This window comes from Clostridium sp. Marseille-P3244, from assembly GCF_900120155.1.
GTDB lineage: Bacteria > Bacillota > Clostridia > Lachnospirales > Lachnospiraceae > Mediterraneibacter.
In genome coordinates, this window is record NZ_LT635549.1 from 2,101,729 (window position 1) to 2,332,414 (window position 230,686).

A 230,686-nucleotide genomic window follows, 5' to 3' on the forward strand; every position below is an offset into this window, starting at 1 on the left:
AGATAATACTTATGCGTTGATCTTGTCGATCTTAACAGCTGTATACTGCTGTCTGTGCCCGTTTTTCTTGTGGTATCCGGTTTTTCTCTTATACTTGTAAACAACAACTTTCTTCGCTTTCCCGTCACCGACTACAGAAGCGGTTACGGTTGCGCCTTCGACAGTCGGGGTTCCGACTACCAGCTTGTCATTGTTTACTGCAAGCACCTGGTCAAATGTATAAGTTGCTCCGGCCTCAGCACCAAGCTTTTCCACCTTGATGATATCGCCTTCTGCTACTTTGTACTGTTTACCACCTGTTGCAATAATCGCGTACATATGGCACCTCCTATTATCATTACTCGCCAATTACGGTGTCCATGTCGTATATGGAACTTAAAAACCTCATTGTGCGGCATACTGGTATAGTATAACATACTGCTTTTCATCAAGTCAATAGGAGCTGTCGCTTTTTTTCAGCTTTTCATAGCAATATTCGATGATACTCCTGCGTGTAATGATTCCGATGAACTTTTTCTGGTCGTCCACAACAGGGACAAAATTCTGGTTCATTGCTTTCTGGATCAGATCCTCCATATCTGAATCGGCAGATACCGCTTTATAATCTGCCTTCCTGGGAAAATCACGGATAAAAATAGTTTCCGCTTCCCGCAGGTTCAGATTGGTATATCGCTTGATTCCCCAGAGAAGATCTCCCTCTGTAATGGTTCCTACATATTCTCCGTTTTTATTCAGCATGGGGATGGAGGCATACTTATGATATTCCATTGTCTCCAGAACCTGCCGCAGAGTCCCGTGATCATAAACAAACGCGACTTCATTTTTTGGCTTTAAAAAAAATAAGATATTCATACAGCTCTTTCCTTAAATCTGTGTGAGGACAAAAATTTCATACAATGCCCGTATGGCATTTTTGAAATCTTCGTGCTTTACGCCCACAATGATATTCAGCTCACTGGAACCCTGATCGATCATCTTAACATTGATATGGGCATGGGCCAGTGCGGAAAAAATCCTGCCGGCAGTACCCCGGGTGGATTTCATGCCCCGCCCTACGACAGCGATCAGCGCCAGACCGGACTCCAGCTCCACATGATCCGGAGACACCGCTCTGTGGATGTCTGAAAGTATTTTCTGTTCTTTGTCCTCAAAACCTTCTTTATTTACAAAGATTGTCATTGTGTCAATGCCGGAAGGCATATGCTCGATGGACACTCCGTTGTCTTCGAAAACCTGCAGTACCTTGCGGCAGAATCCGATCTCAGAGTTCATCATGGCTTTTTCAATCGTGATAGAGACAAATCCGTCTGTTCCGGCAATCCCTGTAATGGTGTACCTGGGCTGACGGCAGGTTCCCTCTACGATCAAAGTTCCCTTGTCCTGGGGAGCGTTGGTGTTCCGGATATTGATGGGAATCCCGGCTTTCCGTACCGGGAAGATCGCGTCTTCATGAAGGACGCTGGCACCCATATAGGAAAGCTCTCGAAGTTCTTTGTATGTGATCGTTTCAATGGACTTCGGATTCTTCACGATCCTAGGATCTGCGATCAGAAATCCGGATACATCCGTCCAGTTTTCATACAGGTCCGCATGAATGGCCAGAGCTACGAGAGAACCTGTGATATCGGAGCCGCCCCGGGAAAATGTCACGATCGTCCCGTCTTCTTTTGCCCCGTAAAATCCAGGAATCACCGCATTTTCTTTCTCCTTCAGACATTCTCCCAGAAGCTGGTTGGTCACTTCGTCATTAAAGGTTCCGTCGTCGTTAAAACGGACCGCTTTCGCGGCATCAACAAATTCATAACCAAGATACGCGGCCATGATCTTGCTGTTTAAGAATTCTCCTCTGGAAGCAGCATAATCTCTTCCGCTTCCCGCGCGGAAATTCTCTGCGATATCCTCGAACTCACTGTCCAATGAAAAATCGAGGTTCAGTCCATTGATAATTTCCTGATATCTCTGATGTATTTCCTTTAGCTGTCCGGAAAAATCCTCACCTCTGACAGCTGTTTCGTAACAGGCATAAAGCATATCCGTCACTTTCGTGTCGTCTGGGCAGCGTTTTCCGGGCGCGGACGGGACCACATACAGTCTGCTGTCATCCTCATGGATAATGGACCCTACTTTTTTAAACTGTTCCGCGTTTGCCAGAGAGCTTCCCCCGAACTTCACTACTTTTTTCATTTTTATTTTTCCTCCAATCTGTGACACACTCTCGGTACAATATTATAACTCCGCTCCGGAGTCTTGTAAATGAAAATCTTCTTGTTCATAAAGAGATTTCCGTACTTTTTTCCGGGTAATCTCCACAAGTCCAAGCGCAGTCATGTCCACAAGTGAGGTCTGGATCGGATCCTTCCCGAGACAGGAACGGAATTCCTGTAAAAGCCGGCGGGTATTTTCTTCAGAGCTCAGATTGATGAAATCAACAAGAATGATCCCGGAAAGGTTGCGCAGACGGATCTGTCTGGCCGCTTCTCTTGCGGCTTCCAGATTGACTTTAAGCGCTCCTTCTTCACTGCCGGCCTTGGAAACCGTCTTTCCGGAATTCACGTCAATAACAGTCAGAGCCTCCGTGGGCTGGATGACAAGGTACCCTCCTGTTTTGAGCCACACCCGTTCTTTCAGTGCTCTTTCAAGGATGGTTTTTGTACTGTAGAGCTTATCCATCGGGTAAAAAGGATCGTCATACAGATTCAGAAATTGCAGTTTATCTTTTTGTTCTCTTTCAAAATAATCATGTATTCTTGTATACAATTCTCTGTCTTCTACCAGGATTTCCTTCATTCCTTCCATGTACACATTCCTCAGATCGGAAATATAAGAAGGGGGAGCTGATTTCAGACAGGAAAAGCAAGTGCGCAAGGGAGCTGTCTTTTTAAGAGATTCATATTCTGCCTTCAGACAGTTGATTTCATCCATCACTTCAGAAAGGGGAACGTCTTTTGCATTCGTACGGATAATAAGGCCGAAACAGTCATTTTTATAGCCACACAGCTTTTCTTTATATTCCTCCCGCAGGGATTTGGAAATCTTGGAGGATACACCGATCCTGGTATTTCCGTGAGTAAGCACAGCGTATCTTCCGGGAAAACTGATATTTCCCGTTACTGTGGGAGCCTTTGTCTTTACTGCTTCACGACTGATCTGTACTACCAGTTCGTCTCCGATGCAGAGAGGTTTTTTCCCTGATTTGTGTGTAAAGACCGCTTTCTCAGAATTTTTTATATCCAGATAGCAGGTTACTCCATTTCCGATGTCGATAAAGGCTGCTCCGATATTATGGACAATATTCTTTACTTTTCCGATATAGATATCTCCCAGCCTGCAGACTTCCGTGTTCCTCTCATCTGACGGTGCACTGTGGATCTCAACCACCTCTCCGTCTTCCAGGAAATATGTACGTATCCGGCCTTCTCTTTTTTCAATCAGGATCTTGCGCTCCATCTTCAGTACTCCTTTACCAGCACCATCTCTTCTCCTAAAGATTCCAGGGTGACAAGAGTTTTCTTATCCTCTTCCGATTTGCGGTACGCATACATTTCCAGCCTGTGACAGGCAAAAACAGCGGTATCTTCCGGAATGCCACATCGGGAAAGAAATGTGTCCATAACAAGCTCCGGTTTTAAATTTACTGAACTTCCGGCCGCCAGCTGAAGATAAATGTCATCTCCTTGGAATGCCCATTGAAAAATCTGCGGGCGAATATCTACTTCCCGTTCACTGCGCTTGGTCTGTTTCAGGACACGGATCTCCTGAGCGGACATAAAATCTTCAAATCTCTTTTTCCAGTCATCCGGCAGGGATCCGTTTTTTAAAGAAACGAGATAATCCGCGGCGGAAAGAATCGTCATCCCGGTCATTTTCTTTTCATCGGAAATCCGGCGCAGGCTGAGAACCTGAATTCCCTCCACACATTCTGCGTTCATCCGTTTAACCGCTTCCAGACTGTCCACAGGGGACGTCAGCTCAATATCCAGATATTCCCCGTCGCTGGATAAACCGATTCCCAGAGGACTGGCAAAGGACATAATCATATGGGGACTGTATCCGCCGGTGAATGCGATGGGAATGTCCGAACGCCGCATCAGTTTCTGGAAAAAGCGCATGACGTCCAGATGCCCGATGAAACGCAGCGGTCCGTATTTCCTGAACTTAATCCTAGCCTTCATAGCACACTCCTCCTCCGAATGAAACTGCGCCGCAGCCTGAACACTGCTCTCTGCAGTTGGGCGTGACTTCTCCCTTCATTGCTTTCTCCCACTCCCGGTACAGAAAGTTTCGGCTTACTCCGATATCGATAAAATCCCAGGGGAAAATCTCGTCTGGCTCTCTCTGCCTCTGATTATAAAATCCAATATCCACTCCGGTAGTTTCAAATGCCTTCATCCACAGATCATTGTCAAAGCACTCTGTCCATGAGTCAAACAGACAGCCCAGGCGATAGGCTTCCTCAATGACTCGTCCGACTCTCCGGTCTCCTCTGGCCATCACGCCTTCCAGAACCGTTGTCTGAGCATCATGCCAGTTATATCTGAGGCTCTTTCGGTTCAGCTGTTGCTGAAATTCATCCTTTACGATGGACGCCCTTCTGGTATATTCATCCGCCGGATACATGGTTGCCCATTGAAAAGGCGTGAACGGTTTCGGGACAAAGAAAGAAGAACTTGCCGTAATCTGGCATTTCCCGTTTCTCTGCTCTTTCGGGATTTCATAGTATTTTCGCGCCACCCGGTCAGACAGTCTGGCAATCTCACGCATATCGTCCTCTGTCTCTGTGGGAAGGCCCAGCATGAAATACAGCTTTACTTTGTTCCAGCCGCCTTCGAATGCCTGTCCCGCCCCTTCCAGGATATCATCCTCTGTCAGGCCCTTATTTATCACATTTCGCATCCTCTGGGAGCCGGCTTCCGGCGCAAAGGTCAGGCTGCTCTTCCGGATGTCCTGGACCCGGCTCATGACATCGAGAGAGAAGGCGTCAATGCGCAGGGATGGAAGGGAGATATTAATCCCTTTGTCTTTAAATTCATCAATAAGAAACGTGACCAGTTCTTTCAAAGAGGAGTAGTCACTGGAACTTAGAGAGCTTAGGGAAATCTCCTCATGTCCGGTAGTTTTCAACATGGTACGGGCATATTCTTTCAGTTTTTCCACATCCCGCTCTCTTGTGGGCCGGTAGATCATCCCCGCCTGACAGAAACGGCAGCCACGGATACACCCACGCTGAATTTCCAAGACCACACGATCCTGAGTTGCTTTAATAAATGGAACCACAGGCTTCATTGGATAGGGACTGTCCGTCACATCCATAACGACCTGCTTCTTTACCGTGTGGGGCGCTTTCTTATTGTTTGGCGTAAAGGCCTTAAGTGTGCCGTCTGCATGATAGGCCACGTCATAGAACCGGGGCACATAAAGCCCATCGATCTGTGCCGCGCTTTCCAGGAACTCGGTTCTGGTTTTTCCTGAACTTTTCCATTCTTTATAGACATCGAGAAGCTGATCATAGACAGTTTCTCCCTCGCCAATATAGAAAATATCGAAAAATGCCGCCAGCGGCTCCGGATTATAAGTACAGGGACCGCCTCCGATCACGATAGGGTCGTTTTCCGTACGTTGGGAAGCATAGAGAGGGATCTGGCTCAGATCCAGAATCTGAAGAATATTGGTATAACACATCTCAAACTGGATCGTAATGCCGAGGAAATCAAACTCCCGGACCGGATCCTGAGATTCCAGAGCAAACAGAGGAATCTTCTTCGTCCTCATTATCTGATCCAGATCCGTCCAAGGAGAATACACCCTCTCACACCATACATCCTCTCTGCGGTTGAACATATCATACAGAATCTGGATACCCAGATGGGACATGCCGATCTCATAGACATCCGGAAAGCACATGGCAAAACGGATATCCACTTTCCCTTTGCCTTTCATTACAGAGTTTACCTCTCCGCCGATATACCGGGCGGGCTTCTCGATATTCAATAAAATTTCATCGTTCAAAGCTAATTTTCTCATTTATAAGCACCTTATCATCGGAGACATTAAGTTTACAACTGTTAATGAATATAAAGCTTAAATGAGAAAAAGTCAACATTGGAATCAGCATAAGGTTCTATAGTTTTTTCCAAGCTTCAATGACTGTATCTATATCAAAATCTCTTTCTATCTGTTCTACAATGGACGTACTGTTTACCTTTGCCACACCTGCATTATTCTGATCCATATATACGAAACAGATAAAACACAGGATTCCAATCACCAGACGGAAATAAAAACTTCCTCCGTTTCGATCCGGCTCTTCGGCAGAGTCTTTATATAGATCGTGATAGATTCTGCCATACCTGGGATGTATGGCCGGAATCTCTCTTCGGTCGTCATACAGCTTACGGGTCTGTCTGAGGAGTTCCCTGCGGCGCATTTCCGAATCATTCATGGACATTTCTTCCTTTCCTCATATGACAATCAGCCTTTCCTCTGCTCCTGTCCGCTGGTTTACCAACTTTCACAGAAAGCGGAACAGGAACATAAGGTATTGTCAGTTACAATATCCTATGTCCCTGTCATATTTGTTAGAACCGTACTCCGTCCGGGTGCACATTTCCTTTTCTTTTGGATTTCTTTCCATTCTCTGTCATCTGTCAGCCAGTTCTTCCGTGATATCCTCCCACGTCACACCCCGCTCTACCATAAGGACCATGGCGTGATAGAGGAAATCCGCAATTTCATATTTTACTTCTTCCGGATTTGGATTTTTTGCCGCAATGACGATCTCCGTGGCTTCTTCTCCCACCTTTTTCAGGATCTTGTCCAGACCTTTGTCAAACAGATAATTGGTATAGGAACCTTCCTTCGGATTCTGCCTGCGGTCCAGGATGGTATCATATACGGACTCAAAAATCTGTAATGGGCTTTTTACATCATAATCTGTTCCTACGATCGTCGTATAGAAACAGGAACGGTTGCCTGTATGACACGCAGCGCCTACCTGTTCTACTTTGGCCAGGAGCGTGTCTCTGTCGCAGTCCGCGGAGAGGGACCTGACATACTGAAAATGCCCCGACGTCTCGCCTTTAACCCACAGACATTTCCTGCTCCTGCTGTAGTAGGTCATGCGGCCTGTTTTGACTGTATTTTCAAAGGCATCCTCATTCATATAAGCCATCATCAGCACTTCGCTTGTTTTATAGTCCTGCACGATGACCGGAATCAGACCGTTTTCGTTCAGTTTAAACTCTGAAAAATCCATCATACTCTCAAAGGAAGTCATCTGGATGCCCGCATCTGTACATACATTTTTAAAAGCATTGAAATCCATGTCCAGACTGCTGATGAACATACCGGACACTCCCTTAACGCCGTCTGATTTCAGGATACGAAGGATCTCACTTTGTTCCATTGTGTCCGTCAGGACAACACAGGGAACCTCGGTTACGTTCATTACGGAATTCAGATCCAGTCTGTGCATGAACACGATCTCTGTGCTGTACTCTTCGATCAGATGCTGCTGCTTGAAAAGCGCGTCAAAATCATTCAGCGAGACAGCGATACGCTGTTTCCCGAATCTTTTAGACACTTCCTCGATCAGGCTGATGGAAATCTGCTTTGAAAAATTAAGCATCGCCCGTTTTGCCCCGGCGTAGAGCAATTTTTTTACATCTTCGGCCCTTCGTATATTTCCGCCCGCGGTCATGGGAATGCTGATGACCCGGTTGATCTTTTTCATAAGTCCGATGGCTTCCTCATGATCTTCATCTGAACTGGAAAGATCAAAGACGATCAGTTCATCTGCTCCCCGCTCACTGTACTGTTTTGCCAGTGCGATGACATCTTCCGTGATAAGAGTTCTGTCATCGAACCATTTTACTGCCTTCCCGTGATCGATGAAAATGCACGGGGTCAGTCTTTTATAAGTCATATCCTTTCTCCTTTTTCTAGAGTGTACCTTTCGTAGACCATATCCCATTTATCCGGGGTTCTTTCGATACTGCCATATCAAGAGCTTTTCCAAATGCCTTGAACAGGGCTTCCGCCATATGGTGATTGTTCCCATTCTCCAGGATCTTCAGGTGCAGGTTCATTCCGGCGCTGTAGGAAACCGCGTAGAAAAATTCTCTCACCATCTCTGTATCCAGGCCTCCCAGGCTGGGGACCGTAAAATCTGCCTGATATTTCAGATAGGGGCGTCCGGAAAGATCGATGGCGCACAGAGCGAGGGCCTCGTCCATGGGCATGATAAAATAGCCGTACCGAGATATGCCTTCTTTGGCGCCCAGCGCGTCCGCGATAGCCTGGCCGAGGACAATCCCCGTATCTTCTATCGTATGGTGGCTGTCCACCTCTGTATCCCCTTTCACCCGGACATTCAGATCAAACAGTCCATGCCGGGCAAAGCCATCCAGCATATGGTCAAAAAACGGGATCCCGGTATCGATCTGGTTGTCCCCCTGTCCGTCCAGGTTGATCGTAAGGGCGATATCTGTTTCTTTTGTTTTCCTTTTACAAGTTCCGATCCTTTTGTCCATCTTCTGCACCTCCCTGCTATTTATCGTTTCCGTCAAACCGGACTTTGATGGAATTGGCGTGGGCAGTCAGATGTTCTGCCCTGGCAAATGTCTCGATATCCTCATGGATCTTCTCAAGCGCATCCCTGGAATATGAGATAATGCTCGACTTTTTGATAAAGTCATCCACAGACAGCGGGGAGAAGAACCGGGCCGTTCCATTTGTAGGAAGGACATGGTTTGGTCCTGCGAAATAATCTCCCAGCGGTTCACTCGAAGATTCACCGATAAAGATCGCGCCTGCGTTTCTGATTTTCGTCATGACTTCAAAAGGCGCCGCTGTCATAATTTCCAGATGTTCTGAAGCAATATCGTTTGCCGCTTCAATGGCCTCCTCCAGGCTGTCCGCAACCAGGATATGTCCGTAATTATCCAGAGACTTCTGTATGATCTCCCCTCTTGACAGCTCTTTTATGAACCGGTCTGTCCAGTCGGATACTTTCTCTGCCAGTTCCATGCAAGTTGTCACAAGGATGGCGCTGGCCAGTTCGTCATGCTCGGCCTGTGAGAGCAGATCCGCTGCCACATAGCGTGGATTTGCCGTCTCATCCGCAAGGACCAGGATCTCACTGGGGCCGGCAATGGAATCGATACTGACATGGCCGTATACAGCCTTTTTAGCCAGAGCCACATAAATATTCCCGGGCCCGACGATCTTATCCACTTTTGGGATACTTTCTGTCCCATAAGCCAGAGCAGCGATCGCCTGCGCTCCTCCCACTTTGTAAATTCTGTCCGCTCCCGCCTCATTTGCGGCGACCAGTGTTGTTGGGGTGACCTTTCCGTCTTTCCCGGGAGGAGTCACCATGATGATCTCGTCTACGCCAGCGACTTTCGCCGGCAGAATATTCATAAGGACAGAAGAAGGATATGCGGCTTTTCCTCCGGGGACATAGACACCCACCCTCTGAAGGGGTGTCACTTTCTGTCCCAGTATCGTGCCGTCTGATCGGCTGTCAAACCAGCTGTACTGCATCTGCTTCTGATGATAGTCCCTGATATTCACAAGTGCCTTTTTTATGACAGCAACAAGAGAAGAATCCACTGTCTCGTAGGCTTCCCTGATTTCCTCGCCGGTGACAAGGATATTTGAGGCGTCAATGACAGCTTTGTCAAATTTTTCTGTATATTCGAACAGGGCGGCGTCTCCCCGCTCCTTCACCGCGTCCAGTATATCCCGGACATCTGCCTCGTATGTTACATAACTGGCAGGACTGCGCCTGAGCAGAACCTCCAGCAGATTTTTTTTGGTATCCTGATCCAGTCTTTCAATCCGCATATTTCCCTCCTGTATTCTCTTGCTTTGAACTCTTCACTACTCTCCTGTGAGCAGCGTCCGCAGATCCGTAATCAGCTTCTTGATCCGTTCATTCTCCATTCGCATGCTGACCGGATTGACGATCATGCGGGCAGAAAGGGGACACACCTCTTCCAGGACAACAAGGCCGTTTTCTTTCAGCGTGGAGCCTGTCTCTACAATGTCCACGATCACCTCGGAAAGTCCTACGATGGGCGCAAGCTCGATCGAACCGTTCATCTTGATGATCTCCACTGTCTGGTGCCGCTTGTTATAAAAATAGTCTTTCGCGATCTTCGGATATTTTGTGGCAACGCGGATCAGCTCATGATGTTTCATAAGTTCTGCCGCGTCCTCATGTCCGCAGACACACATCCTGCATTTCCCGAAACCAAGATCCAGTACTTCATGTACTTTACGGCCCTCCTCGATAATCGTATCTCTTCCTGCAACACCGATATCGGCGGCTCCATATTCTACATAGGTGGGGACATCTGGTCCTTTTGCCAGGAAAAATTTCAGTTTTAACTCTTCGTTTACAAAGATCAGCTTCCTGGAATCCTTGTCTTTCATCTCCTCACAGGTGATGCCGATCTTTTCCAGCATTTCAATGGTGCTGCTGGCAAGCCGTCCCTTCGTGAGGGCAAATGTCAAATATCTCATATACCGTGCTCCTTTATCCCTGCATTTTTAAATCTACGAGTTTTTCCTCACCGGTGCGCAGATTCAGCATTTCGATTTTCTGATCATCCCTGAGATAGAGCATGGCCGCGGCCGACGTGCGCCGGGCATAGTCTTCATATCCGGACCGTTCCTCGTCGATCTCCCGTTTGATCAGTTCAATATTGCGGCCCTTTTCCCGGAAACTGCAGGCCAGGGAAAATGCCTGTTCTTCGGTGGACTCCGTATAAACGAGAAGATTTCGCTGAATCGTATCTACGGAAATCTTCTGGCGCCCGAGAGCACTCATCAGCTCGTCCAGGATGATGGCAAACCCGATAGAGGGCGTATTCTTTCCGAATTTTTCGAGCAGATGATCATATCTTCCGCCTCTGACAATGGCATCTCCTGTTCCGTATGTGTAGGCACGGAAGATAATACCGGTATAATACCCGTAATTACCGCTCATACTCAGGTCAAAGGTAATATGGTCATCCGCCTTGTACAGTTTGAGAAGCCGGAAAATATGCTGGAGCCTGCCAATGGCAAGACGGGCATTCAGATCAGGAGCCACTTTCAAGGCCTTCTCCAGGATCTCCGGTCCTCCCGTCAACTCCGGAAGGATACAAAATGCCTCTCTTACCGAAGACTTTATCCTGCGTCCGTCCAGCATTTCCTCCACTCCGAAAAAGTTCCTGTTCGTAATAAGAGCAAGAATCTCCCTGCTTTCTTCCTGAGTGAATTCTGCTGCTTTCAGAAGACTGCGGATAAATTCCACATGTCCAAGGCTGATCTGAAATTCTTCCAGTCCCACCTGTTTCAGACCGTGCGCCACCATTGCCAGCATCTCCGCATCTGCCTCAACAGAATCCGCGCCGATCAATTCGGCTCCCAGCTGAGTGTTTTCTTTGAGACGTCCCTGATAGCTGGTATGATTAATAAACGTATTACCGGCATAACAAAGCCGCACCGGAAAATCTTCCTCTTCGAAAAGAGTGGCGGCTGCCCTGGCCACAGAAGGCGTGATATCCGGCCTCAGAGCCAGGATATTTCCCTCCCGGTCAAAAAATTTATATAATTCCTGAGTCGAAGTAGACCCGATCTCCTCACGGAACACGTCATAATATTCGAAGGTAGGAGTCTGTATATCCTGATAACCATAAAGGTGAAGTACTCTGCTCAGTCTTTTCTGCAGCGTAAGCTTTGTCTCGCATTCTTTATTGTAAATGTCCCGGACACCTTCCGGGGTATGGAGTTTCTGTTCCATTTGGCCGTCCTTTCACTTTACTGTGCTACTACGTTAAAATCTCTTGTCATTATACGAAGTTTCCTGATATCTGTCAATCCCTGCATTCCAGATCCTTCTGGATAAAGTCCAGGTAGGGAACGAAATATCCATTGGAAAGTTTCATAAACCATGCAGGGTGCAGCTCTTCGAAACGGATGCTTTTCCTTCCCCCGTAAGCTGCTCTGTCCCAGAATTTTTTCAGCTGTTCAAATCTCATATAATAAAGTTCATCTCTTGTGCTGTAGTAGATGAGCAGGAAGGAGATTCCCCCCTGCCGCTCAAATTTTTCCATAAAGGCCACCTGATGTTCATGTACATTCTGAAGAGGGAATGTATCCACACGGCACTCTTTCGCGTCAAAACAGACCGGGATGCCCTGGACCGCGCCGATATAGTCCACCGTACTTACCTTGTCAAAATATGCCAGTGTGATATGCCTGCTGGCCTGATCGATCTTTACCGGAGTAATGGGGGTGGGAATCTTCTGGATGAGGGCAAGCCCCAGTTCTGAATAACGGTCATTTGTATGGTTGATAAATTCTTCCAGCGTAGAGCCTCTTAATCCTCTTGAATTCCATGTAGCCATGTCATAGTACTCCTTTGTCTTGGCATATATCCAGAAAAAGGCCTGGCAGAGGGGCTGTGATCTCTTTGCCTGAGAGCCGGGCCAAAGTGCCGGAACATTCGGGAATATACAGTCTTGCCGCATGGAGCATCTGAGAAGAAAGGCCATAGTCCCTGCGGTATCTGTCATTTACCGTCCGGTCTCCGTATTTATAATCTCCGATGAGCGGGTGCCCTGAAGACGCCAGATGAGCCCGTATCTGATGAGTCTTTCCTGTGATCAGATGAACCTCCAGCAGTGTGGTGTCTGATCCAGAACGAAGGGGCCGGTATTCGGTTTCGATCCGGGAAGCGTCTCTTACAGGTTCCCGGCTGATCCGCACGCGGTTCGTCTTTCTGTCCTTGACCAGATACCCGCTGATCCGATTGCCTTCTGTCAGGATCCCGCTGACCAGACACAGATAATATTTTTTTATGCTCCGATCCCGGAACATGGCGCTCAATTCCTGAAGCGCAGACAGGGTTTTCCCGGCTGCCACGATCCCGCTGGTATTCCGGTCCAGACGGTTGCATACCGAAGGACGGAAAGTCCGGAGTTCTTCTTCTGTGATCTGCCCGCTGTCAAGAAGATAAAGGATCAGATATTCCACAAGAGATCTGTCATCCGCACCGGCTTTCTGTGACAGCATTCCCACCGGTTTGTTTATAAAAACGGTATGTTCATCTTCGTATAATATGTCTAGTCTGACCGGTACTTCCCTGTCTGAAAGCTGGTAATCTGTCTTTTCTTTTCCCTCTGAGAACTTCTTGATGGTCTCGTCTGAGAGAAACAGTTTTACCTGGTCTTTCTCAGACAGGATCTCACTGCCCCGGGCTTTTTTCCCGTTCAGTGTGATATTCTTTTTCCTGAGCATTTTATAGAGAAAACTTCTGGGAGCCTTCCCCATATATTTCCCGAGAAATTTGTCCAGGCGCTGTCCCGCCTCATTGGGCCGGATCACGATCTCCTTCATCGATTTCTTCTCCTTTGCCTTTCTCCGCCAGCATTCTCTTTACATTGAGCTGCTCAGAATGATCCGGCGTATCTCTTCTTCCTTTTCCTTCCCGTCAGACTTTTCGACAGAGGCAATATTGTCAAGTCCTTCGGCCCTCGACAGGAATGGTTTATACTCCCGGAGAAACTTAACTGTGAGCCCTTTATAATTTCCTTCCGTAAGAAGAGATCGGATATGTTCCTCCAGCTTTTTCAGATCCGTTTTTTCATAATGTGTGTAACCGAAAACATGGTGTTCTGAGATCACGATACAGTCTGCAGGCATGACTTTTTCTCTGCTTGTAATTATCATGTCATAACAGACAGTCAGATGTCCGGTCCGCTCCGCGATCTCTTCTGCTTTCGCTTTGTCAATAGAACGGTACGGGAGTCGGGTGATCACGCCTACCAGTGCTTTGGAGGCGGGCAGACATCCAAGGACCGCCACTACAGTAAGTACATTGAGTCTGGTACCGGTCTGCGTATATCCAAGAATAAAGATCGCTGCTACGATGCCAAAATAAATGACTGTCTGGATGATCTCTACTTTCTTTTTATAATCCAGATAGCCCGGTGTACCTTTTACTTTCTTTTTCATCTCATGAACAACTCCTCCGCCCCGATGATCAGTCCATGGGGCAATAATTTTGCGCCAATTCGCGCCACGTTCATGCTGATCCCGTAGACAGATACCGGCCGTCTCTTCCGGCTGTCTTTTAATGCCTTATGGACTACCGCGGGAGCTTCTGCCAGGGACAGCTTTTTCAGAACGCCGGAAAGCTCTCCGCTTACTGTGAAAAATTCTGTCTTTACCGGGCCGGGACATACTGCGGTCACATAGATGCCGCCGGATTTCAGCTCAGCTCTCAGAGCCCGGGAAAAGCTCAGCACATAAGATTTTGTTGCGGCATACACGGCAAAATCCGGCTGCGGACAGAAGGCAGCGGCAGAAGCAAGATTAATAATACGGCTTCCCTGTTTCATATATGGAAGCGTCATCTGTGTCATCCGGGTCAGGGCCCGGCAGTTCAGATCGATCATATCTGTCTGGATCCGCTTCCCTTCTCCCGCGATCTCGGTAAAACTTCCGCTTTTCCCGAATCCCGCCGCATTCACCAGCATTCGGATATCCGGGACGTATTCCCTGAGAGCCCGGTGATAGTCTTTGTATACCTGTTTCTTCATAAGATCTCCCTCGAAGATCCTGAGTGGAACCCGGCTCTCTTTCCGGAGCTGTTCCATACGTTCCCGTCTTCTTGCAATGACCCAGATCTCATCCAGGTCTTTGTAAAAATATCCGAGCTGCCGGACAAATTCTCTCCCTATCCCGGAGGAAGCGCCGGTCACTACTGCTGCTTTCATTTCGTCACCTCATTTTTTTATGAATATTACGAATGGTTTTCTTTTTTCTCTGTCGTTTCTGTTCTGTTTTTTCGGTCGGGCAAGTCCGGTCCGGCCGGATCAGACATCTGGGACCGTACCCGATCAGATCCGTCCTTCCTGCCTTTTCCAGCGCCTCTTTTACCAGAGATCTAAGCCTGGGATCCCGATACTGGATGAGTGCCCTCTGCATTGCTTTTTCATGAGGGCTTTTCGGGACATAGACCGGTTTCATCGTCCGGGGATCCAGACCGGTATAATACATGCAGGTAGAAAGCGTGGACGGTGTCGGATAGAAATCCTGTACCTGCTCCGGCATATACCCCAGATCCCGGCAGAATTCAGCCAGTTTTACCGCCTCCTTCAAGGTAGATCCCGGATGAGAAGACATCAGATAAGGTACCAGGTACTGCTTTTTCTTAAGCTGTTCATTCATCCGGCGAAACCGGCGGGCAAACTCTTCGTAAACACTGTGCTCCGGCTTTCCCATCAGCTTCAGGACCGGTTCAGCCACATGCTCCGGCGCTACCTTAAGCTGCCCGCTTACATGATACTCGCACAGTTCTCTTAAGAATTCCTGTTTCTTGTCGGCCAGTACATAATCAAACCGTATTCCGGAACGGATAAAAACTTTTTTCACTCCCGGGATTTCTCTCAGTTTTCTGAGAAGCTGCACATAATCACTGTGATCCGCGTCCAGATTTGGACAGGGGCGGGGGAACAGACACTGGCGGTTTTGGCAGGCTCCATGGTCAAGCTGTCTGTCGCAGGCGGGATGCCTGAAATCCGCCGTAGGGCCTCCCACATCGTGGATATACCCTTTAAAATCCTTCTCCTTTGTTATCTGTTTTGCCTCCTGGATCAGCGAATCCTGGCTCCTGGTCTGAACGATACGTCCCTGATGAAACGTCAGCGCGCAGAAGCTGCATCCCCCGAAACAGCCTCTGTTGCTGATCAGACTGAACTGTACCTCTGATACCGCGGGAACTCCCCCTTTCTTTTCATAGGAAGGATGGTAGGTCCTGGCGTAGGGAAGGGCATAAATATCATCCATTTCTATCATGCTTAAGGGCTTTGCCGGCGGATTCTGCACGACCCAGAGATGATCGGAATAAGGTTCTGCCAGGCGCTTTCCGTTATAAGCGTCTGTATTCAGGTACTGCGTATAGAAACTGGCAGCATAATTTTTCTTATCTTTCTTTAGTTCATCAAAAGAAGGAAGGAATTTTGCGTCCTCGATCCGTTCTTTGTCTCTGACTTTCACCACAGTGCCGTCAATATAAGTCAGCTCCCGGATGGGCAGTCCCGCATCGAGAGCTTCCGCGATCTCCACGATGGACCGTTCTCCCATTCCATATGAAATAAGATCTGCGCCGGAATCCAGAAGGATTGAGCGTTTCAGCCGGTCCGACCAGTAGTCATAGTGAGCCAGTCTTCTCAGACTGGCCTCAATTCCTCCAAGGATAATGGGTTTATCTTTATAGGTCCGCCGGATTAAATTGGAATATACTACGCAGGCATAATCCGGACGCCGTCCCATCTCTCCTCCCGGGGTATAGGCGTCAGTTTTTCTTCGCTTTTTGGACACAGAATAATGATTCACCATAGAATCCATATTACCGGACGATACAAGAAATCCAAGTCTTGGCTCGCCGAAGACTGAGATACTTTCCGGATCTCTCCAGTCCGGCTGGGAGATGATTCCCACTCGAAAGCCACGGGACTCCAGTACCCTGGAAATGATCGCGTGTCCAAAGGAAGGATGGTCCACATACGCGTCGCCGATCACATAGGCAAAATCCACCTGGTCCCATCCTCTTTCTTCCATCTCTGATCTGTTTAACGGTAAAAATCTGCGTTCCATTCAGTGAAAACTCCCGCACTCTTCAAATGTCTGGTTCATGATATCATAAAAATCACGGATAAAATAATCTGCCAGACGCTTCTTTTCTTCTTCGATCGGTCTGGAAAACTCATCATCCACAGCGCATACTTCCATGCCGGCCGCCTTTCCCGCCAGTATACCGTTTGGTACATCTTCAAACACAAGACATTCCCGGGGATCCACTTTAAGATCTTCTGCCACTTTCAGATAGACATCCGGAGCAGGTTTTCCTGCTGATACCTCACACGAGGTACGGACAGAGTCAAAATATTTTCCAAGATTTCTGGCAGTAAGAGCTGCTTGAGCGATCTCCCGGTTATTGCTGGTGGCAATGCCAAGCTTCACGCCTTGCCGCTTCATTTCTTCCAAGAACTCCATCACTCCGGGTTTGGGGAACACCTTCGTGGCATAGAGACGGATGGTCATATCCCGCCATTCTTTCATTACCTGCTCTACTGTCTGTCCAAGACCGTCAAATGTGTCCACAAAATACTGTGCTGTCTCCGTATAGCTTTTCCCTTCAATATCCTTGTGAAATGTTTCCGGTGCTGTAAGATGATATTTGTCCATGTAAACGCGGTCTACTTCCGGCCAGATCCACATAGAATCCACAAGGGACCCGTCCATATCAAAAATAACCGCTTTTTTCCCTTTCAGCATAGCAAGTCTCCTTTTACACTGCCATTCTTTGCTGCGGCGTTTCCCTGCCGCAGCTCCTCTGTCTCTTTCTCCGTGAGCCTTCGGTATTCGCCCGGCCCAAGTGTCGCATCGAGAACCAGACTCCCCATGCGAAGCCGTTTCAAATAAAGAACATTTTTTCCGACAGAGTGAAACATGCGTTTGATCTGATGATATCTTCCTTCCCGGATCGTAACCTCTGCCTCAGATGTCTCGCCGGAAGTTATGATCTTTAATTCCGCCGGAAGTGTGTTGTTCTTATCTCCTATATCCAGTCCTCTGGCAAACATTTCTATATCATCTGAATCAAGCCGTCCCTGGACTCTGACAAAGTAGACCTTATCCACATGTTTCCCGGGAGACAAAAGACGATGTGCCAGATCTCCGTCGTTTGTGATCAGGAGCAGCCCTTCTGTGTCTTTGTCCAGTCTTCCTGTGGGAAACAGATCTTTCCTTCGATTGTCCGCCAGCAGTTCAAGTACGGTCCGTTCTTTTTTATCCTGTGTGGCGCAGACAACTCCCGCAGGTTTGTTCATCATATAATATTCGTAAGATCTGTATGCTGCCGGTTTCCCGGAAAAACATACGGTATCCACTTCTGTATCTACCTTTGTCTCAGGCCGTTTCACGATGGATCCATTTACAGTGACACTTCCTTCTGTAATGGCCTTTTTTATCTGACTTCTTGTCCCATATCCCATATTGGCCAGATATTTATCCAGTCGAATCTTCATAGTGACTGCCACCGCCATCCGGGAAGATATTTATTCTTCAGTGTCTGGCCGGACAGTTTGCCAAATCCCAGTGAATAACCGTCCACACAGACCAGATACCAGCCCTTTTCATCTGCAGATACCAGGTCCGATACATCCAGAGTTTCCCCTTTAAGATACCGGATCACCCGGTCGTCCTGTGAAGAAAAGTCAATGGTAAATGCATATTCTTCTTTCTTCAAGTTCATGGCCAGCGCCTGGCTCGGCTCAAATCGTTTCTTCTTCAGTTCTCCAAGAAGAAGGCCTGTCCTCAGGAACCGGATCCCTTTCAGATCGGGAAGGCGCTCCGGCATGTAATATACAGAGCTTCCACGAATCTTGATCCTTTCCGAATCTAAATTTCGGGTTAGTAAAGAGAGAAATTCCGTCAGTTCCGCGGGCAACTGTGACTTGCCTGATCTTCCTGGCTGATTCCAGACAGAACCTGCAGTTGTTTTCTCCTCAGAATTCCGGTCTGCCCTCTTTTTAAGCAAGGCCAGAAAATGCCCTTCTCCTTTCATTTTATGAGGGAATATACGCACTGTCTTTCTGAGTTCCTCTTTTAAAGCAAAATCCCCGGCAGCCATTTCAGGGATTCCCTGACAGAATCCTTCATATCCTTTCATCTCACAGACCTCAAACCTAGAATCCTTCTCTAAAAGATACTCTACTGTCTGTTCATTTTCTTCCGGAGAAAAGGTGCAGGTTGAATACAGAAGCATGCCTCCAGGCCGCAACATCTGGGCAGCCTGTGTGATAAGGCTTTTCTGGATTTTGGAAAAATAGTCCGGTCCATGTTCTTCCCACGCCCGGATCATCTTCCGATCCTTCCGGAACATTCCTTCACCGGAGCACGGCGCGTCGATCAGGATCTTATCAAAGTATTCGTAGAAATACGGGATCAGACGCCCTGGCTCCTCACACAGAAGGAGCAGATTCCCAACACCGAACAGTTCCAGATTTTTCAACAATCCTCTGGCCCTGGACGCACTCAGGTCATTGGCTGCCAGGAGTCCGTCTCCCATCAGTCTGGCGCCCAGTTCTGTGGCTTTTCCGCCCGGGGCCGCGCACAAATCCAGAACCCGGTCACCCGGTTCCACCGGCAGCCGGTCGGCAGGAGTCATGGCACTTGGCTCCTGAAGATAATACAGTCCCGCAAAGTAATAAGGATGCTTTGCAGGCTGATCTTTTTCTCCATCATAATAAAACCCGTTCCTGATCCATGGAACAGGCTCCAGATGCCACGGCGCGATTTTCAAAAAATCTTCCACAGAAATTTTAGATGTATTTACACGAAGGCCATAGTGACGCGGCTCGTTAAAACAGCTTAAATAGTTGTCATATTCCGGCCCCAGAAGGCGCTTCATCTTCTCTTCAAACAGTGCTGGCAGATCCATTTTTTCTCCTCCACAGTGGATAGTATATCATGTTTTATCACTGCATGAAACCCTGGATTTTCTTCTCCTCCACATATCTCAGCGGGGCGTAGGGATTCACACTGACTTCCTTTCCGTTATGGATCAGGTAGATTCCCAGATGAAGATGGACCGGAAATTTTCCTCTGGTCCCTTCTGTTGTTCCATATCCGGTATCTCCCATGAAGCCCAGAAGATCTCCGGCCTTCACCTGATCTCCCACTTCGATCTCTGCATAAGAATCCAGGTGCGCATAATAAAAGTAGGCTCCGTGGGGAGCGCGGATCCCCAGCCGCCAGCCGCCAAGTTCCAGCCATCCTTTATTTTCTATGACCCCGTCTGTCATACTGACGACAGGGAACACTCCGTTTTCATTCACAGAGGGCATGATATCCGTTCCCTCATGCGCCCTCTCCCCGCCATAGCTTCTCTCAAACATCCATGAATTCTCGAAAGAAACCCGAAGGCCGCTGCTGTCCGGAAATTCAGCAACAGGAAAATATACCAGATCGTCCCATACGGCCTGGCAGGCAAGCAGATATTCACTCCATCCATAGGCCCGTTCCCACCGCTTTCTGCGATCGGCCGCCTCTTTTAGAGAAAGGGGCCCTTTTTCCTGTCCGAATCCGCTTTCAAGCCAGTATATCCCAAGAAGTTCTCCCGGATTCTGCTTCCCTTTTATCTGATCCAGGATCTCTTCAGGCACAGGCTGGCTGCGGAATTTTTCTGAAAGGACAAGATCGTCCGACAGACGGCTGCTTTCACTGTGATATTCCAGTCGGGGGATCCAAAGACCTGCAGAAAAGACAAGAAGAAACAGGATCGCGAGATAATGCCGCAGTTGTTTCACCGGAAACTCCTTTCACTCAGATATATCTCTACTATATGATCTGCTCATAAAGATCATTCTTCTGTCATATAACTGAAGTGATCCTTAAAAGAAAGAAAGGCGGCGCTTATGAGACAATGGGGTCCCGGAGTTATTGTTGTCCTGCTGTTCGGATTTATGCTGTTCGCCCCGCAGGCGGTATTTTCAGGGGCTACCGACGGACTTCTCCTCTGGTTTCAGATCGTACTCCCCACATTATTCCCCTTCATGCTGATCTCAGGTCTGTTGCTTGAGACCGGCGGACTGCGCATCATTTCCAGGATATTCGGAAAACTTCTGGGAAAACTGTTCGCAGTCTCAGAAAATGGAGCGTTCGCCGTTCTGGCAGGATTCCTCTGTGGCTACCCGATGGGAGCAAAGGTAACAGCAGACCTGATCCGGTCCGGGCGTGTCACCAGGGAGGAAGGAGCTTACCTTCTCTCCTTCTGCAATAATACAAGCCCTGTATTTATCATGAATTTTCTCGTCTGGAAAACACTTGGACAGGAAGAATTAACCATTCCTTCTCTTACGATTCTGATGGTAGCACCGGCATTGTTAAGCATATTGTTCCGCAGATTTTATCTGAAAGGCCGGGAAAAGTTCCAGAGTCTTCGGCCTGAGGCAGAGAAGAAAAAAATGCGTCTTGATCTTACTGTATTTGATTCCTGTATGATGAACAGCTTTGAATCCATCGTAAAAGTAGGCGGATATATCATATTTTTTTCCATCCTGATCGCGCTTTTTGGAGAAATATCCGGGGATCTTCCGTTTCTGGCCGTAATTATGCCAACTCTGGAGGTAACCAACGGTATCATTATGATCAACAACGCCGTGACCGATCTTTCCCTGAGTTATCCCCTCATCCTTGGCCTGACCTCTTTCGGCGGGTTCTGTTCGGTGGCGCAGACAGACTGTATGATCCAGGGCACCGGACTCAGGCTCTTGCCCTACATCGCAGAAAAGCTGGCTGCCGCACTGGCAGCCAGCTTGCTGGCATATCTCTATCTTTCTGTGTTCTGAATACTTAGACAGTTCCTTCCGGGGAGTCGTATCCATCCGTATCCTCATCCGGGATCTCAAGCTCCGCACGGTTGGATCGTACGGTATCATAACACTCCTGGAGAGAATTGATCAATCCGTCATATTTTGTTGTATAACTGTCCAGCGTATGACCAATGATACTTTCCGCGTTGGCAAGCAGGTCATCCGTATACTGGATAGCTCCGATCCGTATCTCATTGGCATCACGCGTCGCATTGTCAACGATTTCCTGTGCCTGGGCTGTCGCCTGGGTCACGATCTCGTTTGCCTGAGCATAGGCCTGCTGCATGATCTCGTGCTCGCTGACCAGTTCTGTCGTCTGTACCTGAGCCTCTTCGATCATAGCATCCGCCTTTGCCTGGGCATCTGCCAGGATGGCGTCGCGGTTGGCGATAATCTTCTGGTAACGCTTGATCTCCTCCGGTGTCTTCATGCGGAGTTCCCGCAGGAGTTCGTCCAGATGCTCCTTGTTCACGATAATCTTCGTGGTGGACAGCGGCTGGAACTTACAATCTCTGTCAATGTACTCTTCGATCTCTTCGATGATCTGTTCGATACGGCTGCTCATTTCTTACACTCTCCTTTTGTATTCATCTTTTTCCTAAGTTCCACAGCGACTGCTTCCGGCACAAACTGTGACAGATCTCCCCCAAAAGCAGCGATTTCTTTCACTGTGGTGGAACTCAAATATGAATATTCAATGCTGGTCGTCAGAAACATAGTCTCAACATTTGGTTCCAGTTTATGATTGGTCTGTGACATCTGCAGTTCGTATTCAAAATCTGTGATCGCCCGAAGACCTCTGATGACAAGCCCCGCTCCCATCCGGGACGCAAAATCAACCAAAAGCCCGTGAAACGGGATGATCCTGACATTATCGAACTCTTTCGTCACTTCCTCTAACATTTTAACACGTTCTTCTACAGAAAACAACGGCATTTTCGCTTTATTGCTGAGCACTCCGACGATCAGTTCGTCCACGATCTTGCAGGATCTTTGTATGATATCGATGTGTCCATATGTAACCGGGTCAAAGCTGCCCGGATAAATCGCTCTTAACATATTTCTTCCTTTCCCGCGCGCTCCAGAAATACATGTTTGTTTGTCTTATATCGTTTCTCTCGGACCACGGTAAACCCAAGGTTCTCTACATAGGAGAAATCGGTATTTCGGGAAGCTTCGATAATGATAACTGTATCGTCATACACCTGTTCAGACGACGAGAGAAACGTAAGCGCTTCTCTCTCCAGCCCGTGGTTATAGGGCGGATCCATAAAAATAAAATCGAATATATTTTCTCCCTCCATCCGGCAGAGGGCGTCCATGTAATCCGCTGTCATTGTGACAGCTTTCGCGTCCAGTCTGGTAAATTTCAGATTGTCTTTGATGCATTGCATCGCCCGGGGATTTTTCTCCACAAAGACGGCTTCCTTTGCCCCCCTGCTGAGAGCTTCGATCCCGATCCCGCCGCTTCCTCCGAACAGGTCAAGAAAAACACAGTCATATATCGAAGGTCCGATTATATTGAACAGAGTCTCCTTGATCCTGTCAGTTGTAGGCCTTGTATCCATGCCATCCAGTGTCTTCAGCCTGAGACTCCTGGCACTTCCGGCGATTACTCTCATGAAACCACATCCTGTATCCTATGAACTTTAAGCAGAATTTTATCAGAAAAAAGCGCCCAGGTCAATCCCGGACGCTTTTCTCTTACTTTGCGGAAATCAATGGCTTATTTGCCTGCCATCTGCTTTTCCTGCTGCTCGATCATTTTCTTGACCATATATCCGCCTACAGATCCGTTCTGCTTGGAAGTGAGGTCACCGTTGTAACCGTCTGTTAACGGCACACCCAGTTCGTTGGCCACTTCGTACTTGAATTTGTCCAGAGCGCTCTTTGCCTCAGGCACTGCTGCTCTGTTAGATGAACGACTTGCCATGATCAATTTCCTCCTTTTGCATTTTCACACGGGAGTTTTACAGTTGAATAAATCAAAAATACCTTGCAGGCCGCATAAAGCCTGCATTTTTTTGTCAAATTTTATGTTTTTCTCTGTACTTGTTTGTAATAGTGTGTTATAATAAAAAGAAAAGAGAGGCGTTTTTTATCATGTATATCGCTATTACAGGCAGTAAAAATAATAAAGATGTATATATTTATCAATCGTTTCGGAAAGAGGATGGAAAATCATCTTCCCGTATCTATAAAAAACTCGGAAAATTTAACGATCTCATCGCTCAGTTTGACGGAGACAAAGATATGATGCTGGCATGGGCTAAAAACGAAGCACGAAAAGAAACAGAACTCTATAATCAGAAAAACGGGAAAGTTTCTATAGATTTTTCTCAGGGAGCACGTATCGCCCCAAATGAGCAGCGCCTTTTTAACATCGGATATCTCTTTCTCCAGTCCCTTGTTACCCAACTTCGCCTGGATAAGATCTGCCGTTCCATCAAAGGCCGCCATAAATATCTGTATGATCTCCACGCCATTTTAACAGACCTGATCTATGCCCGTATTCTCCATCCCTCCAGCAAGCGGGAAAGCTATGCGTACTGCAAGACCCTGCTGGAACCGCCAAAATACTCCTTACAGGATGTTTACCGTGCCCTTTCCGTCCTTGCTGAGGAATCCGATTTTATACAGAGTGAACTCTACCAGAATTCCAACTTTGTCCTTCCCAGGAACAAAAAAATCCTGTACTACGACTGCACAAACTTTTATTTTGAGATCGAACAGGAGGACGAACTGCGCAGATACGGCAAAAGCAAGGAACATCGTCCCAATCCGATCGTGACCATGGGTTTGTTCATGGATGCGGACGGGATCCCTTTGTCTTTCGATATTTTCCCCGGGAACCAGAATGAACAGACAACTTTGAAGCCATTAGAGCAGAAGATCATCCGGGATTTCAACTGCAGCGAATTTATTTTCTGTTCGGATAGCGGGCTGGGTTCTCTGAATAACCGCCGCTTCAACAGTTTCGCTAACAGAGCCTATGTGATCACACATTCTCTGAAAAAAATGAAAGAGGATGAACGGAGGATCGCGATGGATCCCACGCAGTTCCGCAAGATAGGTTCCAAAAAGTTTATTGACCTTCGCACACTGGATGAAACGGATGAAGAGACCTACAACTCTGTTTATTATAAGGAATACCCTCTTGTGACAGCAGATATGGATGAGACTCTGATCGTTACCTATTCCCCGAAATACGCCGCTTACCAAAGAAGGATCCGGGAAGGCCAGATTGAACGGGCGCAAAAACTTTTCTCCTCCGCGGGGAAGAAACGAAAGAGCAAAAACCCGAATGATCCTATGCGTTTTATAAAAGCCACTACGGTTACGGCGGATGGGGAGATCGCTGAAAAAACAATCTATGCCCTTGACCGGGAACAGATCGAGAAAGAAGCGATGTATGATGGGTTTTATGCCGTAGTGACCAATCTAGAGGGAGAGGTAAGTGAGATCATCCGGATCAACCGGCAGCGTTGGCAGATCGAAGAAAACTTCCGCATCATGAAAGAGGATCTCGGCTCCCGCCCAGCCTTTGTCCGTACAGAAGACCACATCAAAGCCCATTTCATGACCTGCTATCTCAGCCTGACCGTGTATCGGCTGTTGGAAAAGGCTGTTGGAGAGGACTATACGTGTAATCAACTCATCCAAACCCTGCGTTCCATGAAGATGACCCTTTTATCTTCTGCCGGCGGTTATATCCCCTCTTACACCCGTACAGAACTTACAGATACCCTGCACCAGGTTTTTGGTTTCCGTACGGATTATGAGATCATTACCAAAACCTCCATGCGCACTCTCATTAAAAATACAAAAGTTTTGGAAAGAGACAAAATATAGCACATATCGATGCAAGACCGAAAGAGGCTACAACGCCCATATTTACTGGGTTTGTAGCCTCTTTTTACTCTTTCAACTGTCAAAGATGGGATTTTATCAGAAAAAAGCGCCCAGGTCAATCCCGGACGCTTTTCTCTTACTTTGCGGAAATCAATGGCTTATTTGCCTGCCATCTGCTTTTCCTGCTGCTCGATCATTTTCTTGACCATATATCCGCCTACAGATCCGTTCTGCTTGGAAGTGAGGTCACCGTTGTAACCGTCTGTTAACGGCACACCCAGTTCGTTGGCCACTTCGTACTTGAATTTGTCCAGAGCGCTCTTTGCCTCAGGCACTGCTGCTCTGTTAGATGAACGACTTGCCATGATCAATTTCCTCCTTTTGCATTTTCACAGTATGAAACTGTGTCCTGTGTTCTGTAACATGACATCCGGCTGCATCCGTATGTAAACCGCCGTTTTGATGCAGCCGTTTCACATACATCCGCTTCCGTCTGTTTGTGTTACGCTGTTAGTATATGGAGGATTCTTTCTTTTAAACTGGAAATTCGTAACAGTTCATTTTTTACTTTTTCAAAAAAGACCACTTTTTCCGTTAAGGAAGGCTACAGTGTCGCCTCCAGCATGATCTCCCGGATCCTGTTGTCTATATGCCGTCTCAGGCCGGCATGGGATGGATCGCTGAGCTTGTGATCCTCTGCCAGGATCCCGGATGCCTCGTCGGAAGCCTTTTTGAGAAGGTCTGCATCCTGGAACACATCTGCCACCCGGAAATCCAGTATGCCGCTCTGCCGGATGCCGAACAGATCCCCGGGGCCCCGCAGACGGAGATCTTCCCCCGCGATAAAAAAGCCGTCATTCGAATGGTTTAAAATCTCCAGCCGTTCTTTCGTCTCGTCGGACTTAGAAGCCGTCATAAAAATGCAGTAGGACTGGTGCTTTCCTCTTCCTACGCGGCCCCGCAGCTGATGGAGCTGGGCCAGGCCGAAACGCTCGGCATTCTCGATCATGATAACAGTGGCGTTTGGCACATCGATCCCCACCTCCACAACTGTTGTGGATACGAGGATCTGGATCTGGTTCCGGCCGAATGCCTCCATGATCTCATCTTTTTCCTGCTGTTTCATTTTCCCGTGGAGACAGCCTACTCGGATTTTGCTTCCCATCTCCTGAGAGAGCATCTCGGAGTAGTCCATGACATTCTCCGCTTCCATGCTTTCACTTTCTTCGACCATTGGACAGATCACATAGCACTGATGTCCCAAAGAGACCTGCTTTTTCATAAACGCATATGCCTTTTCCCGGTATCCGGTATCTACCACACAATTTTTAATCGGAAGCCGGTCCTTGGGCATTTCATCTATCACGGAAATATCCAGATCCCCGTACAGAATGATCGCCAGTGTCCGTGGAATCGGGGTGGCGCTCATAACAAGGATATGCGGCAGGGATCCTTTCCCGGCCAGAGCCTCTCTCTGACGGACCCCGAACCGATGCTGCTCATCGGTCACCACAAGCGCCAGATCCCGGTAGATCACCTTCTCCTGGATCAGCGCGTGTGTCCCGATGATAATCTGTACTTCCCCGTCCTGTATCCGCCTGTACGCGTTTCTTTTCTGAGCCGCGGTCATTGACCCGGTAAGGAGTTCTGCGCAAAGCGGGATCTTATAGGTATCCAGCAGACCGGACAGATTCTCGTAATGCTGTCTCGCCAGGACTTCCGTGGGAGCCATAAGAGCGCCCTGATATCCGTTCAGTCCGGCCAGCATTAGGGAGAGAAACGCGACAATCGTCTTTCCGGATCCTACATCCCCCTGGACCAGCCGCGACATAACATGAGGCCCCTGCATATCTGACTTTATCTCTTGCCACACGTTCTCCTGGGCCCTGGTAAGCTGATAAGGAAGGGCATCCAGGAACTGACGGATTTCTTCCCGTTCAGAAAAAGTGAACCGGTTATCTGCCCGGCTGTCCGATTCTTTCAGCATCCGCAGGGAAAGAATAAATACAAGAAATTCTTCAAACACAAACCGTTCTCTGGCCCGGACGAAATGATCCTTGTCCTTTGGAAAATGCATGTCCCTGACGGCTTCTGTATAAGTCGGAAAATGATATCTTTTGCTCACTTCTTCCGGAAGGATATCCATACTGTCATCTGCCAGGTCCAAAGCCTGCTTTACTGCCCGAACCACCGCATTGTTGGTCAGCCCTGCCGTGAGGGGATAGACAGGCTGCATCGTATGGAGCTTTTCTTTATACTTTTCCGCCGGATAATAGATTTCCGGATGTTCCATCACAAGTTCTTTTCTCCGGCTGACTACCCTTCCACGCAGGATGATCGTCCCTCCCCTGCCTAACGTATTTCTGAGAAAAGGCATACGGAACCAGATGATCTTGAGTGTCCCGGACAGGTCCTTCAAATAAAGTGTGGTGACCTGCATGTTCCGGTTCCCGGACACCTGAATCCGGCCGGATACTGTTCCGGCCACTGTACATACTTTTCCCTCTTCTGCTTCACTGATCGGGACCGGATCGTCAAATATTTCAAAACTTCTTGGATAATACCGGATCAGATCTGAGATCTTCCGTATCCCCAGCCGCTGGAATAATTTTTCCGTTTTCTCACCGACCCCTTTCAAAGTCCCGATCTCCTGTTTCCCTTGCATAATATCCTCTCTTTCACTGTCCTCTTCCTCTGCCCGGATACAGGCAGGGCGCCCTTCCATCCGGAAGAGCGCCCGATCCTGCGCTAAAATTTTCTTTTTCTCCTGCAAAATTATTCTACAGACAGCACGTAATAGTAGATCGGCTGACCTCCCATATGCACGTCCACATCTACATCAGGATAAAGCTCCTCCACACTTGCGGCAAATGCCCGGGCATCTTCCGCAAGGATATCCTGCCCGTAATACAGGCTGATCAGTTCGGAATCTTCGTCCACCAACTGGGAGAGCATTTCTTTTGTCGTATCTTCTACTGACTGACCTACCGAAAGAATACCCTGATCTCCGATTCCCATGATATCTCCTTCATGGATCTCCTTGTCATCCACATGAGTATCCCGCACTGCGTAGGTTACCTGCCCGGTCTTAACATTCTTGATGCTTTCCTTCATGGCTTCCAGATTCGTGTCAACGTCCGCTTCCGGCATATAGCTGATGACCGCAGTGATACCCTGGGGAACCGTTTTTGTAGGAATTACAATGATATCTTTGTCTTTTGTCAGAGACTGAGCCTGATTCGCGGCAAGGATAATGTTTTTATTATTGGGCAGGATGAAAATATGGTCCGCGTTTACCTGATCGATAGCGGTAAGCATATCATCCGTGCTGGGGTTCATGGTCTGTCCGCCCTCAATAATATAATCTACACCCAGTTCACGGAAAATCTCATTCATGCCATCCCCGATGGATACCGCGATGAAACCTACCGGTTTTCTCGGCTCTTTTTTCTGCTTGGCAGAAGCCTGGGCCTGCTGTGCCGCGACCTTCTCCGCGTCGCGGATCAGTTTCTCCTGATGCTCTTCCCTCATATTATCAATCTTCATCCTGGAAAGCTGCCCGTAGGTTAGGGCTTTCTGGATCGCCAGGCCCGGATCATTCGTATGGACATGAATTTTTACAATATCGTCATCCGCCACACACACGATAGAATCACCGATGGACTCAAGATAACTTTTAAATTCGGTCTCATTCTTTTCTGTAAATGGCTTCTCAGTCATGATGATAAACTCTGTGCAGTAACCGAACTTGATCTCTGTTTCCGCCTGTTCTCCCGGTTTCACCATCCGTGTGCCTGAACCGGCTTCGATCGCTGAATAATCGATCTCTTTACCAAGGAAAGCGTCATATGCACCGCGAAGGACTTCCAGAAGTCCCTGGCCGCCGGAATCCACTACACCGGCCTCCTTCAGAACAGGCAGCATCTCCGGCGTCTGTTCCAGTACTTCTTCCGCATACCGGAGCACTTCCGGAATAAAGACTTCCAGATCTTCTGTTGTCTCTGCCATCTCTGCCGCCTTCTGGGCAACGCCCTTTGCTACGGTCAGGATCGTTCCTTCCTTCGGCTTCATAACAGCTTTATACGCTGTGGCAGTGGCACGGTCACATGCCTTCGCCAGGATGACCGCGTCGATCTCATCATGTTCCCGGATCTCCTTCGTGAATCCCCGAAGAAGCTGTGACAGGATAACGCCGGAATTCCCGCGGGCTCCCCGCAGAGAACCGGAAGAGATCGCTTTTGCCATAGAGACCATATCCGGATGATCAAGAGCCTGTACTTCCTTTGCCGCGGACATGATCGTAAGCGTCATATTCGTCCCAGTATCCCCGTCGGGCACAGGAAATACATTCAGTTCATTGATAAATTCTTTCTTTGCTTCCAGATTCGCGGCCCCGGCGAGGAACATCCTGCGGAGCAGCTCTGTGTCTATCGTTTTAACAGCCACGATAATATCCTCCTTAATCTATCACTCTCACACCTTCGACGAAGATGTTGATCTTTTCTACCGTCATGCCGGTAAATTCTTCAACCTTATATTTTACATTACTCATAAGATTGTCAGAAACAGAAAGGATATTCACGCCATAGGCAACAATGACATGAAAATTCAGGGTAAGGGCGTTATCATCCGAAATCTCAACCTGGATCCCATGCGTAAGGCTCTCTCTCTTTAAAAGGCGCACCAGTCCGTCTTTCATGTTCACTGCCGCCATTCCGACAATTCCGAAACATTCTACAGCGACGGAGCCGGCATATTTGGCGATCACCTCAGGACTGACCGTGATGATTCCAAGATCTGTGCTCATACTTCCCTTCATCATGTATACCTCCAGTTTTTAAAGGATTTTCTATCAAACAGTATGATTATTATACTATTACTTCCTTGATTTTACAATATACATTCGTTTTTTTTAAAAAATACTTGCAATAGAACAGGCTTTCTGCTAGAATATCAGTGTTATGAGTCTATACGACCAGTTCAGATTGTTAGGAGGTGCGGTCATGGCGAAATGTGCTATTTGTGAAAAGGGTGCTCATTTTGGAAACAATGTAAGCCACTCTCATAGAAAATCACCGAAAATGTGGAAATCAAACGTAAAATCTGTCAGAGTAAAGACAGAAGGCGGTTCCAGAAAGATGTATGTATGTACATCCTGCCTGAAGTCCGGACGCGTGGAGCGTGCATAGTCAGACAGTACATCGTAAAAAGAGACAATAAAAGGACCCGGATCCAAGTTATACAGATCCGGGTCCTTTTTGCGGTCTTTTCAGCAACAGAAAAGCCGGTACCCGAGAGCCAGGAAAATAATGATAAAAAGCACTCCCACCACCAGATTCGGGAGCAGCATCATGATAAACATTCCAATCGCCATCCAGAACAGCGCGAAGCCGCACACCTTTTTCATCTTTTTTCTCCCGGGAGAGGCTGTTATCTTATTATATGTCTACTGGAGCCAGTATATGACACTTGAGATTATTTCTCCTTTTCTTTGCCTTCGTTTTCTGAATCCAGAATATCCATTACATCTTTCTCTGACATCCGTTCTTCCTTTTTTGATGTAAAGCGGTCCACAACATCGGGGACAAGATCAAGGATCTTTGTGATCGTATCCTGATTCTTTATATTGACCAGCTTTGTCTTTCCATCCTGGATCACGATCACCGCGCTGGGAGACATTTTGCCTCCGATCCCTCCCATTCCTTTTTCTTTCTTGTCGCCGGAAAAAGCGCCCGCGCCGATACCGAACGACACATCCACCAGTGGAAGGATGATGGTTCCATTGATATGGATCGCATCCCCTACAACAGTCTTGGATGACACAACCCCATCCATTCCCTTGAACAGTGATTCCAGTGTTGTCTTAAAATTATTCTTTTCGTCAGCCATCTTACTTTCCTCCTCATGAGATCACCCTGCCGGGATAAACGTGCTCCGGACATATTCTGTGATCTGAAATTTTTATAATCTGAAATTTTTAATATCCCTGTATGTTGTACGTATATTTTTATCGAAAAGCAGATTCCATACAAGAACTGCCCCGCACAGGGCTCTCACTTTTCCCTCTATACTCGCGCTTCCTTTTAGCACTTTTTTTTCAAAATCAGGACAGATTTCACTGTACTCCCCGATCACAGGATAGATCATACTGACAGCCGCCAGCACATAGCCTGTCACTGATGGATCACTGAACCCGAATTCCACTTGGACAGATGCCCTGTCCGGACACAAAGAGCAAAGGAGCCGCTTCAGTTCTTTTATTGCTCTGGAAAAAGCGTTTCTGTGAATCTCACTGTCAACAAAAGCAGCCAGTTTCTCTTTCTTCTCTCTTAACGATCTTATCGTATCACAGATCTTATAAAATGTATATTTTATCTTTTCCCAAAACCGGATGAATTTTTCATAGAATTTTTTCTTTTTCTTTTTAGTATGGCGGAACGTCCTGTTCTTCCCCGTTTCCGGCACAGCTGTTTCTTTTTCCGGTCCCTTATCTTCCTTCACCTGAGAAACCGGGGCCTTTGGCACAGATGTGTCCTCCCGGACCGGATTATGTTCTGCTTTTTTGCTGTCAGCCTCTGTCATCTCACTGTCAAACTGTTTCCACAGAGCCCGCAGATGCCAGCTGAACTTGCCTTCTTCATAGTGGATCTTTCCGGACACAAGTCTCAGCAGCCAGTGAAATCGGATCTCCGCTTTCAGGGAGTCCGCTCTGCCGTCAGCAGAAGCATCTGCCCGGTACACCAACGGAGAAAATATGACCGCCGCTGTCAGCAGAAGGATCAGTGCCAGTATTGCCAGGACTGCCAGCCCCAGTATTTTTAAGATCAGAAGAATGATATGTAACATCTTTCCCTCTATACCGCCTTTTCATATTCTAACTGACGATTTACAATAAACTTCCGGATGTCGGCGTCCCCTGTTTCTCTGTAAACGGTTCCTGTGATTTTTCCCGTCAGATAAAGAGCTTCATCATATCCATCCGCGATCCCCACGACAAAAATCTCTGCGTTGTCAAAAACATGCTGTTTCAGAAGAGCGCTGGAGAAAAATTCCAGGTGGTTTTGTTCTCCCTGAGAGAGTGTGATCACCCATACCTGTGGCTGAAGTTCATTCTGCTTCAGCTTATTGACTAATTTTTCCCTTTTTTTCTCCCAGCATTCACTGACATACAGATCACAGTAAAATTTTACCCGCACTGCTGTTCCTCTCCTTCAGTCTTTCCGCATGGATCAGCCATATGATCAATTATAATAAGAATCCAGTATCGTTCCGGCAATGGACACTGCCCTGCCTCCCACGCTCCCATCAGAGCCTTCTGTAATGACGCTGATCACAAGCTCAGGGTTGTCTGTATTTGTAAATCCTGTAAACCAGGAATGGGTCTTCTCCCCATCGGTAAGACTGTACTCTGCAGTTCCGGTCTTTCCGGCTACCGTATACGATCTTCCCGCGAGCACAGAGCCCGTTCCTTCATTGACAACCGCCGTCATATATTCTTTCAGCTGTGCGGCTTCATCAGAAGTCATCAGTCTGGCATAACTTTTCGGCACATTCCGTCTTACTTCTGTGCCGGTATAGTTCGTAACCTGATCCACCAGATAAGGTTCCATGAGAGTTCCGCCGTTGGCAATCGCCTGGGTAATAAGAGCCATGTGGTACGGACTGACGGTTGTCTCTCCCTGCCCCATAGCAGTCATCATAATTTCCGCGCTGCCGGAGTCTTCATCCAGCGCAAAAGAACTCTTTGTATAGTCCAGAACACCGGGCAGCTCGGAATTAAAAAGCAGGTCTTCCGCTGTATCTCTGTAACCCTCTATATCCAGTGACAGCCCGATATTGGCAAAGGAAGCATTACAGGAGTTGGCGAAAGAGCTCCTGAGATCCTCCAGACCGTGCACCGTACTGTCAAAACAACGGATGACCGTATTGTCTACATCAATATAACCGGGACAGTCATATGTGTAAGCCCCATAATTACTGTCCTGACGCATGAATGCCAGAGCAGTGACGATCTTAAATACAGAACCCGGAGCATAAGACCCGCTTGTGGCCCGGTTTAAAAGAGGACTGTTCTCTTCGTCTGTATTCAAAGAGGACCAGTTCTCGCTGAGGCTGTTGGGGTCGAAATCCGGTTTTGATACCATTGCCAGTATTTTCCCGGTATCCGCTTCCATGACCACTACCGCTCCTCTGTAGTCTCCGAGGGCATCATAGGCTGCCTGCTGCAGATCCGCGTCCAGAGTGGTGACGACTGTGTCCCCGTAATTCTTCTGTCCATTGAACTCATTCCGGATTTTTTCGACAAAAAAAGCATTTGAAGTAAGGAGTTCAAAATTCTCCACTGACTCAAGCCCTGTCTTTCCCAGCTCCGGATCACTGTATCCCACAACATGTGAAAAAAGAGACCCATAGGGATAGTATCTGGTTTCTGTCCCATCTTCCGCAACTTCTGTCTGAGCCAGGACATTTCCATTACGGTCCGTGATATCCCCCCGGATAACTTTCTGTGCAAAAGCATCCTGACGCCCATTGTAAGGGCTGTTAACAAATGTGCTCGCGCGGACAACCGTAAAATAGACCAGATATCCCATAAGCGCGATAAAGAGGATCACAAAAAAGTAGGTGATCCGGGCAAATTCTTTATTTCGCGCGCGCTCTCTGTTTCCGGCGCGGCCTTTGTTTTGGGACCTCTTCGAAGTGCGGTCCGCTCTTCGCCGCCTTTCGGGGCGTTCTTCTTCCCAGGCCATCTCCTGACCCCCTTTCTTTTTCGAGCTTCTCTTCTTCATCTTCCCGGACAATATACAGCCCCTGGATGATCCCGAACATGATCATCGTACTCAGCATGGAGCTTCCTCCATAACTGACAAAAGGCAGGGTCATTCCTGTGGACGGGATAAATTTCGTTACGCCGCCGATCTGGAGGAACACCTGAAAAATATAGCATGTCCCAAGTCCAAGGGCGACAAGTTTATAAAATCGGTTGTGAAGTTCCATGGCAATGTTCAGGAACATAACATAGCAGCTTACACAGACCAGGATCAGACAGAGTGCATAGATAACTCCCATCTCCTCTGTAATGGCAGAAAATATGAAATCGGTTTCCGCCACAGGGATCGAATCCGGCTGTCCCTGAAACAGCCCGGTACCAAACCAGCTTCCCGTGCCGATGGCAAACAGGGACTGTGCCACCTGATATCCGCTTCCGCTGTAGGTAGCGATCGGATCCTGCCACGCTTCTACCCTGACTTTAATATGAGCGAAAAGGTGGTATCCTACTACTGCGGCCCCTGCGCCCGCAACCAGTCCGGCAGCCGCGTAGAGTGGCTGTCTGGTTGCCGTATACAGCATGACCAGATATACGACAAAGAAGATCAGTGCCGCTCCCAGATCAGTAGAAAGAACAAGAATGAGCACATGGGCTGCCGCCACAGCTGTAGTGATCACGATATTTTTAAATTCCCGAGATTTATTAAGGCTCGCCGCGACATAGAACACAAACAGGATCTTGACAAATTCTGAAGGCTGTATGCTTAAGCCTCCGATCGTAAATCCAAGATTTGCCCCGCCGGATTTAGGCGCGAACAAAGCTACCGCGAGAAGGGCCGCTCCTCCTACGGCCGCATAGATATACGTCCATTTGTCGAGAAAGGTCAGTTTCCGGATCAATACCGGGACGACCAGTCCGAACACGATCCCCAGTACGACAAAAATCAGCTGCTTTACCGCCATATTGTAAGGGGACGCATCATCATAGGAGAGCCTTGTGATCATGATCATCCCCGCGGTGATAAGCAGACACATATTGTTAATGACCAGTCTGGAAACCGTTGGATAGATCAGATTATACAGAAGGATGATCCCCAGTGTCACCACCGCAAGCGCCGCGTAAATAAAGAGAATGCGGATATCCTCAGCAGCCAGGAACATGGAGACAAAGGCACAGATCTGCAGAATAAAAAGGAGAACATCCTGCCGGACCAGCACCCGTTTTTCCTCGTCCTCATAACTGCGCGTAAAAATGGAAAAACAGGAAAAAGTATATGCCGCCATTACGACAATAATGATATATTTCAATACTTGTACAATAATATTTGCCATATTATCACCCGCTTATAATATTCCCCGTCTGAAATGTCCCTGTGTATATTGGAAATCAGGCTGCTCCGGCTCCTTCTCCCGAAACCGGAATTCGCTCTGTACTAACCTGAGTATATCCTTTGTCTGATCCCCTGATTCCACGCTGAACTGGATCCGGAGCGATTCCGGTGCCAGGTCCAGGATCTGCTCCCTCTGTAATCCGAGATACAGAGGCTTTGTATTATAGATCACATTGTAACAGGAATCACAGTATCGCTTTACCGGGAACTCATTGCCGTATCTGTCAGCGAGAAGTGACACTCCCGTTCTTCTTAAACATCTGTCTGCAGTTTTCTGTACGCACTGTGCAGATATCATAACCGGAAGACTTCCGTACACGATCATCTCCAGATCCTCCGCCCCCAGCATTTCAAGTTCTCTTTGGTTCAGCTCTACAGGGGCCGTGAAGTCAGATATTCCCAGTTTCTTCCAGAATTTTTTTCCATATCGGTTAAACACATATAGATTATGGTCCAGAATGATCTTTTTGTCAAATCTCTCTTTTTGCAGAAACTGAAATTCTTCACAATTCCGGATCAGAACCCCCGTGATTTCTTGTCTTGTCAGCATGAACTGATGTTTAAAATCTGAAGACTGATCTTTCCGGGCATCTTCCCGGAAAACGTGGGGCATGGCGACATAGAGTTCGGTTCCTGTCCTAGCCAGCTCTTTCAGGATCTTCTTAAGGTCCTCACTGTCCGCCTCTTCTGCCATCATGGCACTCTCAAGGTAGACTTTCCGGATATCTCCTTCGTCTCTTTGTATATGAGTCATGACAGCCTTCAGCTGTTCTTTCGTCTCCACAAGGACTGTGAATAACGGATCTTTTTTCTTACCGGAAGTTCTAACGGGAGCAGGGATCTTCTCCGGGATCGCTCCGCCAGCAGGAGCCTGCCGGCAAAAAGAAGCCAAAATTTCCCGCTTCAATCCGTCCAGAGCCGTCCTCTTCAGCAGATTCAGCTGATGGACCGGCAGAAACAAATTTTCCTCCATGTACAGGTCCAGCTCGCGGAAGTAGAAATCAAAGTCTCCGGTCTTCCGGATCTGGGCAAGGACACGTTCCTGCTCTGTAGGATGTGTTTTTGCCGGCTGAATAACCTCCTCTGTTAAAGCCGTAAAAGAATCCTCCTCGTACCACACTGTCAGAATCCCCGGTTCCATCGGGCGAAACGTCAGCATTCCCGATATCCCCAGCTGTAATTTTTTCCCGGCTGATTCTTCCCGGATCTTCTGCAGGAGTGATCCATTCCTTATCCGTTTCAGAACAGTTCCGGGCCGCAGCCGTATCTGCTTCTGTACGAGAAAAGAAAACGGTTCTCCTTTGCTCACATGGCCGCCTGTGGTATAGTTGCTTTTTCCCCCGGCAATCTCCAGTACATCTCCGGGATTCAGCTCTGTATCTGCCAAAGCCCGAACCTCCCTGCCTTTTTGCGACAGGACCTTTGCCGCAGGAACGCCCGAGTGGCCTGGCCTGTCAAGAGCCAGCATCCCACGGCTGTTATGGGTCCGGAAATATCCTTCTGAAAATCCGCCTCTGTTGTACAGATCCATCAGCAGTTCACGGTCTTCCGGCCGGACGTAAAATCCCTTCCTGCCCTGACTCAGATAAAGATCTGTATATTTACGGTACATAGATGCCACTCCGGCTACATATTCCGGCTTTTTCATTCTTCCTTCAATCTTGAAAGAATCGATTCCCGCCTCGATCATATCGGGAATGAGCTCCAGGGCACAGATATCTTTCAGGCTCAGATAATGCTGTTTCTTTCCGGCCACAGTATAAGGAAGCCTGCAGGGCTGCGCGCACTGCCCACGGTTCCCGCTCCTTCCTCCGATCAGACTGCTCATCAGACACTGGCCTGAATAACAGTAACAAAGTGCCCCGTGGACAAAACACTCGATCTCCAGGTTTGTTCTCCTGCGGATCTTCCGGATTTCCTCCAGGGACAGTTCCCTTGCGGGGACCACTCTCTTGATTCCCTGTGATTCCAGAAATTCTGCGCCATACGCTCCGGTAATCGTCATCTGTGTGCTGGCATGAATGTCCATGCCGGGGAAATATTTCCGGACAAACTCCACAACTCCCATATCCTGCACGATGACCGCGTCAAGTCCCCTCTCATAGAGTGGGGCCAGATAATCATACAGCTGCCCGATCTCTTCTTCCTTGAGCAGCGTATTAACGGTAAGATAGAATCTGCGGTTAAAGAGATGGGCCTCCTCAACCGCGCAGATCAATTCTTCATCTGTAAAATTTTCTGCATACGCTCTCGCTCCAAACCGGGAGCCGCCTGCGTATACCGCGTCCGCGCCGGCACGAAGCGCCGCGCGGAAAGAGTCATAGCTTCCTGCCGGGGCAAGGATCTCTGTACCGGTACCCGGCTTCTCTGCCTTTCTCCTGTCTGCCATATCTTCAACAGTCCTTTTCTGATATGAATGAAACGGGCTGTCTTTTCTGACAGCCCACTTATTATCCTTATCTTCTGCGGTTTTTCATCTCGGTCTCCAGCTTTACGATCTGCATCTGGAGATCATTGTTTTCTTCCTTCATCTTGGCAAGTTCTTTCTCTGCGTTCTCCAGCTTGATCTGGACGGAGATCAGCTCGTGCTTGAGGTCATACATCTCCTTGTCCTTCAGCTCAATATCACTTTCGAGAGAATCTCCCTGCTTTTTTGCCTTAAAATAATCATCCGCGATATTCAGGGCGAGAAGTACATTTCTTGTATCAGAGCTCTGCTTCCTGTATCCCTCGCTGTTCGCGCACTCGGTTATCTTGTGATTAAGATAGGAAGATACTTTCTGAAGATATTCTTCTCCTTCGAATCCACTCAGAGTATATACCTTGCCTCCGATCAGAACTTCTGTAAAATGCTTTGCTGAACTCATAACATCCTCCTCGCGTTTCTTATCTGTTATTATAAACGATTTACCAGCAAAAACCAACTGTTTTTTCGGCAAATTGTGACGCGGCGATCCACCGGTCCTCTATTCTTCCTTTTTCAGAACAGGGATCCCCAGATGACTGTAGGCAAGCTCCGTCACCACTCTGCCCCGCGGTGTCCGCTGGATAAATCCATTTTTCAGAAGATAGGGCTCGTATACATCTTCGAGGGTACCGGCGTCTTCAGAAAGAGCAGCGGCCAGTGTATCCAGGCCCACAGGACCGCCCTGAAACTTCTCTATCATCGTCAGAAGGAGCCCCCGGTCAATATGGTCCAGTCCGTGTTTATCCACGTCCAGCAGATCCAGAGCATAGTCTGCAACTTTTTTTGTGATTTTTCCGTCGTATTTGACCTGGGCGAAATCCCGAACACGCTTGAGCAGGCGGTTTGCCAGTCTGGGGGTTCCCCTGGAACGCCTGGCCAGCTCCAGAGCTCCCTCTTCTTCGATCTCCACTTCCAGCACTTTGGCCGAACGGAGGATGATGGTTTTCAGTTCTTCGTTGGTATAAAATTCCAGACGGTCCACCACGCCAAAACGGTCCCGCAGGGGAGCCGTCAGCATACCCACCCGGGTCGTTGCTCCCACAAGGGTAAAGCGTGGAAGATTCAGGCGGATCGACCGGGCTGTGGCTCCTTTTCCGATCATAATGTCAATGGCAAAATCCTCCATTGCAGGGTAAAGCACTTCCTCCACCTGCCGGTTCAGACGATGGATCTCATCCACAAAAAGTACATCATTTTCCTGAAGACTGTTTAAGATCGCCGCCATTTCTCCCGGTTTTTCGATAGCAGGTCCGGAAGTCACCTTCATATGGACTCCCATTTCATTGGCGATGATACCGGCAAGGGTCGTCTTGCCAAGTCCCGGAGGCCCGTAGAAAAGCACATGGTCCAGAGCCTCGTTCCGTGCTTTGGCGGCCTCAATATAGATCTTCAGCGTTTGTTTTGTCTTCTCCTGTCCGATATATTCATCCAGCAGCCGCGGGCGCAGTTCCCCCTCGATCTTAATATCTTCTTCCAGATTTTCTGTCGTAATAATTCGTCTTTCCATGATCTTTGTATCGATTCCCTTCAATTAAGGCTAAAATAAATATTTAAGGGCCTCCTTCAATATCTCCTCCACCGTCCGGCATTCCGGGGAGGTTTTCTTTACCGCCCGCATACTTTCCGTACTTGTATACCCAAGAGCCACAAGAGCCTGAACTGCTTCCGTCTGTATGTCGGCCTCACCGCCCTCTGTCTGAAAACGGTCTTTTTCTTCATGAGCCGCATGATCAAGCATGCTCTCTACATTGATTTTATCCTTCAGTTCCAGGATCAGTTTTTCTGCTGTCTTTTTCCCGATCCCGGGAGCGGACGAAATGGTCTTGGCATCTCCGGAGATGACGGCAAACCGCAGCTCGTCCGGCGACAGGCTGGAAAGGATATTAAGCCCACCCTTAGGTCCGATCCCGCTCACACCAATCACAAGTTTGAATATCTCAAGATCATCCCTGGTCAGAAATCCGAAAAGCTGCATGGCATCTTCTCTCACATTCAGATACGTATACAGTTTTACTTCATTTCCCGGTTCCGGAAGCAGAGAAAGCGCCTGACCGGACATATATACGCCGTATCCGACGCCTCCCACATCCACGACCGCTCTGTCTTCCTCTATCGCTGCAAGTTCTCCTCTTACATAAGTGATCATTTTTCCTTCCTTTTCTTTTCCTGTTATTCTATATTTTTTCTCTGTCCGTCATGAAATACCGATTTTCTGCACACGTTTCAGCACTTCTCCGGAAATCACCCCGATCACCAGTCCCGCGGCCGCTCCCGCAACCAGAAGGACCGGAAGATAATATCCCACCTGATAGGTCTCCACGACAATGACAGCCACAGCCAGCTGACCGATGTTGTGGCTTACTCCGCCAGCGATACTTACGCCTGCAACGCTGAACTTCCCGCTTTTTTTCAGCAGTGCCATAACGGCCAGACTAAAGATTCCCCCCGCCAGGCTGTACAGAATACTGAATAGATTTCCAAAGAAAAACCCCGCCAGTACTATGCGCACGACTGACAGGAGCAGTGCTTCTTTCCATCCTGAACTATACAGGATAATAACAATAAGCAGGTTCGCCAGACCAAGTTTGATCCCGGGAATGCCGATATTGAACGGTATCAGTGTCTCCACATAACTGAAAATGAGAGCAAGTGCCGTAAATAACCCGAAGTATGCTACTTTATTTTTCAATCAAGTTTCCTCTCTGTATCTGCTATTCTGTTTCTTTTCACGATCCGTCATCCTGTCTTACTGGGAAATGCCGTCCAATCCGCTTTTATCTGGACTTTCGACAGACACTACAACCTGATTGGGAAGGCAGATGATACTCTCCCCTTCCCGGCTGATTTCCCGGTGATACACACAGATCTGATCCGGACAGGAGGCCCATTCCATTCTGGCTGTTCTGTCCCGGATCACCAGTCTGTTCGTATCATTGACAGAGACCGTCTGATCCTGATCCAGCCTGTAAGTACCGAAGAGCTCTCCGTCTACAGTGACGGAAACAAAAGCTTCTTCTGACGTCCCCCGAAAAAGCTGAACACATAGTATAAGGACAGCAGCCACAGCGATCGCCGCAGCCAGCAGCCAGTCATTTCTCTTCATAGTCGTACCCCTTTACCTTCAATATCATAGCACACCGTTTTTTATTATGCAATCTTATGTTCGACTGTATGTTCGAGTGCGGTGATTTCTTCTGTTGTGCTTTCCTGTGAAACCGTTTATAATAGCTTCAGGATTTTTACACAGTTTTCCAACACACCCGGACGGAAAGGAATATCCAGAACAGATGAAACATACATTCACGAAACGAAACTCCCGCCTTGTCGCTCTATTGCTGCTTTTCTCTTTTTTATCTGTCATAACAGGCGGATGTACTCAATTGCAGGATACAGAATCTCTCGTCATGACAGGAATATATTTTGATACGGTCATTCAGGTGGAAGCCTGGGGAGCGGATCAGGAAATCATGGACCACTGTGAAGACATGTGTATCTATTATGAGGAACTTTTAAGTCCTACAATCGATACCAGTGAAGTATCAAAGATCAACCGTTCCCATGGAACCCCGGTAACTGTATCTGACGATACTGCGGACCTGATCCGCCTTGGCATAGAATACGGAGATCTTTCCGGAGGAAAATTCGATATCACGATCGCATCAGCCACTGACCTGTGGAATTTTAAAGACAACAGTGAAGGAATCCTTCCGGATGAAGAAACATTGGCAGAAGCAGTCCGCCATGTAGACTACCGATGTATAAAAACAGAGGGAAATACTATCACTCTCACCGATCCTGAAGCAAAAATCGATCTGGGAGGAATTGCAAAAGGGTATATCGCGGACCGTCTGAAAGAGTACCTGGAAAGCGAAGGGATCGAGCACGCCGTTATCAATCTGGGCGGAAATATGCTCGCCCTTGGCGGACGTTATGACGGGAGTGATTTCCGGATCGGGATCCAGAAACCTTTCGCCGAAAACGGCACTGTCATGGCCGCTGTCCGCGTTACCGACAAATCCGTTGTATCTTCCGGTGATTACGAGCGGTATTTTGAAAAAGACGGAGTAATTTACCACCACATCCTGGATCCTGATACCGGTTATCCCGTACAGAATGACCTGGATCAGGTGACCATTATCTCCGACAGCTCCGCGGACGGAGACGCGCTGAGCACTACATGCTTCGCTCTGGGACTGGAGGCAGGGATGGAATTAATCCGGAATACAGAAGATGTAGAAGCGATCTTCATAACAAAAGGCGGAGAAATGCACTTAAGCAGCGACGATATTCCCCTCACAGAAGTATAAATCTGAGTTTGTCGAGAGTGGATGTGGCCGCCGGGGTAAGGAAGAGGATATCCATCTCGGGCACGCTTTCGCTCGGGGCTGCAACGCAGCGGCACATAAGGGCGCAAAGAACGCGCCCTAAATGCCGGCGTTGCTGCACGGCCCTCGATGGACACCTCTTCCTTCCCCGGCTCCCTATCCTCTCCCCTCAACACTCTCGCGATTTAGAAGTGATTGTGAAAGTGGAACGTTATCGACTATACAGCCCGTCATCAAAAAGCCAGAAGACATATGCCAAAGATCCGTATATGTCTTTTTCTTCAATGATGTTCCATTTTCGTCTTACTTCATAATCGCGAGATTGACGGGGATGAATTGTGACGCCAAAGAGGAGATAAAGTATAGGGCAGGGAAAGAACATCGATCGGAAGGACCTTTCTGCGGCAGCAGATGGGTGGACCGGCGACTTTGGAGGAATCCGATGGAAAACTTAAGGGACTTAGGACCGCCGTTAAGCAATCCGATGAGATTGTCTGAGCGAACGCGAGTTGCTCATCGGATTGCTTTGTGTTTAGGCGAGTTCTAAGTCCCTTTATGTTTTCCCGGATTCCGGAACGGAGGTAGGTCCACCCATTCTGTTGCCGCAGAATACGTTTTTCCGATACCGGCTTTTTTCTATTCCCTAAGGTTTATCTATCCTCCCACGGCGTCCACATCCAGCCCCAACAAACTCAGATTTACATCTTTATGATCTTTCGCGGGCATTTTTCTGCGCACACTCCGCAGTTCGTACATTTTTCCGGATCTATATGAGCCAGGAAATTATTCACGGTGACAGCGCCCGCCTCACAACTCCTTTCGCAGAGACGGCAGCCGATACATCCGACCTGGCATGTATCCATAAGAACCTTTCCCTTTTCATTTGAATTACATTGTACGAAAGTACGCTGCTTATACGGGATCAGCTCGATCAAATGTTTTGGACAGACCTCCACGCACTTCCCGCAGGCTTTGCAGGCTTCTTTATCCACTACGGCGATCCCGTCCACGATATGGATGGCATCGAACATACAGGCATCCACACAGGATCCATATCCGAGGCATCCGTAAGCGCATCCTTTCGCCCCTCCGTCCTGCATCTGGCTGGCCATGATGCAGTCCTTGATTCCATAATATTCATATTCGGTCTTTGCCTTTTCACAGGTTCCACCGCATTTAACAAAAGCGGTCATTCTCTCCTGTGCCGACACGTCCACCCCCATGATCTGACCGATTTTTTCAGCCACCGGGGTGCCTCCTACCGGACAGCCTCCCGCTTCAGCTTCCCCGGCCACGATCGCGGCCGCCAGGCCGGAACAGCCCGCATACCCGCAGCCTCCACAGTTATTACCGGGAAGGACTTCCAGAATCGCTTCCTCTCGTTCATCCGTCTCGACAGCGAACTTTTTTCCGGAGATGCCAAGGAAGACACCTATGAACAGCCCTGTGCCGCCTACGATCACAGTTGCCAGGATAATACCAGTTATACTCATGTTATCTTCCCTCCTATATCAGCCCCGAGAATCCAATAAAGGCAATCGCCATCAGCCCGGCTGTTACCAGGACGATCGGTGTCCCCCGGAAGGATTCCGGCACGTCATTATATTCGATCTTTTCACGGATTCCGGCCATCAGTACGATTGATATGAGGAAGCCGGTGGCAGTGGCAAATCCGTTGACTACTCCTGTCAGCAGGCCGTATCCGTCTTCTACATTCGTCAGTGCCACTCCGAGAACCGCGCAGTTTGTTGTGATCAGCGGAAGATATACGCCGAGAGCATTGTAAAGCGGAGGCATAACCTTCTTTAAGAACATCTCTACAAACTGGACCAGTGCGGCAATGACAAGGATGAATACGATCGTATTCAGATATTCCAGCTCGCCTCCCATGATATTCTCATTTCCAAGAATAAATTTGTAGATCAGTCCGGTCACAAAGGACGCGATTGTAATGACAAACACGACTGCTCCGCCCATACCGGCGGCAGTCTTTACGTTTTTGGAGACTCCAAGGAAGGGACAGATTCCGAGGAACTGGCTGAGCACGACATTATTTACAAACGCAGAGCTGACTGCGATCAAGATTAATTCCTGCATTTAATTCTCCTCCTGTTCCATTTTCGTTTTTTCTGTCTCATTCTGGCCCTCTTCTGTCCGCACATCCGGGACAGTCCCTTTGCCGGAACTTTCCGGTTCGATTTCGATCAGATGTCCACCGCAGATCCCTTTGCTGGCGCAGGCCGCGCAGCCTTCACCGCATCCGGCAGATACGGGAACTTCTTTTCCTCGTTTCGCAAGATTTCTTTTGACCTTATTCTGAAGGGCCACAAGACACGACAGCACGAGGAAGGCTCCGGGAGCCATGATAAAGATTGTAAACGGCTCATAAGAATCCGGCATGATCTGAAAGCCGAAGATCTTTCCTTCTCCGATAACTTCCCTGACAATACCGATGGAAGTAAGACCGACGGTAAAACCGAGCCCCATGCCGATCCCGTCGAACATAGACGGCAGCGGCGGGTTTTTCGAGGCATAGCTTTCTGCTCTTCCGAGGATGATACAGTTGACTACGATCAGCGGTATATAAAGCCCGAGGGAAGAGTACAGGCTCGGGACAAATCCTTCCAGAAGAAAATCCACGATTGTGACAAAGGATGCCACGACCACGATAAACGCCGGCATTCTGACAGAATCCGGAATGATCTTCCTCAGCATGGAGATCAAAAGATTCGACATGACCAGAACCGCCGTTGTGGAAAGGCCCATGCCGATCCCGTTTATTGCGGATGTGGTAACCGCCAGTGTGGGACACATTCCAAGCATCAGTACAAAGGTGGGGTTCTCTTTGACAAGTCCGTTAAAAATACGTTCTGTGCATCTATTCATTGACACCGCCCCCTAACTCACTCTGGAAATACACAAGTGCAGAATCTACAGCGTTTGTGACGGCATTGGTCGTGATCGTCGCCCCACTGATGGCGTCGATCATGTCATCGCCGTCCTCTCCGGTCTTTGTATAAGTAAATTTCTCTACTTTCTTATCCCGGAATTGTTCTTTGAAATTTTCTTCGTCTGCTTTCATGCCCAGTCCGGCCGTTTCGGTGATGGAAAGCATCTCGATACCTTTCACCGTTCCGTCAGCGGCGATTCCCACAGAAATCTGAAGTTCCCCGTCATAAGCCTCGTGAGAAGTGACATTAATCACATAGCCGACGATCTCGCCGCCCTCGTCTTTTCCCACAGCCACTTCGGTGATATCATCAGAAGAATAACCGTTTTCACTCAACAGAGCCGCAGCGCTTTTGGTGTCAAGATCTGTATATGTATCAAATGAAGCCGCATCAGGAAGAACGGCCCGGAAAGCTTCCTGTTTTGTGTTCTCCTGGGCAATGGCGATCGGTTCTTTTGTAATATCGTACACGATTCCCAGCAGACAGCCGGAAACAACGGTAATGGCTGTAAGGATCAGTGTGTTTTTAATGATCTTATTCATGATTTCCAGCCTCCTTTGCCAAAAGGTTTTGGAAGGGTGACCTTCTCTATCAGCGGAACTAAAAGATTGCTTAAAATGATCGCGTAGGATACGCCTTCGGCTGATGGTCCGAAAAGACGGAACAGGCCCGTCAGCAATCCCATACACACACCATAAATAATCTTTCCACTGCTTGTGATGGGGGCCGTTACATAATCAGTAGCCATAAACCATGCTCCCAGCATGATTCCTCCGCCGCACAGATGAGCGGTTATGTACTGAGGATCAAATCCGTGTCCGCCAAAGATCACAATAAAAATCACAAATGAAACCAGATAAGATCCTGGTATACGCAGATCAATCACGCCCATCAGAAGGAGGAACATCGCTCCGATCATGATCGCGATCACGGATGTCTCTCCGATCGTGCCGCGGATATTTCCCAGCAGCATATCCATTGTATTTACAGCCTCGCCTGCTTTCAAATTGGCAAGAGGCGTAGGCCCTGTCACTCCGTCATATACGAAATATGTCATCCTGGCAGAAAAACAGATCAGGAGAAAACACCGGCCGGCCAGCGCGGGGTTCATAAAATTCTGCCCGAGACCTCCGAACAGCTGCTTTACGACCACGATGGCGAACACAGCTCCTACAACTCCCATCCACCAGGGCAGTGTGGGAGGAAGATTCAGTGCCAGAAGAAGTCCTGTGACAACTGCGCTGAAATCATTGATCGTCACCGGTTTGTGCATCAGTTTTTCGTAGATATATTCTGCCAAAACCGCTGATGCTGTCGTGACTGCGACCAGGATCCAGGCATTCTCATGACGGAAATTCCAGATTCCGAAGAGAGTGGCCGGAAGAAGCCCTATCACAACCATGAGCATGATATTGCTGCTCTTGATCCTGTCACGGATGTGCGGCGATGATGATACTTTATAATTCTCGTTCAATTTTCCGTCTCCTCTCTTACTTTTTTCTCTTATTCGCAAGAGCGATCTTGCGCATCGAGCCAATTGCCTGTTTCAATGGCCGTTTTGCCGGACATACATAACTGCAGGAGCCACATTCCACACACTCCAGCCCGTTCATCGCCACAAAACTTTCCTCGTCGTGCCTCCGGGCGTAATCTGCCAGTCTGGAAGGCAGGATCCGGCTGGGACAGACTTCAACACATCTGCCGCAGTTGATGCATGCCGTTTCCGGATTCTGAGACACCACATCTTTCCGGAACGCCAGAATGGCTGAAGAAGTCTTTGTCACCGGCGCTTCTGCTGTCACCATGGCAAATCCCATCATCGGTCCGCCTGAGATCAGCTTTTCCGGCTGTTCGATAAATCCGCCGGCCGCTTCGATCAATTCCTGATGACTGGTTCCCAGCAGGACTTTGAAATTTCCCGGTGCGGCAATATCGTCACCGCTGACTGTGACCACGCGTTCCATTAAAGGTTTTCCATCGATCACGGCATGATGGATCCCGATCAAAGTCTCCACATTATCGACGATGCATCCGGCGTCCGCGGGCAGCATGGAAGAATTGATAGCCCGTTTTGTCACTGCATAGATCAGCTGCCGCTCGGCGCCCTGTGGATATTTTGTCATCAGCACCCTGACATCCATTCTGGGCTCATCGGCCACCGCGGCTTTCAGCTTTTCAATACAGTCTTTTTTATTGTCCTCCACCGCGAAATATCCTTTTGCGTTGGGAAACAGCGATAACACCACCCGCATGCCGCTTACAAGTTCTTCCGTATTCTCCAGCATCCGGCGGTGATCCGCTGTAATATAAGGCTCGCATTCCGCGCCGTTGGCAATGATATACTCGATCTTTTCCGGTTCCTTCGGAGAAAGCTTTACCCTTGTCGGGAATCCGGCTCCTCCCATACCCACAATACCGGCTCTGCCGATCTTTTCGAGGATTTCCTCGCTTTTCATTTCCTTAAGAGGTCTGACAGGCTCATATTCTGCCTCCTGATATTCCCCGTCATTTTCGATCACGATACATTCTACTTTGCTGCCCGCGGGGCTGAAATGATATTCCAGGCCCTTGACTGTTCCGGACACAGAAGAATACACAGGAGCCGAGACGAAACCTCCCGCTTCCGCGATCATCTGTCCCCTGAGAACATGATCCCCTTTCTTTACGACCGGATTCGCCGGAGCGCCGATGTGCTGAGAAAGAGGATAGACCAGATCTCCTTTTGGTAAAAGAGCCTGGATCGCCTGATCTCTCGAGAAACGTTTCCCGTCATCCGGATGAATTCCGCCTTTAAACGTCAGAAGTCCCATTCTTCTCTTCCTTTCTCCACGGCACAGCTTCGGCAGACAGTCAGAATACCGGTCTGTGCCTTATTTTGCAGTAATATTATTGTACTAAAATGTAGATTCAAAATCCAGTCATTCCCCGACAAAAATTGTATATTTATGCGAACATCTTGTTGTTTTTTTAACATGACCTTGTGAATTTTATACAATATTGTAAAAAACACAAAAAATATCGGAACAATATCACAGACATACGATCGACTCTTTTGTCACTGTCATGTAATACTGTCCCGATATATATTATTTAAATAAATGACGGATTATTCTTCTGTGTCTTCTGTTTCCTCTGAAACATATTCCGCTGCCTCTACTTCAGATGTATATTCCGCTTCAAGAGCCTTCATACTCAGACTGATCTTCTTTTCTTCCTCATTCAGATCCACGATCTTGGCTGTGATCTCCTGCCCGATGGAAAGAACATCTGACGGCTTGTCGACATGTTCTCTGGATATCTGAGATACATGAAGGAGAGCGTCCACTCCCGGCGCCAGTTCTACGAATGCTCCAAAGTCTGTCATACGGGCTACCTTTCCCGTAATGATCTTGCCTACGGCAAAATCTTCCGCCGCGTTTGCCCACGGATTTGTCTCCGGGAATTTCAGGCTGAGAGCGATCTTCGTATCATGGATATCTTTGACCAGTACTGTCAGCTTGTCGCCAACATGAAATGCTTTCTTCGGATTTTCCACTCTGCCCCAGGACATCTCGGAAATATGAAGAAGTCCGTCAACTCCGCCAAGATCTACGAAAGCGCCGAAGTCCGTTACATTCTTAACAGTACCCTCGATTCTGTCGCCGATCTGAAGCCTTGCGAAGAGTTCTTTCTGGCGCTCGGCACGCTCCGCGACGAGCAGCTGTCTTCTGTCACCGATCACACGGTTTCTTCTGGGATTGAATTCGCTGATCACGAACTCGATCTCCTGGCCTTCGTACTTGCCAAGATCTTTTTCGTAAGAATCCGAGACAAGACTCGCGGGAATAAAGACTCTGACTTCATCAACTGTGGCGCAGATTCCGCCGCCGAGGATCTGGGTGACTGTAGCCTTGAGAACTTCCTTGTTTTCGTAAGCTTCGCGAAGTCTTTCATTCCCTTTCTCGGCAGCAAGCCTTTTATATGTAAGAAGGACCTGGCCTTCTCCATCATTCACTTTCAGGACTTTAACCGTCATTGTATCCCCGACAGAAACCACAGTCGTAAGGTCGATCGACTGATCATTGGAATACTCATTCTTAGTGATGATCCCATCGGCCTTATATCCGATGTTCAGAATGATTTCATCCGGTTTCACATCAATGACTGTACCTTCGACTACCTCTCCGTTGTGGATTGTTTTGAATGATTCGTCTAACATCTGTTCAAAAGATAATTCTGACATTATTTTGAACCTCCTCAATTATATTGTTGGGCGTGGATGCCCCTGCTGTAATACCTACTGTTTCCACTGACCCTAATTGATTCAAATCCAAATCGTCAAGTGTCTGAATATAGTACGTATTGTTACATGCCCTGTGGCAGATTTCAAATAACTTCTGGGTATTGGAACTATGTTTGTCACCAATCACTATCATAGCATCCACCGATTCTGCAATGCTTTTTGCCTCAGTCTGACGCTCTTTTGTCGCATTACAGATTGTATTTAAAACAATTGCATCATACCACTTTTTCCTGATAATTTCAACTAGATCTTGAAATTTATTGTAATTAAATGTCGTCTGGGACACGACACATATTTTCTCTTTTTTGTCGAAAACAAGTTCGTCTATTTCCTTACTGTTCTGCACCACCGCGGCACGGTCGCCCGCCCATCCCCGGATCCCCTTTACTTCCGGATGTTCCGGATCGCCGATTATGATAACACAGGCACCCTGTGAACTTTCTTTCTTGACAATGTTATGGATCTTTTTTACAAAAGGACAGGTGGCATCCACGATCCGGATTCCTTTTTCCTCCAGCTTATCATAGATCCGTTTTTCTACCCCGTGGGAACGGATAATAACTGTTCCTTCTGTCAGATCGTCCAGTTCTGCTTCTGTGCGAACTACGGACACTCCCCGGCTTTCCATATCCCTGACCACCTCTTCATTGTGGATGATCGGGCCATAAGTATAGATCGGGCTGGAAGATTTCTCCAGCTGTTCGTAGACAGTGTCCACCGCCCTTTTTACTCCAAAGCAGAAACCTGCCGTCTTTGCTCTGATCACCTGCATAATATCCGCCTCCTGTCCGGGGCTTTTCCCTGATTTCCATTCATCGGCAGTACCCGCATATAGTACGTACCACTTCTTCGATCGTCATGTCGGAGCTGTCTACAAGTATGGCGTCATCTGCCTGTTTCAGGGGAGCGATCTTTCGTGTCATATCCCTTTCGTCCCTCTCCCGGATGTCGTGCTCAATGGACTTAAGGTCGCAGGGTTCTCCCTTTTCCTTAAGTTCTTCATACCGGCGTTTTGCCCGTGTCTTTACACTGGCTGTCAGGTAGATCTTTACATCTGCGTCAGGCAGGATATTTGTACCGATATCTCTCCCGTCCATGATGACATCCTGCTCTCTGGCCAGGGACCGCTGCAGCTCCAGAAGCTTCTGGCGCACCGCAGGAATGGCAGAGGTCCTGGACGCCATATTCCCAACCTCTTCTGTACGGAGCATGGAAGTAATATTTTCTCCGTTTAAATACACCTGCTGTACTCCATCCTCATAGCCGATAGTCACCTCCGCGTCTTCGCAGGCTTTAGCCACAGCCTGCCTGTCATCAGGATCGATCCCTTTTTTCAGAAAATGGATCGCGAGCCCACGGTACATTGCGCCTGTATCCACATAAATATATCCCTTTTCCTTTGCCACCAGCTTCGCGATCGTACTTTTCCCCGCGCCAGCCGGCCCGTCCACCGCTACGTTATAACCCATTGTGTCTCCTCTCAAATCTTTTTTAACAGAATTCAGTATACCCGGATATGTATCTTCATACAAGACTTTTATCCGGATATGATTACGTATGTGTTTTTACAGAAATCTGTCTGCGGTCTCATTGACAGATTTCTGCAGATCTTCCAGGAACCGACATGCCTCCATGCCGTCCATCTGTACGTGATGGAACTGAAATGAAATCTGCAGCCGGACCGCGTCACGATCCTCCCGGTATCTTCCCCATATCAGAAATGGATTGTTGAAAATCCCACTGTACATATTGACAACACCATCGATATCATATTTTACCAGAGCTGACGTGCCGATTATCATATGGTCTTTGATCTCACGATCCCGGCAGGTAAGGTTCACCTCCCGGGTCAGGGTACTGTAGTTTCGTCTGAATTCCTCCAGTTCCGGAGTGAAAGGGATGTCGCAGGAATTGATTCCGCCATTCTGGTTTAAAACGATCACACTGATACCAAGCCGGTCAAACTCGAACATCTTTTTTCCTGCAGAAAGCAGATAAAGTTCTTCTGTCCCGGAAGCCGCAAGCCCGATACAATAGCACATCAGCATATTCAGCTGATATCCTGAATGTTTAAGTTTTACCAGATTTGTAATATCCAACGTTTTAAATATCGTCACCATAGGCATGGGTGCGTCAATATATAACTTTCAGCTGGCGGCTCGCTTCGTTTTCAGCGGATCAATCTCTCTCATCCGTTCTCCTTTCTATGACGATCTGTCGTCTCTTCGGACTCATTTTTCCGGCACCCTCATCCGTCGTTAAAATCTCCAGGTGCGCTGATCCCTGCCAGATATCCCGTGGACCACGAAATCTCAAGGTTATATCCTCCGGTGACGGCATCCAGATCAACCACCTCACCAACAAAATACAGGCTTTTTATCAATTTTGACTCCATCGTCCCGGGATCGATCTCCCTGACCGAAACCCCTCCTCTGGTGATAATCGCCTCGTTATACCCGCGCAGGCCTGTCAGTGTCATCCTGAAATCTTTGATCAGCTTTACAAAAGCCATACGTTCTTCTTTGGTGATATCGTGGACTTTCTTTTCCTCCGGAATACCGGACAGCTCGATCATCACCGGCCGCAATTTTGCAGGAAACAGACTGTCCACCGCATTCTTGAACTGCCGGTTATGATTTGCCTCAAACTCTCGCAGGACTCTCTTATCCAACTGTTCTTCGTCAAGAGCCGGCTTCAGATCGATATGGAGAGTCAGGGGCTTTTCTTTCAGGTATCTCCCGGCAATACTGCTGGCACTTAAAATCACAGGCCCCGTTACTCCATAGTGAGTAAACAACATCTCACCGAACTCTTCGTACAGCTTCTTTTTCCCGTCTGTCACACGGATCTTTATATTTCTGAGAGACAGTCCCATCAGCTCTCTGGCGTACCATTCTTTCACTTCCATCGGGACCAGAGCCGGCGACAGTTCTGTTACATGATGTCCGCAGTCTCTGGCGAACCGATATCCGTCCCCTGTAGAGCCTGTAGAGGGATAGGAAAGTCCGCCTGTGGCCACGATCACCGCGTCAGCATTTACAATTTCCCCGGAACGCAGCCGGACACCCACTGCACGTTTTTCTTCTTCGATTTTCTCTGTCATCAGCTCTTTTACTTCCGTTTCAAGACGAATCTTAACGCCCAGTCTTCGCATCTCCCGGTCCAGTGCCCGGATCACATCAGACGAATGATCTGACGCGGGGAACACTCTCCCGCCCCGTTCTGTTTTTGTCTTCACTCCCAGTTCTTCAAAAAAATCTATGATCTGCCAGTTGGTAAATGTATAAAAGCTGCTGTACAGGAATTTAGGGTTGCTGACGACCGCCGCAAAATGATCCTCTGTATCTGCCGCGTTTGCCAGATTGCATCTGCCTTTCCCTGTGATAAAAAGTTTCTTTCCCAGCTTTTCATTTTTTTCAAAAAGAATCACTTTCTTCCCGCTGCGGGCAGCGGATATGGCTGCCATCATTCCGGCCGCTCCGCCTCCGATGACCGCGATCCGGCTCATTCTTCTGCCTCCGTAAAGGAAGCGTCCGCCGGGGACAGCTCATCTCTGCTGTAGACTTTATATTCTCCCCAGATCCTCTCCAGCATTTCCAGTGTGGACACCACTTCTTTCTGCTTTTTCATACACAGAGCTACCACCAGTGCATTGATCACGCTGAGAGGAGCGGTCAGAGAATCCACGATGGATGCCATATCGCTGCGGGCGATCAGATTACATGACGAATACAGATTAATAGGTGAATGGACGCTGTCTGTCAAAGTGATGACCTTTGCCTGCCGGTTGCTGGCGAATTCCAGCGCTTTCAAGGTCCGCATGGAATACCGCGGGAAGCTGATACCGATGATCACATCTTTCTCACTGATCCGTATGAGCTGTTCAAAAATCTCACTGGAACTTGCCGTGTCCACCACACTCACATTCTCACAGATCAGATTCAGATAATATCCTAAAAATGACGCAAGAGGCGCGCAGCTTCTGATCCCCACAACATAGATCCTCCTGGAAGAAAGGATCGTCTCAACGGCAAGATTAAAAGCTTTATGATCAATATCTGAAAGCGTCTGTTTAATCTTATCGATATCCGACTGGAGGACACTCTCAAGGATCTCGCTCTGGCTGATCCGTCCATAGGTTACCTCCATCCGCTGGATCGAGTTCAGTTTGGTCCTGACCAGTTCTTCCAAAGCTTTCTGAAAGCCCGGATACCCTTTATAGCCCAGCTGGATGGCAAACCGGACTACAGTGGATTCACTGACACCGACGGTCTCTCCCAGTCTGGCCGCTGTAAGGAAAACGGCTTTGTCATAATTTTCCCGGATATAATCTGCCAGCTTCCGCTGTCCCTTGCTCATCTTTTCATATTTTTCTTCGATCCGTAGGATCAATTCATTGGTCGTGGTTTCTGTTACTTCCATCTTTCTATCCCCTGCTTGATTTGGTTTCTCCTTTTTTGATTTATCAAACCGGACGGGTATAACGCTTCAGCCATTCTTTTTCTTCTGCGTCCAGGAAGGACTCGGTTTTTCTGTACACCTCAGAATGGTAGTCATTAAGCATTTTCTTCTCTTCTGCCGACATTTTCTCAGGAACGATCGCATCCAGATCAATGGGCACAAACGTGAGCGGTTCAAATCTCATAAACTGTCCATATTCGTTTTTCTCATCCGCACAGACCAGAAGCTCATTTTCCAGACGGATGCCATGAGAGCCCTCCAGATAAATCCCCGGCTCGTCCGTGATCACCATGTTCCGCTCCAGGACGGGGGCCGGCTGACTGCCTTCTTTCCATCGGAAACTGATCGGAGCTTCGTGGACGTTCGTCAGATATCCCACTCCGTGTCCTGTCCCATGATTAAAATTCACTTTTTCCTTCCAGAAGACCTCTCTCGCGATACAGTCCAGATTTGCTCCGCTGCATCCGTAAAGGAATCGTGTATTCATCAAACGGAGCATGGCCCGGGCCACTAAAGTAAAATCTTCCTTCTGCTTTTTCGGGACTTCTCCCAGCGCGAAGGTCCGGGTAATATCCGTGGAACCTTCCAGATAATGACCGCCGGTGTCCATCAGCAGAAAGCTTCCTGTATCGAGCGGCGCGTTACTTTCCTCGGAAGCGCTGTAATGAACGATGGCTCCATGTTCCGCAAAAGCGCTGATCGGCTCAAAACTGGCTTCCAGATACCCCTCCTGGGCCCGCCGGAAATCTTCCAGTTTCTGCGACACAGAGCGTTCCGAAAGCGCGCGGATTTCTCCGCTTTCCGCCTTCTTCTTCAGCCAGCGCATAAATCGGATGCCGGCTACAGCATCCTTGAGATGAGCGTTCTTTATATTTTTCACCTCAATGTGATTTTTGACGCATTTCATCCGGATCTCCGGATTTTCCTGTTCGATCATTCTGACTTCCCCTGGGATCTTCTGATACAGGCTGTAATTCACCCGCCCGGGATCCAGCAGGATCCTGCTGTCCTTTGGAAGATTTTCAACGGCTTTATAAATCTGTTCATAATCATGGATGAAAATATTGTTTTTGTCAAATTCTTTTTGAATCTCTTCCGAAAATTTTCTCCCATCCGCATAAATTTCTGCGTGATCTTTATACAGCAGCAGGTATGACAGAATAAGGGGACAGTAGGCCACATCGTTTCCTCTCACGTTCAGGAGCCATGCGATATCATCCAGGCTGGACAGAAGATGAATATCTGCCCCCTTCTCGTCCATAAACGCTCTGACGCGTTCCAGTTTGGATGCCGTGCTTTCTCCTGTATATCTTTTGGCAAGAAGAAATGCCTTTTCAGCAGGAAGCGCCGGGCGAACCTTCCAGATCCTTCCTACAAGATCTGTCTGGAAGTGGACAGTTCCTGCTTTTTCTATCGCGATCTCTTCATATATTTTTCCTTCGGAAACGCCCATTGTCCTGCCATCGAAGCCGATCGTTCCTCCGGCGGGGAGTTCTTTTCTTAAAAACTGTTCGATAGTATCACAGTCCGGCTCACCTGATTTGCAGAGTGTGATGCCTGTTCCTGTCAGCTCCTGTTCTGCCTGTATGAAATACCGCCCGTCTGTCCAAAGCGCTGCCTTATCTTTCGTGAACACTGCTGTCCCCGCAGATCCGGTAAACCCTGTCATATGCTGACGGGCCTTAAAATATTCCCCTACATATTCACTGGAATGAGCGTCGGTTGACGGAATGATATAAATGTCAATCTTCTGCCGGTTCATTTCTGCGCGCAGGCCTCCGATACGTTCTCTGATCTTCATCTGTGTTCCTCCCTGACTGTCATTCTTATCTGGCAGACTGTTTTGATAAAACTGCCCAAAACAACACCGTCCCGGTCCCGGAGGGTATTTCTCCTCCGGGGCCGGGATGCGGTCATAGCCCTGACTGGCGCTATTTCATCTGACGGCGGCGATTATACCGGATACGCGCCATTTTCTGTGTCAGCCACAGTCTCGTCAATCTTTGTCTGCTGTGCCTGTCTGTATTTAAAGAAATCAACGGCAACCTGCGGGAAGAGCGCGTATGTCAGCACGTCTTCATCCTGCTGGATCCACTGCCCGCACTCATTGCGGAGCGTATCCAGTTCATTGGGGATCAGATCCGCCGGACGGCAGGTAATAATCTCCGCGTCCTCTCCAAGGATCTTTTTCTGAAGATCCGGATTCACAGGTTTTACCGTAGCTCCATATTTTCCTGCCAGGATATCCTTTGTCTCCTGAGTAGCCACTTTATAGCGCTCACCCATCAGTACATTGAGGACCGCCTGTGTTCCCACGATCTGTGAGGAAGGTGTTACCAGCGGCGGCTCTCCAAGGTCTTTCCGCACCCGTGGCACTTCTTCCAGCACTTCATAGAATTTATCTTCCGCCCCCTGCTCTTTCAGCTGAGACGTCAGGTTCGAAAGCATTCCTCCCGGTACCTGATAGAGGAGAGTCTTAATGTTAACTCCAAGATTGGTCGGATTTAACAGGCCGCTCTTAAGGGCTTCGTCTTTGATCGGACGGAAATAGTCGGCAATCTCTGCAAGCAGATTCTGATCCAGTCCGGTGTCGTACGGCGTTCCCCTGAAAGTTTCCACCATAACTTCTGTCGCCGGCTGGGATGTCCCGAGGGCGAAGGGAGAGATGGCGGTATCGATGATATCCGCACCAGCCTCCACGGATTTCAGATATGTCATGGCCGCCACACCGGATGTATAGTGTGTATGCATTTCAATCGGTATCTCCACCGCTTCTTTCAGTGCAGTGACAAGTTCTGTTGCCTGATAGGGGCAGAGCAGACCTGCCATATCCTTTACACAGATTGAATTTGCGCCCATATCCTCGATTCTCTTCGCAAGGTCCACCCAGTAGTCCAGCGTATATGCGTCACCCAGTGTATAGGACATGGCCACCTGCGCATGTGCTTTTTCTTTGTTTGCCGCTGTGACAGCTGTCTGAAGATTGCGGATATCATTGAGACAGTCGAAAATACGGATAATATCGATCCCGTTCGCCGCAGACTTCTGTACAAAATATTCCACCACATCGTCCGCGTATGGACGGTATCCGAGAATATTCTGTCCTCGGAACAGCATCTGCAGTTTCGTATTTTTGAATCCGTCACGGAACTTCCGGAGCCTCTCCCATGGGTCCTCTTTGAGAAAACGCAGAGACGCGTCAAAAGTAGCTCCTCCCCAGCACTCTACGGCATGGTAACCGACTTTATCCATTTTCTCAATAATGGGAAGCATTTGTTCTGTTGTCATTCTGGTAGCGATCAGAGACTGATGCGCGTCACGCAGAATGGTCTCTACTATTTTTACCGGTTTCTTTTCTATTTCTGCCATTTATTTGTCCTCCATATATTACTTAACGCCAAAGATCGCCATAAACGTTCCGGCCACCACCGCGGTACCAATGACACCCGCTACGTTCGGGCCCATTGCGTGCATCAAAAGGAAGTTCGTCGGATCAGCCTCAGAACCCACCTTCTGGGATACACGAGCTGCCATCGGGACAGCGGATACACCGGCGGAACCGATGAGCGGATTCACTTTTCCTTTCGTCACCCAGCACATAAGTTTACCGAACAGGACTCCGGCAGCTGTGCCGAACGCAAACGCGATCAGACCGAGGATAACGATCTTGATCGTATCCATATTCAGGAAAGCCTCCGCGCTTGTAGTTGCTCCCACAGATGTACCCAGCAGGATAACTACGATATACATAAGTGCATTGGAAGCCGTTTCCGTGAGCTGCCTTACCACTCCGGACTCCCGGAACAGATTGCCGAGCATCAGCATACCGACCAGCGGTGCCGTTGTCGGAAGGATCACGCAGACAACAATGGTGACAATGATCGGGAAGAGAATTCTTTCCAGTTTTGACACCGGACGGAGCTGTTCCATTTTGATCTTACGTTCCTTTTCCGTTGTAAGGAGTTTCATGATCGGCGGCTGAATGATCGGCACCAGTGACATATACGAATATGCGGCCACCGCGATCGGTCCCAGGATCGCCGTTTGCTGCAGCTTTCCGGCAAGGAAGATGGATGTCGGTCCGTCAGCGCCTCCGATAATAGAAATAGCTGCCGCTGCCTTGTCCGAGAATCCCATTGCCATTGCGCCCAGATATGCGGCAAAAATACCGAACTGTGCCGCCGCTCCAAGCAGAAAGCTCTTCGGATTCGCAATCAGAGGGCCAAAGTCTGTCATCGCTCCCACTCCAAGGAAAATCAGAGAGGGAAGGATAGACCATTCATCAAGTACATAGAAATAATACAGCAGTCCGCCTGTCCCGTTAGACGCGTCTTCCGGATGGATCATAATATCCGGATAAATATTGACAAGCAGCATGCCGAAAGCGATCGGGACAAGCAAGAGCGGCTCGAAGCCGTGTCTTATTGCCAGATAGAGAAAAATGCAGGCCACACCGATCATGATCAGGTTTCCCACTGTCAGGTTCATAAAAGCAGTCTGCTCTATGAGATTCCCCATCGTATTTGAAATATATTCCATTTGTCAAACCTCCTGGTCCAGTAAACTAATTTAACGTAGCCAGTACTGCTCCTGCCTCAACAGCATCGCCCACTGCCACATCAATGCTGGCGATCGTTCCTGCCTCAGGGGCCACAACGGGGATCTCCATTTTCATTGCCTCAATGACGACAACCGGATCTCCGGGCTCTACACTCTGTCCAACCGTTGTAGGGATCTGGAATACTTTTCCCGCAGCGCCTGCTTTTACCTGGATCTTGCCGGCGCCCACTGCCTTCGGCGCCGCCGCAGGTGCCGGAGCGGGAGCAGCCTTGGGAGCAGCCGGTCTTGCCGCCGGTGCCGGTGCCGCGCCGGCGCCTTTTTCTTCTACCGTTACATCATAAACATTTCCATTTACTGTGATCGTATAATTTTTCATTTTTGACCCTCCTGATTAATTCCATTTATTTGATCTTCTTCTTTTGATCGAACGAACGACAAAACTGTCCGCCGATGTACCTTCCGCCGCAGCTACAGCCGCCGCTATCACGGCCGCAAGCTCTGTATCATCTGTCTCATCTGTAACTGCCGCCGTTTCCAAAGCAGTAGCGTTTTCATCAGCAGCCGCTTCCTCAAGCGGATTTTTCCGGAGCTTCTTTTCAAGGACCGGTATCCATTTAAGCAGCGATATAATAAATGAGATAAAGATCAGTACGACAAACACGGTTCCCATACAGATGATCGTATTGAGTGCCGCTTTCTGCAGGATCTCGCCGGTTGAATATCGAGCGGCTACTGTCATGCTCTCCATATCGCCTTTTTCATCAAATACAAATTCGATGGTTCCGTCTCTGTCTTCAAAATCTGCGTTCGCTGTCAGCGTTGCGCTGTCACCCGTCGTTTCCATCTTATAGTCTTCCAGACCGACAAAAGCGCCGCATTCATCCTCTCCCGCTTTCCATGCGTCGATCATGCTCAGGAAGTTCTCTCCTGAAACCGGAATACCCGTGTTGAGCATATATATATCGAGCTCGAGATCAGACATTTCCGTAAAATAATCAAAATTTTCATCTTCCATCGCGCTGAAGCTCTGAATGATCGTGTCAGCGTACAGTTCAAGCTCTGTCTGATCATATTCTGTTGTGTCGGACTTGCTGCACCCCGTAAATCCAAGGACAAGGATGAGGGCAAGTCCCAATAAACTGATTTTCTTCTTCACTTCGCCTCACCTCACTAAACCGTACCGTGTTTCTTATCCGGCCGGTCCTCTCTTTTAGTGAACAGCATCTCAAAAGCGCCGATCACATATTTTCTTGTATCAGACGGCTCGATAATGGCATCCACATATCCCCTTGCAGCCGCTGACTGCGGGCTGGACTGCAGCTTTTCATACTCGGCTGCTTTCTCTTTCAGTGTATCCGCGTCCGCGTCCGCGTACATGATCTTTGCCGCCAGACAGGAATCCATCATCCCGATCTGAGCCTGAGGCCAGGCGTACACCATATCCGCTCCGATGGATTTGCTGTTCATTGCCACATAGGCGCTTCCGTAAGCTTTTCCAATAATAACATTTACTTTCGGAACTGTGGCGTTTGCGAAGGTATATGTCATCCGTGCCGCTGCTCTCGCCATATTTTTCTCAGACTCCACAGTAGCCGCGAATCCGGCAACATTCGTCATCGTCAGCACCGGAATGGAAAACGCGTCACAGAAATTCACGAAATCGATAGCTTTCTTACATCCGTCTACTGTAAGGGCGCAGTCGTAAGATTCTTCTACTGTTCCATCCGCGCCATACATTTTTGTACGGTTTGCCACAGCGCCCACTGTCATACCGTTGAGACGGATAAATCCGGTCACCATCTCCCGGGCATAGTCTTTCTTTAACTCAAAGAAAATCTGGTCGTCCGCGATCTGGGACAGGGCAATGGCAGCATCTTCTGCCGCGTCCGCGATTCCCGCACATACACGGTTCAGGTCATCTGTACACTCCTCGTAGGAGAGATCATCTTCATAATTTGCAGGGATCATACACACAAGCGAACGGATCTGTCCCAGGATCTCAGCCTCTGATCCGATCCCGTCCACAAGTCCTGCTGTAGCGCTCTGATACTGGGCGCTGGAAGTATCGCATCTGGAGATCTCATTACCTGCCAGTGCGTTTGGAGAATTTACGAAAAGTTTTCCTTCTTTTTCCTCCATAAAAGTAAAATCGGCCAGTCCCGGAACTACTGCAAGGCCGCCTCCGCACATGCCGAAAATAGCCGCGATCTGTGGCACCACTCCGGAAGCCATCGTCTGTTTGTAATACAGACTGCCAAACGCCTCCAGAGCGTCTGTCGCTTCCTGAAGCCTCAGACCCGCGCAGTCGATCAGTCCGATCACCGGCGCGCCCATCTTCATGGCCATGTCATAGATGTTCGCGATCTTCTTCGCGTGCATCTCTCCGATTGCCCCATTGAGAACTTCGGCATCCTGGCTGTATACATATACAAGGTTGCCGTCGATCACTCCGTATCCGGTAATAACACCGTCGGACGGAGTCTCTTTTTCCTGCATGTTGAAATCCGTACTTCTGGCAGTAACAGCACCGCCGATCTCAACAAAGCTGCCCTCATCAAGCAATGTGGCAATTCGTCTGCTTGCTGAGTTTCCTGTTGCATTGTAGCTCATATCCTAGCCCTCCATATTTAAAAATTTGTTGGAATTAAACAAAAATTTCTGCCAATTATAGTATAAACCAGTAATTTCAGAATTTCAATTCTAAAATATTTATAAATTACCTGGGTTACTGTCAAGTAATCGTTGGCAACTTCCTTTTCGATTTATCTTTTTTGTTCAAACAGTCCTTTTTCTGGTTTCTAATATCCAGCCATGTACAGCAGTCGCTTTCTCTCTCCCTGTATCTTTCCATCCAATCCAACTACATGTCCTACTGCTGGATATTGATAGCCCTTTCCGTCTTTCTTTGGTGCCTTCGCTGACATCAGGATCTCGCCGTATAACTCTTCTACTTTTTCTTCTTCAAATACCGGTTTTCTCAGACCTTCTGTCACTTCATGCAGCTTTCCGCTGCATTTTTTGGCCAGGATCTTCGCCAGATGGTTCCCGCCTTGCCGGCTCCAACTTCTGTGCCCGTGTTTCATCCGTTTCGCGATCACACTCCACACATGATTTTCCATTGTCCCCATGTTCCGGTATTCCAGCCCCTCCGGCGGATCTGGCAGCTCCAGATCCTGGGATTGGTAAGGCACAAGCCCTTCACGGTTGTTCTCATAATAACGGATCAGGTCTTCTACATCTTCAATCTCAGCTTCATCACTCAGGCTATTCCGATAGTTCTCCAGATACCGGAATACTTCTTCGATCTCTTCTTCTTTTATCAGTTCTAAAACAGCATCCCTCGCAGCCGGTTCATGAATTTTTTCTTTCACAGCTTTGTTCCGGTGAAACGGGTCTAACTGAAAACAGGTGCTTTTATCTTTCACTTTCTTGATCCAGGACGCTCCGTCCGCATTTAAGATCCTCTGGTCTACCTCATCCAGGTTAAACTCCTGTGCGATTGCCGCCTCCCGGTATTCCTGGAACTCTTTTGCTTTGGCAAATCCGGCAACTACCACTTTATTTTCCAGCGCATAACGATCCGGACCGGTTTTCCGCCACCCGGCATAAGCAATCCCGATCTTGATCTCTGATTTATCCTGTTTTTCCTCTTTTCTGTCCTTTCCCTGCAGTTTGATATAAACTCCGTCTGCTTCTTCAAACAGAACAGGAACCTCTCGTTTCCCTTTCACATGGCCTTTCTTATATGCTTCTGTCAACTCAGCTTCGTCCTCGCAGACCTTTTTCCCTAACGCCTGGATGACGTTCCATACCCCCATCGCACTGATGGTCTGTCCTGTCATTTCACTGACCTGTAAGGCGCACTCCCTGTAAGACAGTTCTGTGATCCCTTTTACCAGCAGTTCCGCCATGTTCGTTGAGATCAAGCCTACTTGATCCAACTCCAGTGTCTCGTCCAGCAGATATACAAAACGTCTGGTCCCGTCTTCTTCGGTCACTTCATAAACGGTCCTCTGATAGGTTACTTCCCCATACACGGTTTTTACGGTTGTCTGTCTGGCACCTTTATTTCTGTATTTCTTCTTGTCCCTGCCCTCCATCAGCATCCTGTCATACCGCTCCAGGAACTCTTTTGTGAACTCTCTTCCGATCTGGCAGATCCATGCATAAATATTTTTCTCCAACTCCTTGAATGTTACGCCGTTTTCCTTTATCATTAAACTCATCATACAGACTCCTTATGTTTTTTTTCGTCAATTAAACAATAAGATAAATCTGTATGATTGGGAAGAGGTTTCGATCTCTTCCCTTTATTTTTGCCAATGATAATTATACTCTAAGATTACCTGGATTTTTTCTGCTTTTCCAGACTGTGGCAAGAATATCTTTCAGGACCAGCATCGAATTCAGTTCATTATAACCATATTTCTTCTCCAGATCGATCAGAAGCCGGAGCAGTTTTTCTGCGTAATAAGATATATCTACCTCACTCTGATATTGTGCAAGAATGGGATATTTCCTGCTCCACGCCTTTGTCCAGTCAATTTTGGATGTCAGTTCCTCGCTGGTCTTCTCAATGATTTCCTGTATTTCCTGTACATCCATATCAAATTCGATCAGCTCGTCCAACGACAGGCCATACAGAACTGCCAGTCGTTTCGCCTGGCGGATATCCGGAATTGTTTCGTCCGTCTCCCATTTTGAGATGGTCTGTCGGGTCACGCCTAACTTTTCTGCGACCTCTTCCTGCGAAAGCCCTTTTTTCTTACGGGCCTGATATAAATTGTTGCCTAAATTCATTGTGATTCCTCCTCATTTTCCGGTATGTTAAAATCTGTCATAAAAATCAGTTGCCCGCTTATTATAAAAGTTCTGCAGCAAGAATACTACCAATCATAGTTTTCACTTCCGCACGTTTTATTGACATATATAAAAACAGCATTGACCACAACGATCAATGCCTTGAACCATTTGGAAGTCTTTCCCTGAAATTTCATCTTTCCCTCTTCCCCGGCTTTTCTGACAGATCTGATGTTGCAGATGGCTTTTGGTTTCTATCTTGCTTCCCAAATGTACAAAAAGGAGAGTGCCACCAAATTTTTCGGCGGCCCCTCTCCTGTCCCTGCTCGGATCTTATTTCCGGTTACGGTACTGTACAGGCGTGATATTATACATTTTTTTAAACACCCTGTTAAAATGTTCCACGTTCTGATATCCTACAGACTCCGCAATGCTTTCCACTGTGGCGGTACTGCTCTTCAACATGGCCCTTGCCTTCTTCATCCGGATTTTTTTCAGGATGTCTCCGAAAGTCATCCCCGACTTCTCTTTTATGTATTTCGAGAGGTACGGTTTGGAGAGAAAGAATTTTTCTGAAAGAGAATCCAGCGTCACGTCTTTATAATTGGCGTAGATATAATTGGTGATCTCCAGAAGCCGTTCATCCTTTCCTGCCTGTGAATGAGCGATCTCATCGATCTTGTTGACCGCTACTACCAGAGCCTCGATGGATGCCTTGATGATGTCGGCGTCGATCCCCACGCCCCAGTAGCGTTTCTTATTGCAGACAACGCCCACATAGGCAACCGCTCTGGAGGAAGATCCTTTGGTCAGAGAATGTTCCTCATAGAAAGCCAGTTCATAGCTCACGTCAAAGTAATGCTTGATGGCATTGCTCACTGCGTCCAGGCGGCCATTTCCGACCCCCATGATATTGCGGTTATTCCCGTTATGATGGATGGTTGCCTCCGCGATGATCCCGTCCTCCTGTTTGAAATGACATTCATCAACAGTAAATACCGGCTTCCGGTTGATATAATTGTCTTCGAAAATATGATATACCCAATCCGGACTGAGCTCTTTGTGCGCTTTGTCTGACACGTCCTTGACGAGATATCCTACCTCTTCCTTCATCTTCTCCGGCAGACTGATACCAAAGCTCTGCTTCAGGATATAGTTCACGCCGCCCTTTCCGGACTGGCTGTTGATCCGGATAACATCGGAATCGTATCTGCGTCCCACATCCTGGGGATCGATAGGAAGGTATGGTACTGTCCACTTGTCGCAGTTGTGCTCTTCTCTCCATGCCATTCCCTTCGCGATAGCATCCTGGTGGGAACCGGAGAAAGCAGTGAATACAAGTTCTCCCGCATAGGGCTGGCGGGGAGATACTTTCATGCGTGTCACCCGTTCATATACTTCGCAGATATCACTCATATCAGAAAAATCGAGCATCGGGTCAACGCCCTGCGAGAACATGTTCATCGCCAGAGTAATGATGTCCACGTTTCCGGTCCGTTCCCCGTTTCCGAAGAGAGTGCCCTCAATCCGGTCCGCTCCCGCAAGGATCCCCATCTCTGCGTCACTGACACCGGATCCCCGGTCATTATGAGGATGGAGTGACAGAATTACATTGTCTCGGTAAAGGAGATGCTTGTTAAAATATTCCACCTGGCTTGCAAAAACATGAGGCATGGCGTTTTCTACCGTGGTCGGAAGATTGATGACCGCCTTGTTTTTCTTCGTCGGCTTCCATACTTCCAGAACCGCGTTGCAGACTTCCAGGGCATAATCCACTTCGGTTCCCTGGAAACTTTCCGGACTGTACTCAAAAGTAAAGTTTCCGGAAGTTTCTTTGGCCAGACGTTTTAAGAGCTTTGCCCCGTCCACGGCGATCTTTTTAATTTCTTCTTTGTCCTTTTTAAATACCTGCTCTCTCTGAGCCACAGACGTGGAATTGTATACATGTATAATTGCGTGCGGAGCTCCTTTCACAGCTTCAAATGTCCGTTTGATGATATGTTCCCTCGCCTGTGTCAAAACCTGGATCGTCACATCATCCGGGATCATATTCTGTTCGATCAATGTCCGCAAAAACTGATACTCTGTCTCTGACGCAGCCGGGAACCCGACTTCGATCACCTTAAATCCCACATCCACCAGGAGCTGGAAGAACTCCAGTTTTTCATCCAGGCTCATGGGTTCGATCAATGCCTGATTTCCATCCCGCAGATCCACGCTGCACCAGACGGGCGCTTTGTCGATGGCGTCCTTCTTCACCCAGTCATAGCATGGCTCGGGAGGCATAAAATAAGTCTTTTGATATTTCTTCCAGTTTTCCATAATTGTACGTCTCCTTATAATTAATCAATTTGATTGTTTTATTTTATTCTCACCTATACTATCACAGGTATCAGAAATACACCAGTGGCAAAATTAATCATTTATATTGATCTATTTTAATCTATCTTATTTTATTATGACGCATTAATGAAAGAAAAACCGGCCTGCTGTATAAGAAATACAGTCATAAAAAGTTCTTTCTCCCACAGTCTTGCCGGACAGAACCGGATATTCTGCCAGTATTTTCCCTCCCACGCTATATGTTACTTTCCCCAGTTCCTCCCCCTTTTCCAAAGGTGCCTTCACGGTTTTTGGCACCTGCCATTCAACCTCCACTTCTTCCCCTTTCTTCAGCAGGACACTCCGGGTACCTCCTTCTGCGGTAACGGTGATTTCTTCCGGACCCTTCCCGGGAAACCCGCCGGAATATCCGTTTTCCACTGCCACAGATATCCCTTCCATATCCGGACCGATCTCCTGATAGAAATAATTCTCGATCCCGTAAGTCATCAGTTTTCGTGTATCTGACCATTTATACCCCTTATTGTTGGGCCATCCACAGGCCAGAAGCGCCACGATAAAAGTACGGCTGTCTCTTTTGAGAGCCCCCACATAACAATATCCGGCATCCGCTGTAAAACCGGTCTTTCCCGTGAGAGCGCCCTCCATCATCTTCAGAAATGTATTGTGGTTATTACAGGTATATGACCCGACGCCGTCACAATCAGAGAATGTATACGATCCGGTTCTTGTAATCTCCAGAAATTCCTCTTTCTTATCTGACGACATGATGCAGTATCGCATGATCTGAGCCAGGTCCCCGGCCGTCGTATGATGGATGCCGTTTTCATCTTCCGCATCCAGCCCGTTTGGAGTAATAAAATATGTAGAGGAGCATTTCAGCTCTTTTGCCTTCTGGTTCATCAGCCCGGAAAAGCCTTTTACACTGCCACCGATATGCTCCGCAATGGCAACAGCAGAGTCATTGTGCGATTCCAGCATCAGAGAGTAAAGAAGATCTTTCAGATAAAATTTTTGACCTGTCCTCATCCCAAGACTGACATCGGGCTGAGAGGCCGCTGTTTCACTTACCTCAACCTGGTCTGACAGATTTCCCAGTTCCAGTGCCAGGATACAGGTCATGATCTTCGTCGTACTGGCCATAGGCGCCTCATCCTGTCCGTTTTTCGCAAATAAAATACGCCCTGATTCCGCGTCCATAAGGACCGCTGACCGGGCGTACAGTTCGGATGGCTTTATCTCTGTGCTGTCTGCTTCTGCCGCAGTTTCCTCACTTAAGATCTGCTCCTTGGCTCTCACCGCAGGCGGCATGGAAAACAGTCCTGCCAGGCAAGCCGCGGAACAGAGAAGCGCAAGTACTCTCTTCCTCCATTTCATTCTTAAATCTGTCATTTTGCAGATCATCCCCTGCGTTTTTTGTCTCCTTCTTACTATATGCCTGTAAGCGCGGAAATAGAAACAGGATCAGATATCCAGTTTCAGCTGGACCTCATCTTCCGCTTCTTCCTTCAGATGGCGGATCTGCTCCTGGTCCAACACCGGCAGCTCGTCCAGAGAATGAACGCTGAACCGACGCAGAAATTCTTCCGTGGTCCCGAATAAGAGCGGTCTGCCGGGGGCATCCAGACGTCCTTTTTCCTCTACCAGCTCATACTCTACCAGCTTATTCACGGCATGATCTGATTTTACGCCGCGTATTTTCTCGATCTCAAGCCTGGTCACCGGCTGTCTGTAAGCAATAATGGACAGGGTCTCAAGAAGCACATCTGTCAGCACATACCTTCTGGGCTGCTTTGCCACCCGGATCAGATACTCATATAATTCTTTTTTTGTACAGAGCTGATACGCGCCGTCCAGCTCTATGATCCGGATCCCTCTGTCTTCTTCATCATAACGGTCCATCATGTCATGAATGATCTTTTTCGTCGTCTCTTCATCATGGCCGATAGCTCCGGCCAGCTTTTCAAGCTCTACAGAATCTCCCATTGTAAAAAGGATGGCCTCGACCGCGCCCTGAAGCTTCTCAATTTCCATCTGTATCTCCTGTCCTTTCAATCATGATCTCCCCGAATGTATCCTCCTGTGCCACATGGATCTCTCCCTGTTTCATCAATTCCAGTATGGCAAGGAATGTAACGACAACCTGCATCCTGCTGTGCTGTTCTTCGAGAAGCTGTCGGAACCGGAACTTTCGATGAGACTGCATGTAGTGATGGATATAGCTGAATTTGTCTGTAAGGGAGACTTCTTCCTTCTCAATCTTTCCGAACTTACTCCGGACCGGATCGATCTTGTCCGTCTGCCGCTTCATGACCTCCTGAAAGATCATGTTCAGACGTGACAACGTGAGATCCCCCAGCAGCCGGTCCAGATCCACCGGCTCTACATATTCCCGTACTTCTTCCGGAAGAGTCGGTTCTTTATACATGACCTGTTCAGAATCTGTCTGTCGTTCTTTCAGCTCAGATGCCATATATTTATACATCTTGTACTGCAAAAGCTGTTCTACCAGCTCCCGGCGGGGATCTTCTTCCTCTCCTTCTTCTGTCACCTCTTTCGGAAGGAGCATCCTGCATTTGATGTCAAGAAGCGTAGCCGCCATGACAAGGAATTCACTCATTACATTCATGTCTTCCCCGTGCATCGTCCTGATATAGTCCATATACTGATCCGTGATTTCGGCAATCGGTATATCATAAATGTCTATCTTATTTTTATCGATGAGATGAAGCAGAAGATCCAGCGGACCTTCAAATACTTCCAACTTAACTGGTATTCCCATTTGATCTCCCTGAAATTATCCGGCTGTGTCCGGCCTGTGTCTGACATCTGTCAGATGTACCAATATTAAATTATAAGGGAATCAGGGCCCTTTTACAATATTTTTTTCACAGGCTTCATTTGCCTTCCAGCTGGATAGAGATCAATTCCGGCGTATTAAAAAGCCGGATATTCAGGGTGTGGGTGCCCAGCCCCCGGCTGACGATCACCGTCTGGCCGCCCTCCTGAGTCATTTCTCCAGAATATTTAGGAAAAAGGAAACCCTGGGGAGTGACAATCCCGCCGATCCACGGGATCCGTACAAGCCCTCCGTGAAGATGTCCGGACAGGATCATATCTGCTCCCCATTCCAGATAGGCCTCCATATATGCCGGGTTATGGGCCAGCAGGATCGTATATGCCGGCTCTTTCCCATCGTCTGTCAAAGAAATACCGGTTCGCTCTTCCAGATCTTTTCCGGTTATAATATCCTTTTTAAACTTTCTGTATGTGGAAGAAGCCAGAGAAAGCCCGCATATGAGCACTTTTCTGGAACCAAATGTCAGCCGGCAGGTTTTATTTTCCAGAAAGATCACTCCACTCTCTTCCTGAGAGTGCTTATACTCCTGGTAAGCCGTACCATAATACTCCGTATTCTCCTGCATCCGCTGTTCATGGTTCCCGTTAGCATACAGAACGGTAGAGATCTCCGGGAGCTTTCTCACAAAATCCAGCGCTGTGTCAAAAGAGGCCTCCTTCCTTCCCACCAGCATGTCCCCGCCGATAAGGATCAGATCCGGCTCTTCTTTTTTTATTGCCTCCAGAAGTCTTTGGTTGTTCCTTCCGTACGTCCGGTTGTGAAGATCACTCAAGAACAGGATCTTGAGTGATCCCTCCGCTTTTTTGAATTTTTCAGTGGCCACCTGATACCGGGTGACACGGAAGGTGTGCAGTTCCCGGTATATTTCCGCTCCTGTCAGGGCGGCGGCAGCCAATAAAATCATGATCACAACAAACAGTATATTCATCGCCACCTTAAACCTCTATATCATTTGCATTAACTCATTATAAAGCATACCCCGGCAGCAGAACAACCCTGATTTCGAGATCTGTTGTTTCTGACAGCTGCAGACTACAGGCAGGCCGCAGATGCCACCCGTTTCAGATAGTCTGTAAATTTTGCCCGCTTTACGTCTTCTGCCGCTGTCAGATCGGACCGTCCGATCTCCTTTCCGTCAAGAGTATAGATGATCTGCCCAACCACGTCACCTTTTTTCACAGGCGCGTCAATTTTTCCTTTCATCTGCACAGACCGCTCAATGCCATTCAGATTGGCGCCCTGCGTATCCAGCCATGTAAAGGCATCCGCCCGCTCTACCGGTACAGTCTCCTCCACTCCGTTTTCCACGTTGGCGGGGGTGATCCCCTCCGTCCCCTCATCTGTATAGAGCTGGCATTTCCCAAATCCATGATTCAGAAGCTTTACCGCGTCTGCAAACCGTTGTTTGGAGTTTTCCGCCGCCATAACCACAGCGATCAGTTCGATCCCATTTTTTTCTCCTGTGGCAGAGACACAGAATTTAGCTTCCCCGGTGGAGCCAGTCTTAAGACCTGTGGCATACTCGTACTGTCTCACCAGTTTGTTGGTATTGGTCAGCCCGAACTCCGAGGTCCCTTTGCTCGTATTGTGGGTAATATTCTCCATCCAGATCATAGAATAGCCGTGGACCTGAGGATACTTCGTAATCAGTTCCCTTGACATAAGGGCAATATCCCTGGCGCTGGTCACATGTCCCTCCGCATCAAGGCCGTTGCAGTTGACAAAATTTGTATTTTCCATGCCCAGTCCAGCCGCCCGCTCATTCATTCTGCGGACAAATTCTTCCTCACTCCCGCATATGTACTCTGCCATTGCCACACAGGCGTCATTGGCGCTGGCTACAGCGATACATTTGAGCATGGTATCTACTGTCTGTGTCTCTCCGGGCTCCAGAAACACCTGGGACCCGCCCATAGATGCCGCATATTCTGAAGTAGTCACCTCATCTTCCAACTGAATGCTGCCCTCCTCCAAAGCGTCAAATATAAGCAGCATTGTCATGACTTTTGTCACGCTGGCCGGCGGGCGCGCTGTATCCGCGTCCTTTTCATAGATCACGGTGCCGGTGGACGCCTCCATCAGGATGGCTGACGGGGCCGTAATGTCAATTCCCGGCTGGGTTTCTGTTTCCGTATCTGTCTCTGTATCCTGCCGGGTTTCTGTCTGTTCCGGTTCTTCTTCTGCACTTACCGTAACAGGACCGTACAGGCTGGCAAAGAAAAGGGCCATTCCGATCATAAATGCTGAGATCCTTTTCATTCAAATTACACCTCTGCAGATTCGTCTGTTATCAATATAGTCACAGAGCCGGGAAATTATGCCCGTTTTACATAAGGTTTTCCGCGGGTTCTGCAGCAGAATGTGAATTGACTTTTCCACCTGTCTGACGTATATTATTCATGGGAGAATAAATGAAATTAATAAGGAGGGCGCAATGACAACTCATACATATTATGATGTTCTGGGTGTTTCCAGAGACGCGACTCTGGAAGAGATCACGACAGCAAAAAACGCGCTGGCGAAAGTATATCATCCCGACGCGAATATACATAAAGACATTGATACAACTGCTTTTATGCAGGAGATTTTGGAAGCGTACCGCGTACTCTCCAATCCTGAGAAACGGAAGGAATACAACCGTGAGATTTTCGGGGAGACCACGCGCGTATTTCGTACTTTCACTGTAGGGCCGGAGGACGGCCGCGATGAAAGCGGATCTTTTGTCACTTACTGGAATACCGCGAACCGGCTCAATGAGATCATTGGGAAAAGCGTCAGTCTGATCCGGCGGGAATCCCAGAAGAAAAGCCTTCCCCAGAGGATCTTCAAGAAGATCGGAAAAAGCCCGAAACAGGAAGAATCCTTCCGGAACCGGCAGATTTCCGAGCTTTCCATGCAGGCAGTCCAGTATATCGCTGTTCTCAAGATGGCCGGCATTCCCATGGAATACTGGAACCCTGACGCCATGAACTGGGTGCTTGTACGCTGGGGCCAGAAACAGTCCATCGATTATCATACGCTGTTTCCCCGGTACGACGCCTATATCGAAGAGACCAAATCCAGTTCAGAGAAACTGCGGCTTAGAAATCAGAACCGTCAGTATCAGAACAATCTTAAAAGGCTTCTGTCTTATGCTCTGATGTAAGTTTCCTAAGACATTCCGATAAGAGGGCTTCACAGCCCTCTTTTACGTCTGCGTAAGTAGCGTCAAAATTATCTGTATACCATGGATCCGCAATATCTTCCCCACATCTTTCTGTAAAATCAAGAAGCTTGTACACTTTTCCCTCCGGGTCGTTGTTCTTCAGGATCCGGTTCATGTTGCGTATATTCCACGAGTCCATCCCGATCAGATAATCAAACTGTTCGTACTCCTCCCTCCTCATCTGGCGGGCCCGATGATCTCCACAGGGGATCCCCATTTCTTTCAGCTTCCGGCGGGTGCCGGGATGAGGCGGATTCCCGATCTCCTCACGGCTGACAGCAGCAGAATCAATATAGAAAGAATCCGACAGACCCTCCCGGGCGACCAGGTATTTCATAACATATTCCGCCATCGTAGAACGGCAGATGTTGCCGTGGCAGATAAAGAGTATTTTTATCATATTTTAAAGTCCTCCTGATTTGCGTTAGTTTACCCCGTTTTGCTGCGATTTGCAGGATACGCAACTGAGAAAGTTCGGGGCAGATTGCCCGATGATAAAGATGATCTAACAACTCAGAATTTTTAAAGCCCTGCTCAAGATGATCGTTCAAATCTAAATTGGGAATGGATGTTCCTGCAACGGCAGCTTTCTGCTTCAATATTATTTTTTCTCTATCATATAAGACTGCAAACTCTTTTGGCAACCATTCTTTTCATAAAATGTTTCAATTCCCGGCTGTGAACCAAAATACAGCATAGTGGGTGTGTTCTCCTTGGCAAGTTGGAGAAGTCGGCTTCCAATCCCTTGCTTCTGATACTCTGGAAGGATAAGCAGCTCGGTAATCGTTCCGAAGAAATATCCGTCAGAAAGAATACGCAGGCAACCCACAAGTCTTTTTCCATCATAGGCAGTTATATTTAGCGTTTTAGATAAAGCATTTTTCGTCTTTTCAATGTCATAATCTCCCGGCCATACTTGGTTTACAAACGTAAGAAATACCGAAGTGTTAAGCATTTTATCATCAATTCTGTATTCCATTGTCCTTGTACCTCTCGAATTTCATAGGAGTGAATCTCATTCCATCAGCTAATTACTCACTATCCATATCAACAAAGCCCAATTTGTCGTTTTTACTCTATCGTTTCTATATTAAAACTTCCTTTATGGTGGTCTGCTTCTATGCGTACGGCAACGTTTCCCGGTACTTTCACATCAAAAGTGGTTGTAGCGATATCTTCTTCGTTAAAGATTACATTGCCTTCCGTATCTTCCATCTGGATAGATATTTGTCCATCTTCTGTCGCGACTTCAACCCGAACCGTATCTTGTGTATCTTTCAGATGAATGGTATGTTTTAATGTTCCATCAAGCATGGAGTAGCTTGCCGACCAGTTTCTCCATCCATCACTGCCGATATATCCGACACGGATCGCAGATCCCATCGTTCCTGTTCCCAGAACCTTTGCAGCTGCGATCAGTACGATAACTATAATCAATGTCCATACTGCTGACTTAAAACTTATGGTTTTCTTTTTCTTCATTCCCACTTGAACAAATTTCCTTTTTATTCTGAAATAAAGGGACTACAGTCCGTTTTTGTAGACATCATTCATCACTGCCTGTGCGTGTTCCATCTCTTTTTTCTGAATGATCTGATCTCTGTCGCTTAAAATTGCCAGCATTTCGTCCACCAGATCCTCGATCCTGGGATCGGTCACCCGGTAAAGATACCCCAGCATTCTGGTGGCAGTATAGTCTGTATTCATATTTTTGTAGGCTATCTCCGCACAGAATTCTTTCGGGTAGCCCTTTCCCAGCAAAAATTTGTACAGTTCTTTTGTCTTTTCTGACGCCACTCTTCTCACTCCTTTTGCTTTCATGCTTCCTCGGAGCCGAATTCCGGTTTTGATATTTCCCGGCTCATCTCAGAAATCATATCTGACCACTGCGCAGTTTTTCACGCCAAACGCCGCGTATTCTTCATTCGTCATATCTGTGAAATAGGATTGTACGACACGCGCGATGCCGTTATGGGCTACCAGGATACAGGTCTTTTTCTCTGATTCTGCCCTGATCTCATCCAGAAGATTATAGATTCTCTGGGCCAGACGCAGCGTGGACTCGCCGTTCCCGTGACTGCAGGCGAACATCTCTTTCGCTTTCTTAAAATCCGCGCCGTCCCTTGGGGTGGACTCCCATTTCCCGAAATTCTGCTCGGTCAGTCTTGGCTCAGGGCGCGCCGGTATCCCTGTAACCTCCGAGATATGCCTTGCCGTATCCGCCGCCCGGATCAGAGGGGAATACAGGATCTCATCCGCCCGGATCCCCTCTTCCAGGATCTTCTTTCCTGTTTCAATGGCCTGTTGATGGCCGAACTCTGTCAGAGGGATATCTGTTGCTCCGCAGATCTTGTTCTCCACATTCCATACGGTCTGTCCATGTCTAACAAAATAAAAATGTCCCATTTTCTTTTACTCCGTTTCCGAAATTTTTTTCTTCAGCAGTTCCCGGTATATACTATCGGAGATAGTTCCTTTTCCTGGCATTGGCATCCTCCTGAATAAATCTGTCAGTTTATTATCCATCTGACTCTGCTTCCTTCTTCATCTTTCTTCACGAGCAGCTGATCTTCGATCTCCTGCTTCAGCTCTGTCACATGGGATATAATCGCAATCAGTTTTGATCCGTCCGCCATATCCTTCAGCACCCGGACCGCCTTGTCTCTTGCCTGATCGTCCAGTGAGCCGAACCCTTCGTCAATGAACATCATATCCAGACTGACCGCCGCGGTGCTTTCCTGGATCTGGTCTGCCATTCCCAGTGCCAGAGACAGAGCGGCCATAAAGGATTCTCCTCCGGACAGTGTCCGGACTTCCCGCTCTTTTCCGGTGACCGCAGAGTATACCATCAGATCCAGTCCCCGGTTCTTCCCCGTTCCGGCACGCTCCATATCGCACAGACGCAGTTCAAACTGTCCCGCGGACATCTCCCGGAACCGCCGGTTCGCGGCGGACAGGATCCGCTCCAGATAGTACCGCTGAACATAGGTCTCAATATCCATCCGGGCGCCGGTCACCTTCCCGGCCAGAAGATTGTACAGGTCGTCCAGACGCCGGTATTCTTCCATAACTTTTGCCCGCTCTTCCATTACCGGAGCCAGCCGCCCGTAAGCTTCCTTGTTATTCCGGAGCAGTTCCCGCAGCTGATCACGCTGTCCCTGAACGCGATCGAAGATCTCCTTCGCAGTATTTCTGTCATGTTCCAGTGCGTCAGGATCCGGCCGCTGTCTGCCTCTGACCGCCTCTTTCGCAGCTTTCTGAAGGCTTTCGGCGGCTGCCTTTTTCTGGCTGTAGTCCTGAATCTGGTTCTGAAGGCGCTGGGGCTTTTCACGGTCATATTGCCCGGTCAGTGCTTTCCATTCTGTTTCCGGAAGATCTCGCTCCTCCATCAACTTTTCATAGAGTACCTTTCGTTCTTCTTTCTCCTTTTCCTGTTCCGGAAGTTCCGTCTGATACTGCCTGATCAGAGTCTCCGCTGATTCTTTCCCTGCCCGAGCCTTCCGCTCTGCCGTCACTGCCGCCTGATAGATGCGCTCCTTTTCTTCCATTCTCTGTGCCGCAGATGTCCGGGCGGCCACCGCCGCTTCTCTTGTATCATATTCTCCGGAAGACTCCAGGCTTTTCAGCCTTTCCTGCGCAACAGCAAACGCCGTCTCTGCTTCTCTCAGATCAGTCTCCGCCCGGTCAGCCGATTCTTTCAGAGAGCGTTTCTGATCCTCCGCTTTCGCCAGGAACTCCTTTCGTTCTTTTAGCGCACGGATATCTTTTTCTGCTTTTTCTCCTTCTTTCCGGATCTTTTCCTTCCATATGTCGAACCAAAGCTTTCTCTCTTCAAGAACCGTTTCTGCCATATGGATGGACGAAAACTCGGATCCGTGTTCCCCGTCCTCTCCCGGATCGTTATCTGAAAGATAAACTGCCGTTTTCTGACAGACCTTCGTCGTTTCTTCTTTTGCCCTTCTCTCTTTCTCCTCGGAAAGATCCGCGGCAGACCTGGAAGCGGCTGACGCCTGTTCCTGGACAGACCGCAGCGATTCTACTTCTTTAGCCAGTGTTTCGATGGTTTCCCGATCCAGCTGGCGATGCTCCCCTTCCAGCCTGCACGGACTGGGATGCTCCAGGGAGCCACAGACCGGGCAGGGCTCTCCCGGACGGAGCTGTTCCCGGGCGATGAATCCGGCCTGGATATTGAGGAACAGTGTCCGCAGTCTTTCGTATTCCCGGTTCTTCTCTTCAAAACAACGTCCTGCTCTGATATACTCCCGTGCAGCCTCTTCCGCCGCCTTCCGCTGAAGTTTTGCCTCCTTCAGAGCCTGTCCGGCCTTTGTGATATCCTCCTCGATTTCCCGGGCTTTGTCCCACATCACCTGCCAGCGTTCCAGACGGATCTCCGCGTCAGAGAGCCTCTCCGCCTCAGCCTTTTGTTTCTTCTCCTCTTCTTCCAACTCTCTCAGCCGTCGCTGAGAAGATTCGGCTATCGTCTTCGTCCGCTTTAAGCCTTCTTCCTGCTCTGAAATCTGCTTCTTTGCCGACTGGATTTTATCAAAAAGCTCCAGAGCCTTGTCCACACGGTCAGAGACCCTGGCGAATTCCTGCTGTTCCTGTTCCGAAATGCGTTTTGCCTTTTCTTCCTTTGTTTTCGCCTCTTCAAGCGCTTTGATGACTTCCGGCAGTCTTTCTGTCTGGACAGCCAGATTCTCCCGTGTTTTTCCGGTAGTCCGGGCCGCGTCTTCATATCTGAGCCAGCAGGCCTGGATCTCATAGGCTTTCCGGATCTGTCCGCCCAGTTTTATCATTTCAGAGATCCCGTTCTCTTTTTCCTTACATTCTTTCAGCTTGGCTTCTGCTTTCTCCAGTTCCTGATACCGCAGAAGCAGAGCGTTTCCCTGCTGAAATGCGTCTCTCTTCGCCAGATAATCTGCCTCAGCCTTCTGACAGACCTCCTCGGCGCGTCTGTTCTGTTTCTCCAGAAGGCTGCAGAGCGTGCCCAGCTCTTCCAGCATCTGTTCCATATCCACCACAGAAAGACGATCGGAAGATAGGATCCGCTCTTTCAGTTCCCGGATTTGCTCGCTGCCTTCATAATCCTGAGGGATCCGAACATGGGATACCTCATTCTGGCATACCGTGCGGATCTGCCCCATCGCCTGCTGTTTTTCTTTCCTCCGGCGTCCCAGCTCATCCACGATCCGTTCATATACTTCTGTATGGAAAAGCCTGCGGAAGATCACCTTCTTCTCATCGGATTTTGCCCGGAGAAGCTGCATAAACTCCCCCTGAGCGATCATGGCCACCTGCATAAACTGGCTTTTGGTCAGGCCCACGATCTCCTCCAGTTTCCGATCCGTCTCTTTCTGAGGGTACTCTGTTCCGTCCGGCATAGTCAAAGACACTGATCCGCTTTCTTCCTTTGATCCGGTTCCCCGTTTCAGCGGCCGAATATGCCTGGGCACCCGGCGGACGGTATATTCCTGTCTTACGTCCCCCGTCCCCTCTGCAAACGTCAGCTCCACAAAAGGCTCTGTATCGATTCCTGTAAACTGGCTCTGCAGTTCGACGCCGTCTTTTTTGTTTTCACCGGAGCTTGCTTCCCCGTAGAGTGCAAATACGATAGCGTCAAATATGGTCGTCTTTCCAGATCCGGTGTCTCCTGAGATCAGAAAAATATTTTGATTTGTAACTTCAAAATCAATGACTGTCCGCTTCCCGTAAGAACCGAACGCCTGCATTGTCAGCTTTAACGGTCTCATCTGCTTCTTTCTCCTCCTGCTCCTGCCGCCCCGGCTGTATGCTGCTTCATCCCTTTCCCTGGGTCATGCTGCTTTGAACTGTATTGATCACATCCCGGAGGATCTTCTTTTCCTCTACATCTGTCTCTTTCAGAAACTCGCAGCACAGTTGAAAGGGATCCCTCTCTTTTTCCGGTATAAATTCTTTCTCATAGTCTGCCTTTCGCAGTACTTCTCTGCGGATTTCCAGAAGATTGGGAAACGCGTGCCGGAGCCGGTCCTGCATGTCCAGTACATCCAGATCTGCTCTGTCTGTCAGGATAACGGTCACATAATCCTGACATCCCTGGGAGAGCACTTCCTCCAGTGTCCCCTGGATTACCCTGACCTGCCGGAGCGGCTTCAGCGGCAGTACGGAAGTATGTATTTCCCCTTTTTCCTTCAATTCCACCAGAATAATTCCCTTTTGTTGCCCGGCCTCGCTTACCGAACAGGCAAGGGGCGTGCCGCAGTATCGGAACCTTTCATTTCCTGCTTTCATAGGCTTATGTATGTGTCCGAGAGCCGCATAGTCAAAAGGTTCCAGCACATCGGCAGAAACCTGGTCGATATTTCCCACCGTACAGATCTCGGAATCCATCCGTTCAATATCCTCGGCTTTTGCACCGGCCGGAAGATAAAACTGATGGCTCACCAGAACATTTCTCCGGCTGCCATCTATCTTCTCCCGCCCCAGCAGTCTGTGCAGCGTCTCGTTGTAGGACAGATTGTTCCCGTTCTCATCCACGCCCGTGATCTGTTTTACCATGGACGGCTTCACAAAGGGCAGAAGATAAAAATCCACGCTGCCGTACTCATCCTCAAGCGTCACCTTCTCGATCTTCTCGTCCTCTGTCCTCGGCGACTGCCCGATCATGTACACATTCTGCCCGGAGAGCACGCTCCGGAAACAGTTGACCCGCGCCGCGCTGTCATGATTCCCGCTGATCATCATAATCACCGTCTCCGGAAGAGCGTTTGTCAGCCCGGTGATAAACTGATCGAACACTTCCACGGCCTCTGCCGGAGGAACTGCTTTATCGTAGATATCCCCGGCGATCACAACGGCATCCGGCCGTTCTTTTTTCGCCAGATCCGTGATCTGTCTGAAAATATATTCCTGATCTTCCCGCAGATCGCGGTTCATAAGTTTCAGTCCGATATGCAGATCGGAAAGATGAAAAAATTTCATAAAAGTCTCCTGTTCATTACCGGAAGAACTGATACTCGTTTATCCTGTCATTCCATTCCTTCCAGATTGGCTATAAACAATTCATAGAAATCATCTTCTCCTGACAGCTTCGGGGAATTCTCTCCTCCACCGTTGGTGCTCCGCTTCATTGCCGCATGAAATTCCTCTCCCGCACAGATCAGTTCCATCTCATAAATCTCATAGCCCAGATCGCGGCATGCTCTGCAGAACGCGCTGAGAGGGTCCTTTTCTTTTCTCGTATCCAGCAGCTTTTTCCGGACATCTTTCTCGCGCAGCGCCCGGTTCTGGAGTTCATCCAGCATTTCAATAATATTCCGCATTTGGCCCTCCTTTCCACTCTGACTGGTTCCACCACTATCCCCTGTTCCCGAAGCTCTGCCACACCCGCCTCAATATCTTCCGTGAAATCTCTGGAAACCTTATAATCCGAAACAATAGTGGCAATTTGGTGAATCGCAGACAATTTCATAGTTATACTTCTCCTTAGGGGCGGATATCTGGTTTTATTATACTCTATTTTGGATCTGAGTCAACGTATGGACAATTCCCCTTTAAGCCTTTTCCCTGCCGCCAGATAAACCACACCCACCATCGGTATTGTCGCCATCAGCACAGGATAAAACAGTCGAATATCCAGGTTTCCGTAAAGGACTCCGCCGATCATCGGACCGAAAGCCATTCCCAGATCGAGTCCGATATAGTACGTACTGTTGGCCAGTCCTCTTTTATCTTTCCCGGCCAGCAGGATCGCGGTGGACTGACACACGGAACTCATGATCCCGTACCCGCCGGCCATAAACACCGCCGCAAGCAGCATCATCCAGTCGTCTTTCATCAAAGCCAGACACAAGATTGACAAAAACGCGCAAAGGGAACCTGTCAGTAGAAATATCCGGAAAGGAAGTCTGTCGAATAAGCCGCGCAAGCTCAGTCTGAGGATGATCAGAACTGCCGCGTAAGAAGGGAAAAAGCTCCCTACATTGATATTGAGTTCCAGAGTCTTAGCATAAGTCACAAGAAAGGACTGTGTGGCGCAGTACGGAATCGCGAACAGCATGATGATCAGCGCGACGGGGATGACTCTGACATCCACCAGTTTCAGCCCTGTTTTCGCTCCATCTGGCTTCCCGCTGCTGTCTGTTTCTGCAGCGTTTTCTTCCTGTATCTCTTTTATCTCTTTCACCGGTTCTCCCCTGTCACCGATAAACTGGATCACCACGATAATGGCCACAGAAAATACCAGTGCGATCCCAAAGGATGCTCTGTACCCGATCGTCTGATAGACTCCGACCCCGATGGCCGGGGCCACAGCCATTGCCAGTGCATTCATCGTTCCATAAAGACCCATCCCGGAACCGATCCTGTTTTGGGGCAGCATATTTGACATCCAGGTGGCCATACAGACCGAGCAGCAGGAAAAACCGATACCGTTTACGATCCTTGACAGAATAATGACCGCGGGATATTTCGCTGTCATATATCCGATACAGGCCGCCGCCATCAACACGGCCCCGATCAGAGATACTCTGTACTTGCTGATTTTATCCGCCAGATTTCCCGCAAAGGGCCGGCACACAAGAGAGCACAGGTTCATCATTCCTCCCACGATCCCCATCAGGGCCGCGGAAGCTCCGATGCTCTCTGTAAAGCCTGTGATCAGTGGAGTTACCAGCATAGGACTGGCCATATAGAAAAAAGTAGCTGCCAGCACAAGCAGGATATCTTTCGAATAAATCCGGGTTTTCATCGTATTTCCTTCTTCCTTACTGTTCTGATATTATGTATATGCCCAGGGCGGGAAAGAGTCCTGCCTAAAATACAAGAAAGCACACGGTATCTCAATGATACAGCATGCTTTCTTTTTTATCAAAATATACCTTTTATTTTTCCCGGATTTTTTTCAGAGCAGCAGTAAATTTGATCGGGTTTCCGTACATCAGTGTACCAAACCGGAAAATTTTCGCCGCAAGCACACCGGCGATCACACAGGAAACCGCAAGCAGAATACCTGAAATCAGGATCTCCCACATCTCCACACTTCCCATGGCGATCCGAATCAGCATGCCGTTGCTGGATGTAAACGGTATAAAAGACGCTACCCGCATCAACATACCGTTGCTGTCATTCATCCCAAAGAGAGCGATAAAAAATGAAACAAGGTAGATCATCATTACGGGCATAGATGCTTTGCTGATGTCCTCGGTCTTTGAGACCAGAGCCCCCAGCATCCCGAAGCAGAACGCATAAAGCAGATAACCCATCATGCCGAATACCACAAAGGCTGCCCATACGGAACCCGGGATCTGGAACAACATATCAAGCATTCCTCCCCAGCTTTCCCGGAATATCTGATAGGCGCCCACGGCACTGCCAAGGATCAGGACGCACTGGATCAGGCCGGCGACAGCCCCGGCCAGCACTTTCCCGAAAATCAGGCCGTTACTGTCCACACTGGTAACCAGGATCTCGATCGCGCGGTTGCTTTTCTCTGAAGTTACAGAGGTGGCGATCATCTGCCCGTAAAAGATCAGCAGGAAATACAGGATCATGATCAACATATAGGTATAGGCATAGTTGCTCACACTGTCTTTCCCCAGGATCTGAGTCTCATATTCCGGCTGGATCTGATAAAGAGTCTCGATCTCTGCCGCGTCCAGGCCCTCTCCTTCAAGTACCTGCGCCCGGTAGGCAGCTGACGCCGCCTGTGAGAACGCTTCCTGAAGGGTATCCGACATGGACCGGTTTTCTACTACGTATGTATAGTGAAGAAGGTCTTCCACGATAAAGCCGGCCTCTGCCGTTCCGTCGTTTACCGCGTCCTCCACCTGTTTCTGATCGGAACACTCTGTCCAGTCGATCTGCATCCCCATGGCCGCGCCAAAAGAATTCAGATCCGCGATGCTTCCGTTTTCATCCAGAACTGCCACTGTCTTCTGTTCTGCTCCAGCGCTGTTCCCTCCTGTATTGCTGTCTCCTCCCGAACTGCTGTCTCTTCCCATAAGGAATCCCGGAACAGCGATGATCCCCACTGCCAGCACCATGAGCAGGACAGTCGTCACCACAAAACTTTTATTTTTAAAATAATTGCTCAGTTCAAATTTTAATACCGTCAGAAATTGTTTCATGCCTGATCACCTGCCCTTTCTACAAAGATTTCCGTCAGTGACGGCACATAATTGCCAAACTCTTCCGGCACCAGGTCTCTCTTAAGAAGTCCGGCAAGAAGCTGTTTCCTCGTACATCCTTCCTTCATCTCCACAATAATCTGCTCCTTCCGGCTGCCGACGATCCGGATCAGATCCCCCATGTACTCTTCAAGAAGCCGTTTAGGTTCTTCCTGGTCCGGCTCCAGCCCGATCACGAGACGGTTATGGCCGTACTCCCGTTTGATCTGATCCAGATTCCCGGACAGTACAATGTCCCCGTGATTGATCAGTACGATATCCTCACAGAATTCTTCTACATAACTCATCTGATGGCTGGAAAAGATGACGAGCTTTCCGCTCTCGATCTGCTCCTGGATCACATCTTTAAGGATCTGGGAGTTCACCGGATCCAGCCCGCTGAAAGGCTCATCCAGGATAACAAGATCCGGGTCACAGACAAGGGTCTGTGCCAGCTGTACTTTCTGTTGATTACCTTTGGACAATGTCTCCAGCTTCCGCTGAGCGTACTCTTCCACACCCAGGCGTTTCAGCCAGCGCATAGACTGCTCTCTGGCGTCTCCTCTTGTACTCCCCCGCAGCTGCGCCAGATACATCAGCTGCTCCAGCACACCCTTTTTCGGGTACAGCCCTCTTTCCTCCGGCAGATATCCGATCCGAAAGTCTTTCCGCAAAAACGGCTTCCCGTCTACAGTGACCGTCCCTGAACTGGCATGGAACACATCCATCAGAATACGGATGGTTGTGGTCTTTCCGGCTCCGTTTCTTCCGAGAAGTCCCAGTGCCTTTCCGCTTTCAATGGAAAAGGATATCCCGTGGAGCACTTCTTTGTCTCCAAAACTTTTTCTCAGGTCTTTTACCTCTAATTTCATGAGTATTCCCTTTCTCCTTTATTTTCATTTCATGCAGATACAGATACCAGCTGCGTATGTGTGTAATCATTTTACACAGATCTGAATCCACTGTACTAATACTATCATACAATCAGAAAAAAGAAAACAGGAAAATCATGTTTTTTTGATTTTCCTGTTTTTACAGTCTGAATAATAGTTAAGAAACTTCCGGGTCTCTCCCTCTCAGCCGCAGGTAATAAAACCTTATTTTTTCTACCAGAACCGTCAGATACCGAAGAACCGGCTCTGTCGCGATGGCAAACACAACAAAGAGCATCACACACTCTGCCGTCATTCCTGTAATGGCGAACAGATCCTTCAGAAAGATACTGCAGAATATAAGCCCGGCCACAGAAAACGTCAGGATCGCTATACGGATCTTGTTCATCGGAGCGCTGATCTTGTACAGGATCATAAATCCTACAATAGCCAGCAGCATGGTCGCCGCAGTCGAAATATCTGTCGAATCTACTCCGAACGTCCTTCCGAAGATGACCAGTGCCCCGACGGCCAGAGCATCTGTCAGAGCCGCCGGAAGCGCCTTCAGGAATACGTTGGTAAGGAAGTGTCCCCGAATGATATTTTTATTGGGCTCCAGCGCCAGAAAGAATGCCGGCACGCCGATGGTAAACATGCTGATCAGTGAGATCTGCGACGGTTCCAGAGGATATGTAAACATAAACACAAGCGAGATCAGACTCAGCAGGAAGGAAAAAATATTCTTTACAAGGAAGAGGCTGGCTGACCGCTGGATATTGTTGACGACTCTTCTGCCTTCCAGAACAACCTGGGGCATACAGGAAAAATCTGATTCCAGAAGCACCAGCTGAGATGCCTGAGCCGCGGCGTCACTCCCGGAAGCCATGGCAATGCTGCAGTCCGCGTCCTTGAGCGCCAGTACATCATTGACCCCATCCCCGGTCATGGCCACAGTATGTCCCGCTTCTTTTAAGATCCTTACAAATTTTCGTTTCTGGTTTGGAGTCACACGGCCAAATACTGTATTTTTCAGGACAGCCTGTCTGAGATCTTTCTCATCCTTGAGTTCGGAGGCATCCACGTATCGCTCCGCGTTTTTAATTCCGGCCTGTTTCGCCACATTGGACACTGTGACCGGATTGTCTCCGGAAATGACTTTTACTTCTACTCCCTGTTCCGCGAAATACGCGAAAGTCTCTTTTGCTGCCTCCCGGATGGGATTTGCCAGAAGAACAAATCCAAGAGGAGTGATCCCATGCTGCAGAGGCTTTCCGTCGATCACACCGTCATAACTCCCGAAAACAAGGACCCTGGCCCCCGTCGACGCATGCTCTGTGATCTCCTCTGCATAATCTCCATATCTCTCTTTCAGGACAAATTCCGGCGCCCCCAGAACGTACGCTCCTTCTTCAAATGTCACGCTGCTGTATTTTGTAGCCGAGGAAAAGCCTGTCTTTGACAGCGCCTTCCGGCCTGACGTCACTGTAAAATAGTCTTTGACGGCTGCCATCGTGATATTGTCTTTTGTCATGGCGGCCGCAAAGTCTCCGATCAGCGTCCGGAGCGGCTCCATCTTTTCACTGTCATATTCCTCCGTCTCGATGACGTCCTGAACCCCCATTGTATTTTCTGTAATGGTTCCGGTCTTGTCCACACAGAGGACATCCACGCGGGCCAGAGTCTCAATACATTTCATATCGTGCAGAAGTACCTTTTTCCGGGCCAGACGGACGGCGCTCACCGCCAGCGCCACGCTGGCCAGGAGATACAGCCCTTCAGGGATCATACCGATAACCGCCGCGATCATGGAGGTCACACTGTCCCGGAACCCGTCATGCTGGATGAAAAATGCCTGGGAAAACAGCACCAGCCCGATTGGAATGATAGCCACGCCCACCCATTTAACCAGTTTGTCCAGGGACCGGATCATCTCCGACTGCTCGCCCTCCTGCATCTCCTTCGCCTGAAGTGTCAGTCTGGAGATATAGGAGTCTTCTCCAACCTTTTCCAGTCTTGCGTGGCACTGTCCGGACACAATAAAGCTTCCGGACATCAGTTTATCCCCTCTCCGCTTTGTGATCTCATCAGCCTCACCGGTAAGCAGGGACTCATTAACCTGTACTTCACCAGCGGCCACCTCCGCGTCCGCGCAAACCTGATTCCCCGCTTTGAAGATCACAATATCATCCAGCACCAGGTCCTCTGCGTCGATCACGGAACGTTTTCCGTCCCGGACGACTGCAGCGTGAGGCGCATTCAGCATGGTCAGTTTATCCAGCACCTGCTTTGCCCGGATCTCCTGGATGATTCCGATCAAAGTGTTGGCAACAATAACCGGCAGAAATGTCAGATCCCGGAAAGAGCCTACCAGACAAAGCAGCACCGCAAGAATGATAAAGATCAGATTAAAGTATGTAAATACATTTTCATGGATGATCTCTTTTGTCGTCTTGGAAGGCGGCTCCACCGACCGGTTGACCCAGCCGTGCAGACGGTGTTCCTGTACCTGCTGGCTGGTCAGTCCTTTTTTATAATCGGGATTGTATCTTGTTGTGGGTATTCTTCTGTCTTTCTTCTGTTCTGTCTTCTGTACTTTTCTACTGGGCATATCTGTTATAATCCCTTTTCATCTCCATTTTCATCAGGCAGTTCTCTTCGGCTTAATATCTGCATAAATTCTTCTCCCGTTATGGTCTCTTTCTCGTACAGATATTTTGCCAGCTCGTGGAGTTTGCCCTGATTTTCTTTGAGCAGCTCCATTGCAGTATCATAGGCCTGTTTTACCGTATCTACCACCATATCATCGATGAGCGTCGCTGTCTCAGGAGAACAGCTTAGACTGCTGTCTCCGCCCAGATACGGATTGGCCTGGGTCTCAAGAGCCACCATGCCGAATTTTTCACTCATACCGTATCTTGTGATCATGGCTCTGGCCAGCTTCGTGGCCTGCTCGATATCATTGGAAGCTCCTGTTGTTACCGAACCGAAGACCAGTTCTTCCGCGCATCTTCCACCTGTCAGAGTGGCGATCTTATTTGCCAGCTCTTCCTTTGACATCAGATTACGTTCTTCCTCCTCCACCTGCATGGTGTAGCCAAGAGCTCCGGATGTTCTGGGTATAATTGTGATCTTTGTCACCGGCGCCGAGTTCGTCTGGAGAGCGGCCACCAGAGCATGCCCGATCTCATGATAGGACACGATCAGCTTTTCTTTCGTAGAAAGCACCCGGTTCTTTTTCTGATAACCGGCGATCACAGTCTCGATACTTTCTTCCAGATCTGCCTGTGTCACAAACTTCCGGTTTTCCCTGACAGCCCGGAGCGCCGCCTCATTGATCATATTAGCGAGCTCCGCTCCGGAGGCCCCGGACGCGGCTCTCGCGATAGCGTTAAAATCTACATTATCTCCCAGTCTGACCTTCTTGGCATGGACCTTTAAGATCTCCTCCCGGCCTTTTAAGTCAGGCAGCTCCACAGGAATCCTCCGGTCAAAACGTCCCGGGCGCAGAAGCGCCGGATCCAGACTGTCCGGCCGGTTTGTCGCGGCCAGGATGACCACACCCTTCGAAGCGTCAAATCCATCCATCTCTGTCAGCAGCTGGTTCAGCGTCTGTTCCCGTTCATCATTCCCGCTGAAGCCGTGACCGTCTCTTTTCTTTCCGATGGTATCGATCTCATCGATAAAAACGATACAGGGAGCTTTTTCATTGGCCTGCTTGAACAGATCCCGGACCTTGGACGCGCCCATGCCGACAAACATTTCCACAAACTCTGATCCTGAGATGGAAAAGAAGGGAACCTTTGCTTCTCCGGCGACCGCTTTCGCAAGAAGCGTCTTGCCGGTTCCAGGCGGGCCGACCAGCAGGGCTCCTTTCGGGCACACCGCCCCAATCTCCTGGTATTTCTGGGGATTGTGCAGAAAATCCACGATCTCCGTAAGAAGCTCTTTTGCCTCGTCCTCCCCGGCCACATCGTTGAAAGTCACGCCCCCGGTGGACTGTACATACATCTTCGCGTTGCTTTTTCCAAACTGCATAAATGGCGTATTTCCTCCGCCGCCTCCCATTTTTTTCATCATCCACCTGGACAAGAGCTGTCCCAGCACAATGAAGAGTACGATCGGGATGACAAATGAGATCAGCATACTGAGAAACGGATTCATCTCTTCCTCCGCCACTCTTCCGAACTCACACCCGGAATCCACCAGACGGTTTACAAGTTCCGGATCCTCAAATCGAGTGGTCTCGTACTGCTGTGGCGGATCATTTTTATCTGTAAAATAAATGCTCTCCCCCTCCAGCTGTACTTTCGATACTTCTTTTTCCTCCACCATTGTCAGAAAGGTTCCGTAATCCACCTGGTTTACATTGGAACTCATAAAACTCGGGAACACAAAAGCATTCAAAAGGATCAGTACACCGATCACGATCAGATAATATAAGATCAGAGGGCGCTTTGGTTTTTGTACTTGTTTCATAGGGATCTCTCCTTATTTTTTTCTGAGGGCAGATCTCACTGCTTTCATGATCTGGATGATCGGAATATTCAGGGCCGCAAGTCCATACACAGTAAACAGCTGGCCTACTGTCAGAGTCTGTACTTTAAAGATACTGTGAAGTCCCGGGATCATAACAACTCCCGTGATCAGAACGATCCCCAGCACAAATGCGCCGATCAGCCATTTATTGTTAATAACCTTCTTCGTAAATACCACCGGTCTGTCTGATTTACAGTTAAATCCATGGAACAGTCTTGCGGAACAGAGTGTCGCAAATGCCATCGTACTTCCCAGCAGCGCGTTTTCCCCATGGTAACCGATCAGGAACGCGATCATAGTTGTCACAGCAATGGAAAGACCTTCTGTACCGATCTTGAGCAGGAAATCTTTTGTCAGGATGGACTCGTTCATCGGTCTTGGCTTCTCCTTCATGACATCCTTGGAACCTGGTTCCAGCCCCAGCGCGATGGCCGGAAGGCTGTCTGTCAGCAGATTGATGAACAGCAGATGCACCGGCGCGAAAGGAACCGGAAGAGCTGTGATGGACGCATACAACACGGCAAGAATCGCGCCGAAATTACCGGACAGCAAAAACTGGATGGAACTCTTGATATTCCGGTAGATATTCCTTCCGTTTTCTACTGCCTTTACGATCGTCGCAAAATTGTCATCGGTCAGTACCATAGCCGCGGCGTCCTTGGACACCTCACTGCCTGTGATCCCCATGGCCACTCCGATATCCGCCTGTTTCAGCGCGGGGGCGTCATTGACCCCGTCACCGGTCATTGCCACGATATTCCCCTTGTTCTGCCATGCCCGGACGATCCGGATCTTATGTTCCGGGGATACACGGGCATATACGGAAATACCCTCTACGTAATCTTCCAGCTCTTCATCTGACATTTTATCAATAACCGCTCCTTCGCATGCTTCGGATTCATCCTCAAGGATACCGATCCGCTTCGCGATCGCGGCAGCGGTCACCTTATGATCTCCTGTGATCATGATCGGACGGATACCCGCGCTCTTACAGTCCGCGACAGCCATCTTTGATTCTTCTCTCGGCGGATCCATCATGGCGATAAGCCCCAGGAAGATCAATCCATATTCGTCTTCCAGCGTCAGCTCCAGTTCATCTGAGACAACCTTGTAAGCGAAAGCGAGAACTCTCAGCCCCTGCCTGGAGAAAGCCTGGTTCTGTTCTTCGATGTTCTTCCGATCCTGTTCGGTCATCGGGCGCACCTCAGAGCCGATCTGGATCTGGTCCATCCTCTCCAGCAGGACATCCACCGCGCCTTTTACTACCATGGTCGGAATTCCTTCCATGGTATGTTTGGTGGACATCAGTTTCCGGTCACTGTCAAAGGGGTTTTCACTCTCTCGCGGATATTTTGCCCGGACAGCTTCCGGATCCAGTCCCAGCCTGCTTCCCAGATTGATCAGGGCTGTCTCGGTGGGATCTCCGATCTCCACACCATCCGTGTTCTTGGAATCATTGCAGAGCATACTTCCAATAAGAAGACGACTCTGAGAAGGATCATTCAGATCGATATCCTCTGCCTTGATACAGACTTCATCTACATAATAATCTTCCACGGTCATTTTGTTCTGTGTCAGTGTTCCTGTCTTGTCAGAACAGATGACAGACACACTTCCCAGACCTTCCACAGCCTGCAGCTTTCTCATAATCGCATGTTCCCTGGCCATCTTCTGCGTGCCGAAAGACAGGACGATGGTCACAATAGAACTCAGAGCCTCCGGGATCGCCGCCACGGCAAGGGCAACCGCAAAGAGAAAAGCATCTCCGATATTATCACCGCGGAAGATGCTGACACCAAAAAGGATCGCGCAGAACACCAGAATCAAGATAGATAATTTCTGCCCGAACTGATCCAGATTTACCTGGAGCGGCGTCCGCTTCTCGGAAGTTGTCTTTAACAGACTGGCAATTTTCCCGACTTCCGTCTCCATTCCGATACCCGTTACAATGAAGGATCCTCTTCCGTATGTGACAAAGCTTCCGGAATAAACCATATTCAGCCGGTCGCCCAGAGGCACCTCTTCTTCCCGGATCACCTCTGTATTCTTCTCCACTCCAAGGCTCTCACCGGTCAGAGCGCTTTCATCTACTTTCAGGCTGGCACATTCGAGCAGACGACCGTCTGCGGGAATATAGTCTCCCGCGTCCAGCATCACAATATCTCCCACTGTCACTTCTGAAGAGGGAATCTGCACCACACTGCCGCCCCGCAGTACCTTTGCCTCGGGTCCGGACAGCTTTTTCAGGCTGGCCAGCGACTGTTCTGCTTTCACTGTCTGGACAGTTCCCAGGACCGCGTTCATCGTGATCACGATCAGAATTACGGCCGCGCTTTCGATATCTCCCATAAAACCGGAAGCGATCGCGGCTATGATCAGGATAATAACAAGAAAATCCTTGTACTGTTCCAGAAAGATCTGGAATACTGTTTTTTTCTTTCCTTCCACCAGCTCATTTGGGCCGTATTTTTCCTGATTTTTTCTGACCTGTTCTTCTGTCAGCGGCTCTGTTGAGCCGTTGATTTCCCTCATCGTCTCCTCGCCGGATAAATGATAATAAGTGTTCATATAGACCTCCTTTAGTTGCCGGTGCAATAAAAAATGAGACTTTATTGCACAACGTTGTTATGTAATGCAATAAAAGTCTCACTGTTTAATCACGATACGGATGGCTTTATAATACCATCGTACTGACGATATCGCAAACGCCTATGACAAGCGCCAGTTACTCCCTTTTACCTAAAATAATATAATGGAAATTACCGGCGCTGTCAACCGTTTTAACTCTTTTTTCACAAACTCCGGTATTTATACAATACCCTGAGCTGTCATAGCGTCAGCTACTTTCTCAAATCCGGCGATATTGGCGCCTACGACATAGTTCCCCTTGAAGCCGTACTTCTCAGCCGCGTTGATCATATTGTGGCAGATATTTACCATGATATCCTTAAGTTTCTTATCCACTTCATCAAATGTCCAGCTCAGGCGCTCGCTGTTCTGGGACATCTCCAGTGCGGATGTAGCGACACCACCGGCGTTCGCAGCCTTTCCGGGAGCAAAGAGAACGCCGTGCTCCTGCAGATATTCTGTTGCCTCCAGTGTGGTCGGCATGTTCGCGCCTTCTGCCACAGCGATGCATCCGTTCTCCACAAGCATTTTCGCGTCTTCAAGGTGCAGCTCGTTCTGTGTCGCGCACGGAATGGCAATATCCACCTTTACAGACCACACGCCTCTTCCCTCATGGTACTCAGAATTCGGACGATATTTCTTATACTCTGTCAGTCTTGCGCGGTTCACTTCTTTGATCTCTTTGAGTGCCGCGACATCGATTCCGTCCGGATCATATACCCAGCCGTTGGAATCGCTGACGGTTACGACCTTGGCGCCCAGCTGCTGTGCTTTCTCGGTAGCGTAGATTGCCACATTTCCGGATCCGGAGATTGCCACTGTCTTCCCTGCAAGCTCCTGTCCGTTCAGTTTAAGCATCTCTTCTGTCAGATAAAGCACGCCATAGCCTGTCGCCTCTGTACGAGCCAGAGAACCACCGTAGCTTAATCCCTTCCCTGTAAGTACGCCTTCATACAGTCCGGTCACTCTTTTATACTGACCGAACATGTAGCCGATCTCTCTTGCGCCTGTTCCGATATCACCTGCCGGGACATCAGTGTCCGCGCCGATATATTTGCAGAGTTCTGTCATAAAGCTCTGGCAGAATGCCATAACTTCCCTGTCGGATTTGCCCTTCGGGTCAAAGTCAGATCCGCCTTTTCCGCCGCCGATCGGAAGCCCGGTCAGAGAATTCTTAAAGATCTGCTCAAATCCAAGGAATTTGATGATACCGAGATTTACGGACGGGTGAAGACGAAGTCCTCCCTTGTACGGTCCGATCGCGCTGTTGAACTGTACGCGGTAACCTGTATTGACCTGTACCTGTCCCTTATCGTCAACCCACGGCACACGGAACTTAATCTGTCTCTCAGGCTCTACCAGTCTCTCAAGAAGCGCTTCTTTGCGGTACTTCTCTTCATTTGCCTCGATCACGACACGGAGAGATTCCAGCACTTCTTTAACTGCCTGATGAAATTCCGGCTCTGCCGGGTTCTTTTTCACAACTAAATCAATTACCTCATCAACGTATGACATCTCAAATACCTCCTGCAATAATAAATATGGCGGAGAATCTCCGCCTGCTTTTCAGGCCTCTTTGCCTACTCGTTTATTTTAAGGGGAAAATGAATTGTTGTCAATGAAAAGTTTCACTATTTTACAGTTTTAACGCTTTATTTTATTAAATTTGCAGGAAACCCGACAGACAGGTTGCAGAATTTGTTTCTGAGGGAAAAGAAATACAGGATGCCTTGCCGGCATCCTGCTCAAAGTGCACATATTAGTTATATTTACGTTTTCTTGCAGCTTCAGATTTCTTTTTACGTCTTACGCTTGGCTTTTCATAGTGCTCCCTTTTACGGATCTCCTGCTGAATGCCAGCTTTAGCACAGTTTCTTTTGAATCTGCGTAAAGCGCTATCCAACGTCTCGTTTTCTTTAACGATCACATTTGACATAGTCTCACACCTTACCTCCCCTCCAGCCTTGTATTGTGCATAATACGACTGATCGGGTATTTTTATTGCACTAACAAAGATTATAGCATATTTTTCCCTTCCGTCAACCATTTTCCTGCGAAAAACTTAAGAAAGATTAATTCAGCTGTCCCTCCAGGACTTCTTTTGCCTTTTTCAAAGCGTCCGGGATCCCTGCCGGATTCTTTCCTCCGGCCTGTGCCATATTCGGGCGGCCGCCTCCGCCGCCGCCTACGAGGCCCGCGATCCCTTTGACCAGATTCCCCGCATGGGCGCCTCGCTTCATGGCGTTCTCTGTGGCTGTTGCCATAAGACTGACCTTTCCGTTGTTTCCGGAAGCCAGCACAACGACACCTTCTCCCAGCTTCTCTTTCAGCTGATCGCCCATATCTCTCAGAGCGTTCATTTCCATGCCATCAATCTGAGCCGCCAGCAGTTTCAATCCTTTGACATCCTCCACCTGATCCATTAGATCGCCCGCGGCTTCCTTAGCCATTCTGCTCTTTAAGCTTTCCACCTCGCTGCTCAGTGTCTTGTTTTCTGTAAGCAGATGGCTGATCTTGTCCGCCAGATTATCCGGCGTTGCCTTCAGAAGCGCCGCCGCATGTTTCAGCTTTTCTTCTGTCTTTGCATAGTATCTCAGCAGGCCATCCGATGTCAGCGCCTCGATCCTGCGGACTCCGGCCGCCACACCTGTTTCTGAGATAATCTTGAACGCCATGATCTCCGAAGTATTCTTTACATGAGTACCGCCGCAGAATTCGATGGAAAATCCGCTCATGTCGACTACCCGCACGATCTCCCCGTATTTTTCGCCGAAAAGAGCCTGCGCGCCGGTCTTCTTCGCCTCTTCGATAGGCATATTCTTCACGGCTACATCCAGTCCTTTTGCAATCTGCTCGTTAACGATCTCCTCTACCTTTTCCAGCTCATCCTGGCTTAAAGCCGAGAAATGGGTAAAGTCAAATCGGAGTCTGTCCTCATTTACACTGGATCCCGCCTGTTCTACATGCGTGCCCAGCACGGTGCGCAGAGCCTTCTGGAGAAGATGAGTGGCGCTGTGGTTTCTCGCGGACAGTGCCCTCTTTTTCCCATTCACCTCCAGGGATACCGTGTCACTCTTCCGGATCATCCCTTTTGTCATTACTCCCACGTGACCGATTTTTCCTCCAAGGAGCTTCACAGTATCTTCTACCCGGAACTCCCCATTTTCAGAACGGATAAATCCGGTATCCGCTTCCTGTCCTCCGCTGGTGGCATAGAAAGGAGTTTCATCTACAAACACAGTTCCCCTCTGTCCTTCTGTAAGGGCATCCACGATCTCGCTCTCTGTCGTAAGGACAGACACTTCGGACTTCCAGGTCAGATTATCATAACCGACGAACTTGCTTGTCACTTCCGGATCGATGGATTCATAGACGGTTACATCCGCTCCCATGTAATTGGTCACTTCACGTGCTCCGCGGGCTTTCTGCCTCTGTACTTCCATGCAGGCCTGGAACCCTTCTTCATCTACCCGGATCCCCTTTTCTTCCAATATCTCCTTTGTCAGATCCAGCGGGAAACCATAGGTATCATAAAGGCGGAACGCGTCTTCCCCGCTCAGGATCTTATCTCCTTTTTTCTCCAGCTCCCCGGTCATTTCCGCAAGGATCCCCAGTCCCTGATCAATGGTCCTGTTGAACTGTTCCTCCTCCTTGGAGATCACCTCAAGGATAAACTCTTTCTTTTCTTCCAGTTCCGGATATCCATCCTTTGAACCGGCGATCACTGTCTGAGCAAGTTCCGGCAGAAATCCCTTCCGGATCCCCAGCAGTCTTCCATGCCTGCAGGCTCTTCTCAGCAGTCTCCGAAGAACATATCCTCTGCCCTCATTTGATGGCATGATCCCATCAGAAATCATAAAAGTCACAGAACGGATATGATCTGTGATCACGCGGATCGATACATCATCGTCATAAGTCTTTCCATATTCTTTTTCGGCCAGTTTGCAGACATGGTCGCGCAGGGCTTTGATGGTATCCACGTCAAAGATGGATTCTACGTCCTGTACGACAGATGCCAGACGCTCCAGGCCCATTCCGGTATCGATGTTTTTCTGTTCCAGTTCTGTATAATTGCCGTTGCCGTCATTGTCAAACTGAGTGAACACGTCATTCCAGATTTCCATATAGCGGTCGCAGTCACAGCCCACCGTACAGTCCGGTTTCCCGCAGCCGTATTTCTCCCCTCTGTCATAATAGACCTCTGAACAGGGGCCGCAGGGGCCTGAGCCGTGCTCCCAGAAATTATCCTCTTTCCCGAACTTAAAGATCCGATCTGCCGGGATGCCGATTTTCTTGTTCCAGATCTCAAACGCTTCATCATCATCTACATAAACAGACGGATAGAGCCGGTCCGGATCCAGTCCCACTACCTCAGTCAGAAATTCCCATGTCCACTGAATGGCTTCTTCCTTAAAATAGTCTCCGAAAGAAAAATTGCCCAGCATTTCAAAGAAAGTCCCATGGCGGGCTGTTTTTCCCACATTCTCAATATCCCCGGTACGGATGCACTTCTGGCAGGTCGTGACCCGCTTTCTCGGCGGGATCTCCTGACCGGTAAAATATGGTTTCAGCGGCGCCATTCCTGAATTGATAAGCAGAAGGCTCTTATCATTATGAGGCACCAGTGAAAAGCTCTTCATGGCAAGATGTCCCTTGCTTTCAAAGAACTCCAGAAACATTTTTCTCAACTCATTTACTCCATACGGCTGCATTCTGATAATCCTCCTCTTTCGCTCAAAAAGCCTGTTCTATAATATAGCATAGCAGGATATATTTGTAAAGCGGGCGCCCTTTTAAAGCGCCCGCTTTAACATCATCTTTGTAATCCTTTATTCCAGTTCGATCTCTTCTAATTCTTTCGGCGGGATCGCCTTGCTTGAGTTCTTGACAAAGGAGGCCAGGTTCTTCTTCGCCTTTGCTACCGGGATATTGGTTCCGGCTCCCGCGATACATCCTCCGGGACATCCCATACCCTCGATCAGGCAGCCGTTCATTCTTCCGGCTTTCGCCAGCGCCAGGATCTTCTTGCACTCGGTCAGTCCTTCCGCATGCTCGATATTCACCTGCACATCCGGGTAGTACTCATTGATACATTTCTCGATGGCCTCTGCCACACCGCCGGCGCAGCCGTAACCCCGGCCCGCTCCGGTCGCGTCATGGAAGGAAGACTCTGCTTCATATTCATTGAGATCGATCCCCTTGGCGTCAAACATGGCCTGCAGCTCCTCAAACGTTACGACAAAATCCACATCACTGCGGACAGACCTTCTGGAGGCTTCCAGCTTCTTTGACGCGCAGGGCCCGATAAACACGACTCTCGCATCCGGATGTTCCTGTTTGATGGTCCTTGCCGTGGCCACCATAGGAGTCAGCTCCTGTGAGATCTCATCGATCACGTCCGGGAAATATTTCTTCGCCAGCACTGCCCAGGAAGGACAGCAGGATGTAAGCAGGAAAGGAAGCTCTCCCGTCACGACCTTCTCCACATAATGATGAGCCTCTGCGATAGCGCCGATATCGGCTCCCAAAGCCACCTCGTATACCTCGGAGAATCCCAGTTCTCTCAGGGCAGCCTTGATATTCCTCGGGGTGATATTATCTCCGAACTGGCCCACAAATGCCGGAGCCACCTCGGCGATGATATTCTCCCCCTCTGACAAAGCTCTGGCCAGCTGAAAGATCTGCGATTTGTCCGAGATCGCCCCAAACGGACAGTTTACCATACACATTCCACAGGAAACACATTTATCATTGTCGATATAAGCCCGCCCGTATTTATCAGATGTAATGGCGTTCACCCCGCAGGCCTTCTGGCAGGGCCGCTCTTTTTTCGCGATCGCGTCATAAGGGCAGACAGATTTACACTTGCCACATTTAATACATTTATCCTGATCAATATAGGAGCGGCCGTCCACCATGGAAATCGCGCCTCTCGGACAGACTTCCTGACACGGATGCGCCAGACAGCCTTTACAGACATTGCTCACTTCGTATTTGTTTTCCTCGCATCGCTCACAGGCAGAAGGGATCACCTGCATGAGCGGCGGCTCATAGTATTTTTCGGAAATATTGCTGGCCTCAACTCCCGATGTCAGATGGACCGGCTTGTTCTCCGGACGAAGGGAAAGCCCCATTGCCAGACGGAGACGCTCTCTTACTATCGCCCGGGAACGATAGGTGCTTTCACGGTATTTCTCTGTATCATCATTTACAATATCATAGGGGATGGATTCCATATCATCCAGAAGAGTTTTGGCATCAGCCTTGAATCCCAGCTTTGCCACCTCTGTAAACACCCGTCTCCTGATCGCTCTCACCGGGGTCTGTAATCCTCTCATCATAATCTCATATCCTCCTGATCTTCTCATCGCCGGATCCTGTACCGGCCTGTATTTTTCTTCTCTTCCACTATATCGGTCTGATATTTTTTTGTCAATATTTGTATCAAATCTGATACAAGCTTCTGCTATTTTCCCATAGCTTTTTCTTTCCCGCAGCCGGTTTTCTGTCCTTCGCCGAACAGTTTCTGAGCATAATGGACGGACTGCATGGCGTCCTTCCCATAGAAATCGGCCCCGATCATATCCGCATACTCCTGATTCAGCACTGCTCCGCCTACCATTACCCGGCACCAGGGAGCCTTCTCCTTAAGCTGCCGGATCGTCTCCTCCATACTTACTACTGTTGTAGTCATAAGAGCGCTCAATCCTGCCAGCCGGACCTCTTTTTCCACCACCGTGTCCACGATCTTCTCCGGGGGCACATCTTTCCCAAGATCGATCACGTCAAAGCTGTAATTTTCCAGCAGTACCTTGACAATATTTTTCCCGATATCATGGATATCACCTTTCACTGTAGCCAGCACAACGGTTCCCAGTTTCTCCTGCGCCTCCCCGCTTCTGTCCATCTTCTCCTTCAAGACGGAGAAAGCGCTTTTGGCAGCCTCAGCGCTCATGAGAAGCTGTGGTAAAAAAACTGTTCCTTTTTCAAATCCATCTCCTACTCTGTTCAGCGCGGGAATCAGTTCCGTATTGATGATATCAAGGGGGGCTTCTGACTCCGACAGTTTTACGGTAATACTGCGTGAATCCTCTTTAAGCCCTTTCTCGATGGCTTCCGCCAGCGTGATCTCCGGCCCTGATCCTGTTCCATTTCCGGAAGACGCTCCCGATTGAGCTCCTGTCTGTCCTTTTTGCGTTTCTATGCTTCCATATTTTTCGATATACTGCTCACAATTGCTGTCCAGTGCCATCAGGGCATGATAAGCATACCAGGCGTTCATCATATCTTCCGATGAGGGGTTGATGATACCCGCGCTCAGCCCGTTCATCATCGCCATCGTATAAAAGGAAGAATTTATCACCGGTCTTCTGGGAAGCCCGAAAGAAATATTAGATACTCCCAGTACCGTCCCAACCTTTGTTTCATCCCGCAGACGTCTCAGTGTCTCCAGCGTGATTTTTGCTCCTTCTGCCTCGGAACTGATCGTCATGGCAAGAGCGTCGATCACAATGTCTTTCTTTTTAATTCCGTATTTTTCTGCCTCCCGGATGATCTTTTCCGCAATGCGCACGCGCCCCTCAGCGTCAGCGGGGATCCCCTTCTCATCCAGGGTCAGCCCGATCACGACGCCTCCATACTTCTGGATCAACGGAAAAACTTGATCCATCGACTCCTGTTTCCCGCTGACAGAGTTGACCATTGCTTTGCCATTGTATATACGCAGCGCGCTCTCCATGGCCTTGGGATTCACTGTATCGATCTGAAGCGGCAGATTTACCACGCTCTGGAGCTTTTGGACCACTTCTTTCATCAGAGCAGGCTCATCGATATCCGGAAGCCCCACATTTACATCCAGGATATGGGCTCCATTGTCCTGCTGTGTGATCCCTTCTCTCAGTATATAGTCCAGATCATGTTCTTTCAGCGCCTGTTTAAAGCGCTTTTTCCCCGTAGGATTGATCCGTTCGCCGATGATCTTTGACCCCGGCCCCAGAAAAACACTCTGTCCATAAGAGGAGACAACCGTAAACTCCTTCTCTTCCACAGGAAGCGGCTGCATCCCCTCACACTGTTTTATCATGGCTCTGATATGTTCCGGTGTAGTACCGCAGCACCCTCCGATCACACAGGCTCCCATTTTAACTGCCTTTTTCATCCACTCCGAGAATTCTCCCGGATCTACATCATAATATGTCTTTCCCTCCCGCTGTTTCGGCAGACCCGCGTTTGGCTTGACAATGACAGGCAGCGAAGAATAGGTCAGGAACTCTTTCAGGACCGGCAGCATCTGCTCAGGTCCCATACCGCAGTTGATCCCGATAGCGTCTGCCCTCAGTCCTTCCAATAGGGCCACCACAGAGTGGACATCCGCCCCTGTCAGAAGCTTGCCCCTCTCATCGAAAATAGCCGTGGCAAACACAGGAAGAGACGTATTCTCCTTCGCCGCCAGGACCGCCGCTTTCAGTTCGTAAGTGTCACTCATCGTCTCGATATGGATCAGATCCGCTCCGGCTGAAGCTCCCCAGAGGATCACCTCTCGAAAGGCTTCATACGCCGTCTCAAAATCCAGATCACCCATGGGTTTTAACAGCTTGCCGGTAGGCCCGATATCCAGGGCGGTCCAGACTTTTCTTCCCTGCGCTTCTGCCGCGTTTTTTACAATCTTCACCGCAGTCTTTACCACATTTTCCAGAGAGACTGTATCATCATGAAATTTCAGAGCGTTGGCGCCGAATGTATTGGTCAGCACGATATTGCTTCCCGCCTCGATGTATCTCTGATGGATCCCGGAGACAATATCCGGATGCGTCACATTCCATATTTCCGGCAGTTCTCCCGGCGCAAGCCCGTTTTCCTGAAGCAGCGTGCCCATTCCTCCGTCAAAATATAGCAGTTTTTTCCCCAGCTGTTCTCTGATCATAAATATTTCCTTTCACCTTCTGTACTCACAGTCCTGTTTGCCGCACGCCTCACACCCCGCGGCCGGGCACCGGTCTTTTACCGGACTTGCCCCGATCACCGCTGTCACCGATTTTGTCGGCGTCATCATAAAACCGTCCGTCATCGTAAGTCCGATCGTCTTCGCGCAGTCCAGTATCCGCATAAGAGGTTCCTGATAATGTATATCAAAATCTCCATAGCCCGGACTGAACCTGGGGCGCAGATACAGGCCTTCTTTTTCTAGTTCCAAACCGATCTTCTCCTGCGTCCTGTCACAGTATTCTTCAAGATATGCGGCAGCACAGGCCTGCAGGATCACCGCTTTTGCCATATCTGTCAGGGATGTCCGCGTGATAAGGCGGTCGATCCCGGCTCCCAGAGTGGCTCCGAAAAGTACCATTTTGGGACATCCTTTCAGATTACGGCTCAGGCTGCCGCTTGAGATCTGCAGAGTGCCCGCTTTGATTCTGCCGTCCTCCATCCATTCTATGTCAAAAACGCGCCAGATCGATCTGGGCCCTGCAGTTTTTTTTACCTCTTCAAAGGCTTTTTCTATCATACTGCCGGTCCTCTCATCTGCCGCGTTCCTGCCATAGCCCAGATATCGGATGGCTTCTTTCATCCATCTCTCCATCTCTGCCACCTATACCTTTATGATCTCAGACAGGTTTTTCATGATCGCCGCTGCCACATCCGGTTTATTCATAGAATAAATATGTATGTTTTTTATCCCGTTGGCCAGCAGATCAATGATCTGATCCGTCGCGTACGCGATACCGGCCTGTTTCATGGCCGCCGGGGAACCTCCGAACCGGTCCAGGATAGACAGAAATCTACGGGGAAATACGGTTCCCGACAGTTCCTGGCTTTTCTTCATCTGGGACGCACTTGTAATAGGCATGATCCCAGGCAGCACAGGGACTGTGATCCCCGCTTCCCGGATCCGGTACAGGAAATTATAGTGAATGTCATTGTCAAAAAACATCTGTGTAGTCAGGAAATCAACTCCACTGTCCACCTTCTGCTTCAGATATCGGATATCATCTTCTTTGTGTTCATTTTCCACATGCCCTTCCGGATAGCAAGCCGCGCCAATGCAGAAATCCCCATGTCTTCTGATCTCTTCTACCAGTTCATATGCATACCGGAACCGCCCCTCATCCGGGAAAGCCGTACCGGAAGGAATATCCCCCCGCAAGGCAAGAATATTCTCGATCTTCAGATCCTTTAGATTTTCGATCACATCTCTGACTTCTTCTTTCGTGGAAGAAGCACAGGTCAGATGGGCAAGGCTGAGCACGTGCAGATCATTTTTTATATGGGAGGCGATCCTGGCCGTATTCTTGCTCGTGCCTCCCCCCGCTCCGTATGTCACGCTGATAAACGCCGGATTAAGCTTCGCGATCTCGTCCGTGGCGGTGAGTACTTTTGTAAAATCTTCGTCCTTTTTAGGAGGGAATACCTCAAATGAAATGTGTATCCTGTCCTCATTCAATCTGTCTATTATTTTCATCTGGCTTCTATTCTCCTGTCATCTTCCTGTATTGTCTACTCGCCGATCAGGCTCTTATAAAGTTCCTCATAATGCCCTGCTGAATTTTTCCATGAAAAATCCTGGCTCATGGCACGTTCGACGATCTTGTTCCAGTCTCTTTTCTTATCGTAGTAGATCCTCTCGGCATATCGGACTGTGTTCAGCATCTCATGGGCATTATAGTTGCAGAAGCTGAATCCTGTACCGGTCTTTTCATATTCATTATAAGGCTGCACAGTATCTCTGAGGCCTCCTGTCTCACGCACGATCGGAATCGTTCCGTAGCGCAGGCTCATAAGCTGACTCAGGCCGCAGGGCTCAAACAGAGACGGCATCAGGAATGCATCGCAGGAAGCATAGATCCTGTGAGAAAGCTCGTCGGAATAATAGATATTTGCTGACACTCTTCCAGAGTATTTCCACGCAAAATGGCGGAACATATTTTCATACTTCACATCACCGGTTCCAAGCACAACGATCTGTACCGCATCCTGACACAGTTCATCCATCACATAATCCACAAGATCAAATCCCTTTTGATCCGTCAGACGGGACACCATGCCGATCATCATAACTTTCGGATCTTTATCCAGCCCCAGCTCCTCCTGAAGCGCTGTCTTATTCTGAGGCTTATTCTTTCTGAAATTATCGATCGTAAACTTTTTCGCGATCCGCGGGTCGGCAGCCGGATTCCAGTCATCATAATCCAGCCCGTTCACGATCCCCCACAGATCATTCGATCTGGCAGAAATCAGGCCATCCAGCCCTTCTCCATAAAACGGAGTCTTAATCTCATCCGCGTAACTGTTGCTCACTGTGGTTACTTTATCCGCGTACACAATTCCCCCCTTCAAGAGATTTGCGTCCTTGTATGCTTCCATCTTATCCGGAACAAAATAGTATTCCGGCAGACCCGTGATCCCCCTCACGGTTTTAGTATCCCATACGCCCTGGAATTTCAGGTTATGTATGGTCATTACGGTTTTGATTCCTCTGTAATATTCTCCGAGATATCGGAAATTATCCAGATATACCGGAATCAGGCCTGTCTGCCAGTCATGACAGTGAATAAGATCCGGCCGGAAACCGATCACGGGAAGAATGCTCAGGACCGCTTTTGAAAAAAAGGCAAACTTCTCGATGTTCCATTTAGGATCCCCATCGTATGGAGCAAAACCGCTGAAATAATGCTCATTGTCGATAAAATAGAATGTAATGTCATTCAGAACAGTTTTCATTACTCCTACATACTGATCCTGTCCTGCTATATCCATATAAAAATGAGTTACATACTCCAGTTTATCCTTCCATTCCTGCTTCATGCATGTATACTTCGGGATAACGACACGCACATCGTACTTTTCTCTGTTAAATTCTTTCGGAAGAGACCCCACTACGTCTGCAAGGCCGCCTGTCTTGATAAACGGCACACATTCTGAAGAAGCAAATAAAATATTTTTCATACTTATGATCCTCCATCTTCTGCATAATTAACGCAGGATATTTCATTAAAATATATTATACCTTATTTCCTGCATAATGCAAAGGATTTTATCGGACCTCCTCCTCAGTTTCCTTTGCCTCCATGTCTGTATTCCAGCTGGATCGTGTCTGCGATCAGCGCGATAAATTCAGAATTTGTCGGCTTGCCTTTCCCGGTGCTCACAGTATAACCGAAAAGTTCATCCAGAGTGTCCAGCTTGCCCCTGCTCCAGGCCACTTCAATGGCATGCCTGATCGCCCGTTCTACACGGCTGGAAGTTGTCTGATACTTCTTTGCCACCGTAGGATACAGGATCTTGGTTATGGCATTAAGTACATCCATATCGTTTACGGCCATCATGATCGCGTCCCTGAGATAGTGATACCCTTTGATATGTGCCGGTATACCGATCTCGTGGAGCATGTTTGTCACCCGGTTTTCCAGGTTATCCCCTCTTGCACTTGTCTCTTTCTTCTTTTCCTCTGTTTTTCTGTCATAATTTCGGAACATTTTTCTTACGGATTTTATCCGTTCCAGCAGCATATCGTTGTTGAACGGTTTCATAACGTAGTAATTTGCCCCTTTATCAAAGGCATCCTCGGTAATCCTTTCCTGACCCACCGCCGTGATCACGATAAAATATGGACGTTTGTTGACAAAATGGTCCTGATTCACCTGTTCCATTACTGTCAGTCCATCCATTTTCGGCATAATAAGATCCAGAAGAACAACATCTGGCTGTCGGTCTTTGATGATCTGGCATACTTCTTCGCCATTTTTTGCTTTTCCGACCAGATCCAGCTCTTTATCCGTGCTGATGATTTCATCCAGCATATCCAGGATCTTCTGGTTATCATCGGCGATGGCCACACTCAAATGCTCCATTCTCTTCTCTCCTTTAGATTTGAGAACCAGCCTTGAAACGCCACTTGCTTATTATATCCATGACAACTTGCAGAATCAAGGAGATTTTGTAGCACTAATTCGACATAAAATTCGACGTTTCAGATAATTCGACCTGATTCAGCATGTTCTCAATGAATATCCCATATCCCATTGTCGAATCTTGTACAAAAACATGGGTCACGGCACCGATCAGTTTCCCGTTCTGGATAATAGGACTTCCGCTCATACCCTGTATAATCCCGCCTGTTTTCTCCAGAAGCTCCGGATCTGTCACTTTGATGACCAGCCCTTTATTTATCTCTTCCGCAGACATGTCGATATCTGTCACTTCTATATCGTATTCTTTGAGTTCGCCGTCAATATAGCAGCGAATTGAAGCAGGTCCGGTGACAATTTCTTCTTTTTTCACGGTTTCAATAGGAATCTGCTCGGCAAACAGTTCATCGATCCGATCGATCGTTCCATAGATTCCGGCTTCCGTATTTTTATCAATAGTGCCGAGAATATTATAATTGTTATATACAATAATCCCTTCCATGCTCCCCGGCGCCCCGGTGGAACCTTTGGTAATATCCTGTATACTGGTCCGATATACTGTTCCGCTGGAAATAGACATAAGAACATTTGTGTCAGTGTCATGAATCCCGTGTCCCAGAGCGCCAAACCGGCTCATTTCCGTAAGAAAAGTAACAGTTCCAAGCCCCTGCACATTATCTCTGACCCAGATCCCAAGGCGGTACTTCAAAGGCTCATATTCTACCGGTCTGATTTTCACTTCCATATTTTCGTCTCCACGCCGCAGCGTCAGTATCACATTCTCGCCCTCAATCTCATCCACTGCTTTCAGAAGATCCGCTTTCCCGGAAATCTCCTGATGATTGACTGCCGTGATATAATCACCGGATCTGACCAGATCAGCGGCCGGTTCATATGACCTGCCGTCTATTCCTTCGATCTGTTCCGTATTCAGAACCATCACGCCGTCCGTTTCCATATAGATGCCCACAGGCATTCCTCCCAGAAGTACCGTTTCATTTCCCGCTGACGCCGTACTTGCCTCTGTCTGTTGTAACGCGTTTGGTCTGCTCTCTGTTCGGACATACTCATATCCAACAGTACCGATAAGCAGAAGAAAAACAAGCAAGATGATCAGACTGGCCCTGTATTTTCGATTTTCTGTCATACTTTCACATCCTTTCTGATTCGCTTTTGTGTAGGCTTTTATCATATAGGGCAGTCCGAAAATCATACAGGACCTTGCCAAAGGCTTTCTTGTATGACAAACAAAAAGAAACGGATACATGCCCTGTACCCGTTTCTAGTATGTGTGTCTTTTTCCCTTTTCACACTGGTATTATCTTTCACTCTTTGCCAATTCTTTCATCTCTCTGGCGCTTTCCATAATGTGGTCCGTAACTGCCGCCCCGCCAAGAATCCGCGCCAGTTCCCGGACAGAATCCTCCTGATCCAGACGACGGATCATTGTCCTTACGGAATTCTCCTTCGCTTCTTTTTCAATCAGGAAATGTACATCTGCCGCCGCCGCGATCTGAGGCAGATGAGTGATACATATGACTTGACGCCTTTTCGCGATGAGCCGGAGTTTCTCGCTGACTCTTCCCGCAGTGATTCCGGATATGCCGGCATCGATCTCATCAAAGATCAGGGTTGGCGTATCCTCTTCATCTGCCAGTACAGCTTTCACTGCCAGCATGATACGTGAGAGCTCGCCGCCGGAAGCGATATTGCCAAGAGATTTCATCGGTTCTCCCGGATTCACAGACAGATAGAATTCCGCCTCGTCGCTTCCTCCGGCACTGAATTTTCCCGTATCAGACAGCCGGATCTCAAATTTCGTGTCAAAAAAATTCAGCTCTGCCATCTGGCTACGGATCTCTTCTGCAAAGACAGCCGCATATTTTTCGCGTATTCTGTGCAGTTTACCGGCAATTTTTTCTGCTCTGTCAAATGCTTCATCTCTCTTTTGAAGCATCTCACTGCGAAACGCGTCATAATCATTCAGCTCTTCTATCCTTTTCTTTTTCTCGTTACAATATGCAAGGATATCGCTGACAGTTCTTCCATATTTTGCTTTTAAATGATTGAGCAGGTTCAGGCGCTCTTCTGTTTCCCTGAATTCTTCCTCTGAAAACTCAAACGTCTTTGTATACTCAGAAAGTTCCCGGTTAAAATCATTGAGCAGGCTGTCCACATCCAGAAGCTGGCTGTAAAGCTGTCCGCTCTTTTCATCAAACTCCGAAACTTCCTGAAATGAACGAACAGCCCGGCTTAAGCAGTCACTGGCATTCACTCCCGGATCCCCGCACGTGTACCGGTAGGTCTCACTTATAGCTTCTGTCAGATTTTTGCTCTCCGTCATCCGGCGGTACAGCTCTTCCAGCTCCTCGTCCTCTCCCGGAACAGGCGCAGCCTCCTCGATCTCTCTGACTTCAAATTCTGCTAGAGACAGTTCCCGTCTTTTGCTCTCTTCATCCAAAGCATCTTCATCCAGACGCCTGCATATCTCACGGTACGCCTCCCACGCTTCTGTCATCTGATCCCGAAGGGGACGCACTTCTTCTCTGGCGTACAGATCCAGCAGGGCCAGATGATTCTTCCGATGCAGCAAAGTCTGGCTGTCATGCTGTCCGTGGATGTCAATCAGAAGACTGGCCACATCTTTCAGAGCAGCTGTATTTACCGTCTCTCCGTTGATCCTGCAAAGACTTTTTCCTTCCATCAGTTTCCGGCTCAGGGTGATCATTCCCTCCTCCAAAATAATTCCCAGTTCTTCCAGTCTTTTTTGGATCTTCTTATCCTCTATAGAAAATGTAAGCTCAACAAGGCCCGAAGAGGCTCCGTTCCTGAGCATATCCGCAGTATATCTTCCACCCAGCGCAAGTCCCACAGAGCCGAGAAGAATTGACTTTCCCGCTCCTGTTTCCCCGGTAAGGATATTCAGTCCCGGCCCGAAATCCACTTCCGCCTCATCGATCAGCGCCAGGTTTTTTACATGAAGATTCTCTAACATAAAAGCACCATTATCCTTTTGAAACAACTCTCCGTATTTTCTCCATTACAGCTTTTGTATCCTCGACTGTACGTATAGCACACATAATCGTGTCATCTCCGGCAATACAGCCTACCACTTCATACCATTTCATAGCGTCGATCGCTGCGGCCACCGCCATAGCCATTCCGGACACCGTCTTAATAACCAAGATGTTCTGGGCCATATCCATTGACACATACCCGTCTCTGAGTACCCGTATATATTTCTCATTGATCCCGGCATCATCCTGACGGTGAAGAACGTACTTCTGCCTCCCGCCGCCAATGGATATTTTGGTCAGGTTCAGATCCCGGATATCCCTTGAGACCGTAGCCTGTGTAACTTTAAACCCTTCCTCATTCAGATATTCTGCCAGTTCTTCCTGGGTTTCGATGTCGTGCTGGCCGATAAGTTCAATGATCTTTGCATGCCGACTGACTTTCATATTCCTTAATTTCCTTTCATTTTCTCGCGCATCGTTTTCATAAAGCTTTCTTTGCTCAGTTTGATAAATCTGGCATTCTGGCGGGACTGACGGATGCATACCCGCTCTCCTGTGACAAGGCTCGTCTGTTCTGCTCCGTCAAAACACAGTATCGCCTGATCTTGCCGGTCATACCGGCCCTCGCACAGCTCGACTTCTATGGTATCTTCCGCGGAAAGGACAACGCTGCTGGTGTTCAGCGCATGGGAACAGATGGGCGTGATCACGATCATTTTTGCAGTAGGTTCCACTACAGGTCCTCCGGCAGAGAGATTATATCCCGTGCTTCCCGTAGGAGTGGAAAAAATCACTCCATCTGCCTGATATGTGTTCAGAAGTGTTCCGTTTACATAAATACGGAAGCTGACGATCCTGACCTTTCCCTCACGGGCAAGGACAATATCATTTACGGCAAGTTCTTTTCTCCCTCCATGAAAAGAGCCTTCCAGCATCATCCTGTCTTCAATGTCAGGCACACCGTCGAACAGACGGTCTAAAGCGCTCTCAAAATCCTTCAGCTCCACATCTGCCAGATAACCGACTGTTCCCAGATTGATCCCCAAAAGGGGCAGGCTGTTGTCTCCCAGGTCTCTTACAGCCCGGATCAGCGTTCCGTCACCTCCAAGCACAAGCCCGCACTGTGCCTCCCGGGGAACTGATCCCGGCACGATATGCCCTTTTTCATCTTTTTCAGAAAGAAAACATGTCTTCCCGTGCTTTTCAATATATTGACGGATCTTGTTAGTGATTGTATAATCTTCGTCTTTTCGTTTGTTTGTGATAATATAAAAACAATCCATGCGCTACCTCTTGTCATCCTGTCTGGTAAGTGTCTCAAAAGCCTGTCTCACCACTTCTTCAGGGGCCAGCCCGGTATCTTTTCCTGTCCCTTCCATGTTTTTCCGCAGATGAATCAGATATTCAATATTTCCTTCCGGTCCTTTGATCGGAGAAAAATCAAGACCGAGCAGGTCATATCCTGAGGATAAGGAGAAATCCATAACCTTTCGGATCACCTCCAGATGAGTGCTCTGCTCTCTGACAACGCCCTTTTTTCCTACTTTTTCCCGTCCTGCCTCAAACTGAGGTTTAATAAGCGCTGCCACATGTCCGTTTTCTTTCAGGTATTCCCGGATGGGCCCCAGTACCTTTGTAAGGGAGATAAAAGATACGTCAACAGAAGAAAAATCAATGGGCTCTCCGATATCTTCCGGTTTGACATAACGGATATTCGTCTTTTCCATACAGACGACCCGCGGGTCATTCCGCAGTTTCCAGTCCAGCTGTCCTCTTCCCACATCTATGGCGTATACCTTTGCCGCCCCGTTCTGCAGCATACAGTCTGTAAATCCTCCGGTAGACGCTCCTACATCCGTGCATACTTTTCCCGACACATCCACGCCAAAAACCAAAAGCGCTTTTTCCAGCTTCAGTCCTCCCCGGCTGACATATGGCAGGACATGTCCCCGCACTTCAATGCTCACATCCGGAGAAAATGTACTCCCGGCCTTGTCTTCTCTCTGTCCCTCTACGAAAACATTCCCGGCCATAATGACCGCTTTTGCCTTTTCTCTGGATTCTGCCAGATTCCGTTTTACAAGCAAAACATCCAAACGTTCTTTCATGCTGTTATTCCTCTATCATCAAATAGTCTGTCACAATCCGTTTTACGATCATATCCCTGTCCAGTCCTGTTTCCCTGCGCAGCATCTCTACATTTCCATGTTCCACATAATCATCGGAAATTCCAATGTTGCACACATGTACATCCAGCTTCGCCCTGCTGACATAGTCCAGTACCTGTTCTCCAAACCCGCCGGCAATAACATTTTCCTCAATTGTAACAAATATCCTGTGATCCTCTGCGAGTTCTTCCAGAAGAGCCCCATCCAGAGGCTTGACAAACCGTGCGTTGACAAGTGTACAGCTGTATCCTGTCTCTTTGAGTTTCCGGCGCACACTGTCTGCCAGCCGGGCCATATGGCCTACAAAAATAATCGCGATGTCCTCTTCCTCATACAGCACTTCGCTCTTCCCATATTCCACAGGAGTCCGGAACTGACGCATTCCCTCATAGGCTGTCCCTCTCGGATACCGCAGAGCGATGGGATACTGGAAGTCAACGGCAAACCGCAGCATATCTGCCATCTCCCAGCGGTTTTTCGGAGACATGATCGTCAGATTCGGAATCGTGGACAGAAAAGACAGATCAAAAACTCCCTGATGAGTCTCTCCGTCATTTCCTACAAGTCCGGCCCGGTCCACCGCGATCACAACAGGAAGATTCTGAAGACAGACATCGTGCAGAGTCTGATCATAGGCTCTCTGAAGGAAAGAAGAATACACCGCGAAAACAGGTTTCATTCCTCCGGCAGCCAGCCCCGCCGCAAATGTCATGGCATGTTCCTCCGCAATACCCACATCAAAGAAGCGTTGGGGAAACCGCCGGGAAAAAGCGGAAAGGCCCGTCCCGTCTGCCATGGCCGCGGTAATCGCCACGACTTTATCATCTCTTTTTGCAATATCGGTCAGTACTTTGGAAAATACGTCCGTATAAGTGTCTTTTCCGGTAATTTCTTTCGGTTCTCCTGTCTCAATATCAAAGGGACCCAGGCCGTGGAAACGGGCCGGATTTTCTTCAGCAGGCGCATATCCTTTTCCCTTTTTTGTGATTACATGTACTAAAACCGCATGGTCTACTCGTTTCGCTTCACTGAAGATCTTCACCAGTTTTTGGATATCGTGTCCGTCTACCGGGCCAAGATAGGTAATTCCCATGTTTTCAAACAACATTCCGGGGACAAAAAGCTGCTTGATCCCGCTTTTTGTCTTTTTAATCTGATTAACGATCCGTTCCCCGCCCCCGGGAAGCTTCTTCAGAGTGCCTTCCACGCCTTTTTTCAGCTCCGTGTATGCCTGCGCTGTCCGCAGACCGCTCAGGTATTTGGACATTCCTCCCACATTCTCGGATATGGACATATTATTGTCATTCAGAACGATAATAAAATTACTTTTCAGACGGGACGCGTTATTGAGCGCTTCATATGCCATTCCTCCGGTCAGAGATCCGTCACCGATGACAGACACCACGCTGTGTTTCTGCCCCAGAAGTTCTCTGGCCGCCACATAACCCAGTCCGGCTGATATGGAGGTGGAACTGTGCCCCGTGTCAAAAGCGTCGCAGTCGCTTTCCTTCCTCTTCGGGAATCCGCTCATTCCTCCGTATTTTCTCAGATCATCAAATCCGTCTTTCCTTCCCGTGAGCAATTTATGAGTATAGGACTGATGCCCCACGTCCCAGATCAACTTGTCCTCCGGCAGATCCAGGATCAGATGGAGGGCCATGGTCAGTTCTACGACTCCCAGGTTTGAGGCCAGATGACCTCCTGTCCTGCTGATCTTTTCAATCAGGAACTGCCGGATCTCACCTGCCAGTATTTTCAGCTGCTCTTTGTCCAGCTGTTTAATATCATTTTCCTTCCGGATCTTTTCAAGCACCATAACGGTCCTCCTCATTTTTCCCGGTATACAAGTCCCGTCAGCAGCTCAGTCAGAAATCCGTCCTGCTTTTTCAGAGACCGCAGTTTCTCCACCGCTTCCTCTGTCATACGTCTGGTCTCCATCCTTGCCTCATCAAGACCTATCCAGGTCACATAAGTAGTCTTTTCATTCTTTTCATCACTGTGGACTGGCTTCCCCAGTGTTTCTGTCGTACTGGTGACATCCAGGATATCGTCCTGGATCTGAAACGCCATTCCGATCTTTCCCGCGATCTCTTCCATAGTCCGTATTTCTTCTTCAGACGCCCCGGCCAGTACCGCGCCGATCATAACAGAAGCCTCGATCAGGGCTCCCGTTTTCAGCCGGTAAATAAAGTCCAGCGTCTCGCCGCTGATCACATGGCCGGACTCTTTTACGTCTACAACCTGCCCGCCGATCATGCCATAGATTCCGGCCTTGCCGGCCAGAATCTTCAGGGCTCTGCCGATCCGGGAACAGTTTTCCTCCTCCATGTCAAAAGCCAGACAGGCGGTCTCAAAAGCATAATTTAAAAGAGCATCTCCGGCAAGGATTCCCATATCCTCTCCATATACCACATGAGTCGTCTTCCTTCCGCGCCGGTAGTCATCATTGTCCATGGCCGGCAGATCATCGTGGACCAGAGAGTAGGTATGGATCATTTCGATCGCCGCAAGGAACGGCTCGATCACCTGCCCTCCGCCTCCGAAAAGATGAAAGGACTCCAGCATCAGCATAGGCCTGAGCCGCTTTCCTCCGGCCATAAGGCTGTATTCCATGGCCTCCATGATGATCTTCTGCTGTCCCTCCTGTTTCGGAAGAAATCTTCTTAATACCTCTTCAATATATGCCTTTTTACTTTCATATTCTTTTTCAAAATTCATGGGCATCTCCATCCTCATCCAGAATCAGTACCTTTTTCTCCACCTCATCGATCGACTGACTGCATTTCTTTAAAATCCCCATCCCTTTATTATACAGATCAAATGATTCCTCCAGTGAGTTCTCCTCTTTCTCCAGCCTGGTAATCAGCTCTTCCAGACGATCGAACATTTCCTCCAGAGTTTCCTTTTTCTCCTCTTCCACTGTCTTCCTCCTGTCCCCGGTTTTTCTTTTCACTGCTCCCTGATTTTGCCCTGCCCGGACGGATAGGTAACACGCCCGACAGACAGGACTTCTGCCTCAAGCCGTCCGTCACTCAGATAAATCTGGATCCGTTTCCCGGCCTCTGCCTGTCCCACGCTGCGGATATGCTCTCCTTCCGGAGTCTGTACATAAGAATATCCATGACTCAGCTTTGTGAGCGGGGATACCCCTTTCATTCTCTCGGCATAAAGCGCCAGTCTGTGTTTTTCTTTCACCAGCCTGTTTTCCATGCTGTTTCGCAGACGGTTCTCCAACTCTGCCGCGTACTGCCGGTTCTCATTCAGTTTTTGCCGGGGATGGGCAAACTTCAGACGCATCTTCATATGTTCCAGAAGTGCCCGCTTTTCCTCTGTCTTCCGGGACATCCTGCGATCCAGCTCACCCCGGTATGCTGCGATCCGTTCTTTTGCTTCCCGAAAGTCATAGACTGCCAGTTCCGCAGCCGCTGACGGTGTGGGAGCCCTCAGATCCGCTACAAAATCTATTATCGTCGTATCCGTCTCATGGCCTACCGCCGAGATCACCGGTACACTGCATTCAAACACAGCGCGGGCCACGGCTTCTTCATTGAAAGCCCAGAGGTCCTCGATGCTGCCGCCGCCACGGCCGACAATCATTACATCTACCTGCCTTCTCTCCAGCAGACGGATCCCGTTGACAATACTCTGAGCTGCCCCCTCTCCCTGTACCTGGGCCGGTGCCAGGATCAACTGTACATAAGGGTTCCTCCGGCCGGCAATGTTAATGATATCACGCACTGCCGCGCCGGTGGGCGCTGTGACGATCCCAACCGTTTTCGCGTAGCGGGGGATCGGGCGCTTATATTCCAGCGCAAACATGCCCATCTCCGCAAGTTCTTTTTTCAGCGCCTCAAACTTTTCATAGAGTTCGCCGGCCCCGTCCCGGACGATCTCTCTGGCATAAAGCTGGTATTTCCCGTCTCTCTCATAGACGCTTATACTGCCGAGAACGATGACCTGCTGTCCTTCCTGCAGCTGGAAAGAAAGTCCTGCCCTGGAGCCCGCGAACATCACGCAGGCAATCGTGCCGGACTCATCCTTCAGAGAAAAATAAATATGGCCCGACGTATGATATTTACAGTTGGAGATTTCTCCTTTTACATAGATCCGGTTCAGCATGAAATCCTGAGTGAACATATTCTTGATATAAGAATTGACCTGCCTTACCGTATAGACGTTTTTCACCTTCACTTCTCCCGCCTGGCCAGCCTGCCGAGCACTCCATTGACAAAGGACGGGCTGTCATCCCCTCCGAATTTCTTGGCCAGCTCCACAGCCTCATTGATAGCGACTCCCTCGGGAATATCCTCATCCCATTTCATCTCATAGACCGCCAGCCGCAGGATCGTCAGGTCTACTTTGTTCATCCTGGAAGTTTTCCATCCCTTTGTATTTTCATTCAGAAGCACGTCGATCTCCGGAACAAGCCGGGCGGCCGCCTCATACTTGTTCTGGATATAGACTTTCTCAGCTTCCGTTGCGTTATCCAATGTCTCAAAATAATACTTCAGATGTTCCGGCATGTCTGCCTCGTCATTAAACTCGATCTGAAACAGCATCTTGAAAATGTGCTCTCTTTGTTTTGACCTTATCATGTCAGTTCCTCTCTTTAATCAATCATACAATTATAGAAAAAGGATGTCTTGCGACATCCTTCTGTCCGCCGGCAGACAGCCATATAAAATGGATCAGTCCTGTCTTTCCATCTCAACGCCGGCCACTTTGATATTGACATCGGCGACTTCGAGGCCTGTCATATTTTCAACGGCATTCTTTACCTTCTCCTGAACCTTGGCCGTCACGTCCATGATATTATAGTTATACTTCATGTTCAGCGCCAAAGATACTGTCACCACACCTTCAAGGACGTCCACTTTCACGCCTTTTGACAGATTCTTTATTCCAAGCTTGGAGATCACTTCATTCGTGATATTACCGGCCATGGAAGAAACGCCCTCTACTTCTGTCGCTGCAAGCGCCGCGATGATCGCCACCACTTCATCCGCGATCTTTACTTCACCCAGGCTCTCGTCGTTCTGAATCGTATAAGTGTTCCTTTCGTCCTTTGCCATATTCAAAACCTCCCGTTTTGTCTAATCTCTTTTTTCATTATAGCAAATATCATTCCGTTTGCAAAGGGAAAGTTCGGGCAGCCGCCTACCGCCCGAATTCTGACAAACGCAGTCCTTCGTTTCTCTCCAGAGTCATGCGGATGCTCCACTCGTGGATAAATAAAAGCAGAGGACGGTCCTTCAGATCTTTGATCTTTTTCATATCTGACGTTCCGCTTAAGTGATCCAGATCGATCTCCTCATTTTCGATCCACCGGATATGCTCATAGGGGAGATGTTCAAGAATGATATCTACATTGTATTCATTTTTCAGCCGATACTTCAGCACATCAAACTGCAGCTCTCCAACTACACCCACGATGATCTCTTCCATACCGGTATTGTATTCCTGAAAAATCTGGATCGCGCCTTCCTGAGCGATCTGATTGATCCCTTTGACAAACTGTTTTCGCTTCATGGTATCCACCTGACGCACTCTGGCAAAATGTTCCGGCGCAAACGTGGGAATACCCTCATAGGCGAATTTCTCTTTTGCTGTGGTCAGAGTATCCCCAATGGAGAAAATACCCGGATCAAACACTCCGATAATATCGCCCCCGTAGGCTTTATCAATGATCCTGCGCTCGCTGGCCATCATCTGCTGGGGCTGGGACAGCCGTACATCCTTTCCTCCCTGCACATGGTACACCGTCATGCCCGCGTCAAACTCTCCGGAACAGATCCGCATAAAGGCGATCCTGTCACGATGGGCCTTGTTCATATTGGCCTGGATTTTAAATACAAAAGCAGAAAAATCTGTCTCTGTCATAGGATCTACAAGTCCTTTATCGGATCTCCTCGGCAGAGGCGAGGTCGTCATGACAAGAAAATGCTTCAGGAATGTCTCCACACCGAAATTAGTCAAAGCAGATCCAAAGAAAACCGGGGAAAGTTCCCCCTTATCCACCAGTTCCTGATCGAATTCGGCAGACGCTCCATCCAGAAGCTCTGTCTCCTCCATCAAAGTCGCTTTCGCCTCTGTTCCGATGAGACTGTCCACCTCCGGATCATTGATGTTCACTTTCTTCACATCCCCCATGGATGTTCCTTTCCGCGTATCAGAAAACAGGTCTACCTCTTTCTTTTGACGGTCGTATACTCCCTTAAATCCTTTTCCTGACCCGATCGGCCAGTTTACCGGACATGTGGGTATCCCCAGTTCCTTTTCAATATCATCCAGCAGATCAAAGGTATCCTTCGCGTCACGATCCATTTTATTAATAAAAGTAAAGATCGGGATATGCCGCATGGCGCAGACCTTGAACAGCTTTCTTGTCTGAGCTTCCACACCTTTGGACGCGTCAATGACCATTACCGCTGAATCCGCCGCCATCAGAGTACGGTACGTATCTTCCGAGAAATCCTGATGTCCCGGTGTGTCAAGAATATTAATACAGTATCCGTCATAGTTAAACTGCAGCACAGAGGAAGTGACTGAGATTCCTCTTTCTTTCTCGATTTCCATCCAGTCCGAAACCGCATGCTTTGCCGTAGCCTTTCCCTTTACGGAACCGGCCTGATTGATAACGCCCCCATACAACAGGAATTTTTCCGTCAAAGTCGTCTTTCCCGCGTCCGGGTGGGAAATGATGGCAAAAGTTCTCCTCTTTTTTATCTCATTCATTATTTCTGACATAATTTTCACTCTCTATACTTTCTTACTTGATTCACGATCGGACAGGGAAAAAATAACAGCGCCGATGTGCATCGACGCTATTATACTCGCTTTTTATACTGCATGCAATATGAAAATCTCCCGGTCCCGCTCATGCCCAATCCTTATTTCCGCACATAAGCAGCAATCGGGCGTCTATTCATGGATCGGCGTAATCACCACATTTTCCGGCGCGATATCTGTCTTTCTGGAGACGATATCCTCGATCTGAGCCCGGTTCGCATCGGTAAGTTCATCTGCCTTAACTACAATATCCGCGGAATCTGCGTCAAGACTTACAACCGCCTCAGAGAATCCTTTGGATGCCATCAGGGTTTCGATGGCCGCTTCCTGTTCCGCGATCTGTGTCATCTGTACCATCTGATCTACCGCGTTCTGCTTCTCCACATCGGTCAAGTTGGTGTTGTCGATGATCGCCTGCAGAGTCTCTTTATTCTGAGCCCGCACCTGTTCTCTTGTCACTTTTGCCTGTGCCACGGTGGTCTCCGCGGTGCCGCTTGTCAGAACCGCCTCTCCCGGAGTCCCTTCTACTTCAGAATCGTTGCTCTCAATATCCTCAGTCCCTGTCTCAATATCCTCCTGGGAAATATCCAGGAGTTCCTGGTTGGCAAGATCCGCGTTTGCTTCCTCCGTGCCTTTTTCTGACTGTCCGAACAGCTTCCCGGAATAGTTCAGGTATCCGGCGATCGCGATCATAACCGCCAAAGTAGCAATAATGATCTGGTTTTTCTTAAAGATCCGTTTCACTTTTTCAGTCCTCCTTTTATGTATAAGCCCGTTTCATTATTTTAATCTTATGCGCCTCAACACCGAATAATGCCTGAACCGCCTCCGTAATATCCTGCGCGGCGACAGCGTCGTCACCCCCATCCGCGATCACTACCACACCCGCGATCTCCGGGCTCAGTTCTTTACTCACATAAGGGGTGGAAGAGCCATCCGAGTCCTGTACATAGATACTGGTCTTATCTGACGACCGATCTTCCACGCTCCTGGTCCCGCCCTCACTGTCTGTCTCTTCTGTCGTCTGCCCGGAGCTGGACTGATCTTTCTCTATGATCTTCTGTCCGCCGGATTCCAGTGTGATCATTACGGTCACTTCCCCCACTCCTTCCACCTGACTTAAAATCTTAGCAGTCTTTTCTTCCAGATATTCTTCGTAATCGCCTGTACTGCTCAGATCTGCCGTACTTTGGACACCTTCATCTGCAAGATCCGCTTCGTTGTCTGTCCTGCCAGGCACCGGAAACACAATGACAAGAAGGAGCAGTCCCACAAGGAAAAGAATAAGGAGCTGATTCTTCCTGGGAAGCTTTTCTCCTGAGCGGAACCCGCCAAGCCACTCCTTCCATTTTTTATTCTCCAATTTCTATCTCCCCCACTTCGATCCGGGTTTCTGCTTCTGCGCTTTCCACTCCGGAAGATCCGTCCGATACCGGGATCTGCTCCGAAAGAATGTCTGTCAGTCCCGCTTCTTCATAGATCTCTTCTGCCTTCTGGATCTCCCTTCTCCTCATTTCATACTCTGCTCCGCTGTAGATCTCCCGGAATCTGTCTTCCATTCCGAACAGTTTCAGCACCGGTGTAAATAGAAGAAGAATCAGGATCAGCCCGGAAAAGAACCGGATATATTTTACATAGTCTTTTCCGGGTACGGCATGCATCACAGCAGTTATCACTACAAGAAAAACCGCAATATTCCCGAGCCATTCACAGATCTGATCCAACATAAACTCAGCCCTTTCTCCGGAGAACCCGGCAATCTCGTTTTCTCAGGATGTGGACGCTGCCACGACCGCGATGGTCAGCAAAAACAGGATCCCGGAAGTGAAAATGACCCGGACCATCAGTTCATATCCTTCACTGACCCCGCTGATGCATGCGGTAATCCTCTTGTCAGATACCGGCTGTACCAGTGCCGCGGCCAGCTTATACATGAATGCCATCACCAGCATCTGGAGGACAGGTACCGCGCAGATCAGGACCGCGATAATAGCCCCGGCCATACCTATCCCGTTTTTAATCAGCACAGCAGTACCAAGAACAATCTCAGAGGCTCCGCCCAGGGCGTTTCCCACCCAGGGCAGAGCCTCTGCCGTCCGGGTAAGGGCACTCCTCTTCAGTGTATCAATGGCCGGTCCCAGCAGCCCCTGCACCACGTTGACGCCTACGATCCCTGCCATCAGCGCGTTAAGAAGCCAGGTCACCACTTTTTTTATGAGATCCGCGAATTCTGACAAAAACGGCTCCTCCGTAAGACTGCCCAACACCCGGATCATGATATAAATATTGATCACTGGAAGGAGAAAACGGACAATGACTAATTCCACCACATAAATCAGAAACAGGATCACATTGTAGAAGAACAGGGAGGTCACACTTCCCGACGCAAATGCCACAGCCAGAAAATAGCTGGGACAAAGTACCTGCATAAAATCTGTCAGAGAACCCAGCTTCTCTTCTACACCCTGAGCGGCCGTCTGAAAGGAGGTCAGACACAGTGTGATCAGCAGCATATACAGCACATAGAAACTGATCTCGGAAATCTGTCTGCTCTGAAATGCCCCCGCGAAATTAGTAAACACCGCCGCGGTCAGAGCCACCAGGACCACATAGACCAGATTATGACGATTATAATTGAATTCATAAGCGATCTGGTCCGACAGGAAATCAAGGAACATCCCGCCTGCTTCCTTGGCGTCTCCTGACATCAGGGAAGCGACAACTTCACCAAAAGACATCTTTTCTCCGGGGAACATCTCTTTTAAGCTGTCCTCTATCTGGTCAAAATCAAATTCTGACATCAGCGCGTCTTCTGCTGTTTCCTGGATCCAGTCCTCTTCCTGAGTCTGGTCCTCTTCTTTGGCCGGATCATACTCTTTGGCATTTACTATTTTTGTGCCAAGACTGAAAACCAAAACTACCAGCAATACTGTAAGAAGGAATCCGCTTTTTCTTCCGTTCATGACAAAAACTCCCGTATTGTCTCCAGCAGAGCCATCAGTACAGGCATCCCGAGAGCGAGTATTGTCAATTTCGCGAATATTTCAATCTGCCCCGCAATGGTCTGGTATCCGGCGTCTTTACAGATTCCGGAGGAAAATTCCGCAATATAGGTAATTCCTATCATCTTTAAAAGAGCTGACAGATAGCCTGCATCCATATCAATGTAAGAGGAAATCTGCTCCACTGTCTCTACAAAGATCCCCAGCCGGTCCACGATAAACGCGAAGAGCAAAATTCCCGCGGCCATACTGACATAGATCCCATATTCTGCTTTTCCGCCTTTCATCTGTACCGCGAGGACCGCTCCTACCACTCCGATGATGCCGACCTGCATCACACTCATCTGTTCACCTCCAGATATCTTTCCTGTCCATGCGGCGGTTCTCGATCCGAAGATCTTCCATCCGTTGCGGCACTACAGCGAAAACAGCTGACGGATTGACAGGAACAGGTCATAAATATAAGGCAGTACCCAGGACAATACCAGGATCAGTCCGGCAAGACTGGCAAGAAATGCCTGTTCCTCCCTTCCGCTGTGTTTCAGCACCTGTCCGAGAATGGATACAAGTATTCCTACTGCCGCGATTTTAAAAATAAGATTGATATTCATTCTTCCTCCCAGTTCAGAGCAGGATCACAATGAAAAAAATACCGCTCATCACTCCCAGACATCTGCTGATCCTTATCTTTGCCGCAAGACCTTCCCGCAGTTTTTCTGTCTCCAGATCCATACGGTTTAAATACAGCTGCATGGTCTGGTCCAGAGTATCCGCCTCCAGGCTGCCGAGAAAAGTCCCCGGTTCCTTTATCAAGATCACATGCTCATATTTCAGATCCAGCGCCTTTAAATATTTATCAACGCATCTGCTCCAGGTCCTGGCAAAACTTGTCTCTTCCCGCATCCTGATCTCCCGGGCCGTCTTATTCAGCCATAATCTGTATGGTTCCCTGACTCTCTTTGCCACCTGTGCAAGCACTTCCGGGAGAGGGGCATGGGTGTACCCGATCTCTCCTTTAATAAGACTAAGAACATAACGCAGATACAGAAGTCTTTCCAGATATAGTTTCATTTCCCTTCCATATACATATCCTGCTCCTGCCGTCGCTGTCAGGACTAAAAGCCCACCGATCAATTTCTGCACAGCACACTCCCCCGCTCGTCGTAGATTGCCCGGATCTCACCGGGATGCTTTTCGCTGCTCAGGACTACATACCGCTCAAACATCCTCCGCCGGATCAATTCACCGAGGACCGGTTTTTTCGTAGCCTCATCCATATCCAGACCATGGACACTGGCGATCAGTTTACATCCGCACTGCATGGCGTACTCAATCGCGTGGATATCTTCACTGGTACCGATCTCATCCACAGCAATGACCTGTGGCGACATGGAACGGATCAACATGATCATTCCCTCGGCTTTCGGACAGCAGTCCAGTATATCTGTTCTTGTCCCAAGATGATTCTGGGCAATGCCGAGATAGCATCCTCCCAGTTCTGACCGCTCATCTACCACGCCTACGGAACAACCTTTTACATATTGGTTACCGTCTGATATCTGACGGATCAGATCACGGATGATCGTTGTCTTCCCGCATCCCGGAGGCGATATGATCAAGGTATGACATACCTGGCGGTTTTTTGTGATATATGGGAGAAGATCGTCCGCGCATCCGATCACTTCATGGGATACCCGGATATTGACAGATGATATGTACTGGATATTTTTCACCTTTTCCTGATCCATGATCACTTTTCCTGCCACTCCTACTCTGTGTCCTCCTTCCACTGTCAGAAATCCCTGTCTCAGTTCATTTTCATAAGCATACATCGAATAATGGCTGATATAATCCATCGTCTCCCGCACTTCTTCTTTCGTAGTGATGTGGGGGCCGTTCTTTTTCGGAAGCACTGCTTCTTCATTTCCCATGATCACCCTTACCGGCTGGCCCGCACGAAGCCGTATTTCCTGAAGTTTTTCAAAATCCGGCACTTCTTCTTCCACGATCCTGCGCACGCTTTTTGCCAGGATACTCAATATTTGTGTTTTTCTATCCCTTCTTTCCATCTTGTCCACCTCTTTACACAATATATGAGGCGACTTCCAAAATATTCCTGAAATCTGAGTTTGTTGAGGGGTGGATGTGGACGCCGGAGGGAAGGAAGAGGATATCCATCTCGGGCACGCTTTCGCTCGGGGCTGCAACGCAGCGGCACATAAGGGCGCAAAAAACGCGCCCCAAATGCCGGCGTTGCTGCACGGCCCTCGATGGACACCTCTTCCTTCCCCGTCTTCCTATCCAACCTCCTCAACAATCTCGCGATTTAGAAGTGATTGCGAAAGCAGAACGTTATCGACACCCAGGCGGAGTAAGCAGCATCCTGCCGCTTACTCCGTCATAATAACCTTTGGTCTCGTAAATGTCTTTTTCTCCAATACGGCTCCCATCCCCTACTACTTTCAAATCGCGGGTTTGCTGCGGAGGATGAATCATGACGCAGGAAGAAATGGATAAAGTGCAGGAAAGGAGAAAAATACCGGTCGGAAGAACGTTTCTGCGGCGGCAGATGGGTGGACCGGTGACTTTGGAGGAATCCGCAGGAAAAACTTAAGGGACTTAGGATCCGCCATTAAGCAATCCGATGAGATTGTCTGAGCGAACGCGAGTTGCTCATCGGATTGCTTTGTATTTAGGCGGGTTCTAAGTCCCTTTATGTTTTCCCGGATTCTGGAACGGAGGCGGGGACACCTATTCTGTTGCCGCAGAATACGTCTTTCGATGCCAGCTTTTTCTATTTCCCTAAGCTTAATCCATCCTCCCCGGCGTCTCCTGAATCACCCCGGCAAACTCAGATTTTAACCTGTCCGTAATATGCGTTGGCTCCGTGTTTTCGGTAATAGTGTTTGTCCTGCAGTTCCTGGGGCGCCGGCATATTCCGGGGATTGATCATCTCGCAGCGGGCTGCCATCTTCGCGACTTCTTCCAGTACCACCGCGTTGTGTACCGCCTCTTTTGCATCCTTCCCCCAGGTAAACGGGCCGTGATTTTTGCACAGCACAGCCGGCATTGCCTCGTAATCCCTGCCGTTTCTCTCAAACTCGTCCGCAATAAGGATACCCGTATTTTTCTCGTAGGCTTCTTCGATCTCTTCTTCCGTCAGGTTACGTACACAGGGCACTTCTCCGTACAGATAATCCGCATGGGTCGTTCCATAGCAGGGAATCCCCCGTCCTGCCTGGGCCCAGCTGGTCGCCCAGGAGGAATGTGTGTGCACAACACCGCCGATCTTTGGAAAACGATTATACAGTACTACGTGGGTAGCTGTATCGGAGGATGGATTATAATCACCTTCTACCTTCCTGCCATCCAGATCGACCACCACCATATCTTCCGGGCAAAGCCTGTCATACTCCACGCCGCTGGGCTTGATGACAAACAGGCCTCTCTCCCGGTCAATGCCGCTTACATTTCCCCAGGTAAAGGTAACCAGGCCGTATCTGGGGAGCAGCATATTCGCTTCATATACTTCTTTTTTTAACTGTTCCAGCATGATATTCTTCTCCTTTTACACAGATTCAGTCAAGATATTCTCCGGCGGCCTGCTCAATGGCGATCCCTTTTTTATATCTCTCGATAAATGTGTCAAATCCGTCCACATCCTTTTGATCGGGATCCATACTTACACCTTTGCTGCCTGCGAAAACTTTACTGTCGAGATAAGCACCCAGAGTCTCTCCCTGTGTTCTGTGCAGCATATAGGAGGCAAGCAGCGCCATACCCCACGGGCCTCCCTCACCTGCAGTCTCCATAACAGATACAGGAGAATGGATGGCCGCTGCCAGTATTTTCTGTCCGACGCCTTTTGTCTTAAAAAGTCCTCCATGTCCCAGGATCGTATCGATCGCCACATGTTCCTCTTTCAGTAGAATATCCATCCCTACCTTCAACGCGCCCAGCGCGGTAAAAAGATGAGCCCGCATAAAATTCGACAGATTAAATCTGCTCTCCGGGGTCCTGACAAACATCGGACGTCCTTCCGCCACACCTGTAATATTTTCTCCTGAGAGATAACCGTAGGCTAAAAGGCCTCCGCAGTCCGGGTCGCCTTCAAGCGCTTTATTGTACAGCGTGCCAAACAGCTGATTCATATCCACATCGATTCCGAAGCTCTCGGCAAACTCCCGGAAGAGGCCGACCCACGCGTTCAGATCGGATGTACAGTTATTTGCGTGTACCATGGCTACAGGGCTTCCATCCGGAGTCGTGACAAGATCGATCTCAGGATGAACATTCTCAAGTTCTTTTTCCAGTACCACCATGGCAAATACAGAAGTGCCTGCAGACACGTTTCCTGTCCTTTTCTCCACGCTGTTGGTGGCAGCCATCCCGGTCCCCGCGTCACCTTCCGGAGGGCAAAGGGGACACCCGGCCTCCAAGATGCCGCTGGGATCAAGAAGCGCCGCCCCTTCTTTCGTCAGAACTCCTGCATTCTCCCCTGCTGTCAGGACTTTTGGCAGAATCTCTCTGAGCTTCCAGGGCAGATTTTCTTCTTGCATGAGCTCATCAAACCGGTCCATCATGCTTTCGTCATAATTCTTTTTATCTACATCGATGGGGAACATTCCGGAAGCGTCACCAATCCCGATCACTTTTTCTCCGGTCAGCTTCCAGTGGATATAACCTGCAAGGGTCGTAAAAAAGTCTACCTGTGGCACATGTTCCTCTTTGTTGAGGACTGCCTGATACAGATGCGCGATACTCCATCTCTGAGGAATATTAAAATGGAACAGTTCCGTCAGAGCCTCCGCGGCATCTCCTGTGATCCCGTTTCTCCAGGTACGGAAAGGCACGAGAAGCTCTCCTTCCTTATCGAAGGCCATATACCCGTGCATCATCGCGCTGAAGCCCACCGCTCCCAGTTTACAAAGCTTCACATTATATTTTTCTTTTACATCCAGAACCAGATTTCTGTAACTGTCCTGAACGCCGGTCCAGATATCTTCCAGTGTATATGTCCAGATACCGTTCTCCAGACGATTCTCCCACTGATGATCTCCTGAAGCGATCGGATTATGCTCCTCATCGATAAGTACAGCCTTGATCCGAGTCGATCCCAATTCAATTCCGAGGACGGCCCTGCCTTCCTCTATCATTTCTTTTACATTGCTCATATTCACACTCTCCTGTCAGTATATACTGAGTCAGGGGCCGATCCCAGACGCCGGTCTGCCGGCCGCGTCTCCGGCAGTTTTCGGCGGATGGTACCGGCCCCTGTCTGGTTTTCTATCTCCTGTATGCCGCGCTGTTCCAGCGAAGTTCGTTCTTAAACTGGCGAATGGTCGTATCCTTGTCGATGTAAACGGCCTCGATACCCATAAATTCAGCCCAGTCTCCCATCTGCTCCGCCGTCAGGTCATAGGAAAACGCAGTGTGGTGTGCTCCTCCCGCAAGGATCCACGCCTCCGCTCCTGTCTGAAGGTTCGGTTCCGGTGTCCAGAACGCGGTCGCGACCGGCAGCTTCGGCATCGGTTTTTCCACTTTCTTGCAGTTCACATTATTGATGATAAGGCGGAAACGGTCACCCAGATCGATCAGAGATGTGGCAACAGCAGAACCTGTCTTGGCTGTAAACACCAGTCTTGCCGGATCTTCTCTTTCTCCCATGGAAAGTGGCTGCTCCCGGATGATGATCCTTCCGTCAGCGATCGTCGGACACACTTCCAGCATATGTGCCTGAAGGATCCCCTCTTTGCCTGGAACAAGATTGTATGTATAATCTTCCATAAAGGACGTTCCTTTGGCGTCCTTCATGCCTTCTGTCATAATCTTCATGACTCGTACCATAGCGGCTGTCTTCCAGTCCCCCTCAGCGCCGAATCCGTACCCCTTCTCCATCAGTCTCTGGATCGCAAGGCCCGGAAGCTGTTTCAAAGATCCCAGATCTCCGAAATGAGTCACGATCGCCTGATAATTTCTGTCCTCCAGGAATTTTTCAAATCCGATCTCGATCCCTGCCTGTACAGCTACATGCTCACGGAATTCTTTCCCATCCCTTCCTTCCAGAAGAATCTCATATTTGTCATAGTATTCCTGAACAAGCGCGTCGATGTCTCCCCTGGAAACACTCTCCACCTCAGCGGCGATCTCATTCACCGGATAAGCGTCCACTTCCCAGCCGAATCTGATCTGAGCTTCTACCTTGTCACCTTCTGTGACTGCCACATTTCTCATATTATCAGCGATACGCATAACACGGATATGGCTGCTCTCGATGATACCAACCGCCGTCCGCATCCAGGATCCGATCTTCTTCTGCACATCCTCATCTGCCCAGTATCCCATGATCACCTTGCGTTCCATATGAAGACGGCTGAAAATGTGGCCGTACTCTCTGTCTCCATGGGCGGCCTGATTCTCATTCATGAAATCCATGTCAATGGAGTCGTACGGGATCTCCCGATTGAACTGTGTGTGCAGGTGAAGCAGAGGCTTTCTGTACTCCTGCAGTCCCAGAATCCATGATTTGGCAGGAGAGAATGTGTGCATCCATGTAATCACCCCCGCACAGTTCTCATCCATATTGGCTTCGTTAAATGTTTTCCTGATCAGTTCGTTGGTGATCAGAGTCGGTTTCCACACAACTTCATATGGAAGATTTCCTGAAGCATTAAGTTCCTCTACAATCTTTCTTGAGTGATCTGCCACATGTGCGAGGCACTCATCCCCATACAGATCCTGCGATCCTGTGCAGAACCAGAACTGATATTTTTTCGTCTTTAACATCCCATTGTCTCCCTTCTGTACTGTTTTTTCTCACGTGCCGCACCATGCCTTGTATCATATGAAAGATAAAGAACATTTCCGGCGCTGATCCATTTTTAATATATCCAATTTTTCTCATTCCGGAAATCAAGAATCTTTCGCAAAAGGGAGGATTATTTTATTTTTTTCTCATCCTCTTCTGTTTTTGTTTGTTTTTTTACGACAAAGATTGAATATTTTTTGTTTTCGTCCGCTAAGTGCCTTTTAATAATCCCGCGTAAGGATCAGCCCTTCACTTACCGGTTCGATATCATACAATTGTCCATTGATGTTCAATGTACTGATATCAGAAGAGCTGGAAAATATTTGTTCTTCCATGCGGTGGTATTTCTCCGGTATTTTTCCCTTTTCCAGCTGACTGATAATTTTCTCACACTCAGGTCCCTGATCCGGATTGCTCTCTGCGTCTACAAGAATTTTCCCGTCCAGTACATAGCGCAGTCCTTCTGCCGTCGCGTCAAATGAGATCACCTGGATATCGCCTCCCGGTCCCACGGTCCTGCCGGAGGCCTCAATAGCCTCGATCGCCCCGAAAGCCTCGTTATCGTTCTCACAGTAGACAAAATTAATATCATCATACTTTTCCAGCATCTCTGACATAACCTCATAGCCCTTTGCCTCTGTATAATCACCCGATTCCTGGGCCAGAAGATTCCATCCGTACTTTTTTGCCGCCTCTTCCAGCATCTGTGTTCTGGCAATCTGGGGAGTTGCCCCCATTGTCCCCTGTATATGGACAATATTTACCTCGCCGATCCCGCTGTTTTCTACGTACTGCCGTAATGCTTCACATGCTTTTCTTCCCTGCATATAGACATCTGTCCCCACCCAGGCCGTGTAAAGGCTGTCATCTTCCACATCCACGATGCGGTCAATGATAATTACCGGGATACCCGCCTGTTTTGCCTCTCTTAGAACTTTGTCCCAACCACGTTCCACGACCGGAGAAAAAATAATATAATCCACACCCTGCCGTATAAATCCGCGAATCGCCTTAATCTGATTTGACTGTTTTTGCCTGCCGTCCTCGAAGATCAGATCATATCCCTTCTCCGGTGTAAATGTCCTTTTTATGGACCTGGTATTTGCTGTCCTCCAGTCAGACTCTGCCCCCACCTGACAGAAGCCGATCGAAATCGGGTCTTTTTCCACTTTTTCTTCTTCCGTGCTGTCCTTCCGGAAATAGAATGTCCCGGTCGTCGCCGACAGAACAGCGATAGCGGCCGCCAATACGATTCCGGCAGCCGCTACCCATTTCTTCTTCATCTTACTTTTCCTCCACTCTCTCCCCTATATAATAAAATCCCCTGCTCTCATTGAGCCTGACATCCAGGATCTGGCCGATCAGTGATTCGTCCCCCGGAAAATGGACCAGCAGATTATTGCCCAGTCTTCCGGTCATCATGCTGCTGTCATGCTCATTTTTTGACTCCACAAGGACCTTCTGTACCTCTCCCGCATGCCTTGCGCACATTTCCGCTGAGATCTTCTGAACCTCTGAGAGCAGTCGGTCAAACCGGTCCTTTACCACATCTTCAGGGACCTGGTCTTCCATCACCGCGGCAGGTGTTCCCGTCCTCTTTGAGTAGATAAAGGTAAAAGCGCTGTCATAGCGTACTTTTCTGACTACATCCAGCGTTTCCAGGAAGTCTTCCTCGGTTTCTCCCGGAAAACCGACAATAATATCTGTAGTCAGCGAAATGTCCGGGACTGCATCCCTTATCTTTTCTACCAGCCGCAGATAGTCTTCCTTCGTATACCGCCGGTTCATTCGCTGCAGAATACGGGTACTGCCTGACTGTACCGGCAGATGCAGATGCGGACAGATCTTCCTGGATTCTCCCATGACCCTGATCAGCTCATCCGACAGATCTTTCGGATGAGACGTCATAAAACGAATCCGTTCGATACCCTCCACTTTCTCCACTTCTCTTAGAAGCTGCGCAAAGCTCACAGGATCTTTCAGTGTCTTCCCATAGGAGTTGACGTTCTGCCCCAGCAGCATTACCTCTACCACTCCGTCTTCCGCCAGCCTCTCGATTTCCCGGATAATAGCCCTGGGATCCCGGCTTCTCTCCCGTCCCCGCACATACGGCACAATACAGTAACTGCAGAAATTATTGCATCCGAACATGACATTGACCCCGGACTTAAATGAGTATTTCCGCTCACTTGGAAGATCTTCCACGATCTTATCTGTATCCTCCCAGATATCGATAACCATACGCCCGGATTCCAGCCGTGTCACGAGAAGTTCGGCAAACTTGTAGATATTATGAGTTCCAAAGATCAGATCCACAAATCCATAACTTTTCTTTAACTTCTCGACAACCTCCGGTTCCTGCATCATACATCCGCAGAGCGCGATCATCATATGAGGATTTTTTTTCTTCCTGCGCCCAAGCTGTCCAAGCCGCCCGTATACCCGCAGATTGGCATTCTCCCTCACAGTACATGTATTGTAGATTACAAAATCCGCTTCCTCTTCTGCTGTCTCTATGTAACCCGTCTTCTCCAGTATCCCGGCCAATTTTTCCGAATCTCTGGCGTTCATCTGGCATCCGAATGTAGTGACACAAAAAGTCAGCGGCCTGCCGGCTTTTCTGTTCATCTCCTTCAGAAGTTTCGCCGCCCTGTCCATATAAAAATACTGTCGTTCCGGTTCTGATACAGGGATCACAGCCTCTGGATCAGCCGCTTTTGATCTGATGTCTTCCATAATTTTTTCTTCCTCTTACCTGTAAGATCTGTGCCTGCGTCTGCGCGTTAAACAAACTGATTTTTCACTGGGTCGTATGTATAATCGATAAGTCCCAGTTTTTTTGTCAGCTCCTCTCTGTCTATCTGCATATCGTCACAAAGCGCATCCAGAGAGGAATAAAAATCTCTTAATTTCGTGTTGACGACGCCCAGAAGCATCACCGGATCTCCGGGAAGTCCTTTGAACATTTGATCAACTCCTTTTCTGTAATGATGGCATCCATCCTGATATCATGAGGATCTGACGGAAGGTCCCCTTCCACGCACTGAACACTGAAGGCAAGTGCCACCCGCACGCACTGTGGACAGCCTGAGAGATAAACGTCATAATATCCGCCTCCATATCCGATCCGGACCCCCTTTCGGTCAAATACTGAACCTGGTACGATAGCCAGAGAGCTCTGATCCGGAACAGGAGCTCTTTTGCATCGGGAGGCAGGTTCCAATATAGAAGCAAATCCAGGTTTCAGATCACCCGTATCCCCGATATAATAAAACTCCATTTTCCCGGGTCCAAGTACTTTGGGGACCGCCACTTTTTTCCCGCGCCTGATCGATTCTTCCATAAGCACGTAAGTGTCTGCCTCACTGCCGAAAGATACATAACTGTAAATCCTGTCCGCTTTCTCATAAATCGGGCAGGAAATCAGGCGCTCCACGATCTTCTGCTGAGCCGCCTTCCTTGCGGCTTCCGGAATCTCTTCTCTGATCTTAAGATACCGTTTTCTAGTTTCCTTTTTTGTTTCCGTATTTTTCACCCAGATTCACAACCGTTCCGTCTTTCTCTTCAATATCAATATTATTAAGCTGCCCCCGGAGATTGCGTCTGACTGCCTCCAGATATTCCTCCCGAAGAATTTTCTGTTCCTTCCGCTCTGCGTCTGTAAGCCCCTCCGCTTTTGATTTTCTATATAGTTCATTGATTCTCTGTATCTTTTTCTGATCCATGATTTATCCTCTTATCCTGTGTTTTTCACCTTCCGCAGAAGGCCGGCAGAACAGTATTATACACTATTTACGCCACTGAGTCCAGCCAAACCGGCAGTTATAAGGACAACCTCTTTCTCTCTTAACTCGAATAGTTCTCCAAAAAGGCGTAAAGTTCCTCTGCTGTTCTGACATATCTGCCTTCTGCAACTTCCTGCTGTACTTCTTCCGGAAGATCGGTAAGCGGGATTTCTGTAAACTCATAGATTGTTTTCCTGTCACTTAAATATACAACCACAAATCCCTGAAGCTCGCACAGCCAGAACCCTTCCTCTTCGCTCTCTTCGTTTTTGACAGCCTCTCCTTCGGCCGCTATGCTCTCAGTGTCAGAAAATCCCTCCTCTGCCCGGGCAGACTGCTTTTCCATAGCGTGGTCATAGGAGATCTGATATCCTGCGGTAAGAAGGATTCCCGCGATCAGAAATACGACAAAAAAGCCAACAATGTATCTGGGTTTCATGATTTCCACTCCTTTTTTCATACAGTATTGGCTTTTTCTGTCTTTTTATTCAATTGTATATCCGGCTATGGCATAAGGTGCAGTCTGCGGCAGATCCTCAGCAGTCTGGCTCCCATCGGAAGGGCTTCAATATCATCCGCGGAAAGGCCCCCGATCTTCAGGATGACCACCACATACACCACGACGGCAATCAGAATGGATATCACAGCCGGTATCACCCTTCCTCCAACCAGAAGATCCAGTACCAGAAATACCGCATATGTAACGATTCCCATAACCGCGGAAGCGATAAGTGGTTTCAGGAAGATCCGGGCTACATTCAGCCTGTATCCGCACACCTGTCGGATCTTTCGCTGGTTCAGCCAGCACATCACAAGAGCAAATACAATATTGCTCCCTACAAGAGCGTAGACATTCATCTGGAACACAGTCAGCATAAGGACCAGGGCTGCCAGATGAATGGCCAGCGCCACGCAGGCATTTTTCGCAGGACTGGACATATAATTCAGTCCGTGCAGGACGGAATTGGTTATGGTAGACCATCCATAGAGAACAACCACCACGGCTCCCATCATAAGCAGATTGGCGGGTGTCCTTCCGGAGTCATTGTACAGAAGCACCATAAGCGGGGAGGCCAGGACAATAAAGCCCACGCAGCTTGGCATGGTGATAATGGTAGTCAGCCGCAGGGTCTGGTCGATCTGGTAATATGTTCTCTTTCTCTTCCCCGCCATCACAACCGCGGTAAGACTCGGCACGATAGACGCGCTGAGAGCATATGGAACGGACATGGGAACATTGATCAGCGGATCATATTTCCCTGTATAAATTCCCTGCAAAGCCATATACTGCTGCTCCGTATACCCCTGAGCGTCCAGGATATGATTGAATATCGTAAGATCCAGGATCTGATTGATATTGTAGATCGCGGTACTGAATATAACCGGCACTGCCGTCAGTATAAGGGCTTTCAGAATATGAGAATAGGCCTCCCGTTTTCCGGTGCGGTCTCTCCTGACCTGTCTTTTAATCCCTCCTCTGAACAGCCACAGGACAAAGAGGAGGAATAAAAGCCCTGACGCGGCTCCCAGCGCCGTTCCCAGCGTTCCGCCCGCGGCCCCGTAAGCCGGTCCCAGAAGTTCCTCTCCGGCCTTTTCCCCCGCTCTTGTTCCAATGCCGAACAGTACGCTTGCCCCTATAATACTGGCCACCGCGTTTACAATCTGTTCGATAATCTGGGAAACTGCTGTAGGCACCATCGTTCCCAGCCCCTGGAAATACCCGCGGATCACAGCCATCACGGCTACAATCAGGAGACATGGAGCAAGAACCCGCAGGGCATAGATACTCAAAGGCGCTTTCATCATATACTCGGAAATGGCTCCCGCTCCCAGAAAGATTGCGAGAGCCGCGATCAGTCCTACTATCAGTGAAAAGATAAGGGAGCACAGAAATACACGAAAAGCGTTTCTCCGCTCATTTGCAGCCATTCTGGCAGATACCAGTTTCGATACAGCAGTAGGCAGACTCAGTGAGGACAGCATCAGAGCAATAGCATATACCTGGTATGCATATCCATAAAACCCGTTTCCCTCATCTCCCAGTATGTTGGTAAGCGGGATCCGGTATACAACACCGATCACTTTTGTAATTACTACAGCGGCAGCCAGGATCGCTCCCTGAGCCAGATAGTCATCATTTCTGCCTTTTCTGGTTCTGTTCCTTGGTGTCTCAGACATATAAGTCCTCCTTGTACTGTGTCTCAAATGTTCTCCCCGCGCGGTATATGGATCTTGTCCATGATCTCTCGCTGACGTTTTTCCATAAGAAGGCGTTCTCCCTCCTCCATATGGTCATATCCAAACAGATGGAGCATGCTGTGCGCGATGAGGAAAGTGTATTCCCTCAGCACAGAGTGTCCGTATTCTTCTGCCTGAGCCAGCACCCGGTCTTTCGAGATCACGATATCTCCCAGGACCAGCTCTCCGGAGTCCGGATCAAACAGATCTTCACCGGCTTCCTCTAACCCCGGGAAGCCGCCCGGCCTGTCATATTCCAGCATGGGGAAGGACAGCACGTCCGTCGCCCGGTCGATCTGCCGGTGGGTCCGGTTCATTCGCCGGATCTCTTCATCCGTTGTAAGAAGCAGGCTGATCTCCACTTCATAGGGACATCCTTCCAGTTCCAGCGCCGCTTCTGTCACGAGCTCAGCTGCCGCCCGGACATCAAAGGGCAGCCGGACCTCCCCTTCTTCTTCAATAAACAGACTCATGTTCTTCTCCTCCTGCTGTTCTTTCCGCTGCCGGACTTCTGCTCGTAGTCTTCATATGCCTTGACGATCTTCTGTACAAGAGGATGCCGGACTACATCCTTGCTGGTCAGGTTACATATGCTGATCCCTTCCAGTCCCCGTACTACCTTTACAGCGACATCCAGCCCGGAAGTCGCTCCTGCCGGGAGATCCTTCTGGGTAGAATCCCCTGTGATGACTACCTTTGAGCCAAATCCGATCCTGGTCAGGAACATTTTCATCTGAGCAGGCGTTGTGTTCTGCGCCTCATCCAGGATAATAAAAGCGTTGTCCAGTGTCCGCCCTCTCATATAGGCCAGCGGAGCCACCTCGATGAGCCCTTTCTCGGAGTTTTTAAGAAAACTTTCCGCTCCCATGATCTGATAAAGAGCATCATACAGAGGCCTCAGATAGGGATCGATCTTGCTCTGCAGATCTCCGGGAAGGAATCCCAGTTTCTCTCCCGCCTCAATCGCCGGTCGGGTCAGGATAATGCGTCCCACTTCATTTTTCTTAAACGCTGTGATAGCCATGGCCATGGCAAGATACGTCTTTCCGGTCCCCGCCGGGCCCAGTCCGAACGTGATCATCCCCTCCCGTATGGAGTCTACATATTTCTTCTGTCCCAGGGTTTTCGGTTTGACCGGTCTGCCCTGAAGGGTGTAGCAGATCAGGTCTTTATCGATGGCGACGATCCCTTCTTCCTGGTCTTCAAACACCAGGGAGATGGCATAATCTACGTTCTGTTCTGTTATCGTATTTCCCCGTTTTGACAGTTCGATAAGCTGGGTCAGAATCCGCTGTACTTTTTCCGCGGCCCCGCTCTCCCCTACGATCTTCGTGTTCCCGTCTCTGGCGATCAGGGTGACATGGAACGTCCTCTCTAACTTTTTTACATATGCGTCAAACTGTCCGAACACATTTGCCTCATGTTCAGCCGGTATATCAATGATCAGTTCCGACAGACTCATCTGTTTCTTTCCTTTCTATTGTCAGAATTTCTGTATCCGCCTCTGCTGTGATCCGCCGGTTCACATATAGCGTGCCTGAGGCGACGGCAGAATTTTCATACAGTTGTATTTTAACATCATTTTCCAGTATTTGAACACCTTTTTCCTCTAAATCTTCACAGAACCGTTTAAAATTCTGACTCAGGCGCTGCCTGATCTCGTCCTGTGAATACTCTTTTTCCGTAAAGGAATAGGATTTCACTGTCTTCACGCCGCAGGATACCGGAAGATAAAAATTTTCTCCTGCTTTCAGCTGCATCTCTTCTGTAAACACTTCACTGTTTTTATACTTGTTTTTAATGCTGCCCACGGAAATCGTCCAGTCAGCCAGCCGTAGAAACCCCTGATATTTCTTTTTCCCGTCATAGACCTTCTCCCTGTATGTCAGAGGCATACTGTCCGAATATTCCATCTGTGTGTCGGCAAATATATCCGCGTCTGATTTCTGATATTGATACGCTGTCACTTCCTTGCTGTCATTTAAGACTTCCATTCTCCCCAGAACAAGGATATCGCCTTTTTTTACAGTGTCTCCCACATGGACCTGGGGAACACCTGAGCGGGTGACCATGTCCGTTATAACTCCGTCCGCGGCAGCCACCAGATCCGTAGGTTTCTCTTCTTCGGATATTTCTTCCTCCTGGAAGGTGTCCTCATTTTCTTTGACCTGGATCTTCAGCCGGCTTCCGTCAATGGACGCAGAAACCCAAACGATATCATTATATCCCTTCCGAATCGCTTTTACAATGCCCGGACAGTCGACCCGGCTTTTCAGCATAAACGGGGTTACTCCCTCTGTCTCCAAAAACTCCACAAGCGTTTCATCTGTCCATTTTTCATTTCCCTCAAAATGAATGTCCCATATAAACAGCGAGTACACTTTTAGAAGCACGGCACACAAAACCAGTCCTGTAAAAAAAAGCTTTCTTTTTCGATAACGCGCCGCGAAAAACGGGAATCCTCGTCTTTCTTTTACAGTTACCCGTGTCCTGGCCTTTCTGGCCAAAGGTTTCAGCTGTCTGAAATCATGAACTGTCAGATACACCTCGTAAGCGCCGTCGACAGGGGACAGGCCCCAGAGAAAGATCTGATGAAAACGGCACATATTTAAAAAACGTTCCGGGGAGTATCCCTCAATTCGTATTTTTACATATCCTCTCAGCCATCGGATAAACGAACGGATCAATCCTCTTTCCTCCCATCCGGGAATTCGATCATATGGAGCTCTCCTGTGATCTTCATCTCATCGTTCGTATAATACTCTACCTGAAGCCCTTTCCCTGTCAGACGGATCTGACCTCCTTTTGTCTGTACACGTACAAGAGTGTCTGTATATTCTGTAATGCCCCGATAATTCTCCACGCACACTTCAAAATTTCCCAGCGCCGTGACTACCGGGGCTCCCATGACTACATCTTTCGGCATACTTGCAGCCGATGCCAGTTTCTGTCTTATCTCTTCTCTCCCCATGAAAATGCCACACATACGCCTTTTATAAAGAGTATATGTGCGGCATGTTCTGTCCTATTCATATTCCTGTCCTGTTCATTCTATAATGGCTCTGATCAGCGGTTCCACTTCCGGCTTTTCTTCTGAAAACCGGAAGGCATCCGCCAGCATATTCTCCGCCTCACCAAGAAGTGTTCTGTCATTTGCGTGGATCCTGGCCAAAGGCTCGCCCTTCCTTACCGGATCGCCTTTTTTCCTGCAAAGCTCCAGCCCCACGGACAGATCGATCTGACTGTCCTTGGTCTTTCTTCCTCCGCCCAGCATCAGGCAGATCTTCCCAATCTCCTCTGTGTGGATATCCGATACATACCCTTCTTCCGGAGACGGAACTTCCTCGATAAATCTGGCAGAAGCCAGCAGCTCCGGGTGTTCTGCCTCCTCCGGGTCTCCGCCCTGTGCCCGGATAAACTCTTTGAACACCTGAAATGCCTGTCCGTTTTCAAGAGACTGCTCCAGAAGTTGCCGTGCCTCCCCGGGGTTGGAAGCTATCCCTGCTTTCACTGTCATATAAGATCCCAGCGTAAGCACCAGCTCCCTGAGATCTGCCGGTCCTCTGCCTCTTAAGGTCTCGATGGCCTCCCTGACCTCCAGCACATTGCCCACTGCATATCCCAGCGGCTGGTCCATATCTGAAATAACCGCCGTCACGTCTCTTCCTGCCAGTCGTCCGATCTTCACCATCTCCTGCGCCAGAGCCCGGGCATCCTCCATGTTCTTCATAAAAGCGCCATCCCCGGTCTTAACATCCAGCACGATCGCGTCGGATCCTGAAGCCAGCTTTTTGCTCATAATGCTGGATGCGATCAGGGACATCTGGTCTACTGTCCCGGTTACATCCCTAAGCGCGTAAAGCTTTTTGTCCGCCGGAGCAAGATCTGCTGTCTGCCCCGCGATCGCTATATGAAACTCATTTACGTTATGGATGAACTGTTCCGGTGAAAGAGATGTGGAAAATCCGGTAAAACTTTCCAGCTTATCGATGGTCCCGCCGGTATGTCCCAGACCCCGTCCGGACATCTTCGCCACCGGTACGCCCACAGAGGCAGCCAGAGGAGCGAGAACAAGAGAGGTCTTGTCTCCCACACCGCCGGTACTGTGTTTGTCCACCTTAATACCTTTTATTCCAGAGAGATCAAGCATATCTCCACTTTCGGCCATGGCAAGCGTCAGCTCCGTCGTCTCTTCGTCTGTCATTCCTACAAAGCAGATGGCCATCATCATGGCAGACATCTGATAATCGGGGATCTCTCCGTCCGTATATTTTTGTATCATCCAACGGATCTCATCCTTCTTAAGGGAGTTTCCCCTTTTCTTCTTTACGATCAGATCGCACATATTCATGGCGGATCCCTCCTGTAACAACATCTTCTTAAGAGAATCTTATATTACTGATAATCCAGACAGGCTCTCTCTGTCACATAAGGCCTTATATACGTATCCGCCGCGGCGACATGGGCCGGATGTTTGGCATACACTGCGACATCTTCGGCTTTTTCCAACGTGCTCACCAGCGCGATATCATGGGTACTGGTTTCCAGAGGAGCATCCACGAATTCCAGACTTAAAAGCCCCGGCACCTTTCCCACAAGCCCTTCCAGACTCTCCTTCATGGCCTTTTTCAGCTCCGGTCGCTTATTTTCTTCTATTTCAGGTTTAAATTTCCACATTACAATATGATGGACCATTCTATTTTCCTCCTGTGACTGTGATCAATTTTATAAACCGATTTTTTCCATTTCTTCCCGGATCTCCTGTTCGCAGGACTGCATGGCCCTAAGTGTCTTCTCAAACAGTTCATTCAGCTCCCATCCGAGATTTTCCGCGCCAGTCCGGATCGTATCCCTGGAACATCCGGCCGCGAAGCGTTTGTCTTTGAATTTCTTTTTAATGCTGCTAACTTCCATATCCATAACACTTCTGGAAGGCCGCATAAGAGCCGCGGCGCCGATCAGGCCTGTCAGCTCATCCACCGCGAAGAGTACCTTTTCCATCTCGTGTTCCGGCTTTACGTCGCAGCAGATCCCGTATCCATGGGAACAGACAGAATGAATCATATCTTCTCCTATCCCCGCCTCTCTCAAAAGTTCAGGTGCTTTTACACAATGTTCCTCCGGATACATCTCAAAGTCAATGTCGTGCAAAAGTCCGACAAGTCCCCAGTAATCCTCTTCCTCACCATATCCCAGCTCATGTGACAGAAAACGCATCGTTTTTTCCACGGTCAGCCCATGCTGGATATGAAAGGGCTCCTTGTTATACTTTTTCAGAAGTTCGATTGCTTCTTCTCTTGTAATATTATCTGTCATATTATCCCCTTCCTTTTCTTTTTATTTTTTAAAATTTTCTCCACGTATCTCTCATAAAAAGAAGCAGCAACGGGAATATTTCCAGCCGCCCGGCCAGCATGTCAAAGATCAGGACAAGTTTCGCGCCGCCGGAGAAAACCGAGAAATTCTGAGTAGGCCCCACCAGTTCCAGGCCGGGCCCGATATTATTCAGCGTCGCGGCCACACCTGTGAAATTCGTAATCAGATCATGTCCGTCGAAACCGACCAGCAGGACAGAAAACACAAAGATCAGTACATATGCGATTAAAAATACATTTGTAGAACGCACCGTTTCATGCTCGATCGCATGTCCGTCCATTTTAAGCTTTTTCAGACTCCGCGGATGAAGAAGTGTATAAAGCTCCTTTTTAATCGTCTTCACCAGGATAACCAGACGGGATACTTTGATGCCTCCTCCGGTACTCCCGGCACAGGCGCCCACAAACATCAGCAGGACCAGAATTGTCCTAGGTACCTCCGGCCATAAATTAAAGTCTGTGCTGGCATATCCCGTGGTCGTTATGATCGATCCTACCTGGAAGGCCGCATGGCGTACGGCTTCTCCCACAGAACTGTACATATCATGGATCGACAGACTGATGATGCCGATCGAAGCCAGTATGATCAAGAGATAATACCTCACTTCTTCCATGGAAAATGCCTGTTTTAATTTCTTTCTCAGGATCAGGAAATAAGCGCTGAAATTTACTCCGAACAGGATCATAAAAACTGTAACAACCACCTGCAGATATGGGGAATACCCGGCCATGCTGTCATTTTTGATCCCGAATCCTCCGGTTCCGGCTGTCCCGAAAGAAATTGTCAGCGCGTCAAACAAAGGCATCCTGCCGATCACAAGAAAAATGATCTCCAGTATCGTCAATAATACATATATCAGATACAGGATCTTCGCTGTAGACCGGACAGTCGGCACCAGTTTACTGACAGAAGGCCCGGGGCTTTCCGCCTTCATCAGGTTCATATGAGAACCGCTTCCTTTTACATGTATGATCGACAGCAGGAATACAAGCACACCCATACCGCCGATCCAGTGAGTAAAACTCCTCCAGAACAACACGCATCTGGAAAGGGCCTCCACATCTGACACTACACTGGCCCCCGTAGTTGTAAAACCGGAAACCGTCTCAAACAGGGCGGAAATAGGATCTGAAATAGAACCTGTAAGTAAAAACGGGATGCTTCCCATTATACTTATAACGATCCAGCTCAGTGCCACCGTCACAAAACCTTCCTTCACATAGAAGATCCGGTTTTCAGGTTTTTTCCGGAAAAGCAGCAGCCCGAAAAGAAGGCAGAGAAGTCCTGTTATGACAAACGCCCATCCCTCGCTCTCCTGATAGATCAAAGCCACAACACACGGCAGCGCCATAAATGCCGCCTCAAAAACAAGAACATATCCTATTATATATTTTACGATAGAAAAATTCATCTCTTATCTCCCGGCCGCGATATCCCGTAAGTCAGTCAGTCCTTTCACTGTAGTAACAACAATCACCGTGTCGCCCGGCTGTATCACATCCTGTCCTCTCGGGATGTGTACCTCTCCGTTGCGGTTGATACACGCGATCAGAAGATTTTTCTTCAGGCGAAGTTCTGAAAGTGGGATCCCTGTCACCGGAGAAGTCTCCCTCACGGCGAACTCCAGAGCCTCCGCCCGGCCGTCCAGAATGTGGTAAAGTGTCTCCACATTGCTGCTGAGCGAATTTCCCATGGCTCTTACATACTGCAGGATATAGTCAGAAGTTATATATTTCGGATGGATCACACTGCCCAGATCCAGTCCGTCCACAATGTCATCAAACGCGATCCGGTTTACCTTGGTAACCAGCTTCGCGCGGGATATCTTCTTGGCAAAGAGACTCAGAAGGATATTCTCTTCATCCAGATTCGTGAGAGTCACAAAGGATTCTGCCTGTGCCAGCCCCTCCTCCAGAAGAAGCTTTTTATCCGTTCCGTCCCCATAAATGACAGTAACAGAAGGCAGCAGTTCGCTGAGTTCCTCACACCGGTCCTTCTTTTCTTCTATCAGCTTTATCTTGACCTTCATATCGGAAAGAATGGCCGCCAGATAATATCCCAGGGTGCCTCCGCCCACAATAAGCGCGTTCTTCACCTTGTGCATATGTACGCCGACTTTTTCAAAGAAAAGACTTGAATTCTTCGGGGAAGCGATAATAGACACCAGGTCCGTATCTTCGAGAATAAAATCTCCGTCCGGGATAAACACCTGTCCATTTCTTTCCACTCCACATATCAGTACATCACAGCGCATTTTTTCCATGACTTCTGCCACAGTCATGCCGCCGAGGCCAAATTCCGGGAGAAGCTTGAATTTCAGCAGTTCCACTCTGCCTTTTGAAAAAGTGTCAAGCTTAATGGCCGATGGAAAACGAAGCAGCCGGGAAATCTCCAGCGCGGCGGCAAACTCCGGATTAATGATCATGGAGATCCCGAGTTTTTTCTTGATAAAATGGATTTCCTTGTTGTATACCGGGTTGCGCACACGGGCAATGGTGTGGCACCGGCTCACTTTTTTCGCGATAAGACAGCACAGCAGATTCAGTTCATCAGAACCGGTAACCGCGATCAGAATATCCGCTTCCTCTACCCCCGCTTCTGAAAGTACCTGGATACTCGACCCGTTTCCGGCGTATCCCATCACATCCACACTCTCGGACAACTGCTGTATCTTCCTTGGATTCTTATCGATCACGACCAGCTCGTGATCCTCCTCGCACAATTCTTCTGCCAGAGTGCTTCCGACCTTGCCGCATCCGATAATGATGATCTTCATATTTCCTCCCTTGTATGCCTGAACAAAACAGGGCCCTCACTGTTTATATTCTCGATCCGCATGAAAGCGTCAGGAATATTATAGCATTTCTTACTTTATATTCAAGATGTATATTCAGCTTCTTTCCTTTCCTGTAAAGCTCTCCACAGTGATCCGGTAGACCGCGGCCCTTTCCAGCATACTTCTGTTGAAATCAATCGCTGCCCCGCAAGCCATGTGCTCCATAACCTTTGTAAGCCCGTATATTTTCTGTTCATCCGAATCCAGCCGTTCCACAGTTCCATTTCCCATAATACTTCTGTAGGCGTAGGAATAGCTGCACGTATAGTCTCCGGTAATCAGCCTATGTCCACAGTCCATCTCCAGAGCCACCTGTCTGCACGCTTCAAAAGCTTCGGCTTTCCTGCCCTCTGGTGCCCCATGAAAGTACAGGATGAGCCGCTCTGTGTCCCCGTCATCCAAAAACTCATACCCGAAGTTGACCGGAACTATAAACATTCCTTCCTGATCCATGGCTCCAATACGGACAACATCACATTCAGCCACAATTTCCCGCAAGATATGTTTATCTTTGATCTCCCTTTTATACAATCTCATCTTTCTCATTGATTTTACCACTTTCTCTTTTTCTTTCTTCATTATATCGCTTCTATAACTCCGGGACAATCCCACAAGTTTGCACGAAATCACATGAAAAGCTCTGCGCTCAAAGCAGGAAAACCGCTGTTCCGTATAAAAACCGCCTCATCCATGCTGCTTTGAAACATGGTTGAGGCGGTTTTCGGCCAGCCTGTTATTCAGCTACTTTCTTTTTTTCTTTATGATCACAAGGATCACTCCGATCCCCAGGGCTGCCGCTGCCGCCAGAATCACATGCAGCGCGATCGGGCTGTCATCTCCCGTTGCGGCAGATGCCGGTCTGTCAGTGGAAGAAGGTCCGGCAGTGACATTTCCGGAATTGTTTCCGCTGTTGTTCTGTGTGCCGTTTCCATCCCCTGTATTTTCACCAGTTTCTTTGGACGCTTCCTTCCATCCGATGGACACCGGAGACAGTGACATGAGTCTGAACCGGATCCCTTCTTCTGTCTTTGTCACAGAAGGATACTCAACATCCCCGGCTTTCAGGCCGCCCCTGTCCACGGTAAGCATATGTGCCACGGTAAAATCATGGGTGGCTTCCCCTGTTCCCGACGGATAGGGCAACGTAACGGTTATCCCGCCTTCCGGGAAGTCTTCATCTTCCACCTTCACCCATCCGGTATTGTTCACATTGGTCCAGAGACTAATATCGTACACTACGATATTTCCGGGCTCTATATCACTTGTCTGATTCTGGATCGCCAGCCTCATCTGCCTGTCGATCTTGTCCTGGGTATTCAGATCTTCTGTTCCCCTCAACGCGTCCGGTACTTCTGAAATACCGATCTCCACTTCCAGTCGGTATTCCCGGTTCTCTGTGGACTCCGGAAGAAGAGGCAGATCCGTAATCACCTCATGGATTGTTCCGGTGATCTGGGGAAGAGATGCCGGCAGGATATAATTGCCCGCCTTTTCTCCCTCAAGCTCTGCCGGGTGCTCCGCGTCTGCCCACGTCAGGGTGACTCTCTGTCTGCCTGCGTCTACAGAAGCATAAACTCCGCTCAATACATCCGCCGGGCATGTAAAAATCACGTCTTCCCGGTCGGCAGACAGGATGCCGGATACCTTTAACGCACCATAGAGCGTTGCTTTTCCGTTTTCAATACCGGTTTCTTTATCAAGCGCAAGAAGTTCCGACACATCCCAGTCAAGGGCCAGCGGACGGATCTTCAGAATTCCCTCCGTGAAAGAGATCTTGTAACAGGGATTATTTTCCTCTGTCAGAGAGCCCTGTCCGATCCTGTATTCAGACACATCTTCTCCTTCTTCTCTCACCAGTGTTCCGCTTAGAACGTCTCCCCTGGCGAGCGGTGTATCGGAAGAAATCGTATAGGTCAGCTCCGGATCATCCTCTCCATACACTTTTGTCAAAGAGTCTGCCATAATTGTAACCGGTCGTTTTTCTACAGCGGCCGTATGGCTCGAAACCAGTTCTCCTGTATACCCTTGCGCTGTCACTTTTACATAGATCTCTCTGCCGATATCCCCTTCTGTTAAAACATATTCCGTACTGGCTCCCGTCTGAACCGCCTCAGACACACCGTCCCGGTAAAAACTGTACGTCAGCTCTGTATCCTCCTGAGTTCCTGACGCCTGAGCCGTCAGCGTGTCCCCGTAGACTGCGTTTCCACTGAGAACAACCGTACCGTCCAAAGATGCGGTAAACGCAGTTGTGTTGGAGATGACCCTTCCTGCTTTATAGACATCCGTCTCCCGGGCCCGGACCTGCACAACTCCTTCTGCGTATACCACATTTCCGATCGGGATGGTTCCGGTCAGGATCTCCCCTGCTTCCTCCGTCATCCCGTCCGTCACATCTGTCCAGCTGTTTCCGCCGTCAAGGCTGTATTCATAGAGCACGCCCGCTCTGCCGGTAAACCGGAAAACATCGATGCCCTTTGTATCGTCTACTGTGCCGTCCAGAGCTTCGTTGACTTCCGGACAGTCTGCTTTTTCCACCCGGTCTGCCCCGTTTTCACTCTCCCCGATGGCCGCTCTAAGCGTTCCGTAGCAGTTCTCTGCTGTTACTTCCACACGGATCGTCTGGCCGATATCTTCTCTGTCCAGTACATAAGTCTCGCCCGAAACACCAGCGATCTCTGCGTCACCGCGATACCATCGGTAGGTCAGCGTACCCGGATCTGAAATCGTGGTCCAGTCGATCTGAGCTTCCAGTGTATTTCCATAGACAGCCTGCCCCTTCAGTTTCAGTTCTGCCGCTGAAATATCTGTCATTCCCGTCTTTAATCTGCAGGAGGACACACCGCTTGCATTGCCGCTCTCTATTCCGCTGAAACTGGAGGAAATATCCAGAACCCGGTCCACTGCCACGATATAAACATAATATGCAGTATTGGCCTGAAGTCCGGTGATCGTTATCTTTGCGCTGCCTTTCCCGTCTGTGAGCATGGAGTCCGTCACACTTCCGCTTCCGGAAGCTGTGACTGCTTCAAGTTGGGTTCCTCCTTCTGCTCCGGGCGCGTTTTTATCCACTGTCGCAATTACGGAAGCTGCCGCAGGGGCCGGCATATTCTCCGGGAGGACCACATAATAATAGGCGCACGCTTCATTAACGTCAAATGCCGCTTCCCCCTGATTCTGGGTCCCGGAAATGATTTCAACATTTCCGATCACAGGCGCGGCGGTATCCAGAATGATTCCTTCCGAGCTGATATAGGATGTATTTCCTGCATTATCCGTCAGTTTCGCGTAAATTACCGTCTTTGTATCTGCTGTTACTGCCGGCCTGTTTCCGTCGTCATAGACTGTCCAGGAAACATCCGCTGCTTCCAGAGCTTCCACATCAGTATAGGGTTCTTCACCGGTATAAACAAAGTACCGGATCCCGTCTTTCCCCACACCGCTGGAATTATCTTCAGCCTGGATCCGGATCTGGGGATCATTTACCCTGTAGTTTCCAAAAGTAATAAAACTCAGGAACTCCTGCCACCATCTGGCTCCGAGCTTGATCTGTCCCTCCGGGGCAGTTACATCAAATCCAACCGTCACATTCTGTCCTGAAGTGATCTGTCCCGCTGTGTTTTTAAAATAGAGCGTCCTGGAAACATTTCCGTCTTCAGAGGGCAGTCCGATTGTATACTGTTCATAGTATGGGCCCGTCAGTTTGTCACTTACCAGATATCCGTCCGCAGACACATCCACCGGCTGTCCATACCACGTTTCTCTGCTGTCCGTTCCATTGTAGAGGATCCCGTTTCCGTCAAAATCCAGATATTTGATCTCTAACGTACAGGAAGCTTCCGCCGCCGTATAATTTCCCTGCGCGCTTATACCGGCGTAGACGGTATAGGTTCCCACATCTGACGGAAGGCCTGAGTGTCTGTCCGAATCTTCCTCCTCTATATAAGAATACGAGATTACTCCGGTATATGTTTCTCCGTTCACCAGCGTCACTTCCGGATCTTCGATCTCGGCCTGGCTTCCTGTATAAATATATTCCTGGACCAGCGCGGCAAATACAAGCTCCGGAACCGCGGCGCTGACAGTCACCTGTACATCCTGATTCAGCGTCGTGAAATTCTGCCGGTCAGACGGAGTAAATGTCGCGGAAAATGTATGAGTTCCCACATTTCCCACCAGCACTTCCGGTGTGTCCCATGTCCATGTTCCAGGTGTTATGTCTGCTCCTTCCGAAGCAGGCAGTACGATCTCACTGAGTTTCTGTCCGTAAACTGCTTTCAGCCCGGTCGGTACGGTACAGGATGGCTGTGCTTTGTTGACCGTGACATAAAAAATTTCGCTTTCTAACACCTTTTCTCCGACCGTCGCCTCCACCCGGAACGCGTAGGGAGTCTCGCCGGCATTTAACCCGGATATGACACAGACAGCACCTGTCTGTCCGGTAATCTTTTGTTCTCCCTGGAACCATTCGTATGTCGCAGTTTCACTCGTACCGCTCACCTGAGCCGAAAGAGTCAGTGTATCCCCGTAGGAAACAGTGTTCTGTCCGCTGATCGTAACAACAGGTTCCGGCAGAGAATATCGTTCTGATGATAATGTCAGAATGCTCTCCCCGTACATGTTCACCGCGTCTGGATCATATACGTACCAGACAGATGATCCGCCCCGCCGGTAGATGTACTGTGTGTCCCAGCTTCCGGACAGCCCGTTCAGGAACAGCCCGTCATCCGCGCCCACAGTTCCCGTATCGCAGTTGGTTACATCCACGATATAATTTTTGCCGTCTTCCATTGTAACAATATTCCACATATGTCCGCCGGCTCCGGTGCCGCCGCCCATAGTGCCCGTTACCGTATAGCAGGAGATGCTGCCCGTAAAGGCAGTCAGATCACATAGATACTGAAAGGCTTTCGCATAGCCTTCACACACGACATTCGTTCCTGAGTCCCCGTCAAATACCCAGATCAGCTGCCATGGATTTCCATAGGGGGTATTCGGGTTCTCTGCCGCGCTGTGATTATATGAAACCAGCCGGCATATTTCATTTTTATAAGCCAGCAGTTTTTCGTAGTCTGTTTTAGCCGCATTGTCGGCCACAATCTGCTGCGCACAGTCAACGGCATTCCTGACAGCGGACGTTTTCGCAGTATCTACAGTATATCTGTCTCCGCCGGAAGTCTGATATTCTGTGGCAACACTGAAAGAATAGGTCAACGGTCCTCGCAATTCCACCCAGGAGTCCGGGGCCAGTCCGGGAGTATAATAGATACCCGACGACATCCTGACGCCGCCTCCCGCTGTTTTATTATACCAGTACAGTTCATAAGGACAGTCTACCAGGAGATAGTCCGTGGCAAGGAAAATATCAAGTCCTGTCTCCTCCTGCACCGCTGCAAGCAGTTCGTCCGTTGTAGTAACTCCCAGTTCCTCGGCCGTCCATCTTGTCTTTGTCAGCCCCAGATCCGCCACCGGGATCTCGATGACAGTGCTGCTCCTCTCTCCGGACGCGATACGGGCAATCTCCCGCTTCAGTCCCTCATAGATCTTCAGGTTCACCCCGGTCAGTTCCTGCCGGCCGAAATCCCCCAGAACAGTTATGCCATCATTTCTGCCCGCGTACATCTGCTGCTGCAGATATCCTGCCAGCAGCTCATCGCTGTCAGGAAGCGTTCCGTCATTCCAGGAGATACTCTCTGCCGGAAGTTCCTGGATCTTTCCTTCCTCATTTGCCTCTTCGGCCTGCATCTGAGTTTCTTCCGCAGCTGCCTTTGCTTCCTTCTCCTCCGGTTTCATCTCCTCAGAAGGAATTTTCTCCGGCTCTTCAGCGGACTGGTCCGGGAGTTTTTCCTTCCCTGAATCACTCTTCTGTACATTTCCTGCGCACAGGCTCAGATCCGCTCCGTCCGTCCCGCATACAGGGCAGTCTCCCCGGACAGAATCCAAAGCGCACGGACTGTCGCAGATACATACAGCTTCTGTCTCTTCCGTATTCTCCGCGTTCACTGTCTGCTCCAACTCTTCTTCCGCGGCAGACACCGTACCCGGATACTGCCACAGGGTGCTCCCCAGTACAGCCAGCGCCAGGGTAAATGCTCCCAGTTTTTTCAAAATACCCTTTTGTTTTTTCATTCCACTTTCTCTCCTTATCCTTTTATTAAAAAAGCATCAAAGATATACTTCTCTGATGCCTCTGTAAACACTCCCGTCCCCCAAGTATATATGATCGCATTATCTGCATATGTTTTCCTATGTGTAAATTTGAAATATCACGATACTATATTACCAGATATCTTTTTAAAATGAAAGTGCTGACAAATATTTTTTCTTATCCTTCTGTGGATTTTCACTGCTCGGTCTTCCGTTCTTTCGCCAGAAGGATGCCGATCACAGTTTTAGCGTCGCCGATCCGGCCTGCCTTCACCTGTTCAAAGGCCTCTTCAAGTGAAATCCATTTCTTTTCAATATCTGCCTCCTCGTTTTTCCGTTCATATTCCGGCATACTGTTCAGGCCTTCCGCCAGATAGATATATGTTTTCTCCGTCGTCCATCCCGCGGAATTCAGGAATACAGTCAAAAGACGCACCGTAGCGGCAGATGTATCTGTCTCCTCCCGCAGTTCCCGAAGCGCTGTTTCCTCAGGGCTCTCCCCATCTACGTCCATGCGCCCTGCCGGGATCTCCCACAACGGGCGGCCCACAGGATGCCGGTACTGCCGGATCAGAAGGATCCGCCTTTTGTCATCCATCGCCACAATACCGACAGAATCATCTGTGACAGCAGTTTCACGGATAAATGTCTGTCCATCTCCCCTTGACAGTTTATCTCGCCGGATGGACGTGATCTTTCCTGTAAACACTTCCTCTGTTTCTAAAACTTCCGGTATCTTCATAAACACCTCCTGAAATAAATCTGTTCCAAACAATACGAACTGTGTTATACTACTCCTGTTAATAAAAAAGAAAAGACAGGAATGGGTAAAATGAAAAAACTGATAAGTAAATGGAACTCGGTCAGCCTGGTCAAACGGATTATCTGCGGGCTGATCATCGGGATCATACTCGGGCTGACAGTGCCGCAGCTGACGCCCATCGCTCTTCTTGGCGATCTGTTTGTCGGAGCGTTAAGAGCCATCGCTCCGCTTCTGGTACTGTTTCTTGTAATGGGAGCCCTCTGCCATCAGAAAGAAGGCAAACAGGGCACAATAAAACGGGTCATATTTCTCTATCTGCTGGGAACCTTTCTGGCAGGATGTGTTGCCGTGACCGCAAGCTTTCTCTTCCCCGTCACCATCTCACTCACAGAAAGCGCGGCAGATACAGCCGCTCCCAGCGGAATCGGAGAAGTACTGAACAGTCTTCTGATGAATATTGTCTCCAATCCGGTGGACGCACTGGCAAATGCAAACTATCTCGGTATTCTTGCCTGGGCCATCCTTCTTGGAGTTGCCCTGAGAAAAGCGGGCGAAGGAACAAAACACTCTATCATGCACATAGCCGATGCCCTGTCGGTGATCGTTCGATGGGTCATCAACTGTGCTCCTTTCGGTGTTCTCGGACTTGTGTTCTCCACTATCTCTGAACAGGGACTGTCCTCCCTTCTGGGCTATGGACAGCTGATCCTTCTTCTGGTAGGCAGTATGGCATTTGTCGCTCTTGTAGTCAACCCGCTGATCACGTTCATCGGGATACGTAGAAATCCTTATCCTCTCGTCTTCAAATGTCTGAAAGACAGCGGGATCACTGCCTTTTTTACAAGAAGTTCTGCCGCCAATATCCCGGTGAACATGAAACTCTGTGAGGAACTGGGCCTGGACCGGGATACCTATGCTGTATCCATTCCTCTTGGTTCTACGATCAATATGGGCGGCGCTTCTGTAACGATCTCCGTCCTGACCCTGGCAGCGGTTCACACCCTCGGCATCTCCGTCGACTTTCCAACCGCCATCATACTCTGCCTGCTCTCTGCCGCCAGCGCCTGCGGCGCTTCGGGAGTGGCCGGCGGCTCTCTTCTGCTGGTGCCGCTTGCCTGCAGCCTGTTCGGGATCTCAGATGCCATAGCCATGCAGGTAGTAGGCACAGGTTTTATTGTGGGGGTGATCCAGGACTCCTGTGAGACGGCCATTAATTCATCCACTGATGTTTTGTACACCGCAGTGGCCGAATTGTCCTTAAAGCGAAAGAAACAGTCGGATTCTCACACTCTCAACAACTGACACAACTGCATTTATCCTGCTTATATCTACGCCGTCCGCGTCATCACGGACGGCGTTTTTCACAACTCCTTCTTCAGATATATCATATCAACAAGCTGTCTGCCACATTCATAGACAGGATGGTCATAATGGTCCGTAAAAAAATTCCGGACAACATGGGACCTTCGGAATCCGCATTTTTCATAGAAGGGGATCGTAGCCGGACTGTCTCCTGTTCCTACCTGCAGGATCTGGAACCGGTCCCGGTAAACCCTCTCCACAAACCGGACCATGGTTCTGCCGTATCCCTGATCCTGAACATCAGGCCTGACGGCCAGATTCTTGATCTCCAGGATCCCATTGCCCTCATCGGTCACAACACAGACAGCCTTCCCTGCGCCCGGTGCTTGATTCTCCGTGACACCGCACTTCTGTTCTCCCGGCTCCTCTTCCAGAACATACATGTCTCCCCTCTCAAGATAACGGTCGATCATCTCTTCCTGTTCGTCCGCCAGCAGCAGCAGCTCCAGATATTCTTTTTTATTTTCCTCTATTTTTACGATCTGCATCGTTTTCCTCTCTGTCTGTTGTCATTTGACCATTTCCAAATATTTCAGGAACCCGTTCTCACTGTCCTGCGGATAGGAAAACCCCAGGCTGTCCGCTGTCCGTACCCCTACTTCATGGAACAGACGACAGGATCTTTTCACAGCCTTCCGGAAATTCTCATAGCTGCTGTCCGGAAAAGTCTCCAAATATATCGTATAGATATCTTCCGGCAAATATTTTTTAAAATACTTGTTTAGTTTCCCACAGGAAACCGAATAGTCTGTTCTGCTACCAATAAACCACTCCAACATTACTTCCAGCATATTGTGCGGCTGAGTGTAGTAAGTTGTCATCGCAAAGGGGAGCTCATCCCTGGCAATTCCTTTTGCCACATCGCAAAGGGACCAGAAAAACTCGTTACAGCATCCGAAAAATCTTGTTGCAGAAGGCTTCCTGACATAAAATTCTTCATCCGTAGGCGGCGGACTCAGCGGAAGACAGCCGGCTTTATCTAAAAGCGGAACAAAGAGTTTATTGCGGTTACTTCCCCTTATCATGACTTCTACAGTCTCAATCCCAATATCGATGCGATTTCCATCCTCAAATAACAGCAGCCAGGAATAAGTTCCATCGGAATGTCCGCGCAGGCCAAAACGTTCTCCGTAACCGAAATCATCGTCCTGCTCCTGCTTTAGAATCTCTTTTCCAAAAACATCCATCCACGACGGTTCCCTGCGGAAACTTTCCGTTTCTTTTACCACATACATAATGTCAAAGTCCTGATAGACATCTTTGGGGGCACTGGGATTTGTTCTTGAACCTTTCAGATATGCCGCCAATACCCGGTCATCTGTCCTGGCGGTCTCAATAATCATATGAAACATTTCTTTTTCTGTACGCATTCTGCCACCTGCCCATTCATATTATCCGGTGTAGGCATCTCCCGGGCTGTTCTTAAAATTCATATTTTCAAGCCACTGCTTTTCTTCCTCATTCTCCGGAATATCGATTCTCTCTATTTTAAAGATCACAGGTCTCGTGCCGTCATTACAGCAGGCGATCATCATTCTCTCATCGTTTGTCCATTTATGCATGATAGACCCGCCCTGCAGAGCAGTATAGACATATCTGCTGATCGCGTCCCAGGCCTCGCCGCAGAATTTCCCGTCCATCAAATGATAAAAATCATCCTGCTCATCTGTCCTTTTTAAAATAAATGTGTCACCTGCTTTAAAAAATGGGCATGGTCCCGACTTGGGATCTGCAAGATATTTTTCCTGATAATCAGTAAAAACTTTTGTTTCCAGTACCGTTATTCTACATTCATGCTGCATCTGATATTACCTCCCTGTTGATCAAATTTTTCGATATTTACAACAGCTATCGCAGGTTTCCCCGGCTCACCGGATACAAGATCCTGAGATGACGATATCAGCATCATAAATCCGTCCTTCCCATATCTCTTCTTATAGCCCTGAGCGTATTTTTCTTCGACGGAAACATGCTGTAGATGATAAAAGCTTCCTGAATAACCGGCGCATGGACTGTTTTTGCATTGGAAAGAGTAAAACCGCCGCCGAAAATTCATCATCTTCCATATCGTTACGTTCAATTGTATGGACCAGCTGATCATAGTAACTTACCGGAAAAATGATACAGAAATAACCTTCCCTCAACAGGATGTCATCCCCGATTGAATAATGTCCACAGCTTCATTTATAACTATTACAAGAATCGGCAGCCATTCCATATTCTATTTCCTCCTTGGATGATTCCGGCAGCTTCCCATTGAATTCAGATTTTCGACCAGCTTTTCTTCATTATAACATCCGATTATTGTCCTGTCATTTTCTTTCTCATATATTAAAAAGAGAGCGGAACATCATCAGTCCACTCCCTTAACAATAATAGTTTATCTCTCCAAAATATGTAAATCTTTTCTGAATAATATCTGCACTACGCGCCTCAATCATTCTCATAATATTGCGCAGTGTATGTGAAGGTATTCCTGAATTATTATTGCAGAGCAGACATTTCCCTGCGCTAGTAATCCATACCTTTGTTGCATTTTCAGAAGGCTTTCCTTTTGCGATATGTACATGTATTGGTTCAACAGGCCTATTTTCATTCGTCCAAAAATAAATCCAATATTCTCCCATTCTAAAGATTTGAGGCATTTTCAAATCCCCCTTCCTTAGAAAATTCAATAATAAGATGAGCAGTTGATCTTATTATTTCTTCAAACTGTTTAATTTCTTCTTTCGAAAAATGGTAAACATCCTCCCATGTATAATCGGGGAGCCAGCATGTAGCACGTTTAAAACAATATTGTTCATCCGGTTTTTCGATATATACTTTTACTCTTCCATCATCCTGCATATCAGAATGAACAATTTCCGTTTCATCGTTTAATGTCATAAAAGGATACATCATATTATCATTCCTCCCTTTCTTTCGCGATACTTATAGATTATATTATATCCCACCAACGATACTTTCAAATTAGGATTTGTCGTTCTGTTCAATTTTACGATAAAGTTGGAATTCTATCTGTTTCTTATTTTTTGAATAATAAAGAAAATAATATCTAAAAGTATCCCAAGCATTATGCCAAATACAATCTCTTCATTCTTTTCTCCCTGCGCTACTTTCAATAATCTACATAAGAATACTGTAATAATTGGAATAACTACATAAATTAGTTGTTTTAGACCTTTATTTCTCATACTTTTTCTCACTTTCAAATTCAATCTGTCGGCCTAGTTTTACTTCATTATAACATTCGTTTATTTCCCTGTCATTGTCTTTCTTACCCATACGAAAAGGAGCAGAACATCATCTGTCCACTCCCTTCTAAATACTCCACATGATTCATTACTTCACACCATATCGCACCCAAATGCAAAAAACGCATTTATTTGTGATATGGCTCTCCATAACGTATCCAAGTGCGGTTTATATATTTAATATTCTATGCTATTCGTTCTTTACTTTTTTCCAGCTCGTGCAAATATAAAGGATCGATATCAATGCACTCGTTTACATTTCTTCCTCCAGCCACATCCCATGCCAATGTTCCATTTAAAACCATACATTTATTCATAAAAATATGATACGCCTTTATTCGATCAAAAATATTAGGAGACAAATCTTTTTCTGCATGGCAACATACAATTTTCCCATCATCAAAATATACATCCACAGTATAATCTTCGTACGGTATTACCTGAACAACAGTTGGAATATATTCTAACATTACAGCGCCTCCTTCATATTTAAACCAAAGGATTGATTCTGTTTAACGGTTTCCCATCTTTTGCAAGTTCCCAGTTTTGCATTAATTCATCCTGATGGATCACACACCATGCCAACACAAGTTTCAGTTGCCTTGATGGCAATGCTCCCTGCAAAACACAGACATCATTTATATCGATCAAAGCCTTTTTTCCATTATACTCCACATGAAAGTGGGGTGGATTATGGTCATCATAATACATAGTAATCCTTATTCCATAAAACAAAGCAATTTCCGGCATACATATACCTCCACCTTAACAGCTCACTTCTTTAATCTTACATACGATTAACTTTATTATAGCTTAGACATCATATTGTGTACAGATAAATTAGGATTTGTACTGACGATATTTTTTTGAATTTATCTTTAGTATTATAATGGATAGAATAATCATTATTGCAATTATACCAAGTCCAACACATAAAATATAATCATTGTGATTAAAGCTACCATATAATAAAAGAAATGCTCCTATTCCACAGAAAACAACACATTTTCCAAACAAATGACATATTGCTTTCTCATTGTATGTTGCTTTTTCTTCTCTACTCATTGTATTCCATCCGGCAAGAAACCAAGTGCCCTTTTGATTATAAATATTCACGCCCCATACTACTGCCCCCAAAGAAATTGCCAATGTAAGGACTATCTCAAAGAAATTCATACTTTCAACTCCTTTCATAAAAACACTTTGACAAGTTCCGATCTGTCAACCTTGTTTTTTCATTTTTATTACTTCACGTTATATCCTACCCAAATGCGAAAAAACCGCACTTACTTGTGATACGGTTCCTCATAACATATCCAAATGCGATTATCTGCTCTTTAAAAACCTCCATTATTATAGGCTCTTGTTATTACATAAGACGGTTCATAATATGCACTGCTGTTGTAATTATCAATCGTGTCACATATTTCATCGTTATATACTCGGATCATTCCATCGATATAATCTTCCTCTGGCTGTAACGTTGACAGAATCAGCCTTGTATACACCTTGCCCATCTGTGTTTCTGATGGGATCTCGTCTACTAGTTCTAAATCCACATCCATTATATCAAAATTTCCCTTTTCCAGCTTATACTCTTCAATCCATTCATCTTCAATTTTCAGGGGATTCTCACAATGAAGTACATTAGCCAGGCTGATCAGACGCACCCACTCATCCTTCGCTATAGAATTAACAACGTATTTGTTTTTCTGATGTAATTTCCTTGCTACACGTTCTATCATATAACATAAAAAATAAAGATCGTTCTCGGTTATCTGCTCTTCCGGGAAAAATTTGTTTGTCATAGCGAATAACTCCCTTCGAATTTGATAGTCTGTAATGCTTTCTCTGTACAGAATACAATCTGGTGTGTCGGATACTTAAACTTAACCAGTTCCCAGAAAGCCTCTTTCGAAATTCGTTCAGCCATATAATCCTCAACATAATCCCAGATTGTATCATCCGCCATTGGTCCCTCAACAATGTCATAATCATGTTTTAAACCGAGTCGGCAGTTTACAACAAACTGCAGCCACTCCTCTGTCATTTCACTAAAATTTTTAATGTTCAAATTTTTATCAGGTAAGTACTCATAAAGGTTTACAATATGCTTTCTGCGTTTTGTCAAAGCCCAGCGTTTTGCCTGCTTTTCTATAATTGTACAGTAAAACCCGTATCCAAAATCTTTGTAAAACCCATTTTCCAAAATCTGCGGTTCCTGGACTATGACATTGCTTCCATGATATAAAATCATATACTTTTTACTCCTTCACAAATTCCAATTTGTCATTTTTACTTTTCTTCATTATATCATTCGTTTACTACTCTGTCATTTTATTTTCGCTCATACAAAAAGAGAGCGGAACATCATCTGTCCACTCTCTTCCATTCCTCCCTTACTTGTGATATGGTTCTCCATTTATGATCCGATACGCACGGTACACCTGCTCCAGGAGGATTACGCGCATCAGCTGGTGCGGAAACGTCATTTTTGAAAAACTGAGTGCCAGATCCGAACGTTTCAGCACTTCTTTACCCAAGCCGATGGATCCACCGATCACGAAGGCGATACTGCTCTTCCCCTGAATGCCAAGCGTCTCGATCTTCTCCGCAAATTCCTCGGACGTGAGCATTTTCCCATTAATCTCCAGTGTGATCACATACATATCCTCCCGGATGTATTTGAGAAGGCGTTCTCCTTCTTTCGCCCGGATCGCTTCCTCTGCCGCTTCTCCGGCCTGATCCGGCGTCTTTTCGTCTGCCACTTCGATCATCTCCAGCCTGCAGTACCTGCTCAGCCTCTTGACGTATTCCGCAACGGCGTCTCTCAGATATTTTTCTTTGATCTTTCCTACTGAGATTACTGATATCTTCATACTGATTCTCCGCCTTATTCCTCTTCTTTTGTCATTTTTCTGCTATTCTCCGGAAATATCCTGCTGTGCCGGTCCCTCCAGCAGCCTTCCCCTGTAATCAAACCGGGAACCATGGCAAGGGCAGTCCCAGCTCTTCTCGTCCGGATTCCATTCCAGTTCACATCCAAGATGAGGGCACACGATATCTACCTGATACACCTGTCCATCTTCGTCTCTGTACACCCCTGTCTTTCCCTCAGCAGTCTCCACCACGTCTGCCTGGCCTGGCCGTATCCTGCCAAGAGAATCTCCTGATATCTGAAAAAACCGTTTTGTCAGTCCTTTCACCGCTTTTCCCCCATCTTTCAGGATCTGTGGGAGTTCCTCTGCGGAAAATCTGGAAGGAGAAAATACTTCCGCGAAAGGATTATCTCTCCCGCAGATCAGGTCCCGCAGGATCATGGCGGCGGCCATGGAAGAAGTCATCCCCCATTTCTGGAAGCCTGAAGCTATAAACCAGTCCGGATGATCGGAAGCATACTGTCCGATAAATGGGATCTGATCCGCTGTGATGCAATCCTGTGCGGACCAGCATGCCGCTTCCCTGCTTCCCGGATAAAGGGTACGGGCTGTTTCCCGAAGGTTTTCATACCTTTTTCCCTCTTTGTTTTCTCCGGTCCGGTGCCCCTGTCCTCCCAGGAGAACATATTTCCCGTACTTCCTGAATGACAGCGCGTTATCTCCATCACCGATATACATTCCTTCCGGCATTTCTGCCCCTTCCAGCGCCAGAACGTAAGAACGCTCCTGGTGCATTCTGGCAAAATACATTCCCGGGAAATTAATGAATGGAAAATGCGTAGCAAAAACGATCTTTCCTGCCCGCACACTGCCACAGGATGTCCAAACTCTGTGTTCTTCTACCTTCTTCACGGGACTGTTTTCATAAATCTCCAGATGTTCCGCCACTGCCCTCAGGAATTTGAGCGGATGGAATTGAGCCTGCCCCGGGAACCTCACTGCTCCCGCGCAGGAGACCGGGATTTCAGTATGCTTCACGTAAGATGCATCAATGCCCAGTTTCTGGGCCGCTTCCGTCTCTGTAAGCAGCCGCTCTCCATCCCCGGAAAAGACATAAGAATCTGCTCTCGTCAGATCGCAGTCGATCTTTTCCTTTCCCACGATCTTCCAGTACTCCTCTGCGGCCGCCTGATTGGCCCGGACATATTTCTCTGCCTTTTCTTTTCCTTTCTTTTCAAGAAATGTATGGCAGAACATTCCATGCTGCACTGTGATCTTGGCGGTCGTATTCTTCGTCTGTCCCCCGCCGATCCGTTCTGCTTCCAGTACCACGGCCCGTATCCCGGACCGTTTCAGCTGATATGCGGTCAGGATACCGGCCATACCTCCTCCGATCACTGCCACATCTGCTTCCACATCCCTGTTTAATGCTGTCCGTTTCCTGATATCACAGGTCTTGCTCCATATAGACTCCATAACTGCCTCCTGGTTTCTTATTCTCTATAATAACATTTCCCCGGTAAGGCAGTTTATACTATCAGGATCACAGGACCCGGACGTTCTCGCTCATTCTCACTCAGTCATTCAGCCGCCAGACATAAAGTTCATGCAGCGCTCTGGTGGCACAGATATACTGGGCCTGACGGGATAGGGGATCTTCCCTGTTTCCCCGGATCGCGAACACCTGGTCAAACTCCAGGCCCTTGGCCAGATAAAAAGTGGTCACAGTCAGCCCTTTTTGAAAAGCTGTACTGTTTCTGTCTACATAAGTAGCATCTACGCCCCGGTTTTGAAGAAGACGGCAGAGATCAAACGCTTCCTCTTCTGTCATCGTAATGACAGCAGCCGTCTCAAATCCCTGGTCTGAAAGATTCAGATTCTCTGCCACTGCTGACAGCATCTCTTCTTCTGAATCAAAAGACCTTTCCTCCACCGGTTTCCCGTGGCGTTCCAGAAGTTCGATATCCGTGATCCCGCTGATTTTCCCGGCATATTCCGCAATCTCCCACGTATTTCGATAGCTTTTGTTCATCACTACTGTCCGGATCTCTTTCCCAAATATTTTCGGTAGAAACGAAGTTACATCCTGAGGCTCTTCATCCAGCGTCTGGGCCCGGTCACCCAGGATCGTCATGCGGCAGTCAAACAGATCCTTTAAGATCAGATACTGGATAAAGGAATAATCCTGCATCTCATCGATTACGAGATGTTTGATATTCTTGTGAGCTCCACCGCCGGTCAGACGATATTTGAGATACAACATAGGAAAAACATCCTCATAGGGGATCTTTCTCCTTTCACAGGGAAGATCCGGAAGCTCTTCCTGACCACATGTTTCCAGAAACCTGTTATATATCTCATAGATATCTTTCGTCACATACATCCGGTCAAATTTCTGCTGCAGATACTCCCGGTCCTCCTCTTCTATGTCCCGGCCCCGGAGTGTTTCATAGGAATCAACAAAATATTCCATCACCGCGTCCATCCGTTTCAGGATAGGAATCTGATAAAATTTATTGTAAAACAGCTTCAGAATTTCTTCTTCCGAGAGACGCATTCCCCGGAATTCAATGTCTCTGAATTCCATCAGTTCATCCTCCAGCATAGCCAGGAATCCTTCTGCCTCCCTGGCCAGCTCCTCTGACTGTTTAAAACGGAACCGTTCCTTCGCCTGCTCATCCGGAAACCGCATCATCCGTTCCAGCTGGTCATATCTGTCCTCGCAGTCCGCGGCGGTATCCTTAAGCTCACGGTACGCAAACAGATCAAAACTCATCTCCCGAATGTTTTCCTCGCCCAGCTCCGGAAGGATATGAGAAATATAATCCGCAAATACACTGTTAGGAGACAGGATCAGAATATTGGAGGATTTCAGATTTTTCCGGTCATGGTACAGAAGATAGGCGATCCGGTGCAGGGCGATGGATGTCTTTCCGCTACCCGCCGCTCCCTGGATCACCATGATCCGGTCTTTTGTATTCCGGATAACCGCGTTCTGTTCCTTCTGGATCGTCCGCACAATACTCTTCAGTCTCGCGTCCCCGTTATTTCCCAGTTCCCGCTTTAAGATGTCGTCGTCGATCTTCACGTCACTTTCAAACCCGTAGACCATTTTACCTTTACGGATCTTGTACTGCCATTTTGCCCGGATCTCGCCCTGAATTGTGCCGGAAGGAGCCTCATAGGCCGCAGGTCCCTTGTCGTAATCATAAAAAAGTCCGCTCACCGGAGCGCGCCAGTCATAGATCAGCGGTGTCATTCCTGCCTTCTCGGCAAAATTCCCAATACCGATATAGAAAGGTTCCGCCTCCTCTTCCCCTTCAAAAATAAAGTCTACCCTTCCAAAGAAGGGAGAATCCAGCATCTTCTCAAATCTCCGCTTCAGTTTTGTCTTTTCCTCGTTGGCGTTCACCTGGTGCAGCAAAGCCTGCTGATTGTCATAATCCTCATACCCGTACTGGTCCATCTCTGTATAGTTTTCCCAGTAATACTCGTGCATGTCCTCGATCTCTCTCTGTCCTTCATCCAGCTGTCTGCTGATCTCTTCCAGCCGTATCTTAAGCTTCTCATTTATATCTTCAAGAAAAAGTCTTCCGTCAAACCTTCTGCTGTTTTCTGCCATTTTTCTTCTCTCCAGTTCTGTCTTTGCTTTTGCCATAGTTTATAGTATACCATGTATTTTTTGAAAAGAAATCACAAATTAGTCATATTTTATCTATATAATGCAAAAAGGATATCTGAAAGAAATGAGGTACAAAAAATGAAAAAAGAAAACCGGAGGATGGCTCAGCAGCGCCGGGCCGAAGAACGACGAAAAAAAGCGCTCCGCAAAAAAGTGAGCAAGATCCTGGTGATCACCATTCCTCTTCTCGCCGTCATCGTCCTGATCGGAGTGATCGTATATGACTCTGTCACTTCTCCGGACGAAAGCAGCCAGGGCAATGATACAAATACAGAAAGCACGGCAGATGCAGGAACAGAGGAAGATTCAGGAACATCAGAAGATTCAGAAGACACGTCAGACTCAGAGGAAGGTTCCGATACTGACGGATCAAACAGCTCCGGGGAAACCGGAACAGACTATTCTACCGATACCTCTCTCACGATAGAAGACGGCGACACTGTCAATATCGATTATGTAGGAAGTGTTGACGGAGTCGAGTTTGAGGGAGGCAATACACAGGGACAGGGGACTCCTCTGACCATTGGCTCCGGTGAATATATTGATGATTTTGAGGAACAGCTCATCGGCGCCCATCCCGGCGATACAGTGGATGTATATGTGACTTTCCCGGATCCTTACTCAAACAATCCGGATCTGAGCGGAAAAGAAGCTCTCTTTGAAGTAACAATCAATGGCATTTATTAAAAGAAAAACCGACTGACAAATACCCCGTGTGAATAAGGCAGTAAATGCATGAAGATAGTGTAACCCGTTTTGCAGCGGGTTACACTGTTTTCTTTTTATGCGTTGATCTGTTTGAGAGGCTGCGTTGCGCTGTGTATCCCGGAGATTAGCTTCTTTTTTGCGTAATGACCTCCATATTGCCGTTTATTCCGCTCGCCGAATCGGGTGACGCACGACCGTTCTCAGCCTGCTCACATCACATTTTCTCGGATCACTCAGATAGATTTCGTGATGATATCTTGTGTCCGTAATATCCAGTTCGTATCCAGCTGATTTCATATAGCCATGCATTAAATCAACGGTGGCAGGCTCGCCGTCATAAGAGCCGATGTGCATACACTGAACGCATAGTCCCTCATCATAGGGGAAGAACTCAACTTTTGAAAAGTCCTGCTTTTTCTTTTTCGTTGCTTCCTGAACTGCCCACTCAAAATCTTCTTTCGTTACGAAGTCCGGCAGCCTGATCATAGAGATAAAGTGCATATCTTCTTTTCTGGCATAATCAAGTCCCTGTGTATTTTCCTGCCACCAAAGCCCTTCAAGGGGCGGCACGACATACTCAAAGAAACCTTCGATCTTATGCGTTCCCTTGTAGCTCATCTTTATGGTAAAGGCAATTCCGTATAACAGGCTGATTGATCTTTTGTATTCTCCGTTTTCCTCGTTGGGATTACCTTTTCCACGGACTGCGATATAGTTCATTTTCGGGATCTCTATAATACCGGGTTTATTCTTCGGCATATAAAATTCCTTGTATTCTTTCTTGTAATCGAAGGCCATTTTCTTTACTCCTTATCAAACAGTTATTTTACCGCATACAGGCATTTATAAACTTCATAGGTACATTCATTCGTTCCGCGACCTCTTCCGGCGTCATTCCGCTGTCCAGGAAGCGTTTGCATACAACCTTCATATTTTCTCCGACTTCGATAATATGTTTGTCCGGATCATAGAAGCGAACGACTCTCTGTCCCCACGAATGTTCTATAATCGGGTGGACATATTCAATATCACATTCCTTCAGCTTATCGGCAAACCTGTCGAAGTCATCTTCCTCAAAATAAAGCTCAAAGTTATTGCCGCCAAAAGAAATATCATCCGTACCGATAAACTCTTTATATGTTTCAGACGTTTGCAGAGCTAAACCGCCTGTCAGAGTCTTATTTGCTCCAAAGTCCATAATGATATGAAGTCCAAAGACTTTTTTATAAAATTCAACCGATTTGTCTATATCAGTTACTACCAGCATAGGATTTTTTAATTTCATTTTTCCTCCCAAATATTCTCATCATTATTTCCGATTTGGTTTTCTTTTAATAGCCAACAACTTTATATAATCATCAAATTCAGAATATGAGCCAATGTTATTATTCAAGACTCATCGCTATAAACAAACTGATTTTTTCATAAATTCTCCTGTCGACCCACAGATTGAAAATTATCTGTGAATATACATTCTTGTCATATTGAGTTCATCATTACATTGTACCATACATAAAAATTCCCAGCCATATCTTTCATAGAAAGTTGTATGATCTGTAATCAAATAAAGCGGACTTATTCCCTTGGCTTTCATATCCTTCACAACGATGTCAAGTAATTGTCCCGCAATCCCCTGGCAGCGATATTCCTTCTTCGTATATACCGCACATACATTGGGTGTAAGATCTTTTCTGTTATGAAAATCATTTTCGATCACGCCAAGGCCGCCTACAATATGCCCACCGTCCAAGCAAAGATACCAACCATATTCTGTTGTATTATTAAGGTAGGCTTCCATACATTCAAGATAAGCTTCCTGTGGCACTCCCCATATGTCATGAAACCATATCGCAGCTTCTTCTTTTAATTCAGGTTTTTGTCTTAGAGTAACATAAGTATATTCTTTCATATCGTCCTCCAAAATTATAATTTGTTACTCTATGTATTCTATCCTTTCAAATTCTTAAAAGCCGCCGGATTATTTTCGAGGATCGCTCCAACTGTCGGGCAGGTTTCTAATTCGGAACAGTCGCCACAAGTGGAAACTCCTTTTTCCAAAGCACATTTCCGGATTTCGCACATATGCTCACAAAATACCGTTTTCGCTCCATTCACACGACAGCCCTCGCAGTTGATATGTTCCGGCAGAATGGGGGCGTTATTTAATTCTGCCCATAATTTCGCCGTTTTCTCCCGCAATGCCTGATCGTCATTGACGGTCGCAAGGTATGCGTCACATTTTTCGCAATCCAGTCCGCAATATCCAATCATATTTTTCATAGGTTATATTCCTCCCAATGCTTTTTTATATCTGCAATAAACTGCGCCTGCTGCTTTTTCAGATATGAAATCAATCGTATTTTTCGATATGCACCGTTGCAATCGCAGATTGATTCGGCTCTCCGGTAACAAGGTCTTGTGGTGCAGGAATCAACATCATAAATCCGTCCTTGTCATATCGCTGTTCATACCCCTGTGCATATGCCTCCTCAACAGAAATATGCTGCACCTGCCCGATTACCATAGCAGTAATTCCCGCACCGCTTAAATCCTGCAACTCTTTCAAAGTACATTCCATACTGAGAAACGCCTCATTGATTACAGGTGCGTGAATAGTTTTTGCATTGGAAATCGTAAAGCCTCCTGCCGCAAATTCGTCATCGTCTATTTCGTTGTGATGAATGGTGTTTACCAAATTATCATAATAGCTTATCGGAAGGAAGTTAATGCAAAAGCATTTTCCCCTTTGGATATTGGCGTAGGTATGAGTATGTTGGTACAAGTTACCCATCACGGCAAAGAAGGCTGTCTTATCTCCGTGGAAGCAGCTCCAAGAATGAAAGCATACATTCGGCTTGCCGTTTTCTTTCCAAGTGGTAATTGCAAACAGAACGGTCGGTATTCCTGCCGTTACTTCAAAATGGGAAAACAGTTCAAATTCCTCCGGATAGGCAGGTTTAAAATACTGCGGGAAATCCTTTTCAATCTCTATCTTCATCGCTGCACCTTTCTTAATTCCGTTGGAGCTACGGTGGCATAACCGTTCACTCCGTCAATTATAATATAATCAATCCGTCAGCTTCTCCTGCGGCAATAACGAGTCCGCTTATATACGCGCCGCATATCACAGCTTTTCTACATCTTCCATATAGATGGACATTTTCTCATATATAAAATCCTCCGTTCTCATTTGGGAGATAACTATTATGATTGCCTGTAACAGTTCAAGCCGTTGTCTTATGTCCTGAGCCTGAATGTTTTTGGAGCCAGACGATATACTAAAATACTTGCAACTATGCTGTAAAGCACGCAAAACACAATCGTCATTATTCCAAAGATCATAATCGGCATACGGAGCTGCATTAAAGCAAAACAGACGAAATAAGTTACTGTCAAAATAAGACGGTATGTTCCGCTTTTCAGTTCTGTTCCGGCATTATACGGCTGGAGCAGATAGTAAATCGTAAGATAATGAATGGAGAAAAACAGGCTCATACACAGGATAGAAACGATCAGCACAACATAGTTAAGTGGATTGTCTGTTCCTCCGGTAGCAAAGAGGATCAGCGCCAGCCCGCCACCGATCACAAGAGCTGGAACAGCATTGATCTTCATAATTTCACGCAAGCGGATCTGAAACAGCCGCAATATAAAGTTGGGCTGCTTATAAAACGAATAGGTCAGTAAGCTGTGATCGCAATTCATAAAAAGCGCCTGAGTGAAATTCGTACCACGGTTGATCACGTACATAATAAACACAAAGTACGGAAGCCAGGTCATCACGATTTTGTTGATGTCGGATTTTTCTTCCGGTAACAGGTAAACTGTCACAAGCACTGCGGCAACAAGGAAAGCGCATACATAGGAAATCTTTTTCGTAGAATTCCAAAGTATCTTTTTGTGTCTTTTGATAAACAGCTCATTCAGGTACTCGAAACCTTTGCGGTTGCTTGTAATCGAAGTATCCGTCGATATTTTCTTTTCGTTTACCTGTTTTGCAAGCTGCGTCTTTGCGGTGCTATCCATCTGATTCGTTAAACCGGACAACAATTCCTTGTTGATTGCAAGATAATCACGAAAAGTCAGGACTTTTATCATACCTGCTATTCCCAATGGAATACATGCCAAAAAGACAACCATTGATACAAATTCCGGCAGGACAAATCCAAAGGCAGGCGGAGCATAAGTTATGCCCAAAAGCAGAGTGATACAGCCCCATACATATTTAGACAGCTTATTTTCGTTATATCCAAACCCTCTCCTCTCATAGTCCCACAAAGAGGTGGCTGCAACAAACACTTTCATACCCGCTATACAAAACGGCAGAAGCAGGCAAAACCACAAAGGCACGCCTCTGTCCATGCCAAATAAAATCGTGAACGGCAAAAATCCAATGACAACCTTCAGAATGGAGTAGATATAGTTTACCAGTGTATATTCCCTCGCGTCCATTTTCATAAGGATCATCGCATAATACTTATCCTTTGTCGGATTAAAAAGGTTGGTATTCGTAAAGCTTCCGATCACAGTGAGAATCAGCAGGATATGCAGAAACACCTCATTCTCCGGCAGCGTTTTGTACAGGATACCAATACCGCATACCATCGTAACAAAGTAAAGCAGCTTGCCGATGAATGTAGAAATAATTTCCCATAACACAGACACTATATTTGCAAAAATTTTAAGCCCCTTTACTTTATACAGCGCTGCAGGAAGCAGCCGCTTTAAGAGCGGGATCTGCTTTAGAGAAAACAAAATACCATTTACACGATATGTATTTTTCAGAGAGAAAGAAATCTTTAGCGTTTTATTCATTTTCTTCCTCCCGTAATGCTGCAATAATCTTGTCTTTAAACTCCTTACTGTCTAAATCTGTTTTCTCGACAACCTCCAGCTCGCCGTGATGGAGCAATACAATTTCATCGCACAGATCAAGCGCCAAATCCATAATGTGCGTGGAGAAAATAGTGATACGGTCTTGTTTCAACGAGCGCAGCAGTTGCTTCATTTCTTCCGCCACAACCACATCAAGGGATGTTAAAGGCTCGTCGAGCAGCAGGATATTCGGCTGTGCGATAATGTTGATGAGCATTTGCATTTTGTTTTTCATACCGTGAGAATAGTCTTTGAGCAGTTTATCCCTGTCCTCCGGCTCAATGCTCATATAGTCAAAATACTCGTCAATGCTTTTCGGATTTTTTATAGTCTTCTCATTGATGTCCATAAAGAACTTTAAAAACTCTCTGCCCGTTAGAAATTCCGGTACGGTCGGGGTAGACAACACATACCCGATATCATCTGCGACTACCTCACGAGAAACTCTGTTTTCATCTTCTATATAAAACTTCCCATCATCCACTTTCAAATCTCTGTTAAGACAGTTGAAAAGCGTTGTTTTGCCAGCGCCGTTCCTGCCAAGCAAGCCGTAAATTTTTCCTTCTTCGAATGTAAAGTTAATATCCCTGAGAACTTCTTTTCTCTCGAAACTTTTTGACAAATGCTCAATTACAAATTTCATAATATCCTCCGTCACATCTTATGTTGGTAATACCTCACCAAAATAAAGTCTATTATTGTTTTCAGCAGGAAAGCTCCTACTACACAAGATACATTCCCGTTTTCTTTTTCATTGCTCCCTCTCCTCATAAATGAAAATATCTTCAATGCTCATATCAAAATACCGTGCAAGCTTAAACGCCAATATAATAGAAGGATTGTATCGCCCATTTTCCAACGAGCCGATGGTCTGCCGGGATACTTCTAATGCGGCGGCAAGTTCTTCCTGCTTGATTCCCCGTTCTTTGCGGATTTCCTCTAAACGGTTTTTCACGGTGATCCTCCTTTCTACGGAAAGTAAACTTTCCATATCTATATTATAGCAAGGAGTGCGAAAATGTCAAGCATACTTTCCATAAAATGTGCTTTCTATAAAAACGAAATCTCAATGGAAATAAGCCTCCTGCATTTTGACAAACCGTCTGCTTTGCTAAGGTGATACAAAAGAAAAAGAGTACGAACCTTTCAATCCGTACTCTCGTTTCTACCCTGCAATGCCGGTTTTTCTTTTCAGCAGATTCAATGTTTCTTTTTCTTCTTTGCTCACACGGTAGGATTCCCGTATTTTCTGAATTGCTTTGTTGTGTATAAAGTCATCCATCTCGTTATGTTCCAGCAAGGCTCTCGTCTTCTCCGGGAATTTCACATAACAGACCTGGATCGCCCAGGCAGCGCCCATCTTCGCATAATATCCCTGGTGTTTAATCTCGGTGCAGATCCGCAGGATCTCATCAATGTGCTCCTGATCTACAAAATGGGACATCATGGACACGATCATAAAACGGATCTCGAATTCTTTCGGACTATCCTGGTATCTTTTGAGGTAATCGAACCAGTAATCTGGAGCTTTCTCCATAAACTTATATCCCGTCACGCAGCTGTCGCATACCGCCCAGTTGGTGATCTTCGGCACAAACTCATCCAGGTATTTCCGCCTCTCCTCCTGGTCCATCCGGGCATAACCCAGGACCATTCCCTGGCACATAATCTCCTCATGATACAGATCAGATTCCTTCTGCTCTTCCATTTCATCCAGATATGCGCGGAAATCTTCCTTCGCGATCTCCTTCGCAAGTTTTCTCAACGCCGGCAGCCGGATGCCCATGACTTTATCCACTCCTGGGATCAGTTTTTTATTAAACTCTTTATAGTCCTCTTCCGCCAGCCCCTGCATCTTCTGTCTGATCTTTTGAACCATCGTCCTCTCCTTCTTTAAAAATACTCCCTGTCGACCTGCGACAGGGAGCCTTTTAAATATTTCTTATTTTTCTTTATTCTTCAGATATTCATCAATACCTTTCGCTCCGGCTTTCCCAGCGCCCATGGCAAGGATGACCGTAGCCGCTCCGGTCACGGCGTCTCCGCCGGCGAATACGCCTTCCTTGGAAGTCTGTCCGTTGTCCTCATCAGCAACGATACACTTCCTCCGGTTTGTCTCCAGTCCTTTTGTAGTGGAGGAGATCAGCGGGTTCGGAGAGGTTCCCAGTGACATAATAACTGTATCGACCTCGATATCGTACTCGGATCCCGGGATCTCCACAGGACGTCTTCTGCCGGAAGCGTCCGGCTCACCCAGCTCCATCTTGATCACAGTCATGCTGGTGATGTTTCCGTTCTCATCCACATTGATCTTCTTGGGGTTGGTCAGCAGATCAAAAATGACGCCCTCTTCCTTCGCGTGATGTACTTCTTCCACTCTGGCCGGGAGCTCCGCCTCACTTCTTCTGTACACGATATGTACATCAGCTCCCAGACGAAGCGCCGTTCTTGCAGCGTCCATGGCTACGTTTCCTCCGCCGACCACTGCCACCTTTTTACCGGCCGCAATAGGCGTATCATAGGAATCATCAAAGGCCTTCATCAGGTTGCTCCTTGTCAGGTACTCATTGGCAGAGAACACTTCATTGGCATTCTCTCCCGGAATCCCCATAAACATGGGAAGCCCCGCGCCGGATCCGATGAATACCGCCTCAAACCCTTCATCCTCCATAAGCTGATCAATGGTAGTGGACTTGCCGATCACTACATTCGTCTCAAACTTCACGCCCAGCTCTTTTACTTTCTCAATCTCTTTTGCGACTACTTTCTGCTTCGGAAGACGGAATTCTGGAATGCCGTACACAAGCACTCCGCCCAGTTCATGCAGGGCCTCAAACACCGTCACATCATAGCCCATCTTTGCCAGGTCGCCTGCGCAGGTCAGCCCGGACGGTCCGGAACCGATCACGGCTACCTTATGCCCGTTCTTCGTCTCTGCGCCTACTGGTTTGATGTCATTTTCAAGCGCATAATCCGCCACAAACCGCTCCAGCTTTCCAATGGATACCGGCTCGCCCTTGATCCCGCGGATACATTTTCCTTCGCACTGAGACTCCTGGGGGCAGACACGCCCACAGATCGCCGGAAGCGCGCTGGACTTGCCGATCACCTTGTATGCCTCTTCAATATTGCCTTCTTTTACTTCGTGGATAAACGCCGGAATATCGATGGCAACCGGACAACCCTGGATACATTTCGCGTTCTTGCAGTTTAAGCATCTTTCGGCCTCTTCCATGGCCTCTTCTTTATTATATCCAAGACAAACTTCCTCAAAGTTTGTCGCCCGCACTTTGGGATCCTGCTCCCTGACAGGAACTTTCTTCAAAACATCCGCCATTATTCGTCACCTCCGCAATGTCCGCATCCGCCGTGATGGGTGTCGCCCTCCTGGAGCTTCAGCATCGCACGGCCCTCCGCTGTCTTATACATCTGGCTTCTCTTCATCGCCTGGTCAAAATCTACAAGATGTCCGTCAAATTCCGGTCCGTCCACGCAGGCGAATTTGATCTCATCGCCCACCTGCAGACGACATGCCCCGCACATTCCGGTTCCGTCCACCATGATCGGGTTCATGCTGACAATAGTGGGGATCTCCAGCTTTTTGGTCAGCAGACAGACAAACTTCATCATGATCATCGGACCGATCGCAACACAGACATCATATTTCTCTCCGTTGTTCACAAGCTCTTCTACCATGGTGGTAACCATTCCCGCATGACCGTATGTGCCGTCGTCCGTACACGGGTAATAATTGCCTGCGACCGCTTTCATCTCATCCTCCAGAATGAGCATATCTTTTGTCTTCGCTCCCACGATAACATCTGCGGCGATCCCCCGCTCATGGAGCCATTTTACCTGCGGGTATACCGGCGCCGCGCCGACGCCTCCTGCGACAAAAAGCATCTTCTTGTTCTTCAGTGTCTTAAGATCTTCATGTACAAACTCGGAAGGACATCCCAGCGGACCTGTAAAGTCGCGGAAATAATCGCCCTCTTTAAGCTGGCCCATCTTTGTAGTGGAAGCTCCTACTTCCTGTACAACAATGGTGATCGTTCCAGCTTCCCTGTCATAGTCACAGATCGTAAGCGGGATACGCTCTCCCTTTTCGTCCATCTTTACAATCACAAACTGGCCGGGCTGACAGTGGCTTGCCACACGGGGCGCATGCACGTCCATCAGAAAGATCTTGTCTGCCAGTTTTTCTGCTTTCATGATCTGATACATGGTCTTTCCTCCTTGTCTTCCTCCTTAAAAGTCGCTCTTTCACTATAATACGCTATATTTTACGCCATGGCAAGCATAAGATCGGGCAGACACTGTGCAAATGTCTGCCCGTCTTCATCTCGTGGCCTTAGCCATATCATATGGAAAAATTATCCAGCATCAACTGTAACATTCTTTAGAAATCTACTTCAGTTCCATAATATGTACATGTAAGCAGCTTTTCCATTGCAGCCGGATCAATAGCGCGCGGATTAGATCCTGTGCAGGCGTCGCCTACCGCCAGCTCCGCGATCTTCGGAAGTTTTTCCTTGAATTCATCCTCGTTGATGCCGAAATCCTTCAGCGTCTTCGGTATATTCAGCTTCACATTGAACTCGTTGATCTTCTCGATCAGGCTGTTGATCAGAGCTTTCTCTGATGTGCCCGGAAGTCCAACTCTGCGCGCGATCTCCGCGTAACGTTTCGCAGCGACCGGATCTTTCGCGTTATACTGAATCACATAAGGAAGATAGATCGCGTTCGCGCATCCGTGCGGGATATGTCCTGTGGAGAAAGCAGCTCCTGTCTTATGTGCCATGGAGTGTACGATTCCCAGAAGAGCGTTTGAAAACGCCATTCCTGCCAGGCACTGCGCGTAGTGCATCTGCTCTCTGGCATCCATGTTGCAGTTGTAGGAAGCCGGCAGGTAATCCAGTACCATCTCGATCGCCTGCAGTGCCAGAGGATCGGTAAACGGTCCGTTCAGTGTGGACACATATGCCTCGATGGCGTGTGTCAGAGCGTCCATACCTGTATAAGCAACCTGTTTTACCGGAAGGCCTGATACAAGATCCGGGTCAACAATAGCTACATCCGGAGTAATGTTAAAATCAGCCAGCGGATATTTCACACCTGTCTGATAATTTGTGATAACAGAGAATGCTGTAACCTCTGTCGCGGTCCCTGATGTGGACGGAATCGCGGCAAATTTAGCTTTTGTCCTGAGTTCCGGGAAATTAAACGGTGTACACAGATCTTCGAAAGTTGTGTCCGGATACTCATAGAATGCCCACATTGCCTTTGCCGCATCGATCGGAGAACCTCCGCCCATTGACACGATCCAGTCCGGCTGGAACTGACGCATCGCTTCTGCGCCTTTCATTACTGTCTCTACTGACGGATCCGGTTCAACGCCTTCAAATAACTGTACTTCCATGCCCGCTTCTTTCAGATAGTTCACAGCGCGGTCAAGAAATCCCTGACGCTTCATGGAGCCACCGCCAACGACAAGGATTGCCTTTTTTCCTTTCAGGTTTTTCAACTCTTCAAGGCTTCCTTTTCCATGGTAAATGTCTCTTGGTAAACAAAATCTGCTCATTTCTAGCATCTCCTTTATGTAGTTTTGTTATTTTTTTAACGATTGTATTATACAACTTCTTTTCGAAAAAGACAACCCTGCTATTGTTAAAATTATATAAATTTTCCTCAATAGCAGGGTTAAAATTTTAATTGTATGATTACTATTCTGTTGTTATATAATTTCTCGTTGTCACACTTGTCGCTTTTCCATTTTGATCATTCACAAGGATGGCGTTGAATATGATCTGCGTATTCTCCGGCATTGCCACAGGTCCCGTATAGACCTGAGTGCCGGAGGAAGACGGATCCGGCGTGGAACCGTCCATTGTATAATACGCCGTATATCCTTCCGGCACTGTGATCGTGATCTGCTCCGGATCTGTATACCGCCCGGTAGACGGTGTGACTGCCGGCGCGTCTACAATCGGAAACTCGATGGTGTATTTCTGACTGGCAACTACACTTGGAATCCCTTTACTGTTCACCGCAATGGCGCGGATCTCAGTCTCTCCTTCTGTCTGCAGCAGGACTGGTTCTGTATATCTTGTACCCGTCTCTGCCGTAGGATCCGTTCCATCCGTCGTATAATAAATATCGCCGCCTGTATCTGATGAGATAGTAATCTCCTGAACTTCCGTGTACGTTCCTTCCTCGGGAGTAAATTCCGGTGCCGCCGACACATAATCAGAAACGGCGTCCAGAACATTTTCATCCTCGCACTCCGCAAGCAGTGCCGCGATCTTCTGCGGCTGTTCCGTGTCCATATAGAAATCAATGGCCGCCTGGTAAAGGCCCGCGTTGGTAGGCTGTGTCTCTATCGCTGTCAGGAATACTTCTTCCGCGCTTTCCAGATCATCCTGATCTACATACACTTCCGCATAGCCGGTATAAGCATCCGGTTTTGACTCATCTTTTACGATCGCTCTCTGAAAATACCTTTCAGCCGCTGTATAGTCCCTGGACTGAAGCGCATTGTAACCTTTCCGTATCATACCGGTGTAAGAATTCTGATATGCCACATAGATCACAATGCCGGCCAGAACAAGCAGGATAAAAAGAGTGATAAGCAGATTTCTCCTTCTCCTTTTTGCAGCCTCCATCCGCTTCTGCTGACGCTGTCTTCGGATTTCACCTGTATTCTGGTTTCTTCTGCGCTGTTCTTCCGGATTCTTCCGTAATTCGTCCGTACTCTGCTGATTTCTCCGGCGAAGTTCTTCTGAGTTCTGCTGGTTTCTTCGACGCAGTTCATCCGTAGTCTGCCGAGGCCCGTCTGTCCTGCGGCTGCGGATATTCCGTCTCTCCTCCCGGATCCGGTCCATCTCGGACTGGCTCAGCACCCTGGTCGCGTTCACATTCTGTGTTCTGTTTTCTCTCCGGTACCTTCTGATATCGTCTGTCTGCAGCTGGCGGGTAGCGCCTTCTACAGATCCCTTTACTTCTCTGGCAAGAACATCATCCAGCGGATTATAGTCAGGGACGATCTGCACTTCCGTGCCACATTGGGGGCAGATTACCTGATCTTCCGGAATATTTGCTCCACAATGTGTACATTTCATGATGTTTCCTCCTGCGTGCGCATAGTCTCCACACAGTTATTCATCAACATCGCGATCGTCATTGGCCCGACTCCGCCCGGAACCGGAGTGATCGCGGCTGTGACAGGTTCTACGTCTTTATAATCAACATCGCCGCAGAGATGATTGTCCGCGTCTCTGTGCATTCCTACATCAATAACAACGGCTCCCTCTTTCACGTAATCTCTTGTTATGAACCGCTCTTTCCCGATAGCCACCACCAGAATATCGGCGCGCTGTGTAATCTCTTTTAAATTCTTTGTACGGGAATGGGCCACTGTAACCGTTCCGTTCTCCCGTAAGAGCAACGCAGCCATAGGCTTGCCTACAATATTGCTCCTTCCCACAACGACACATTCTTTTCCCTCGATGGTGATCCCGGAACGCTTCAACAGCTGAATGATTCCGGCCGGCGTACAGGAAAGGAATCCTTTCTCGCCGATCCAGAGTCGTCCCACACTCACCGGATGGAATCCGTCCACATCTTTGTCCGGCGAGATCGTGCGGATGATCCGGTCTTCGTCGATGTGGGACGGCAGCGGAAGCTGGACAAGGATCCCGTTTACTTCGTCATCCCGGTTCAGCTTTTCTACAAGCGATACCAGTTCCTCCTCCGTCGTAGTTTCCGGAAGTTCGTACGCCCTGGATTCAATGCCGATATAGGCGCATGCCTTCTTTTTATTGTTCACATATACGGTGGAGGCCGGATCCTCACCCACCTGGACTACAGCGAGACAGGCATGTCTTCCCTCCGCTGCCAGTCTTTGCACCTCTTCTTTTAATTCGTCTTTGATCTGTTTTGAGATCTGTTTTCCGTCAATTATCTGTGACATTGATTTCTCCTTTAGAACAGTCCTGTGATCTTTCCATCCTCTGTGACATCGATTCCGTTGGCTGCCGGCACTTTCGGCAGTCCGGGCATGGTCATGATCGCTCCTGTAAGAGCTACCACAAATCCTGCCCCCGCGCTTACATAGACCTCCCGGATATGAATATCAAATCCTTCCGGTCTTCCCAGCTTCTTCGCGTCATCGGACAGGGAATATTGATTTTTGGCCATACAAACCGGAAAATCACTGAATCCAAGCGCCTCGATCCTGTCGATCTGTTTCTCCGCCGCAGGTTCATAGACAACCCCGTCAGCCCCGTAAATTTCTCTGGCCACTGTTTCGATCTTCTCTCTGATGGAAAGGTGGTCTTCATAAAGAGGATGGAAATCCGACTTCTTATTCTCCAGTGTATCGAGAACCTTCCCGGCCAGGGCAATTCCGCCCTCTCCGCCCTTCTCCCATACTTCTGAAAGAGCGAACTCACAGCCCCTCTCTTCACAGAATCTGCGGACAAATTCATTCTCCGCTTCTGTGTCTGTTACGAAGGAATTCAGAGTCACGATCACAGGAACACCATATTTCTGTATATTTTCAATGTGCTTCTCAAGATTTACGATACCTTTGGCAAGAGCCTCCATATTTTCTGATGCAAGTTCCTGCTTTGCAACTCCTCCATTATACTTCAAAGCGCGCACTGTTGCAACTAAAACCACTGCGTCCGGCTTCAGTCCCGCCATACGACATTTGATGTCAAAGAACTTCTCCGCCCCCAGATCTGCGCCGAATCCGGCTTCCGTGATCGTAATATCACTCAGCTTTAAAGCCATCCGGGTCGCTCTCACACTGTTGCATCCATGAGCGATATTCGCGAAGGGCCCGCCGTGGACAAGAGCCGGCGTATGTTCCAGCGTCTGGATGATATTGGGTTTGATGGCGTCTTTTAAAAGTGCTGCCATAGCTCCGGTAGCCTTCAGATCATCAGCTGTTACCGGCTGGCCGTCAAAATTATAGGCAACAATGATCCTGCCAAGCCGTCTCTTCAGATCCGCAAGATCATCCGCCAGACAAAGGATCGCCATAATCTCGGACGCGACTGTAATTACAAAATGATCCTCTCTGACCATACCGTCCATTTTATTCCCAAGTCCCACTACAATGTTCCGCAGTACCCGGTCATTCATATCGACACACCGCTTCCACACTACCTGTCGCGGATCGATCCCCAGCGAATTTCCCTGCTGGATGTGATTGTCCAGCATTGCGGCCAGCAAATTGTTCGCGGAAGTAATCGCGTGGAAATCTCCTGTAAAATGCAGATTCAGATCTTCCATCGGGACCACCTGGGCATAGCCGCCGCCGGCAGCACCGCCTTTGATCCCGAAACAAGGCCCCAGTGAAGGCTCCCTGAGAGCGATCAATGCTTTTTTGTTTAACCTGGCCATAGCCTCGCCAAGCCCAACCGTCGTCGTTGTCTTTCCCTCTCCTGCGGGAGTCGGATTGATCGCGGTCACAAGGACCAGCTTACCGTCTTCTCTGTCCTTGATCTTATCCCAGAGATCATCGGAGAGTTTCGCCTTATATTTTCCGTAAAACTCCAGGTCATCTTCCGAAATCCCGATCCTGGACGCCACATCTCTGATATGTTCCAGTTTTGCCTCCTGGGCGATCTGAATATCTGTCTTCATCCTGTTTCCTCCTCTGCATATGATCATTTATTTTATTCGATGTTCTGATTTCCATTGAGATAATCGTCAAATTCCTCTTTTGTCATCAGTACTTTTCTCGGCTTTGTGCCCTCCTCCGGTCCAACGACTCCGGCTTCTGAAAGCTGATCCATAATGCGCGCGGCACGGTTGAACCCGATCTTGAACATTCTCTGCAGCATGCCAATAGACGCTTTCTCTTTTTCGATAATGAGATGTCCTGCTTCTGCGAAATATGTATCTCTGTCGTCACCTCCCTCAGGAGCGATCGCCGCTCCCGATGCCGGGAGATTGGAATTCATGTGTTCCTCCAGCTCATTGTTGTAGGAAGCTGTTCCGCTGTTATGGCTGATCAGATAATCTACCACATCCTGCACTTCCTTGTCTGATACAAAAGAGCCCTGGACACGCACCGGCTTCGGATATCCGGACGGATAGAAAAGCATATCGCCTTTTCCCAGAAGCTTTTCCGCGCCGTTCATGTCAATGATCGTACGGGAATCTACACCCGATGAGACTGAAAAGGCGATCCTGGAAGGCATATTTGCCTTGATGAGCCCCGTAATAACATTTACGGACGGCCTCTGTGTTGCCAGGATCAGATGAAGCCCCGCGGCTCTTGCCAGCTGTGCCAGACGGCAGATCGAACCTTCCACTTCTCCCGGGGCGACCATCATCAGGTCAGCCAGCTCATCGATGATAATGACAATCTGCGGAAGTTTCTTTTTAATCTCTTCCCCAGTCTCTCCATTCTCCACTTTTTGATTGAAGCCCTTCAGATCCCTTACATTGTATTCTGCAAACAACTTGTATCGTTTATCCATTTCCGCAACTGCCCAGTTTAATGCTCCCGCAGCTTTCTTCGGGTCAGTCACCACCGGAATCATCAGATGAGGGATCCCGTTATATACACTCAGTTCCACAACCTTTGGATCCACCAGGATTAATTTTACATCCTCAGGCGAAGCCTTGTAAATAATACTCATGATCAATGTATTGATACATACCGATTTCCCCGAACCGGTAGCTCCTGCCACAAGAAGATGGGGCATTTTCGCGATATCTGCCACCACTACTTTCCCCGCGATATCCTTACCGACGGCAAAGGACAGCAAAGAGGCGCTGTTTTTAAATTCCCCTGACTCCAGCAGATCCCGGAGCATGACCGCGGTATTTTCGCTGTTTGGCACTTCGATTCCCACTGCTGCTTTTCCAGGAATAGGTGCCTCGATCCTCAGATCGGCAACAGCCAGATTCAGCTTGATATCATCTGCCAGCCCCACAATCCGGCTTACCTTTACTCCCTGTTCCGGCTGCAGTTCATAGCGGGTAACAGAGGGACCGCAGCTTGCGTTCGTCACGTGGACTCCCACTCCAAAATTCTGCAGAGTCTGTTCCAGTTTCATTGCGGTTGCCCTCAGGTGGGCATCGGAATCGCCTCCGGATTTCTTGCCTCTTTTCAGAAGAGAAAGAGGAGGAGTATGATAAACCGGATGCTCCTTATCCTGTTCTTTCTGTACAGTGGCAGCCACACTCTCTGTCTCCGCGGCGACTTCCGCCGCGTCCTGGACTCTGCTCCGTCTCGCCTTCTTTCCAGAAGATGCGGCAGACTCCGGGCGAGCCGGATCCGGACTGTCTGCCGGATGTTCCCCTTCTGTCTGGACCGGATCTGTCATCGCATCCTGCGTCTGTCCATCGGCACGGTTGATCACGAAACCATCATCCCTGGAGGCCTCCTCTGATACAGTCCCGGGCTCCTCCGGTGTAAGTTCATACAGCTCCGGAGACTTCCACCCTTTTCGTCTGCCTCTTTTTTCTTCTTTCTCAGGAGTCAGTGTGGTGGCAAACGACACGCCGGACACTTTTCGTTCCATCCGCTGTACTTTTTCCGTCGAGGCTGTCTGCTCTGCCTTCTGTCTCTCCTCCTTCTGCCGAGCCCTGAGCACTGCCGTCTCCTGACGCTTCTTCTTTGCTCCCTCATATGCTTTGCGGCTTTGTTTCCCGATCGGGGCAAGAAGAGATCTCTCCGTGATCAGAATGACACAGATGATAGACAGTATAACAAGGACCACATAAGTCCCGATCTCCCCGATCAGAGGACAGAGCAGAGTAATGATACATCCGCCTGTCAGTCCGCCTGCATTTCTGTGCCTGCCTGCCTCCGTATAATAAGACATCAGCGGAGTCCCCGGCGTATAAGAGTTGAAGATCAGCTCCAGTATGGCAGTAATGAAAAGGAACAAAAGGACCGCTGCCACGATTTTTACATAAGCGTGAGCGCTTCCTTTGTTCGATATAAGAAATGCCACCGCCGCGAACAGCGCGAACGGAAGCACATATGCCATAAATCCAAACAGTCCGAAAAATACGGATGAAACCGCCTCCCCTGCGATTCCTCCGATTCCAAAGTTACTTAACACCAGGAGAATACATACTGCCAGTGTGGCAAGAATGATAATCTCTCCTCTCAGTTCTGTGTTCTTCTGTCCTTTTTTAGGCCTGCTCTTTGTGTTTTTTCTGCTTTTTGTCGATCTGGCAGCCATATAATTCCCCCTTGGTAATTAAACATACTATATATAGTATATCATCATTTAAAAACCATGTCATTATATTTTTTCCCCGGTATTTACTCCTGCTTCCACAGACTTTCCGTTACTACTTTCTGCTCTTCTCTTTTCTATCAGTTCATGCAGTTTTGCAAACGCCTGACTGATGCCTCCCACCTCATCGATCAGCCCTTCTTTCACTGCCTCCTCGCCCTCCAGCATAGTCCCCACATCCTTGACCAGCTGTGTAGAATCCAGCATCAGTTCCAGGAGCCGCTCCTGAGTAATATGAGAATGCGAAGCAATAAACCGCGCAATTCGATCCTGCGTTTTTTCCATATTCCTGTAACTCTGGATCACTCCGATAAACATCCCCGTAGAACGGACCGGATGAACGATCATCGTTCCGGTAGGCACGATAAAAGAATAATCTGCCGACACGGCCAGAGGTCCTCCAATCGAATGACTGCCGCCCAGCACAAGCGATACCGTGGGCTTGCTCAGCGAAGCGATCATCTCGGCGATCGCAAGTCCCGCCTCCACATCTCCGCCAAGGGTATTCAGTAGAATGAGCACCCCTTCGGTCCGCTCATCCTCTTCCGCCTCCGCCAGCCGCGGAAGCAGGTGTTCATACTTGGTAGCTTTTGTATTCCCCGATACCGCTTCATGACCTTCTATCTCGCCTATGATCGTCAAAAGCTGGATCCCATGTTTTGAGTGTCCGTTCCCAAGATCCAACGTTCCCATTTCCTTTATCTCGCTGTTCTCTTCATTTCTTTCCTTCTGTGCTGATTCCATGGTCTGATCTCTGTCCATTTCCGATAACCTCCTCAATATCTGTCACAGATTATTATGAAAAAAGGGAGGTCTTTTTATACTGAAAATCTGAGTTTGCCAGGATGGTGAATGTAGCGCCGGAGGGAATGGACGAAGCGCAGGAAAGGAAAAGAACGGCAATTGGAAGAACCTTTCTGGGGCGGCAGATGGGTGGACCGGCGACTTTGGAGGAATCCGCCGGAAAAACTTAAGGGACTCAGGATCCGCCGTTAAGCAATCCGATGAGATTGTCTGAGCGGACGCGAGTTGCTCATCGGATTGCTTTGTATTTAGGCGGGTTCTAAGTCCCTTTATGTTTTCCCGGATTCCGGAACGGAGGCGGGGCCATCCATTCTGCCGCCGCAGAATACGTTTTTCCATACCGTTTTTTTCTATTCCTTAAGTTTTAACCAGCCTCCCCGGCGGCTCCCGGATCACTCCGGCAAACACAGATTTACCTCTTATTGCCCATACAGAATACAGCCACAACCCCGGGACCTGTATGGCTCCCGATCACGGTGCCGATATTATTGATCAGAATATTATCTATCCCCATCTTTTCACGAACGAGTTTTGCCACATACTCTGCGTCCTCAAGGCAGTCACCGTGGGTGATCATAATAATGTCATTGTCCCAGCCTTTTGACTGTTCCACAGCCATGTCTACGATCTTGTTAAGAGATTTTTTGCGTCCCCTCTCTTTTCCGATGACCTGGAGCTTGCCTTCGTTGTCCATATGTATGATGGGCTTGATCTGAACCAGAGTGCCGAGGACAGCAGTCGTCTTGGACACACGTCCTCCTCTGTGCAGGTGATTCAAATCATCAACTGTCACATCATGGCAGATATGGAGCTTATTCTCTTCCACCCACCGGGCTGTCTCTTCGATCGTCTTACCCTGGGCTTTTACCTGAAGAGCCTTGTAAAGCAGCAGGCCCTCACCCAGGCAGGCGCAGAGTGTATCTATCACGATGACCTTAGCCTCCGGATACTTCTCCTGGAGCATCTGTCCCGCGATGCGCATGCTGTTCAGTGTCCCGCTCAGGCCCGACGAGAATCCCAGATGCAGGATGTCCTTTCCTTCTTTCAGGAAGGGTTCCAGCATATCCGCCGCTTCCTCCGGGTTTACCTGGGAGGTGACAGACATTTTCCCTTCTCTCAGCTTCGCGAAGAATTCTTTTGCTGATAACCCTTCCATATCCGTATATGTTTTTCCGTCGATGGTATATTTCAAAGGAATGACCGGTACATTTCTCTCCTCCAGCCACTCTTTCGGCAGATCTACCGTACTGTTTACTGTGATCACAAACTCTCTCATCTTGCTTTCCTCCTGACTCCAAATGTCCCTTCACCTTAAAAAAGTGACAGGGTTTTATTTATCATATCATTTTTCCGGACGTTAAGCAAAATTTTTTTACATTTTATTGATTCTGGTTACTGTCAAGTAATCGTTGGCAACTTCCTTTTCGATTTATCTTTTTTGTTCAAACAGTCCTTTTTCTGGTTTCTAATATCCAGCCATGTACAGCAGTCGCTTTCTCTCTCCCTGTATCTTTCCATCCAATCCAACTACATGTCCTACTGCTGGATATTGATAGCCCTTTCCGTCTTTCTTTGGTGCCTTCGCTGACATCAGGATCTCGCCGTATAACTCTTCTACTTTTTCTTCTTCAAATACCGGTTTTCTCAGACCTTCTGTCACTTCATGCAGCTTTCCGCTGCATTTTTTGGCCAGGATCTTCGCCAGATGGTTCCCGCCTTGCCGGCTCCAACTTCTGTGCCCGTGTTTCATCCGTTTCGCGATCACACTCCACACATGATTTTCCATTGTCCCCATGTTCCGGTATTCCAGCCCCTCCGGCGGATCTGGCAGCTCCAGATCCTGGGATTGGTAAGGCACAAGCCCTTCACGGTTGTTCTCATAATAACGGATCAGGTCTTCTACATCTTCAATCTCAGCTTCATCACTCAGGCTATTCCGATAGTTCTCCAGATACCGGAATACTTCTTCGATCTCTTCTTCTTTTATCAGTTCTAAAACAGCATCCCTCGCAGCCGGTTCATGAATTTTTTCTTTCACAGCTTTGTTCCGGTGAAACGGGTCTAACTGAAAACAGGTGCTTTTATCTTTCACTTTCTTGATCCAGGACGCTCCGTCCGCATTTAAGATCCTCTGGTCTACCTCATCCAGGTTAAACTCCTGTGCGATTGCCGCCTCCCGGTATTCCTGGAACTCTTTTGCTTTGGCAAATCCGGCAACTACCACTTTATTTTCCAGCGCATAACGATCCGGACCGGTTTTCCGCCACCCGGCATAAGCAATCCCGATCTTGATCTCTGATTTATCCTGTTTTTCCTCTTTTCTGTCCTTTCCCTGCAGTTTGATATAAACTCCGTCTGCTTCTTCAAACAGAACAGGAACCTCTCGTTTCCCTTTCACATGGCCTTTCTTATATGCTTCTGTCAACTCAGCTTCGTCCTCGCAGACCTTTTTCCCTAACGCCTGGATGACGTTCCATACCCCCATCGCACTGATGGTCTGTCCTGTCATTTCACTGACCTGTAAGGCGCACTCCCTGTAAGACAGTTCTGTGATCCCTTTTACCAGCAGTTCCGCCATGTTCGTTGAGATCAAGCCTACTTGATCCAACTCCAGTGTCTCGTCCAGCAGATATACAAAACGTCTGGTCCCGTCTTCTTCGGTCACTTCATAAACAGTCCTCTGATAGGTTACTTCCCCATACACGGTTTTTACGGTTGTCTGTCTGGCACCTTTATTTCTGTATTTCTTCTTGTCCCTGCCCTCCATCAGCATCCTGTCATACCGCTCCAGGAACTCTTTTGTGAACTCTCTTCCGATCTGGCAGATCCATGCATAAATATTTTTCTCCAACTCCTTGAATGTTACGCCGTTTTCCTTTATCATTAAACTCATCATACAGACTCCTTATGTTTTTTTTCGTCAATTAAACAATAAGATAAATCTGTATGATTGGGAAGAGGTTTCGATCTCTTCCCTTTATTTTTGCCAATGATAATTATACTCTAAGTTGATTCTGTATAATTTACTGGCTGGCTCACAAAAAGCGGCGTACCGCCCAAATCCGTCAATTCAGCTTTACATTCAGATAATTCCGGCCTGACAATGTTTTGTTGAAGATCAGGAAACACAGTACCAGAATACAGCCGATGACAAATCCGTAAATGTCAAAGCATGCCGTCAGGATCAGCAGCATCAGTCGCATGAATTTCAACGCATAGCCGAGTTCAAAGTTGGGTTGGGTATAATTCGCGACAGCAACAAACGCCATATACAGCATCACCTCTGAGTTAAACCACCCTGACTGCACGGAAAACTCTCCCATTACGATACCCGCGATCACGCTCAGTGGTGTACTCAGCATGGTCGGAGTGTTCATCGCGGCGAGTCTGAGTCCATCGATGGACACTTCTAGCAAAAGAAACTGGAAGATCAAAGGGATGTTCACAGTGTCCCGCACAGCTACAAACTGAAACGCATCCGGAAGCCAGTCCAGATTCTGCATAAAAAGAAGATACAACGGGGTGAAAAATACAGTCGCCGCCGTGATCAGTATCCTTGTCGCTTTCAGGTAGACACCTGTCACCGTCGGAAAATAGTAATCATTCGCCTCCTCGATCATATCCAGGATTGAAGTGGGCAGGATCATGGCCGAGGGAGAATTATCTACAAGGATCACCACCTTTCCTTCCAGAAGGCAGGCCGCGGCAGTGTCCGGACGTTCCGTATACTTGAATTTTGGAAAAGGATTAAACCATTTCCGTTTAAATAAAGCTTCCGCCAGACTTTGCTGATTCATACGGAGATCATCCAGCTGCAGACTTTCGATCCTCTGTTTCAGATTGTCAAGGAGTTCCCGATCCACCCGGTCTTTCATATAGCAGATCGCGATATCTGTCCTGGAAGTCTGTCCGGCCTCTGTCATTTCCATCACAAGCTGCGGATCCCGGATCCTTCTGCGCATCAGGGCCGTATTGAAAACGATCGTCTCTACAAATCCGTCCCTCGAGCCCCGCAGAGACCTGTCTTTATCCGGCTCTTCTACTCCTCTGGCAGGATAGGTGCGGCAGTCCAGAACGATACATTCTTTATATCCGTCAATGAAAAGACAGGCCGGGCCGGAAAGAACGCTTCGGATAACCTGATCAAAATCTTCCAGTATGTCGACCTCCACGTAGGGCACCTGTTTCTGTATAAATCCCTCCGCGTCATCCGGCATATCCTCTTCAGACACAGAAAGAAAGGAGTCCATGATCTTCAGCATTGCTTCATCTTTTATGAATCCGTCAATGTAGTAGAATACGGACGCCTTTCCTCCGATCACCATATCCCGCCGGATCATGTCAAAACTTTCTTTTACCGGAAGGATCTGGTTCATATATTTTATATTTTCTTCAAAGGAAGCGCTGAGTTTTCTGCTGTTTTTCTCCACCATAGAATCTGTTCCCCTTTCTGTCTGAAAAGCAACAATATTTTCTATGGTTAGACTGCCCTGTTTTCCCTGCGATTATACAAATGATCTTATCGCTTTGTCCTCCTGACGATCCTTATTGCCCGGTGTCGTCTTCAAGAAATCCTGCTTTTATCATTTTTTCAATGACCTGGGACTGACGCTCCCTTGCCAGTTCCGGGCTGGCAACAGGGTTATAGTTCGTCGGAGCGTTTGGGATCCCTGCCAGAAGGGTACACTCGTCAAAATTCATCTCCGACGGCGCTTTTCCGAAATACCCCCATGACGCGTCCGCCACGCAGTAGTAATGATTCCCGAAAAAGATAGAATTTACATACAGCTCCAGTATTTTATCCTTGTCCAGGACAGACTCGATCTTAAACGCCATAAACATTTCCGCGATCTTGCGGACCATCTTTTTATCCTGGGTAAAATACTGATTCTTGGCCAGCTGCTGAGTGATCGTGCTGCCCCCTTCCACATAGGACCCGGCTCTGATATCATTGATCAGCGCTCTTCCGATGGCGATGGGATCGATCCCCGGATGATCATAGAACCGCTTGTCCTCCACAGAGAGTACCGCGTCAATATAGGTCTGAGGAAGTTCTTCAAGGGATGTATAATTTTCAATGGACTCGATGTCCGCAGCCATCTGCTCCACGCTTTTTGTCTCCAGCGCCGCCCTGTACTCCTTATAACCCCGGTAAAAAAGGATGCCTCCGACAATGACCGCGCACAAAAAAATGAAAGAACACAGACGTTTGATCCATTTCATACTGTATATATCCTGCCTTTCGTGCTTTTCACGCCCGCCTTCACAGTCTCCGGCGGCGTTTTCTCATCTGCCTCAGGTACAGTATATAAAATCCATCTGCGTTCTTCCACTATATTTTCTTACGTTTTCCTCCATTATCTTACATTTCTGTCATACCGTTCTCTTTGTGGTGCTTCCAAATCCACCGTTTCTGATCTCAGTAGCATCGTCATCCAGCGTAATCCCGTACTCGGCAAAAATCCCCTGCATGAATCCTTCTCCTGCTTTGATCTCAACCGTTTTTCCTTCTTTGCTGTCATTGGTTATCTTGGAAAAAATATGTCCCTCATTGTCAGAATAATAATAATCACTGTCGATGATTCCTACCGTGTTGTTCAGCTGCAGACGGAACTTGAATCCAAGACCACTCCTCGGATAGCATTTCAGGACCCATTCCGGTTCCATCCATACCCGGATCCCCGTAGGGACCTTCACTGTCTCACCCGGGGCCAGAGTCAGGCTGACCGGAGCAAAAAAGTCGTAACCCGCGCTGCCGGAAGTGGCACGTTTCGGAAGTTTGATCTGATCATATATTTCTCTTGCCGCACTCTCTTCTTCCGCCCCGAATGTATCTGTCCAGCCCTCGATAAACTGTCCCAGGCTTACTTTCTCAAATTTTGCGATCCTTTTCATAATCTGCTCTCCTTATCATATTCAAAACATTCCTGAGCTGCCCAGGACAGAAACGATCTCCTGTATCGTCTGCTCATCTACTACCAGAGCCATCCTGACATACCCTTCTCCATTGCTCCCGAAGGCGCTTCCCGGCGTGACGATCACGCCGGTCTTCTCCATCAGTTTCATACAGAAATCAACGGAAGACTCATATCCATCCGGAATCTTTGCCCAGACAAACATCGTTCCCTGGCTGTCCTGTACATTCCAGCCAATGCTTCTTAATCCTCCACACAGTGCCCTGTTGCGCGCTTCATACCGCTCTCTCTGCTCTTCTATAAAATCATCCGGTCCGGTGAGCGCAGCGATAGCCGCATACTGCACCGGGTAAAAGATACCGTAATCAATCTGGGATCGAAGCAGACGGAACCGGCTGATGATCTCTCTGTTCCCGACTACAAAAGAGATCCTGGCACCGGTCAGATTATAGGACTTGGACAGAGAATAAAATTCTACGCCTACATCCTTTGCTCCCTCAAAGGAAAGGAAGGATCGCCCGGGCCTGCCTGTAAACGTAATATCTGAATAAGCATTGTCGTGGAGGATCACGATATCATGTTTCTTAGCGAACACAATGAGTTTTTCATAAAATTCATCCGGAGCGCAGACACAGACCGGATTCAGCGGATAGGAGACGATCATATACTTCGTCCTTTTGAGTACTTCTTCCGGAATACTGTCCAGATCAGGAAGATATCCGTTCTTCTCTTCTATGTCGTAATATTCCACCTGTGCTCCGGCCATAATCCCACTCATCTCAAACATGGGATATCCCGGATCCGGCACAAGAATCACATCACCCGGATCGCAGAACACAGACCCGATATGTGCCATGGCTTCCTGGGAGCCATAGACGGACATGACTTCATCTGTCCCGATATGTACTCCGAACCGCTTCTCGTAGCGATACTGCACCGCTTCCAGCAGTTCCGGCAGATCTGCCAGAGAATACCTGTAATTCTCCGCCTTTTCGCAGGCTTTCTGCATGGCTTTCATCACATGGGGCGCAGGCTGGAAATCCGGAGTCCCCACAGACAGGTTGTATACCTTCCTCCCGGCTTTTAACAGTTCCTCTTTTTTTTCGTTTAAAGCGCCGAAGATCCCCGGCTTGAAATCATTGATCAGACTTGAAAAATGGCTGCTGTCCAATGGAATTCCTCCTCTTCTGTCATTTTATCCGGTAAATTCGTAAATTCTTATTTAAACGGCGTTCCGTAAAGATCGTACGGAGTCGCCTGATACACATAATAATTGAGCCAGTTCGTATACAGATTATTTGCATGGGCTCTCCATGTGAGCACCGGTTTGTTCTCCGGGTCATCGTCCGGATAATAATTCTCCGGAATATGGGGATGAAGGCCTCTTCCCAGATCTCTTTTGTACTCTGAATCCAGCGTCATCCGGTCATATTCCGGATGACCCATCACAAAGATCTGCCGCCCCTCTTTTGCCATACAGAGAAAAACACCCGCCTGAAGAGAATCCGCAAGAATGGTGATACGCTCATCCGCTTCCAACAGCTCCTGGGGCACCTCGGTATGTCTGGAATGAGGAGCCATGAACACATCGTCAAATCCTCTGACAAGAGGGATCTTCCGGTTTCTCACACGATGTCTGTATACACCGGACAGCTTCTTCGGCAGGTCTTTCTTGTCTATCCCATAATGATAATAAAGCCCTGCCTGAGCCCCCCAGCACAGGTGAAGCGTAGACGTCACATTCGTGTCAGTCCACTCCATGATCTTCATTAATTCCTCCCAGTAGTCCACCTCCTCAAAAGGCATCTGCTCCACGGGAGCTCCCGTAATGATAAATCCGTCAAACTTCTTTGTTCGGATACCCTCAAAAGGCTCATAGAATTTATAAATGTGGCTGGTGGATGTATTCTTGGATACATGACTGGTCATTCGGACAAAGGTTACGTCCACCTGGATCGGAGTATTTGACAGAGACCGCAGGATCTGCAGTTCCGTATCTTCCTTGAGGGGCATCAGGTTCAAAAGCCCGATACTCAAAGGCCGGATGTCCTGGTGTGCTGCCCGGTACTCATCCATTACAAATATGTTTTCCTGTTCCAGTATCTCCTTTACCGGCAAATCGTTTTGGACCCGGATTGGCATAGTCTGTTTCCTCCTGTTCTTTCAGGCATTCTCTTCCCGGTCCTGCCGGACCGCAGAATGCAGATGAATTGATTATAACGCTATCTGCTCACAGGCGTCAATAATCAGGAAGTGAAAAAAAGGGACAGGCACCTTTTAAAAAGTACCTGTCCCTTTTTTTCACTATTTTCAGAATATTCAGCCACAATGGCACTGGAAAGTGGCACATTCTGTTCCGCTGCAGTCTTTTGCGTTTCCGCCCTCGACGCTGATCTTGCCTGCATGACACTGGCAGTTTTCATTATACATACACTTTGTTGCCCTGCAGTCGATATTCGAACAGTCAGAAGCGGATTTCATAGACATGGAATTTGAATACGTCCCTTCTGTCCTCTCCTGAAAACTGTCACAGCATGTCTCCTGAGGATTCCTGGCATTATCGCCGCCGACCTGGATCTTGTCCAGTCTGCACAGGAACTGATCATTGTGTACACATGTCTGCACCGTACATTTTAATTCTGGCATAACAAATACCTCCTCTTTTTACAGATTCAGAATTAGTATGCCCATTTGGGGGAAAAGTATTCTTTCTGATTTTTATAACCTGACGCGTTCTCTGTCCGGATGTTCTCCTGACCAGCCGGCCTGAGGCATCGTCATCAGTCTCCAAATATCCTCCTCATCTATATCAAAGGAAAACAAATCCAGATTTTCACGTAATCTGGAAACGGAAGAAGCTTTCGGGAGCGGAACGATCCCTCTGTGCACTGCGAATTTCAGGCAGATCTGCGCCGGTGAAACCCCATATTTGTCTGCCAGATTTTTCACCAGCGGCTCATCAAGTACTCTTTTTCTGCCGATCGGACTCCAGGCCTGAACAAGGATGTTTCTGTCCTGACAGTACCGCACCGCTGCCTCCTGACTGTATCCCGGATGAAACTCAAGCTGGTTCACCATGGGCCGGATCCTGCAGTTATCTAAAAGATTCTCAATATGATGAGGCAGAAAATTGCTTAATCCGATGGCCCGCACTTTTCCTTCTTCATACAGCTCTTCCATGGCTTTCCATGTATCCGCGTCAAGCTTTTTCCAGTCCTTATAGTCGGGAGACGGTTTCGGCCAGTGGATCAGATACAAATCCAGATAGTCTGTTCCAAGATTCTGAAGCGACTGCTCAAACGCGGCCCGCACATTCTCATATCCCATTTCATTCTTCCACAGCTTGGTCGCGATAAAAAACTCATTCCGGGAAATTCGGCTCTGTCCGACCGCCTCCGCAATGTCTCTTTCCGTACCGTAAAAAGATGCTGTATCGAAATATCTGTAACCGTTCTCTATGGCAGCACGTATCACTTCCGCTCCTCTGCCGTCTTCCAGTTTATAGGTTCCAAATGCCACTGCCGGCATCTCCACTCCATTCTGAAGTGTATAGCATGGTATATGAATCATCTTTCTTTTCCTTTCTGCAGCCACGTATCTATTACTCCAAAAAATTCTCTTACAAGGTAATTCAGCTGGAATACCGGGTTAGAAGACGCCGGTATCAGACTGAGTTTTTTATATCCCTCCTGCCGGGCAATGAGAGAGGCGCGGTAAATATGAAAATCATTCGTTACGATACCGATCCTGTCATGATCCGCATCCAGATATTTTCTGCTGTATCTCAGATTTTCCCTGGTCGAAACCGATCGATCTTCACAACAGATCCTTTCTTCATCTACCCCGTTTTCCACCAGGTACCGTTTCATAGCCTCAGCCTCGGAGATCTCTTCTCCCGGTCCCTGTCCTCCAGAAACGATCACTCTCATCCGCGGGAATTTTTCCGCATATTCCAGCGCTTTATCAAGACGCCGTCTCAGAGAATCCGTAATTTTTGTTCCCCTCACCTGGGCGCCGAGGACGATGATCCAGTCCGGCTCCATTTTGCTCCGGCTTTTTATGACACTGATAATCCTGAACTCTACTGTCAGAAATGCAATCCAGAACACCAGACAGAAAAAACCAATAGCTGCATACATGTATGCAGAAAGCGGCATACATCCCAACACCAGATGCACACCGCCGGTTATCAGCCAGAAAGCCGCAAATGTAGACTTTAGCCTGCGGGAATAAAAAGCCAGAACCACATAATAGATCAGACACAGTATTCCCATGATCAGAAAATAGCACTTCATCTATGCATTTCTTCCGCAGCATTTCTTATACTTCTTGCCGCTTCCGCAAGGACACGGATCGTTCCTTCCAATCTTCTTCCCTTTACGGATCGTGCCGGAAGCTTTCTGCTCTTTGTAAAGGCGCTTCCTTGTCTCTTCGTCATAGATCTTCTCCCACTGAGGAAGCTCATACAGCCAGTCAGCTTTGGCATCTACCATGTTCTTGTACAGTTTCTCTTTATCAAAAGCAAGGCTGACCTCTGTGTCCTCCGTCATCGTCTCAATGGGATTCGGCGTTTTAAGGCTGTCATTGATTCCATCCAGAAATCCTACCATCGTCATGACATCCTGTCCATACTTCTCCGCCAGTTCTCTGACCGTGCCCTTCACCTCTGTGTCCGGCTCCTCCAGCAGCTGCTCATAAATTTCCTTCTCAATGTTAAAATAGGATGCCCAGAACTTTTCAAGATGATCTCTTGACTGCGTCTGGTCATATGCCATGTCACGCCACTGGTCCAGTAAACATTTCTCGCTCATCGTATATTGCTCCTTTATCTTAAAATCCATCGCCAACCATTATATAACAATTTCTGTTTGCCGTAAACCACTATTTTACTTGAGTTTCCGCAGAATTATTCCCTCAGACAAATCTGCTGCGTTTTGTTATCCACAACTTTCAAAAAATGGCCAAAATATAAGGAATCCTGTCCCTTTTTGATGTAAAATTAAGCTGCAAAACAAAAACCTTACTAAACAAAAAGAAAGGGGATTCCTTATGGCTAATTCTACATCAATTACCTACCGTTTGAAAAGAAAAATTTTGACTTTTACTAATAAAATCTCCCGCAGACTTTCGAAACCAGATCGGAAGTTCACAGCAGATATGGTTTATGGCATTCTGGCATCCAGAAGCTGTCTGCTCACTGATATTTCCGACCAGCTTCATGAAACGGTACATAAGGTGAATACTGTAAAACGGCTTTCAAATCATCTTTCGGAAGGAACGCCGGCTTCTGCTGCCGCTTCTTATCTCCACACCGTAAAGAGACTCGTTCCCTCTGAACCAGTGGTCCTCATTGATGAAAGTGATATCGTAAAACCAGATGGAAAACAGTTTGAAGCTCTTGGTATCGTTCGCGATGGTTCTGAAAGCACACAGACGAAAAGTGTTTATAAAAAAGGATACCATGTAACAGAGGCCTGTGTCCTGACTGCCAACAAGCATCCTGTCAGTGTTTTTTCCATGATCCATTCTTCTGTTGAGAAGGACTATAAATCTGTAAATACCATCACATTTGATGCGATCAAACAGGCATCTGCTCTTTTCGGAAAGGCCACCTTTGTTATGGACCGCGGTTATGATGACAATAAGATCTTTCTCATCCTCGACCATCTGAAGCAGGATTACGTGATCCGCCTGAAATCCAACCGGAAACTTCTTTATCACAACAAATGGACAAAGGCAACGGAACTGCAGAATCGGAGGAAAGGGAAAGTAAAAGCGGATGTTTTCTATAAGGGAAAAGAGCATACCGCATATCTTTCCCACGTAAAAGTTCAGATCACTGCCTCCCGGAAAAATATTTATCTGGTCCTGGTCTATGGGATCACGGAACATCCCATGATGCTGGCTACAAACAAAGAGATCCGTTCAAAGGATGATGTGATCCGCATTGCCAGAACTTATTTTTCCAGATGGCGGATCGAGGAATATTTCCGTTGTAAAAAGCAGACCTATCAGTTTGAAAATTTCCGTGTAAGAAAACTGGAAGCCATTAATGCGCTTAACTTTTATATTACTTTAGCCATGGCATTTTTAGCTCAGGAAGAATTAAGTCCTGAGACAAACGCCCTGAAAGTTTCAATCATACAGGAAGCAGACCCGATCAAGGAAAAAGTCAGTTTCTGCTATTACCGGCTGGCAAAAGGCATCTCCGGCATACTGTCACATGCCAAAGAGGGCATCCGGCTCTGGTACAGGACAAAGCGTCCGACATACCGTCAACTCTGCCTTAAGCTGACCGCCTGAATAGATAAAAGTATATGTCTCCCAAAGCCCGGTTCCGGCGGGGCTTATAAAAGTGCCTCTACTCTCGGTGCTGCCATTCTAAATCTCTCAAAAAATGGGCAGATTGGTACTTTAGAAAGACATACTCATCTTTTTAGTACAATCTGCGGAAACTCAATCTATTTTAGGTATACTATTCTCAGATCATCAGACAAATTGTCTGCACCATATGGACACAGGTGCCCCTCATCAACTCAGAAAGGATTTTATTTATGAAAAAAGCGAAACGCGTCCTGGCTCTTATCGGAGCCATCCTGCTCATTTGTCTCTATGGCAGCACTCTTGTATTAGCCCTCATTGATTCTCCGGCCTCTGCCAATCTGTTCAGAGCCGCTGTCGCCGCTACAGTCTTCATACCGGTTCTTATATATGCTTATACACTGACTGCCCGTGTTTTAAAAGGCCGTGGAGCTGATCCTGACAGCCATCCGGAAATGGATCCGGACAAAGTTCCGCCAGAAAAACACGGAAAAGATTCAGACATATAAGAGTTCTGCCAGCCTCAGAGCGGCCGTCTCACTTCCGGTCACCTTGTCCATCGGATCCTTGTCCCGTAAAGCGGCTTCATGCTGTCTTACCGCTTGTCTTTTTATCAGGTATTCTTCCATTGATATTACATTTTTTGCTGTTTTCCTGCTGTCTTTACCCATAAAAATACCTCCTTTTGTTTCATCCCAGCCATATATTATATTATTGTAAAGGGAAAAATATGTCTGGTTTTTATACTCCCGTCCTCTCTTTTCTAAGAGGACATTTTTATCATACTTTGTAAATGTGTCCGAAGATTGGTCTTTTTCTAAATATTTTCTTATCGATAAATAAATAATTTCCGACATAAAAATAAGAGCAGCCTATATTCATAAGCTGCCCTGAAATAATGACTCCGTATTCCCAATCCTAACGATTCCGGTAAATAATATCATCTCTCCCCGGTCCGTTGCTGATCATCGTAATCGGATATCCCACTTCTTTTTCTATAAACTCGATATAATTCCGGCAGTTCTCCGGAAGCTCTTCATACCTGCGGATCCCGCGGATATCACACTTCCAACCCGGCAGTTTTTTAAATACCGGCTTTGCCTTCTCCAACAGATGGGTAACCGGAAACTCTGTCGTCACTTCCCCGTTGATCTCATAACCTACGCACACCGGGATCTCATCCAGATAACCGAGCACGTCAAGGACCGTGAAGGCCACGTCCGTTGTCCCCTGCATCCTGCATCCATATTTGGAAGCCACGCAGTCAAACCAGCCGACACGTCTGGGACGTCCTGTTGTCGCGCCGTACTCTCCTCCGTCGCCGCCCCGTCTTCTCAGCTCTTCCGCCTCGTCTCCGAATATCTCGCTCACAAAGGCACCCGCTCCCACAGCGCTGGAGTAAGCCTTGCACACTGTAATGATCTGCCGGATCTCGTAGGGAGGGATCCCGGCGCCGATGGCTCCGTACGCCGCCAGTGTAGAGGAAGACGTCACCATGGGGTAAATGCCGTGATCCGGATCTTTCAGAGAGCCCAGCTGTCCCTCGAGCAGGATATTCTTTCCTTCCTTCAGGGCATTGTGGAGGAACAGTGAAACATCGCATACATAGGGCTCTACCATTTCTCTGTAGCTGACAAGTTCCTTATACAATTCATCCGGATCGATCAGGGGTTTATGATAGAGATGCTCCAGCAGGACATTCTTCTGTTCCGCCACCCGGGCGGCTTTTTCCCGCAGCAGGTCATCATCAAAGAGCTCGCTCACCTGGAAACCGATCTTTGCATATTTATCTGAATAAAACGGCGCAATACCGGACTTTGTGGATCCGAAAGACTTTCCGCCCAGACGTTCTTCTTCATAGGCGTCCAGATTTTTGTGGTAGGACATGACAATCTGGGCCCGATCGGATACAAGGAGCTTCGGCATCGGGACTCCCCTGTCTACGATAGACCGGATCTCCTTGAACAGGACCGGAATATCCAGCGCGACTCCATTGCCGATAATGCTCGTCGTATGACTGTAGAACACACCGGATGGCAGTGTATGCAGCGCAAACTTTCCATAGTCATTCACGATCGTGTGACCCGCGTTTGCTCCGCCCTGAAAACGGACGATGATATCTGCTTCTTTCCCGAGCATATCCGTGATCTTGCCCTTTCCTTCATCGCCCCAGTTTGCACCAACTACTGCTTTTACCATTTCCATTCCTCCCGCGTATTGAGCTGTTTCAGCTGTCTCATACTTCTAATAATCTATCAGCGGTGCTTATGATTGACCGCCGTATGAATTATACTATAATTTCCCCCGCATGTAAAATGTTATTTCTGATTTTTTTACATTCCCGCATTTTCAGAAGATTCCTATTGTAATTGAGCAAAAAAAGTATTAAAATAAAATCCATACTCGGGATGTTCTCTTTTCATTTGCAGAGTGCATCTTCTTACAGAAAGGAGATCTTACATTGAAAAAACTGATCAAATGGTTTAGTATCTTCGCTGTCATCGGAACGGCGATCGGACTTGCCGTCGCATATTTCTGCAAGAACAGTTCCGACAGCCCTGACGAAAATGACGCTGATCTTACAGAAGATGAAGATTTTGATCTGGACGCCGATCTTCAGCCTGCCGCCGGAAGGGAATATGTGCCTCTAAAAAAAGACCAGGAGGAAGCGCCGGAAGAGAAATCCGAAGATTCAGAAGAAAACTGATACAAAATTTTATAAAAACAGATGCCGCGGCCGGTTTGACCGCGGCATTTTGCTGTCTTCAGTTTTTTTTGTTTTTATCTGGGCTGTCCGCGCCTGCCTTATCTTCATTCCACGCGATGCCGAGAAGGCGGACTGCCTCCCTGATCTTCTCTTCATTCATATTGGCATAGCCCAGGAGGATCGTCGTATCCTCCGGACCGGAACCCTTCTCTCTGTCAACATAATATTCCGACAGTCCGTATACCTTAATACTTTTCTCTGCCGCCATACGGATCAGTTCTTCCTCGTTCCGGCCTCCGGAAAAATGAAGCAGCAGGTGCACGCCCGCGTTCTCTCCTGACACTGTAAAGTCCAGATCCAGTTCTCTCAGAGCCGCAAGAAGCGTGTCATGTCTGCTCCGGTACAGAGCTCTTGTCTTATTTAAATGCCTTTCATAATACCCATCCTCAATAAACTTCTGCAGGATAAGCTGATCCACCTTAGATACAGTAGAACTGATAAAGCTGCATCTCTTTGTGTACCTGTCAAGAACCGGTTCCGGCAGAACTAGATAACTCATACGGATTGCCGGGGCGATCGACTTTGAAAAAGTTCCGATATAAATTACTTTTCCACTCCTGTCATAGCCCTGCAGAGCCGGAATCGGCTTTCCTTTGTACCGGAATTCACTGTCATAGTCATCTTCTATGATATATCTTCCCTCTTTTTCTTCTGCCCATTTCAGGAGCTCCAGCCGCCGTCTGATCGGCATGACTGTCCCCAGCGGATACTGATGGGAGGGCATGACAAAGGCAATGTCAGCGCCGGAGTCTTTCAACTTGTCCACCCGCATTCCCTGTTCATCCATATCCACAGTACGCATCTGATAGGACAGATTCTCAAACAGCCGGTAAGCCTGTCTGTACGTAGGGTTCTCCAGAGCCACTGTGTGATCCGGTCCCAGGATCGCTGTTAGAAGCATCAGAAGATAGTCATTTCCCGCGCCCACGATGATCTGCGCCGGCGTACAGTTCACGGCTCTGGCCTGATGGAGGTAGCTGCTGATCGCGCTGCGAAGCCCGTACTCTCCCTGAGGACATCCAAGACGGAAAAGCTCTGCCCTGTCATCCACGAGACATTCTCTTGAGAGCTTCCGCCAGGCATTGTAGGGAAAACTCTTCAGGTCCACTCCGTTTGGAGTAAAATCATACCGGTACTTTCTCTGTTCTCCAGGCCCCTCTTTCTGCACAGAAGACTCCGGGCGGCTGATCTGATAAAGGCCGTCAATCTGAGAAACATAATATCCCCGGCACGGCCTGGCCTCGATGTAGCCTTCCGACAAAAGCTGTTCATATGCCAGTTCCACCGTGCTCCTGCTCACATCGAGATGACGGCACAGTCCCCGTGTGGACGGCAGCTTCTCTCCGCTCGCGATTGCGCCTTTGCGGATTTCTTCTTTTATATATCCATAGATCTGCTCGTACAGAGGTGTCTTATCTCCGGGTCTTAAGCTGATCGTCAGTTCATTCATATTCTCTTACCTATTTCGGTAGCCGGAAAGAACTCTTCAGTGACACGATCCGGTTGAACACAAGATGTTCCGGCTTCGAGTCATGGGCATCAACGCAATAATACCCGTTCCTGACGAACTGGAAGCTGTCATACGGTCCGGCGCCTTCAAAACTCGGCTCCACATAAGCCTCTTTGATGACCTTCAAGGAGTTGGGATTCAAGTTCAGTGAGCCGTCTTCTTTATTGTAGACGCCCTTCTCCTCATCGATCAGATTCTCATAAAGTCTTACTTCTGCCTTCTGCGCATGGGCCGCCGGAACCCAGTGGATCGTCCCCTTTACTTTTCTTCCTGTAAATCCGCTGCCCGCCTTTGTCTCCGGATCATAGGTACAGTGAACCTCTGTCACATTCCCGTTCTCATCCTTGACAAAGCTTTCGCATTTCACGAAATACGCGTGCATCAGACGGACTTCATTGCCCGGGAAAAGGCGGAAATATTTCTTTGGAGGCTCCTCCATGAAATCTTCTCTCTCGATATAAAGTTCACGTCCAAAAGGCACTTTCCTTGTGCCCAGCTCCTCATTCTCCAGATTGTTGGCCACGTCCAGATATTCGATCTGCCCTTCCGGATAATTGTCGATCACAAGTTTGATCGGATCCAGCACCGCCATCATGCGGGGCTTCTTCATCTTCAGGTCTTCCCGGATACAGTACTCCAGCATGGCATAGTCCACAGAACTCTGCGCCTTGGACACGCCGCACATATCAATGAACATCCGGATGGACTCCGGAGTAAATCCCCGGCGTCTTAAAGCCGCGATAGACACAAGCCTCGGATCGTCCCAGCCGTCTACGATCCCTTCCTCTACAAGTTTTTTAATATAACGTTTGCCCGTCACCACATTGGTCAGATAAAGCTTGGCGAACTCAATCTGTCTCGGCGGATTCTCAAATTCACATTCCCGCACCACCCAGTCATAAAGAGGCCTGTGATCTTCAAATTCCAGTGTGCAGATCGAATGGGTGATCCCTTCGATGGCATCCTCGATCGGATGAGCAAAGTCATACATCGGATAAATGCACCACTTGTCCCCGGTATTGTGATGGCTCATATGGGCCACTCTGTAGATTACCGGATCCCTCATATTGATATTGGGGGAAGCCATGTCGATCTTTGCCCGGAGCACTTTCTCTCCGTCCTTGTACCTGCCTTCCCGCATTTCCTCAAACAGCCTTAAATTTTCTTCCACACTGCGGTCTCTGTAGGGACTGTTTTTCCCCGGCTCCTTCAGGGTCCCGCGGTACTCTCTCATCTCTTCCGCGGTCAGATCACAGACAAAGGCCTTTCCTTTTTTGATCAGCCTGACCGCGCACTCATACATCTGGTCAAAATAGTCAGACGCAAAGTACAGGTGATCCCCCCAGTCAGCGCCCAGCCACTTTATATCCTCTTTGATGGAATCCACAAATTCCATCTTCTCTTTTGTGGGATTCGTATCATCAAACCGCATATGGAATGTCCCGCCATACTCCTGGGCAAGCCCGTAATTTAACAGAATGGACTTGGCATGTCCGATATGAAGGTACCCGTTTGGTTCAGGCGGAAAACGGGTGCAGACATGATCATATACCCCCTCTGCCAGATCTTTGTCGATCTCCTGTTCGATAAAATTCTTAGAAACAGCTTCGTTTTCCATGTTCTCCTCCTCTAATAACACAAAATAGCGCAAAACATTCGTGAAGATTATCTTATCATAAAATAGAGTCCGCCACAAGAGCAGTACCTTTAACTTTTCAACTCCAGACGGCAGTCTGAATGAAAGACAGTTTTCTCTTGACAATATGATGCTGTCTGGTGTATATTAAGTCTTGTGTATAAAACAGGTGTCTGTAGCACAATGAACAGATATGCAGTATGCTGTCTTGGCGCAGTCGGTAGCGCGTCGCCTTGGTAAGGCGGAGGTCGGGGGTTCAAGTCCCCTAGACAGCTTAATGAAGGATTCTGAGAGATCAGGATCCTTTTTTATATAAAAGCAATGATTTCTGGCATTTCCCGATTTCCTCCGGGCGTTATGTTATACTGTACAGACAAAAGTGGTGTTTTCGGTCCGGGCAGGAGGAAGGGACTATGAGGATAGGAAGAGAGGAACTTGAGGACATGAGGGCAGGACTGGACCGTCTGACAGATTTTATCCGGGGCATGGAACATGGGGAACTGCCGTATTTTTACCGATATTTTGATACCATGAAGAATAATATCGAAATATTTTTCTATGCAGGGTGCGATGATATTTCCGATCTCTTCCCGGTACTCGAAAGAGACTGGAAAGCATCGCACACAATGTTTATCGGCGTGCAGGACTACGACCTGCGGAAAGAGCATCCCGACGCGGATCCCATGCTCTGCCTCTATTTTGCCCGCCTTCTTGCGGATGTCGGGAAATACTTTGAGCGTGGGAAAGCAGAGTTTATCTGAATTAGTTTCTCTGCTTTTTCCCTTTCCGGCTTACCATGATGATCATAAGCAGGAAGGAAAGAGCGATCACCGACCATACGGCAAATACGGAAGTGCTCTGGGTGCTGAATTTATCATAATATCCTTTCAGATAGATGATGACCACCACCCAGGGCAGGACATATGTCATATACCCGCGGATAAACTGCGGGAATTTCAGACCGTTTCCCGCATTTGCCTCCCGGATAAAGTTATCCCATCCCCAGCCGTTTTTATGGGTACAAAACAGCAGATAGATCACCGATCCCAGGGGAAGGATATTGTTGGACACAAGGAAATCCTCCAGATCCATGATATTGGATCCCGCGCCCAGAGGCTCTATCCCGGACAGGACATTGAATCCCAGAATACAGGGAATGCTCAGCATAATGATGAGCACGATATTAATCCCTACAGATTTTTTCCTGCTGAAGCCGAACAGATCCATCCCGAAGGAAACAATATTTTCAAATACTCCGACGATCGTAGACAATGCGGCAAAAAAGAGGAACAGGAAGAACAGCGCTCCCCAGAACCGGCCGCCCGCCATCTGAGTAAAGATATTCGGAAGTGTGATAAATACAAGTCCCGGCCCTGCTCCGGGCTCAACATTAAACGCGAAACATGCGGGGAACACGATCAGCCCTGCCGTCAGTGCCACGAAAGTATCAAGAAGAACGATACTCAAGGATTCTCCCATGAGGGAACGGGAACGGTCCAGATAGCTTCCGAAGATCGCCATGCCGCCCATCCCGATGCTCAGAGTAAAAAACGCCTGGCTCATGGCGCCGAATACTACATTCCCCAATCCGTTCTCCATAACCCGGGAAAAATCCGGTATCAGATAGAATTCCAGCCCCTCGGCGGCTCCCGGCAGTGTTACGGAGCGAACGGCAAGAACGACCATGATGGCAAGCAGACAGAGCATGGTCACCTTCATGATCTTCTCCACTCCTTTTTGAAGACCGATGCTGCAGATACCGAAAGACAGAAGGATGACCAGCACGGTCCAGAAAGTAAGAGTGCCGGGAGACAGAAGCATGGAATCATACTTCTCTGCCACCATTTCTGTCGTGATCCCGGTGAATTCTCCACTGGCCATACGGAAACAGTAATAGAGCATCCATCCGCCCACCATAGAGTAGAACATGACCAGCAGGTAATTGCCGGCGATGGCAAACCAGCGGGTATAATGCCATCGGGAGCCTTCTGGCTCCAGCACATTATAGGATGTGGCAATACTTTTCTGACTGGCGCGCCCGACGCTGAACTCACAGACAATGATAGGCATCCCCAGAATGACCAGAAACAGAAGATAAATCAATATGAAAGCAGCGCCTCCATACTGCCCGGCCATATAGGGGAATTTCCATACATTTCCCAGTCCGATGGCACATCCCGCGGACACAAGTATAAATCCAAGGCGAGAGCCGAATTTTTCTCTTTTCATAAACAAATTCCTCTTTCTTATCAGTTTATCTACAACTTATCCGAATCCAGTACCAAAGTAAACGGACCGTCATTGACCAGGCTGACTTCCATCTCCGCGCCAAACTTCCCTGTCTGCACTTTTGGACCCAGCTTTTTACATTCTCTGATGATATATTCATACAAAGCATTGGCTCTGTCCGGATCTCCTGCCTCGATAAAACTTGGCCGGTTCCCCTTTTTACAATTTGCGTAAAGGGTAAACTGAGATACCAGCAGCAGACTTCCCTCCACATCTGCCAGAGACAGATTTGTTTTTCCCTGACTGTCTTCAAAAATCCTCAGACCGATCATTTTTCTGACCATCTTGTCCGCCACCGCCTCTGTATCGCTGTCTGATACTCCGATCAGCACAAGATATCCTTTCCCGATCCTGCCGATCACGTTGTCTTCCACGCGTACTGCCGCCTCTTTCACTCTCTGGATCACAAATCTCATACTTCTACTGCACCTGCCTTTTCTCCCTTTTTCTTTCTCCGATCCTGAAATGGATCATCAGGAGCGTCCCCACCAGAAGCGGGACGCTGATCAGGACAAGAAGCCCGATGGCAAAGTCGGGAAGGAACCGGTTTTCCAGATCAACGATAAGCGTCCCGAACAGATTAAACAAGGCATGGGTGATCATCGGCGCCAGGATGCTGTCATATCTGTACGCCATATATCCCAGAAGGAATCCAAGCAAACAGGTATAGATCCCCTGAACAATATTCATGTGAAAGATCCCGAACAGGAGGGCCTGGATCAGATTTGCCACGATAAAACACGCTCCTGCCCTTTCCAGATATTTCAGGATCAGTCCCCGGAATACAATCTCTTCCACCAGAGGAGGAAGGATCAGTGTAGAAATGGCCCACATCAGGGAATACTGGGACACACCTGATGATTCGATCATCTGCGAATAGTTATCAATCGCCGGAGGAGCGATGGCCGCAATAGCCCGCATGACAAGGGTTGTCGCGTGCTGAACAGAAAACACCAGCAGGATCTGCCACCCGAAAGACGCAGGGGTGAGTCTCCTGGTATGGCTTCGTAAAAACACCGAAATTCCCTGCTTTTCCACAAAAGCGAAATAATACCAGAGAAAGAAGACAGTCCCTGGTATTATATAGGCCAGTCCTGTTAACAGGTTCATATTATTCATCATAAAATCATATACCAGATTGATTCCTTCATAGCCCCCGAGTACGGCGCCTACAATCCCAATCCCCGCGGACAGGACGACAGCGCTTCCGTTAAGCAGCACGATCATCAGTATAAAAACGACTGCCGCGATCCCGTAATTCCTAGCTTTTTTCATGATTTTTCTCCTTATCTGAAGCTTTTCGCATCTATAGACGGATTCCTTTGTATCATTCTGCCCGGTCCAGCATTTTCTCCGCTTTTCCCCGGATCCTCTGAATGGCATTATCGATGGATTTGGGACTTTTGCCCAGCAGCTCCGCGATCTTCCTGTAGTCCGTCCCCATCAGGTGCAGATACAGCACATGGTTTTCCATTGGACTAAGATTCTCTTTCAGCTGTTCTATAAACGCCTCGGTATATTCCCTGCCGAAATACAGCGCTTCCGGATCTGTCTCCTGCTCTGCCTCGATGGTATCGATCAGAGGCATCTTTTTCCCGTCATGCTGTACCTCGCTCTCCTCATATAAGGAGATGTAGGAATTGAGCGGAAGATGCTTTTTTCGTCTGGAAGCTTCAATAGCGCTGTACATCTGACGGGAAACACAGAGCTCCGCAAAACTTGAGAAAGACGCCCCATGGGCCCTGTCATAATCCCGGACCGCCTTGATCAGTCCGATCATCCCCTCCTGGATCAGATCCTCATTCTCTCCTCCCAGCAGGTACATAGCCCTTGCTTTCTTCCGGACCATAGACTTATACTTGTCCATGATATAATCCATGATATCCTGATCTCCGGCCTTCATCTGTTCCATGAGCTGCTCATCTGTCAGCTTGTCATACTTTCCCATTCTGTATCCTCTGCCTTACAATCTCATACGCCAGAATCCCCCCTGCCACAGAAGCATTAAGAGATGTAATCTCCCCATTCATAGGAATTCCGGCTACGAAATCACATTTTTCCCTGACAAGTCTGCTCACACCTTCTCCTTCACTCCCGACCACAAGCCCTACAGGGCCGGTCAGGTTCAGGTTGTACATCGGCTCTCCATCCATGTCGGCGCAGACAAACCATATTCCTTTCTGCTTCAGCTCTTCCATTGTCCTGACAAGATTGGTCACTCTGGCCACCGGTGTATAGTTGAGCGCTCCCGCCGATGTCCTGGCCACTGTAGCCGTCAGGCCGACAGCTCTCCTCTTGGGTATAATAACCCCATGAGCTCCCGCCACATTGGCTGTCCGGATCAGCGCCCCAAGATTGTGGGGATCTTCAATCCCGTCCAGAAGGATCAGAAAAGGATCTTCCCCTCTGTCTTCTGCCGCCTTTAACATATCCTCTACTTCCGCGTACGCATAAGCCGCGGCAAAAGCGATCACCCCCTGATGTTTCCCTGTCTCACTCAGCCGCGACAGTCTTTCCTTCCCGACAAAATCCAGAATACATCCGTGTTTCTTTGCCTCACGGATGATTGTAAGAACAGGGCCGTCCTTACATCCGTCCAACACAAGCAGTCTGTCGATGGTCCGTCCGGATCGAAAGGCCTCCAGCACCGCATTGCGTCCTTCGATCATCCGAGTGTCTTCTCTGTTATTTTCCTGCATCTTCCCCTCCTGTTATGCTTCCCTGCTTTTGTCTCATGCTGTCCAGACCGATCTCTACCAGTTCGATCAGCCTTGCATATTCACCGCTCAGATACAGATAACCGATCAGGGCTTCAAATCCTGTCGCTCTCCTGTAATCTGTGACAGACTGGTTTTTTGCCGGAGACACGGTTCTGGAATTTCTTCCCCGGCGATAGACCGCGTGCTCTTCCTCCGTCAAATGCTGCTGCATCGTCCGCATCATAAACGACTGGGCGGAAGCCTGCACATAGCGGCTTGTCTCCTCGTGGAGTTTATGGACCTGTCGGTTCCCTTTTCCGGCCGCGATCATCTTAATGATCAGATCAAACACACAGTCGCCGATATAGGCCAGCACAAGTGGGGAACTTGTCTTTGGATCCACCGGTTCCATCTCCGGCATCTGTCTCATATAGTACTCAAATCCAAACTCTATGCCTTTTTCCATTTTACTCCTTCTCGTGTATCTTCAAGGATGATGCCCTTCGCCAGAAGTTCGTCTCTGATCTGGTCAGCCAGCGCGAAATTCTTCTCTTTTCTCGCTGCCTGCCTCTTCTCGATCATGGCCTCAATATCCGCATCCAGCATCTCTTCTTTCCTGTCAACAATAATGCCGAGTACGTCGGTCAGAGATCTCAGCCTCTCAAGAAGGCTTTCCAGATACTCCTTTGATCTTGTTCCGTCAGCTGTGGTATTGATATATTTCACAAGCTCAAATACTGCCGCGATGGCATCTGCTGTATTGAAATCATCGTCCATGGCTGTCTCAAATCCTGCCACATACTCGTCTGTCTTCCCATACAGCGCACGCTCTTCGTCTGCCATTTCCCGGACGCTCGCGTTTCCTGAGAGGAACTTCAGATTGTCCGCCGCGGTCACGATCCTCTCCAGACCGCTTGCTGCTGCTTCCATCAGCTCCGCGCTGAAATTCAGAGGACTTCTGTAGTGTGCGCTTAGCATGAAGAACCGCAGGACCTGAAGATCATATTTTTCGCTGATCTCCCGGACAGTAAAGAAATTGCCGAGAGATTTTGACATCTTTCGGTTATCGATATTCAGGAAACCATTGTGCATCCAGTATTTCGCGAACTCTTTGCCGTTTGCCGCCTCACTCTGGGCGATCTCATTTTCATGGTGAGGGAAGATCAGGTCTTCTCCTCCTGCATGGATATCGATCTGTTCTCCCAGGTACTTCTTTGACATTTCCGAGCATTCAATATGCCATCCCGGACGTCCTTCACTCCACGGAGATTTCCAGGCCGGTTCCCCTTCCTTTTTTGGCTTCCAGAGGACAAAATCCAGCGGATCTTCTTTCTCGTCTTCTCCGGTCACAAGAAGAGTCCTGCCGCCGGACTGAAGATCATCCAGGTTCTTGTGGGAAAGCTTTCCATATTCTTTAAACTTTCTCGTACGATAATACACAGTCCCGTTCTTCTCATACGCATACCCTTTATCGATCAGTTTCTGGATCATATCCACCATTCCACAGATTTCCTCTGTCGCAAGAGGATTCTTTGTGGCCGGCTTGATGTTCATTGCCTCCATGTCCTTCCTGCACTCGGCGATATATCGCTTGGATATCTCATCGGCTGTCACGCCTTCTTCAATGGCTTTCTTAATGATCTTGTCATCTACATCCGTAAAGTTTGATACAAAATTTACTTCATAGCCCCTGTACTCAAAATAACGTCTCACTGTATCAAACACGATCATGGGCCGGGCGTTTCCGATATGGATGAAATTATATACGGTGGGGCCGCACACATACATCTTTACTTTGCCTTCTTCCAAAGGAATAAATTCCTCTTTTTTCTTTGACATGGTATTATAGATCTTCATCATAATCTCCTCTCTTTTCTGCTTTTCTCATCTCCCTCACAAGCTTTCGCAGCTCTCCGTGAAGTCGGATATTTTCCTCCTGGAGTTTCCGGATATCTTCGAGCACCGGATCCGGCAGATGCACCTGATCCATATCCATACGTGGCACTTTCTTATTGTCCATTCGCACGATACGTCCCGGGACACCGACCACAGTACAATTGGGGGGCACTTCTTCCAGCACGACAGAACCTGCCCCGATCTTAGAGTTTTCTCCTATGGTAAACGAACCGAGGATCTTTGCCCCCACGCTGACCATCACATTATCCTCCAGGGTGGGATGGCGCTTTCCCTGCTCCTTTCCGGTGCCGCCCAGAGTCACCCCCTGGTACAGTGTCACATTATTTCCGATAATCGTCGTCTCCCCGATGATCACACCGCTGCCATGGTCGATAAACAGTCCCTTTCCGATCGTTGCCCCGGGATGGATCTCGATCCCCGTCTTCCTGGCTCCCCTCTGGGATATCCACCTGGCCAGGAAATAATGTTTCTTCAAATACAGCTTATGTGCCAGCCGGTACCGTAAAATCACCCGGAAACTGGGGTAAAGGAATACTTCCATATTGGACTTGATCGCAGGATCCCTCTCCCGTATCACCTGGATCTCTTCTTTTACATAAGATATGATACCCATTCCTGGACTCCTTCAAAAACAGTTCTCACAAATAAAAAGCTCCGCCTCTCACAGAGACGAAGTTCTTTCCGCGGTTCCACTCTATTAAAAGAATTGCTTCTTTCACTCAGCTGCCTGTAACGTATGCAAAACGGATCCTGCTACTTCTCCTCCTGTTCACAGGATCAGCTCCCGGACGCACTTCACAGATCCTCCGCTCAGGGTGCTCACAGCCGATGGCATCCCTTCTCTGAGAGCTTCCGGATCAGTTACTCTTCCCGTTCTCTGCCTTTTATTCAATTTCCAGCATATACCTTATATTATGCAACTTTTCTCAATTTGTCAACCTAGACCACTTCATTCAGCCATACATGGTCCAGCTTGATGATCTTATCCAGTTCCCGCTCCAGATGATCTGACAGGATCACTCCGTCACGTTCTCTGATATCTGGCAGGCCTGCCCGCCCAAATAAAACCTCTGTCAGATCGGCGATCGGAATGACGCCCTCCGAATCCTCTGTCTCGCAGATATGGACCTGGGACTCGCCCGGGCGGCTTGTCACTTTCCAGACGCGGCTGTTCTTCCGAAGTACAGGATCGATCACCGCAAAAGAGCACTCCACTGTATCGCTTTCCTTCGTCTCCATTGCCTCCAGCAGCGCCGGCAGATACACGATCCTTGCCATGATCAAAGGTTTCTTTTTCGCTGCGAATTCTAAAGGACACGCATAGACCGGAATCGCTTCCTGACTGTCCGGTGCCAGTGTCCCGGCCAGTTCACGTACTGACCGGCAGAACTCTTTTCCGAAACCTTCCAGATAGAGAGGCTCCCGGATCTCAAGTCCGCTCTCCGCCGCATAGGCATAAACTCCCCGCAGCCTCCCGTCTTCTCTGAGCAGGCGCACTCCTCCCTTCTGGCTGGACTGTTCCAGGATCATCGTCTGATAATAATCTGCATCCCGCACAGTGCATACCTGCCAACTGGGCGCAAAATGCTCCCTGAAAAACTCTGACAGCTCTTCGGCCTCCCACAGTCTGGCATCAGACTCAACCACATTATGGCAAATTCCGGGAGAGGTTTCTTCAGATATCCGTCCCTGAGAGGCCTGTCTCCTTGGGATTTCCCCTGTATCCTGACTGTAAATGTACCGGAAGTCATAAGGTCTGTAGATAGCCTCCGCTGCCGGCATCAAAAAAGTAAACGGAAGCCTTCTCTCGTACATATTTTCCAGAGAAGTCCGAAGCAGAGCACCCATAAAGCCTCTGGACCGATAGGGCTTTCTTGTGGCAACCGCAATAATATAATCCGACGGAAACTCCTTTTCCCCAATCCTGACACGGTACGGGTTCAGCTGCAGCATAGAACAGAGCCTTCCGTCTTCCTCCACCACATAGATCTGATTCTCCCGGGTCTTGATATAGTAATAGTAGTCCAGAAATGCCTTTGTATCTTCAGAGAACACCTCTTCCCACAACGACCGGGTTGCCATGTGCTCGCTCTTATCCAGTCTGCGGACTACCATGTTACTCACCTTCTTCTGTGACATGCCCGCAGCAGCCGGCACAGCCTGCCGCGCCCGGCGTCATATCCGTGCTGCTGTAGTTTCTGTACTTTTCGATCATGCAGATCGCCTGAGAGGAGATTCCTTCCTCTGTTCCGGTAAAACCAAGCCCTTCTTCTGTCGTCGCCTTTACATTCACCTGCTCCTCGTCAATACAGAGCGCCCGCGCGATGTTTTCCCTCATTCGGTCAATGTACGGCCTCATCTTCGGGCGCTGGGCAATGATTGTCGCGTCAATGTTCTCGATCACATACCCCTTCTCATCCAGAAGATGCCCCACATGTTCCAGAAGACGAACACTTGAAATCCCTTTGTACTGCGGATCTGTATCCGGAAAATGTTTCCCGATATCGCCCAGGGCCGCTGCTCCCAGGAGGGCATCCATGACCGCGTGAATGAGCACATCCGCGTCAGAGTGTCCCAGAAGCCCTTTTTCGAAAGGGATCTCGACCCCGCCTACAATAAGCTGACGTCCTTCAACTAATCTGTGAACGTCATATCCCATACCTGCACGCATGCTTATTTCTCCTCATAATCATTTTCAATTTCTTCTTCCGGTGATTCTTCCAAAGCCGGCTCTTCATCCACTGTCTCCCCGGCTTCTTCCTCTTCTTCCTCGGAAGACCCTGCCAGCATTCTCGCTCTTTCCGTCAGACTTTTGGGGCCGGACTGTGTCTCCTCTGCCGGATCTTCTGTCTCTTCCTCAGCAGCTTCTTCCTCTTCGGCCGCTGCTTCCCGCTCCCGTTTTGACTCGTCGAACATCCGCTTCAGACTGAACAGCGCATACCCTCCTCCGAACACGATAAATGCCGCGCCGAATATGATCATCAACACCATGTTCTCCGGCTTCTCCTTCACCACTGCCGATATCAGATTTATCCCGAGATATACCAGATATCCTCCGACAATAATCCGGAACATACTTCCTGCCTGTCTGTTCATTTATTTATCCTCCTGTCCTTCATTATATCCCGCCTCATTTGTTTTATCATCAGTTTAAACAAAAAGCCCCGCTAAAGCGGAGCTTGATGTAATAGCGGAAACTGGATTTGAACCAGCGACACCACGGGTATGAACCGTGTGCTCTAGCCAACTGAGCTATTCCGCCATATTGTGTTGTACATGGGGCCTATAGGGCTCGAACCTATGACCCTCTGCTTGTAAGGCAGATGCTCTCCCAGCTGAGCTAAGACCCCATATGATTGCGGGTTACAGAAGTCTGTCCGCAACCCGCTTTGCTATTATACTATCAACTTCCGGCAAATGTCAACACTTTTTATTTGAAATATTTTACACCCGACTCGAAAATCTTCATATCCTGTTCTCCGTAGATATTCACCGCGACAGAATCACCACGGCGCTCTGAATGAGCCATCTTTCCAAGAACCCGCCCATCTGGGCTTGTAATTCCTTCTATAGCGCTGTAAGAACCGTTGATATTCCACTCTTCGTCCATGCTGACATTCCCCTCCGGATCACAGTACTGAGTTGCCACCTGTCCGGCCTCAAACAAACGCCCGATCCATTCTTTGTCCGCCACGAACCGTCCTTCTCCGTGAGACGCGGGATTCGTATACACTCCGCCCAGTTCTGCCTCCTGAAGCCATGGAGATTTATTCGTCACAACTTTGGTGTATACCATCTTGGAAATATGACGTCCGATCGTATTGTATGTCAGAGTAGGCGAATCCTCGGTCTGCCCGGTGATCTTTCCATAGGGTACCAGCCCCAGCTTGATCAGCGCCTGGAAACCGTTACAGATGCCGAGAGCCAGACCGTCCCGCTCATTCAGGAGTTTTTCTACCGCTTCTTTCATCTTTGCGTTCTGGAACGCGGTAGCGAAAAACTTGGCCGATCCATCCGGCTCATCCCCCGCGCTGAACCCGCCGGGGAACATAATCATCTGAGCCTGTCCGATGGCTTTCTCAAACTCCGCCACAGACGACCGGATATCCTCTGCATCAAGATTGCGGAAGACTTTTGTAATGACTTTTGCCCCCGCGCGCTCAAATGCCCTGGCACTGTCATATTCACAGTTTGTTCCCGGGAAGACCGGAATAAATACCGTAGGCTGTCCGATCCTGTGGCTGCAGATATGGATATCCGATGTACGGTATAACCGCTCCTCCACAGCTTTATCCGAGCTCTCCTCAGATTTTGTGGCAAAAACTTTTTCCAGCGTTGACGTCCAGGCGTCCAGAGCCTCGTCCAGGCCGATCTCCACATTTCCATACTCAAACTTCCCGGTATCTGTTACTTCTCCGATGACCGTGTAGTTTATACCCAAGTTTCCTGCCTGCCCGTCTGCCACTTCCGCTATAATATCACCGAAAGCCGGCGCAAAAAGTTCCCTCGCATCCATGTTATGCTCGATCTTAAGACCCATATGATTCCCAAAGGCCATCCGGCTTGCAGCCGCGATCACTCCATGACGGTCAAGAGCGTAAGCAGAAACAATTCTTCCCGCCCGTATATCCTGAGTAAATTTACGATACTGATCCAGGGCCCGCTCATATACCGGAAGATCATACGCGTCCTTCTCTGTTCTGAGCCACACCAGCTTATTTCCCGCTTTTTTAAGCTCTGGTGTAATAATGTCCTTCTCTACTGCCATATCTACTGCAAAAGAGACAAGAGTCGGCGGTACATCAATATCCTGGAAGGTCCCGGACATACTGTCCTTTCCTCCGATAGACGGCAGCCCCAGACCGATCTGAGCCGCATAAGCTCCCAGGAGCGCGGAGAACGGCTGGCTCCATCTCTTCGGATCCTCTGTCATCCGGCGGAAATATTCCTGGAATGTAAAACGGATCTTTGTGTGATCGCCGCCTGCCGCCACAATCTTCGCCACAGACTCCAGAACTGCGTAGACGGCCCCGTGATACGGACTCCAGCTTGAAAGATAGGGATCGAACCCATAGCTCATCATAGACACACTGTCTGTTTTTCCATTCTGGACCGGAACCTTTGCCACCATGGCCTGCGTCTCGGTCAGCTGATATTTTCCACCATGGGGCATAAAGACAGACCCTGCGCCAATGGACCCGTCGAACATCTCCACCAGCCCCTTCTGGGAGCAGACATTCAAGTCGCTCAGGGTATCCAGCCATGCCTTTCTGACATCGCCTACTTCCTTTTTATTGAAAAGACAGCCTTTTCTGTCCGGTATCTCTACTTCCACACCTGTCTCCTGGTGCGCGCCGTTTGTATCCAGAAACGCGCGGGAGATATTGACGATCTCTTTTCCTCTCCAGATCAGCACCAGCCTGGGCTCTTCCGTCACTACGGCAACCTCTGTAGCCTCCAGATTTTCTTCCTTTGCATAAGCCATGAACTTCTCTACATCTTTTGGATCCACAACAACAGCCATCCTCTCCTGCGACTCGGAGATGGCAATCTCGGTTCCGTCAAGGCCGGCATACTTCTTCGGAACTTTGTCAAGCTCTACACGCAGCCCGTCCGCCAGCTCTCCGATGGCCACAGATACTCCGCCGGCACCGAAGTCGTTACACTTCTTGATCAGACAGCTTACTTCCTCCCTGCGGAACAATCTCTGGATCTTCCGCTCCGTCGGAGGATTCCCTTTCTGCACTTCTGCGCCGCATGTCTCGATGGACTCTTCTGTATGCACCTTGGAGGAACCGGTCGCTCCGCCGCAGCCATCCCGCCCGGTGCGTCCTCCCAGAAGGATAATAATATCACCAGGATCTGAGGTTTCCCTGATCACGGCGCGCCTTGGAGCTGCACCCAGCACCGCGCCGATCTCCATACGCTTGGCCACATAGTCAGGATGATAGATTTCTTTCACAAGACCGGTCGCCAGACCAATCTGGTTTCCATAGGAACTATATCCATGGGCTGCCTCCCGGACAAGCTTTTTCTGAGGCAGTTTTCCTTTCAGTGTATCCTTTACAGACACCGTCGGATCCGCGGCCCCTGTCACGCGCATTGCCTGATACACATACGTACGTCCTGACAAAGGATCCCGGATCGCCCCTCCAAGACAGGTCGCAGCTCCTCCGAAAGGCTCGATCTCTGTCGGATGATTGTGTGTCTCGTTCTTAAAATTGATCAGCCACTCTTCTTCCACACCGTCCACTTTCACAGGCACAACAATACTGCAGGCATTGATCTCATCAGACTCTTCCTGGTCCTGAAGCTTTCCTTCTTTTTTCAGCCTGCGCATGGCCATAAGAGCAAGATCCATCAGGCAGACAAACTTATCTTCCCTTCCGCGGAAAATTTCGCTGTGATCCTTTAAATATTCCCTGTAAGTGTCTTCGATAGGCTTTCTGTAATCCCCTTCATCAAAGACAATCTCCTTCAGTTCCGTAGAAAATGTTGTATGGCGGCAGTGATCTGACCAGTAGGTGTCCAGAACCCGGATCTCTGTCATGGTAGGATCCCGGTGTTCTTCCCCGCTGTAATAGTTCTGGATGTGCAGGAAATCCCGGAATGTCATTGCCAGGCCAAGAGAATCATACAGCGCTCTGAGCTCCTTTTCCGGCATATCCTTAAATCCTTCGAATACAGAGATGTCCTTTGGCTCCTCAAACACTGTCACAAGGGTATCCGGCTTTTCCTCAGATGCTTCTCTGGAATCCACAGGATTGATACAGTGACTCCTGACCGCAGCGAATTCTTCGTCGGTAATATCTCCTTCTATCACATATGTGATGGCTGTCCGGATCACCGGTTCTTCGTCTTCCTTTATAAACCGGATACACTGTTCCGCTGAGTCCGCTCTCTGATCAAACTGTCCCGGAAGATACTCCACCGAGAAAATACGATCCTTCTCATCCATCCGGAATGTCTCTCTGTAAAGGATGTCTACCGGAGGTTCTGCGAACACGCCCCTGCATGCCTTCTCGAATGTCTCATCTGACACGTTCTCCACATCGTACCGGATCAGGACCCGTACCCCCGTTACATTCCTGACGCCGAGATAATGCCGGATCTCGTGCCGCAGACCTTTTGCCGTAACGGCAAACTCTGGTTTCTTCTCCACAAATACACGCTTTACATTACTCATATGAAGTCTCCTTTTCACCTGAATCTATTTTCGTGCAGCTGTGCGCTTTTCCTGCCATAGCTCTCTGTCTGTATACTACCATAATTCGCCTCATTAGTATAATTAATATAATTAAACTTTATAATAAGTAATACTAATCTATTTTTTCTGCCTTTTGCGCTTTCTTTTTTGACAGAAATCCCGGGACCAGGCTCAGTACCAGAAGTACAAGAAGCATGCCCACAAACAGGCCGCCGATCCTCATAACCATATCATAAAACAGTCCTTCCGGCAGCATCCGTATCATATAGTCGGTCGCGGGGTCAAAGATCCACAGATCATTGTCAAAAAATATGTGATGGAACTGCACAAACACCGCGTTAAAATCAATGACCGACGCAATCCCCAGCGCCGCTGCCGCCGCCACGGTCAGACCGAAAGCAATCTGGTACGTCCGGGGAATGATTCGTCGGATGTCCGCCTTTTCCCCCAGAAGAAAGACCAGGCACGCGGCTGCCACAATGCACGCGTGCAGACGGATATTGAGTCCTCCGATAAAAAGATCCCTTACCTCACCCATGTGAAAGCGGTCCTGTTCATTGAAGAAATCCTGTTCCACTCCTTCCACTGTCGTCACCACTGACAGCGTGTCTCTGTCTCCTCTGAGGTAAGCCATCATTTCTCTGGTCACATACATCGTGTCTTCCATTGTCATGTCCAGATCCGATAAAACATCATACTTCTCATACTCTTTTTCATATACGCTGAAATCCGCGTACATGGCGATCTCAAAACTGGTGATCAGCGCCGCCGCTATAACAGAAAATGCCAGGAGGATCCCTGCCGCCCATTGTAATTTCTTCATGACTGTTGATTCCTTTCTGTATTAATAAATGCTGTTGTCAGAGGATTCTATTGTAATTTCTTTTTCTATATCTTATAATACAACCACCACTTATTAGGAGGTCTAATAATGATCGATATAAACTATGAACTGTATAAAGTCTTTTATCATGTGGCTTCTACCCTGAATTTCTCCGAGGCATCCAAACAGCTTTACATCTCCCAGTCGGCAGTAAGCCAGTCGATCAAGACTCTGGAGCGCAAACTGGACCAGGTCCTTTTCATACGAAGCACAAAAAAAGTGCAGCTTACTCCTGAAGGTGAGATCCTTATGCGCCACATCGAACCGGCCATGAATCTGATCCAGAAAGGGGAGGCCCAGCTTCTGGACGCGACATCTACCGGAGGCCAGATACGGATCGGCGCCAGCGACACCATATGCCGTTATTTCCTCATTCCTTATCTGGAGCGGTTCCACAAAGCTTTTCCAGGCGCCCACATAAAAGTGATCAACCAGACTTCCATGAAATGTGCCGAACTTCTCAGAAACGGGCAGGTGGATCTCATTGTCGTAAATTATCCAAATGCTCATCTGGGCACGTCCGTATCCACCACACATTTAAAAAAATTCAGAGATATTTTTATCGCCGGTAACAACTTCCGCGAGCTAAAAGGGAAAAAACTTTCCTTCTCACAACTTCTTCAATATCCGATCCTTATGCTGGACAAAAACAGTACGACCAATGAATTCCTGCACCAGATCTTCCAGCAGCACCAGCTGGATCTGGTGCCGGAAATCGAGCTCACCAGCAATGACCTTCTGATCGATCTGGCCAGGATCGGGCTTGGCATCGCATTTGTGCCCGATTACTGTATATCCGGTATTGGGAAGGACGTCTTTATCATAGAGACACAAGAAGATCTCCCCGACCGGGAACTTGTGGTGGCCTGGAATGATCGTCTGCCTTTATCCAGGGCCTCCCTCGAATTTTTAAGCTATTTCCAGAATGATACCATATAGTCTTCCAGCGTGTCCGCGCTGCAGATCCGGTACCCGTCCCACTCCCGGGGAAATATCTCGCGATACTGCCGCTGGCAGAACCTGTCGTCCAGAAGAAGGATCAATCCCTTGTCCTTCTCCGTGCGGATTACCCTTCCCGCAGACTGGAGCACTTTATTCATCCCGGGGTAGAGATAGGCATAATCAAAACCTCTCATATCCTGTTTCTCGAAATACTGTTTCACGATCTCACGCTCATTACAAACCTGCGGGAGCCCGGTTCCCACTATAATGGCCCCAATCAGTCTGTCCTCCGCAAGATCAATCCCCTCGGAAAAAATACCTCCCATAACGCAGAATCCGACCAGGCTTTTCCCCCGGTCTTGGGCAAACATCTCCAGAAATTTTTCTCTCTCAGTCTCAGACATATTCTGAGACTGAAGGATCGTATCAACCTCCAGGCGCATTTCTTCTGAAAGTTTCAGAAACTGTTCATAGACGTCTTCCATCATCCGGTAAGATGGGAAAAACGCCATATAATTCCCTGCTTGTCCCCTCAAAGCCTCTGCAATGTATCGTGCAAGCCGGGCATACATTTCTGTATTCCGCATAGTATATCTCGTGCTCACATCTCTTCCCAGAAGAAGCAGCCGATTCTCTCTGGGAAAAGAAGACTCTGCGTATATGGCATAATCATCCGGCTCCACAGATAAAAGCTTTCTGTAATAATGGATCGGGAGCAAGGTCGCAGAAAAGAAGATCGTCCCGCTCCCATATTCCAGATAATTCTGCAGATTCTTCGCCGGATTGACACAGAACAGCTTTACGCGGAATCTGCCATCTTCCCCGAATTCACTGTAGATCACATAATTCTCATCCAAGATATCATGGATACTGATAAATGATCTCACCTGAAAATATAATTCCAGGATCTGTTCTCGTTTTTCCCCATCCGGCGCCTCTTCCAGATAGCGCTCCATCTCCGTCAGAAGATTCATCAGCTTTAAAGCGATATGGGATACGCTGTTCAGGATCTGTACACTCTCACACTCTTTCTTAAGAGCAAGAAACAGGCGGTTGACCTCATCCAGTCTCCGCGCCAGCACAGCATCTTCCCTTTTTATCAGCTTCTTTGCGTCCAGAAAATCTTCTTTACAAAGGACGGCGCTGTACATCTCTCTGCCGCGCTCTACCAGATTATGGGCCTCATCGATAAGAAAAATATATTCTTTGCTTCCACCCTCCGAAAAAAATCTCTTCAGATGGGCGGTCGGATCAAACACATAGTTATAGTCGCAGATAACCGCGTCCACCCAGTCAGATATATCCAGAGACAGTTCAAACGGACATACTCTGTACTTTTCCGCCTGCTCCTCGATCCTTCTGCGATCGATCTCGTCTCCCCGGGTGATCATATCATAGACCGCGTCATTGACACGGTCAAAATGTCCCTTTGCATAGGGACAGACATCCGGATTACAGACTGCCTCATCACAAAAACATATTTTTTCTTTTGCGGTGAGTGTAATAACTTTCATACAGAGCCCCTGCTCCTGAAGCTTCCGGAAAGCCTGCTCAGCCGCTGTCCTTGTGATCGTCTTTGCAGTCAGATAAAAAATCTTTTCTCCCAGTCTCTCCCCCAGAGCCTTTACAGCGGGAAACACAGTAGAGATCGTTTTTCCCACTCCGGTAGGTGCCTGGATGAACAGCTTTTTCTTTCTCAGAATCGTCCGGTAAACAGCGGCGGCCACATCTCTCTGCCCCTTTCGGTATGGGAACGGAAATTCCACCTGTCGGATTGAATCATCCCGTTTTTGTCTCCACTCGATCTGAAATCTGGCCCACTTCTCATACTGTCCGATCAGTTCCTGAAACCATTCCTTCAGCTCCGCCTTCGAGTACCGGAAGTTAAACCGCCGAATCTCCTCTGTATCCAGCTGACAGTATGTCATCTGGACTCCGATCTCATCCAAATTCTGCTGCTCTGCATAAATATACGCATAGCATTTTGCCTGGGCCAGATGGACCAAAACCGGCTCCTCAATATGGGACAGCTCCCGCAGTACCCCCTTGATCTCATCCACGATGACTTCTTCACCTGTGATAATACCGTCTGCCCGTCCTTCTACCTGGATCGAAAACTCCCCGCAGGGGATCCTCATCTTCAGGCTGACTTCCGCCTGGTACTCGGGACCCATCCGTCTCTGGATCTTTCTGTGCAGCCGTCCTCCCATCAACATGGCATCCCTGTCCGGGCCGCCGGCCCTGCGGCTGTCAATGTCTCCTTCTCTCAGAATAAACTCTACCAGATTCCGGACAGACACCCGTACTGTTCGGATCTCCTCATTTATCTGTTCACTCAACTTTTTTGTCTCTGCCTTCTCACATCTTCTCAAGCAATCCTTACTCTCAATGTCCTTCCGGTGATGTCGCAATGTCATTCCCACATAAAACCATGTAAGGATCTGCTCCGCGTACAGTATTATGTTATCTGTCCCGGCATATTCTGTCAAGTTCCGGTCCCGGGCACCTCGTCCCCCGCGCGCGTATTCCTCTGATCCCGGTGCGGCTCTCTGCTCCGGCCGCGAAACTCCGGCATCTGATCCCGATAACGAAGAGGAAGATGATTTCTCTGGCATCTGGGATTCTCCCGCTCCTGTATAGAGATCGACTGGAAAAACCCACTCCACAATCGTTCGTATTCTTTCTCTTTTTCTGATACTTTCCCTGCCTGCGCCTCGTCCAGAGTCTCGCCCCAGACAAGCCCCCAGGACTCCCTTGCTCTGTGTACCAGAAACACACCGTGAGACTTATCGTAGATCATCCAGTTTTCCAGCGGAAACCTGTCTGTAAAGTGATCTGCCACACAGGTCAGCACCTGTGCCTTCGGTGTGATTTCAGAAAAGAGGATCCCGTTCTCCAGCTCCCGGAATCGGATAAACTCTTCGTACATATGAGCTTCATTTGAAACGCTTCTGCTCATGGCAAACACCTTTGCCACGTCAGGATTTCCAAGATGATCCATGATCTTCCGGCTGTCACGGATATTCCTGGCCTCCTGTATCGTCTTAAAAACCGCGGTACCTTTGTCCGCCTCCGGAGACAACAGTGCATGATAAATATCCCAGTACGCATTATAGCCCAGGTATCTCTTGATCATCCTTTCCAGACGTTCTGCCTTTGACTCACATTCAGCCACAGTCCTGTATTCACAAAACAGCTGCTGTTGTGTCCTTCCCCGTATCTCTATGCCGGCATCTTTGTCCCGGCATTCCTTCCACGCGTCATGGATCGCCGAATATAGTCCCGTTATGGTATCTGTACATATATAAACCTGCTTCATCCTGTACTCATCCCTTTCAGATCTGTATTCACATCGTCAAAAAGAGACAGCTGTCGGAAAGTCATGCCGTCCGCTCCTTCCGGCAGCTTTTCCTTCGTATTCATCAGATTCCTCGTAATATAATCCTCCTCTATACGGACAGGATACATCATCTTACCGCTGCATGTGATAAAATACAAAGCCCGCTTCAGCACGACCCCGATCTTTTTCAGATCATCAAAATTCAGATTTCCCATGCGCCGCGCCTTCACGATCCTTCCCGCGGACTTGTACCCGATCCCGGGCACCCGCAGAAGCGTATAATAGTCTGCCCGGTTGACCTCCACCGGGAACTCTTCCAGATGCTTCAGAGCCCAGCAGCACTTTGGATCAAGAAAAACATTAAAATTCGGATTCTCCTCATCCAGGAGCTCCGACGCCTTAAAATGATAAAATCTCAGCAGCCAGTCTGCCTGGTAAAGACGGTGTTCCCGGAGCAGCGGCGGTCCCTGATCTCTGATGGAGGGCAGTGCCTTGTCCTCATTAACCGGGACAAAAGCGGAAAAAAAGACCCTCTTCAGATCAAATTTCTTATACAGCGCCTCCGTCACATTCAGGATCTGATAATCTGACTCCGGCGTCGCCCCGATGATCATCTGGGTGCTCTGGCCCGCCGGGACAAATCTGGGCGCGCTGCGGTATAATGCGATCTCCTGCCGGTTTTCCTTTGACTTTTCCTGTACATATCTCATGGGAGCGAGGATATTCTTCCGGGACTTGTGAGGCGCCAGAAGCCGGAGGCTTTCAGCAGTAGGCAGCTCTATGTTCACACTCATCCTGTCCGCCAGATATCCGGTCAGCCGGATCAGTCTCTGATCTGCGCCCGGTATCGCCTTTACATGAATATACCCCTGGAAATTACAGACATATCTCAACCGGTACAAAGTAGCGTAGATCAGCTCCATGGTATAATCCGGACTTTTCAGTATACCGGAGCTCAGAAAAAGCCCTTCAATATAATTCCTTCGGTAGAACTCCATTGTCAGAGTACATACTTCCTCCGGAGTGAATGATGTTCTGGGCACATCATTAGATGCCCGGTTGATACAGTATTTACAGTCATAAATACACTCATTTGTAAACAGGATCTTCAGCAGGGAAATGCACCTTCCGTCCGCGGAAAAGCTGTGACATATCCCCGCTTTACGGCAGTTTCCCATACCTTTGCCGTCGCCCTGCCTGTCCACTCCGCTGGAAGTACAGGAGACATCGTACTTGGCCGCGTCAGACAATATATTCAGTTTTTCATATAAAGACATCCCTTCTACGATCCTGTCCATCATATCGCCTCTCCGAAATCGAACACATGTTCTTTTACAGACAGTATAGCACATATGTTCGTCCATATCAAGAGAGAAATCTGAGATTGTTGAAGTGGTGGATGTGGCCGCCATGGAAGGAAGAGGATATCCATCTCAGGCACGCTTTCGCTCGGAGCTGCAACGCAGCGGCACATAAAGGCGCAAAGAACGCGCCCCAAGTGCCGGCGTTGCTGCACGGCCCTCGATGGACACCTCTTCCTTCCCCGGCGCCCTATCCTACTTCCTCAACAATCTCGCGATTTAAAAGTAATTATGAGAGTGGAACCTTATCGACTATATACTCTGCCTTCAAGAAAGTCAGAAAATATAAGCCAGAGATCCGTGGATGTCAGGGTCAGGCCGCCTTATGGCGGTGTTTCGCAGACCTGACATCCACGGATCTTTGGCATAATAACCTTTGGACTCGTAAATGTCTTTTTCTCCAATAGCGTTCCGTTTTCGTCTTACTTTATAATCGTGAGATTGACGGAGGATGAATCATGACACCGGAAAGGATAGATAAAGTGTAGCGTAGAGAAAAACCAACGGTCGGAAGAACCTTTCTGCGGCGGCAGATGGGTGGACCGGCGACTTTGGAGGAATCCGCTGGAAAACTTAAGGGACTTAGGATCCGCCGTTAAGCAATCCGATGAGATTGTCTGAGCGAATGCGAGTTGCTCATCGGATTGCTTTGTATTTAGGCGGGTTCTAAGTCCCTTTATGTTTTCCCGGATTCCGGAACGGAGGCGGGGCCACCCATTCTGTTGCCGCAGAATACGTTTTTCTGATACCGGCTTTTTTCTATTCCCTAAGGTTTATCTATCCTCCCCGGCGTCTTCTGAATCACTCCGACAAACTCAGATTTATTCGCACTCGCGGATCCGTTTTCTGAGCGGAAGCACCATAGCCGGTGAAACGGACAGCTCATCCAGCCCCATCTTCAGGAATTCTTCTGTCAGCTCCAGGTCAGCCCCCAGCTCTCCGCAGATACCGATCCATGCGCCTTCCGCATGAGCGTTCTCTGCCGCCATCCGGATCATGGCAAGCACTGCCGGATGATGAGGATCATAGAATTCATCCAGTTTTGAGTTCTGGCGGTCGATCGCCAGTGTATACTGGGTCAGGTCATTCGTTCCCACACTGAAGAAATCCACTTCCTTCGCCAGGTCCCGGCTGACCATAACCGACGCCGGTGTCTCGATCATGATCCCAAGCTCAACATCTTCCTTATAGGGAATTCCTTCCTCTTTAAGCTCTGCTTTTACTTCCGCGATCATCTCTTTGATCTTTCGCACTTCGCTGACAGAGATGATCATGGGGAACATGATGGATATATTGCCAAACATGGCCGCACGGTACAATGCGCGCAGCTGTGTCTTGAAGATCTCCGGCCTTGTCAGACAGATACGGATGGCGCGGTAACCCAGCGCCGGATTTTCCTCCTTGTCAAGTCCGAAATAATCTACCTGTTTGTCAGCGCCAATATCCAGCGTACGGATGATCACTTTCTTCCCCGCCATGCTTTCAGCCACCTGCTTGTAGACAGCAAACTGCTGCTCCTCTGTTGGGAAATCCGTGTTCTCCAGATACAGGAACTCGCTCCGGAACAGGCCGATCCCGCCGGCGTCGTTCTTGAGCACCGCCCCCAGGTCAGATACATTTCCGATATTTGCATAGACATTGATCTTCTGCCCGCTCTTTGTAACATTTTCCTTGCCTTTGAGCTGCTCCAGAAGAGCCTTCTGCTGCAGATCCTTGGCCCGTTTCTCTTTCATGGTCTTAAGAGTTTCCTCGTCGGGCTCAATGTAGAGTGTTCCTGTAAACCCGTCGATCACGGCTGTTTTCCCGTCATACTCTTTTACAAGGGCCTCGCCAAGTCCGATCACTGCCGGTATATTCATGGTCCGGGCCAGGATCGCCGTATGGGAATTGGAAGAGCCATACATGGTGGCAAATCCCAGGACCTTATCCTTGTCCAGCTGTACTGTCTCACTGGGCGCAAGATCGTCCGCCGCGATGATACAGGGTTCCGTCATCTCCTGGATACCGCCGTCTACTCCACATAGAATATCAAGGACACGTTCTGACACGTCCCTGACATCTGCCGCGCGGCCCTGCATATAAGCATCATCCATGGCCGCGAACATCTGGGCAAAATTATCCGCTGTGGTAGCCACCGCATACTCTGCGTTGACCTCCTGTGTCCGGATGATGTTCTCAATAGACTCCAGATAGTCCAGATCTTCCAGCATCATCTGATGGATCTCGAAAATCATAGCATTGGCCTCTCCCACATCGGCGAGAGCTTTGTCATACAGGCCTTTCAGCTGGGCCACCGCTGTCTCCTTCGCTTCCTGGAATCGCTTCCACTCTGCGTCCACATCGCCTACATGGATCCTTTTGATCACTTTCTCATTTCTCTTATAGAACATGAGCTTCCCGATCGCGACGCCGCCGAATACACTTTTACCACTTATCGTAATCATAATTTATAAATCCTCCTTGGTATGATTTATAAATTCTCCTTGAAGAATGCTTCTAATTCCGCAGCTGCCTTGTCCTCGTCCGGGCCCTCGACCGTTATGGTCACTTCTTCTCCTGTCTTAACACCAAGTCCCATTACACCGAAGATCCTCTTTGCGTCCGCGCTCTTCCCTGCCTTCTCGATCTTAACTGCAGACTGGTACCCGCCTGCCTGCTTTACGAGGATTCCTGCCGGCCTTGCATGGATTCCTTCCGGATCTGTGATCACGTATTTAAATTCTTTCATAATTTGTGTCCTCCTTGATTTCGTAATTCTTTTATAAGTATATAACACAACACCTGAATTTTCAATCGCTGTTTAAATAAACTGTTATTCACTTGTGATAATGTCACCTTAGGATTCACTTGAGATTTTGTCTCTTTTTGGTATCCTATTAAAGTTATGAAAGAAGGTAAAATTACATTGTCACAAAAACAACTGAAAACTCTTACTGTCATCAACCGTTTTATTGACAAATCCATTTCCAGACAACAGGCTGCTGAGCTTCTAGGTCTTTCTCCACGCCAGATCTCACGTTTAAAGAAAGGAGTCCTTACTTCTGGCGCAGAATCCCTCATTCACAAAAATACCGGCAGAAAGCCTGCTCACGCTGTTCCAGATGAATTGAAGGAAGCCGTCCTTCAGATTTATTCCCGCCCGGAATTTTCTGGGGTCAACTTCCTCCATTTCAAAGATATACTCGTAGCAGATTTCGGAATCACCCTTTCCTATTCTGCCCTTTCCAGTATACTAAAAAATGCAGGTTTTGAAAGCCCCAAAAAGAAAAAAATCCGTCACCGTACCCATCGACGGAAAAGAAAGCCTCATCCCGGACAACTGATACAGATTGACGCTACGCCTTACGAATGGTTTGGCGGTAATACCAAGTATGCTCTGCATGGAGCCATTGATGATGCCACCGGCAACGTGGTCGGCCTGTTCCTTACCCACAACGAATGCCTTTACGGTTACCTGGAAACCATGCGTCAGTGCTGCATGGACTTTGGCATCCCGCAAACGGTTTATTCCGACAATCACACAATCTTCCGCTCCCCCAAAACCGGGAAACTTACTGTAGATGAGCTGGTCGTAGGTAAGACCGTTCATCTGACCCAATTCGGACGTTCTATGCATGAACTGGGAGTTGATCTCATCTTTGCAAAAACACCTCAGGCAAAAGGGCGTATTGAACGCTTATGGGCAACTCTTCAGAGCAGGCTTCCTGTTGAATTCGCAAGGCGGGGGATCAGGACCCTGACGGAAGCAAACCGTTTCCTGGAAATGGAGTATCGGGAACTCTTCAACCAAAAATTCTCTGTCACACCGGAAGCGGAGTCCATTTTTATCCCCCCAGCAAAAGGAATCGATCTGGATTCCATTCTCTGTGTAAAACACACGAGAAAAACAGATGCAGCCGGAACTTTTTCTTTTAAAAACCGCTGTTTTCAGATTTTAGACAAAGGGTTCCCCATTATCAATGCCCGCCGTGAGATCACCGTATTGATAAATCCCCGTTTCGGTATCCGCATAGAGTACGGAGGCCGGATTTACAACACGATCCGGTACCTGAAACCGCAAAACAAAAATGCCAGCTTAAAGGTACCTAAAAAGGTACGGACAACTGTAGAACCACATTTGCAGTTACGGCACAGCAGCGAAGAATGGAAAGCCATTTGGTGGCTGGAAGATTATAACCTGTCACTTAAATTTTTGTACGAATTGTTTTTTGAGAAACAACAGTCTGCTTCGTAAAAGGGCATTTGCCCTTTGATATTGTCAAGATTAGTTGACACATTTATTTCAAGGATATCACTGACTATGCTACCAGTTCCAAATCCTCATAATACTGTCTGCGTTTTATCATGGGAGGAAGCCCGCCATTGGCAGAGCAGATCCTCCGGTTATTCCAGTAGCTGAGGAAGTATCTCCAAATGAGCGCCTTTAATTCCTCTACCGTCATCTGCCTTGTGTCATAGCGGTCATAAAGGAGCTCTGTCTTCATTCTGGCCCACATACTCTCACAGCGTGCATTATCATGGCAGCGTCCTCCTGCACTGTTCATGCTTTGGTGGATGTGGTGCTCCCGGATGGTCTGGCGGTAAGACTCACTGGTATACTGTGTCCCACGGTCACTGTGGATGATCGCTCCTTCCAATGCGGGATATGCAGTCAGGGCATTTTCCAGTGTTTGGATACACAGATCTGCTTTCATGTTTGTCCCCATTGACAGACCGAGGACGCTAAGATCAAAGCAGTCGAAAATCGCAGATACATACAGTTTCCCATTGCGCGCCGGGATCTCCGTGATATCTGTAATACATTTTTCTAATGGGGCATCTGAATGGAAATCCCGCTTCAACAGATCATCCGATTTCATGGCTTCCCGGTCTGCCTTTGTAAGTCCATTCGGCTTTCTCTTTGGCCGATGGCTCAGGCCGATCTGATCCATAACCCGGTATACGGTCCGTTCACTGGGGATATGTACGCCTTCCGGCTGCTTCAGCAACAGCGCCTGATACATCCGGATCCGTCCATAAGTATCGTTACATTCATCCTCGCTGATGATTTCTTTCATGGCATCCGCCAGATCCTGGTACTTCCATGGACGGTCTTTGTTTGCGAGATATTTATAGAAGCCCTGCCGGCTGATACCAAGCATCCGGCAATAAAATGAAATTTTTCCGGTAATCCTGCCGTCCTCTGTTTTCAAAGCGAGAAAGATCATTCTCTGGTTTTTGCTGACTTCCGACGGCTGGCGGCGAAAAAAGCGCTGGCTTCCTCCAGAAATTCATTTTCTTCCTTCAGGCGGCGGATTTCTTTATCCTGCTCCTTCACCCGCTTACGCAGCATGGTAATTTCTTCTGACAGGCTCATTGCACTGGCAGGGGTATGGGAACCTTCCCCAACATCCAGCTTACCAGCTCTTACAGCTTTCAGCCATGTATGGATGGTTCCTTCAGGGATTCCTAATTCTTTAGCAGCCTTAGCGCCGCCGATTTCTTTGGCAAGTTTCACTGCCTGTACTTTGTATTCATGGTCATATTTACGTGCCACTTTGAATACCTCCTTATTCTCTTGGTTTTATTATGAAATCCTTGAGAATAAGCTGTCAACTTTTTTTATACCACACCACTTTTACGAAAGTGACATTATCTCAAGTGAAACTTAATATTAAAAAGTGACATTTTCAAAAGTTATTGACATCGCTGTTTAAATAAACAAAAAATTCCTTTTCAGACGTGTTTTTCTGAGCAATTTATATACATTCTCCGTTGACTTTTACCCTCAAACATGCTACACTGAGCCCGTATTGGTGCTTAGCATTTCAGTACAGCAACTTATTTATTTTCTTAATGGAGGGCAACACAATGACAGGTACAGTAAAATGGTTTAACAACCAGAAGGGCTATGGATTCATCTCCGATTCTGAAGGCAACGATATCTTCGTTCACTATTCAGGACTCGTAATGGACGGATTCAAGACCCTGGAAGAAGGCCAGGCTGTCGAATTTGACGTGACAGAAGGCACAAAGGGACCTCAGGCAACAAATGTAGTAAAACTTTAATCAGATTTTTTAATGTACCTTTTAATATATAAATGGACTTGAATTATTAAAAGCAATACAGAGAAAAGAGATTAAAAAATTACGCCGGACTGCTCTTCAGCCGTCCGGCGTAATTTTTTATTTTTTTCTGTCTGACCGGGGATTTTTAGTTCTGCCCGGCACCTTTTATATTGGAGACATATGCTTCCGCCGCCTCCCATACATCGAATCCGCTTCCTCTGAGAATATCCACCACTCTCGCCGGATCATCACACTTCAGGACCGCAGACGCGTCCGCGCCGTTGGCAAAAGCATACATATACTCGATATTAACATCGCCTTCTACGATCTGATGCATGGCGCGGCTCAGGGAACCTGTCTCATGAGGAACTCTCAGAGCGATCACATCTGTGAGCATTGCCGTGATCCCATTATCTTTTAAAACAGCTTTGCCCTTGTTCGGGTCAGATACGATCATCCTCAGCATTCCGTACTCCGTTGTGTCCGCAAGACTGAGGGCAACGATATTGATATCATTCCCCGCCAGAACAGACAACACTTCGTCCAGACGCCCCTCTCTGTTCTCCAGAAACACTGATAACTGTTGGATCGTGATTCCCATAACTTTTACCTCCTTTTTTACAGATTCCTGTTGTCAATAACGCGGACTGCTTTGCCCTCGCTTCTCTGGATCGTTTTCGGCTCCACCAGCTTCACCCGTACAGAAATACCCAGGGCCGCTTTCAGCACTCCCGCGATCTTGTTTCTCAGCGCGTCCAGTTTCCGGATCTCATCGGAGAATACCGATTCGTCCACTTCCACCATAACCGTCAGGACATCCAGGTTATCCTCTCTGTCCACGATCAGCATATAGTGGGGAGCCACAACCCCTCCGATGGAAAGAAGAGCCGTCTCCACCTGAGTCGGGAATACATTGACGCCACGGATTACTTTCATATCATCTGTCCGGCCTGTGAACTTGGAGATCCTCGGAAGAGTACGCCCGCACTCACACGTACTGTGGTCAATACTGGTCAGATCCTTCGTACGGTAGCGGATCAGAGGCATAGCCTCCTTTGCCAGTGTCGTGAACACAAGCTCTCCTGTCTCGCCGTCCGCACATTTCTCATGTGTAACCGGATCCAGCACTTCCGGATAGAAATAATCCGCATGGACATGCAGGCCTGCCTTATGGATACAGTCCTGGGCCACGCCCGGTCCCGTGATCTCGCAGAGTCCGTAAATGTCGAAACAGTTAATATGAAGAATACTCTCGATCTTCTTTCTCATTTCCTCGGTCCACGGCTCCGCGCCGTGGATGCCGGCTTTTAATTTCATATGATCTACAAGCCCGGCCTCCTGGATGGATTCCGCAAGATACAGCGCATAGGAAGGAGTACATGCGAAAGCAGTCGCTCCAAGGTCTTCCATACACATCATCTGGCGCTTTGTATTTCCCGCGGACATCGGGATCGCCGTGGCCCCAAGCGCTTTCGCGCCATAGTCCAGTCCCATTCCTCCGGTGAAAAGTCCGTACCCGTAGCAAACATGGATGATATCCTCATTGGTAAGCCCGGCCATTGTCAGGCCTCTTGCCACACATTCTCCCCAAACATCCACATCCTTCTGTGAATACGGCGCTATGGTCAGCTTCCCGGTAGTTCCTGAAGTTCCCTGGACACGGACCACATCCTTCATAGGGATCGCCAGAAGACCGAAAGGATAATTATTTTTCAGATCTTCCTTTGTGGTGAACGGGAGCTTGTTGATGTCTTCGATGGACTTGATATCTCCGGGTTCTACCCCTGACTCCTGCATCTTTTTGCGGTAAAATTCCACATGGTCGTATACTTTCTTTACCACATCCACGAGACGTCTGCTCTGCAGAGCGGCCATCTCGTCCCTGCTCATACACTCAATCTTCGGATCACGGATCCTCTCAACCCAGTTTTCTAATGATACTGCCGCCATTTTCTTTTTTCTCCTTTGATATTCGTATAATTTCCTATAATTCTGATTCCTCTACGAGCTTGATATCCGCAGCCCTGAGGACCTGTTCCGCCTTCTCGAAATCATTTGTATGAAATACCATGACAGGAGCTTTTCCTTCGCGGATCACAAAAGAATAAATATAATCGACATTGATCTGACCCTCTGCCAGGATGGAGAACATGTGATTTAAATTCCCCTTTTCGTCCTTGAGCTCTGCGCCGATCACATCGGTGATCCTCGTCACAAATCCCTCTTTTGTCAGACTCTCCTTCGCCCGCGCCGGATCGTCGACTACAAGCCGCATGATGCCGAACTCCGGCGAGTCAAATGTTGAAACAGCCCGGATATTGATATGTGCTTCTGTAAGGACTGATGTCACCTTCATCATGCTGCCCGGCTGATTTTCCACGAATATTGATATCTGCCTGATCATTATTATCACCGCCCTTCGCTCTGAATTTTTTATCTGAATTCTTATCTGTATCTCCTACTCCAGACTGTATCCCACATCAAACGCTTTTTTGTTGATCTCTGTCGTCTTCGGCGGGACTGTCTTCTCGATCACATCATACCACTGCTCTTTTGTAAAATCCATATGCTGCGCGGCGATGCCGAGAACGATCAGATTAAATACCTTGGGGTTCCCCAGCTTTTTGGATTCTTCTGTGGCATTCACCTTGTAGACCTTGTACTCTTTCTCCAGATCCTCAAGAATATGTTCTGGATACTGCGCCGCTCCAATTACCACAGGCATGGGGTCGATCCGCCAGTCGTTGACAATAAGTACACCGTCTTTTTTAAGGAAATGAGCATATCTCAGAGCTTCCAGACGCTCAAAAGCGATGATCACGTCTGCCTGCCCCTCTTCTACGATAGGCTCTGCCACTTTATCTCCGTAACGCACAAAGGTGACCACGCTTCCGCCTCTCTGCGCCATACCGTGTACTTCAGAAAGCTTCACGTCATATCCTCCCGCGATGGTGAGGCCACCCAGGATCCGGCTTGTAAGAAGAGTTCCCTGACCGCCCACGCCGACGATCATAATATTCTTTACCGCCATTACTGCTCACCCTCCTTTACAAGCTCGATCGCTCCAAATTTACACAATTTCTCACACAGACCGCATCCGGTGCACATCGTGTCATCAATATGGATGGTGCCGTCCGGATTCTTTGTCATGGCCGGGCATCCCGGCTTCATGCACATGCCGCACTTCTTACATTTCTCTGTATGAGCAATGTAAAGCGGCTTCTTCCTCTTATCCAGCAGGACGCAGGGAGTCTTGGTGATGATAACGGATATCTCATCCTTTGCGACTTCCTCTTTCACTGTCTTTTCCAGAAGGTCAATGTCCAGCGCGTTGACCTCCACCACATTCTTCACGCCGATGGCACGGCAGAGCGCCTGGATATTGATCGCGTAGGTCGGATCCCCCTGCAAAGTCTTTCCTGTCGCCGCATGATCCTGATGTCCGGTCATTCCTGTCGTGGAATTGTCCATGATGATCACAGTTCCCGTGGCTTTGTTGTATACCATATTCATAAGGGAATTGACGCCGGTATGCATAAAGGTAGAATCTCCGATCACGGCAACCCAGTTCTTTATGTAATCTTTGCCCTTTGCCTTCTCCATTCCATGAAGAGTGGAAATGCTGGAACCCATGCACATGGTGGTATCGATCACGCTTAAAGGGGCCACCGCTCCCAATGTATAGCATCCGATATCTCCCGCCGCGTGCATCTTCAGTTTGTTGAGTACGTAGAACACGCTCCTGTGGGGACATCCCGGACAGAGGATCGGTGGTCTCCCGGGAGCTGCCGCCGGACTTTTCAGCTGCAGATCCTGCTTTAAGATCGCTTCCCGCAGCATGTTGGCGCTGTACTCACCCTGTACGGTAAAAATTTCCTTCCCGATCGCCTTGATCCCCCAGGATTTTACCTGCTCTTCGATAACGGGATCCAGTTCTTCTACAATATATAATGTCTTAACTTTTGACGCGAAATCTTCGATCAGCTTTCTCGGAAGAGGATTCACCATTCCCAGCTTCAGGACAGAAGCGTCCGGAAGGGCTTCCTTCACATACTGATACGGGATGCCGCTGGTGATGACGCCGATCTTTGTGTCATTCATCTCCACGCGGTTGATGGGAAGCGTGTTTGCCGCCTCCGCCAGCTCCAGATTCCGTTTCTCGATCTCAATGTGACGGATCTTCGCGTTTCCGGGCATCATGACATTTTTCGTGATATTCTTCTCATAGGGTCTGTCTTTTATCTCTGCCCGATCGCAGAGTTCCACCAGTCCCTGGGAATGTGCCAGTCTGGTAGTGGTACGGAAGATAAAAGGCCGGTCATATTCCTCACTGAGTTCAAAAGCCACTTTAAAGAAGTCTTTCGCCTCCGCGCTGTCTGAAGGCTCTATCACCGGGATCTGGGCAGCCCTTGCAACCATCCTTGTATCCTGCTCATTCTGGGAACTGTACAGCCCGGGATCGTCCGCCACCACGATGACCAGCCCGCCGTTCACTCCCATATAGGATACAGAGTACAGCGGATCTGCCGCTACGTTCAGTCCGACATGTTTCATACAGGCCATGGCCCGGACTCCCGCGAGGCTGGCTCCCACTGCTACCTCCGTAGCCACCTTCTCATTGGGGGCCCACTCTTCATATACGTCATCCCTGTACTGTACAAGATATTCACTGATTTCCGTGCTGGGTGTTCCCGGATACGCCGAAGAGACTTTCACTCCGGCCTCATACGCTCCCCGGGCGATCGCCTCATTGCCCAGCATGATCACTTTCTCTGCCATATTTTACAGTCCATCCTTTCGTAAATCTGTCACCCTCTTCGCCTTGCCTTCAAACCGCTTCAGTGAATTCGGCGCCACAAGGCGTATCTGTGTCGCAAGACCCAGCTGAGATTTTAACGCCGCTTTGATCCTGCCTTCCAGCTCGCTCAGCTTCCCGTAGCTGTCCAGAAGCCGGTCATCGATCAGCTCTACCGTGATCGTCATCACATCCAGACGGTTCTTCCGCTCTACCAGGATCTCATAGTGAGGCCCAATCTCATCGATCATGAGCAGCACTTCCTCGATCTGAGTCGGGAACACGTTGACGCCGCGGATAACAAGCATATCGTCGGCCCGTCCTGAAATATTCTCCATCCTGCATGTAGTACGCCCGCATTTGCATGGCTCATACATCAGCCGGGTCAGGTCGCCGGTCCGGTATCTCACAAGAGGCAGAGCCTCCTTGCCCAGACAGGTCACGACCAGTTCTCCATGTTCTCCCGGAGGGAGCACTTCCTCGGTCTTAGGATCAATGATCTCCGGGATAAACCAGTCTTCATTCACGTGCATGCCGCACAGCTCGGTACATTCTCCTGCCACACCGGGGCCGCACAGCTCGCTCATTCCATAATTCTGTGTACAGATAAACTGATCCCCCCATACTTTGTGCATCTCATCACGCATGGGCTCTGTCATGCCTTCACCGCCGAACAGCCCGATATGGAGCTTTAAATCCTTTGCGGGATCGATGCCCCGGTTCCGGATCTCCTCTCCCAAGTGAAGCGCATAAGATGGGGTGGCCACCAGAAGCGTCACTCCCATATCCTGAAGGAACATGATCTGCTTCCTCGTATTTCCCGAAGACATGGGAATCACGGAAGCCCCGATCTTCTCCAGCCCTCCGTGAAGGCCGAGGGCTCCCGTAAAGGTACCATACCCAAATGAGATCTGAGCCACATCTTCTGCCGTGGCCCCGCCCATACAGGCGATCCTGGCAACATTGTTCAGCCACATGTCCAGATCATTTCGTGTATATCCGACTACCGTCGGTTTCCCGGTCGTGCCGGAGCTTGCATGATATCGTATGATTTCCTTCTTATCAACCGCAAAAAGTCCGTCCGGGTAATTCTCCCGGAAGTCCGCTTTGTATGTAAACGGCAGTTTTTTCAGATCTTCCAGTGTCTGGATATCCTCCGGTTTTACGCCCGCGGCATCCATCTTGTCACGGTAAGGTTTTACTCTGTCGTAAATATAGCGGACCGTCTCCTTAAGCTTCTTCAGCTGGATCGCTTCGATCTCGGCCCTTGGCAGAGTCTCCTCCTTTGCCCAAATCATTGTGTATACCTCCTTCGATGTAAACATTCGCCTCTGCATAGTATAACACATTACTTTGTCGAGTTAAAGTACTAAATTTAAGTTTGTTAGGGGGATGGATGTGGACGCCGTAGAAAAGCTTAAGGGACTCAGCCTCCGCCGTCAGGCAGAGCTTAAGTCCCTTTATATTAAGCCCCTTTATATATTCCCGGATTTAGCAAAGCGGATATTTCTCTGTCAGTTCTGCCGCCATCTTCCTTGCGGCTTCCACATTGTCTTCACTTTCAATGACCATTGCGATGATCTCCGCGATCTTGTCCATGTCATCTTCTTTCATGCCTCTTGTAGTAACTGCAGGTGTTCCAAGCCTTACACCACTGGTCACGAACGGAGAACGCGGATCATTGGGAATGGTATTCTTGTTACAGGTGATGTGGGCGTCATCCAGCCGTTTCTCCAGCTCTTTTCCGCTTACATTCTTCTCTGTCAGATCCACCAGCATCAGATGATTATCTGTACCATCGGATACAATCTTGACTCCCCGCTTTTTCAGTCCTTCACAGAGGGCTTTCGCATTCTTCAGGATCTGCGCCTGATATTCCCTGAACTCCGGCTGGAGTGCTTCCTTGAAGCAGACTGCCTTGGCAGCGATCACATGCATCAGAGGTCCTCCCTGAATCCCCGGGAAGACAGCCTTATTAAAGTTGAACTTCTCATTCACTTCATTGCTGGAGAGAATCATTCCGCCACGGGGTCCTCTCAATGTCTTATGGGTTGTAGTTGTGGTCACATGTGCATAGGGGATCGGACTCGGATGGAGACCTGCCGCTACCAGTCCCGCTATGTGGGCCATATCCACCATCAAATACGCGCCGACTTCGTCCGCGATCTCCCGGAACCGTTTGAAATCAATGATCCTGGCATAAGCGCTGGCACCGGCAATGATAAGCTTGGGTTTACATTCTTTCGCGATGGCAAGAACATTGTCGTAATCGATCACGCCCTTGTCATTCACTCCATAAGGTACGATATTGAAATATTTTCCGGACATATTGACCGGTGAACCATGTGTCAGATGCCCGCCGTGATCAAGGTTCATACCCATCACGGTATCCCCCGGTGTCAGCATGGCAAACATGACTGCCATATTCGCCTGGGCTCCGGAATGAGGCTGTACGTTTACATACTCACAGCCGAACAGTTCTTTTGCCCGCTCTCTGGCAAGATCTTCCGCCACGTCAACACACTGGCAGCCGCCATAGTATCTCTTACCCGGATAGCCTTCCGCATACTTGTTTGTAAGAGGGCTTCCCATCGCCGCCATCACAGCCTTGCTCACCCAGTTTTCGGACGCGATCAGCTCAATATGAGAATTCTGTCTCTCCATCTCGTGCTGTATCGCTTCGGCGATCTCCGGGTCTGTGTTCCTGATTTCATCAAAATCGTACATTTCCTTATCCTCCATGAATTTTTCTGCCAGATGCCGGCCCGATATCTCCATTCTTATATTTCAGAAAAACATCTGCCATCTCGCCGCACACTGAACAGAAATTATTATAACATAAAGATCAAGGGTACGTCTATGACTGATCTGTTGAAGTTCCCAAACTTCGTCTATGGAACCATATCATTCAAATTTGGGGGGCTGTATTTCCGAACATACAGAAAGAAGATGTCTCCTTTCCGAAAAGTATCCGGACGAAACATCTTCTTTCCTGTCAGCCCTCGGTAAAATATAAGGAAAGGAGGGCGAAATTAGTTGTTTTTCTTTGTCCTTTTGGTAATGACTACAGACACTGTGATAATACCTGCGATCCCTACGATTACGAACAGAGCGATTCCCATGCCGCCAGTAGCTGGAAGGGTAAATCCTTCATGGTTTTCTACCGCGATGATTGCCGTTCCTGTGCTCGCTTCCAGTCTGGTCGTAAAAGTGCTTCCTCCAGATGAAATCGGTTCATCATTTACAGTAAGGTTGAAATTGCCTCCTGTTGTAGCCTCGATCCCTACCTTGATGGGATCTGCCAGCAGTGTGTATCCTGCCGGAGACTTTGTCTCTACCAGCCAGTAAGTCCCTTCATCCAGCTTCTCAAAACTCAGCTCCCCGCTTGCGTTGCTCGTCTGAGCCGTCCCAACCTGATGCTGGAGATCCTCATCTGAGTACAGTTCAAACTCTGCGCCTTCCAGAGCCTTCTGTCCACCATCTGTAGTAAACTTCTCTACTTTGAAGTTAAAGCTGTATACATTCACTTTCGGTGGCTGTGCCGTCGTCGTTGATCCCGGATTATTATTGTAGGTCAGCGTTACCTGGTTCCCGTTTCCTGTAGTTCCGGATATTGCGTTCTCCGTTACCTGCGCATAGTACGTTATCACTACATCCTTTCCCATATTGTCCTGGATATAGTCTTTTACAAATGCGATCGTCAGGTCTGCTCCTGATCCTGTCACATCACTGGCTGTCTTTGTATATGTATCAGCTCCTGCTGTCACGGCACCTCCATCTACCGTCACAGTCACCGGGTGGGTTCCGTCATCCTGGATCTCCAGCCCGTCATCCATCACGTCCGTGATCGTAAATGTTACATCACTGTCAAAATATTCTTCCGGGTATTCCGGAATCGTGGTCGTCACCTGGTATTTCACAAAATCTCCCACGGTGATCGTACCGTCCTGCTCCGCGCCCTCTTCTTCTCCGGCCAGCTCTTTGTCGATGCTGATCTTTGCGTTCTTCGGCTCTGCCACTACATCGTATACCCATTCCGTTCCCTGGGCACTCCCGTTGTTATAGTTGTTCGTGGAAGGCACCGCGATCAGGAACGGGCTCCCTGCCACATAGGTTTCCGGCGCTGCTGTCTCGATCACCAGGTAGTAGCCCAGATCCAGTCCGCTGAACGTAGCGGTTCCTGAATCATTAGTGGTCTGGCTGTCAACCGGATCCGCAGCCTCTGCCGCTGTCACCAGCTGATCGATCAGCCCTTCCAGCTGGGTAGCTGAGTAGTTGCCAAGGTCATCCGGATCCACACCTGCAAGCACGCTCTCAAATCCTGCCGCCGGCTCATACTCCGCGTAGTTTCCCGCATTCGCTCCCGGAGTCAGGCTCATGACCTGATAGATCGTAAATGTTGCGCCTGCAAGAGGTGTGTCCGCTGTCTCCGCTTTCTTGTTGATGGTGATGCTTCCCGTAGTCGGAGTGGCCTCAATAGTAGGCGCTGCTTCCGCCTTCACCGGCGCCAGCAGGCTCCCGCATCCAAAGACTGCCGCCCCCGCCAGGCACAGTGCCAGGGCTTTTGCCGCCCATCTTGTTGTTCTGCTCTTCTTCATTTCTTTCTCCTCACTTTCTTCTGAGCATTCATTCCTTCTTTATATTAGTTCCATAATATATGGCTGTTGCCGCATAATTCTTACTCTTCTGCCCGTGGTCTTTTTCCCATTTTCCACAATATGAATAACAAAGTAGCCAAGGCCGTCAGAGTGCCTCCCATTATCAGAAATCCACCTTCACTTCCTGTCAAAGGCAGGGAAAAATTCTTACTATTATAAATTTTCATATGAATTTGATCATTGGATTCTGCCGCACGTACAATATAAATCTGATCTTTTGGATCTTCTGAGGTAATATCTTTGTTGTCAACAGATACTGCCATCGTATCTCCATCCCAACTAACATCTATCTTTACTGGATTAGCCAGCAGCTGATATCCATTGGGAGCTTTTGTTTCTACTAAATAATAAGTACCTTCCTTCAAGTCTGAAACTGTAATTTCACCCTCTGAATTTGTGGTATACGGCTCGTCCTGGACAGGGTTCTGATTCATTTCGCCCTGGTACAGCATAAATTCTGCCCCGGAAAGATCATCTCCACTGCTCCTGTCTTCTTTTAAGAGGTGCAGGTCAAAAAACTGTTCTTCCGTTTTTGTATTTTCTGCTGTAACACACTGATATAAAAATTGAGAATTTCTGTTATAAGTCAGACTTATCTCAACAGCCCCTGTAATCTTATTATCCCGAACATATGTATTTAACGCATTTTCAGCCTCTGCTATACTTCCATATTCTTCTACGACTGGCTGAAGACTGCCATCTAATGAGTGATAATTGATTTCTACACTTTCAACGATATCTTCTGCTTCATCATCCGAAAAATCTTCCATAAGATTACTAAGACATATCTCTACTGCATCTCTCATCTGCCAAGTTACATATGTTTCATTCTCTTGAGACTCTGCCTGCACTATGC

221 protein-coding genes, 3 tRNA genes, 2 pseudogenes and 1 other annotated feature (1 of these 227 cut by a window edge) are annotated in these 230,686 nt (G+C 48.4%); of the genes and pseudogenes, 16 read left to right on the plus strand and 210 right to left on the minus strand.

The window, feature by feature from the left end:
- Window positions 1-9 precede the first annotated feature (9 nt).
- The 22 genes and pseudogenes from rplU to BQ7367_RS11905 all read right to left on the minus strand — a co-directional run bounded on the left by rplU (window position 10) and on the right by BQ7367_RS11905 (window position 20,369).
- Window positions 10-318 carry a 50S ribosomal protein L21 gene (rplU, locus tag BQ7367_RS11805; RefSeq protein ID WP_072525615.1) on the minus strand — a complete coding sequence of 103 codons (309 nt, stop codon included), beginning with the start codon at window positions 316-318 and terminating at the stop codon, window positions 10-12.
- 114 nt (window positions 319-432) lie between these two features.
- Window positions 433-852 carry a CBS domain-containing protein gene (locus tag BQ7367_RS11810; RefSeq protein WP_072525616.1) on the minus strand — a complete coding sequence of 140 codons (420 nt, stop codon included), beginning with the start codon at window positions 850-852 and terminating at the stop codon, window positions 433-435.
- 12 nt (window positions 853-864) lie between these two features.
- On the minus strand, window positions 865-2,184 hold the full coding sequence (locus BQ7367_RS11815; protein WP_072525617.1) for an aspartate kinase: 1,320 nt from the start codon (window positions 2,182-2,184) through the stop codon (window positions 865-867).
- Window positions 2,185-2,226: 42 nt separating this feature from the next.
- Entirely contained in the window at window positions 2,227-3,447 is a 1,221-nt protein-coding gene (locus BQ7367_RS11820) for a ribonuclease E/G (RefSeq protein ID WP_072525618.1), read from the minus strand.
- Between the two features lie 2 nt (window positions 3,448-3,449).
- Window positions 3,450-4,172 carry a TIGR03936 family radical SAM-associated protein gene (locus BQ7367_RS11825; RefSeq protein WP_072525619.1) on the minus strand — a complete coding sequence of 241 codons (723 nt, stop codon included), beginning with the start codon at window positions 4,170-4,172 and terminating at the stop codon, window positions 3,450-3,452.
- A complete protein-coding gene (locus BQ7367_RS11830) occupies window positions 4,162-6,021 on the minus strand; it encodes a TIGR03960 family B12-binding radical SAM protein (RefSeq protein WP_072525620.1) in 1,860 nt (619 codons plus the stop codon). The genes BQ7367_RS11825 and BQ7367_RS11830 overlap by 11 nt, the downstream gene beginning before the upstream one ends.
- 97 nt (window positions 6,022-6,118) lie before the next feature.
- Window positions 6,119-6,439 (minus strand): hypothetical protein, encoded by a 321-nt coding sequence (locus BQ7367_RS11835; protein WP_072525621.1) that lies wholly within the window; start codon window positions 6,437-6,439, stop codon window positions 6,119-6,121.
- Between the two features lie 198 nt (window positions 6,440-6,637).
- Window positions 6,638-7,252 carry a bifunctional phosphoribosyl-AMP cyclohydrolase/phosphoribosyl-ATP diphosphatase HisIE gene (hisIE, locus tag BQ7367_RS15020; RefSeq protein ID WP_442855403.1) on the minus strand — a complete coding sequence of 205 codons (615 nt, stop codon included), beginning with the start codon at window positions 7,250-7,252 and terminating at the stop codon, window positions 6,638-6,640.
- A 285-nt stretch (window positions 7,253-7,537) separates the two neighbouring features.
- Window positions 7,538-7,969, minus strand: a pseudogene (locus BQ7367_RS15025) (HisA/HisF-related TIM barrel protein); the annotation flags it as partial.
- Entirely contained in the window at window positions 7,938-8,528 is a 591-nt protein-coding gene (gene hisB, locus BQ7367_RS11845) for an imidazoleglycerol-phosphate dehydratase HisB (protein ID WP_200786735.1), read from the minus strand. The gene hisB and the pseudogene BQ7367_RS15025, both read right to left, overlap by 32 nt.
- A gap of 16 nt (window positions 8,529-8,544) precedes the next feature.
- Window positions 8,545-9,846, minus strand: coding sequence for a histidinol dehydrogenase (gene hisD, locus BQ7367_RS11850; protein WP_072525624.1), 1,302 nt, complete (start codon window positions 9,844-9,846; stop codon window positions 8,545-8,547).
- Window positions 9,847-9,882: 36 nt separating this feature from the next.
- The gene (gene hisG, locus BQ7367_RS11855) at window positions 9,883-10,527 is read right to left on the minus strand and encodes an ATP phosphoribosyltransferase (protein WP_072525625.1); all 645 of its coding nucleotides are present in this window, start codon (window positions 10,525-10,527) and stop codon (window positions 9,883-9,885) included.
- A 13-nt stretch (window positions 10,528-10,540) separates the two neighbouring features.
- Window positions 10,541-11,791 carry an ATP phosphoribosyltransferase regulatory subunit gene (gene hisZ, locus BQ7367_RS11860; protein ID WP_072525626.1) on the minus strand — a complete coding sequence of 417 codons (1,251 nt, stop codon included), beginning with the start codon at window positions 11,789-11,791 and terminating at the stop codon, window positions 10,541-10,543.
- A 73-nt stretch (window positions 11,792-11,864) separates the two neighbouring features.
- The gene (locus tag BQ7367_RS11865) at window positions 11,865-12,398 is read right to left on the minus strand and encodes a Holliday junction resolvase RecU (RefSeq protein ID WP_072525627.1); all 534 of its coding nucleotides are present in this window, start codon (window positions 12,396-12,398) and stop codon (window positions 11,865-11,867) included.
- 1 nt (window position 12,399) lies between these two features.
- A complete protein-coding gene (locus BQ7367_RS11870; protein ID WP_072525628.1) occupies window positions 12,400-13,389 on the minus strand; it encodes an RluA family pseudouridine synthase in 990 nt (329 codons plus the stop codon).
- 39 nt (window positions 13,390-13,428) lie between these two features.
- On the minus strand, window positions 13,429-14,007 hold the full coding sequence (locus BQ7367_RS11875) for a hypothetical protein (RefSeq protein WP_072525629.1): 579 nt from the start codon (window positions 14,005-14,007) through the stop codon (window positions 13,429-13,431).
- Window positions 14,004-14,771 carry an SDR family NAD(P)-dependent oxidoreductase gene (locus BQ7367_RS11880; RefSeq protein WP_072525630.1) on the minus strand — a complete coding sequence of 256 codons (768 nt, stop codon included), beginning with the start codon at window positions 14,769-14,771 and terminating at the stop codon, window positions 14,004-14,006. The genes BQ7367_RS11875 and BQ7367_RS11880 overlap by 4 nt, the downstream gene beginning before the upstream one ends.
- A 4-nt stretch (window positions 14,772-14,775) precedes the next feature.
- Window positions 14,776-16,653, minus strand: a complete 1,878-nt coding sequence (locus BQ7367_RS11885) for a YgiQ family radical SAM protein (protein ID WP_072525631.1) — start codon at window positions 16,651-16,653, stop codon at window positions 14,776-14,778.
- Entirely contained in the window at window positions 16,654-17,334 is a 681-nt protein-coding gene (locus BQ7367_RS11890) for an HAD family hydrolase (protein ID WP_072525632.1), read from the minus strand.
- A complete protein-coding gene (locus BQ7367_RS11895) occupies window positions 17,328-18,086 on the minus strand; it encodes a pseudouridine synthase (RefSeq protein WP_072525633.1) in 759 nt (252 codons plus the stop codon). Before BQ7367_RS11895 ends, BQ7367_RS11890 begins: the two co-directional genes overlap by 7 nt.
- Window positions 18,083-19,501, minus strand: a complete 1,419-nt coding sequence (locus BQ7367_RS11900; RefSeq protein ID WP_072525634.1) for an RsmF rRNA methyltransferase first C-terminal domain-containing protein — start codon at window positions 19,499-19,501, stop codon at window positions 18,083-18,085. The genes BQ7367_RS11895 and BQ7367_RS11900 overlap by 4 nt, the downstream gene beginning before the upstream one ends.
- Before the next feature lie 37 nt (window positions 19,502-19,538).
- A complete protein-coding gene (locus tag BQ7367_RS11905) occupies window positions 19,539-20,369 on the minus strand; it encodes a M23 family metallopeptidase (protein WP_072525635.1) in 831 nt (276 codons plus the stop codon).
- Window positions 20,370-20,477: 108 nt separating this feature from the next.
- Between BQ7367_RS11905 and BQ7367_RS11910 the strand changes: the two genes are divergently transcribed.
- On the plus strand, window positions 20,478-21,410 hold the full coding sequence (locus tag BQ7367_RS11910; RefSeq protein WP_072525636.1) for a nucleoside recognition domain-containing protein: 933 nt from the start codon (window positions 20,478-20,480) through the stop codon (window positions 21,408-21,410).
- A 4-nt stretch (window positions 21,411-21,414) separates the two neighbouring features.
- On the opposite strand, the gene BQ7367_RS11915 is transcribed toward BQ7367_RS11910, so the two are convergent.
- The 4 genes from BQ7367_RS11915 to BQ7367_RS11930 form a co-directional block, all read right to left on the minus strand.
- On the minus strand, window positions 21,415-21,999 hold the full coding sequence (locus BQ7367_RS11915) for an ATP synthase subunit B family protein (RefSeq protein WP_072525637.1): 585 nt from the start codon (window positions 21,997-21,999) through the stop codon (window positions 21,415-21,417).
- Window positions 21,996-22,493, minus strand: a complete 498-nt coding sequence (coaD, locus tag BQ7367_RS11920) for a pantetheine-phosphate adenylyltransferase (protein ID WP_072525638.1) — start codon at window positions 22,491-22,493, stop codon at window positions 21,996-21,998. Before coaD ends, BQ7367_RS11915 begins: the two co-directional genes overlap by 4 nt.
- A complete protein-coding gene (rsmD, locus tag BQ7367_RS11925; RefSeq protein WP_072525639.1) occupies window positions 22,487-23,056 on the minus strand; it encodes a 16S rRNA (guanine(966)-N(2))-methyltransferase RsmD in 570 nt (189 codons plus the stop codon). The genes coaD and rsmD overlap by 7 nt, the downstream gene beginning before the upstream one ends.
- A 104-nt stretch (window positions 23,057-23,160) precedes the next feature.
- Window positions 23,161-23,367, minus strand: coding sequence for an alpha/beta-type small acid-soluble spore protein (locus tag BQ7367_RS11930; RefSeq protein WP_072525640.1), 207 nt, complete (start codon window positions 23,365-23,367; stop codon window positions 23,161-23,163).
- Window positions 23,368-23,537: 170 nt separating this feature from the next.
- On the opposite strand from BQ7367_RS11930, the gene BQ7367_RS11935 reads away from it, so the two are divergent.
- Window positions 23,538-25,286: an IS1634 family transposase gene (locus BQ7367_RS11935; protein WP_072524224.1), complete on the plus strand. Its 1,749-nt coding sequence runs from the start codon at window positions 23,538-23,540 to the stop codon at window positions 25,284-25,286.
- A 158-nt stretch (window positions 25,287-25,444) separates the two neighbouring features.
- On the opposite strand, the gene BQ7367_RS11940 is transcribed toward BQ7367_RS11935, so the two are convergent.
- The 4 genes from BQ7367_RS11940 to BQ7367_RS11955 form a co-directional block, all read right to left on the minus strand.
- On the minus strand, window positions 25,445-25,651 hold the full coding sequence (locus tag BQ7367_RS11940) for an alpha/beta-type small acid-soluble spore protein (RefSeq protein ID WP_072525640.1): 207 nt from the start codon (window positions 25,649-25,651) through the stop codon (window positions 25,445-25,447).
- A 239-nt stretch (window positions 25,652-25,890) separates the two neighbouring features.
- The gene (gene recG / locus BQ7367_RS11945) at window positions 25,891-28,011 is read right to left on the minus strand and encodes an ATP-dependent DNA helicase RecG (protein WP_072526206.1); all 2,121 of its coding nucleotides are present in this window, start codon (window positions 28,009-28,011) and stop codon (window positions 25,891-25,893) included.
- Between the two features lie 50 nt (window positions 28,012-28,061).
- Window positions 28,062-29,732, minus strand: a complete 1,671-nt coding sequence (locus BQ7367_RS11950; RefSeq protein WP_072525641.1) for a DAK2 domain-containing protein — start codon at window positions 29,730-29,732, stop codon at window positions 28,062-28,064.
- A gap of 13 nt (window positions 29,733-29,745) precedes the next feature.
- Window positions 29,746-30,105, minus strand: coding sequence for an Asp23/Gls24 family envelope stress response protein (locus BQ7367_RS11955; protein WP_072525642.1), 360 nt, complete (start codon window positions 30,103-30,105; stop codon window positions 29,746-29,748).
- 184 nt (window positions 30,106-30,289) lie between these two features.
- Here BQ7367_RS11955 and rpmB point away from each other — a divergent pair, with 184 nt between their 5' ends.
- Complete coding sequence (gene rpmB / locus BQ7367_RS11960) at window positions 30,290-30,475, plus strand: 50S ribosomal protein L28 (RefSeq protein ID WP_072525643.1); 186 nt, start codon at window positions 30,290-30,292, stop codon at window positions 30,473-30,475.
- 80 nt (window positions 30,476-30,555) lie between these two features.
- Here rpmB and BQ7367_RS14665 read toward each other — a convergent pair whose 3' ends face one another.
- The 12 genes from BQ7367_RS14665 to BQ7367_RS12015 all read right to left on the minus strand — a co-directional run bounded on the left by BQ7367_RS14665 (window position 30,556) and on the right by BQ7367_RS12015 (window position 41,013).
- Window positions 30,556-30,693 carry a hypothetical protein gene (locus tag BQ7367_RS14665; RefSeq protein ID WP_200786739.1) on the minus strand — a complete coding sequence of 46 codons (138 nt, stop codon included), beginning with the start codon at window positions 30,691-30,693 and terminating at the stop codon, window positions 30,556-30,558.
- A gap of 68 nt (window positions 30,694-30,761) precedes the next feature.
- Window positions 30,762-31,175, minus strand: a complete 414-nt coding sequence (locus tag BQ7367_RS11965; protein ID WP_072525644.1) for a GerW family sporulation protein — start codon at window positions 31,173-31,175, stop codon at window positions 30,762-30,764.
- A gap of 72 nt (window positions 31,176-31,247) precedes the next feature.
- Window positions 31,248-32,132 carry a DUF2953 domain-containing protein gene (locus BQ7367_RS11970; RefSeq protein ID WP_072525645.1) on the minus strand — a complete coding sequence of 295 codons (885 nt, stop codon included), beginning with the start codon at window positions 32,130-32,132 and terminating at the stop codon, window positions 31,248-31,250.
- A gap of 8 nt (window positions 32,133-32,140) precedes the next feature.
- Window positions 32,141-32,482, minus strand: coding sequence for a hypothetical protein (locus BQ7367_RS11975; protein WP_072525646.1), 342 nt, complete (start codon window positions 32,480-32,482; stop codon window positions 32,141-32,143).
- A 45-nt stretch (window positions 32,483-32,527) separates the two neighbouring features.
- Window positions 32,528-34,033, minus strand: a complete 1,506-nt coding sequence (locus BQ7367_RS11980; protein ID WP_442855382.1) for a peptidoglycan D,D-transpeptidase FtsI family protein — start codon at window positions 34,031-34,033, stop codon at window positions 32,528-32,530.
- Window positions 33,927-35,384 (minus strand): FtsW/RodA/SpoVE family cell cycle protein, encoded by a 1,458-nt coding sequence (locus BQ7367_RS11985; protein ID WP_072525647.1) that lies wholly within the window; start codon window positions 35,382-35,384, stop codon window positions 33,927-33,929. The genes BQ7367_RS11980 and BQ7367_RS11985 overlap by 107 nt, the downstream gene beginning before the upstream one ends.
- Before the next feature lie 12 nt (window positions 35,385-35,396).
- On the minus strand, window positions 35,397-37,832 hold the full coding sequence (locus BQ7367_RS11990; RefSeq protein WP_072525648.1) for a peptidase U32 family protein: 2,436 nt from the start codon (window positions 37,830-37,832) through the stop codon (window positions 35,397-35,399).
- 67 nt (window positions 37,833-37,899) lie between these two features.
- Window positions 37,900-38,310 (minus strand): cell division protein ZapA, encoded by a 411-nt coding sequence (gene zapA / locus BQ7367_RS11995; RefSeq protein WP_072525649.1) that lies wholly within the window; start codon window positions 38,308-38,310, stop codon window positions 37,900-37,902.
- Window positions 38,311-38,409: 99 nt separating this feature from the next.
- A complete protein-coding gene (ruvB, locus tag BQ7367_RS12000) occupies window positions 38,410-39,417 on the minus strand; it encodes a Holliday junction branch migration DNA helicase RuvB (protein WP_072526208.1) in 1,008 nt (335 codons plus the stop codon).
- A gap of 30 nt (window positions 39,418-39,447) precedes the next feature.
- Complete coding sequence (ruvA, locus tag BQ7367_RS12005; RefSeq protein WP_072525650.1) at window positions 39,448-40,056, minus strand: Holliday junction branch migration protein RuvA; 609 nt, start codon at window positions 40,054-40,056, stop codon at window positions 39,448-39,450.
- 48 nt (window positions 40,057-40,104) lie between these two features.
- Window positions 40,105-40,599 carry a Gx transporter family protein gene (locus tag BQ7367_RS12010; protein ID WP_072525651.1) on the minus strand — a complete coding sequence of 165 codons (495 nt, stop codon included), beginning with the start codon at window positions 40,597-40,599 and terminating at the stop codon, window positions 40,105-40,107.
- Window positions 40,600-40,656: 57 nt separating this feature from the next.
- Window positions 40,657-41,013, minus strand: coding sequence for a NusG domain II-containing protein (locus BQ7367_RS12015; RefSeq protein WP_072525652.1), 357 nt, complete (start codon window positions 41,011-41,013; stop codon window positions 40,657-40,659).
- 301 nt (window positions 41,014-41,314) lie between these two features.
- On the opposite strand from BQ7367_RS12015, the gene BQ7367_RS12020 reads away from it, so the two are divergent.
- Entirely contained in the window at window positions 41,315-42,217 is a 903-nt protein-coding gene (locus BQ7367_RS12020; protein ID WP_328586530.1) for an FAD:protein FMN transferase, read from the plus strand.
- Between the two features lie 716 nt (window positions 42,218-42,933).
- Here BQ7367_RS12020 and BQ7367_RS12025 read toward each other — a convergent pair.
- From BQ7367_RS12025 to BQ7367_RS12150, 26 genes are all read right to left on the minus strand, one after another.
- The gene (locus BQ7367_RS12025) at window positions 42,934-43,728 is read right to left on the minus strand and encodes an RnfABCDGE type electron transport complex subunit B (RefSeq protein ID WP_072525654.1); all 795 of its coding nucleotides are present in this window, start codon (window positions 43,726-43,728) and stop codon (window positions 42,934-42,936) included.
- A 13-nt stretch (window positions 43,729-43,741) separates the two neighbouring features.
- Window positions 43,742-44,332: an electron transport complex protein RnfA gene (locus BQ7367_RS12030; protein WP_072525655.1), complete on the minus strand. Its 591-nt coding sequence runs from the start codon at window positions 44,330-44,332 to the stop codon at window positions 43,742-43,744.
- On the minus strand, window positions 44,333-45,121 hold the full coding sequence (gene rsxE, locus BQ7367_RS12035; RefSeq protein WP_083588937.1) for an electron transport complex subunit RsxE: 789 nt from the start codon (window positions 45,119-45,121) through the stop codon (window positions 44,333-44,335). It abuts the gene before it with no gap.
- On the minus strand, window positions 45,114-45,728 hold the full coding sequence (locus BQ7367_RS12040; RefSeq protein ID WP_072525656.1) for an RnfABCDGE type electron transport complex subunit G: 615 nt from the start codon (window positions 45,726-45,728) through the stop codon (window positions 45,114-45,116). The genes rsxE and BQ7367_RS12040 overlap by 8 nt, the downstream gene beginning before the upstream one ends.
- The gene (locus tag BQ7367_RS12045) at window positions 45,725-46,660 is read right to left on the minus strand and encodes an RnfABCDGE type electron transport complex subunit D (protein WP_072525657.1); all 936 of its coding nucleotides are present in this window, start codon (window positions 46,658-46,660) and stop codon (window positions 45,725-45,727) included. The genes BQ7367_RS12040 and BQ7367_RS12045 overlap by 4 nt, the downstream gene beginning before the upstream one ends.
- A 16-nt stretch (window positions 46,661-46,676) precedes the next feature.
- Window positions 46,677-47,996, minus strand: coding sequence for an electron transport complex subunit RsxC (gene rsxC / locus BQ7367_RS12050; RefSeq protein WP_072525658.1), 1,320 nt, complete (start codon window positions 47,994-47,996; stop codon window positions 46,677-46,679).
- Window positions 47,997-48,292: 296 nt separating this feature from the next.
- The gene (gene rpsA / locus BQ7367_RS12055; protein ID WP_072525659.1) at window positions 48,293-49,408 is read right to left on the minus strand and encodes a 30S ribosomal protein S1; all 1,116 of its coding nucleotides are present in this window, start codon (window positions 49,406-49,408) and stop codon (window positions 48,293-48,295) included.
- Window positions 49,389-50,240, minus strand: coding sequence for a 4-hydroxy-3-methylbut-2-enyl diphosphate reductase (gene ispH, locus BQ7367_RS12060; RefSeq protein ID WP_072525660.1), 852 nt, complete (start codon window positions 50,238-50,240; stop codon window positions 49,389-49,391). Before ispH ends, rpsA begins: the two co-directional genes overlap by 20 nt.
- Window positions 50,241-50,280: 40 nt before the next feature.
- Window positions 50,281-50,937, minus strand: a complete 657-nt coding sequence (gene cmk / locus BQ7367_RS12065; protein ID WP_072525661.1) for a (d)CMP kinase — start codon at window positions 50,935-50,937, stop codon at window positions 50,281-50,283.
- Between the two features lie 96 nt (window positions 50,938-51,033).
- Window positions 51,034-51,606, minus strand: a complete 573-nt coding sequence (locus tag BQ7367_RS12070; protein ID WP_235837622.1) for a CatA-like O-acetyltransferase, family 2 — start codon at window positions 51,604-51,606, stop codon at window positions 51,034-51,036.
- Between the two features lie 110 nt (window positions 51,607-51,716).
- Window positions 51,717-52,976, minus strand: coding sequence for a BaiN/RdsA family NAD(P)/FAD-dependent oxidoreductase (locus BQ7367_RS12075; protein WP_072525662.1), 1,260 nt, complete (start codon window positions 52,974-52,976; stop codon window positions 51,717-51,719).
- A complete protein-coding gene (locus BQ7367_RS12080; RefSeq protein ID WP_072525663.1) occupies window positions 52,973-53,890 on the minus strand; it encodes a MurR/RpiR family transcriptional regulator in 918 nt (305 codons plus the stop codon). The genes BQ7367_RS12075 and BQ7367_RS12080 overlap by 4 nt, the downstream gene beginning before the upstream one ends.
- A gap of 43 nt (window positions 53,891-53,933) precedes the next feature.
- Window positions 53,934-55,730 carry an aminopeptidase P family protein gene (locus BQ7367_RS12085; RefSeq protein WP_072525664.1) on the minus strand — a complete coding sequence of 599 codons (1,797 nt, stop codon included), beginning with the start codon at window positions 55,728-55,730 and terminating at the stop codon, window positions 53,934-53,936.
- 152 nt (window positions 55,731-55,882) lie between these two features.
- Window positions 55,883-57,298: an oxaloacetate decarboxylase subunit alpha gene (locus BQ7367_RS12090; RefSeq protein ID WP_072525665.1), complete on the minus strand. Its 1,416-nt coding sequence runs from the start codon at window positions 57,296-57,298 to the stop codon at window positions 55,883-55,885.
- A gap of 18 nt (window positions 57,299-57,316) precedes the next feature.
- Window positions 57,317-58,468 (minus strand): sodium ion-translocating decarboxylase subunit beta, encoded by a 1,152-nt coding sequence (locus BQ7367_RS12095; RefSeq protein ID WP_072525666.1) that lies wholly within the window; start codon window positions 58,466-58,468, stop codon window positions 57,317-57,319.
- Window positions 58,469-58,493: 25 nt separating this feature from the next.
- Window positions 58,494-58,865 carry a biotin/lipoyl-containing protein gene (locus tag BQ7367_RS12100; protein WP_072525667.1) on the minus strand — a complete coding sequence of 124 codons (372 nt, stop codon included), beginning with the start codon at window positions 58,863-58,865 and terminating at the stop codon, window positions 58,494-58,496.
- A gap of 15 nt (window positions 58,866-58,880) precedes the next feature.
- Complete coding sequence (locus tag BQ7367_RS12105; RefSeq protein WP_072525668.1) at window positions 58,881-59,645, minus strand: OadG family transporter subunit; 765 nt, start codon at window positions 59,643-59,645, stop codon at window positions 58,881-58,883.
- Between the two features lie 14 nt (window positions 59,646-59,659).
- The gene (locus BQ7367_RS12110) at window positions 59,660-61,099 is read right to left on the minus strand and encodes an acyl-CoA carboxylase subunit beta (protein ID WP_072525669.1); all 1,440 of its coding nucleotides are present in this window, start codon (window positions 61,097-61,099) and stop codon (window positions 59,660-59,662) included.
- Between the two features lie 188 nt (window positions 61,100-61,287).
- Window positions 61,288-62,715, minus strand: a complete 1,428-nt coding sequence (locus BQ7367_RS12115) for an ISLre2 family transposase (protein WP_200786773.1) — start codon at window positions 62,713-62,715, stop codon at window positions 61,288-61,290.
- A 103-nt stretch (window positions 62,716-62,818) separates the two neighbouring features.
- The gene (locus tag BQ7367_RS12120) at window positions 62,819-63,289 is read right to left on the minus strand and encodes a helix-turn-helix transcriptional regulator (RefSeq protein ID WP_072525670.1); all 471 of its coding nucleotides are present in this window, start codon (window positions 63,287-63,289) and stop codon (window positions 62,819-62,821) included.
- Window positions 63,290-63,622: 333 nt separating this feature from the next.
- Window positions 63,623-65,611, minus strand: a complete 1,989-nt coding sequence (locus BQ7367_RS12125; protein ID WP_072525671.1) for a 2-isopropylmalate synthase — start codon at window positions 65,609-65,611, stop codon at window positions 63,623-63,625.
- Window positions 65,612-65,755: 144 nt separating this feature from the next.
- Window positions 65,756-67,024 carry a D-alanyl-D-alanine carboxypeptidase family protein gene (locus BQ7367_RS12130; protein WP_083588978.1) on the minus strand — a complete coding sequence of 423 codons (1,269 nt, stop codon included), beginning with the start codon at window positions 67,022-67,024 and terminating at the stop codon, window positions 65,756-65,758.
- A gap of 72 nt (window positions 67,025-67,096) precedes the next feature.
- On the minus strand, window positions 67,097-67,666 hold the full coding sequence (gene scpB / locus BQ7367_RS12135) for an SMC-Scp complex subunit ScpB (RefSeq protein WP_072525673.1): 570 nt from the start codon (window positions 67,664-67,666) through the stop codon (window positions 67,097-67,099).
- On the minus strand, window positions 67,656-68,414 hold the full coding sequence (locus tag BQ7367_RS12140; protein ID WP_072525674.1) for a segregation and condensation protein A: 759 nt from the start codon (window positions 68,412-68,414) through the stop codon (window positions 67,656-67,658). The genes scpB and BQ7367_RS12140 overlap by 11 nt, the downstream gene beginning before the upstream one ends.
- Before the next feature lie 115 nt (window positions 68,415-68,529).
- Complete coding sequence (locus BQ7367_RS12145; RefSeq protein WP_072525675.1) at window positions 68,530-69,420, minus strand: metallophosphoesterase; 891 nt, start codon at window positions 69,418-69,420, stop codon at window positions 68,530-68,532.
- A gap of 104 nt (window positions 69,421-69,524) precedes the next feature.
- On the minus strand, window positions 69,525-70,751 hold the full coding sequence (locus BQ7367_RS12150) for a D-alanyl-D-alanine carboxypeptidase family protein (RefSeq protein WP_072525676.1): 1,227 nt from the start codon (window positions 70,749-70,751) through the stop codon (window positions 69,525-69,527).
- A 175-nt stretch (window positions 70,752-70,926) separates the two neighbouring features.
- Here BQ7367_RS12150 and BQ7367_RS12155 point away from each other — a divergent pair, with 175 nt between their 5' ends.
- Complete coding sequence (locus tag BQ7367_RS12155; RefSeq protein ID WP_072525677.1) at window positions 70,927-71,637, plus strand: J domain-containing protein; 711 nt, start codon at window positions 70,927-70,929, stop codon at window positions 71,635-71,637.
- Here BQ7367_RS12155 and BQ7367_RS12160 read toward each other — a convergent pair.
- The 65 genes from BQ7367_RS12160 to BQ7367_RS12480 all read right to left on the minus strand — a co-directional run bounded on the left by BQ7367_RS12160 (window position 71,606) and on the right by BQ7367_RS12480 (window position 145,688).
- Entirely contained in the window at window positions 71,606-72,097 is a 492-nt protein-coding gene (locus BQ7367_RS12160; RefSeq protein WP_072525678.1) for a low molecular weight protein-tyrosine-phosphatase, read from the minus strand. The genes BQ7367_RS12155 and BQ7367_RS12160 overlap by 32 nt on opposite strands.
- Window positions 72,098-72,298: 201 nt before the next feature.
- Window positions 72,299-72,676 (minus strand): GNAT family N-acetyltransferase, encoded by a 378-nt coding sequence (locus tag BQ7367_RS12165; RefSeq protein ID WP_072525679.1) that lies wholly within the window; start codon window positions 72,674-72,676, stop codon window positions 72,299-72,301.
- A 92-nt stretch (window positions 72,677-72,768) separates the two neighbouring features.
- Complete coding sequence (locus BQ7367_RS12170; protein ID WP_143142987.1) at window positions 72,769-73,134, minus strand: hypothetical protein; 366 nt, start codon at window positions 73,132-73,134, stop codon at window positions 72,769-72,771.
- A gap of 87 nt (window positions 73,135-73,221) precedes the next feature.
- Window positions 73,222-73,518 (minus strand): hypothetical protein, encoded by a 297-nt coding sequence (locus BQ7367_RS12175; protein ID WP_442855383.1) that lies wholly within the window; start codon window positions 73,516-73,518, stop codon window positions 73,222-73,224.
- Between the two features lie 45 nt (window positions 73,519-73,563).
- Window positions 73,564-74,103 (minus strand): histidine phosphatase family protein, encoded by a 540-nt coding sequence (locus BQ7367_RS12180; protein WP_072525681.1) that lies wholly within the window; start codon window positions 74,101-74,103, stop codon window positions 73,564-73,566.
- A 104-nt stretch (window positions 74,104-74,207) separates the two neighbouring features.
- Entirely contained in the window at window positions 74,208-77,447 is a 3,240-nt protein-coding gene (locus BQ7367_RS12185; RefSeq protein WP_072525682.1) for an SbcC/MukB-like Walker B domain-containing protein, read from the minus strand.
- Window positions 77,448-77,493: 46 nt separating this feature from the next.
- Window positions 77,494-78,657: an exonuclease SbcCD subunit D gene (locus BQ7367_RS12190; protein WP_072525683.1), complete on the minus strand. Its 1,164-nt coding sequence runs from the start codon at window positions 78,655-78,657 to the stop codon at window positions 77,494-77,496.
- A gap of 47 nt (window positions 78,658-78,704) precedes the next feature.
- Window positions 78,705-78,998, minus strand: coding sequence for a hypothetical protein (locus tag BQ7367_RS12195; protein ID WP_072525684.1), 294 nt, complete (start codon window positions 78,996-78,998; stop codon window positions 78,705-78,707).
- A gap of 209 nt (window positions 78,999-79,207) precedes the next feature.
- Entirely contained in the window at window positions 79,208-80,425 is a 1,218-nt protein-coding gene (locus tag BQ7367_RS12200) for an MFS transporter (protein ID WP_072525685.1), read from the minus strand.
- A gap of 133 nt (window positions 80,426-80,558) precedes the next feature.
- Complete coding sequence (locus tag BQ7367_RS12205; protein ID WP_072525686.1) at window positions 80,559-81,803, minus strand: ABC transporter permease; 1,245 nt, start codon at window positions 81,801-81,803, stop codon at window positions 80,559-80,561.
- Window positions 81,800-82,714, minus strand: a complete 915-nt coding sequence (locus BQ7367_RS12210; RefSeq protein ID WP_072525687.1) for an ABC transporter ATP-binding protein — start codon at window positions 82,712-82,714, stop codon at window positions 81,800-81,802. Before BQ7367_RS12210 ends, BQ7367_RS12205 begins: the two co-directional genes overlap by 4 nt.
- A 178-nt stretch (window positions 82,715-82,892) precedes the next feature.
- The gene (locus tag BQ7367_RS12215) at window positions 82,893-85,322 is read right to left on the minus strand and encodes a cation-translocating P-type ATPase (RefSeq protein WP_072525688.1); all 2,430 of its coding nucleotides are present in this window, start codon (window positions 85,320-85,322) and stop codon (window positions 82,893-82,895) included.
- 5 nt (window positions 85,323-85,327) lie between these two features.
- Window positions 85,328-87,190, minus strand: a complete 1,863-nt coding sequence (gene ftsH / locus BQ7367_RS12220; protein ID WP_072525689.1) for an ATP-dependent zinc metalloprotease FtsH — start codon at window positions 87,188-87,190, stop codon at window positions 85,328-85,330.
- Window positions 87,191-87,202: 12 nt separating this feature from the next.
- Window positions 87,203-89,818: a cation-translocating P-type ATPase gene (locus tag BQ7367_RS12225; protein WP_072525690.1), complete on the minus strand. Its 2,616-nt coding sequence runs from the start codon at window positions 89,816-89,818 to the stop codon at window positions 87,203-87,205.
- Window positions 89,819-90,058: 240 nt separating this feature from the next.
- Window positions 90,059-91,393 (minus strand): NADP-specific glutamate dehydrogenase, encoded by a 1,335-nt coding sequence (gene gdhA, locus BQ7367_RS12230; protein ID WP_072525691.1) that lies wholly within the window; start codon window positions 91,391-91,393, stop codon window positions 90,059-90,061.
- 244 nt (window positions 91,394-91,637) lie between these two features.
- On the minus strand, window positions 91,638-91,814 hold the full coding sequence (gene rpsU, locus BQ7367_RS12235; protein ID WP_004054229.1) for a 30S ribosomal protein S21: 177 nt from the start codon (window positions 91,812-91,814) through the stop codon (window positions 91,638-91,640).
- Between the two features lie 136 nt (window positions 91,815-91,950).
- Window positions 91,951-94,590, minus strand: a complete 2,640-nt coding sequence (alaS, locus tag BQ7367_RS12240; protein ID WP_072525692.1) for an alanine--tRNA ligase — start codon at window positions 94,588-94,590, stop codon at window positions 91,951-91,953.
- Between the two features lie 117 nt (window positions 94,591-94,707).
- Window positions 94,708-96,219, minus strand: coding sequence for a 4Fe-4S dicluster domain-containing protein (locus BQ7367_RS12245; protein ID WP_072525693.1), 1,512 nt, complete (start codon window positions 96,217-96,219; stop codon window positions 94,708-94,710).
- 125 nt (window positions 96,220-96,344) lie between these two features.
- A complete protein-coding gene (locus BQ7367_RS12250) occupies window positions 96,345-98,801 on the minus strand; it encodes a homocysteine S-methyltransferase family protein (RefSeq protein WP_072525694.1) in 2,457 nt (818 codons plus the stop codon).
- 12 nt (window positions 98,802-98,813) lie between these two features.
- On the minus strand, window positions 98,814-99,455 hold the full coding sequence (locus BQ7367_RS12255) for a vitamin B12 dependent-methionine synthase activation domain-containing protein (RefSeq protein WP_072525695.1): 642 nt from the start codon (window positions 99,453-99,455) through the stop codon (window positions 98,814-98,816).
- Between the two features lie 9 nt (window positions 99,456-99,464).
- Complete coding sequence (metF, locus tag BQ7367_RS12260; RefSeq protein ID WP_072525696.1) at window positions 99,465-100,334, minus strand: methylenetetrahydrofolate reductase [NAD(P)H]; 870 nt, start codon at window positions 100,332-100,334, stop codon at window positions 99,465-99,467.
- A 35-nt stretch (window positions 100,335-100,369) separates the two neighbouring features.
- Window positions 100,370-101,818 (minus strand): glycogen synthase GlgA, encoded by a 1,449-nt coding sequence (gene glgA / locus BQ7367_RS12265; protein ID WP_072525697.1) that lies wholly within the window; start codon window positions 101,816-101,818, stop codon window positions 100,370-100,372.
- Between the two features lie 104 nt (window positions 101,819-101,922).
- Window positions 101,923-102,723, minus strand: a complete 801-nt coding sequence (gene spo0A / locus BQ7367_RS12270) for a sporulation transcription factor Spo0A (protein ID WP_072525698.1) — start codon at window positions 102,721-102,723, stop codon at window positions 101,923-101,925.
- Window positions 102,724-102,817: 94 nt separating this feature from the next.
- Entirely contained in the window at window positions 102,818-103,927 is a 1,110-nt protein-coding gene (gene spoIVB / locus BQ7367_RS12275; RefSeq protein WP_072526210.1) for a SpoIVB peptidase, read from the minus strand.
- A gap of 171 nt (window positions 103,928-104,098) precedes the next feature.
- A complete protein-coding gene (gene recN, locus BQ7367_RS12280; RefSeq protein WP_072525699.1) occupies window positions 104,099-105,775 on the minus strand; it encodes a DNA repair protein RecN in 1,677 nt (558 codons plus the stop codon).
- Window positions 105,776-105,785: 10 nt separating this feature from the next.
- Window positions 105,786-106,241, minus strand: coding sequence for an arginine repressor (argR, locus tag BQ7367_RS12285; RefSeq protein ID WP_072525700.1), 456 nt, complete (start codon window positions 106,239-106,241; stop codon window positions 105,786-105,788).
- Window positions 106,242-106,246: 5 nt separating this feature from the next.
- Window positions 106,247-107,080 carry an NAD(+)/NADH kinase gene (locus BQ7367_RS12290; protein ID WP_072525701.1) on the minus strand — a complete coding sequence of 278 codons (834 nt, stop codon included), beginning with the start codon at window positions 107,078-107,080 and terminating at the stop codon, window positions 106,247-106,249.
- 3 nt (window positions 107,081-107,083) lie between these two features.
- A complete protein-coding gene (locus BQ7367_RS12295; protein ID WP_072525702.1) occupies window positions 107,084-107,905 on the minus strand; it encodes a TlyA family RNA methyltransferase in 822 nt (273 codons plus the stop codon).
- Window positions 107,906-107,909: 4 nt separating this feature from the next.
- On the minus strand, window positions 107,910-109,781 hold the full coding sequence (gene dxs, locus BQ7367_RS12300; protein ID WP_072525703.1) for a 1-deoxy-D-xylulose-5-phosphate synthase: 1,872 nt from the start codon (window positions 109,779-109,781) through the stop codon (window positions 107,910-107,912).
- An 11-nt stretch (window positions 109,782-109,792) separates the two neighbouring features.
- Window positions 109,793-110,701 carry a polyprenyl synthetase family protein gene (locus BQ7367_RS12305; RefSeq protein ID WP_442855384.1) on the minus strand — a complete coding sequence of 303 codons (909 nt, stop codon included), beginning with the start codon at window positions 110,699-110,701 and terminating at the stop codon, window positions 109,793-109,795.
- Window positions 110,673-110,885 (minus strand): exodeoxyribonuclease VII small subunit, encoded by a 213-nt coding sequence (xseB, locus tag BQ7367_RS12310; RefSeq protein ID WP_072525705.1) that lies wholly within the window; start codon window positions 110,883-110,885, stop codon window positions 110,673-110,675. The genes BQ7367_RS12305 and xseB overlap by 29 nt, the downstream gene beginning before the upstream one ends.
- Before the next feature lie 29 nt (window positions 110,886-110,914).
- Complete coding sequence (gene xseA, locus BQ7367_RS12315; RefSeq protein ID WP_072525706.1) at window positions 110,915-112,150, minus strand: exodeoxyribonuclease VII large subunit; 1,236 nt, start codon at window positions 112,148-112,150, stop codon at window positions 110,915-110,917.
- Window positions 112,151-112,152: 2 nt separating this feature from the next.
- Window positions 112,153-112,560: a transcription antitermination factor NusB gene (gene nusB, locus BQ7367_RS12320; RefSeq protein WP_072525707.1), complete on the minus strand. Its 408-nt coding sequence runs from the start codon at window positions 112,558-112,560 to the stop codon at window positions 112,153-112,155.
- Window positions 112,561-112,653: 93 nt separating this feature from the next.
- Window positions 112,654-113,037, minus strand: a complete 384-nt coding sequence (locus tag BQ7367_RS12325; protein ID WP_072525708.1) for an Asp23/Gls24 family envelope stress response protein — start codon at window positions 113,035-113,037, stop codon at window positions 112,654-112,656.
- An 85-nt stretch (window positions 113,038-113,122) separates the two neighbouring features.
- Window positions 113,123-114,712 (minus strand): peptide chain release factor 3, encoded by a 1,590-nt coding sequence (locus BQ7367_RS12330; protein WP_072525709.1) that lies wholly within the window; start codon window positions 114,710-114,712, stop codon window positions 113,123-113,125.
- 174 nt (window positions 114,713-114,886) lie between these two features.
- On the minus strand, window positions 114,887-115,498 hold the full coding sequence (locus tag BQ7367_RS12335; protein WP_072525710.1) for a SpoIIIAH-like family protein: 612 nt from the start codon (window positions 115,496-115,498) through the stop codon (window positions 114,887-114,889).
- 16 nt (window positions 115,499-115,514) lie between these two features.
- A complete protein-coding gene (locus BQ7367_RS12340; protein WP_072525711.1) occupies window positions 115,515-116,117 on the minus strand; it encodes a stage III sporulation protein AG in 603 nt (200 codons plus the stop codon).
- Window positions 116,107-116,481 carry a stage III sporulation protein AF gene (locus BQ7367_RS12345; RefSeq protein WP_072525712.1) on the minus strand — a complete coding sequence of 125 codons (375 nt, stop codon included), beginning with the start codon at window positions 116,479-116,481 and terminating at the stop codon, window positions 116,107-116,109. The genes BQ7367_RS12340 and BQ7367_RS12345 overlap by 11 nt, the downstream gene beginning before the upstream one ends.
- 42 nt (window positions 116,482-116,523) lie before the next feature.
- Window positions 116,524-117,717, minus strand: coding sequence for a stage III sporulation protein AE (locus BQ7367_RS12350; protein ID WP_072525713.1), 1,194 nt, complete (start codon window positions 117,715-117,717; stop codon window positions 116,524-116,526).
- Window positions 117,714-118,100, minus strand: a complete 387-nt coding sequence (gene spoIIIAD / locus BQ7367_RS12355; RefSeq protein WP_072525714.1) for a stage III sporulation protein AD — start codon at window positions 118,098-118,100, stop codon at window positions 117,714-117,716. Before spoIIIAD ends, BQ7367_RS12350 begins: the two co-directional genes overlap by 4 nt.
- A gap of 72 nt (window positions 118,101-118,172) precedes the next feature.
- Entirely contained in the window at window positions 118,173-118,367 is a 195-nt protein-coding gene (gene spoIIIAC, locus BQ7367_RS12360) for a stage III sporulation protein AC (protein WP_072525715.1), read from the minus strand.
- 13 nt (window positions 118,368-118,380) lie between these two features.
- The gene (locus tag BQ7367_RS12365) at window positions 118,381-118,899 is read right to left on the minus strand and encodes a stage III sporulation protein AB (RefSeq protein ID WP_072525716.1); all 519 of its coding nucleotides are present in this window, start codon (window positions 118,897-118,899) and stop codon (window positions 118,381-118,383) included.
- Window positions 118,887-119,825: a stage III sporulation protein AA gene (gene spoIIIAA, locus BQ7367_RS12370; protein ID WP_072525717.1), complete on the minus strand. Its 939-nt coding sequence runs from the start codon at window positions 119,823-119,825 to the stop codon at window positions 118,887-118,889. Before spoIIIAA ends, BQ7367_RS12365 begins: the two co-directional genes overlap by 13 nt.
- A gap of 782 nt (window positions 119,826-120,607) precedes the next feature.
- Window positions 120,608-121,309: an L-ribulose-5-phosphate 4-epimerase gene (locus BQ7367_RS12375; RefSeq protein WP_072525718.1), complete on the minus strand. Its 702-nt coding sequence runs from the start codon at window positions 121,307-121,309 to the stop codon at window positions 120,608-120,610.
- Between the two features lie 25 nt (window positions 121,310-121,334).
- Entirely contained in the window at window positions 121,335-122,930 is a 1,596-nt protein-coding gene (locus tag BQ7367_RS12380) for a xylulokinase (RefSeq protein WP_072525719.1), read from the minus strand.
- A 112-nt stretch (window positions 122,931-123,042) separates the two neighbouring features.
- The gene (araA, locus tag BQ7367_RS12385) at window positions 123,043-124,542 is read right to left on the minus strand and encodes an L-arabinose isomerase (RefSeq protein WP_072525720.1); all 1,500 of its coding nucleotides are present in this window, start codon (window positions 124,540-124,542) and stop codon (window positions 123,043-123,045) included.
- Window positions 124,543-124,785: 243 nt separating this feature from the next.
- Window positions 124,786-125,847, minus strand: a complete 1,062-nt coding sequence (locus BQ7367_RS12390; protein WP_072525721.1) for an ABC transporter substrate-binding protein — start codon at window positions 125,845-125,847, stop codon at window positions 124,786-124,788.
- Between the two features lies 1 nt (window position 125,848).
- On the minus strand, window positions 125,849-127,300 hold the full coding sequence (gene miaB, locus BQ7367_RS12395) for a tRNA (N6-isopentenyl adenosine(37)-C2)-methylthiotransferase MiaB (RefSeq protein WP_072525722.1): 1,452 nt from the start codon (window positions 127,298-127,300) through the stop codon (window positions 125,849-125,851).
- A 47-nt stretch (window positions 127,301-127,347) separates the two neighbouring features.
- Window positions 127,348-127,530 carry a DUF4250 domain-containing protein gene (locus tag BQ7367_RS12400; RefSeq protein WP_072525723.1) on the minus strand — a complete coding sequence of 61 codons (183 nt, stop codon included), beginning with the start codon at window positions 127,528-127,530 and terminating at the stop codon, window positions 127,348-127,350.
- Window positions 127,500-128,099 (minus strand): 5-formyltetrahydrofolate cyclo-ligase, encoded by a 600-nt coding sequence (locus tag BQ7367_RS12405; protein WP_072525724.1) that lies wholly within the window; start codon window positions 128,097-128,099, stop codon window positions 127,500-127,502. The genes BQ7367_RS12400 and BQ7367_RS12405 overlap by 31 nt, the downstream gene beginning before the upstream one ends.
- Window positions 128,068-128,289 carry a DUF896 domain-containing protein gene (locus tag BQ7367_RS12410; protein WP_072525725.1) on the minus strand — a complete coding sequence of 74 codons (222 nt, stop codon included), beginning with the start codon at window positions 128,287-128,289 and terminating at the stop codon, window positions 128,068-128,070. Before BQ7367_RS12410 ends, BQ7367_RS12405 begins: the two co-directional genes overlap by 32 nt.
- A gap of 121 nt (window positions 128,290-128,410) precedes the next feature.
- On the minus strand, window positions 128,411-128,788 hold the full coding sequence (locus tag BQ7367_RS12415) for a hypothetical protein (protein ID WP_072526211.1): 378 nt from the start codon (window positions 128,786-128,788) through the stop codon (window positions 128,411-128,413).
- A gap of 65 nt (window positions 128,789-128,853) precedes the next feature.
- Complete coding sequence (locus tag BQ7367_RS12420; protein ID WP_072525726.1) at window positions 128,854-130,527, minus strand: putative polysaccharide biosynthesis protein; 1,674 nt, start codon at window positions 130,525-130,527, stop codon at window positions 128,854-128,856.
- Window positions 130,528-130,550: 23 nt separating this feature from the next.
- A complete protein-coding gene (ybeY, locus tag BQ7367_RS12425) occupies window positions 130,551-131,060 on the minus strand; it encodes an rRNA maturation RNase YbeY (RefSeq protein WP_072525727.1) in 510 nt (169 codons plus the stop codon).
- The gene (locus BQ7367_RS12430) at window positions 131,057-132,049 is read right to left on the minus strand and encodes a PhoH family protein (RefSeq protein ID WP_072525728.1); all 993 of its coding nucleotides are present in this window, start codon (window positions 132,047-132,049) and stop codon (window positions 131,057-131,059) included. The genes ybeY and BQ7367_RS12430 overlap by 4 nt, the downstream gene beginning before the upstream one ends.
- A complete protein-coding gene (locus BQ7367_RS12435) occupies window positions 132,024-133,274 on the minus strand; it encodes a sporulation protein YqfD (RefSeq protein WP_200786742.1) in 1,251 nt (416 codons plus the stop codon). The genes BQ7367_RS12430 and BQ7367_RS12435 overlap by 26 nt, the downstream gene beginning before the upstream one ends.
- Window positions 133,271-133,513, minus strand: a complete 243-nt coding sequence (locus BQ7367_RS12440) for a YabP/YqfC family sporulation protein (protein WP_442855385.1) — start codon at window positions 133,511-133,513, stop codon at window positions 133,271-133,273. Before BQ7367_RS12440 ends, BQ7367_RS12435 begins: the two co-directional genes overlap by 4 nt.
- A gap of 120 nt (window positions 133,514-133,633) precedes the next feature.
- On the minus strand, window positions 133,634-134,938 hold the full coding sequence (locus tag BQ7367_RS12445) for a pyrimidine-nucleoside phosphorylase (protein ID WP_072525730.1): 1,305 nt from the start codon (window positions 134,936-134,938) through the stop codon (window positions 133,634-133,636).
- A 44-nt stretch (window positions 134,939-134,982) separates the two neighbouring features.
- Window positions 134,983-135,282: a Dabb family protein gene (locus BQ7367_RS12450; protein ID WP_072525731.1), complete on the minus strand. Its 300-nt coding sequence runs from the start codon at window positions 135,280-135,282 to the stop codon at window positions 134,983-134,985.
- A gap of 30 nt (window positions 135,283-135,312) precedes the next feature.
- Window positions 135,313-135,903 carry a hydrolase gene (locus BQ7367_RS12455; protein ID WP_072525732.1) on the minus strand — a complete coding sequence of 197 codons (591 nt, stop codon included), beginning with the start codon at window positions 135,901-135,903 and terminating at the stop codon, window positions 135,313-135,315.
- Between the two features lie 28 nt (window positions 135,904-135,931).
- Window positions 135,932-137,374 carry a TrkH family potassium uptake protein gene (locus tag BQ7367_RS12460; protein ID WP_072525733.1) on the minus strand — a complete coding sequence of 481 codons (1,443 nt, stop codon included), beginning with the start codon at window positions 137,372-137,374 and terminating at the stop codon, window positions 135,932-135,934.
- A 3-nt stretch (window positions 137,375-137,377) separates the two neighbouring features.
- Window positions 137,378-138,739: a Trk system potassium transporter TrkA gene (trkA, locus tag BQ7367_RS12465; protein ID WP_072525734.1), complete on the minus strand. Its 1,362-nt coding sequence runs from the start codon at window positions 138,737-138,739 to the stop codon at window positions 137,378-137,380.
- A gap of 114 nt (window positions 138,740-138,853) precedes the next feature.
- Window positions 138,854-139,336, minus strand: coding sequence for a pyridoxamine 5'-phosphate oxidase family protein (locus tag BQ7367_RS12470; protein WP_235837598.1), 483 nt, complete (start codon window positions 139,334-139,336; stop codon window positions 138,854-138,856).
- A gap of 204 nt (window positions 139,337-139,540) precedes the next feature.
- Window positions 139,541-144,928 (minus strand): MBG domain-containing protein, encoded by a 5,388-nt coding sequence (locus tag BQ7367_RS12475; protein ID WP_072525735.1) that lies wholly within the window; start codon window positions 144,926-144,928, stop codon window positions 139,541-139,543.
- A gap of 214 nt (window positions 144,929-145,142) precedes the next feature.
- A complete protein-coding gene (locus BQ7367_RS12480; protein ID WP_072525736.1) occupies window positions 145,143-145,688 on the minus strand; it encodes an NUDIX domain-containing protein in 546 nt (181 codons plus the stop codon).
- A gap of 90 nt (window positions 145,689-145,778) precedes the next feature.
- On the opposite strand from BQ7367_RS12480, the gene sstT reads away from it, so the two are divergent.
- Complete coding sequence (gene sstT / locus BQ7367_RS12485; RefSeq protein ID WP_072525737.1) at window positions 145,779-147,011, plus strand: serine/threonine transporter SstT; 1,233 nt, start codon at window positions 145,779-145,781, stop codon at window positions 147,009-147,011.
- Between the two features lie 59 nt (window positions 147,012-147,070).
- Here the strand turns inward: sstT and BQ7367_RS12490 are convergent, their stop codons facing one another.
- The 14 genes from BQ7367_RS12490 to BQ7367_RS12560 all read right to left on the minus strand — a co-directional run bounded on the left by BQ7367_RS12490 (window position 147,071) and on the right by BQ7367_RS12560 (window position 156,862).
- The gene (locus BQ7367_RS12490) at window positions 147,071-147,559 is read right to left on the minus strand and encodes a GNAT family N-acetyltransferase (protein ID WP_072525738.1); all 489 of its coding nucleotides are present in this window, start codon (window positions 147,557-147,559) and stop codon (window positions 147,071-147,073) included.
- 21 nt (window positions 147,560-147,580) lie between these two features.
- Window positions 147,581-148,441: an aminoglycoside 6-adenylyltransferase gene (locus BQ7367_RS12495; RefSeq protein WP_072525739.1), complete on the minus strand. Its 861-nt coding sequence runs from the start codon at window positions 148,439-148,441 to the stop codon at window positions 147,581-147,583.
- Between the two features lie 21 nt (window positions 148,442-148,462).
- On the minus strand, window positions 148,463-148,873 hold the full coding sequence (locus BQ7367_RS12500) for a TIGR04076 family protein (RefSeq protein WP_072525740.1): 411 nt from the start codon (window positions 148,871-148,873) through the stop codon (window positions 148,463-148,465).
- Window positions 148,852-148,980, minus strand: a complete 129-nt coding sequence (locus BQ7367_RS14900) for a hypothetical protein (RefSeq protein ID WP_268874772.1) — start codon at window positions 148,978-148,980, stop codon at window positions 148,852-148,854. Before BQ7367_RS14900 ends, BQ7367_RS12500 begins: the two co-directional genes overlap by 22 nt.
- Before the next feature lie 457 nt (window positions 148,981-149,437).
- Window positions 149,438-149,716: a DUF4160 domain-containing protein gene (locus tag BQ7367_RS12510; protein WP_072525742.1), complete on the minus strand. Its 279-nt coding sequence runs from the start codon at window positions 149,714-149,716 to the stop codon at window positions 149,438-149,440.
- Window positions 149,700-149,957, minus strand: a complete 258-nt coding sequence (locus BQ7367_RS12515) for a hypothetical protein (protein WP_442855386.1) — start codon at window positions 149,955-149,957, stop codon at window positions 149,700-149,702. The genes BQ7367_RS12510 and BQ7367_RS12515 overlap by 17 nt, the downstream gene beginning before the upstream one ends.
- A gap of 553 nt (window positions 149,958-150,510) precedes the next feature.
- Window positions 150,511-150,795, minus strand: a complete 285-nt coding sequence (locus BQ7367_RS12525; protein ID WP_072525745.1) for a DUF2442 domain-containing protein — start codon at window positions 150,793-150,795, stop codon at window positions 150,511-150,513.
- A 19-nt stretch (window positions 150,796-150,814) separates the two neighbouring features.
- On the minus strand, window positions 150,815-151,075 hold the full coding sequence (locus tag BQ7367_RS12530) for a DUF4160 domain-containing protein (RefSeq protein ID WP_070089257.1): 261 nt from the start codon (window positions 151,073-151,075) through the stop codon (window positions 150,815-150,817).
- 90 nt (window positions 151,076-151,165) lie between these two features.
- On the minus strand, window positions 151,166-151,519 hold the full coding sequence (locus BQ7367_RS12535; protein ID WP_083588939.1) for a DUF3784 domain-containing protein: 354 nt from the start codon (window positions 151,517-151,519) through the stop codon (window positions 151,166-151,168).
- Window positions 151,520-151,662: 143 nt separating this feature from the next.
- Entirely contained in the window at window positions 151,663-152,133 is a 471-nt protein-coding gene (locus BQ7367_RS12540; protein ID WP_072525747.1) for a hypothetical protein, read from the minus strand.
- Entirely contained in the window at window positions 152,130-152,582 is a 453-nt protein-coding gene (locus BQ7367_RS12545; RefSeq protein WP_072525748.1) for a DUF3990 domain-containing protein, read from the minus strand. Before BQ7367_RS12545 ends, BQ7367_RS12540 begins: the two co-directional genes overlap by 4 nt.
- A gap of 142 nt (window positions 152,583-152,724) precedes the next feature.
- Window positions 152,725-153,204, minus strand: a complete 480-nt coding sequence (gene rlmH / locus BQ7367_RS12550) for a 23S rRNA (pseudouridine(1915)-N(3))-methyltransferase RlmH (protein WP_072525749.1) — start codon at window positions 153,202-153,204, stop codon at window positions 152,725-152,727.
- A 42-nt stretch (window positions 153,205-153,246) separates the two neighbouring features.
- Window positions 153,247-154,680 (minus strand): FAD-dependent oxidoreductase, encoded by a 1,434-nt coding sequence (locus BQ7367_RS12555; protein WP_072525750.1) that lies wholly within the window; start codon window positions 154,678-154,680, stop codon window positions 153,247-153,249.
- 100 nt (window positions 154,681-154,780) lie between these two features.
- Entirely contained in the window at window positions 154,781-156,862 is a 2,082-nt protein-coding gene (locus BQ7367_RS12560) for a HelD family protein (RefSeq protein ID WP_442855387.1), read from the minus strand.
- Between the two features lie 444 nt (window positions 156,863-157,306).
- On the opposite strand from BQ7367_RS12560, the pseudogene BQ7367_RS15030 reads away from it, so the two are divergent.
- Window positions 157,307-157,561: pseudogene (locus BQ7367_RS15030) on the plus strand (FKBP-type peptidyl-prolyl cis-trans isomerase); the annotation flags it as partial.
- Between the two features lie 195 nt (window positions 157,562-157,756).
- Here the strand turns inward: BQ7367_RS15030 and BQ7367_RS12570 are convergent.
- From BQ7367_RS12570 to BQ7367_RS12650, 17 genes are all read right to left on the minus strand, one after another.
- Complete coding sequence (locus BQ7367_RS12570; protein ID WP_072525753.1) at window positions 157,757-158,392, minus strand: GyrI-like domain-containing protein; 636 nt, start codon at window positions 158,390-158,392, stop codon at window positions 157,757-157,759.
- A gap of 28 nt (window positions 158,393-158,420) precedes the next feature.
- Window positions 158,421-158,879, minus strand: a complete 459-nt coding sequence (locus BQ7367_RS12575) for a VOC family protein (RefSeq protein WP_072525754.1) — start codon at window positions 158,877-158,879, stop codon at window positions 158,421-158,423.
- A 171-nt stretch (window positions 158,880-159,050) separates the two neighbouring features.
- Complete coding sequence (locus BQ7367_RS12580) at window positions 159,051-159,503, minus strand: GNAT family N-acetyltransferase (RefSeq protein WP_072525755.1); 453 nt, start codon at window positions 159,501-159,503, stop codon at window positions 159,051-159,053.
- A 38-nt stretch (window positions 159,504-159,541) separates the two neighbouring features.
- Window positions 159,542-159,874, minus strand: a complete 333-nt coding sequence (locus tag BQ7367_RS12585; RefSeq protein WP_072525756.1) for a DUF3795 domain-containing protein — start codon at window positions 159,872-159,874, stop codon at window positions 159,542-159,544.
- A 70-nt stretch (window positions 159,875-159,944) separates the two neighbouring features.
- The gene (locus BQ7367_RS12590) at window positions 159,945-160,592 is read right to left on the minus strand and encodes a flavin reductase family protein (protein WP_072525757.1); all 648 of its coding nucleotides are present in this window, start codon (window positions 160,590-160,592) and stop codon (window positions 159,945-159,947) included.
- A gap of 239 nt (window positions 160,593-160,831) precedes the next feature.
- Window positions 160,832-162,409, minus strand: a complete 1,578-nt coding sequence (locus BQ7367_RS12595) for a hypothetical protein (RefSeq protein WP_072525758.1) — start codon at window positions 162,407-162,409, stop codon at window positions 160,832-160,834.
- Window positions 162,402-163,112, minus strand: coding sequence for an ABC transporter ATP-binding protein (locus BQ7367_RS12600; RefSeq protein ID WP_072525759.1), 711 nt, complete (start codon window positions 163,110-163,112; stop codon window positions 162,402-162,404). The genes BQ7367_RS12595 and BQ7367_RS12600 overlap by 8 nt, the downstream gene beginning before the upstream one ends.
- 108 nt (window positions 163,113-163,220) lie before the next feature.
- Entirely contained in the window at window positions 163,221-163,424 is a 204-nt protein-coding gene (locus BQ7367_RS12605) for a helix-turn-helix transcriptional regulator (protein WP_072525760.1), read from the minus strand.
- Window positions 163,425-163,634: 210 nt separating this feature from the next.
- The gene (locus BQ7367_RS12610; protein ID WP_072525761.1) at window positions 163,635-164,348 is read right to left on the minus strand and encodes a DNA alkylation repair protein; all 714 of its coding nucleotides are present in this window, start codon (window positions 164,346-164,348) and stop codon (window positions 163,635-163,637) included.
- A gap of 63 nt (window positions 164,349-164,411) precedes the next feature.
- Entirely contained in the window at window positions 164,412-165,806 is a 1,395-nt protein-coding gene (gene gltA, locus BQ7367_RS12615; RefSeq protein ID WP_072525762.1) for an NADPH-dependent glutamate synthase, read from the minus strand.
- Window positions 165,806-166,693: a sulfide/dihydroorotate dehydrogenase-like FAD/NAD-binding protein gene (locus BQ7367_RS12620; RefSeq protein ID WP_072525763.1), complete on the minus strand. Its 888-nt coding sequence runs from the start codon at window positions 166,691-166,693 to the stop codon at window positions 165,806-165,808. Before BQ7367_RS12620 ends, gltA begins: the two co-directional genes overlap by 1 nt.
- A gap of 175 nt (window positions 166,694-166,868) precedes the next feature.
- A complete protein-coding gene (locus BQ7367_RS12625; protein ID WP_072525764.1) occupies window positions 166,869-168,050 on the minus strand; it encodes an iron-containing alcohol dehydrogenase in 1,182 nt (393 codons plus the stop codon).
- A 142-nt stretch (window positions 168,051-168,192) separates the two neighbouring features.
- The gene (locus BQ7367_RS12630) at window positions 168,193-169,587 is read right to left on the minus strand and encodes a chitobiase/beta-hexosaminidase C-terminal domain-containing protein (RefSeq protein ID WP_072525765.1); all 1,395 of its coding nucleotides are present in this window, start codon (window positions 169,585-169,587) and stop codon (window positions 168,193-168,195) included.
- Window positions 169,584-170,438 (minus strand): bifunctional methylenetetrahydrofolate dehydrogenase/methenyltetrahydrofolate cyclohydrolase FolD, encoded by an 855-nt coding sequence (folD, locus tag BQ7367_RS12635; RefSeq protein WP_072525766.1) that lies wholly within the window; start codon window positions 170,436-170,438, stop codon window positions 169,584-169,586. Before folD ends, BQ7367_RS12630 begins: the two co-directional genes overlap by 4 nt.
- A gap of 11 nt (window positions 170,439-170,449) precedes the next feature.
- Complete coding sequence (locus tag BQ7367_RS12640; protein WP_072525767.1) at window positions 170,450-172,120, minus strand: formate--tetrahydrofolate ligase; 1,671 nt, start codon at window positions 172,118-172,120, stop codon at window positions 170,450-170,452.
- Window positions 172,121-172,152: 32 nt separating this feature from the next.
- Window positions 172,153-174,681, minus strand: a complete 2,529-nt coding sequence (locus BQ7367_RS12645; protein WP_072525768.1) for an FtsK/SpoIIIE family DNA translocase — start codon at window positions 174,679-174,681, stop codon at window positions 172,153-172,155.
- A gap of 63 nt (window positions 174,682-174,744) precedes the next feature.
- Window positions 174,745-175,500, minus strand: a complete 756-nt coding sequence (locus tag BQ7367_RS12650; RefSeq protein WP_442855388.1) for a ClpP family protease — start codon at window positions 175,498-175,500, stop codon at window positions 174,745-174,747.
- 83 nt (window positions 175,501-175,583) lie between these two features.
- On the opposite strand from BQ7367_RS12650, the gene BQ7367_RS14905 reads away from it, so the two are divergent.
- Window positions 175,584-175,712 carry a hypothetical protein gene (locus tag BQ7367_RS14905; RefSeq protein WP_268874773.1) on the plus strand — a complete coding sequence of 43 codons (129 nt, stop codon included), beginning with the start codon at window positions 175,584-175,586 and terminating at the stop codon, window positions 175,710-175,712.
- Between the two features lie 242 nt (window positions 175,713-175,954).
- On the opposite strand, the gene BQ7367_RS12655 is transcribed toward BQ7367_RS14905, so the two are convergent.
- The 11 genes from BQ7367_RS12655 to BQ7367_RS12705 form a co-directional block, all read right to left on the minus strand.
- Window positions 175,955-176,818: a DegV family protein gene (locus BQ7367_RS12655; RefSeq protein WP_072525769.1), complete on the minus strand. Its 864-nt coding sequence runs from the start codon at window positions 176,816-176,818 to the stop codon at window positions 175,955-175,957.
- Between the two features lie 189 nt (window positions 176,819-177,007).
- A complete protein-coding gene (locus tag BQ7367_RS12660) occupies window positions 177,008-178,435 on the minus strand; it encodes an ISLre2 family transposase (protein WP_200786773.1) in 1,428 nt (475 codons plus the stop codon).
- 172 nt (window positions 178,436-178,607) lie between these two features.
- Window positions 178,608-179,975: a spore germination protein gene (locus tag BQ7367_RS12665; RefSeq protein ID WP_072525770.1), complete on the minus strand. Its 1,368-nt coding sequence runs from the start codon at window positions 179,973-179,975 to the stop codon at window positions 178,608-178,610.
- A 112-nt stretch (window positions 179,976-180,087) separates the two neighbouring features.
- Window positions 180,088-180,765, minus strand: coding sequence for a biosynthetic peptidoglycan transglycosylase (locus BQ7367_RS12670; protein ID WP_072525771.1), 678 nt, complete (start codon window positions 180,763-180,765; stop codon window positions 180,088-180,090).
- Between the two features lie 150 nt (window positions 180,766-180,915).
- Window positions 180,916-181,437 (minus strand): dCTP deaminase/dUTPase family protein, encoded by a 522-nt coding sequence (locus BQ7367_RS12675; RefSeq protein WP_072525772.1) that lies wholly within the window; start codon window positions 181,435-181,437, stop codon window positions 180,916-180,918.
- 21 nt (window positions 181,438-181,458) lie between these two features.
- On the minus strand, window positions 181,459-182,628 hold the full coding sequence (locus tag BQ7367_RS12680; protein WP_072525773.1) for an aminotransferase class I/II-fold pyridoxal phosphate-dependent enzyme: 1,170 nt from the start codon (window positions 182,626-182,628) through the stop codon (window positions 181,459-181,461).
- Between the two features lie 47 nt (window positions 182,629-182,675).
- Complete coding sequence (gene metA, locus BQ7367_RS12685) at window positions 182,676-183,599, minus strand: homoserine O-acetyltransferase MetA (protein ID WP_072525774.1); 924 nt, start codon at window positions 183,597-183,599, stop codon at window positions 182,676-182,678.
- 177 nt (window positions 183,600-183,776) lie between these two features.
- Window positions 183,777-184,103: a DUF1540 domain-containing protein gene (locus tag BQ7367_RS12690; protein WP_072525775.1), complete on the minus strand. Its 327-nt coding sequence runs from the start codon at window positions 184,101-184,103 to the stop codon at window positions 183,777-183,779.
- A 72-nt stretch (window positions 184,104-184,175) separates the two neighbouring features.
- Window positions 184,176-185,027, minus strand: coding sequence for an aldo/keto reductase (locus tag BQ7367_RS12695; RefSeq protein WP_072525776.1), 852 nt, complete (start codon window positions 185,025-185,027; stop codon window positions 184,176-184,178).
- Entirely contained in the window at window positions 185,024-185,752 is a 729-nt protein-coding gene (locus BQ7367_RS12700; protein WP_072525777.1) for a YdcF family protein, read from the minus strand. The genes BQ7367_RS12695 and BQ7367_RS12700 overlap by 4 nt, the downstream gene beginning before the upstream one ends.
- Window positions 185,753-186,268 carry an SEC-C metal-binding domain-containing protein gene (locus BQ7367_RS12705; protein WP_072525778.1) on the minus strand — a complete coding sequence of 172 codons (516 nt, stop codon included), beginning with the start codon at window positions 186,266-186,268 and terminating at the stop codon, window positions 185,753-185,755. It lies immediately after the preceding gene.
- Between the two features lie 346 nt (window positions 186,269-186,614).
- On the opposite strand from BQ7367_RS12705, the gene BQ7367_RS12710 reads away from it, so the two are divergent.
- On the plus strand, window positions 186,615-187,760 hold the full coding sequence (locus tag BQ7367_RS12710) for a transposase (protein WP_235837530.1): 1,146 nt from the start codon (window positions 186,615-186,617) through the stop codon (window positions 187,758-187,760).
- 251 nt (window positions 187,761-188,011) lie between these two features.
- Window positions 188,012-188,287: a hypothetical protein gene (locus BQ7367_RS12715; RefSeq protein ID WP_072525779.1), complete on the plus strand. Its 276-nt coding sequence runs from the start codon at window positions 188,012-188,014 to the stop codon at window positions 188,285-188,287.
- Here the strand turns inward: BQ7367_RS12715 and BQ7367_RS12720 are convergent.
- Window positions 188,276-188,635 (minus strand): hypothetical protein, encoded by a 360-nt coding sequence (locus tag BQ7367_RS12720; RefSeq protein ID WP_072525780.1) that lies wholly within the window; start codon window positions 188,633-188,635, stop codon window positions 188,276-188,278. The two genes, BQ7367_RS12715 and BQ7367_RS12720, sit on opposite strands and share 12 nt — an antisense overlap.
- Before the next feature lie 61 nt (window positions 188,636-188,696).
- Entirely contained in the window at window positions 188,697-189,977 is a 1,281-nt protein-coding gene (locus BQ7367_RS12725) for an adenylosuccinate synthase (protein WP_072525781.1), read from the minus strand.
- Between the two features lie 262 nt (window positions 189,978-190,239).
- On the opposite strand from BQ7367_RS12725, the gene BQ7367_RS12730 reads away from it, so the two are divergent.
- Window positions 190,240-190,485: a hypothetical protein gene (locus BQ7367_RS12730; protein ID WP_072525782.1), complete on the plus strand. Its 246-nt coding sequence runs from the start codon at window positions 190,240-190,242 to the stop codon at window positions 190,483-190,485.
- A 58-nt stretch (window positions 190,486-190,543) separates the two neighbouring features.
- On the opposite strand, the gene pdxR is transcribed toward BQ7367_RS12730, so the two are convergent.
- Together pdxR and BQ7367_RS12740 are read right to left on the minus strand one after the other, a co-directional pair.
- The gene (gene pdxR, locus BQ7367_RS12735) at window positions 190,544-191,995 is read right to left on the minus strand and encodes a MocR-like pyridoxine biosynthesis transcription factor PdxR (protein WP_072525783.1); all 1,452 of its coding nucleotides are present in this window, start codon (window positions 191,993-191,995) and stop codon (window positions 190,544-190,546) included.
- A gap of 10 nt (window positions 191,996-192,005) precedes the next feature.
- Entirely contained in the window at window positions 192,006-193,673 is a 1,668-nt protein-coding gene (locus BQ7367_RS12740) for a glutamine--tRNA ligase/YqeY domain fusion protein (RefSeq protein ID WP_072525784.1), read from the minus strand.
- A 220-nt stretch (window positions 193,674-193,893) separates the two neighbouring features.
- On the opposite strand from BQ7367_RS12740, the gene BQ7367_RS12745 reads away from it, so the two are divergent.
- Window positions 193,894-193,966, plus strand: a tRNA-Thr gene (locus BQ7367_RS12745).
- Between the two features lie 138 nt (window positions 193,967-194,104).
- Complete coding sequence (locus BQ7367_RS12750) at window positions 194,105-194,452, plus strand: hypothetical protein (RefSeq protein WP_072525785.1); 348 nt, start codon at window positions 194,105-194,107, stop codon at window positions 194,450-194,452.
- Between the two features lies 1 nt (window position 194,453).
- Here the strand turns inward: BQ7367_RS12750 and BQ7367_RS12755 are convergent, their stop codons facing one another.
- The 15 genes from BQ7367_RS12755 to BQ7367_RS12825 form a co-directional block, all read right to left on the minus strand.
- The gene (locus BQ7367_RS12755; protein WP_072525786.1) at window positions 194,454-195,920 is read right to left on the minus strand and encodes a sodium-dependent transporter; all 1,467 of its coding nucleotides are present in this window, start codon (window positions 195,918-195,920) and stop codon (window positions 194,454-194,456) included.
- A gap of 29 nt (window positions 195,921-195,949) precedes the next feature.
- The gene (gene dtd, locus BQ7367_RS12760) at window positions 195,950-196,396 is read right to left on the minus strand and encodes a D-aminoacyl-tRNA deacylase (RefSeq protein WP_072525787.1); all 447 of its coding nucleotides are present in this window, start codon (window positions 196,394-196,396) and stop codon (window positions 195,950-195,952) included.
- 4 nt (window positions 196,397-196,400) lie between these two features.
- Window positions 196,401-197,255, minus strand: a complete 855-nt coding sequence (locus BQ7367_RS12765) for a CPBP family intramembrane glutamic endopeptidase (protein WP_072525788.1) — start codon at window positions 197,253-197,255, stop codon at window positions 196,401-196,403.
- 52 nt (window positions 197,256-197,307) lie between these two features.
- The gene (locus BQ7367_RS12770) at window positions 197,308-197,928 is read right to left on the minus strand and encodes a sigma-70 family RNA polymerase sigma factor (RefSeq protein WP_072525789.1); all 621 of its coding nucleotides are present in this window, start codon (window positions 197,926-197,928) and stop codon (window positions 197,308-197,310) included.
- Window positions 197,915-198,679 carry a 23S rRNA (guanosine(2251)-2'-O)-methyltransferase RlmB gene (rlmB, locus tag BQ7367_RS12775; RefSeq protein WP_072525790.1) on the minus strand — a complete coding sequence of 255 codons (765 nt, stop codon included), beginning with the start codon at window positions 198,677-198,679 and terminating at the stop codon, window positions 197,915-197,917. Before rlmB ends, BQ7367_RS12770 begins: the two co-directional genes overlap by 14 nt.
- Complete coding sequence (locus BQ7367_RS12780) at window positions 198,666-199,145, minus strand: Mini-ribonuclease 3 (RefSeq protein ID WP_072525791.1); 480 nt, start codon at window positions 199,143-199,145, stop codon at window positions 198,666-198,668. Before BQ7367_RS12780 ends, rlmB begins: the two co-directional genes overlap by 14 nt.
- A complete protein-coding gene (gene cysS, locus BQ7367_RS12785) occupies window positions 199,130-200,536 on the minus strand; it encodes a cysteine--tRNA ligase (protein ID WP_072525792.1) in 1,407 nt (468 codons plus the stop codon). Before cysS ends, BQ7367_RS12780 begins: the two co-directional genes overlap by 16 nt.
- Window positions 200,523-201,209, minus strand: a complete 687-nt coding sequence (epsC, locus tag BQ7367_RS12790) for a serine O-acetyltransferase EpsC (protein ID WP_072525793.1) — start codon at window positions 201,207-201,209, stop codon at window positions 200,523-200,525. Before epsC ends, cysS begins: the two co-directional genes overlap by 14 nt.
- Before the next feature lie 49 nt (window positions 201,210-201,258).
- Window positions 201,259-201,483 (minus strand) — a binding site (T-box leader).
- 52 nt (window positions 201,484-201,535) lie between these two features.
- Complete coding sequence (locus BQ7367_RS12795; RefSeq protein ID WP_072525794.1) at window positions 201,536-202,711, minus strand: GNAT family N-acetyltransferase; 1,176 nt, start codon at window positions 202,709-202,711, stop codon at window positions 201,536-201,538.
- Window position 202,712: 1 nt separating this feature from the next.
- Complete coding sequence (gene ispF / locus BQ7367_RS12800) at window positions 202,713-203,267, minus strand: 2-C-methyl-D-erythritol 2,4-cyclodiphosphate synthase (protein ID WP_072525795.1); 555 nt, start codon at window positions 203,265-203,267, stop codon at window positions 202,713-202,715.
- Between the two features lie 2 nt (window positions 203,268-203,269).
- Window positions 203,270-203,692 (minus strand): hypothetical protein, encoded by a 423-nt coding sequence (locus BQ7367_RS12805; protein WP_072525796.1) that lies wholly within the window; start codon window positions 203,690-203,692, stop codon window positions 203,270-203,272.
- Window positions 203,693-203,784: 92 nt separating this feature from the next.
- Window positions 203,785-203,858: transfer RNA gene (locus tag BQ7367_RS12810), tRNA-Met, on the minus strand.
- Window positions 203,859-203,873: 15 nt separating this feature from the next.
- Window positions 203,874-203,946 (minus strand) — tRNA-Val (locus tag BQ7367_RS12815).
- Window positions 203,947-204,026: 80 nt separating this feature from the next.
- The gene (locus BQ7367_RS12820; RefSeq protein WP_072525797.1) at window positions 204,027-207,782 is read right to left on the minus strand and encodes a phosphoribosylformylglycinamidine synthase; all 3,756 of its coding nucleotides are present in this window, start codon (window positions 207,780-207,782) and stop codon (window positions 204,027-204,029) included.
- Between the two features lie 133 nt (window positions 207,783-207,915).
- Window positions 207,916-208,626: a TIGR01906 family membrane protein gene (locus tag BQ7367_RS12825; RefSeq protein ID WP_072525798.1), complete on the minus strand. Its 711-nt coding sequence runs from the start codon at window positions 208,624-208,626 to the stop codon at window positions 207,916-207,918.
- Between the two features lie 111 nt (window positions 208,627-208,737).
- Between BQ7367_RS12825 and BQ7367_RS12830 the strand changes: the two genes are divergently transcribed.
- The gene (locus tag BQ7367_RS12830; RefSeq protein ID WP_442855404.1) at window positions 208,738-209,625 is read left to right on the plus strand and encodes a LysR family transcriptional regulator; all 888 of its coding nucleotides are present in this window, start codon (window positions 208,738-208,740) and stop codon (window positions 209,623-209,625) included.
- On the opposite strand, the gene BQ7367_RS12835 is transcribed toward BQ7367_RS12830, so the two are convergent.
- The 5 genes from BQ7367_RS12835 to BQ7367_RS12855 all read right to left on the minus strand — a co-directional run bounded on the left by BQ7367_RS12835 (window position 209,601) and on the right by BQ7367_RS12855 (window position 217,057).
- Complete coding sequence (locus BQ7367_RS12835; RefSeq protein WP_083588979.1) at window positions 209,601-212,045, minus strand: ATP-dependent DNA helicase; 2,445 nt, start codon at window positions 212,043-212,045, stop codon at window positions 209,601-209,603. The genes BQ7367_RS12830 and BQ7367_RS12835 overlap by 25 nt on opposite strands.
- 68 nt (window positions 212,046-212,113) lie before the next feature.
- Window positions 212,114-212,947 (minus strand): TIGR03915 family putative DNA repair protein, encoded by an 834-nt coding sequence (locus BQ7367_RS12840; RefSeq protein WP_083588942.1) that lies wholly within the window; start codon window positions 212,945-212,947, stop codon window positions 212,114-212,116.
- Window positions 212,944-214,269 carry a putative DNA modification/repair radical SAM protein gene (locus tag BQ7367_RS12845; protein WP_072525800.1) on the minus strand — a complete coding sequence of 442 codons (1,326 nt, stop codon included), beginning with the start codon at window positions 214,267-214,269 and terminating at the stop codon, window positions 212,944-212,946. The genes BQ7367_RS12840 and BQ7367_RS12845 overlap by 4 nt, the downstream gene beginning before the upstream one ends.
- Before the next feature lie 881 nt (window positions 214,270-215,150).
- Entirely contained in the window at window positions 215,151-216,773 is a 1,623-nt protein-coding gene (gene ptsP / locus BQ7367_RS12850) for a phosphoenolpyruvate--protein phosphotransferase (RefSeq protein ID WP_072525801.1), read from the minus strand.
- Window positions 216,774-216,799: 26 nt separating this feature from the next.
- Window positions 216,800-217,057 carry an HPr family phosphocarrier protein gene (locus BQ7367_RS12855; protein WP_072525802.1) on the minus strand — a complete coding sequence of 86 codons (258 nt, stop codon included), beginning with the start codon at window positions 217,055-217,057 and terminating at the stop codon, window positions 216,800-216,802.
- Between the two features lie 156 nt (window positions 217,058-217,213).
- Here BQ7367_RS12855 and BQ7367_RS12860 point away from each other — a divergent pair, with 156 nt between their 5' ends.
- Window positions 217,214-218,563, plus strand: coding sequence for an ISNCY family transposase (locus BQ7367_RS12860; RefSeq protein WP_072524277.1), 1,350 nt, complete (start codon window positions 217,214-217,216; stop codon window positions 218,561-218,563).
- Window positions 218,564-218,627: 64 nt separating this feature from the next.
- On the opposite strand, the gene BQ7367_RS12865 is transcribed toward BQ7367_RS12860, so the two are convergent.
- Entirely contained in the window at window positions 218,628-219,536 is a 909-nt protein-coding gene (locus BQ7367_RS12865) for an IS3 family transposase (RefSeq protein WP_072524276.1), read from the minus strand.
- Window positions 219,533-219,865, minus strand: coding sequence for a transposase (locus BQ7367_RS12870; RefSeq protein WP_072524275.1), 333 nt, complete (start codon window positions 219,863-219,865; stop codon window positions 219,533-219,535). The genes BQ7367_RS12865 and BQ7367_RS12870 overlap by 4 nt, the downstream gene beginning before the upstream one ends.
- Window positions 219,866-220,179: 314 nt before the next feature.
- Here BQ7367_RS12870 and BQ7367_RS12875 point away from each other — a divergent pair, with 314 nt between their 5' ends.
- Complete coding sequence (locus BQ7367_RS12875; RefSeq protein WP_072525803.1) at window positions 220,180-220,377, plus strand: cold shock domain-containing protein; 198 nt, start codon at window positions 220,180-220,182, stop codon at window positions 220,375-220,377.
- A 145-nt stretch (window positions 220,378-220,522) separates the two neighbouring features.
- Here the strand turns inward: BQ7367_RS12875 and BQ7367_RS12880 are convergent, their stop codons facing one another.
- The 9 genes from BQ7367_RS12880 to BQ7367_RS12920 form a co-directional block, all read right to left on the minus strand.
- Window positions 220,523-220,978: an amino acid-binding protein gene (locus BQ7367_RS12880; protein ID WP_072525804.1), complete on the minus strand. Its 456-nt coding sequence runs from the start codon at window positions 220,976-220,978 to the stop codon at window positions 220,523-220,525.
- Between the two features lie 17 nt (window positions 220,979-220,995).
- Window positions 220,996-222,327 (minus strand): phenylacetate--CoA ligase family protein, encoded by a 1,332-nt coding sequence (locus BQ7367_RS12885; protein WP_072525805.1) that lies wholly within the window; start codon window positions 222,325-222,327, stop codon window positions 220,996-220,998.
- 34 nt (window positions 222,328-222,361) lie between these two features.
- Complete coding sequence (locus BQ7367_RS12890; protein ID WP_072525806.1) at window positions 222,362-222,781, minus strand: ACT domain-containing protein; 420 nt, start codon at window positions 222,779-222,781, stop codon at window positions 222,362-222,364.
- A gap of 54 nt (window positions 222,782-222,835) precedes the next feature.
- Window positions 222,836-223,408, minus strand: coding sequence for an indolepyruvate oxidoreductase subunit beta (locus tag BQ7367_RS12895; RefSeq protein ID WP_072525807.1), 573 nt, complete (start codon window positions 223,406-223,408; stop codon window positions 222,836-222,838).
- Window positions 223,408-225,156 carry an indolepyruvate ferredoxin oxidoreductase subunit alpha gene (gene iorA, locus BQ7367_RS12900; RefSeq protein ID WP_072525808.1) on the minus strand — a complete coding sequence of 583 codons (1,749 nt, stop codon included), beginning with the start codon at window positions 225,154-225,156 and terminating at the stop codon, window positions 223,408-223,410. The genes BQ7367_RS12895 and iorA overlap by 1 nt, the downstream gene beginning before the upstream one ends.
- Before the next feature lie 3 nt (window positions 225,157-225,159).
- Window positions 225,160-226,470: a phenylacetate--CoA ligase family protein gene (locus BQ7367_RS12905; protein WP_072525809.1), complete on the minus strand. Its 1,311-nt coding sequence runs from the start codon at window positions 226,468-226,470 to the stop codon at window positions 225,160-225,162.
- 193 nt (window positions 226,471-226,663) lie between these two features.
- Window positions 226,664-227,899, minus strand: coding sequence for a serine hydroxymethyltransferase (gene glyA, locus BQ7367_RS12910; protein WP_072526216.1), 1,236 nt, complete (start codon window positions 227,897-227,899; stop codon window positions 226,664-226,666).
- Window positions 227,900-228,204: 305 nt separating this feature from the next.
- Window positions 228,205-229,770 carry a SpaH/EbpB family LPXTG-anchored major pilin gene (locus BQ7367_RS12915; protein ID WP_072525810.1) on the minus strand — a complete coding sequence of 522 codons (1,566 nt, stop codon included), beginning with the start codon at window positions 229,768-229,770 and terminating at the stop codon, window positions 228,205-228,207.
- An 80-nt stretch (window positions 229,771-229,850) separates the two neighbouring features.
- A protein-coding gene (locus tag BQ7367_RS12920; RefSeq protein WP_072525811.1) for an LPXTG cell wall anchor domain-containing protein crosses the window boundary here: on the minus strand, window positions 229,851-230,686 show its end. 1,513 nt of this gene lie beyond the right edge of the window; 836 of the gene's 2,349 nt are visible here — the last part of the coding sequence; its start codon lies off the right edge, out of view; its stop codon occupies window positions 229,851-229,853.

What these genes read in the sequence shown, in the direction of transcription:
- BQ7367_RS12535 (WP_083588939.1), bottom strand. Translation starts at nt 151,519, where the DNA reads ATGAAAGGAGTTGAAAGTATGAATTTCTTTGAGATAGTCCTTACATTG.
- BQ7367_RS12595 (WP_072525758.1), bottom strand. Translation starts at nt 162,409, where the DNA reads ATGAATAAAACGCTAAAGATTTCTTTCTCTCTGAAAAATACATATCGT.
- BQ7367_RS12350 (WP_072525713.1), bottom strand. Translation starts at nt 117,717, where the DNA reads ATGAACGGAAGAAAAAGCGGATTCCTTCTTACAGTATTGCTGGTAGTT.
- glyA (WP_072526216.1), bottom strand. Translation starts at nt 227,899, where the DNA reads ATGTACGATTTTGATGAAATCAGGAACACAGACCCGGAGATCGCCGAA.
- BQ7367_RS12525 (WP_072525745.1), bottom strand. Translation starts at nt 150,795, where the DNA reads ATGTTAGAATATATTCCAACTGTTGTTCAGGTAATACCGTACGAAGAT.
- BQ7367_RS12445 (WP_072525730.1), bottom strand. Translation starts at nt 134,938, where the DNA reads ATGAATATGTGCGATCTGATCGTAAAGAAGAAAAGGGGAAACTCCCTT.
- ruvB (WP_072526208.1), bottom strand. Translation starts at nt 39,417, where the DNA reads ATGGAAAGACGAATTATTACGACAGAAAATCTGGAAGAAGATATTAAG.
- BQ7367_RS11875 (WP_072525629.1), bottom strand. Translation starts at nt 14,007, where the DNA reads ATGAAAAAGAAAGTAAAAGGTACACCGGGCTATCTGGATTATAAAAAG.
- BQ7367_RS12655 (WP_072525769.1), bottom strand. Translation starts at nt 176,818, where the DNA reads ATGAGAGAGTTTGTGATCACAGTAAACAGTACGGTAGATCTGCCGAAA.
- BQ7367_RS14665 (WP_200786739.1), bottom strand. Translation starts at nt 30,693, where the DNA reads ATGAAAAAGGTGTGCGGCTTCGCGCTGTTCTGGATGGCGATTGGAATG.
- BQ7367_RS12610 (WP_072525761.1), bottom strand. Translation starts at nt 164,348, where the DNA reads ATGGTTCAAAAGATCAGACAGAAGATGCAGGGGCTGGCGGAAGAGGAC.
- BQ7367_RS11980 (WP_442855382.1), bottom strand. Translation starts at nt 34,033, where the DNA reads ATGGCCTGGGAAGAAGAACGCCCCGAAAGGCGGCGAAGAGCGGACCGC.
- BQ7367_RS12090 (WP_072525665.1), bottom strand. Translation starts at nt 57,298, where the DNA reads ATGGCAGAAATAGAAAAGAAACCGGTAAAAATAGTAGAGACCATTCTG.
- recN (WP_072525699.1), bottom strand. Translation starts at nt 105,775, where the DNA reads ATGTTAGAGAATCTTCATGTAAAAAACCTGGCGCTGATCGATGAGGCG.
- dtd (WP_072525787.1), bottom strand. Translation starts at nt 196,396, where the DNA reads ATGAGATTTGTGATCCAGAGAGTGAAAGAGGCGGCAGTACGCGTGGAA.
- alaS (WP_072525692.1), bottom strand. Translation starts at nt 94,590, where the DNA reads ATGCAGCCGTATGGAGTAAATGAGTTGAGAAAAATGTTTCTGGAGTTC.
- BQ7367_RS11895 (WP_072525633.1), bottom strand. Translation starts at nt 18,086, where the DNA reads ATGAAGATTCGACTGGATAAATATCTGGCCAATATGGGATATGGGACA.
- BQ7367_RS12560 (WP_442855387.1), bottom strand. Translation starts at nt 156,862, where the DNA reads ATGGCAAAAGCAAAGACAGAACTGGAGAGAAGAAAAATGGCAGAAAAC.
- BQ7367_RS11870 (WP_072525628.1), bottom strand. Translation starts at nt 13,389, where the DNA reads ATGAAGGAGATCGTGATCCGGCCCAATGAGGCGGGACAGCGCCTGGAC.
- BQ7367_RS11885 (WP_072525631.1), bottom strand. Translation starts at nt 16,653, where the DNA reads ATGGAACGCAGATTTTTACCGTTAAACAGATCAGAGATGGAAGAAAGA.
- BQ7367_RS12695 (WP_072525776.1), bottom strand. Translation starts at nt 185,027, where the DNA reads ATGATTCATATACCATGCTATACACTTCAGAATGGAGTGGAGATGCCG.
- BQ7367_RS12515 (WP_442855386.1), bottom strand. Translation starts at nt 149,957, where the DNA reads ATGACATTAAACGATGAAACGGAAATTGTTCATTCTGATATGCAGGAT.
- ispH (WP_072525660.1), bottom strand. Translation starts at nt 50,240, where the DNA reads ATGCAGGTGATCAGAGCAAAGACGGCAGGTTTCTGCTTTGGAGTAAAA.
- BQ7367_RS12460 (WP_072525733.1), bottom strand. Translation starts at nt 137,374, where the DNA reads ATGAATTTTTCTATCGTAAAATATATAATAGGATATGTTCTTGTTTTT.
- metA (WP_072525774.1), bottom strand. Translation starts at nt 183,599, where the DNA reads ATGCCAATCCGGGTCCAAAACGATTTGCCGGTAAAGGAGATACTGGAA.
- rpsA (WP_072525659.1), bottom strand. Translation starts at nt 49,408, where the DNA reads ATGTCAGAATTATCTTTTGAACAGATGTTAGACGAATCATTCAAAACA.
- BQ7367_RS11880 (WP_072525630.1), bottom strand. Translation starts at nt 14,771, where the DNA reads ATGAAAGCAGCAGTAGTGACCGGCGCTTCCTCCGGGATAGGGAGAGAA.
- BQ7367_RS12630 (WP_072525765.1), bottom strand. Translation starts at nt 169,587, where the DNA reads ATGAAATGTACACATTGTGGAGCAAATATTCCGGAAGATCAGGTAATC.
- BQ7367_RS12155 (WP_072525677.1), top strand. Translation starts at nt 70,927, where the DNA reads ATGACAACTCATACATATTATGATGTTCTGGGTGTTTCCAGAGACGCG.
- BQ7367_RS12110 (WP_072525669.1), bottom strand. Translation starts at nt 61,099, where the DNA reads ATGAGCTACAATGCAACAGGAAACTCAGCAAGCAGACGAATTGCCACA.
- BQ7367_RS11910 (WP_072525636.1), top strand. Translation starts at nt 20,478, where the DNA reads ATGAGACAATGGGGTCCCGGAGTTATTGTTGTCCTGCTGTTCGGATTT.
- BQ7367_RS12380 (WP_072525719.1), bottom strand. Translation starts at nt 122,930, where the DNA reads ATGAGCAATGTAAAAGAAATGATAGAGGAAGGCAGGGCCGTCCTCGGA.
- BQ7367_RS12200 (WP_072525685.1), bottom strand. Translation starts at nt 80,425, where the DNA reads ATGAAAACCCGGATTTATTCGAAAGATATCCTGCTTGTGCTGGCAGCT.
- BQ7367_RS12455 (WP_072525732.1), bottom strand. Translation starts at nt 135,903, where the DNA reads ATGACAGATAATATTACAAGAGAAGAAGCAATCGAACTTCTGAAAAAG.
- BQ7367_RS11835 (WP_072525621.1), bottom strand. Translation starts at nt 6,439, where the DNA reads ATGAATGATTCGGAAATGCGCCGCAGGGAACTCCTCAGACAGACCCGT.
- BQ7367_RS12215 (WP_072525688.1), bottom strand. Translation starts at nt 85,322, where the DNA reads ATGCCCAGTAGAAAAGTACAGAAGACAGAACAGAAGAAAGACAGAAGA.
- rsxC (WP_072525658.1), bottom strand. Translation starts at nt 47,996, where the DNA reads ATGGGACTTCTGACGTTTAAAGGCGGAATTCATCCGGATGACGGGAAA.
- BQ7367_RS12255 (WP_072525695.1), bottom strand. Translation starts at nt 99,455, where the DNA reads ATGGAGAGATGGATGAAAGAAGCCATCCGATATCTGGGCTATGGCAGG.
- BQ7367_RS12475 (WP_072525735.1), bottom strand. Translation starts at nt 144,928, where the DNA reads ATGAAAAAACAAAAGGGTATTTTGAAAAAACTGGGAGCATTTACCCTG.
- rlmB (WP_072525790.1), bottom strand. Translation starts at nt 198,679, where the DNA reads ATGCAGGAAAATAACAGAGAAGACACTCGGATGATCGAAGGACGCAAT.
- miaB (WP_072525722.1), bottom strand. Translation starts at nt 127,300, where the DNA reads ATGGAAGACATCAGATCAAAAGCGGCTGATCCAGAGGCTGTGATCCCT.
- rpmB (WP_072525643.1), top strand. Translation starts at nt 30,290, where the DNA reads ATGGCGAAATGTGCTATTTGTGAAAAGGGTGCTCATTTTGGAAACAAT.
- BQ7367_RS12805 (WP_072525796.1), bottom strand. Translation starts at nt 203,692, where the DNA reads ATGAACAGACAGGCAGGAAGTATGTTCCGGATTATTGTCGGAGGATAT.
- BQ7367_RS12295 (WP_072525702.1), bottom strand. Translation starts at nt 107,905, where the DNA reads ATGAAAGAACGTTTGGATGTTTTGCTTGTAAAACGGAATCTGGCAGAA.
- BQ7367_RS12390 (WP_072525721.1), bottom strand. Translation starts at nt 125,847, where the DNA reads ATGAAGAAGAAATGGGTAGCGGCTGCCGGAATCGTATTGGCGGCCGCT.
- BQ7367_RS11965 (WP_072525644.1), bottom strand. Translation starts at nt 31,175, where the DNA reads ATGGCTGACGAAAAGAATAATTTTAAGACAACACTGGAATCACTGTTC.
- BQ7367_RS12150 (WP_072525676.1), bottom strand. Translation starts at nt 70,751, where the DNA reads ATGAAAAGGATCTCAGCATTTATGATCGGAATGGCCCTTTTCTTTGCC.
- BQ7367_RS12770 (WP_072525789.1), bottom strand. Translation starts at nt 197,928, where the DNA reads ATGGGAAAGTATGACAAGCTGACAGATGAGCAGCTCATGGAACAGATG.
- rplU (WP_072525615.1), bottom strand. Translation starts at nt 318, where the DNA reads ATGTACGCGATTATTGCAACAGGTGGTAAACAGTACAAAGTAGCAGAA.
- BQ7367_RS12780 (WP_072525791.1), bottom strand. Translation starts at nt 199,145, where the DNA reads ATGGAAAAAGGCATAGAGTTTGGATTTGAGTACTATATGAGACAGATG.
- BQ7367_RS12620 (WP_072525763.1), bottom strand. Translation starts at nt 166,693, where the DNA reads ATGTATCAGATCATGAAAGCAGAAAAACTGGCAGACAAGATCTTTCTG.
- BQ7367_RS12190 (WP_072525683.1), bottom strand. Translation starts at nt 78,657, where the DNA reads ATGAAATTTTTTCATCTTTCCGATCTGCATATCGGACTGAAACTTATG.
- BQ7367_RS12330 (WP_072525709.1), bottom strand. Translation starts at nt 114,712, where the DNA reads ATGTCAGAAATAATGAATGAGATAAAAAAGAGGAGAACTTTTGCCATC.
- BQ7367_RS11935 (WP_072524224.1), top strand. Translation starts at nt 23,538, where the DNA reads ATGTATATCGCTATTACAGGCAGTAAAAATAATAAAGATGTATATATT.
- BQ7367_RS12470 (WP_235837598.1), bottom strand. Translation starts at nt 139,336, where the DNA reads ATGAGATTGTATAAAAGGGAGATCAAAGATAAACATATCTTGCGGGAA.
- rsmD (WP_072525639.1), bottom strand. Translation starts at nt 23,056, where the DNA reads ATGAGAGTAATCGCCGGAAGTGCCAGGAGTCTCAGGCTGAAGACACTG.
- BQ7367_RS12905 (WP_072525809.1), bottom strand. Translation starts at nt 226,470, where the DNA reads ATGATTTGGGCAAAGGAGGAGACTCTGCCAAGGGCCGAGATCGAAGCG.
- BQ7367_RS12825 (WP_072525798.1), bottom strand. Translation starts at nt 208,626, where the DNA reads ATGAAGAAATTACAATGGGCGGCAGGGATCCTCCTGGCATTTTCTGTT.
- BQ7367_RS12085 (WP_072525664.1), bottom strand. Translation starts at nt 55,730, where the DNA reads ATGAAGATCAGAGAACGTATCGGAGGCCTGCGCGCAGAAATGAACCGG.
- BQ7367_RS12640 (WP_072525767.1), bottom strand. Translation starts at nt 172,120, where the DNA reads ATGAAGACAGATATTCAGATCGCCCAGGAGGCAAAACTGGAACATATC.
- BQ7367_RS12490 (WP_072525738.1), bottom strand. Translation starts at nt 147,559, where the DNA reads ATGCAGATCGTAAAAATAGAGGAAAATAAAAAAGAATATCTGGAGCTG.
- zapA (WP_072525649.1), bottom strand. Translation starts at nt 38,310, where the DNA reads ATGAGTTCAGCAAAGCATTTTACAGAAGTTCTGATCGGAGGCAAGGTA.
- spo0A (WP_072525698.1), bottom strand. Translation starts at nt 102,723, where the DNA reads ATGGAGCATTTGAGTGTGGCCATCGCCGATGATAACCAGAAGATCCTG.
- hisIE (WP_442855403.1), bottom strand. Translation starts at nt 7,252, where the DNA reads ATGGATTTTTCAGAGTTTAAACTGAACGAAAACGGTCTGATTCCGGTC.
- glgA (WP_072525697.1), bottom strand. Translation starts at nt 101,818, where the DNA reads ATGAAAAATATTTTATTTGCTTCTTCAGAATGTGTGCCGTTTATCAAG.
- BQ7367_RS11955 (WP_072525642.1), bottom strand. Translation starts at nt 30,105, where the DNA reads ATGAAGGGAAGTATGAGCACAGATCTTGGAATCATCACGGTCAGTCCT.
- BQ7367_RS12500 (WP_072525740.1), bottom strand. Translation starts at nt 148,873, where the DNA reads ATGCAGCATGAATGTAGAATAACGGTACTGGAAACAAAAGTTTTTACT.
- BQ7367_RS12020 (WP_328586530.1), top strand. Translation starts at nt 41,315, where the DNA reads ATGACAGGAATATATTTTGATACGGTCATTCAGGTGGAAGCCTGGGGA.
- BQ7367_RS12740 (WP_072525784.1), bottom strand. Translation starts at nt 193,673, where the DNA reads ATGGAAAACGAAGCTGTTTCTAAGAATTTTATCGAACAGGAGATCGAC.
- BQ7367_RS12575 (WP_072525754.1), bottom strand. Translation starts at nt 158,879, where the DNA reads ATGAAATTAAAAAATCCTATGCTGGTAGTAACTGATATAGACAAATCG.
- BQ7367_RS11985 (WP_072525647.1), bottom strand. Translation starts at nt 35,384, where the DNA reads ATGGCAAATATTATTGTACAAGTATTGAAATATATCATTATTGTCGTA.
- BQ7367_RS12140 (WP_072525674.1), bottom strand. Translation starts at nt 68,414, where the DNA reads ATGGGAATACCAGTTAAGTTGGAAGTATTTGAAGGTCCGCTGGATCTT.
- BQ7367_RS12690 (WP_072525775.1), bottom strand. Translation starts at nt 184,103, where the DNA reads ATGCCAGAATTAAAATGTACGGTGCAGACATGTGTACACAATGATCAG.
- BQ7367_RS12495 (WP_072525739.1), bottom strand. Translation starts at nt 148,441, where the DNA reads ATGCGTACAGAAAAAGAAATGTTTCATATGATTATTGAGACCGCCAGG.
- hisB (WP_200786735.1), bottom strand. Translation starts at nt 8,528, where the DNA reads ATGGACAAAAGGATCGGAACTTGTAAAAGGAAAACAAAAGAAACAGAT.
- BQ7367_RS12705 (WP_072525778.1), bottom strand. Translation starts at nt 186,268, where the DNA reads ATGAGCGAGAAATGTTTACTGGACCAGTGGCGTGACATGGCATATGAC.
- BQ7367_RS12675 (WP_072525772.1), bottom strand. Translation starts at nt 181,437, where the DNA reads ATGAAAAGGATCGCAAAATTTGAGAAAGTAAGCCTGGGACAGTTTATC.
- rlmH (WP_072525749.1), bottom strand. Translation starts at nt 153,204, where the DNA reads ATGAAGATATCAGTAATCTCAGTAGGAAAGATCAAAGAAAAATATCTG.
- BQ7367_RS12080 (WP_072525663.1), bottom strand. Translation starts at nt 53,890, where the DNA reads ATGGAAGTAACAGAAACCACGACCAATGAATTGATCCTACGGATCGAA.
- BQ7367_RS12570 (WP_072525753.1), bottom strand. Translation starts at nt 158,392, where the DNA reads ATGGCCTTCGATTACAAGAAAGAATACAAGGAATTTTATATGCCGAAG.
- ispF (WP_072525795.1), bottom strand. Translation starts at nt 203,267, where the DNA reads ATGCGTGCAGGTATGGGATATGACGTTCACAGATTAGTTGAAGGACGT.
- spoIIIAC (WP_072525715.1), bottom strand. Translation starts at nt 118,367, where the DNA reads ATGAATATCAATCTTATTTTTAAAATCGCGGCAGTAGGAATACTTGTA.
- BQ7367_RS12225 (WP_072525690.1), bottom strand. Translation starts at nt 89,818, where the DNA reads ATGAACACTTATTATCATTTATCCGGCGAGGAGACGATGAGGGAAATC.
- BQ7367_RS12290 (WP_072525701.1), bottom strand. Translation starts at nt 107,080, where the DNA reads ATGGATTGTTTTTATATTATCACAAACAAACGAAAAGACGAAGATTAT.
- BQ7367_RS12175 (WP_442855383.1), bottom strand. Translation starts at nt 73,518, where the DNA reads ATGAAAGCAAAAGGAGTGAGAAGAGTGGCGTCAGAAAAGACAAAAGAA.
- nusB (WP_072525707.1), bottom strand. Translation starts at nt 112,560, where the DNA reads ATGATAAGGTCAAAACAAAGAGAGCACATTTTCAAGATGCTGTTTCAG.
- BQ7367_RS11970 (WP_072525645.1), bottom strand. Translation starts at nt 32,132, where the DNA reads ATGTTACATATCATTCTTCTGATCTTAAAAATACTGGGGCTGGCAGTC.
- BQ7367_RS12625 (WP_072525764.1), bottom strand. Translation starts at nt 168,050, where the DNA reads ATGAGCAGATTTTGTTTACCAAGAGACATTTACCATGGAAAAGGAAGC.
- BQ7367_RS12180 (WP_072525681.1), bottom strand. Translation starts at nt 74,103, where the DNA reads ATGGGACATTTTTATTTTGTTAGACATGGACAGACCGTATGGAATGTG.
- BQ7367_RS12890 (WP_072525806.1), bottom strand. Translation starts at nt 222,781, where the DNA reads ATGATCAGGCAGATATCAATATTCGTGGAAAATCAGCCGGGCAGCATG.
- BQ7367_RS12145 (WP_072525675.1), bottom strand. Translation starts at nt 69,420, where the DNA reads ATGAATATACTGTTTGTTGTGATCATGATTTTATTGGCTGCCGCCGCC.
- BQ7367_RS12030 (WP_072525655.1), bottom strand. Translation starts at nt 44,332, where the DNA reads ATGCAGGAATTAATCTTGATCGCAGTCAGCTCTGCGTTTGTAAATAAT.
- BQ7367_RS12875 (WP_072525803.1), top strand. Translation starts at nt 220,180, where the DNA reads ATGACAGGTACAGTAAAATGGTTTAACAACCAGAAGGGCTATGGATTC.
- BQ7367_RS11865 (WP_072525627.1), bottom strand. Translation starts at nt 12,398, where the DNA reads ATGGCTACATGGAATTCAAGAGGATTAAGAGGCTCTACGCTGGAAGAA.
- scpB (WP_072525673.1), bottom strand. Translation starts at nt 67,666, where the DNA reads ATGGAAATTGAGAAGCTTCAGGGCGCGGTCGAGGCCATCCTTTTTACA.
- spoIIIAA (WP_072525717.1), bottom strand. Translation starts at nt 119,825, where the DNA reads ATGGAAAGAAGGGATAGAAAAACACAAATATTGAGTATCCTGGCAAAA.
- BQ7367_RS12555 (WP_072525750.1), bottom strand. Translation starts at nt 154,680, where the DNA reads ATGGAGTCTATATGGAGCAAGACCTGTGATATCAGGAAACGGACAGCA.
- BQ7367_RS12430 (WP_072525728.1), bottom strand. Translation starts at nt 132,049, where the DNA reads ATGAGTCTGTCGGAACTGATCATTGATATACCGGCTGAACATGAGGCA.
- BQ7367_RS12195 (WP_072525684.1), bottom strand. Translation starts at nt 78,998, where the DNA reads ATGCGGAATATTATTGAAATGCTGGATGAACTCCAGAACCGGGCGCTG.
- BQ7367_RS12715 (WP_072525779.1), top strand. Translation starts at nt 188,012, where the DNA reads ATGAAAAAAGCGAAACGCGTCCTGGCTCTTATCGGAGCCATCCTGCTC.
- BQ7367_RS12530 (WP_070089257.1), bottom strand. Translation starts at nt 151,075, where the DNA reads ATGCCGGAAATTGCTTTGTTTTATGGAATAAGGATTACTATGTATTAT.
- BQ7367_RS12400 (WP_072525723.1), bottom strand. Translation starts at nt 127,530, where the DNA reads ATGTTCAAAGGACTTCCCGGAGATCCGGTGATGCTTCTGGGCGTCGTC.
- BQ7367_RS12130 (WP_083588978.1), bottom strand. Translation starts at nt 67,024, where the DNA reads ATGACAGATTTAAGAATGAAATGGAGGAAGAGAGTACTTGCGCTTCTC.
- BQ7367_RS12420 (WP_072525726.1), bottom strand. Translation starts at nt 130,527, where the DNA reads ATGTCTGAGACACCAAGGAACAGAACCAGAAAAGGCAGAAATGATGAC.
- BQ7367_RS12590 (WP_072525757.1), bottom strand. Translation starts at nt 160,592, where the DNA reads ATGAAGATAGAGATTGAAAAGGATTTCCCGCAGTATTTTAAACCTGCC.
- BQ7367_RS12125 (WP_072525671.1), bottom strand. Translation starts at nt 65,611, where the DNA reads ATGGAAAACTGGAAGAAATATCAAAAGACTTATTTTATGCCTCCCGAG.
- BQ7367_RS12210 (WP_072525687.1), bottom strand. Translation starts at nt 82,714, where the DNA reads ATGAAATTAGAGGTAAAAGACCTGAGAAAAAGTTTTGGAGACAAAGAA.
- ftsH (WP_072525689.1), bottom strand. Translation starts at nt 87,190, where the DNA reads ATGAAACAAGTACAAAAACCAAAGCGCCCTCTGATCTTATATTATCTG.
- sstT (WP_072525737.1), top strand. Translation starts at nt 145,779, where the DNA reads ATGAAAAAACTGATAAGTAAATGGAACTCGGTCAGCCTGGTCAAACGG.
- BQ7367_RS12245 (WP_072525693.1), bottom strand. Translation starts at nt 96,219, where the DNA reads ATGATGAGAGGATTACAGACCCCGGTGAGAGCGATCAGGAGACGGGTG.
- pdxR (WP_072525783.1), bottom strand. Translation starts at nt 191,995, where the DNA reads ATGAATGAACTGACGATCAGCTTAAGACCCGGAGATAAGACACCTCTG.
- BQ7367_RS12865 (WP_072524276.1), bottom strand. Translation starts at nt 219,536, where the DNA reads ATGATCTTTCTCGCTTTGAAAACAGAGGACGGCAGGATTACCGGAAAA.
- BQ7367_RS12765 (WP_072525788.1), bottom strand. Translation starts at nt 197,255, where the DNA reads ATGAAAAAAGCTAGGAATTACGGGATCGCGGCAGTCGTTTTTATACTG.
- BQ7367_RS12345 (WP_072525712.1), bottom strand. Translation starts at nt 116,481, where the DNA reads ATGTTGGATCAGATCTGTGAATGGCTCGGGAATATTGCGGTTTTTCTT.
- ybeY (WP_072525727.1), bottom strand. Translation starts at nt 131,060, where the DNA reads ATGAGTCTGTTTATTGAAGAAGAAGGGGAGGTCCGGCTGCCCTTTGAT.
- gdhA (WP_072525691.1), bottom strand. Translation starts at nt 91,393, where the DNA reads ATGTCATACGTTGATGAGGTAATTGATTTAGTTGTGAAAAAGAACCCG.
- BQ7367_RS12710 (WP_235837530.1), top strand. Translation starts at nt 186,615, where the DNA reads ATGGTTTATGGCATTCTGGCATCCAGAAGCTGTCTGCTCACTGATATT.
- BQ7367_RS12015 (WP_072525652.1), bottom strand. Translation starts at nt 41,013, where the DNA reads ATGAAGAGAAATGACTGGCTGCTGGCTGCGGCGATCGCTGTGGCTGCT.
- araA (WP_072525720.1), bottom strand. Translation starts at nt 124,542, where the DNA reads ATGTTAAAGACGAAAAAATATCAGTTCTGGTTCTGCACAGGATCGCAG.
- BQ7367_RS12835 (WP_083588979.1), bottom strand. Translation starts at nt 212,045, where the DNA reads ATGACATTGCGACATCACCGGAAGGACATTGAGAGTAAGGATTGCTTG.
- BQ7367_RS12165 (WP_072525679.1), bottom strand. Translation starts at nt 72,676, where the DNA reads ATGGAATACAGAATTGATGATAAAATGCTTAACACTTCGGTATTTCTT.
- BQ7367_RS12860 (WP_072524277.1), top strand. Translation starts at nt 217,214, where the DNA reads ATGAAAGAAGGTAAAATTACATTGTCACAAAAACAACTGAAAACTCTT.
- gltA (WP_072525762.1), bottom strand. Translation starts at nt 165,806, where the DNA reads ATGGCGGATGTTTTGAAGAAAGTTCCTGTCAGGGAGCAGGATCCCAAA.
- BQ7367_RS12885 (WP_072525805.1), bottom strand. Translation starts at nt 222,327, where the DNA reads ATGGCGGCAGTATCATTAGAAAACTGGGTTGAGAGGATCCGTGATCCG.
- BQ7367_RS11810 (WP_072525616.1), bottom strand. Translation starts at nt 852, where the DNA reads ATGAATATCTTATTTTTTTTAAAGCCAAAAAATGAAGTCGCGTTTGTT.
- BQ7367_RS12160 (WP_072525678.1), bottom strand. Translation starts at nt 72,097, where the DNA reads ATGATAAAAATACTCTTTATCTGCCACGGCAACATCTGCCGTTCTACG.
- spoIVB (WP_072526210.1), bottom strand. Translation starts at nt 103,927, where the DNA reads ATGACAGAAAATCGAAAATACAGGGCCAGTCTGATCATCTTGCTTGTT.
- cmk (WP_072525661.1), bottom strand. Translation starts at nt 50,937, where the DNA reads ATGGGTTATAACGTAGCGGTGGACGGGCCGGCTGGCGCGGGGAAAAGT.
- BQ7367_RS12895 (WP_072525807.1), bottom strand. Translation starts at nt 223,408, where the DNA reads ATGGCGGTAAAGAATATTATGATCGTCGGCGTGGGCGGTCAGGGAACT.
- epsC (WP_072525793.1), bottom strand. Translation starts at nt 201,209, where the DNA reads ATGGGTATCATATCTTATGTAAAAGAAGAGATCCAGGTGATACGGGAG.
- BQ7367_RS12660 (WP_200786773.1), bottom strand. Translation starts at nt 178,435, where the DNA reads ATGAGTTTAATGATAAAGGAAAACGGCGTAACATTCAAGGAGTTGGAG.
- BQ7367_RS11900 (WP_072525634.1), bottom strand. Translation starts at nt 19,501, where the DNA reads ATGGATCTGCCAGCACTGTTTGAAGAGAAGATGAAGCGCCTTCTGGGG.
- BQ7367_RS12840 (WP_083588942.1), bottom strand. Translation starts at nt 212,947, where the DNA reads ATGAAGCAGGTTTATATATGTACAGATACCATAACGGGACTATATTCG.
- BQ7367_RS12855 (WP_072525802.1), bottom strand. Translation starts at nt 217,057, where the DNA reads ATGAAAGAATTTAAATACGTGATCACAGATCCGGAAGGAATCCATGCA.
- coaD (WP_072525638.1), bottom strand. Translation starts at nt 22,493, where the DNA reads ATGTTAAGAGCGATTTATCCGGGCAGCTTTGACCCGGTTACATATGGA.
- ruvA (WP_072525650.1), bottom strand. Translation starts at nt 40,056, where the DNA reads ATGATCACTTATGTAAGAGGAGAACTTGCAGCGATAGAGGAAGACAGA.
- BQ7367_RS11930 (WP_072525640.1), bottom strand. Translation starts at nt 23,367, where the DNA reads ATGGCAAGTCGTTCATCTAACAGAGCAGCAGTGCCTGAGGCAAAGAGC.
- cysS (WP_072525792.1), bottom strand. Translation starts at nt 200,536, where the DNA reads ATGAAGATCTATAATACCATGTCAAAGAAAAAAGAGGAATTTATTCCT.
- BQ7367_RS12480 (WP_072525736.1), bottom strand. Translation starts at nt 145,688, where the DNA reads ATGAAGATACCGGAAGTTTTAGAAACAGAGGAAGTGTTTACAGGAAAG.
- BQ7367_RS12325 (WP_072525708.1), bottom strand. Translation starts at nt 113,037, where the DNA reads ATGGCAAAGGACGAAAGGAACACTTATACGATTCAGAACGACGAGAGC.
- BQ7367_RS12600 (WP_072525759.1), bottom strand. Translation starts at nt 163,112, where the DNA reads ATGAAATTTGTAATTGAGCATTTGTCAAAAAGTTTCGAGAGAAAAGAA.
- BQ7367_RS12440 (WP_442855385.1), bottom strand. Translation starts at nt 133,513, where the DNA reads ATGCCGAAAGATGTAGTCATGGGAGCCCCGGTAGTCACGGCGCTGGGA.
- hisG (WP_072525625.1), bottom strand. Translation starts at nt 10,527, where the DNA reads ATGAGATATTTGACATTTGCCCTCACGAAGGGACGGCTTGCCAGCAGC.
- BQ7367_RS12645 (WP_072525768.1), bottom strand. Translation starts at nt 174,681, where the DNA reads ATGGCTGCCAGATCGACAAAAAGCAGAAAAAACACAAAGAGCAGGCCT.
- BQ7367_RS12115 (WP_200786773.1), bottom strand. Translation starts at nt 62,715, where the DNA reads ATGAGTTTAATGATAAAGGAAAACGGCGTAACATTCAAGGAGTTGGAG.
- BQ7367_RS11990 (WP_072525648.1), bottom strand. Translation starts at nt 37,832, where the DNA reads ATGGCAGACAGGAGAAAGGCAGAGAAGCCGGGTACCGGTACAGAGATC.
- ptsP (WP_072525801.1), bottom strand. Translation starts at nt 216,773, where the DNA reads ATGATTACGATAAGTGGTAAAAGTGTATTCGGCGGCGTCGCGATCGGG.
- BQ7367_RS12915 (WP_072525810.1), bottom strand. Translation starts at nt 229,770, where the DNA reads ATGAAGAAGAGCAGAACAACAAGATGGGCGGCAAAAGCCCTGGCACTG.
- metF (WP_072525696.1), bottom strand. Translation starts at nt 100,334, where the DNA reads ATGAAAATAATAGACAGATTGAATGAGGACAGGATACACATTTCATTT.
- folD (WP_072525766.1), bottom strand. Translation starts at nt 170,438, where the DNA reads ATGTCACAGATAATTGACGGAAAACAGATCTCAAAACAGATCAAAGAC.
- hisZ (WP_072525626.1), bottom strand. Translation starts at nt 11,791, where the DNA reads ATGGAACAGAAACTCCATACCCCGGAAGGTGTCCGGGACATTTACAAT.
- BQ7367_RS12540 (WP_072525747.1), bottom strand. Translation starts at nt 152,133, where the DNA reads ATGACAAACAAATTTTTCCCGGAAGAGCAGATAACCGAGAACGATCTT.
- BQ7367_RS12665 (WP_072525770.1), bottom strand. Translation starts at nt 179,975, where the DNA reads ATGGTGGAGAAAAACAGCAGAAAACTCAGCGCTTCCTTTGAAGAAAAT.
- BQ7367_RS14900 (WP_268874772.1), bottom strand. Translation starts at nt 148,980, where the DNA reads ATGATGCTGATATCGTCATCTCAGGATCTTGTATCCGGTGAGCCGGGG.
- iorA (WP_072525808.1), bottom strand. Translation starts at nt 225,156, where the DNA reads ATGGCAGAGAAAGTGATCATGCTGGGCAATGAGGCGATCGCCCGGGGA.
- BQ7367_RS12820 (WP_072525797.1), bottom strand. Translation starts at nt 207,782, where the DNA reads ATGAGTAATGTAAAGCGTGTATTTGTGGAGAAGAAACCAGAGTTTGCC.
- BQ7367_RS12725 (WP_072525781.1), bottom strand. Translation starts at nt 189,977, where the DNA reads ATGGTAAAAGCAGTAGTTGGTGCAAACTGGGGCGATGAAGGAAAGGGC.
- BQ7367_RS11940 (WP_072525640.1), bottom strand. Translation starts at nt 25,651, where the DNA reads ATGGCAAGTCGTTCATCTAACAGAGCAGCAGTGCCTGAGGCAAAGAGC.
- BQ7367_RS12580 (WP_072525755.1), bottom strand. Translation starts at nt 159,503, where the DNA reads ATGAAAGAATATACTTATGTTACTCTAAGACAAAAACCTGAATTAAAA.
- argR (WP_072525700.1), bottom strand. Translation starts at nt 106,241, where the DNA reads ATGAAAGTCAGTCGGCATGCAAAGATCATTGAACTTATCGGCCAGCAC.
- BQ7367_RS12700 (WP_072525777.1), bottom strand. Translation starts at nt 185,752, where the DNA reads ATGAAGTGCTATTTTCTGATCATGGGAATACTGTGTCTGATCTATTAT.
- BQ7367_RS12510 (WP_072525742.1), bottom strand. Translation starts at nt 149,716, where the DNA reads ATGCCTCAAATCTTTAGAATGGGAGAATATTGGATTTATTTTTGGACG.
- BQ7367_RS12100 (WP_072525667.1), bottom strand. Translation starts at nt 58,865, where the DNA reads ATGAAAAATTATACGATCACAGTAAATGGAAATGTTTATGATGTAACG.
- BQ7367_RS12185 (WP_072525682.1), bottom strand. Translation starts at nt 77,447, where the DNA reads ATGAGACCGTTAAAGCTGACAATGCAGGCGTTCGGTTCTTACGGGAAG.
- BQ7367_RS12650 (WP_442855388.1), bottom strand. Translation starts at nt 175,500, where the DNA reads ATGGACAGAGATCAGACCATGGAATCAGCACAGAAGGAAAGAAATGAA.
- hisD (WP_072525624.1), bottom strand. Translation starts at nt 9,846, where the DNA reads ATGCGGATTGAAAGACTGGATCAGGATACCAAAAAAAATCTGCTGGAG.
- rpsU (WP_004054229.1), bottom strand. Translation starts at nt 91,814, where the DNA reads ATGTCAAATGTGATCGTTAAAGAAAACGAGACGTTGGATAGCGCTTTA.
- BQ7367_RS12415 (WP_072526211.1), bottom strand. Translation starts at nt 128,788, where the DNA reads ATGAAACCCAGATACATTGTTGGCTTTTTTGTCGTATTTCTGATCGCG.
- BQ7367_RS11890 (WP_072525632.1), bottom strand. Translation starts at nt 17,334, where the DNA reads ATGCTGAAAGGGAAAAAAGCGGTTATTTTTGATATGGACGGGTCCCTT.
- BQ7367_RS12025 (WP_072525654.1), bottom strand. Translation starts at nt 43,728, where the DNA reads ATGAGTATAACTGGTATTATCCTGGCAACTGTGATCGTAGGCGGCACA.
- BQ7367_RS11825 (WP_072525619.1), bottom strand. Translation starts at nt 4,172, where the DNA reads ATGAAGGCTAGGATTAAGTTCAGGAAATACGGACCGCTGCGTTTCATC.
- BQ7367_RS12305 (WP_442855384.1), bottom strand. Translation starts at nt 110,701, where the DNA reads ATGAGGATGGAGATGCCCATGAATTTTGAAAAAGAATATGAAAGTAAA.
- BQ7367_RS12120 (WP_072525670.1), bottom strand. Translation starts at nt 63,289, where the DNA reads ATGAATTTAGGCAACAATTTATATCAGGCCCGTAAGAAAAAAGGGCTT.
- BQ7367_RS12375 (WP_072525718.1), bottom strand. Translation starts at nt 121,309, where the DNA reads ATGCTGGAACAGTTAAAAAAAGAAGTATATGAAGCGAATATGCTGCTC.
- BQ7367_RS12205 (WP_072525686.1), bottom strand. Translation starts at nt 81,803, where the DNA reads ATGAAACAATTTCTGACGGTATTAAAATTTGAACTGAGCAATTATTTT.
- BQ7367_RS12755 (WP_072525786.1), bottom strand. Translation starts at nt 195,920, where the DNA reads ATGAAAAGAGAAAAATTCGGCTCTCGCCTTGGATTTATACTTGTGTCC.
- rsxE (WP_083588937.1), bottom strand. Translation starts at nt 45,121, where the DNA reads ATGAATAGATGCACAGAACGTATTTTTAACGGACTTGTCAAAGAGAAC.
- BQ7367_RS11815 (WP_072525617.1), bottom strand. Translation starts at nt 2,184, where the DNA reads ATGAAAAAAGTAGTGAAGTTCGGGGGAAGCTCTCTGGCAAACGCGGAA.
- BQ7367_RS12720 (WP_072525780.1), bottom strand. Translation starts at nt 188,635, where the DNA reads ATGTCGGAAATTATTTATTTATCGATAAGAAAATATTTAGAAAAAGAC.
- BQ7367_RS12795 (WP_072525794.1), bottom strand. Translation starts at nt 202,711, where the DNA reads ATGGTAGTCCGCAGACTGGATAAGAGCGAGCACATGGCAACCCGGTCG.
- BQ7367_RS11915 (WP_072525637.1), bottom strand. Translation starts at nt 21,999, where the DNA reads ATGAGCAGCCGTATCGAACAGATCATCGAAGAGATCGAAGAGTACATT.
- spoIIIAD (WP_072525714.1), bottom strand. Translation starts at nt 118,100, where the DNA reads ATGAGTGTGATGCAGGTCGGCATCATCGGAGTGGTAGGAGCGGTCCTC.
- trkA (WP_072525734.1), bottom strand. Translation starts at nt 138,739, where the DNA reads ATGAAGATCATCATTATCGGATGCGGCAAGGTCGGAAGCACTCTGGCA.
- BQ7367_RS12670 (WP_072525771.1), bottom strand. Translation starts at nt 180,765, where the DNA reads ATGAAATGGATCAAACGTCTGTGTTCTTTCATTTTTTTGTGCGCGGTC.
- BQ7367_RS12410 (WP_072525725.1), bottom strand. Translation starts at nt 128,289, where the DNA reads ATGGATCAGAAAAAGATACAGAGAATCAATGAACTATATAGAAAATCA.
- BQ7367_RS14905 (WP_268874773.1), top strand. Translation starts at nt 175,584, where the DNA reads ATGGTGAATGTAGCGCCGGAGGGAATGGACGAAGCGCAGGAAAGGAAA.
- BQ7367_RS12095 (WP_072525666.1), bottom strand. Translation starts at nt 58,468, where the DNA reads ATGGAATATATTTCAAATACGATGGGGAATCTCATAGAGCAGACTGCT.
- BQ7367_RS12750 (WP_072525785.1), top strand. Translation starts at nt 194,105, where the DNA reads ATGAGGATAGGAAGAGAGGAACTTGAGGACATGAGGGCAGGACTGGAC.
- BQ7367_RS12585 (WP_072525756.1), bottom strand. Translation starts at nt 159,874, where the DNA reads ATGAAAAATATGATTGGATATTGCGGACTGGATTGCGAAAAATGTGAC.
- BQ7367_RS12040 (WP_072525656.1), bottom strand. Translation starts at nt 45,728, where the DNA reads ATGAATAAGATCATTAAAAACACACTGATCCTTACAGCCATTACCGTT.
- BQ7367_RS11830 (WP_072525620.1), bottom strand. Translation starts at nt 6,021, where the DNA reads ATGAGAAAATTAGCTTTGAACGATGAAATTTTATTGAATATCGAGAAG.
- BQ7367_RS12545 (WP_072525748.1), bottom strand. Translation starts at nt 152,582, where the DNA reads ATGATTTTATATCATGGAAGCAATGTCATAGTCCAGGAACCGCAGATT.
- BQ7367_RS11820 (WP_072525618.1), bottom strand. Translation starts at nt 3,447, where the DNA reads ATGGAGCGCAAGATCCTGATTGAAAAAAGAGAAGGCCGGATACGTACA.
- BQ7367_RS12075 (WP_072525662.1), bottom strand. Translation starts at nt 52,976, where the DNA reads ATGAGCCGGATCGCGGTCATCGGAGGCGGAGCGGCCGGAATGATGGCA.
- dxs (WP_072525703.1), bottom strand. Translation starts at nt 109,781, where the DNA reads ATGGTGCTTGAAAAGATCCGGAAGGAAAATGATATTAAACAGCTGGAC.
- recG (WP_072526206.1), bottom strand. Translation starts at nt 28,011, where the DNA reads ATGGAAGGGCGCCCTGCCTGTATCCGGGCAGAGGAAGAGGACAGTGAA.
- BQ7367_RS12450 (WP_072525731.1), bottom strand. Translation starts at nt 135,282, where the DNA reads ATGGTCCATCATATTGTAATGTGGAAATTTAAACCTGAAATAGAAGAA.
- BQ7367_RS12880 (WP_072525804.1), bottom strand. Translation starts at nt 220,978, where the DNA reads ATGGGAATCACGATCCAACAGTTATCAGTGTTTCTGGAGAACAGAGAG.
- BQ7367_RS12250 (WP_072525694.1), bottom strand. Translation starts at nt 98,801, where the DNA reads ATGATCAGAGAACAGCTGGGGAAAAAACTGCTATATTTTGACGGAGGA.
- BQ7367_RS12845 (WP_072525800.1), bottom strand. Translation starts at nt 214,269, where the DNA reads ATGATGGACAGGATCGTAGAAGGGATGTCTTTATATGAAAAACTGAAT.